This is a genomic window from Serratia sp. EWG9, from assembly GCF_019913725.1.
GTDB classification, from domain to species: domain Bacteria; phylum Pseudomonadota; class Gammaproteobacteria; order Enterobacterales; family Enterobacteriaceae; genus Serratia; species Serratia ureilytica.
Genome location: NZ_JADNRO010000004.1, coordinates 1 through 230,686, shown reverse-complemented (window position 1 = coordinate 230,686; position 230,686 = coordinate 1). Strand labels below are relative to the sequence as shown.

The window sequence follows — 230,686 nt, the reverse complement described above, 5'->3', positions numbered from 1 at the left end:
GGCGAACAGCCCGATGACAAGCTGCACAAGCGGCTTTACAACGCGATCCGCACCAGCATTCTCGACGGCAGCCTGCCGCCCTCCAGCCGCCTGCCCGCCTCACGCGATCTGGCGCAGGAGCTCAGCCTGTCCCGCAACACCGTGTTAACCGTTTATGAACAACTGCTGGCGGAAGGCTACGTGTCGGCGCGCGCCGGCAGCGGCACCTTCGTCGCCGACACGGTGCCGGACAGCTGCCTCTCCACCGGCGGCGCCCCGGCGGACGGCAGCGGGCAACCGCGACGCGTCGAACTGTCGGCGCGCGGCGCCACGCTGCTGCACCACGCCAGCGCCAGCCCCAAACAGTGGGGGGCGTTCATTCCCGGCGTCCCTGACGTCAACGCCTTTCCCCATCAGTTGTTCAGCAAGATCCAGGCGCGCCTCAGCCGCCGCCCGACGCCGCAGCGGCTGACCTACAGCAATCAGGGCGGCAGCCCGGAGCTGCAGCATGCGTTGGTGGAGTATTTACGGGTGGCGCGCTCGGTGCGCTGTTCGCCGGAACAGATCCTGATCACCGAGGGCATCCATCAGGCGATCGATCTGGTGACGCGCATGTTGTGCAATCCGGGGGATGACGCCTGGATCGAAGAGCCGGGCTATTGGGGGATCCGCAATATTCTGCGCATCAATGCGCTGAACATCTGCCCGCTGGCGGTGGACGAAGCCGGGCTGGTGCCGCCGGAGCAGCCGACCAACCCGCCGCGGCTGATCTTCGTCACCCCGTCGCACCAGTATCCGCTCGGCTCGGTGATGAGCCTGGCGCGCCGCCAACGGCTGCTGGCGCTGGCGCGCAACGCCGGCGCTTGGATCGTCGAGGACGACTACGACAGCGAATTCCGCTTTTCCGGCCAACCGATCCCGGCGCTGCAAGGGCTGGAAGCCGACGCGCCGGTGATTTACATCGGCACCTTCAGCAAAACACTCTACCCGGCGCTGCGCCTCGGCTATGTGGTGTTGCCGCCGCCGCTGGTGCAGGCGCTGAAAACCGCCCACGCCGAGCTCTATCGCGGCGGGCACCTGCTGATCCAGAGCGCGCTGGCGGAGTTCATCCAGGCGGGGCACTACACCGCGCATATCCGCCGCATGCGGCTGCTGTACGCCCGGCGGCGCGCCTTCCTGACCGGCTTGATCGAACGGCACCTCGGCAAACAGGCGCTCAGCGAGTTCAACAGCAACGCCGGATTGCACCTGATCCTCAACCTGCCGGACGAGGCCGACGATGTGGCGATCGCCGCCGCCGCCGGCGCGCAAGGGGTGCTGGTGCGGCCGCTGTCGCGCTACTACATGCTGCCCAATCGGCGGCGCGGCCTGCTGATGGGTTTTGCCTGCGTGCCGGAAGAGCAGATGGCCGCCGCCTTCACCCAACTGCTGGCGTGCATCAACGCCCCGCACTAAGTCAGAGCGCCGCCCACCTGCCTCACCAGGCCTGAAGCCACCAGCCGTCCGCCTGTCGGTGCAGGCGGTGCGTCGGCCGCAGCGCCTGCAGGAAGTCTTCGTCGTGCGACACCACCAGCATCGCGCCGGGGAAATCCGCCAGCGCGGTTTCGATCGCCAACGACGACGCCAGATCCAGGTGGTTGGTCGGCTCGTCGAGCAACAGCAGCTGCGCCGGTTGTCGCCGCCACAGCGCGCAGGCCAACGCCGCCTTCAGCCGTTCACCGCCGCTCAGCGAGCCCAGCGGCAACGCGATGCGATCCGCGCCAAGCTGCAACTGCGCCAGCCGGGTGCGCAACGCGCCTTCCGCCAACGGCGAATCCTGTAGCCCCAGATGCTCCATCACCGACAGGCCCGGGTCGAGCTGCGACAGGGTTTGATCGAGGTAGGCGGTCGACAGCGGACAATGACAATGGCCGGAAAGCGCCGCCAGCCGGCCGAGAATAGTCTTCAGCAAAGTGGATTTGCCGCAGCCGTTGGGGCCGGTCAACGCCACGCGCATCGGGCCGTCGATACGCAGATCGAGCGGCGGCGCGCTGACGAACGGCAGCTGCAGCCGCTCGAGCACCAGCACCTGCTTGTTCGCGTTCACTTCGCTGCCCGGCAGCGCCAGCAACACCGGCTGTTCCTCTTCCACCCGCTGGTAGGCTTCGCGCACCGCCGCATCGAGGCTGTCGCGCCGATCCTGATGCTGTTTGCGCAGCGTGCCGAGGCTCTCTTTCGCCGCCGACTTGTAGGCCACCCGCTCGAAAGAGGCGATATTCAGCGTATCGACGACGCGCAGCGTTTGCGCCGAGCGCCGCTGGCTCATGTCGTGCTCTTTCTGTTGGCGGGCGCGGGTGCGGCGGCGCTCCTCGCGCGCATGCTCCAGATCGGCGCGCGCCGCCTGCTGCTCCGTATCGCGCTGGCGCCGGTAGTCATCATAGTTGCCGCCGTAGCTGCGCAGCGCGCCGGGCGTCAGTTCGACGATGCGCTCCATGCGCGCCAGCAGCTGCCGGTCATGGCTGGCGATCAGCAACCCGCCCCGCCACTGATCCAGCTGCTGATACAGCCAGGCGCGCCCGACGCTGTCGAGGTGGTTGGTCGGTTCGTCCAGCAGCAGAAAATCCGCCTCGCCGAGCAAGGCGCCGCACAGCGCCGCGCGCATCCGCTCGCCGCCGCTCAGCGAACCGGCGGATCGCAACGGATCGAAGGCCGGCAGCCCGGCGGCGGCGAAGGCGTTTTGCAGGCGATCGTGGAGATCCCATCGCCCTTCCAGACGATCGATATCGTCCGCCAGCGGCCGTCCCTGCTCGAGACGCGCCAGCGCGGCGAACGCCTCGCCATAGCCCAACAGCTGGGCCAGCGTGGTGTCCGCGGCGATCTCCGGTTGCTGTGCAACGTAAGCGACTGCGGCATGAGATTCGACGTGCCCGTTGCCCGGTTGATCCTGCCCGGCGATCAGGCGCAGCAGCTGGGTTTTGCCGACGCCGTTGCGCCCTACCAGGCCGCAGCGCTGCCGGTCGAAAGCGAGATCCAGCGGGCCGAACAGCGTTTCGCCGTCAGCAAATTGGCAGGTCAGTTGATGTAAAACGAAATAAGGGGACTGCGCTGAATGAGCCATAAGCACTCCTGAATGAGATCAAAATATCCCCACAGGGCGCGAGAGCGCACAGCGTGGGACACGATATCAACAGGTGTGGGTGTTCATTTTCGGTAATGGCTCCGCAGAGAGAAGGAATTTACAACGCGTAAAGGCTAACCGATCTTTTGTTCGTTATGCAAACAGAGTCTGAGATTCATGACATCTATCACATTCGGCGCAACGCAAATTCCCAAGCGGCGCGACAACGGCTAGATTTATCTCATCCGACCACTTGTGTTCACATAATAATAACAGATGCTCATCCCCAATCGCTTTCAACCTGCAGCTAGGCGGCAAGTTCGGGCGTTCCCAGGAGCTTACTCAAGTAAGTGACTGGGGCGAGCGAACGCAGGCAACAACGCTGCAGGTTGAAAGAGGCGGGGGATGAACGATGGAGAGTGCAATGAGCAATTACCCTCACCTGCTGGCGCCGCTGGATCTCGGCTTCACCACCCTGAAAAACCGGGTGCTGATGGGATCGATGCATACCGGCCTGGAAGAGCTGCCCGACGGCCCGCAGCGCCTGGCCGCGTTCTATGCCGAGCGCGCCGCCGCCGGCGTGGCGCTGATCGTCACCGGCGGCATTGCCCCGAACGAACAGGGCGTGGTGTTTCGCGGCGGTTCGATCCTCAACAGCGAGGAGCAATTGCCTCACCACCGCCCGGTGACTGAAGCCGTCCACCGGGCGGGCGGCAAAATTGCGCTGCAGATCCTGCACACCGGCCGCTACAGCTATCAACCCAAGCTGGTGGCCCCTTCCGCGCTGCAGGCGCCGATCAACCCGTTTACGCCGAGCGCGCTCAGCGCAGCGGAGATCGAGCAGACTATCGCCGACTTCGCCCGCTGCGCGGCGCTGGCGCAGCAGGCCGGCTATGACGGCGTTGAGGTGATGGGATCCGAGGGTTATCTGATCAACCAATTCTTGACGACGCGCACCAATCAGCGAGACGACCAATGGGGCGGCAGCTTCACCAACCGCATGCGCTTCGCCGTCGAAACCGTCAGGGCGGTACGCCAGGCCGTGGGCCCGGAATTCATTCTTATCTACCGGCTGTCGATGCTCGATCTGGTGGAAGACGGCTCCAGCTGGCAGGAGATCGAGCAGCTGGCGCTGGCGATCGAACAGGCGGGCGCCACGATCATCAATACCGGCATCGGCTGGCACGAAGCGCGTATTCCGACCATCGCCACCATGGTGCCGCGCGCCGGATTCAGCTGGGTGACCCGCAAGCTGATGGGCAAGGTCAGCATCCCGCTGATCACCACCAACCGCATCAACGATCCGGCGGTGGCCGAGCAGGTGCTGGCGGACGGCTGCGCCGACATGGTGTCGATGGCGCGTCCGTTCCTCGCCGACGCCGCCTTTGTGCAGAAAGCCGCCGAGGGGCGCGCCGACGAGATCAATACCTGCATCGGTTGCAACCAGGCCTGCCTCGACCAGATCTTTGAAGGCAAGCTGACTTCCTGTCTGGTCAACCCGCGCGCCTGCCGTGAAACCGAAATGCCGCTGACAATGGCGGAAAAGCCGAAAAAACTGGCGGTGGTCGGCGCCGGCCCCGCCGGGCTGGCGTTTGCCACCACCGCCGCCAGCCGTGGTCATCAGGTGACGCTGTTCGACGCCGCCGAGCAGATCGGCGGCCAGTTCAACATCGCCAAGCAGATCCCCGGCAAGGAAGAATTCCATGAAACCCTGCGTTACTTCCGCCGTCAGCTGGCGCTGCGTGAAGTGACGGTCAAACTGGGCGCCAAAGTCGAGGCGGCGGATTTAAGCGAATTCGATGAGGTGATCCTCGCCTGCGGCATCGTGCCGCGCACCCCGGATATTCCCGGCATCGGGCACGCCAAGGTGCTGAGCTATCTGGATGTGCTGCGCGATAAAAAACCGGTCGGCCAGCGGGTGGCGATCATCGGCGCCGGCGGCATCGGCTTCGACACCGCCGAGTACCTTAGCCAGCACGGCGTCTCCAGCAGCCTGGATCAGGCGGAATTCAACCGCGAATGGGGCATCGACGGCCGCCTTGAACAGCGCGGCGGGCTGGCGGCGCAAGGCCCGCAGGCACCGCGCGCCGCCCGGCAGATCTACCTGTTGCAGCGCAAAACCAGCAAGGTGGGCGAAGGCCTGGGGAAAACCACCGGTTGGATCCACCGCGCCAGCCTGGCGATGCGCGGCGTGAAGATGCTCAATAGCGTCAGCTATCGGCTGATCGACGATGAAGGGCTGCACATCACCCGCGCCGAGCAAGACAGCTGCCTGCCGGTGGACACGGTGGTCATTTGCGCCGGGCAGGAACCGCGCCGCGAACTGCAGCAGCCGCTGCTGGCGATGGGGAAAACCGTGCATCTGATCGGCGGCGCCGACGTGGCCGCCGAGCTGGACGCCCGCCGCGCGATCGATCAGGGCACGCGGCTGGCGATGACGCTGTAAAAAAGGGGCGCATCGCGCCCCTGATATTGATGACAAATCTCATCCCCATGCCGGGTTGGCAGAGAGCAGCGAATAGAAAACAAGGAAAATCAATTTATTGATTTTCGGCTGATAACCACAAAGGGGGAAAAACCACGCTTTTTCCCCCTTTGTCTACAGCCTGAGGGGCGCATCGCGCCCCTTGTTATTCACGCTCAGCGACGCGCGCCGGATTTCACCGCTCTCAAGATCACGAACTTCTTGTTCGAGGCCACCAGCGTGCAGTTGCCGAACAAACGTTTGAGCTTCTGATGGTAGTCGAGGTGACGGTTGCCGACGATGCGCAGTTCGCCGCCCACTTGCAGGCAGCGCTTGGCGTCGCAGAACATCTGCCAGGCGGTGTGATCGGTAATGGCGTGTTGCTGGTGGAACGGCGGGTTGCACAGCACCGCCTGCACGCTTTCGCGCTCGATGCCCGCCAGCGCGTTGTTCACCTCAAACTGGCAGCGGTCCAGCTCTTGCGGCAGGTTGTGCTCCACGTTCAGCTCGCTGGAGGCCACCGCCATGTAGGATTCATCGACGAAAGTCACCTGCGCGTCCGGATTCTGCGCCAGCGCCGTCAGGCCAATCACGCCGTTGCCGCAGCCCAGATCGACGATATGGCCGTTCAGGCCGCGCGGCAGATGATCCAGGAACAGGCGCGCGCCGATATCCAGGCTGCCGCGCGAGAAGACGTTGGCGTGATTGTGGATCAGCCAATCGGTGCCGTCCAGCGTCCAGTTGGTGGTTTCCGCCGCCGCCGGCGGGACGATGTCCGCCGCCTGGCAGAAAATCAGGCGCGCCTTCTTCCACGCCAGGCTGGTGCGCGTCGGGCCCAGCACCTTTTCAAACAGCTGCATCGTCGAGGTGTGCACGTCGCGCGCTTTGGCGCCGGCAACGATCAGCGTGTCTTCGGTCACGACGTGGCGCAGCGCGCGCAGCTGCTGTTCCAGCAGCGCCAGCGCTTTCGGCACGCGAATCAGCACCACCGCCGGCGCCGCCGGCAGCTCGGCCAGGCTGTCCAACAGCGTGACCTGCTCAGGATCCAGACCGTTGAGCTTGAGGTTGTGACGCGTCGCCAGCTGGCTCATGTACGAGTCGCTGACGCTGTAAGGACGATGCGCGTGCAGCGCACAGGCCAGGGTGCCGAAGTTATCGTTGAAAATCAGCACCGGGCGGCCACCGATATCTACGTTTTCAAGCTGTTGCAGCAGATATTCGTCCGCCGCTTCCCACGCCTGCAGCTGGGTGGATTCTTCCTGTTGGGGATAACGCTCCAGCTCAAGTTGCTGTGTTCCCAGATCGAGTTGGCTCATTGCCCCTCCTGACTGATAAAATTTGGGCTGTTTATCCCCTAAAAACGCCCGTCAGTAAAATGTTTTTTCGGATAAATTGCGTATTGCGCCGCGTATCTGAAAACCTGCGCCCCTTTTCTCCTTCAACAACATTAACCTTTCCCTCCCGAGCACCCATGCCGATGTTTTTTTAACCTGACGGGGTGTAACTTTAAATGTTACACTGCCAGTCCCTATGGAAGGGGGAAAGCATGATTAAATCTTTCCGCGATCGCTATCTGGAGCAGTTCTATCTGGAAGGCAGGCGCAGCCGTCTTATCCCCGGCGCGCTCGAGCGGCAGTTGGCCAGAAAGCTCGATATGTTAGCCGCCGCGCAGCAAGAGCGTGATTTGCATCACTCCACGGGTAACTATTACAAGCGGCTATCCGGGCCATTTCAGGGATGGTCGAGTCTGCGCGTCAATATGCACTGGCGGCTGATGTTCCAGTGGCGGCATGATGCCGCCGAAAAAATTTACCTCGATCCTCACCAAGATACCTGAACGAGGGGGAACCTATGTTGGAAACCACGACTCGCGAACCCACCACGGTGGGAGAAGTCCTGCAGGAAGAATATTTAACGCCGTTAGGCATCGGCCAAGAAGAACTGGCAAAGGTATTGGGCGTCACCCGCGCCACCGTCAATCGCCTGTGCAACGGGCATCGACGCATGAGCGTTGCCGAGGCCAATCTGTTTGCCGATCTGTTCGAAACGACCGCCGACTTTTGGCTAAACCTGCAGGCGGCACACGATCGCTGGGAAGCCAGACAGGCCGATGCGCAGCGTGTGCGGCTGCGGCCAATCAAAGAAATACTGGGACGCAATATCACTCATGCATGACATCGAACTCGCCTACCTGCAAGGCTACCCGGCGCATCTGCAAAGCCAGGTGCAGCAATTGATCCACCAGAACCGGCTGGGGGACGTGCTGCTGCAGCGCTATCCGCAGGTGCACGACTGCACCACCGACAAGTCGCTGTATCAGTTTACCGTCGATCTGAAAAACCAGTATCTGCGCAACGCCCAGCCGCTGAGCAAGGTAGCCTACGACAGCAAGATCCACGTCATGAAGCACGCGCTGGGCCTGCACACCGCCATCTCCCGCGTGCAGGGCGGCAAGCTGAAAGCCAAGGCGGAAATTCGCGTGGCGACGGTGTTCAAGGTCGCGCCCGAACCGTTCCTGCGCATGATCGTGGTGCATGAGCTGGCGCACCTGAAAGAGAAAGATCACAACAAGGCGTTCTACAGCCTGTGTTGCCATATGGAACCGGATTACCACCAGTTGGAGTTCGATACCCGGCTGTATCTGACGCACCTTTCGCTGTTCGGCGAGCTGTATGCATAGCGAATGAGAGCGTGATAATCTGCGGTTTTAAGCCTGGACCGGAGCTCGCCATGATTCGCTTTGCCGTCGTCGGCACCAACTGGATTACGGAACGTTTTATTGATGCCGCCCATGAGAGCGGCAAACTCAAGCTGAGCGCCGTGTATTCACGCTCGCTGGAACAGGCGCAGGCGTTTGGCGCCAACTATCAGGTCACGCAGTTTTTCGACTCGCTCGAGGCGATGGCCCAGTCCGACGCCATAGACGCGGTATATATCGCCAGCCCCAATTCCCTGCACTGCCCGCAATCGCTGCTGTTCCTGCGCCATAAAAAGCACGTGATCTGTGAAAAACCGCTGGCCTCCAACCAGCGCGAAGCGGAACAGCTGGCGGCCTGCGCGCGGGAAAATCAGGTGGTGCTGTTCGAAGCGTTCAAAAGCGCCTATCTGCCGAATTTTCTGGCGCTGCAGCAGGCATTGCCGAAAGTCGGCCGGCTGCGCAAAGCCTTCATCAACTATTGCCAATACTCTTCGCGCTACCCGCGCTACCTGGCCGGCGAGAACCCCAACACGTTTAACCCGCAGTTCTCCAACGGCTCCATCATGGATATCGGCTACTACTGCCTGGCCAGCGCGGTGGCGCTGTTCGGCGCGCCGCAGTCGGTGCTCGCCAGCGCCACGCTGCTGGAGACCGGCGTGGACGCCCACGGCACCGTCTGCCTGAACTACGGCGATTTCGACGTCACGCTTTCCCATTCCAAGGTCAGCGACTCGGCGATCCCCAGCGAGATCCAAGGAGAGGAAGGCACGCTGATTATCGACAAGATTTCCGAGTGCCAGGGCGTGGCGCTGACGCCGCGCGGCGGCAACCGCCAGGATCTGAGCCAGCCGCAGCACATCAACACCATGCTGTATGAAGCGCTGGCCTTCGCCGAGTTGGTTGAGAAACGTCAGGTGGAACATCCGGGGCTGGAGAATTCGCTGATCGTCGCCCGCCTGCTGACCGATATCCGCCGCCAGACCGGCGTCGTCTTCCCCGCCGACGGAGAATGAGATGAAACCGCTGCTCGTGATGCAAACCGGCGACGCGCCGCAGGCCATTCGTCAGGAATTGGCCAACTTTGATGGCATGTTCCTGCAACAGGGCAATATCGACGCTGAACGCGCGCACATCGTACACTTGCCCGCCGGCGAGCGGCCGTTGCCGCCGGCCGCCTATTGCGGCGTGGTCATCACCGGCTCGCCGGCGATGGTGACCGAACAGCTTCCGTGGAGCGAGGCGGCGGCCGAGTGGCTGCGCCAGGCGATGGCGATCAAACTGCCGCTGTTCGGCGTCTGCTACGGCCACCAGCTGTTGGCCTACGCGCTCGGCGGCGAAGTGGGCTACCACCCGCAGGGCATGGAGGTGGGCACGCTGGAGATCGAACTGCTGCCCGCCGCGGCCGAAGACCGGCGGCTCACCCTGCTGCCGCCGCGCTTCAAAGCCAACCTGATCCACTCGCAGAGCGTGCTGACGCCGCCCGCCGGCGCGCAGACGCTGGCGCGTTCGCAGCAGGACGCGCACCAGATCCTGCGCTATGGCGATCATGCCCTGACCACCCAGTTCCACCCGGAATTCAACGGCGCGGTGATGAGCCAGTATCTGCAGTGGCTCGGCGAGCTGCACCCCGAGCAGCAGGCCCGCTATCAGCAGCAACAACAACAGGTTAGCGACACGCCGTTCAGCCGCCTGCTGCTGCAGGGATTCGTCGTCAGCCTGGGCGCGCAAAAAGCGTTGGCCGGCTAACGCGATTCACGTTGACCGCCGACACATTTTGCATTACTTTCTGCTCTGCAAAGGGGAGTAACTTCATTGCCGGTCAATCGTCATTACGATGCGCAAGCATCCGGTTACCGGGCAACCTGATGTCAAAGGTGTAACCACCTTCATCAACGTTGTAAGTGAGACCTTGCCGGAAGGCGAGGTTTGCTTGCAGCGTTCACAGAGCGGCTGGCGTCTTCCGACGTTGGCCGTTTTTGTTTTTGAAGGATACCTCTGATGATGAATTCCGTTGGCACACCGTGGTTATGGGGCAGCTTCGCCGCCGTCATAGTCGTGATGCTCGCAATCGATCTCCTGTTGCAGGGCCGTAAAGGCGCGCACACCATGACTATGAAGCAGGCCGCCAGTTGGTCGCTGGTGTGGGTCAGCCTCTCCCTGCTGTTCAATTTCGGTTTCTGGTACTACCTGAATGAAACCGCCGGGCGCGCCGTCGCCGATACCCAGGCGCTGGCCTTCCTGACCGGCTACCTGATCGAAAAAGCGCTGGCGGTGGATAACGTGTTCGTCTGGCTGATGCTGTTCAGCTACTTCGCCGTGCCGGCCAACCTGCAGCGGCGGGTGCTGATCTACGGCGTGTTGGGGGCGATCGTGCTGCGTACCATCATGATCTTCGCCGGCAGCTGGCTGGTCAGCCAGTTCCAGTGGCTGCTGTATCTGTTCGGCGCTTTCCTGCTGTTCACCGGTATCAAGATGGCGCTGGCGAAGGAAGACGACTCGGCAATCGGCGACAAGCCGCTGGTGAAATGGCTGCGCAGCCGCCTGCGCATGACCGACAGCCTGGAAGGCGAGCGTTTCTTCGTGCGCCGCAACGGCATCCTGTTCGCCACGCCGCTGGTGCTGGTGCTGATCCTGGTGGAACTGAGCGACGTGATTTTCGCGGTGGACAGCATCCCGGCGATCTTCGCCGTGACCACTGACCCGTTCATCGTGTTGACCTCTAACCTGTTCGCCATCATGGGCCTGCGCGCCATGTACTTCCTGCTGGCCAACGTGGCGGAACGTTTCTCGATGCTGAAATACGGCCTGTCGGTGATCCTGGTGTTTATCGGTATCAAGATGCTGATAATCGACTTCTTCCACATCCCGATCGGTATCTCGCTCGGCGTGGTGGCGGGCATCCTGACGCTCACCTTGCTGATCAACGCCTGGGTCAATCGCCGCAACGATCGCCTGGCGAAGAAATAACCATAATCTGTTATCCGGGGCGCTAGTCGCCCCGCGATTGTTTGGCAATTCCCCCAAAACGCCAAACGTTATTACGATCACACAAATGTAACCAGTATGTTATCAAGTGTTGATCCGCGCTCAGAATTTCACCCTCGCCTCTTTCCAACATCATTCGATTACTGAATACTGATTCGGCAAACACACTTAGTTACAGAATCATATAAAGCTGCCCGGCGTCGTTCCCGCCGCGGCGGCCAGATAACATCAGGAAGAGAAGCACTATGCAAAAACTACTACAAAGGATGACTCAGGGCAGCCTGGTTAAACAAATCATGGTCGGCCTGGTGGCCGGCATTCTGGTGGCGCTGGTTTCGCCGGCGGCCGCGGCGGCCGTCGGCCTGCTCGGCACCCTGTTCGTCGGCGCGCTGAAGGCGGTAGCGCCACTGCTGGTGCTGATACTGGTGATGGCCTCGATCGCCAACCATAAACAGGGGCAGAAAACCAACATTCGCCCCATCCTGTTCCTCTATCTGCTGGGCACCTTCGCTGCGGCGCTGGTGGCGGTCGTCGTCAGCTTTATCTTCCCTTCCACGCTGGCGCTGACCACCGGCGCAACAGACATCACCCCGCCAGGCGGCATCGTGGACGTGATGAAGGGCCTGTTGATGAGCGTGGTGGCCAACCCGTTCCATGCGCTGATTAACGCCAACTACATCGGCATTCTGGCGTGGGCCGTCGGGCTGGGGCTGGCGCTGCGCCACGCTTCCGAAACCACCAAGGGGCTGATCAACGACATGTCCCATGCGGTCACGCTGGTGGTGCGCGCGGTGATCCGCTGTGCGCCGCTCGGCATCTTCGGCCTGGTGGCCTCCACGCTGGCGGAAACCGGCTTCGGCGCGCTGTGGGGCTATGCGCAACTGCTGATGGTGTTAATCGGCTGCATGCTGCTGGTAGCGCTGGTGCTCAACCCGCTGATCGTGTACTGGAAGATCCGCCGCAACCCGTATCCGCTGGTGTTCGCCTGCCTGCGCGAGAGCGGCGTGACCGCCTTCTTCACCCGCAGCTCCGCCGCCAACATCCCGGTGAACATGGAGCTGTGCAAAAAGCTGAACCTGAATGAGGACACCTACTCGGTTTCCATCCCGCTGGGCGCCACCATCAACATGGCCGGCGCGGCGATCACCATCACCGTGCTGACGCTGGCGGCGGTAAACACGCTGGGCATCGCGGTGGACGTCCCGACCGCCCTGCTGCTGAGCGTGGTGGCCGCCCTGTGCGCCTGCGGCGCCTCCGGCGTGGCCGGCGGCTCGCTGCTGCTGATCCCGCTGGCGTGCAACATGTTCGGCATTCCGAATGACGTGGCGATGCAGGTGGTGGCGGTCGGCTTTATCATCGGCGTGCTGCAGGATTCGGCGGAAACCGCCCTCAACTCCTCCACCGACGTGCTGTTCACCGCCGCCGCCTGCCAGGCGGAAGACCAGCGGCTGGCGAACGAAGACCCGCTGAAGGTGCGTTAATCGCGCGTTGCTTCATAAAAAGGCGCTCCCTCGAGCGCCTTTTTTGTCAGCTTTACAGCGTCACCCCGCTTTTAAAGATCGCCAGCTCGCGAAAGTCGTTGGTTTCATTACGCGCCGGACGCCCGTTGGCAATCTCGACAATCAGGTCGATGAAGCGGCTGAGCAACGTCTCCATCGCCACGCCGTGGATCAGGCTGCCGGCGTCAAAATCGATCCAGTGCGGTTTCTTCGCCGCCAGCTCGCTGTTGGTCGCCAGCTTCACCGTCGGCACAAAGCCGCCGTACGGCGTGCCGCGCCCGGTGCTGAACAGCACCATATGACAGCCGGCGCCGGCCAGCGCGCTGGTCGCCACCGCGTCGTTGCCCGGCGCGCTGAGCAGATTCAGCCCCGGCACGCGCAGCCGCTCGCCGTATTTCAGCACGTCCACCACCTGGCTTAGCCCCGCCTTTTGGGTGCAGCCAAGCGACTTCTCCTCCAGCGTGGTGATGCCGCCGGCCTTGTTGCCCGGCGACGGATTCTCATAAATCGGCTGCTGGTGGGCGATGAAATAGCGTTTGAAATCGTTGATCATGTCGACGGTTTTGTCGAAGGTTTCTCCATCGCGGCAGCGGCTCATCAGAATGCGCTCGGCGCCGAACATCTCCGGCACTTCGGTCAGCACCGTGGTGCCGCCGTTGGCGATCGCATAGTCGGAAAAGCGCCCCAGCAGCGGGTTGGCGGTAATGCCCGACAGCCCGTCCGAACCGCCGCATTCCAGGCCGAACTTCAGCTCGCTCAGGCGGCCCGGCTCGCGGCGATCGTGGCGCATCTCCCGGTACAGCTCGTGCAACAGCGCCAGCCCGGCCTCCACTTCGTCGTCCTGCTGTTGGCACACCATAAAGCGCAGCCGCCGCTCGTCCCCTATCTCCAGCGTGGCGCGAAAGGCATCCACCTGATTGTTCTCGCACCCCAGCCCGATCACCAGCACCGCGCCGGCGTTGGGATGGCGCGCCATGTTCTGCAGCATGATGCGGGTGTTGGCATGATCCTGCCCCAGCTGCGAGCAGCCGAACGGGTGGCTGAACAGATGCACGCCGTCGATCCCGTTCGCCTGTGTTTGCTGCAAAAAGCGCTGCTGGATCTGGCGAGCGATACCGTTGACGCAGCCGACGGTCGGCACGATCCACAGCTCGTTGCGGATCCCCACTTCGCCGTTGGCCCGGCGGTACAGCTGCACCTCGCGATCCGCCGCCTGCGGCGGCAGCGTCGGGAACTGCGGCTGGTAACGGTAGCTGTCCAGATCGCTCAGGTTGGTTTTGACGTTTTGCGAATGAATGTGCTCCCCAGGCGCAATGGCCGCGAGCGCATGGCCGATCGGCTGGCCATATTTGATGATGTCTTCACCTTCGGCGATCGGGCCGAGCGCAAATTTATGCCCGCGCGCCACCGGCTGCGCCAGTTTGACGACCGCCCCTTCCAGCTCAACGCGCTCTCCGGCAGCCAGATCGCGCAGCGCCACCGCCACGTTATCCTGCTCGTGAATCTTTATCGTACTTTGCATAAACCGGTCCCGGATAACGGCTACGCCAGTTCAATGGCGAAATAGTTTTTGGCGTTGTCGAAACAGATGTTTTTCACCATCTCGCCCAGCAGCGCGATATCCGCCGGCGCTTCGCCGTCCGCCACCCAGCGGCCGATCATCTGGCAAAGGATGCGGCGGAAGTATTCATGGCGCGTATAAGACAAGAAGCTGCGGCTGTCGGTCAGCATGCCGACGAAGCGGCTCAGCAGCCCGAGCTGGGCCAGCTGCGTCATTTGGCGCTGCATGCCGTCCTTCTGATCGTTGAACCACCAACCGGAGCCGAACTGCATCTTGCCCGGCGTGCCTTCCCCCTGAAAATTGCCGATCATGGTGCCGATCACTTCGTTATCGCGCGGATTGAGGCAATAGAGAATGGTTTTCGGCAGGCCGCCCTGCCGCGCCTGAGCATCCAGCAGCCGCGACAGCGGTTCCGCCAGCGGCCGGTCGTTGATCGAGTCGAAGCCGATATCCGGCCCGACGGCGGCCAACATGCGGCTGTTGTTATTGCGCAGCGCGCCGATGTGATACTGCTGCACCCAGCCGCGACGCCGGTATTCGCCGGCCAAAAACAGCAGCACCGCGCTTTTGAACTGGGCGCTCTGTTCCGGCGTCGGCAGCTCGCCGTTCAGGCGGCGCAGCAGGATCGCATCCAGCGTCGCTTCATCGGCCTCGCCGAACACCACCACGTCCAGCGCATGGTCGGCCACCTTGCAGCCGTGGGCGGCAAAGTGATCCATGCGCTTGTACAGGGCGTCGCACAGCGCGCTAAAGCGGCCGATGGCGGTGTCCGCCGCCGCCTCCAGCTGCTGCAGATAGTCGTTGAAGCCGGGCGCATCGATGGTGAAAGCCTTGTCCGGCCGCCAGCTCGGCAGCACTTTGATAGCGAAACTGCGATCGTCGGCGATCGCCCGATGATGACGCAGATCGTCGATCGGATCGTCGGTGGTGCCGACCATTTTCACGTTCATTTGCTGCATGATGCCGCGCGCGCGAAACGCATCCTGCGCCAGCAGCGCATTGCCGCGCTGCCAGATTTCATCCGCCGTGGCCGGCGACAACAGCATATCCGTGATGCCGAACGGGCGGCGCAGCTCCAGATGCGTCCAGTGATAGAGCGGGTTGCCGATGGTGTGCGGCACCGTGGCGGCCCAGGCGTCGAATTTCTCGCGATCGCCCGCATCGCCGGTGCATAACCGCTCCGCCACGCCGTTGGTGCGCATCGCCCGCCATTTGTAGTGATCGCCCCGCAGCCAGACATCGTACAGGTTGCTGAAGCGGGTATTCTCCGCGATCTGCTGCGGCGGCAAATGGCAGTGGTAATCGAAAATCGGCTGCTGCGCCGCGTAGTCGTGATACAAGCGCCGGGCAAATTCGCTGTCCAGCAGGAAATCTTCGCTCAAAAACGTCGCCATCTCGGGCTCCTTACTTGCCGTGCGGCACGGGGTTCGAATCACAAAAGTTATCACACCAATTTTTACTGGCGTCCAGCAAATTTTTCCCGATGTCTGCCGTTCATCCTCTCTCCACGCCCTTTTTCGCTCAATTTACCGGCAAAAATGCCCTGTTTCACCGGCCACAGTATCACTCAGGCGAATAATTCCTTTTGTGATATCACTCAACTTTTAAACCTGTATGACAGGTTATTGTCTCGCCAGCCGCATCGACGGCCACACCTTCAAACGGGGAGACACTTCGGATGCGTAAAATTAAAGGGTTACGCTGGTACATGATCGGACTGGTGACCATCGGCACCGTGCTGGGTTATCTGACCCGCAACGCCATCGCCGTGGCGGCGCCGACGCTGGAAGATACGCTGCACATCACCACCCAACAGTATTCCTATATCGTCGCCGCCTACTCCGCGTGCTACACCGTGATGCAACCGGTGGCGGGCTATGTGCTGGACGTGCTGGGCACCAAGGTCGGCTACGCCATGTTCGCCATTCTGTGGGCGCTGTTCTGCATGGGCACCGCGCTGGCCAACAGTTGGGGCGGGCTGGCGTTGGCGCGCGGCGCGGTCGGCATGGCGGAAGCGGCGATGATCCCCGCCGGGCTGAAGGCCAGCAGCGAATGGTTTCCGGCCAAAGAGCGTTCGATCGCCGTCGGCTATTTCAACGTGGGCTCGTCGATCGGCGGCATGATCGCCCCGCCGCTGGTGGTATGGGCCATCGTCGCGCACAGCTGGGAGATGGCGTTCATCATCACCGGCGTGCTGAGCCTGATCTGGGCCATCTGCTGGCTGCTGTTCTACAAACACCCGAAAGATCAGAAGAAACTGAGCCAGGAGGAACGCCGTTACATCCTCGAAGGCCAGGAAGCGCAGCACCAGACCTCTAACGCCAAAAAGATGTCCGCCTGGCAGATCGTGCGCAACCGCCAGTTCTGGGGCATCGCGCTGCCGCGCTTTCTGGCGGAACCGGCGTGGGGCACCTTCAACGCCTGGATCCCGCTGTTCATGTTCAAGGCCTACGGTTTTAACCTGAAAGAGATCGCCATGTTCGCCTGGATGCCGATGCTGTTCGCCGATCTCGGCTGCATCGTCGGCGGTTATCTGCCGCCGCTGTTCCAGAAGTATTTCAAGGTCAACCTGATCGTCTCGCGCAAGCTGGTGGTGACGATGGGTGCGGTGTTGATGATCGGCCCCGGCATGATCGGCCTGTTCACCAGCCCTTACGCGGCTATCGCGCTGCTGTGCGTCGGCGGCTTCGCCCATCAGGCGCTGTCCGGCGCGTTGATCACCCTCTCTTCCGACGTGTTCGGCCGCAATGAGGTGGCGACCGCCAACGGGCTGACCGGTATGGCGGCCTGGACCGCCAGCACGCTGTTCGCCCTGGTGGTCGGCGCCCTGGCGGACACCCTCGGCTTCAGCCCGCTGTTCGCCGCGCTGTCGGTCTTCGACATTCTCGGCGCCATCGTCATCTGGACGGTGCTGCAAAACCGCCCGGCCGCCGACCCGCAGCCGGCCGCGCTGCAGCCCACCCCGGCGCGCAGCTGATCCCCCGCCCGGCCGCTGCGCCGGGCCCCTTGCTCCTCTGGCAGCGGTGCCGAATAAGTGGTATAACAAATCCGATGGCCACGCGCCCCTTCCCACCGCACCGTATAGAGCATTCACTATGGAATTCACTGAAACCAGACGCCTGTATCAGCAACTGGCCGCCGAGCTGAAGCAACGCATCGAAAGCGGCCGTTACCCGGTAGGCGACAAGCTGCCGGCCGAGCGATACATCGCCGAAGAGATGAATGTCAGCCGCACCGTGGTGCGCGAGGCGATCATCATGCTGGAAGTGGAAGGCTATGTGGACGTGCGCAAGGGATCCGGGATCCACGTGGTGTCCAACCAGCAAAAGCACCTGGTGGTGCCGGGCGACAGCATCGAGTTCGCCACCGCCGGCCCGTTTGAGCTGCTGCAGGCGCGCCAGCTGATAGAAAGCAACATCGCCGAATTCGCCGCCACCCAGGTGACCAAGCAGGATATCGTGCAACTGATGGAGATCCAGGAGCACGCCCGCAAAGAAGATCGTTTCCGCGACTCGCAGTGGGATCTGAAGTTCCACGTGCAGGTGGCGCTGGCCACCCAGAACACCGCCATGGCCACCATCGTGGAAAAAATGTGGGTGCAGCGGGTCAACAACCCTTACTGGAAGAAACTGCACGAGCATATCGACGAACGCTCGATCGCCAGCTGGTGCGACGATCACGATCAGATCCTCAAGGCGCTGATGCGCAAAGATCCTTACGCCGCCAAACTGGCGATGTGGCAGCACCTGGAGAACACCAAGCAGATGCTGTTCAACGCCACCAGCGACGACTTCGAATACAACGCCGACCGCTATCTGTTCGCCGAGAACCCGGTGGTGCATCTGGACGGCGTGAGCCACGAGCCGAAATAGCCACGGCGGTCAAAAACCGTCGGCTTATGTCAGGTAATGTAAAATCCGCTGAATCGATGCCGGAACCGCCGTTTGCCGTGTACTATTTCACCGTCGGCAACGTAGATTTCCCTGTTGCCAATCGTGCTATTTTGGTAGAGTTAGCCCACTTTTTTACCCATTGCTGCGGGGGCGGGACGCGAATAAATGCGCTGGTTGTTTGCCATGCTGATTGCTCTTTTCTGCTGGACCGGTTCGGTCTCCGGCCAACAGCTATGCGTGGCGTCATCCAAGCCCACCCCCAGCGCGCTGAGCAGCCTGCCGCCGCTGGCGGAGCCGGCGCTTTCCCCCTATGATCATGTGTATCGGGCGCCGGCCGAAGCGCGCCGCAAAGCGCCCGGCAAGTTGCCGCTGCTGCTGCCCAGAGCGTACTCTTTCCCCGGTTCGCTGCTCGCGTCCTCCCTGCCGGCGCCGGTCTATACCCTGGCCGCAGAGCCGGGCTACCGAATTCGTTTCCCCCGCCAGGACACCCCGGCCCCCAACCGGCTTGCCCAGGTCGACTGGATGCTGGACGCCTCCAGGCAACAAAGTCGGCAGGCCGGCTGGAAAGAAAGCAACATGCAATACCGTGGCACGCTGACTTACCACCTATGACCGGTGTCGCACCGCTTAGAAACCTTAAAGCAACGCCGTTTCATCGTTATCAGCATTCAGGATCGCCGCGCGCTTTCAGCCCACGCCCGCTCCGCCGCTGAGATAAAAATAAACAATGACGTTTTAGGAACACCGGATGGACATCATTAAAGAACTGATACATGCCTTATGGCAGCAGGATTTTGAGACGCTGGCGAACCCTTCGTTGGTGTGGACCCTCTACATCCTGCTGTTCATGATCCTGTTTTTGGAAAACGGCCTGCTGCCGGCCGCTTTTCTGCCGGGCGACAGCCTGCTGATCCTGGTCGGCGTGCTGATCGCCAAAGGCACCATGGGCTTCCCATTGACCATCGTTATCCTGACCGTCGCCGCCAGCCTGGGGTGCTGGGTCAGTTACATACAGGGCCGATGGCTCGGCAATACGCGAACGGTGCAAGGCTGGCTTTCGCATCTGCCGGCCCATTACCATCAGCGTGCGCATAACCTGTTCCACCGCCACGGCCTTTCCGCCCTGTTGGTCGGCCGCTTCCTGGCCTTCGTGCGCACCCTGCTGCCAACCATCGCCGGCCTGTCCGGCCTGAGCAACGCACGCTTCCAGTTCTTCAACTGGATGAGCGGCCTGCTGTGGGTCTTGATCCTGACGACGCTGGGCTTCGCCCTCGGAAAAACCCCGGTATTCCGCAAGTACGAAGACCAGCTGATGTTCTGCCTGATGATGTTGCCGCTGGTGTTGCTGGTGGTCGGCCTGGTCGGCTCGCTGATCGTGCTGTGGCGCAAGAAACGCGCCAGCGGCCAGAACCCGGGGAAAGGGGCGTGACAGCAAAGCGCCCGCGCTGGCAATACGTCCTGATGATCGCGCTCGCCCTGCTGGCGCTGGCGACGCTGTTGGTGCCCTGCATGGTGCGCACCGAGAGCGAGCTGCGCATTCGCGCCAGCCAGCAAGGGCTGTCGCTGCCCGACGGTTTTTATGTCTACCAGCGCCTGGATGAGCGCGGTATCCGCATCAAAAGCATCACGCCGGAAGGCGATGGCTTGGTTATCCGTCTGGATTCGCCGGAGCAGCAGTTGCTGGCGCGCGAAGCGCTGCAAACCATCCTGCCTCCCGGTTACCACATCGCGCTGAGCGAATCTCCCGTGCCAACGCACTGGGTGCGCGAATTTGCGCGCTCCCCACTCAATCTGGGATAATCCCCTTCAAATGAAGGGGATTCCTTTCATTGCCGTTATCTTCATTTTCATTCGCATCATTTAGCTCAAAAAACAATCAGTCGCGCCGAATTTCGGCTGATTCTTTGGGGGCGCGCCGGTTTCATGGCTATGCTGAAGGATAACTTCAGCCGGCGATGAACGCCCTCCTCTCGCGCTGCCGCCTCCGGCAGTCAGGAAAGCGGATGCCTGTTCAGGCATCCCATGAAAAGGAACTGAGAAATGAAATTTCGCCACTCACTGTTACTGCTGCTGCCACTCTGCGCGCTGCCGACGCTGTCCTCGGCCGCTGAGGGCGGCTGCGCCGCCAAAGCGCAAAATATCCAGCAGCAAATCGACTACGCGACTCAGCACGGCAACACCCACCGCGTGGATGGGCTGAAAAAAGCGCTGAGCGAAGTGCAGACCCACTGCACCGAAGCCGCCTGCAGGCCGAACGCCAGAAAAATATCGCAGAGAAACAGCGCAAGGTGGACGAGCGCCGGGAAGAGCTGAAAGAAGCGCAACAAACCGGCAAGCTGGACAAGGTCGCCAAGAAGCAGCAAAAGCTGGCCGAAGCGCAGGCTGAATTGAAACGCGCCCAGGCGGAATAATTTTTTTACACCAGCGGATTTATCGATGAGAGCCCCATCACACGGGATTTCTTAAGCATATGGAATTGATGTCTGGTGTTATCTGCTGGTCATCACCCCTTTGCTCCGGCGAAAAAATCCGCTATGTTAAAAGTCTGTCGAAATAAACGTTAAGGAATAATCACATGGCACATGATTCAAATGCAGAAAACTTACGCGCTGAACTGAAGTCCTTAGCCGATACGCTGGAGGAAGTGCTGAACTCCTCCACCGACAAGCCGAAAGCCGAGCTGGAGAAGCTGCGATCAAAGGCGGAAGGCGCGCTGAAAGAGACTCGCGCTCGCCTGAGCGACGCCGGTGACAAGCTGGCTTCGCAAACCAAACAGATCGCCGGCCAGGCCGACGACTATGTGCGCGACAACCCGTGGACCGGCATCGGTATCGGCGCGGCGGTCGGCGTGGTGTTGGGCGTGCTGCTCGCGCGTCGTTAATCATGGCTGAACAACCGCAAGTGCGCGCGCAGGGCCCCGCTAAAGGGGTCCTGGATATCGGTCAGCGCATCATCACGATCCTGGTCGGCATGGTGGAAACCCGTGTCCGGCTGGCGGTAGTCGAGCTGGAAGAGGAGAAAGCCAACCTCATTCAGCTGCTGATCATGGCCGGCATGACGCTGCTGTTCACCGCCTTCGGTTTGATGAGCCTGCTGATCCTGATCTTCTGGGCCATCGATCCGGTCTATCGGCTGGTGGCGCTGGGTGCGACAACCGGCGTGCTGCTGTTCCTCGCCGTAGTCGGCACCATCTGGACGCTGGTCAAGGCCCGTCGCACCACGCTGCTGGGCGCCACGCGCAAGCAACTGGAGCTCGATCGCGCCGAACTGGAGCGAGAGCCATGAGCCGCCGCCGCTATCTGGAATGGAAAAAAGAGAGGCTGATTCGGCAGATCCAGCAACAGCGTCTGGATCTGGCCGAAAACAAGTCCCTGTGGCTGGAAAAGACCGAACGCATCGACCGCGGCTGGCAAACGGTGTTTGGCCTGCGCCGCTATCTGGTGCTCGGTTCCAGCGTCATGGCGCTGTACGGCATCCGCCATCCCAGCAAGATGATCCGCTGGTCGCGTCGCGCTTTCGGCGCCTGGAGCGCTATCCGTCTGTTTAAAAAGACGTTTTCCGCCAAGTAAGCCGCTTGGTCTTTCCTTCAAACCTCCTGTTGCTCTGCCCGCATTTTCTCCCTTGATACAACGCGTCCAACCCCGGGGCCGGGCAACCTGCTGATCGGCGGCATTTTATTAGCACGCTAAAGATTCAGATTTTTTGAAAAATTACGACAGTTTTACTTGCTAACAACCTGAGCACTTCCCGCTTAACATTCACTCCATCAATACGATACGAGCCGGACAGGGCGAATGTCCTGATATACCGCTCGTTGACATGGCTTCCGCCGAACAGGCATACAAAAACACTTTGGAGTAGATGATGAAAAAATTAGAAGATACAGGTTTGTTGGTTGCTCGTATTCTGATGCCAATCCTGTTTATCGTGGCAGGCTACGGCAAAATGGGTGACGCCTACGCCGGTACCCAACAGTACATGCAATCGATGGGCGTGCCTGGCTTCTTGCTGCCGCTGACCATCCTGCTGGAATTTGGCGGCGGTCTGGCGATCCTGTTCGGTTTCCTGACCCGCACCGTGGCGCTGTTCACCGCCGGTTTCACCATCCTGACCGCGCTGCTGTTCCACACTGATTTTGCGAACGAAGTAAACCAGCTGATGTTCATGAAAAACCTGACCATCGCCGGCGGCTTCATCGTGTTGGCGGTCGCAGGCCCGGGCGGCTTCAGCATCGACCGTCTTCTGAACAAAAAATGGTAATCTAAACTGTCATTCAGGGCCCGGCATGCCGGGCCTTGTCGTTTTTTAACTCGGACACCAAGGAGATTCCCATGGGACAACTCGTCGATGGCGTTTGGCAAGACATCTGGTATGACACCAAATCTACCGGCGGCCGTTTCAAACGTTCAACCGCTCAGTTTCGCAATTGGGTGACCGCCGACGGTCAGCCGGGCGAACACGGCGTGGGCGGCTTCCAGGCCGAAGCGGGCCGTTATCACCTTTATGTTTCTCTCGCCTGCCCCTGGGCGCATCGCACGCTGCTGATGCGCAAACTGAAAGGGCTGGAGCAGATCATTCCGGTCTCGGTGGTGCACCCGCTGATGCTGGAAAACGGCTGGACCTTCGGCCAGGATTTTCCTGAAACCACCGGCGATCCGCTGTATCACGCCGACTTCCTGTACCAGATCTACCTGCGGGCCGATCCGCACTACAGCGGGCGCGTGACCGTACCGGTGCTGTGGGATAAACAGCGGCAAACCATCGTCAGCAACGAGTCCGCCGACATCATCCGCATGTTCAACAGCGCGTTTGACGGCGTCGGCGCTCGGGCAGGCGACTACTACCCGACCGCGCTGCGCGGCAAGATCGATGAGCTGAACGGTTGGATTTACGATCAAGTGAACAACGGCGTGTACAAGGCCGGTTTTGCCACCAGCCAGGAAGCCTATGACGAAGCGGTCAACGGGGTATTCAACGCGCTGGAACGCCTGGAGCAGATCCTGGGGCAGCATCGTTACCTGACCGGCGATCGGCTGACCGAAGCCGATCTGCGTCTGTGGACCACGCTGGTGCGTTTCGATCCGGTGTACGTCACCCACTTCAAGTGCGACAAACACCGCATCAGCGACTACCTCAATCTGTACGGCTTCCTGCGCGACATCTACCAGATGCCAGGCATCGCCGAGACGGTCAGCCTGCCGCACATCCGCAACCACTACTACCGCAGCCACGCCACCATCAACCCGCACGGCATCATTTCCATCGGGCCGGCGCAGGATCTGGACGAGCCGCACGGCCGCGACCAGCGCTTCGGTTAAGGCGAAAAAAATCCCCTTGCCGCCCGGCAAGGGGATGTCATCCAACCGACGTTAACGCTGCGCGAACAGGCGCGGAATCTCACGCAGGAACCAGGCTTTCGCCTCCCCCATGCTGTCGCGCCGCCAGGCCATGATGATGTCGGCTTCGCGGCTGTATTCCGGCCCGACCACGCGCAGCCGCCCGGCTTCGATATCTTTCTCCACCATCGGATACGGCATGGTCGCCACCCCCAACCCGGCCAGCAGCGCCAGGCGCTTGTCTTCAATGGTGCTCACCGTCAGGCGCTGTTGCTTGTCCAGCAGCTGTACGGTCAATACCGGGCGCTCACGGGCGGTGTCGGCCACCGCAATGCCGCGGTACTTCACGCGGGTCACTTCGGAAAGCGGCTCCGGCTCCAGGTGGATCGGGTGATCCGGCGCGGCGACATAAACGCTCATCACCTTATACAGTTTGCGGGTGTTGATCTCCGACGACGCGCGGAAATGCATGTCCGGCGCGATCACGATGTCGGCTCGCCCCTGCTCCAGCCGCTCCCAGGCGCCCGCCAGCACCTCGGTGAAAATGGACACCTGGGTGTTGGCCTTCAGCGCCAGCTTGTCGACCAGCGGGAACAGCAGGCTCGGCGGCGACAGCGCTTCACTGACGATAGTCAGGTGAGTTTCCCAACCGCGCGCCAACGCTTCGGCGTCGGTAGTCAGCTTATCGGCCGCCTCCAGCAGCACCCGACCGCGTTCCAGCAACATGCGCCCCACGTTGGTGAACTTGGTGCGGTGGCCCGAACGGTCGAACAGCACCACGTCCAATTCTTCTTCCAATTTTTGCATGGTGTAGCTGAGTGCCGACGGCACCCGGCCCAATTCGTCGGCGGCCGCGGCGAAGCTGCCGCGCCGGTCGATTGCATCCATCACCCTTAGTGCCTCAAGCGTGAGCGCCCGATCTCTGGCCATCGCATCCCTCTGTCAGGAAATTTGAATATGCCGACCAGATTAACTGGCTAACAATCCGACGTCCAGATGCTTACCATTTGGATAATGAATTTAGAGAGCCGATTGCCATGATTACATGCAGAACAGCACAACAATGCGGGCAAGCTGACTTTGGTTGGCTGCAGGCTCGCTACACCTTTTCCTTTGGTCACTACTTCGATCCCAAACTGATGGGCTACGCGTCGCTGCGGGTGCTGAATCAGGAGGTGCTGGCGCCGGGCGCGTCGTTCCAGCCGCGCACCTATCCCAACGTGGATATCCTGAACCTGATCCTGCAGGGCGAGGCGGAATACCGCGACAGCGACGGCAACACCACGCGCGTTAAAGCCGGCGAAGCGTTGCTGTTGGCCACCCACCCGGGCCTGAGCTACAGCGAGCAGAACGTCAGCAGTGATACGCCGCTCACCCGCCTGCAGCTGTGGCTGGACGCCTGCCCGGAACGCAGCAACGAACGGGTGCAGCGCCTGGCGCTGCCGGCGGCGGGCAACCTGCTGTTGGCTTCGCCGGACGGCGCGCAGGGCAGCCTGCAGCTGCGTCAACAGGTCTGGATCCATCATCTCGATCTGCAGCCGGGCGAAGAACAAACGCTGACGATTAACGGGCCGCGCGCTTATCTGCAGTCGATACACGGCACCATCGCCGCCACCGGCGAGCGCCACGAGGAACAACGCCTGACCTGCGGCGACGGCGCCTTCGTGCGCGAGGAGAATCGCCTGACGGTCCGCGCCGAGACGCCGCTGCGCGCGCTGCTGATTGATCTGCCGGTGTAAGCCGGCCGGAAAACGAAAAACCCCGCGCAACTGACGTTGCGCGGGGTTTTCTTTTGTCGAGGGAGTTGACCGGTAAGCCGGGTTCTGTCGTGGACAGTCATTCCTCTAGGCCAGCAATCGCTCACTGGCTCAAGCAGCCTACCCGGGTTCAGTACGGGCCGTACCATGTGAACCCCTATTTGGCCTTGCTCCGGGTGGAGTTTACCGTGCCACGAACTGTTGCCAGCCGCGCGGTGCGCTCTTACCGCACCCTTTCACCCTTACCTGATCCCGCTTGCGCGGGCCATCGGCGGTTTGCTCTCTGTTGCACTAGTCGTAGGCTTGCGCCTCCCAGGCGTTACCTGGCACCCTGCCCTATGGAGCCCGGACTTTCCTCCCCTCCATCTGTCTCCCCGAAGAGGACGGCAATGAAGCGGCGACTGTCTGGTCAACTCCGGCGCGGATAGTAGCGTCGCGGCGGCGGCAGGTCAACCGCTTTACGGCTGTTGTTGCTCCAGCGCGTGCTTATACAGCGCATTTTTCTTCACGCCGTGGATTTCCGCCGCCAGCGCCGCCGCCTTTTTCAACGGCAACTCTTTTTGCAGCAGCGCCAGCGTGCGCAGCGCCTCAAGCGGCAGCGCATCCTCCTGCGCCTTGTGGCCTTCGACGATCAGCACCATTTCGCCGCGGCGGCGCACTTCATCTTCCTGCACCCACGCCAGCAGCTCGCCCACCGGCGCGCCGTGGATAGATTCCCAGGTTTTGGTCAGCTCGCGCGCCAGCACGACATAACGCTGCGGGCCCCAAACGGTGACCATGTCCTGCAGACTTTCCAACAGGCGGTGAGTGGATTCGTAGAAAATCAGCGTGCGCGGTTCCTCCGCCAGCGCCATCAGCGTATCCTTGCGCCCCTTGGTTTTCGCCGGCAGAAAACCTTCGTAGCAGAAACGGTCGGAAGCGACGCCCGCGGCGCACAGCGCGGTAGTGGCGGCGCAGGCGCCCGGCAGCGGCACCACGCGAATGCCGGCCTCGCGGCAGCGGCGCACCAGGTGATAGCCGGGATCGTTGATCAGCGGCGTGCCGGCGTCGGACACCAGCGCGATGCTCTGGCCTTCCTGCAGTTTCGCCAGCAGCTGATCGGCCTTTTGCTGTTCGTTGTGATCGTGCAGCGCGAACAGACGCGCGTTGATCGCGAAGTGTTGCAGCAGCAATCCGGTATGGCGCGTGTCTTCCGCCGCGATCAGATCAACGCTTTTCAGTACCTCTAACGCGCGGTGGGTAATATCGCCCAGATTGCCGATTGGGGTGGGCACCACATACAGCGTTGATGCAGAAATGACTGATTGTTGGTGTTGATTCATTGTTTCATCCGGGTTGCCGATTTAATATTGAGCATCTTGAAAAAAACATCACTGGATACAGTATGCTTTCCTCAACATTCGTTCGTACCAAAGCAGGGCGTTCCAAGCCTGTCCGACTTACCGCAGTCATCGCGGCCGCCCTTTTCCTGGCAGGCTGTCCGAGTCGGGCCCCGCAAACGCCGCCCGCCAATATACAGGACGAAGCGAGCGCCAGCTCCGATTACTACCTGCAGCAGTTGCAGCAAAGCAGCGATGATAACAAGGCTGACTGGCAATTACTTGCTATTCGCGCCTTGCTGCGTGAAGGAAAACTGCCGCAGGCCGGCGACCAGTTGAATCAGCTGCCGAAAAACCTCAGCGGCGCACAGCAGACCGAACGCCAGTTGCTGACCGCCGAACTGCAGATCGCCAACAAGAGCTACGTCAGCGCCCGCAGCACGCTGGGCCACCTGGACAGCGGTGCGCTGTCGCCGAATCAAAAGGTGCGTTACTACCAGGCGCAGATCGCCGCCAACCAGGGCAAAGCATCGCTGCCGCTGATCCGCGCCTATATCGCCCAGGAGCCGTTGCTGACCGGCAAGGCGCACCAGGACAATCTGGATCAAACCTGGCAGGCCCTGCTGCAGCTGACGCCGCAGGAGATGAACAGCCTGGTGATCAACGCCGACGAGAACGTGCTGCAAGGCTGGCTGGATCTGCTGCGCGTCTATCAGGACAACAAGCAGGATCCCGATCTGTTGAAGGCCGGCATCAAAGACTGGCAGAACCGTTATCCGAAGAACCCGGCGGCCAAAACGCTGCCGGCTCGCCTGAATCAGGTGCTGAACTTCACCCAGGCCTCCACCTCGAAAATCGCCCTGCTGCTGCCGTTGAACGGCCAGGCGAAAGTGTTCGCCGACGCCATCCAGCAAGGGTTCGAAGCGGCGAAAAACGGCGGTTCCCTGCCGGCGCCGCAGCCTCAAGCCGCGCAACCGGCCGGCGCGCCGGCCCAAACGGCGCCGGCCGCTGCCGGTGATATCAACGCCAACGGCGCGGTCAGCCCTTCGGCGCAAGAGAGCCAGCCGGCCGTGACCGCCGCGCAACCCGCTGCGCCGTCCAGCGCGCCGATAACGCCGCTGCAGGCCGCTAATGCGCAGGTCAAAGTGTACGACACCACCAGCCAGCCGCTGGCCGCCTTGCTGAGCCAGGCGCAGCAGGATGGCGCCACTCTGGTGGTCGGGCCGCTGCTGAAAGAGAACGTCGATCAGCTGTCCGCCAGCACCACCACGCTGAACGTGCTGGCGCTCAACCAGCCCGAAACGCCGAAGGACAATCTGAACATCTGTTACTTCGCCCTGTCGCCGGAAGATGAAGCGCGCGACGCCGCCCGCCACATCTGGGAACAACAGAAACGTCAACCGCTGCTGCTGGTGCCGCGCGGCGCCTTCGGCGATCGCGTCGCCAAGGCCTTTAACCAGGAATGGCAGAAGCAAGGCGGACAAACCGTGCTGCGTCAGGACATCGGCTCCGCCGGTGAACTGCGCCAGATGGTGAACAGCGGCGGCATCCGCATGACCGGCACGCCGATGTCGAGCGCCCCGGCGCCGCAGAGCGTGACCATCGCCGGGCTGACCATTCCGGCGCCGCCGAGCGACGTGCCCGCCGCTACCGGCGGCAGCGTCGACGCGGTGTATATCGTCGCTACCCAGTCCCAGCTGACGCTGATCAAACCGATGATCGACATGGCCACCAGCTCGCGCGGCAAACCGGCGATGTACGCCAGCTCGCGCAGCTACCAGGCCGGCGCCGGCCCGGACTTCCGTCTGGAAATGGAAGGTCTGCAGTTCAGCGATATCCCTCTGCTGGCGGGCTCAAACCCTCAGCTGTTGCAGCAAGCCAGCGCGCGTTTCCGCAACGATTACTCGCTGGTGCGCCTGTATGCGATGGGGATGGATGCCTGGACATTGGCCAACCACTTTGCTGAAATGCGCCAGCTGCCGGGCTTCCAGGTTTCCGGCACCACCGGCACGCTGAGCGCGTCGCCGAACTGCGTGATCAACCGCAAGCTGCCTTGGCTGCAATATCGTCAGGGTACGGTCGTGCCGGTCTCTTGAACCCACGCGCCGCCGGGGCGGGCTATGAGTTACTGGCCCGCCGTCATCTGGAACGCGCCGGGCTCACCTTCTGCGCCGCCAACGTTGCGGTGCGCGGCGGCGAGCTCGACCTCATCATGCGCGACGGCGCCACCTGGGTGTTCGTCGAAGTGCGCTACCGCCGCAACGACGCCTTCGGCGGCGCGGCCGCCAGCGTTACCTCTCGCAAACAACAGCGGTTGCTGCACGCCGCCGCCGTCTGGCTGGCGGGGCGCGGCGCCAGTTTTGACACATCATCTTGCCGTTTTGATGTTTTGGCCATTACCGGTAGCCAGTTAGAATGGATACCCAACGCCTTCAATGCGGATTAATTGGGGTTTTGCGGCGCAGACCGGCCCTTTGACTTAGTGGATTAATACAACGTGCTGGATAGAATTAAAGTCTGTTTTACCGAAAGCATCCAAACCCAGATCGCGGCGGCGGAAGCGTTACCTGACGCCATTTCCCGCGCTGCGATGACGCTGGTTCAATCCTTACTCAACGGCAACAAAATCCTGTGCTGCGGCAACGGCACCTCGGCGGCCAACGCACAGCACTTCGCCGCCAGCATGATCAACCGTTTTGAAACCGAGCGCCCCAGCCTGCCGGCCATCGCCCTCAACGCCGACAACGTGGTGCTGACCGCGATCAGCAACGATCGCCTGCACGACGAAGTGTACGCCAAGCAGGTGCGCGCGCTCGGGCACACCGGCGACGTGCTGCTGGCGATTTCCACCCGCGGCAACAGCCGTGATATTGTGAAAGCGGTCGAGGCGGCCGTCACGCGCGATATGACCATCGTCGCGCTCACCGGTTACGACGGCGGCGAGCTGGCCGGGTTGCTCGGCCAACAGGATGTCGAGATCCGCATCCCGTCGCACCGCAGTTCGCGCATTCAGGAAATGCATATGCTGACCGTAAACTGCCTGTGCGACCTGATAGACAATACGTTATTCCCCCACCAGGACGATTAAGGAACTGAGATGAAGCTAAAAGCCACATTTGCAGTGCTGTCCAGCGCCCTGCTGTTGCAAGGCTGTATCGCCGGCGTCGTCGTCGGCAGTGCGGCCGTCGCCACCAAAACCGCCACCGACCCGCGCAGCGTAGGGACCCAGGTGGATGACGGCACGCTGGAAGCCAGGGTAGAAAGCGCCCTGAGCAAAGACCAGCAGTTGAAGAAAGAGGCCCGGGTGGTCGCCACCGCCTATCAGGGCAAGGTGCTGTTGACCGGCCAGTCGCCTAACGCCGATCTCACCGCGCGCGCCAAGCAGATCGCCATGGGCGTGGAAGGCACGACCGAAGTGTATAACGAAATCCGTCAGGGCACGCCGGTCAGCCTGAGCACCGCGTCCTCCGACACCTGGATCACCACCAAAGTGCGTTCGCAGCTGTTGACCAGCGATACGGTGAAATCGTCCAACGTGAAAGTCACCACCGAAAACGGCGAAGTGTTCTTGCTGGGCCTGGTCACACAGCAGGAAGGGCAGTCGGCGGCGCAGATCGCCAGCCAGGTCAGCGGCGTGAAGCACGTCACCACCGCCTTTACCTATGTGAAATGATCCTTCAGGCAAGGGGGCTTCCCCTTGCCGCTTTTCTGTACGCTTCCCGCTGTTTTACCCTGGTTTAATGAGCCGCGTTTAAAGTAATCTCTCACTTCATTACGGATAAAATTCAAATGGACAGAATTTTAATCGGTTTTCTCACTGCCGTTTCTTTATTCACCGCCGGAGTTTCCGCCGCCAATCCCACTCAGGATACGCCCCGCGCCGAACATGCCCCGCCCCCGATGACCGGTCAAACCGTTGCTACTCAAGGCGCGATCACGGTCGACCAGGTAAAAATCAATTATCAGGCGCAAACCGGGGTGCTGGAATTGAGTAAAGAGGATCCGGAAGATCCCGTGACCGGCATGTTCTATGTTGCGTATTTCAAAAAGAATGAGAATAAGAACGAAAGCAGGCCGATTACCTTTATCTACAACGGCGGGCCGGGCTCCGCCTCGCTGTGGCTGCATATGGGGGCGCTGGGGCCTAAACGGGTTATCGCTACTCAGCCAGAGAAAACACAGCTGGCGCCTTACCAACTCACCGATAACCAATACAGTCTGCTCAACGTCAGCGATCTGGTGTTTATCGATGCCCCCGGAACGGGTTACAGCCGCTTTTCCAGCAGTGCCGCCAGCCAGCCGGAGAGAGCGCAGCAAAAAGCACAGAGTGCCAGCAACGTCTATGGCGTCAACGGTGATGCTCAGGCTTTTTCTCAATTTATCGTTCAGTTTTTAACGCATTACCAACGCTGGAACTCACCTAAATATTTATTGGGTGAAAGCTACGGCACTACCCGCTCGGTGGTATTGGCCGAGACGCTAAAAAATCAGAATATCGATCTTAACGGTATTATCCTGATGTCGCAGTTTCTGAACTACGACAATAACGTCGACGATCCCAATCAAAACCCCGGCGTCGATCAACCTTACTATCTGGCGCTCCCAACCTACGCAGCCAGCGCATGGTACCACCAGCGGCTGCCGGGCAAACACCAGAGCCTGAAAACCCTGTTAGACCAGGCCGAGCAGTTTGCGCTGGGGACTTATGCCCCAGCCTTGCTGCAAGGTACCAATCTGCCTGAAAAAGATCGCCAAACGCTCGCCGAGCAGCTTTACCAATTTACCGGCATTCCGGCCGATTATTGGCTCAAGGCCAATTTGCGCCTGAGTGGACCGGTCTTCGCCAAGCAACTGTTGCGCAGCCAAGACGAGACCATTGGCAGAATCGATACCCGCTATCGTGGGCCGTCGCTGGATAATATCGCTGAAACGTCCAACTACGATCCCAACGTCAGTGCAATTACTTCCGCCTACGTCGCGCAATTCCACGATTATCTTGGCAAAACGCTGCATTTTAGCGCCGACCAAAACTATCGCGCATTTTCCAATGAGGTCTATGACTGGAACATGTCCAGCAACAGCCGGGACAGATCATTTAACGTGTTGCCGAACCTGTCGCGAGTGATGAAAATGACTCCGACAATGAGAGTGATGGTGATTGGCGGGGTTTACGACCTGGCCACCCCTTACTTCGTCGCCAAATATGAGATGAGCCATCTGCCCGTGTCGCCCAAATTACGCGACAATATCCGTTTCTATTGGTATGACACCGGGCATATGCCGTACGTGGATGAACTATCGCTTAAAAAGATGCACGCGGATTTAACTGCATTTATCAGCGAAAAGCCCTGATGCGGCATTAGCCACCGAAGAGAGGGATACCTTGCCCGAAAGCAGGGTATCGCTTGGTTAATCCAGCTTGTTCTCTTTCAGGAAACCTTCCCCACCCAACTGGCGCATTTGGCGCATAATCCACTGCTGTCGCTGCGCCACATAACCGGACGGCGCATCGGCCCTGAAGCGATGCGGATTCGGCAATACCGCCGCCAGCAGCGCCGCTTCGGCCGCGGTCAGGCGCTTGGCCGGCTTATGGAAAAAGCGCTGTGAAGCCTCTTCCACGCCGAACACCCCGTCGCCGAACTCCACGATGTTCAGATACACCGTCAGAATACGCCGCTTGGTCCACACCAGCTCGATGCCCGACGTCAGCCCGGCCTCCAATCCTTTGCGCAGCCAGCTGCGGCCATCCCACAAAAACAGGTTCTTGGCGGTCTGCTGCGACAGCGTGGACGCGCCGCGAATGCGCGTCGGGCGCTTCTCGTTGTGACTGAGCGCCTTTTCAATGGCCGCCACATCGAAGCCCCAATGGTCTGGAAACTTCTGATCTTCCGCCGCCATCACCGCCAGCGCCATCTGCGGCGAAATGTCGTCCATCGACACCCAGTCCGAATGAGCGACGTAGCCGAAGTCGCCGCTCAGCCAGGCGCCGACCTGCCGCTCCACCATCACGGCGGAAAACGGCACCGGCAGGAAGGCGAAGGCCACAATGCCCAACACCCACAGGCCGATAATCGCGATGACGCCGCGTTTCAGCCAATACCACGGACGCAGCCGCCGCCATCCGCCGACCGATTTACTCATTCAGCCAGTTCCAGCACCCGCGCCACCAGTTTATCGATGCCGACGGCCGCCTGCGCGATCGACGGCGCCAGCATATAGGCTGGCGTGGTCACGATCTTGTGCTCGCTGTCCACCACGATGTCGTCCACCGGGCAAATCACCGGCTCGCCGCCCATGGCGTCAATCACTTCTCCCAGGTCGGGATCGTTGCCAATGGTCAGCCGCGCTTGTTGATCGAGCAGCTTCGGCAACAGCGCCGGTGCGATGCACATCAGGCCAATTGGTTTGTTGGCCTTATGCATCTCGCGCGTCAGACGTGCCAACGCTTCATCGACCCAACATTCCGCGCCGGCCTCGGCGAAATTGCTGAGATTCTTGGCGGCGCCAAAGCCGCCGGGCACAATCAGCGCATCCAGCTGCGCGGCCTCGGCCAGCGCCAACGGCTGCACTGCGCCGCGGGCAATGCGCGCCGATTCAATCAGGACGTTGCGCGATTCCGCCATCTCTTCACCAGATAAGTGATTAATAACATGGCGTTGCGGTTTATCAGGCGCAAAACACACCGCCTGCGCGCCGGCACGGTCCAGCGCCAGCAGCGTCAGCACCGCTTCGTGGATCTCCGTACCGTCATAAACGCCGCTGCCGCTGAGGACTACACCCACCTTTTTCATCACTCTTCCTCCTGTCGCTGCTGTCAACTGGTTCGTGCTCGGAGTTGACAAACACTAATCTACATCACACATTTTAATGAATCTTCTAACAAGAGCGCTTACATTTGCTATGTTGTTGGCTGTATGATGTTTAGGAATTCGCTACAACCTGCTCGACCAGAACACTGAAACCAATACGCAGGTTCACAATTTCCCTGGTGTTGGCGCAATATTCGCGCACCCCGGCTCACGTCGGGGTCATTTTTTTTCAGCGTTCTCTACCCAAGCCCGCAGTACCTGCACGTCGTTGCGCCACTCTTGCTTCAGCTCATCTACCCAGTCCTGCACGTTATCCCACCAAGCCGGCAGCGTCGGCGTTTGAATCTGTTGCGCCAACTGCTGCAGGTGACGCAGGCCGACCGAACCGGCGGCGCCCTTGATCTTGTGCCCTTCCTCGGTGATGCCTTTCTGATCGCGCGCCGTCATGTTGGAATCCAGCACCGCCAGATAACCCGGCATCATCTGTTCGAACATCTCCAGACTTTGATGGATCAACTGCGGGCCAACCAGGTCCATGTACTGCTCCAGCATCGCGGTATCGAGTAACGACTCATTAATCTGCATCGCCTTGTGCTCCGTTTTCTTAGAAGTGTGAGAAGGTTGATGATCCCAATAGTGTTTGATGACCTTGGTCAGCGCCGGCACCGACAGCGGCTTGCTCAGCACATCGTCCATGCCCGCCTCGAGATACTCTTTTTTGTCTTTCAGCACGTTGGCGGTCAGAGCCACCAACGGCGGCAGCGCCTGTCCGGCGTAACGCTCGCGCAGCGCCCGGGCGATATCCAACCCGGTCATGTCCGGCAGTTGGATGTCCAGCAGCACCAGATCGAACTCGTCCGGATCGAACATCGCCAGCGCGTCATGGCCGTTCATCGCCACCTCGACGCTGTTGCCCAGCTTCTCCAGCACCGAGCGCGCCACGATCACGTTCAGTTCGATATCTTCCACCAGCAGGATGTGCAGCGCCGGCAACGGCAGCTCCTCTTCCTCCGGCGCCGCGCTGACGGCTTCCTGCACCGCCGGCGCCTTGATGGTCAAAGTGAAGCAAGAACCGTGCCCTTGTTCGCTGCGCACGGTAATGTCGCCGCCCATGCTCTGCGCCAGCCGTTTGGAGACCGCCAGCCCGATGCCGGTGCCGGTGGCCGGACGGCCGCCGCGCTGATCTTTCACCTGATAATACATGGCGAAGATCTTGTCCTGCTCGTCCTGCGGGATGCCCATGCCCGAGTCTTCCACTTCGAACACCAGCTTCTCCTGCGCCTCGCGCCGCACGCGCACCACAATTTGCCCCTGCTGGGTAAATTTCACCGCGTTGCCGATCAGATTCCACAAGATCTGCCGCAGGCGCGTGCCGTCGGTCACGATCTGCTGCGGCAGCGGCGTCTGCGGCTCCATGATGAACTGCAGCCCTTTCGGCTGCGCCAGCAGGCCCGAGAGGTTCTCCAGATCCGCCAGGAAACCGGTGAAGTCCACCGGCTGGTTGTCGAGCTGCACCTTGCGCCGCTCGAGCTTGTCCATTTCGATAATGTCGTTGAAGATATTGCCGAGGGTGATGGCGCTGACGTGAATGGTCTTCAGGTATTTCAGTTGCTCGTCGTTCAGCTCGGTATCAAGCAAAATGCGGCTCAGGCCGACGATGCCGTTAAGCGGCGTACGCAGCTCGTGGCTGATCGTGGAGATAAAGGTGGTCTTCTCCCTGCTGGCGTTCTCCAGCGCGTCCTGGTAGCGCTTACGCTCGGTAATATCGCGGCCGAAGCCCATCAGCCCGTGGCGTTTGCCCACCCGGTCGTAAAACGGGACCTTGCGCAGCTCGAAACAGGCCTTGCGGCCGTCGGGATACACCAGCCATTGTTCGTAGGTCAGCGAAACGTTGTGGCGGAACACCTTCTCGTCGGTCTCAATGACCTTTTCGGCGATCTCCTGGCCGTAGACGTCGAACGGCGTCAGGCCGATCAGCTGTTTCTCGCTCTTGCCGGTCAGCAGTTCCATCGCGCGGTTACAGCCGGAAAACTCTTTGTCTTCGTTGCGGTAGTAGACCAAATCCGGCGAGGCATCGAGGAAGGAACGCAGCAGCGCCGATTGCTGGCCCAGCTCAATCTGCGCCTGCTCGCGCTGCTCCATCTCTTCCGTCAGCTTTTCCATCACCTGCAGGCGCTCTTCTTCCGCTTTGATACGGTCGGCGATCTCCTGATTCAGCTGGCTGATATTGTCTTTGAGCTGCTGATTAAGCTCCAGATCGCGGTGGCGCATCTCTTCCAGCTTGTCCACCAGCCGCGCCAGCCGTTGGCGCGACTCTTCCAGCTGTTCCACTACCACCGAGAGAAAGTAGACCGCCCACGGGGTGATCAACAGACCGAAGAAGATTGAACGCACCACGTCGATGCTTTCCACTTCGCCGCGCAGCAGCATGGTCACCGCCATCTGCACCACCATCGCCAGCACCACCAGCGCCGAGGCCAGCAGCAGCGAGAAGCGCACCAACCCCAGTTTCACCATTAAATCAACGTAGTACTGGGCCAACACCCGGATTTGCTTCATAGCGGCTCCCATCAGACACAATCTTTTGAATCATACCGTAAAACCGCGATGAGATAAGGCGGCAAACGCCGAAGTGTGGCAAAGATTGCACTTCAGAGCGGCATTCCGGGGCGGTAGCGCCGCTTTTCATCCAGCGCGCTGCCCTGCCCGCCGTATTGCTGCAGATAAGCACCGACCGCCTGCATGCCGCTCCAGCGGTTTTCGCACCACAGCGGCGCCAGCAGCGTCGGCCGACGGGCGCTGGCGGAAAGACGGTGGTACACCACCCCGCCCGGTGTATGGCGGACCATCTCCCCGGCGCTGGCGGCGTAGTCCTCCAACGCCAGTTCGGGCAACCGCCCGGCATGCCACGCCCGCGCCAGGGTACTGCCGGTGACGACGTGCAGCGGATGCAGTTTGATGCCATCCACGCCGGTCTCCGTCACCCGCTGCAGCGTGAGCAGATGATCGCGCTGAGTTTCTCCCGGCAGCCCGACGATCAGATGGCAGCACACCTTCAGCCCGCGCTGCCGGGCCAGTCGCGCAGTCTGCTGATAACAGCGAAAATCATGGCCGCGGTTGATGCGCTTCAGCGTTTTATCGTGCGCCGTCTGCAACCCCAGCTCCAGCCACACTTCATAGCCTTGCTCGCGGTATCCCGTCAGCAGATCCAGCGCGGCGGGCGGCACGCAGTCCGGCCGGGTGCCGACGCACAGGCCGACCATGGCGCTCTGCGCCAACGCCTGCCGATACATCGTCTCCAGCCGTTCAACCTCCGCATAGGTGCTGGTATAGGCCTGGAAATAGGCCAGATAGCGCCGCGCCCGATCGGCCCGCGCGGCCTGCTGCGCCAGCTGTTCGGTAATGCTCTGGCGTTGCATCGCTTCATCGGCGAACGAGGCGACATTGCAGAACGTACAGCCGCCGCGCCCCAACGTGCCGTCGCGGTTAGGGCAGCTGAATCCGCCGTGCAGCGTGAGTTTATGGATCTTTTCGCCATAGCGGCGCTGGAGATCCGCGCCAAACATATTGACTAATTGCGGCAACTGCATAATCTTGGTGGTTCTCTGTGTTCAAAGCCGCGATGCTAATAAGAAACGGTTTTTCCCGCGATGACAGAGATCAACGCTTTCCCCGCAAGGCGCCATCAGGCATAACTATTCATCATAAACGCAAATCAATTCACTCTAATTCTGATGAATTATTCTAATCGTCACGCAACCGTTAACGGCAATATGACAACACGGTGAAAAATAGTCATAAACATCAGCTAAGCAATATCTTATAGAATAAAATTCTGGCATTACCCCCCGCACTAGCATGGTGCAGAGATTAAGAGGTTGCACTATAGTGAGACAGCTCACACTTCTGCAGGGATCGGCGTTGCCCCACGATAGTGCAAAAATGCATTAAATTACTTATTTATCAAATAAATAAACATCATTAATTCGATAAGAATCTATCTTAAGCCCACATTTGACCTGCGAATTCTTTCTCGCTAAGTTGGAAGTCCGCTGGAAGCTTTCTGGACGGGCAAACGTCTCGTCATATTTATGCAGTAATTGAAGACTCCCTCTTAAAACAAGTCCTATACCACTTGTGAGACCGTCACGAGAGGCCATTGATGGAGGGCGGAAAAGCAGATTGGCGGGGTTAACTTGCTGATTGGACTTCTGCCTGAAATTGGGAAGCCCCCTCGCAGTAGGTTGTGAGAGTCACGCAGAGCCTGGGGAGGTTCACGATATGTTGTACGATAAATCCCAAGAGAGGGACAACTGTGGTTTCGGCCTGATCGCCCATATAGAAGGCGAACCTAGCCACAAGGTGGTGCGCACCGCCATTCACGCGCTGGCCCGCATGCAGCACCGCGGCGCGATCCTCGCCGACGGCAAGACCGGCGACGGCTGCGGCCTGTTGCTGCAAAAACCCGATCGTTTCTTCCGCATGGTGGCGGAAGAGCGCGGCTGGCGTTTGGCCAAGAACTACGCCGTCGGCATGATGTTCCTCAGCCAGAATGAAGAGGAAGCGCGCCTCAGCCGCCGCATCGTGGAAGAAGAGCTGCAAAACGAAACGCTGTCGATCGTCGGCTGGCGCGAAGTGCCGACCAACCCGGACGTGCTGGGTGAAATCGCCCTCTCCTCCCTGCCGCGCATCGAGCAAATCTTCGTTAACGCCCCGGCCGGCTGGCGCCCGCGTGATATGGAGCGCCGCCTGTTCGTGGCGCGTCGCCGCATCGAGAAACGCGTGCAGGACGACAGTTTCTACGTCTGCAGCTTCTCTAACCTAGTGACGATCTATAAAGGCCTGTGCATGCCTGCGGATCTGCCGCGCTTCTATCTCGATCTGGCGGACCTGCGCCTGGAGTCGGCCATTTGCCTGTTCCACCAGCGCTTCTCCACCAACACCGTGCCGCGCTGGCCGCTGGCGCAGCCGTTCCGCTATCTGGCGCACAACGGCGAAATCAACACCATCACCGGCAACCGCCAGTGGGCGCGCGCCCGTACCTATAAATTCCAAACGCCGCTGATCCCGGATCTGCAGGCCGCCGCGCCGTTCGTCAACGAAACCGGCTCCGACTCCAGTTCGCTGGACAACATGCTGGAGCTGCTGCTGGCGGGCGGGATGGATCTCATCCGCGCCATGCGCCTGCTGGTGCCGCCGGCCTGGCAGAACAACCCGGACATGGACGGCGATCTGCGCGCCTTCTTCGACTTCAACTCGATGCACATGGAGCCGTGGGACGGCCCGGCCGGCATCGTGATGTCCGACGGCCGCTACGCCGCCTGTAACCTCGATCGCAACGGCCTGCGCCCGGCGCGCTACGTGATCACCAAAGACAAGCTGATCACCTGCGCCTCCGAAGTCGGCATCTGGGATTACCAGCCGGATGAAGTGGTGGAAAAAGGCCGCGTCGGCCCCGGCGAGCTGATGGTGATCGACACCCGCAGCGGCCGCATCCTGCACTCGGCGGAAACCGACAACGATCTGAAAAGCCGCCACCCGTATAAAGAGTGGATGGAGAAAAACGTCAAACGCCTGGTGCCGTTCGAAGATCTGCCGGACGATCAGGTCGGCAGCCGCGAGCTCGACGACGCGCAGCTCGAAACCTATCAGAAACAGTTCGGCTACAGCAGTGAAGAGCTGGATCAGGTGATCCGCGTGCTGGGCGAAATTGGCCAGGAAGCCACCGGTTCGATGGGCGACGATACCCCGTTCGCCGTGCTCTCCAGCCGGCCGCGCATCGTTTACGACTATTTCCGCCAGCAGTTCGCGCAGGTCACCAATCCGCCGATCGATCCGCTGCGTGAAGCGCACGTCATGTCGCTGGCCACCAGCATCGGCCGCGAAATGAACGTGTTCTGCGAAGCCGAAGGCCAGGCGCACCGCCTGAGCTTCAAATCGCCGATCCTGCTGTACTCCGATTTCAAACAGCTCACCACGCTGGAAGGCGAATACTATCGCGCCGAGACCCTCGATCTGACCTTCGATCCGCAGCAGCAGGATCTGGAGCAGACCATTCGCGCCCTGTGCGACGAAGCGGAACGTAAGGTGCGCGAAGGCGCGGTGCTGTTGGTGCTGTCCGACCGCGCCATCGCGCCCGGCCGCCTGCCGGTGCCTGCTCCGATGGCAGTCGGCGCCGTGCAAACCCGCCTGGTGGAAAAAAGCCTGCGCTGCGACGCCAACCTGATCGTTGAAACCGCCAGCGCCCGCGATCCGCACCACTTCGCCGTACTGCTCGGCTTCGGCGCGACCGCCATCTATCCGTATCTGGCCTATGAAACCCTGGCCAAGCTGGTGGACAGCCAGGCGATCGACAAGAAATACCGCGACGTGATGCTGAACTACCGCAACGGCATCAACAAAGGTCTGTACAAGATCATGTCCAAGATGGGCATTTCGACCATCGCCTCTTACCGCTGCTCCAAGCTGTTCGAAGCGGTCGGCCTGCACCGCGATCTGGCGGATCTGTGCTTCCAGGGCGTGGTCAGCCGCATTGGCGGCGCCAGCTTCAGCGATTTCCAGCAGGATCTGCAGAACCTTTCCAAGCGCGCCTGGCTGAAACGCAAACCGCTGGAGCAAGGCGGCCTGCTGAAATTCGTGCACGGCGGCGAATACCACGCCTACAACCCGGACGTGGTGAACTCGCTGCAAAAAGCGGTACACAGCGGCGAGTACAGCGACTATCAGGCTTACGCCAAGCTGGTGAACGAGCGGCCGGTCGCCATGCTGCGCGATCTGCTGGCCATCACGCCGAAAGGCGAACCGATCCCGGTCGATCAGGTCGAACCGGCGGAATCGCTGTTCAAACGCTTCGACACGGCGGCGATGTCGATCGGCGCGCTGAGCCCGGAAGCGCACGAATCACTGGCGATCGCCATGAACGGCCTCGGCGGCTTCTCCAACTCCGGCGAAGGCGGCGAAGATCCGGCGCGCTACCGCACCAACAAGGTGTCGCGCATCAAACAGGTGGCCTCCGGCCGCTTCGGCGTAACGCCGGCCTACCTGGTGAACGCCGACGTGATCCAGATTAAGGTGGCGCAAGGCGCCAAGCCGGGCGAAGGTGGCCAGCTGCCGGGCGACAAAGTCACCCCGTACATCGCCAGACTGCGTTACTCGGTGCCGGGCGTGACGCTGATCTCCCCGCCGCCGCACCACGACATCTACTCGATCGAAGATCTGGCGCAGCTGATCTTCGATCTGAAGCAGGTCAACCCGAAGGCGGTGATCTCGGTGAAACTGGTGTCCGAGCCGGGCGTCGGCACCATCGCCACCGGCGTGGCGAAAGCCTATGCCGATCTGATCACCATCGCCGGTTACGACGGCGGCACCGGCGCCAGCCCGCTGTCCTCGGTGAAATATGCCGGCTGCCCATGGGAACTGGGCCTGGTGGAAACCCAGCAGGCGCTGGTGGCCAACGGTCTGCGCCACAAGATCCGCCTGCAGGTGGACGGCGGCCTGAAAACCGGCGTGGACATCGTCAAAGCGGCGATCCTGGGCGCGGAAAGCTTCGGCTTCGGCACCGGGCCGATGGTGGCGCTGGGCTGCAAATACCTGCGCATCTGCCACCTCAACAACTGCGCGACCGGCGTCGCGACGCAGGACGACAAGCTGCGCCGCGATCACTACCACGGCCTGCCGGAACGCGTGACGAATTACTTCCAGTTTATCGCGCGTGAAACCCGCGAGATCATGGCGCAACTGGGCGTGAGCCAGTTGGTGGATCTGATCGGCCGCACCGAGTTCCTGACCGAGCTGGACGGCATTTCCGCCAAGCAGAACAAGCTGGATCTGTCGCCGCTGCTGAAAACCGCCACGCCGCATCCGGGCAAAGCGGTGTACTGCACCGAAAGCAGCAACCCGGCGTTCGACAAGGGCCTGCTGAACAAAGAGCTGCTGGCGCAGGCGCAGCCGCATATCGAAGCGAAACAGGGTAAAACCTTCTACTTCGACATTCGCAACACTGACCGCTCCGTGGGCGCCATGCTGTCCGGCGCTATCGCCAACGTGCACGGCGATCAGGGCATGGCGGCCGATCCGATCAAGGCGCACTTCTCCGGCACCGCCGGGCAGAGCTTCGGCGTCTGGAACGCCGGCGGCGTCGAGCTGACCCTGACCGGCGACGCCAACGACTATGTCGGCAAAGGCATGGCCGGCGGCAGCATCGCGGTGCGTCCGCCGATCGGCTCCGCCTTCCGCAGCCATGAAGCCAGCATCGTCGGCAACACCTGCCTGTACGGCGCCACCGGCGGCAAGCTGTTCGCCGCCGGCCGCGCGGGCGAGCGTTTCGCGGTGCGCAACTCCGGCGCCATCACCGTGGTGGAAGGCATCGGCGACAACGGCTGCGAATACATGACCGGCGGCATCGTCTGCGTGCTGGGTAAAACCGGCATCAACTTCGGCGCCGGCATGACCGGCGGCTTCGCCTACGTGCTGGACGAAGACGGCGAGTTTCGCAAGCGCGTGAACCCGGAGCTGGTGGAAGTGCTGGATGTCGATCAGTTGGCGATCCATGAGGAGCATCTGCGCGGCCTGATCACCGAACACGTGCAGGCGACCGGCTCTTCCCGCGCGGAAGAGATCCTGGCCAACTGGCCGGAGTGGGCGCCGAAGTTCGCCCTGGTCAAACCGAAGTCCAGCGATGTCAAAGCGCTGTTGGGTCACCGTAGCCGTTCCGCAGCCGAGCTGCGGGTGCAGGCGCAGTAAGAGGTAGGTCATTAATGAGCCAGAACGTTTATCAATTTATCGACCTGCAGCGTGTTGATCCGCCTAAGAAACCGCTGAAGATCCGCAAAATCGAGTTCGTCGAGATCTACGAACCGTTTTCGGAAACCCAGGCCAAAGCCCAGGCGGACCGCTGTCTGTCCTGCGGCAACCCGTATTGCGAGTGGAAGTGCCCGGTGCACAACTACATCCCGAACTGGCTGAAGCTGGCCAACGAAGGCCGCATCATGGAAGCGGCGGACCTGGCGCATCAGACCAACAGCCTGCCGGAGGTGTGCGGCCGCGTATGCCCGCAGGATCGCCTGTGCGAAGGGTCTTGCACCCTGAACGACGAGTTCGGCGCGGTCACCATCGGCAATATCGAGCGTTACATCAGCGATAAGGCCATCGAAATGGGCTGGAAGCCGGACATGTCGCACGTGCAGCCGACCGGCAAGCGCGTGGCGATCGTCGGTGCCGGCCCCGCCGGGCTGGCCTGCGCTGACGTGCTGACCCGCAACGGCGTTAAGGCGGTGGTGTATGATCGTCATCCTGAGATCGGCGGTCTGCTGACCTTCGGCATCCCGGCCTTCAAGCTGGAAAAGGAAGTGATGGTCAAACGCCGCGGCATCTTCAGCGAGATGGGCATCGAGTTCCAGCTGAATACCGAAGTGGGCAAAGACGTCAGCATGGAGACTTTGCTGAGCGAGTACGATGCGGTGTTCCTCGGCGTCGGCACCTATCAATCGATGCGTGGCGGGCTGGAGAATGAGGATGCGCAGGGCGTGTACGACGCGCTGCCGTTCCTGATCGCCAACACCAAGCAGCTGATGGGGTATGAAACCGAGCAGCACGAGCCTTATGTCAGCATGGAAGGCAAACGGGTGGTGGTGCTGGGCGGCGGCGATACCGCCATGGACTGCGTGCGCACCTCGGTGCGTCAGGGCGCGACGCAGGTCACCTGCGCCTACCGCCGCGACGAGGCCAACATGCCGGGCTCCAAGCGCGAAGTGAAGAACGCCCGGGAAGAAGGGGTGGACTTCCAGTTCAACCTGCAGCCGCTGAGCATCGAACTGAACAGCGCCGGCCGCGTGGCCGGGGTGAAAATGGCGCGCACTCAGTTGGGTGCGCCGGATGCCAACGGCCGCCAGGCGGCGGAGCAGGTGCCGGGTTCCGAGCACGTGATCGACGCCGACGCGGTGGTGATGGCGTTCGGCTTCCGCCCACACCGCATGGACTGGCTGGCGGCGCACGACGTGCAGCTCGATAAACAGGGCCGCATCGTGGCGCCGGAAGGCAGCGACAACGCGTTCCAGACCAGCAACCCGAAAATCTTCGCCGGTGGCGACGCGGTCCGCGGCTCCGACCTGGTGGTGACGGCGATCGCCGAAGGCCGCAAAGCGGCAGACGGCATCATGAACTACCTGGAAGTGTAAACCTTCCGTACCGCCAAAGGCCCGGCACATTGCCGGGCCTTTGTTTTAACCGGCCACGCTTTGTAACAACCTCCCCCCTCCTCACTGCCTCAACGCGCTATAGTATTGAGTTAGCACCATTGCAGGGCGCGGCTGCGCCTGACACCGAGATAAGGATAGCGAACATGAAATGCTCCATTTCCCTGTTGGCCGGCGCACTGCTGGCCGTCAGTTTCAACGCCTCAGCCCTGGCGCTGGATTCGCAGGAGGTCGGTTACAATATCGAAGCGCGCGGCGCGCGGCCGGTCGTGGCGCAGTTGGGCAAGGCCGGGCAGTTCAGCGCCGTGGAAAACAGCATCCGGTTGGGGGACGACAACTGGATTGCCCTGGCGCCCAAGCTGGCCGGCGGCGGCAATGCCGGATTTACCGCCGGCATTAAATCTGCCCTCTCCGCCGCCCTGATCTACAACCCGGCGGCGGTATTGCAGGCGCTCAACAAAGGCAACGATCTGCCGCTCAATGACATCTGTACCGCGCCGCCGGAAGTGCAAGGCGACACCGCCATCACCAGCTTCCGTGAGCGCGCGGCCCGCGCGCTGTCCACCGTGCGCGTAGGCGATCTCAGCGCGCCGCGCGATGCCTGCATTGCCGCCTTGAAAGGCTGATCGCTTCGTCCGGGCAAAAAAAAGCACCCGATGGGGTGCTTTTTCGTTTGTTCACGCGGGCTTATTTCACCACGCGCAGCGCCGGGCGGCCACCGCGCGGCGGCTGCGGCGGTTCGTCGTCCGGGCCGTCATCTTCCGCGGTATCCGGGCGATCGCCGTCGATCACTGACATCAACGTTTCCGAAGGGATCGTCTCATTGTCCAAACCTTCGAACACGCCTTCGCTTTCGTCGTAGGCGGCTTCCGGTTCAAACATCGTGCCGGCGCCGTTCTCACGCGCATAAATCGCCAGCACGGCGGCCATCGGCACCGAAACCTGGCGCGGCACGCCGCCGAAGCGCGCGTTGAACTGCACGTCTTCGTTGCCCAACGCCAGGTTGCCTACCGCGCGCGGCGCGATATTCAACACGATCTGGCCATCGCGCGCGAACTCCATCGGCACCTGAACATCAGGGCGAGTCACGTCGACCACCAGGTGCGGCGTCAGCTGGTTATCCAGCAGCCAGTCATAGAACGCCCGCAGCAGATACGGGCGACGCGGCGTCATCTGAGACATGTCCATCGCGCTTAGCCCCGGGTTTGCAGGCGCATTTCACGCTCGGCTTCGGTCAGGGAAGCCAGGAAAGCGTCGCGTTCGAAGACGCGGGTCATGTAGCCTTTCAGCTCTTTGGAGCCGGCGCCGCTCAACTCGATGCCCAGCTGCGGCAGACGCCACAACAGCGGTGCCAGGTAGCAATCCACCAGGCTGAACTCTTCGCTCATGAAATACGGCGCCTGGCCGAAAATAGGCGCGATCGCCAGCAGCTCTTCACGCAGCTGGCGGCGGGCGGATTCCGCTTCCTGACCGCTGCTCTTCTCGATCTTGTCCATCAGCGAGTACCAGTTCTTCTCGATGCGCAGCATCATCAGACGGCTCTCACCACGGGCAACCGGGTAAACCGGCATCAGCGGCGGGTGCGGGAAGCGCTCATCCAGGTATTCCATGATGATGCGGGATTCATACAGGGTCAGTTCGCGATCGACCAGCGTAGGCACCGTCTGGTAAGGGTTGAGGTCAATCAGATCTTGCGGCAGGTTATCCATTTCGACCTGCTCGATCTCGACGCTGACACCTTTCTCCGCCAGTACGATGCGTACTTGATGGCTAAAAATGTCGGTCGGGCCAGAGAACAGCGTCATTACCGAACGTTTGTTGGCAGCGACAGCCATGAAAACCTCCAAGTTATCTAGAAAATACTGCGAATAGCCAACTGACAGGCTGCTATCCTGAATAATCTTGCCGCAGGCCGGCAGCACGCAGCGCGACCCGAACCCATAAAAAACCGGCCCAGGAGGTCAACTGCACGGCGAACAGGCGCAAAAGTGGGTGATAGTTTACCAGATTTTGCTTGTTTTGTGGGGGCGCTGCGGCGAATTCATGTTGAATTGTCTGATATGCCACAGATTTTAGTCGGGGACGGCGGATTTCAGGCATAAAAAAACCCGGTGAAGCACCGGGTTTTTTGCGTAAATCGCACTGCCGAAGCAGCGGAAATTAACGCTTGGAGAACTGCGGACGACGACGTGCTTTACGCAGACCGACTTTCTTACGTTCAACCTGACGAGCGTCACGGGTGACGAAGCCAGCTTTACGCAGTTCAGAACGCAGAGTCTCATCGTACTCCATCAGTGCACGGGTGATACCGTGACGGATGGCGCCAGCTTGACCGGAGATACCACCACCTTTAACGGTGATGTACAGATCCAGTTTGCCAACCATGTCGACCAGTTCCAGCGGCTGACGAACTACCATGCGGGCAGTTTCGCGACCGAAGTACTGTTCCAGGCTGCGCTGGTTGATAACGATGTTACCGTTGCCCGGCTTGATGAAGACGCGAGCGGCGGAGCTTTTGCGGCGACCAGTGCCGTAGTATTGATTTTCAGCCATTGCCATTAATCCCGATTAAATGTCCAGAACTTGCGGTTGCTGTGCCGCGTGATTGTGCTCGGTGCCCGCGTAAACTTTCAGTTTACGGAACATAGCACGACCCAGCGGGCCCTTTGGCAGCATGCCTTTAACCGCGATTTCAATCACGCGCTCAGGACGGCGGGCAATCATCTCTTCAAAGGTCGCTTGCTTGATACCACCGATGTGGCCGGTGTGGTGGTAGTACACTTTGTCTGTACGCTTGTTGCCGGTTACAGCAACTTTGTCAGCGTTCAGAACGATGATGTAATCACCGGTATCCACGTGCGGGGTGTATTCCGCTTTATGCTTGCCGCGCAGGCGACGAGCCAGTTCAGTAGCGAGACGGCCTAAAGTTTTACCATCTGCATCAACAACGTACCAGTCGCGTTTTACGGTTTCTGGTTTAGCTGTAAAAGTTTTCATTAGAAAGCTTACCCAATAATTAGTTACACGTTGGTGAACACCCAAACGCTCGAAAACAGTTGAGGCTCACACGACCATACAAGTCCAGCAAACCTACCCCTTCGAATAGCCATTGCCGGCACTATAAAGTTTTTGGGAAAAAAACTTTGTTGTAACGTGGGGTCGCAAGATTATAGAGAAGTCGCTCACAAAGATCGAACGGTTTTTGAATGGAAAATAAATTTATCGCCGGCGGCGGACAACCGGCGATACGGCGGCGGCAAGCCCGGCAGACTCAGGGCAAATGCGGCAGCTTGAGGTACTCTTCGCTCTGCATTTCCTGCAGGCGCGACAGGCAGCGCTGGAATTCAAATTTCAGCTGCACCCCCTGATAGATCTCGAACATCGACGCTTCGGCGCCGATCACCAGCTTGATGTGCCGCTCGTAGAATTCGTCCACCAACGCCAGGAAACGGCGCGCGGTATTCTCTTTCAGCGGCCCCATCACCCGCACATTATACAGGATCACGCTGTGATACAGCCGCGACAGCGCGATGTAGTCCAGTTGGCTGCGCGCCTCTTCGCACAGCGTGTGGAAATCCACCGCCAGCACGCCGTCCACCGAACGGATAGCCTGCAGCGGCCGATGGTTGATCTGCAGCACCGGCGCGTCCTCCCCCGCCTTGCCCGCCAGCTTAACGAACATCCGATCCAGCGTCTCGCGCGTCTGGTCGCTCAGCGGCGTCAGGTAGAGGTGCGCCTGGGTCAGGGTACGCAGACGATAGTCGATGCCGGCGTCGACGTTCATCACGTCGCAGTACTCGTTGATCAGATCGATGGCCGGCAGGAAACGCGCCCGCTGCAGACCGTTGCGGTACAGATCGTCCGGCGGGATGTTCGACGTGGCCACCAGCGTGATGCCGCGCGCGAACAGCGCCTGCAGCAGCGTGGCCAGCAGCATGGCGTCGGTGATGTCGGACACGAAGAATTCGTCGAAACACAGCACGTCGGTCTCGGCCTTAAAGCCGTCGGCGACGATTTCCAGCGGGTTTTCCCGCCCCTGCAACTCGGTCAGCTCTTCATGCACCCGCAGCATGAAGCGGTGAAAGTGCAGACGCATTTTGCGATCGCCCGGCAAACTGTGGAAGAACATATCCATCAACCAGGTTTTGCCGCGCCCGACGCCGCCCCACATATACAGCCCCTGCACCGGGCGCTGCGGCGCCGTGTCGCCGCCCTTGCCCAGCAAGCGGCTGAGCTTACCGCGCAGCCCGCCGGCAGGCGCGCTCGCCGCCGGCTTTTGCAACAGAGCCTGATAAATGCGATCCAGTTGAGTGACGGCCCGGCGTTGAACCTCATCGGCCTGATATTCCCCCGCATCCAGCGCCTGCTGGTAGCGAGATAACGGTGATAGTGCCTGCATCTGTTCGATGTTCCCTAAGAACGCTTAGAAATTATTTAGCCAACGTTGGCGGCAAGTTGATGCCGATTCGCACCGTTATCGCCACAAATGCCCGCTGCGGGCGCCGCTGAAAACCCTGTAAAAATTAGGTGGAAGCGCATCAGGATTCCACTCGGACAAGGTTAACGGTTATAGTGGATATTATTAAGTGAAAAATCCCTGCGGAACAACGAAGTCAAAATAGGAGTCATCATGACCTGGGAGTATGCGCTGATTGGTTTGGTCGTCGGTATCGTGATTGGTGCGGTGGCGATGCGTTTTGGCAACCGTAAATTACGTCAACAACAAGTCCTGCAGAACGAGCTGGACAAGAGCAAAACCGAGCTGGAAGAGTACCGTCAGGAGCTGGTCGGCCACTTTGCCCGCAGCGCCGAGCTGCTGGACAACATGGCGCGCGATTATCGTCAGCTGTATCAGCACATGGCGAAAAGCTCGAACAACCTGCTGCCGGATCTGCCGATGCAGGAAAATCCGTTCCGCTATCGCCTGACCGAAGCGGAAGCAGACAACGATCAAGCGCCGGTGGAAATGCCGCGCGACTATTCGGAAGGCGCCTCCGGCCTGCTGCGCGGGCAAAGCGCGCGCCGCGACTGACCCCCTTCGCCCGCGGGGCCACCCGCGGGCTTCCTCCGTTTACCATCTTGACCTTCCCTCGCATTACCTTTACTGAACTTTGCACGCAAATTCACGGTCTTACCCTTCACTATGACAAGGTGATTGCCTTATCATCAAATTTTCATCGGCAGGTATTGAGAGAGTTATAATCAATGAAGAAAAAGTCGTTAATTCTTAGTGCATTGGCAATGAGCCTCGGCCTGACGCTCAGCTCCGTACCGGTGGCCAACGCGGCCCTGCCCGTCGCCGTTCAGGGGCAGCCGCTGCCGAGCCTGGCGCCGATGCTGGAAAAAGTCTTGCCCGCCGTAGTGAGCGTGCATGTCGCCGGCACTCAGGTGCAGCGTCAACAACTGCCGGAAGAGTTCAGACGCTTCTTCGGCCCTAACTTCCCCGGCCAGCAGCAAAGCTCCCGTCCGTTTGAAGGGCTGGGCTCCGGCGTGATCATCGACGCCGCCAAAGGCTATGTGCTGACCAATAACCACGTCATCAACAACGCCGATAAAATCCGCGTGCAGTTGAACGACGGTCGCGAGCTGGACGCCAAGCTGGTCGGCCGCGATGAGCAATCCGACATCGCCCTGCTGCAGCTCAGCGACACCAAAAACCTGACCGCCATCAAGATGGCCGATTCCGATCAGCTGCGCGTCGGCGACTTTGCCGTCGCGGTCGGCAACCCGTTTGGCCTGGGCCAAACCGCCACTTCCGGCATTATCTCGGCGCTGGGCCGCTCCGGCCTGAATCTGGAAGGGCTGGAAAACTTCATTCAGACCGACGCCTCCATCAACCGCGGCAACTCCGGCGGCGCGCTGGTTAACCTGAACGGCGAGCTGATCGGCATTAATACCGCCATTCTGGCGCCGAGCGGCGGCAACGTCGGCATCGGTTTCGCCATTCCGAGCAATATGGCGCAGAACCTGAGCCAGCAGCTGATTGAATTCGGCGAAGTGAAACGCGGCCTGCTGGGCATCAAGGGCAGCGAAATGACCCCGGATATGGCCAAAGCCTTCAACACCGACGCGCAGCGCGGCGCCTTCGTCAGCGAAGTGCTGCCGAAATCCGCCGCCGCCAAGGCGGGCATCAAGGCCGGGGATATCCTGGTCTCCGTCGACGGTAAACCGGTGAGCAGCTTCGCCGAACTGCGCGCCAAAGTCGGCACCACCGCGCCGGGCAAAACCCTCAAGGTGGGCCTGCTGCGCGATGGCAAACCGCAGGAAGTCTCGGTCACGCTGGACAACAGCGAGAGCGCCTCGACCAACGCCGAAACGCTGTCGCCGGCGCTGCAGGGGGTTTCCCTCAGCAATGGCGCGTTGCCGAGCGGCGACAAGGGCGTGAAGGTGGAGAACGTGGATAAAGGGTCAACGGCGGCGCAGATCGGCCTGCAGAAAGGCGACGTGATCATCGGCGTCAACCGTCAGCGCGTGGACAACATCACCACGCTGCGTAAAGTGCTGGAGGCCAAGCCACCGGTGATGGCGCTCAATATCGTGCGCGGCAACGAAACCATTTATCTGCTGCTGCGTTAATTTGTGCAAAAACCGGGCTCGGTGACATACTGCGCCCGGTTAACTCATGCTATCCTCCGAACATCGTTCACCACACCACGAAAACTCCATGTTTGCTAAGCTCTTGCGTTCTGTCGTTATCGGTCTCATCGTTGCCGGCCTGCTGCTGGCCGCACTGCCCATGCTGCGTTCTTCCAACGGCCTGTTTGCAGACAAACCTGAGAGCACCAGCGACGAAACGCCAGTGAGCTACAACAAAGCGGTGCGCCGCGCCGCGCCCGCCGTGGTGAACATTTACAACCGCAACCTGAACGGCGCCGCCAACGTGCTGTCGCTCGGTTCCGGCGTGATCATGAATGAACGCGGCTATATCATCACCAACCGCCACGTGATCAAAGACGCTCAGCAGATCACCGTGGTGTTGCAGGATGGCCGCCGCTACGAAGCGCTGTTGGTCGGCTCGGACGGCCTGACCGATTTGGCGGTGCTGAAGATCGATCCCGGCAATTTGCCGGTGATCCCGACCAATAAAAATCGCGTTGCCCACGTCGGCGACGTCGTGCTGGCGATCGGCAACCCCTACAACCTGGGGCAGACCGTCACACAGGGCATCCTCAGCGCCACCGGCCGCATCAGTATGAGCACCACCGGCCGACAGACGTTCCTGCAGACCGACGCCTCCATCAACCGCGGCAACTCCGGCGGCGCGCTGGTCAACTCGCTGGGCGAGCTGATCGGCATCAACACCCTGACCTATGACAAAATTACCGACGGCGAAACGCCGGAGGGCCTCGGCTTCGCCATTCCGATCGAACTGGCCACCAAAATCATGGACAAGCTGATCCGCGACGGCCGCGTCATCCGCGGCTATTTCGGCATTCAGGGCAAAGAGATCATTCCGCTGCGCTCGTCCAATTCCGGCATCGATCGCCTTCAAGGCATCATCGTGACCGAGATTACGCCGAACGGCCCGGCGAGCAGCGCCGGCTTCCAGATCAACGACATCATCATCAACGTGGATAACAAACCGGCGGTGTCCGTGCTGGAGACCATGGATCAGGTGGCGGAGATCAGACCGGGCACCGAGATACCGGTTATCGTGCTGCGTGACGGCAAGCGCATTACGTTGAAAATGACGGTGGGTGAATTCCCGGAAGACAGCAATTAACCCTCTTAATCTCTCTCGATATACGTGCCGTTTTTTCTCCAACAAAGAACGGCACGGGCTCTCCCTTTTCTTCCCATCATCACCCGACCACGTTGCTTTCTATCGCCCATAAAATAATCTCACTTTATTCTAATGCTAAAATCATCATATCCACAGACCTACCATTATAATAAAAAAATAAATCAGCACTGATACATATTAATTAATACCGATTAAACAGATAATTAATAAAAGCACACCCCAAAAAACAAGAAAAATCCAATCAAAAATGAAATAAGAAAATAATTTTATTGCATCGAAAGAAACCAACCACAATAATATTGGCGACAATACTCTCCGCATTTACATTGAAACAGAGCAAGTTTTTATTCTGCCTGAAATGGAATTCTTTTCGTGAATAGTATAAATAATAAAAAAGCCATGAGCGAATATAAGCTCGGTGGATTCTTAGTGTTTATCCACACTGCGATGCACCGCCAGCTCCACGTTGAGATATCAGCAAGCATCCTGTTATTGACAGCCTGCCCCATAGCAACCGCGGCAGTTTTACCTAACGCAGGGCAGGCAATGCGAGATCTTGAAGAGGTACGTCTGAGCGTTCCGCCTCCGGTAGAAATGAAACCACCTTCACCGCAGATTCGCGCTATTTCCCCCGTTAAGGACAACTCACCCAGCTTATTGGTAAGCGGATTTACCCTTACCGGGAATAAGTCAATTCCCTCTGTACAGATATTACCTTTGCTCGCCGATTTCAAAGGAAAAAAACTAACGGTGGCGCAGTTAAAAGCAGCCGTGCAACAGGTGACGCTCTATTATCGTGAACAAGGTTATGTTTTGGCCAATGCTTATCTCCCCAAACAAGAGATTGTTAACGGTCAGGTACGTATTGATATCGTTGAAGGTTATTATGGAAATATCACGGTAGATAATGACTCACAGATCCGCGACGGCGTACTGCGTTGGCAGTTGTCGAATGTACGCAGCGGTATGCCGATCACTGACGCGCAGTTAGAGCGAAACCTTTTGCTGCTCAATGATATACCCGGCGTCTTGATCAATAGCACCCTGTCGGCAGGATCACGTCCCGGCACCACGGATTGGCGAATCAAAGCGACGCCCGGAGCGCGCGTGGATGGTGTCCTGCAAGCGGATAACTTTGGCGATGCCTATACCGGCGAATATCGAGGCGGTGCAACGCTCGGCATCAATAATCCCCTGTGGTTGGGTGACCGCCTGGACCTCCGCTTGCTGAGCAGTGATAAACATCAACGCTATTACCGCATGGCCTATCAACTCCCGGTCAGCCCTTGGGCGACGCGAGCCGGCGTTGCGCATTCGTACATGAACTATCGATTAGGCAAAGATTTCAGCGAGCTGAAGGCCCACGGCGATGCCACCCTCACAAGCGCCTTCCTTATCCAGCCTCTGCTGCGCAGCCGCACCCTGAACGTCAATGCACAGCTGCAGTTCGATGACAAAAAACTCCACGACGATATCGATCTCTTCGACAGCCGCAGCCGTAAACACATCAGCCTATGGACGGCAGCCGTAGACGTCAACGCGCAGGATCGCTTACTGGGCGGTGGACAAAGCGTGGCTTCACTGTCTTACGGCATCGGCAACCTGCACATTGAAGATCCCTCAGCTCGCCGCTGGGACGGCCGTACAGCGAAAACCGAAGGGCAATTTAGCAAGCTGTCACTGAGCGCATTGCGACTGCAAAACCTGGGAGGCGCTTTTCAACTCTATACCCAACTCAACGCGCAATGGGCCCCCGGCAACCTGGACTCGTCAGAAAAATTCAGCGTTGGTGGCCCTTATGGCGTTCGCGCCTACGCACCGGGCAGCGGCAACGGCGATTTGGGCTGGCAGGCCAGCATGGAATTGCGCTATGCCCTCAGGCCCGGTTGGCAACTGAGCACCTTTGTCGACCAGGGACAGGCTCGCCTCAACCGGCAGCCCTGGACGACGGAGAAAAATCGCGTGCACATGTCAGCCGCCGGTTCTTCGCTCACCTGGGGAGGAACAAACCATCAGATCGGTCTAACGGCAGCCTGGCCGCTGGCCGGTTCAGGCCTAGGCAGTGATACGGATAAATCCCCCAGAATTTGGCTGCAGGCGGCCAGGTACTTCTAACCCTCTGCAGCTAAAGACCTGCTGCTGGAAAGCGGCACTCATGAAAAATAAGGAAATGAATAATGAATAAAGTCTATGCATTGGTATGGAACCCGGTTCGGGAATGCTGGAACGTGGTCAACGAACACTGCAGCCGATGCGGCAAAGGCGGCAGCAAGCGCCGTCTGGCGGTGGCGCTGTCCCTGCTGAGCCTCCTGCCACTGGAGCAAGCCCTCGCCCTGCCGAGTGGACAAAACATCGTGGCAGGCCAGGGTGACATCACCTCCAACGGCCAGAACATGACCGTAACTCAGCACAGCGACAAATTAATCACCCAATGGGATAGCTTCAACGTAGGTGGCAACGAGAGCGTAACGTTCCGCCAGCCAGGCGAGACATCCGTGGCGCTCAACCGCGTCATCGGTGTGAACGGTAGCGATATTCAGGGCAAAATCAACGCCAATGGCAAGGTGTTCATCGTCAACCCGAACGGCGTGATTTTCGGCAAAAATGCACAGGTGAACGTCGGCGGATTGGTCGCCTCGACGCACGACATCAGCAACGCCGATTTCCTGGCGGGTAAAAACCGCTTTACCGGCAGTTCACAGGCAGAGGTCGTCAACGAAGGCCGTCTTCAGGCCGCTGAAGCCGGCAGCATCGCCCTGTTGGGCGCCCGGGTGAATAACCAAGGGGTGATTCAGGCGAATATGGGCACCGTCGCATTGGGTGCGGGTGACGATATTACGTTGAACTTCGATGGCAACAAATTGCTTAATCTGCAGATCGATGCATCAGCGCTCAATGCATTAGCACAAAACGGCGGCGTCCTGCGTGCCGATGGCGGCCAAGTGTTGATGAGCGCCAAGGCCGCAGGCGATGCGCTAAGAACCGTGGTAAACAATCAGGGCGTCATCCAGGCAGATACCGTACGTGAACAAGCTGGCCGAATCGTACTGGACGGCGGCGACAAGGGTCTCGTTAACGTTAGTGGCACCCTGCTCGCGACGGCCAGCACCGGCAACGGCGGCTTTATTGAAACCAAAGGCGCACAGGTCGTCGTGCAGCCAACGACCAACATCAGCACTCGCTCTCTCAACGGTAAAGCCGGCAGTTGGAAATTGGCATCGGCCGACGTCAGTGTGAAGGACGGCGGCACGCTCAGTGCCCAGACTCTGGAACAAGCTTTAGAAAACAGTAATGTAAAACTGGTCAGTACCAAAGGTGATGTCAACGTTTCTCAACAAGTGCGCTGGCAGAATGCCAACAAACTGTCGCTGACGGCCGAACAGGCAGGCATCAAGATCAACGCGCCAATTAAAGCGACCGGCACAGGCGGCGCTTTGGCGCTTAACCACAAGACGGGTTATACGCTGAACAATGACGCGTCTGTGACCCTCTCGGGTGCCAACGCTGCATTCAGCGTCAACGGTGAAAATTATAAGGTCGTGCAAAATCTGGCTCAACTGCTGGACATCAACAATGACCTGAACGCGCGCTACGTTCTTGGCAACACCATCATCGACAACAGCAAAATCAAAGCCATCGGTGGCGATTACTCTTTCAATGGCACTTTCGAAGGGCTGGGCAATACCATTCAGGGCCTGCACATCGTCGACAGCGGTCCATTCCTCGGCTTGTTCAACACGTCCACCGGGGCGATCAGCAACCTAAAACTGGACTCGCTGACCTTAACGGGCAATGGCAATACCCTGTATACCGGTGCCCTGGCGGGGGTAAACTTTGGCACCGTATCCAATGTTCAGGCCACCCGTATCAATATCAGCAGCGGCGGTGACATCGGAGGCCTAGTCGGTATCAACTTCAGCAAAATCACCGGCTCTTCGGCCTCGGGTAAAATAACCGGCAACACAGGCAGAAGCGCGATTGGCGGCCTGGTGGGTGTCAACCGGGGTGAAATCCACAATAGCCAGGCTAACGTCAACGTTTCAACCGCCGGTGGCGCGTCTTACAGCGATGTCGGCGGTTTGGTTGGCCGCAATGACGGTTTGATCGTCAGCTCATCAAGCCTGGGGACGATCAGCGCCATAGGCGATCAAATGAATGCCGGCGGCTTGGTCGGCGTCAACAACGGTACGATTACGGACTCTACCTCCGACGCAACGGTCAACGCAAAAAGAAACAGCCGCATCGGCGGTCTTGCAGGCATCAACACAGGTAAAATCAGCAATGCAACAGCCAATGGCAGAGTGAATGGAGAAAACGCCGACGCTATCGGCGGGCTGATCGGCCGTAACACCGGTGCATTGAACAATGTGAGGGCAAATGGCGACGTTGTTGATGCTTTCGCGCGTAGTGTCGGCGGCTTGATCGGCCTTAACGAGAAAAACGCACACGTGCAAAATGCCTATGCGAAGAACACTGTAATCGGTGGGCACAATGCCAATATCGGCGGCCTCATCGGGCTCAACTACGGTAGGCTGAGCAATGCCTCGGTGAACGGAAAAGTGATCGGCGGTAATAACAGCATCGTCGGCGGCTTGGTAGGCGATAACTCTGGCGATCTTACGGATATCTCCGCACAGAGCGAAGTTTATGCCGGTAAGGCAAGTCTGGCTGGCGGCCTGGTTGGCCGCAATAATGGCGCCACCATTGCCGACGCCAAAGCCCAAGGTTCCGTCACCGGCGTTTACAGCCGAGCCTTAGGTGGGCTTATCGGCGAGAATAACACCGGAACGCTCAACAACGTCAGCGCCAACACGCGCGTAAGCGGCGGCAACGATGCCTATGTGGGGGGGCTGATCGGCTATAACCGCAACGCACGTATCACTCAGGCGACGGCTTTCGGGGAAGTTAAGGCGGCAGACAACAGCCGCATCGGCGGCCTGGTCGGCCACAATGAACAGGGTACTATCAACGCGTCGGTCGCGAATGTTAGCGTCTTTGGCGGTGCGAGCAGCCAGATCGGTGGCCTGGTGGGGTATAACAAAGGTTCGTTGGAACAGGTCAAAGCACAAGGCAACGTTACCGGCGCTGCCGGCAGCGATGTGGGTGGATTGGTTGGTCTTCACGATGTGGGCAGCAAGATCGAAACCGCCAGCGCAAGCGGCTATGTAACCGGAGGGGTTGGTAGCGTTGTCGGTGGACTGGTCGGCCGCAATGGCGGCACCATCGACAAATCTTCTGCTTCCGGTCGAGTGGACAGTGCCGGCGTCTCTCAACGAGGCGGTTTGATTGGGCTCAACGTGGGTTATTTATACAATTCTACCTTCACGGGCCTTATCGCGCCTAAATCGAAAGAAGGCCAATGGGTCGGCAGCCTGATTGGATCGAATTTCGGCGGTGAGTCGAAAAACAATACGGTCACCGGCGCCTCCACTGACCAACCGCTGTATGGCCGAGGCTTACCAAGTACCTGGTAATATCGCTCGCGACATACCGCAATAACAAAAACGGCTTCCCATCGCGGAAGCCGTTTTCTGTTTAGCTGAAGAAGCTGCCTTACTCGCCTTTCACACGCTCGATGTTCGCACCCAGCGCGCGCAGCTTGTCTTCAATACGCTCATAGCCGCGATCGATATGGTAGATGCGATCGACGACGGTCACGCCGTCGGCGATGCAGCCGGCGATCACCAGGCTGGCGGAAGCGCGCAGATCGGTCGCCATCACCTGAGCACCGGACAGCTGTTCAACGCCATGGCAGATCACGGTGTTGCTCTCGATTTCCGCGTGCGCCCCCATGCGGATCAATTCCGGCACGTGCATGAAGCGGTTTTCGAAGATGGTCTCGGTGATAACGCCGGTGCCTTCCGCCACCAGGTTCAACAGGCTGAACTGGGCCTGCATGTCGGTCGGGAAGCCCGGGTGCGGCGCGGTGCGCACGGTGACCGCTTTCGGGCGCTTGCCGTGCATGTCCAGGCTGATCCAGTCTTCGCCCACTTCGATATCGGCACCGGCTTCACGCAGTTTGGCCAGCACCGCATCCAGCGTATCCGGACGGGTGTTACGGCACATCACTTTGCCGCCGGAAACCGCGGCGGCGATCAGGAAGGTACCGGTCTCGATACGGTCAGGCAGCACGCGATACACGCCGCCGCCCAAACGCTCGACGCCCTCGATGGTGATCTTGTCGCTGCCTGCGCCGCTGATCTTCGCGCCCAGCGTATTGAGGAAGTTGGCGGTATCGACAATTTCCGGCTCACGCGCGGCGTTCTCGATAACGGTCGTGCCGGTCGCCAGGGTCGCGGCGCTCATGATGGTCACGGTCGCGCCCACGCTCACCTTGTCCATCACGATGTGCGCGCCTTTCAGACGGCCATCGACGGACGCCTTGACGTAACCTTCTTCCAGCTTGATCTCGGCCCCCAACTGCTCCAGGCCGGTGATGTGCAGATCGACCGGACGCGCGCCGATCGCGCAGCCGCCCGGCAGGGAAACCTGACCGCGGCCGAAACGTGCCACCAGCGGCCCCAGCGCCCAGATGGAAGCGCGCATGGTTTTCACCAGATCGTAAGGCGCGCAAAACTCGTTCACGCCGCTGGCGTCCACGAAGACCGAACCGTTGCGCTCAATCTTGGTGCCCAACTGGCTGAGCAGTTTAATGGTGGTATCGATGTCCTTCAGCTTGGGGACATTCTGCAGCTCGACCGGCTCTTCCGCCAACAGGGCGGCGAACAGGATCGGCAGGGCGGCGTTTTTGGCCCCGGAAATAGACACTTCACCGCTCAGGCGGGTCCGACCCTGCACACGAAATTTATCCATCTGACTACTCTCTGTTATCTAATCTGAAGCTGCCCGCCCGGCAGGGCAAACAGCCTTAAAATCCGTTGAGTTTGCGGTCTCGCTGCCACTCTTCAGGGGTGTACGCCTTGATAGACAAGGCATGAATGCGGTTGTCCGCAATGTATTCCATCAGCGGTGCGTAAACCGTCTGCTGTTTTTTGACGCGGCTCATGCCGGCGAACAGTTCGCCGACCACGATCGCTTGAAAATGGCTGCCGTCGCCCGTCACGTGCGCTTCATCCAGTGCCAATGCCTGCATCAGCACGTCTTTAATCTCGTTGGTTTCCATAGTATCCAGTTCTGCCGCTAAAGGATCATAAACAGCCTAGTATCTTAGTGGAATACGATGTTTTCTTAAACTAAAGAAAAAGCCCCTGCATAACAGGGGCTTTGTATCGTTTAACCACGCAAAGGCGGTGTAAAACGCCGCTAACCGGCGGTATCGACAGGCATTATCGCCTGCAGGTTGTAGAGCGCGATCAGCGTTTTCAGACGCTCGGTGACGCCGAAAATTTTTAGCGCGACGCCACGTTGGCGCTGCTCTTCCTGCAGATGCAGCAACAGCGCCAGCCCGGAGGAGTCCACGCGCTGCAGTTGCGCCACGTCGATCGCGGTTTTATCCGCCATCAGCGCGTCGCGCTGCCGCCACAACGGCAGCAGCGTTTCACGGTCCAGTTCACCGCGCAGGATCAGCGTCTGCTGCTCTGATTCGAAGCTGAGCGCTGCCGACATCAGTTTTTCTTGTCCAGCGAGATTGGCTGCGCGGCAGCGGCCTGCAGCTGTTTGGTCAGGCCGTCGATGCCCTGAGTACGCAGCGTAGACGCCCACTCGTTTTGCTTGGTGGTGATCATGCTGACGCCTTCGGCGATCATGTCATACGCCTGCCAGTAGCCGGTTTTGCTGTTCTTGCGCCATTGGAAATCCAGGCGCACCGGCGGGCGGCCGCCGTTGTCGATGATGGTGACGCGAATGGCCACGATGTCGGCGTTGCCCAGCGGCTGTTCAGGCGCGATCTGGTAAGTCTGGCCGTGGTACATCGCCAGCGCCTGGCCGTAAGCCTGCTCCAGGTAAGCCTGGAAAGCGGTGAAGTAAGCTTCGCGCTGCGCAGGCGTCGCATCTTTGTAGTAACGGCCCAGCACCAGCGCGCCGGCGTATTTCACCTGCACGAACGGCATCAGTTCCTGATGCACGATGGAGCGCAGGTAGTTCGGGTCCTGCTTGATCTTCGGCTGTTCGTTCTTCAAACGGCTGAAGGTCTTCTGCGCCGCGTCTTGCATCATGCTGTAAGGATTGGTTTGGTCGGCTGCGCTCGCCAGCGGCGCAACCACCAGCAGAGCCACCATCAGTAAACGTTTAAACATGCAGGTATCCTCTCTTAATGATTTGGAACAGCGGGTTGCGGTGCAGCGCCGGCAGCAGGCTCAGCGGCCGCATCTCCCGGTTTGGCGCTGTCCTGACCGCCGCTTTTATACAGGAACTGGCCGATCAGATCTTCCAGAACCATGGCTGATTTAGTGTCCTGAATGGTGCCGCCGTCTTTCAGAATGGTGGTGCCCATATCAGGATCTTCGAAGCCCACGTTAAGCGCCAGATATTGCTCGCCCAGCAGGCCGGAGGTGCGGATCGCCAGCGAGCTGGTATCCGGGATTTCGTCGTACTTTTTCTGGATATCGAGCGCCACGCGCGGCGTGTAGGTTTTCGGATCGAGTTCGATGTCGGCCACGCGGCCGATCACCACGCCGCCGATCTTCACCGGCGAACGCGGTTTCAGGCCGCCGATATTGTCGAACGTCGCGTAAACGCGGTAGGTCGGCTCGCTGCCGATCGATTTAAGGTTCGCCACCTGCAGGCAGATAAACACGATGGCGCACAGCGCGATCAGCATGAATGCCCCAACCCAGATTTCACTCTTCTTCGTTTGCATCGAATCAATTCCCAAACATCAGTGCGGTCAGCACGAAATCCAATCCCAACACCGCCAGTGACGAATGCACCACGGTACGCGTCGTCGCCCGGCTAATCCCTTCAGAGGTAGGCACGGCGTCATACCCGTTGAAAATGGCAATCCAGGTTACGGTAATGGCGAACACCACGCTCTTGATCAGGCAGTTGAGCAGATCTTTTTTCCACTCTACGGCGCCTTGCATCGCCGACCAGAAGAAGCCGCTGTCGATGCCCTTCCAATCCACGCCGACCACCGAGCCGCCCCAAATGCCGATCGCCACGAAGATGATGGTCAGCAGCGGCATGCTGATCATCCCCGCCCAGAAACGCGGCGCCACGATGCGCCGCAGCGGATCGACCGCCATCATTTCCAGGCTGGAGATCTGTTCCGTCGCCTTCATCAGGCCGATTTCCGCCGTGAGCGCGGAACCGGCGCGGCCGGCGAACAGCAGCGCCGTCACCACCGGCCCCAGCTCGCGCAGCAGCGACAGCGCCACCATCATGCCGAGGCTGGCTTCAGCGCTGTAGGTGGTAAGCACGATATACCCCTGCAGGCCCAGCACCATGCCGATAAACAGCCCGGAAACCATGATGATCAGCAGCGACTGCACGCCGACGCTGTAAAGCTGTTTCAACAACAGCGGCCACTGCTTGCCGGGTTCCGGCCGGCCAATCAATGCGTTGAACAGCATCAACCCGGCGCGGCCGAAGCTGGCGCTGGTGTTGATGCCACTGCGCCCCAGAGACGCTAACGCTCTTAATAACATGAGCTTATTTACTCCCTAAGCCTAGCAGTTCAGTCTGATAATCCCCGGCCGGATAGCGGAACGGCACCGGTCCATCCGCTATACCATCCAGGAACTGGCGCACGCGCGCATCAGGATTGTTCTGCAATTGCTGCGTGGTGCCTTCGGCAATCACCCGGTGATCGGCCACGATATAGGCGTAGTCGGCGATGCTCAGCACCTCCGGCACGTCGTGCGACACCACGATGCAGGTAATGCCCAGCGCATGGTTCAACTCGTCGATCAGCTTGACCAGCACCCCCATGGTGATCGGATCCTGGCCGACGAAAGGTTCGTCGAACATGATCATCTCCGGGTCCAGCGCGATCGCGCGCGCCAACGCCGCCCGGCGCGCCATGCCGCCGGAGAGTTCATTGGGCATCAGCTGCGCCGCGCCGCGCAGCCCGACCGCTTCCAGCTTCATCAGCACCGTGCTGCGCAGCAGGGGCTCAGGCAGGTTGCTGTGCTCACGCAACGGGTAGGCCACGTTTTCGAATACGGTCAAATCGGTGAACAGCGCGCCCGACTGGAACAGCATGCTCATCTTTTTGCGCGCGTCGTACAACTGACGGCGGGACAATGCGGGAATGTTGTCGCCGTCAAACCAAATCTCCCCGCGGTCCGGCGTCAGCTGACCGCCGATCAGACGCAGCAGCGTGGTTTTGCCGATGCCCGACGGCCCCATGATCGCCGTGATCTTACCGCGAGGCACCGTCAGGTTAATGTCTTCAAATATCCGCCGGTCGCCGCGCGAGAAGCTCATGTCGCGCACTTCGACCAAATTATCTGCCTTTTGGAGCATGTTAATGGACCCTTTACGACTCATCTTTTGCTGAATCTACCCGTGATGTTAAAGCAATGGGCGCAATCCGTCTCATCTTTACAAAAACTTACTGCCATTTCGCAACCAATGATGCCATTGGTTTTACTTTTCCGCGCCACCCGGTCAAAATTGGCGCCATAACGAAAAAAAACGAAAGTGTTCAACAATTAGCCGGGAAAAACCGGTGCTGCGTTCAAGCGCACGCACCGGAGGGCAAGCAATACCGCCGCATTGACGGCTTTAACCAACGAACCGGGATAATACCCGACAAAGGACCCTGCATGTTTCTCGCAATAGCATTATTAATCGTTGGTTTATTTCTACTGGTGTATGGTGCAGACCGCTTAGTTTATGGTGCTGCCGTGATTTCCCGTTCGCTTGGCGTGCCGCCGTTGATCATCGGCATGACCATCGTCGGCATCGGCACTTCACTGCCGGAGCTGATCGTGTCCACCACCGCCGCGCTGAACGGGCAGATAGATATGGCCGTTGGCAACGTATTAGGTTCCAACATCACCAACATTTTATTGATCCTGGGCGTCGCAGCGCTGATTCACCCGCTGGCTGCACGATCGGAAATACTGCGGCGCGAACTGCCGCTGATGTTAGCGGTCACAGTATTGTGCGGTTTCGTGTTGATGGACGGCACCCTAAGCAGGCTGGACGGCGTGCTGCTGCTGACCGCCGCCGCCGGTTTCATCCTGCTGATGCTGAAAATCGCCCGGCTGGCGCAGCGCGAGGGCAGCGACAGCCTGACCATGGAGCAGATCGCCGAACTGCCGCAGGACAGCAGCAATACCGTAGCGGTGCTGTGGCTGGTGCTGGCGTTTATCATTCTGCCGCTCTCTTCCAGAATGGTGGTCGATAACGCGACGGTGATCGCGCACTATTTCGGCCTGAGCGAACTGGTGGTCGGCTTGACCATTATCGCCATCGGCACCAGCCTGCCCGAGCTGGCCACGTCCATCGCCGGAGCATTAAAGGGCGAAGATGATATGGCGATTGGCAATATCATCGGCTCCAATATTTTCAACACGGTGATCGTGCTGGGCGTCCCCGCCCTGCTGTCGCCGGGCAGCGTGGACGCCGCCGCCTTCCAGCGCGATTACTGGGTGATGCTGGCGGCCAGCGTGCTGCTGAGCGTGCTGTGCATCGGCCGCAAACACCGCATCGGCCACCTGGCCGGCGCGCTGTTATTATGCGGCTTTATTGCGTATCTTGCGGTGCTGTTCTTTAACCCTTTCAGTACTTTCGGCTAAACCGACGGGAATGAGTATGTCGAACATTGAGTTGCAACCGGGCTTCGATTTTCAACAGGCCGGCAAAGAAGTGCTTCAGATAGAGCGTGACGGGCTGGCTCAGCTCGACAGCTACATCAACGCAGACTTCACCCGCGCCTGCGAAACGATCGCCGCCTGCGGCGGCAAAGTGGTGGTGATGGGCATGGGTAAATCCGGCCATATCGGCTGCAAGATCGCCGCGACCTTCGCCAGCACCGGCACCCCCTCATTCTTCGTTCACCCGGCGGAAGCCAGCCATGGCGATTTGGGCATGGTCACTCCGCAGGATATCGTACTCGCCATCTCCAACTCCGGTGAGTCCAGCGAGATCCTGGCGCTGATCCCGGTGTTGAAACGGCAGCGGATCACCCTCATCTGCATGACCAACAATCCGGAAAGTTCGATGGGCAAGGCGGCGGACATCCACCTGTGCATCAAGGTGCCGCAGGAGGCCTGCCCGCTGGGGCTGGCGCCGACCACCAGCACCACCGCCACGCTGGTGATGGGCGATGCGCTGGCCGTCGCGCTGCTGAAGGCGCGCGGTTTCACGCCGGAAGATTTCGCGCTGTCGCATCCGGGCGGCGCACTCGGCCGCAAGCTGCTGCTGCGGGTTAGCGATATCATGCACAGCGGCGACGAAATGCCCCACGTCAGCGCCGACGCCTCATTGCGCGACGCGCTGCTGGAAATCACCCGCAAAAATCTGGGTCTGACGGTGATCTGCGACGATCTGATGAAAATCGCCGGCATCTTTACCGATGGCGACCTGCGCCGGGTGTTCGATATGGGCATCAACCTGCACGAAGCCAAGATCGCCGATGTCATGACGCCGGGCGGCGTGCGGGTGCGTCCCAACCTCCTGGCGGTCGATGCGCTGAATCTGATGCAGCAACGCCACATCACCGCGTTGCTGGTTGCCGATGGCGACCAGTTGCTGGGTGTGGTACATATGCATGACATGCTGCGTGCCGGCGTCGTTTAATTAAGGAATAGAACGGAATGGGTATGGTAGAAACCTGCTACGGGCCGGTAGAACAAGAGGTTATGGCGCGTGCCGGGAACATCCGCCTGTTGATTTGCGATGTTGACGGCGTACTGTCGGACGGCCTGATCTTCATGGGCAACAACGGTGAAGAATTGAAGGCGTTCAACGTGCGCGACGGTTACGGCATCCGCTGTCTGAAAACCTCCGACATCGAGGTGGCGATCATTACCGGTCGCTCCGCCAAGCTGCTGGAAGACCGCGCGCAAACGCTCGGCATCACCCATCTGTATCAGGGGCAATCCGATAAGCTTTTGGCCTTCCGCGAACTGTTGGATAAACTGTCGTTAACGGCGGATCAGGTCGCCTATATCGGCGATGACCTGATCGACTGGCCGGTGATGGCGCAGGTGGGCCTGGCGGTCGCGGTCGCAGACGCTCATCCGCTGCTGACGCCGCGAGCCCACTACGTCACCCGCATTGCCGGCGGCCGCGGCGCGGTGCGCGAACTGTGCGACATCATTCTTTTGGCTCAAAATAAGCTGGAGGACGCCAAAGGGCTGTCGATATGAGTAAAACCAAACTTTGGATCACCATCCTGTTGACGGTGATCGTTCTGGCGCTGATCGGCTGGAACATGACGGACTTCAGCGACGATACGGCTCCTGGCCCGGCTAACGATCAGGATCCGACCTACCAGAGCCAGCACACGGTCACCGTGGTGTACAATCCGGCCGGTAAACTGAATTATAAGCTGGTGGCGGAAGACGCGAAGTATTACACCGCCGGCGAGCTGAGCTGGTTCACCCAGCCGGTGATGACGCTGTTCGACGAGAATGCGGTGGCCACCTGGTCAGTTCGCGCCGATCGCGCCAAACTGACGAAAGACCGGATGCTGTATCTGTATGGCCACGTCGAGGTAAACAGCCTGACCACCACCTCGCAGCTGGAAAAAATTAAGACGGACAACGCTCAGGTAAACCTGGTCACCCAGGACGTCACCTCCGATGACGAAGTCACGCTTTACGGGACCAATTTTACCTCTAACGGCATGAAAATGCGTGGGAACCTGCGGACCAAAACCGCTGAGCTGATTGATAAGGTTAAGACCAACTATGAAATCCAGAACCAAAAACCAACTCCGTAATCTGTTGATCGGCAGCTTAGTTTTGGCCGCCAGCGCCCCTGCTCTGGCGCTGAAATCCGACTCCAGCCAGCCGGTCAGCATCGACTCGCTCAAGCAGTCGTTGGATATGCAAAGCAACGTCAGCACCTTTACTGACAACGTGGTGATCAAACAGGGCACCATCGATATCCGCGCTGACAAGGTGGTGGTCACCCGTCCGGGCGGAGATCAGAATAAGACCTATATTGAAGCGTTCGGCAACCCGGTAACCTTCTACCAGATGCAGGACAGCGGCAAGCCGGTCAAAGGCCACGCGCAGAAAGTGCGTTACGACGTGGCGACCCAGCTGGTGACCCTGACGGGCAACGCCTATCTGGAGCAGCTCGACAGCAACGTGAAAGGCGATCGCATCACCTATCTGGTGCAACAGCAGCAAATGCAGGCGTTTAGCGACAAAGGCAAACGCGTGACAACGGTTCTGGTACCGTCGCAGTTGCAAGACAAAAACGGGCAAAAAAAGAGTAACTAATCACTTATGGCAACACTCATCGCAGAAAACCTGGCGAAAGCCTACAAGGGCCGTAAAGTTGTCGAAGACGTCAGCCTGAAAGTGAAATCCGGCGAGATCGTCGGCCTGCTCGGCCCGAACGGCGCCGGTAAAACCACCACCTTCTACATGGTGGTCGGCATCGTGCCGCGCGACGCCGGGCGCATCGTGATCGACGAGGAAGACATCAGCCTGTTGCCGCTGCACGCCCGTGCGCGCCGCGGCATCGGTTACCTGCCGCAGGAAGCGTCGATCTTCCGCCGCCTGAGCGTGTACGACAACCTGATGGCGGTGTTGGAGATCCGTCCCGATCTCACCAGCGAACAGCGCGAAGACCGCGCCAAAGAGCTGATGGAAGAGTTCCATATCTCCCATCTGCGCGACAGCCTCGGCCAGGCGCTGTCCGGCGGTGAACGCCGCCGCGTCGAAATCGCCCGCGCGCTGGCGGCCAACCCGAAATTCATTCTGCTGGACGAACCCTTCGCCGGGGTGGATCCGATTTCCGTTATCGATATCAAGAAAATCATCGAGCACCTGCGTGACAGCGGCCTGGGCGTGCTGATCACCGACCACAACGTGCGCGAGACGCTGGACGTATGTGAACGCGCCTACATCGTCAGCCAGGGCAAACTGATTGCCCACGGCACGCCGGATGCTATTCTGGCCGACGAGCAGGTTAAACGCGTTTATCTGGGCGAAGAGTTCCGCCTCTAAGCGCCGGCGCGTCCTGCGGGACGACACCGTTAACGGAAGTAGACAGAAAACTATGAAGCAAGGTTTGCAACTCAGGCTCAGCCAACAGCTGGCCATGACACCTCAGCTCCAGCAGGCGATCCGTCTGCTGCAGTTGTCCACGCTTGAGCTTCAGCAAGAGATCCAGCTGGCGCTGGAGAGCAATCCGCTGCTTGAACAGAACGATCTGCACGACGAAATCGACGCCAAAGAAACCCAGGAGACCGAGGGGCTCGATACCCGCGAGGCCTTGGAGCAGAAAGACATGCCGGAAGAGCTGCCGCTGGACGCCACCTGGGATGAAATCTATACCGCGGGCACGCCGTCCGGCACCGGCACCGACTACAGCGACGACGAGCTGCCGGTCTATCAGGGCGAGACCACCCAAACGCTGCAGGATTATCTTATGTGGCAGGTGGATCTGACGCCGTTTTCCGATACCGACGCCGCCATCGCCACTTCCATCGTCGACGCGGTGGATGACACCGGCTATCTCACCGTCCCGCTGGAAGACATTCTGGAAAGCCTGGGCGACGAGAACGTGACCCTCGAGGAAGTCGAGGCGGTGCTGAAGCGCGTGCAGCGTTTTGATCCGATCGGCGTCGCCGCGCGCGATCTGCGCGATTGCCTGCTGGTGCAGCTCTCCCAATACGCCAAAGATACGCCTTATCTGGCCGAAGCGCGGCTGATCATCAGCGAGCATCTGGATCTGTTGGCCAACCACGACTTTCGCAGCCTGATGCGATCAACCCGGCTAAAAGAAGATACACTGAAAGAAGCGATGCTGCTGATTCAGTCGCTCGATCCGCGCCCGGGGCAGTCGATCAATACCGGCGAATCGGAATACGTCATTCCGGACGTGCTGGTGCGCAAGACGCAGAACAAATGGACGGTCGAGCTCAACGGCGACAGCGTGCCGCGTTTGAAGATCAATCAGCAGTACGCCGCGCTGGGCAACAGCGCCCGCAGCGAAGCCGACGGCCAGTTCATCCGCAGCAACCTGCAGGAAGCCAAGTGGCTGATTAAAAGCCTGGAGAGCCGCAACGAGACGTTGCTGAAGGTCACCCGCTGCATCGTCGATCAGCAGCAGGCGTTCTTCGAGCAAGGCGAAGAGTTTATGAAACCCATGGTGCTGGCGGATATCGCCCAGGCCGTGGAGATGCATGAATCGACGATCTCGCGCGTCACCACGCAGAAGTTTCTGCACAGCCCGCGCGGCATTTTCGAATTGAAATATTTCTTCTCCAGCCACGTGAATACCGACAGCGGCGGCGAAGCCTCCTCGACGGCGATCCGCGCGTTGGTGAAGAAATTGATTGCGGCGGAAAACCCCGCCAAACCACTCAGCGACAGCAAGCTGGCCACCCTGCTCGCCGATCAGGGGATCATCGTGGCCCGGCGCACCGTCGCCAAGTACCGAGAGTCTTTGTCCATCCCGCCGTCGAACCAGCGCAAACAGTTGGTTTGACCTCTATTGAGAAGGAAGACACTATGCAGCTCAACATTACCGGACACCACATCGAAATCACCGATCCGTTGCGCGAGTTCGTGAACAACAAGTTCGCCAAACTCGAACAGTATTTTGATCGCATCAATCAGGTGTATGTTGTATTAAGTGTGGAAAAAGTGCAGCAAATTGCGGAAGCAACGGTGCACGTGAATGGAGGCGAGTTGCACGCCACCTCGGAAGACGAGAATATGTATGCCGCAATTGATACGCTGATCGACAAATTGGCACGTCAATTGAACAAACATAAAGACAAATTGAAGCAACACTGACACCCTGACCCATTCCGTGAGGCGGCATCCATCGCCGCCTCTCCCTTCGGCGCGTGACCCGCATGGGTGACGCGCCGAACGGTAATCAGGGTCAAAACCGACGAAAAACCGCCTTGCCGGGTTCGCCCGGCGGCGCGGTTTTAAGTGAAGATGAGATGAACAACGAATATATGCAATTAAGCTCGGTGTTAAACATCGAGTGCACCAAAAGCTCGGTACACTGCACCAGCAAGAAGCGGGCTTTGGAAATTATCAGCGAACTGGCCGCCAAACAGCTCAATCTGCCTTCACAGGTGGTGTTTGACGCGGTTCTCACCCGGGAGCGCATGGGCAGCACCGGTATCGGCAACGGTATCGCCATTCCCCACGGCAAACTGGAAGAGGACACACTGCGGGCCGTTGGCGTGTTTATCCGTCTCGACCAACCCATCGCTTTCGACGCTATCGACAATCAGCCGGTCGACCTGCTGTTCGCGCTGCTGGTGCCTGCCGATCAGTGCAAAACCCATTTGCATACGCTGTCGCTGGTCGCCAAACGCCTGGCAGACAAAACCGTATGCCGCCGCCTGCGCGCCGCGCAGAGCGACGAAGAACTTTACCAAATCATCACCGAGTGATGCCCGGCCGGCGTGACTTCCAGCCCGGATAACGATACTGTTTTACGATGATGGATCCGGCTGCGGCCGGAATAACAAAGTTTAACGGTGGCGATGAACGCCGCCGCGATGCCAGGGGAGTTGCCACATGGTGCTGATGATTGTCAGCGGCCGTTCCGGTTCCGGAAAATCCGTCGCCTTGCGGGCGCTGGAAGACATGGGTTTTTACTGCGTTGACAACCTGCCGGTGGTTCTGCTGCCGCAGCTCGCCAATACGCTGGCGGAACGCAATATCTCCGCGGCGGTCAGCATCGACGTGCGCAACATGCCGGAATCGCCGGAAGTGTTCGAATACGCGATGACTCAGCTGCCGGACAGCTTCTCGCCGCAGTTGCTGTTCCTCGACGCCGATCGCAACACGCTGATCCGCCGTTACAGCGACACCCGCCGCCTGCACCCGCTCTCCAGCAAAAACCTGTCGCTGGAAAGCGCGATCGACGAAGAGAGCGATCTGCTCGAACCGCTGCGCTCGCGGGCTGACCTGATTATCGACACCTCGGAAATGTCGGTGCACGAACTGGCCGAAATGCTGCGCACCCGCCTGCTCGGCAAGCGCGAGCGCGAACTGACGATGGTGTTCGAATCCTTCGGCTTCAAGCACGGTATTCCTATCGACGCCGACTACGTGTTCGACGTGCGCTTCCTGCCTAACCCGCACTGGGATCCGAAGCTGCGGCCGATGACCGGTCTGGACAAGCCGGTAGCGTCGTTCCTCGATCGCCATACCGAAGTGCATAACTTCATTTACCAGACCCGCAGCTATCTGGAACAGTGGCTGCCGATGCTGGAAACCAACAACCGCAGCTACCTGACGGTCGCCATCGGCTGTACCGGCGGCAAACACCGTTCGGTGTACGTGGCGGAACAGCTGGCCGATTACTTCCGCTCGCGCGGCAAGAACGTGCAATCGCGCCACCGCACGCTGGAAAAGCGCAAACAATGACGGTCAAACAGACGGTTGAAATCAAAAACAAGCTGGGCATGCACGCGCGCCCGGCGATGAAACTGTTCGAATTGGTGCAAAGCTTCGACGCCGAAGTGATGCTGCGCAACGAAAGCGGCACCGAAGCCGAAGCCAGCAGCGTCATCGCGCTGCTGATGCTGGACTCCGCCCAGGGTCGGCACATCGAAGTCGAAGCGACCGGCCCCGATGAAGTCAACGCGCTGGCGGCGGTGGTCGAGCTGTTCAACTCCGGGTTTGATGAAGATTAGTCGCTAAGACTCTCCCCATGCGTCGCCTCGGCGCATGTGTTGCCTCCGCCCCTCCCATAGTGTAGCCCTCCCGTTTCTCATTTTGCGAATCCGCTTCCAGAATCAGCCGTAACCGCCTGTAAATTCACGTTATGGATTTACCCCCACCACGGTAATCGCAATAGTGTGTAACGCAAAAACAGACAACAGGCGGATGTTTCCCCACGCTTTGCTTGCGGGACAACAGAAAGTTTACAATTTGTGAACTTCACCGGCAGTCGCTATAATGTTCACCGGGTAGGAATCGAAGGAACGATGCATATCATTTCCAGGGAACCGTTCAATAACGCAACGAAGCAATATCCCAATGAAGCCACTGCTCTCGAGGCCATTTATAAAGCGTTGCGACGGGGTGAGTTCCGCACGCCGGACGAGTTAAAAGCGCTTTTTCCTTCGCTCGATCGTATGAAGTACAAAGAGAAATGGTGGGTCATTGACGTCGGCGGCAACCACCTGCGGATCTTGTTCTTTGCCAGCTTCGAGACACAGAAAGTCTTCATAAAGCATATCGTTAGCCACGCCGAATACGACAAGCTGATGCAGCACTATCGAAGGAGTTCGTCATGATTACAGATGCCATTAAGGCGGCCGATGCGCTACTGCGCGCCGTACCCTTATTGCAGGGCAGCCACGCTCAGCAAGACTACCGAGACGCGCTCGAATTGGTGGAATATCTGCTGGAAAACGATGAACGCCATCCGCTGATTGACCTGTTGGCAAAAAAAATCGCCGAATATGAAGACAACAGCGCCGAATTTACCGCATTCAACCAGCGTATCGCCCAACTCCCGCAGGGGGTGGCCGCGCTTCGCGTATTGATGGAACAGCACCAACTCAGCCAAAGTGATTTTGAACATGAGATCGGCAAAAAGTCGTTGGTCAACCAAATCCTGAACGGCAAAAGATCGCTGACCATTCCGCACATTATGGCGCTGGCCAAACGCTTCAATCTGCCCCCAGCCCTGTTCCTGCCGGAAGCGGATTAGCCCCTCAACTCCGGCTCAGGCAGTCCAGCGCCACCGCTTTGAAGCTGTCGAAGCTGTCACTGCCCAGCAGGCGGCTCATTGAGCGTTCACGCACGAAGGTGACGAACAGCTCGTAGATCGCCATCGCCTCTTCATAGTCGCTCTTGCTGATCGCCAGCAGGAAAATCACGTGCGCGACCTCGCCCTCGCCCCAGGCGACGCCCTGCGGCGCCAGCAGCGTCACCACCACGGTCTTTTTCGCCAGCAGCCCCAGCGAGTGCGGCAGCGCGATGCCTTCGCCCAGCAGCGTGGAGACGATCGCCTCGCGTTCGACCACCGACGGATAAAAGTCCGCGCCGACGTACCCTTCCCGCTCCAGCTGGCCGCACACCCGGCTGAACAGTTCCGCCTGCGTCAGCGGCTCGTTGAGCACCATGAAATGCTCGGCGTCGAAGAACTTCTCCAGCATGTACGGTCGGGTGCGATCCACCAGCACCAGTTTGCCCAGTTGCTCCAGCTGATAATCGGTCGGGAACGGCGACATCACCACTACCGGCTTGTTCTTTTCGCCGATGCGGGCGTTGGAAATCACGAAGTCTTCGTCGATGTGCGCGAGCATCTCATAATCGCGCAGCGAGACGATGCGCGTCATCACCAGCTGCGGGTACTTGCGCGCAATCTGCGCCTGGATCATGCGCACCGTCGAGTTGCCGGTGTCGCACACCAGCATCACCTGCGGGTGGCGTTCATAACCGATGTTGTAATGCCGCTCCAGCCCCACGCCGATGTGCAGCACCAGATAACCGATTTCGTTCTCGCTCAGCGTATAAGGCGTGTACTTGCCCCAGCTGGAGACCGCCGCCAGCGTCACGTCGTAAGCCATCGGATAGTGCTGCTTGATGTTGGCCAACAGCGGATTGGGGATGTTGATCTGGTATTTCACCCGCGTAATCATGGTCTTGATATGGGTAAGCAGATCGGCCCGCAGCTGCTCGTCGCCCTGCAGGTTGTAGTTATAGTGTGCGTTGATGTAGGAAAGAATGTAGTCCACCAGCGCTTCTTCATCGTCGGCGTTGATTTCGGTCGGCTGCACGTCCTGCACGCGGCGCGCGGCGATGTTGACCCGCAGATAGGCCTCTTCGGCCATCGAGATCTCTTTGCCGGAGGCCGCACGCAGCTCCGCCGCCAGGCGGGTCGACACCTGGCGCACCGCCTCGTCGCCGTCCTCCACCTCGAAGTCCGACAGCGGATAGCCATCGTTGATGCGCCGCAGCGCCACCGCGCAGTAGAAAATCAGGTACTGCTCGCCCTCGTCGGTCAGACGAATGGCATATTGCGACAGCAGCGGGTGCAGCAAGCCGGCGAACGCCGCCACCTGCGGCTGCAGCAGGATCTCGTTGTTGAGCAGCGGGTTCTCGGCGTCGGCCAACTGCAGCTGGAACAGCAGGTCGGTCAGGCAGGCGCGGATCGCCATCTCCGCGCCGAACAGCTTCATGCCGTAACGCGGCTTGGTTTCGATCGTCAATTGATAGTGGGCCAGACGCTCTCTCACCTCAGCCATGTCGTTTTGCAGCGTGCCGCGGCTGACGAACCACTCGTCGGCCAGATCCTCCAGTTTGAGGGAGAAGGCTGAGGTCAAAAAACGCACCAGCAGATAATGCACTCGCTCCTGCGCGCTGCGCGGGGTGGCGTGCTTGCGGCGCTCCTGATGCTGCAGGGCGCTGAACAGCGCGGCGTTATCGACCTGCAGGCGATAACCGGCCCCGCGGTTATGCACGAAACGCGCGCCGTATTTGTCCAGGATCTCGTTCAGCGCGGTGATATCCGCCCGCACCGTGCGGGTAGACACGGCGAAACGCTTCGCCAGCTCATCCTGCGGCAAAGTCTCGGTTTGCAAAGCATCGAACAAGTAAGCCAAACGCGGGTAAGGAAATCGCACCATTCTGTGTCCGTCAATCAGGCGGCCCACCCGGCGAACCGGGCGGGCCACGGGTTACTTCGCCGGCGGCAGAAACGCCATTTGCGAGGGGCTGCCGATCGGCAGATAGCCGCCCACAAAGCTGAGTTTGCCGTCCGTCGGGTTTACGCTGAAGCGGGTGACGTTATCGCTGCGCTGGTTCAACGCATACAGATAGCGGCCATCCGGGCTCAGCGCCAGCGAACGCGGATAATCGCCGCGGGTCCAGGTTTCCGCCACCGGTTTCAACTCGCCGCCGGCGCCTACGCTGAACTGGGCAATGCTGTTATGCAGCCGGTTGGCGACGTACAGCGTGCCGCCGTTCTTGCTGAGAGCCAGCCCCGAAGCGAAGCTGGTGCCCTGATAGTCGGCGGGCAGCGCGGAAACCGCATGCAGTTGTTTCAGAGTACCTTTTTGGCGATCAAAACGGTAGCTGGTCAACGTCGAGGCCTCTTCGTTCACCAGCAGCACGGTGTCGCCGTCCGGATGGAACACAAAGTGACGCGGCCCCGCGCCGGCGGAAGAGGCGGCGATCCACGGCGGATCGTTCGGCGTCAGCCGGCCGCTCGCGGCGTCAAAGCGCCATTGGTAGATGCGATCCAACCCCAGATCGGTGGAAAACACGAACTTGCCGCTCGGATCGCTGGCGATCATATGGGCATGCGGGCCGTTGTGATCGCTGACGGCGAAGCTGCCGTTCACCGCCGCCGCCGGTTTGGCCGCGCCCGCCGGGCCCTGTTGCTGCTGCACCGAGCTGGCGGCGCCCAGACTGCCGTCCGCTTCAATCGGGAAGACCGCCACGCTGCCGCTGACGTAGTTCGCCACCAGCAGATGCCGCCCGTCCGGCGTCGAGGTGAGATACACCGGCCCCGCCCCCTGCGAATCCACCTGGTTGAGCTGAGTCAGTGCGCCATCGGCCGGATTGATCCGGTAGGCGGTGATGCCGCCGTGCTTGCCGCCGTTGAAATCGGCCACTTCGCTGGCGACATACAGCGTCTTGCCGTCAGTGCTCAACGTCAGCTGCGCCGGATTCGGCACGTTGCTGACCAGCGTAACCTGGCTCAACGCGCCGCTGGCCGGATCGACCCGCACTCGGTAAACGCCTTCGCCGTTGGGATTGTAGGTGCCGATATAGGCAAAATGAGATGACGTGGAGTTCATTGCATCCTCAGCATGCAGCGTCGGGCCGGTCACGGCCAGCAGCGCTATAAACAACGCGGTGCGTCGGGTTGGAGCCTGCCAGTTTCGCATAGTAGTCCTCAATATAGGTAACGGCGCGGCATGCCGCGCCACGGGAAAACCTTCGCCTCCCAGCGTTTACCTCATCCCATTACGCGTTCAACCCACCAGCTTTTTGGTCATCGCCAGCAGGGCTTTCACGTCCTGCGGACGCGTATCGCCGCTGGTGGCGTCGATGATCGAGCTGTAGATATGCGGGATCACGCGTTTCACGCCGGCCGCCAGCGCGATCTCGACGATCGGCTCAAAGTTCTCCAGATCGATACCGCCGGTCGGCTCCAGCATGAAGTCATGCTCGGCGCAGGCCTTGGCTACGTACTGGTACTCGTCCTTGCACTTCAGGCCACCCATCGGGAAATACTTGATGGAGCTGCCGCCCATGTCTTTCAGCAGGGCGATGGCGGTTTCCACCGGCACGATGCCGTCCGGCGCCGCGGCGCTCAATGGGCCGGTAGAGATCTTCACCCAACCGACGCGGCCGGTCGGCGACACCAGGCCGTTGACCACGCTGTCGTTCTGGCCCAGCAGCGCGCGGCTGGCGCCGACGCCGGTGAACACCTGGTTAACGTGCTGCGGCTGCACCTGCTGAGCGATCAGGCTGACCATCGCCGACTGCTTCGGATCGCCGGCACCCAGGCCGACCGAGAGCGCGTTTTCAATCAGGCGCGCATAGCGCAGCATGTCGGTCACCGCGCTGTCGACGTCCGGGTAGTTCTTGGAGAGCACGCCCACCAGCACATGGCCTTCCGCCGCGGCGTAGATGTCCTGCGCGTTGGCTTTGGAGCCGGCCAGCACGTTCAGGCAGACGCGGTCGCGATAGTAGTTAGGCTGCAGCTTCATGCTTGTTTCTCCGTAAACAGATTTTTGATACAGGTAAAGACGGTCATCAGTTGCCGCTCGTCGACGCTGCGCACGTCGACCTCAATCTTGCCCTCGTTGGCCTTGTAGCCGCGGAAGTAGATGGCGATATCGCCGGTTTTCAACGCCTGGACGATGTCATAGGTCGACCGCCCCAGCACCGCCTCATCAAAGGTGATCTCGGCGCGAGCGATATCGCGGCCGGCGCTGTCCCAGACGGTCCTGGCGCTGACGCCGGTCAGGGTGTTGAGGCTGTCGAGGAACGGCGTCATCCGCTCCACCATCTGTTGCCCGGTGGTTTTCTCAAGCGTCAGATAGCTTTCAATCGCCTGGGTCAGGCCGAGGATGCCCTCTTTGCCGACCTTCATCGCCCGGCCGATGCCGCCGGATTGCAACTTCACCCACTCGACGTACTGTTTCTTGCCGATCACGAGACCGCTGGTCGGCCCCTCGATGGCTTTGGCGCCGCTGTAAATCACCAGATCGGCCCCCATCTGGTAATAACACATCAGATCTTCTTCCGCCGCGGCGTCGACGATCAGCGGCAGGTTATGTTTGCGCGCCACCACCGCCGCCTGCTCGACGGATAGAATGCTTTTCTGCACGCAGTGGTGCGATTTGACGTACAGGATCGCCGCAGTCTGCGGCGTGATGCAGGCTTCAATCTGCTCCGGCGAACATTCGTTGGCGTACCCCGCCTCCACCACCTTGCCGCCGCCCAGTGCCACCATGGTGTCCACCGGCGCGCCGAAGTTGACGTTGTGACCGCGCGGCAGCACGATCTCGCGCGGCACGGCGATCGGCACCGAATGCAGGTTCACCAGCAGATTGGCGTTATCTTTAACGATCACCGCCGCCACCGACTGGGCGATGCCCGCCGAGGCGCAGGAGACGATCACCGCATCCTCCACGTTGAGCAGATCGGCGATGTAGGCGCCGGTCTTGTTGACCAGATCCTTGATTTCGAAATAGTGGTTCAGGCCGTAATCAACGGCGTCGATCACGTCCTGGCGCGGCGTGGAAACGCCGAGAATGGTCATGCGGCCGGAGGTGTTGATCACCTGCTTCAAACCGTATTTTTCATAAATCGAAGACATGGCTTGCCTCCCCTTGTTCGGTTAATAGGATTTCCCCGGCCACCACCGCGGCCAGCGGCACCAGCAGCCGTTCGCCCTCGGCGGTTTGCCCTTCGGCGTCGGCGAATACCTGCGGTTCGCAGCGCAGCTCAAACAGCGTGAAATCGGCGTCATAGCCCGGCTCCAGCCGCCCTTTGCCGCTCAGCTGCAGGGCCGACGCGGCGTTCTCCGTCACGCAGGCGATCACCTGCGGCAGCGTCAGGCCGACGCTGAAGAATTTGGACATCACCGTCGCCAGGCTGTGCACCGGCCCGTTCATGCGGTTGCGGCAGTAAATATCGGAGCTGATGGTGTGTGGCAAAATGCCCAGTTTGATCGCCTGGCGCGCCACCTCGAAGCTGAAGCTGGCGGTGCCGTGCCCTACGTCGAGCAATACGCCGCGCCGCAGCGCGCGCTGGATAGACTCGCGCAGCGTGCCCGCCGGCGTCAGAATGCGGTTCGGTTTGCCGTTGTAGCAGTGGGTGATGATGTCGCCACGGGTCAGCAGATCGGCGATGTCGTCCAGATCCGGCGGGTTGTTGCCGATATGCACCATCAGCGGCAGCCGACGGTTTTCCTGCTGGATCTCTTTGGCCAACACCAGCGGGCGAGTGCCGTTCTTGCCCACCACGCTGCTGCTCATGCGCGCCTTGATGCCGATGATGAAACCGGGATGGTTGGCGATGGCCTGGCCGGCCTCGCGCTTGTCGATGTCCGTCAACTCCGCCAGCTCGTTCTGCCGCAGCAGGCCAATGCGCGAGATATTGAGGAAGGCGAAAACGTTGGTTTTGGCGCTGCGCGTCAGCTGATAAAAGGCGTCGATATCGTCGGCACCGGCGCTGCCGGCATCGACCACGCTGGTGACGCCGCTGGCGACGCCGACCCGATCCGGCTCGTCATGGTAGATCGGCGATTCGGGATAGCAGTGCACGTGCGCATCGATCCAACCGGCACTCAGGCGGCAGTTGCCCGCCAGATCCAGCTGGCGAACGGCGCTGACGTCCGCCGCCAACCGCCCCACCGAGGCTATTTTGCCGTCTTTCACCGCCAGATCGATCAGCGTATCGTCCGCCAGTCTGGCGCCTCTGATTACTAAGTCATACATACCGCATTGCTCCTGTTAGCCCGGGCGCCGCCGCAGCATCGGGCGGCGCCTGGCGCAGGCCTCTTAAGAAATGGCTACCGGGAAGATCGCCCCCAGGATCATCGCGCCGAGGATCGCTCCGCCGGTGATCGGTTTACCCCAGATATAGAACAGCAGCGCGCCGAGCAACGAACCGATGCCGATCGGGATCGAGGCGGTCATTGCCGACAGGATGATCAACGGCCCGAGGAAGCGGCCCGAGGAGTTGCCCGCGCCCATCATCACGTCAGCCCCGTAGGTGGAGTTGCTCTGATTGATGGTGAATTTGCGCGCCAGAATGATCACATAACCGATCGCCAGGCCGATGATCAGGCCGGTGGCCAGCGAAGCGGCGAAGTTGGCGACCGGGAACACGATGCCGGCCCCCAAAAGCAGCGCCGGTACGCCCAGCCCGACGCCGGTCTGGATCGCGCCGCCGATGTCGAGGATGCCCACCAGTGAACCTTCGATGATGCGCGCGAACAGGAAGCTGGCGCCGAACGCCGCCACCGCGCCGTACACGCCGGTATCCATCCCCGCCCGCAGCATGGAGACGAAGGCCACTTCGTTAAAGGCGCCGATGCCGTACAGGTAGTACATGTGCGTCCCGGCGAACACGCCGGAGGACAGCAGGCCAACAAAAATCGGGAATGACCAGTCGGCGTACCAGAAGCCTTTTTGGGTTTGCTCTTCCATCATCCCGCTCCTTATTTACCGCTCAGGGTGTTGTGAATGGCGTCCAGCCAGCCCGGCACGCCGAGGCTGAAGGACTCGAGAACTTTCATGTCGAAGCCGCGGAAGAAGCCGCTCAGCACGAACAGCAGCACGATCACCGCCATCATGATCTTGGTGATTTTGTTCCAGCCGCTCTCTTCCACGCCTTTGCCGATCAGAATGCCCAGCACCAGGCCCGGTACGGCGTTGCCCATGATCAGCTGCGCCAGGCCGCCGAAAATGGTGCCCCAGAAGCCGGAACGGCGCCCGGCGTCGATCGCCGCCAGCCAGAAGATCACCGGCATCACGGTGTTCACCAGCAGGTTGGCCGCCGGCACCAGCACCTTGATCGCGGTGACCTGCAGCGCGGCAGGCACGGCGGAAGCTGTGGTATTGAGGAAGGCCACCACCAGCATGCCAATGATGCCGCAGGCGATGGCCATTTTTTTCGGATCGTGCAGCGTTTGCGCCAGATTGCGGTTCTTGACCATCAGGGCCGCCGCGCCCCAGTGCGGGATGATGCGGTGATCGACGTCCTGCGTGAAGGAGCCCGCCGCCACGGAAGACGCCCAGGCGTTGAAGAAGAAGCCCAGACCGAATGAGAAGTGGGAAGCCGGATCGCCCTCGCAGGAGTTCAGCTCGCCCAGGGTGCGAAACGCCCCCATGCCCTGTGTTGTCGGCGCGTGGAACATGCGTGCGGCGCCGGCCCCTACGCCAACCCCCACCAGCCCACCGATAATAATCGATTTAAATAAGATGATTAAAAACATCAGTATACCCTTTCATTTATGCTAACGTTTTTATTTCGTGACGAAGACAACCTTCTCGGTATTGATAATGGTTACGTTCACGGTTATTTCCAAAGAAACGGCATAGCTCTTTCTTTCACGCGGCAAAAAGAAGAAAAGAAATTTCTCTTTTGTTATTTTCTCTTCCGCTTTCACCACGCTGACGTCCTGCGGCTCGATGCGCAGCAGAATATTGTTGGTGGACTTTAATACCGCGCCCTGCACATTAGCCAAGGCGGAAGCAAAAGCTTTCGCTTTGCTGTCGCCTTTACCCTCCACCTTTACCGATGTGGTATATTGCTCTTTCATTATGGGTTGCCATGTTTTTTGACGTAGGCTTCCACCAGTTTCTGGCCCAGCTCTTCTTTATCCATAAAGCCGAACCCCAGCACGTTGCAGCCTTCGTTAATTGCCGTCACGCCCTCTTCCACCGAACGCATGCCGTATTTGGCTTTGTAGCCGTATTTGGTTTGCGCGGTAATCGCGCCGGCGCCGCCGCTGCCGCAAAAAGAGATGCCCAGCTGCGCGTTTTCCGCTTTCATGACGTCGCCCAGCTTCATATCCGCCGCCACGCCGGGGATAACCACCGCTTTTCCGCCTGCGTTTTCAACGCCCTGGCCGACTTTTTGCCCTTTGCCCAAACGATCGCCGATCACTACGGTAATTTGACCCATGGTATATTCTCCTGATTGAAATCGATGCGTTAACCGCTATGCGTTATTATCTTTCGCCACTTCGAAGTGCACTGAAAGCAAATAGGCTTCTTCGATAGGCAATGTGCCAAACTGATCCACCACGCGCTCCGCCATTTGCATGGACTCGGCGGAAATTTCGTCGAACAGTGATTTATCCACCTCCGGCAATGGCTCACCGGTTATTGAGCGCAGCACCATGGCGCGAATATGCGATTCCAGCATCTGTTGCTGCACCGCATTGGTATAAATATTCTCAGCATTCAGCATCGCGGTAATATCCGCCAGCACCCGAGCGGTGATCTCACCGGCTTCGCTGATATCGGATTGTTCAATTTCTTTTATCGAAGCAGATCCATCATTCACTTTTCAGTACCCCTAGATCCCACATTAATCAGTAAGCCGTAAAGCGCATCACCTGAATAACCCGCTTTCTGTGATGTCTTTACCCTACCCCCGGTAAGATTTTCTGTGGAGACCGGTTTTTCCAGTTCGAAGTGGAAATCGAATGACGCGCGGAGATCCATTTCGCAAAACGGCGCTAAGGCGAAAAAGTAAATGAGATAACAATTACATAACCCGGCTAACGGTTTTTTTTGCCTCGATTGACGATAAAAGCCTTCGTGATCGGGATCTCTTTCTTTTCTCGCCCCAACCGCCTACTATCAATGGGACAAATCGACATTACCCACACCCCCGCTCCTCTGGCGCGGGGGTGTTGCTTTGTGTTGTTTTTCCGAATTTATGGGTGCACAGACTGGCGCCCTTTGATTTGACTGGAGAGTGGAATGACCAAACCCATCATTACTATTAATGAGCTGGATGCGGAACGCCTGGATGCGCTATTGGAACAACCGGCCTTTGCCAACACCGACGTCGCCGCCGCGCTGAACGACGAGTTGGATCGCGCGGAAATCCTGCCGCCGGAGAAAATGCCGGCCAACGTGGTGACCATGAACAGCCGCGTGCGTTTTCGCGATCTGCACACCGATGAAGAGCACGTGCGCACGCTGGTTTACCCGGCCTCGCTGAAAGACAGCCACGATCAGCTGTCGGTGATGGCGCCGCTGGGCGCAGCGCTGCTCGGCATGCACGTCGGCAAGCAGATCTCCTGGCAATTGCCGAACGGTGAAGAAGCGCGGATTGAAGTGCTGGAATTGCTGTACCAGCCGGAAGCGGCGGGCGAATACCACCGTTAAGCGGTTCTCAGGGCGGCATCCGGCCGCCCTTTCTGTTTCAGAGGCAGATAGCGATCAGCACGGCGATCAGCAGCAGCACGTAGATTTTGGCATGCAGCGCATCGCTCACCTTCGGCAAACAGCGCCTGGCAAACACGATCCCCGCAATCCCCGCCACCACCAGCAGCCCCAGAATGTTCAGATTGACGTAGCCCAGATACTGCGGCCCGCTCATCTCGCGCCACCCCAACACGATATACATCAGCGCCCCGATCACCGCCACCGGGATCGACAGCGGGTTGGCGGCGCTGACGCAATACTTCATGTCATAGCCATGGCGGCGCAGCAGCGGCACGGTCATCACGCTGCCGCCCACCCCCAGCAGCGTGGCGATGCCGCCGATCAGCGGCCCACCGCCCCACAGCGTGGCAGGGGAAAGTTCAGCGCGTGCCGGTTTGGTCAGGAACCCCCGGCGGAACAGACAGTCGGCGATGGTCACCGCCATATAGGCCACGAACAGCACGCGGATCACGCCGTCCGCCAGCAGCGAGGAGGCAAACGCGCCCAGCGCCGCGCCGATGCCGATGAAAAAGATCAGCGGCACGATGGTTTCCCGCAGCATGTTGCCGCTGCGCCAGTTGGTCAGGGTGGCGTACCCCGCGTTGAGGATCATCACCGCCGTCGAGGTCGCCACCGCAATATGCATCGCCTGGCCGGGCTGCTCGCCTGAGGCGGAGATCAAATGGTAAACGAAAGGCACCACCACAAAGCCGCCGCCGAAGCCGAACAGAATGGTGGTGATGCCGGTCAGAAAACCGGCACCCAGAACGATTAACATTTCAATCATGGCCGTGCGCCCGCACGAAGTCGTCGAACCCGGCGCAGAACTGCCCCGCCAGCGGGTGGAAACGATCGCCGACGAACAGCCCCAGATACTGCTCGCGCACGGCGTCGTGATCCACCAGCTCAATGCCCGCCTGTTCCGCCTGCGCCAGCGTCTGCGCATCCGGGAAGCCCCAATAGCGCGAATCGCCCTGCTTTTCCGCCGCTATCGCTTCGCTCCGTTCCGCCCGCATCAGCTGGCGCGCCAGGAAGGTGCCGCTCTGCACGCCCAGCAACATCATGTTTTCCAGGAACGACAGGTCGTGGCGCAGCTCGGCGGGCAGGCGGGCGAGCACCGGGCCGGCATCGCAATGTTCGTCCATTTCATGCAGCGTCACCGCACAGTCCTTGTCACCGTTCATCATCGCGCGGAACAGCGTCATCACCCCGCGATAGCGCGGCAAGTCGCCCGGGTGCAGGTTCCACAGCAGCTTGCCGCGCCGGCTGAAGGCGCGCACATAGTCGGCGGAAAATTTCTGATAACAGCGCAAAGAAATCACCCCGTCCATATGACCCAGGCTGCTGATAAACGCGGCGTCATTGATGTCGAGAACGCGATGCGCTTTGACCCCGGCGGCGGCCAGGAACAGTGCCGGCGGCTGATAGGCGCCCTCACAGGCGGCGGCGTTGCGGCCAACGAACGGGAACACGAAATCGTTCAGCACCTCGCGCTCATACAGCCCCAGGCGGCGAACCGCCGGCTCCTGGGCGCGGCCGCCGCTTTTCGCCAGGGGGAAATACACCGTAAAAGCACACTCGCCTTTCAGGGCGGCGATCAGATCCTGACATACCAGCCAGGAGAAAATGTCGTTGCCGACAAAGAGCGCTACGTTTTTCATGCTTCAGCCTTCTTTGCGTTGAAAATAGGGTTGTTAAACACGATTTTGCTGATATCTCGCGTGATGGATTCCATCGCCGAGGTGTAAAAAAGGTCGCCCTTGGCGGGCGCGCCGAGCGAGTAGAGATGCTGCTCGCGGCCGCGGCGATCGGCGATTTTCAGCGTGTGCGGGTTGCACTTCACGCCGCCGAACAGGTTCTCCTGCACCACCCCGTCTTGCAGCAGTTGATGGCTCAGGCGGTTGGGCGGCAGTTGATAAGAAGGCGTGGTGCAGTTGAACAGATACTGCGCATGCACCCGCGTCTCATGGCAACGAAGGATAAATCCGTCCGCCCCCTTGCTGATATCCGCCAGGCCACCGCAGGCGCGCAGGCGTTGGCTCTCCAACGCCGCCACGATCTTGTAGGCGTTCTTGATCGGCATGGCGTGCCGATTGCGCATCCAGGAGGAGTTGTAAAAGCGCATGAAGATCTGCCGGTTGTTGGCATCCATTTTGACCCAGGCGGCGCACACCGTCGGATGGATCGCCGCCAGGTAGCTGCAGATGTGCTCCCGGGCAAAGCGCGCCCGGTCGAGGCTGTCCGCCAGATCGCGGTAGCAATCGCGCCTTTCCCCCAGCGCCGAGAGCACCGTCAATCGTTCCGGCCCCGGATAGTGACGCGCCAGCGCGGCGTTGACCGCATGCACCAGCTGATGCGCATCAATAAAATCGTTACCGGCGACAAAGCGCCGCAGCCCCTCAACAAACGCCTCCGGCGGCGGACGCATCAACGCCGGTTGCACGCTGGGGAACAGGCCCGAACGCGACAGGGCGCAGATATCGGTGGCCCCCAGGCGCTCCATCAGTTCAACGATGGCGTCGATCGCCGTCAGGCTGCAGCCGATCACGCCGATGGTTGAGTAAGGGTTGATCGGCGGCAGATCCCGGTGGGCCTGATAAGCGATCACCCCGTCCACCGGATAGAGACATTCCGGCGGGTTATGCCCAGAACACAGCACCAGCGCGTTCATCTGTTCGGCGGCGCCGCAGGCGGTGGTCAGCCGATAGCCTGCCTCGTGCGGCGCAATAGCATTCACTTCGGCGGTCACGAAATTCAGCGCCACGTTGCTGTCCGCCGCCATATACATCGTCATGTCGCGAATAAAATCGAGATATTCCCGATACAGCCAACGCGGCGGATAACGATCCTGGCAAAACTGCGGGAAATGCATGGCGATCCAATCGACGAAGTGCGCGTCGTCGAAAATATCCGCCGACATATTTTCTGGCGCCATATTTAATATATGGCTGTCAAAATCGCTGCTGTATGCCATACCGCCCTTGAAGCCCTGCTTGTCGAACACCGTCAGGGAAAGCGGCCTTTTGCAATGATTAACCGACTTATTTTTTATAAAGTTATACGCAAAAGAGATGCCGGCGGCTCCGCCGCCAATCACACCGAACTTATACATGAAATATCACCTTATAGTCATTGAACTGCGCTAAGAACTATTGCTTCAGGTGTTGGAATAAAATGACGATTTATTCCTTATTAACTTCTTGTATTGCGAGAACGAAAACCTTCTTCTCACCCCGGTGTGAAAACTTGCGCGGGCTTTATGGCCGATAAAATAACGGCGCCCCGGACAAGCGTTATTTTTCTGCCCCGATAGTAGGGCGACCTCCGCTGGCTTGCTTTATATGAAAGGCCAACTATCATTGCGTTTCGGCCAACCTGCCGCCAAAGGGGACACATGCGCAACGTCCGCATTGATGACATCGACCACGTAGCGCGCGCGGTGATCGCCATCGGCACCGATTATCCGCCGGGGCATTTGCTGGCGATGCACAGCCACCGGCGCGCGCAGTTGCTGTACGGCGCCACCGGCGTCATGCACGTTTTCACGCAGCAAGGCAATTGGATCGTCCCGCCGCAACACGCGGTGTGGCTGCCGCCGCAGATGCCGCACGCGGTGAGGATGGTCGGCGTCACTACCCGCAGTCTGTACCTCGAACCGGGCGCGTTGCCCGCCGAACAGCCTCAGGTTTGCCAGGTGGTTAGCGTCACCCCGCTGATGCGCCAGCTGTTGATGGCGGCGGTGGACATGCCGCTGGAGTATGAGCGGGAGGGACGCGACGGGGCGCTGGCGACGCTGCTGCTGCACGAGCTGGCCCGGCTGCAACCCTTGCCGTTGCACATCCCGCTGCCCGCCGATCCTCGGCTGGGCGAGCTGTGCCGTGCCTTTTTGCAGCACCCCGACGCCCACGACTCCGCGCAGCAATGGGCCCCTCGTCTGTACATGAGTATTCGCACCTTCAGCCGCTTCTTTCGCGCGCAGACCGGCCTGCCTTTTTCGCAATGGCGTCAGCGCGCCTGCGTGGTGCTGGCGTTGGCGCTGCTGGCCGAAGGGCGCAGCGTGACGCAGGTGGCCATGGAGATGGGATATGACAGCAGCGCGGCGTTTTCAACCATGTTTCGCCGCGTGCTGGGGCAGGCGCCCTCCTCCTATCTGACGGAAGACGGGCGCGACGGTTGACGGGTTAGCGGAATTTCTTGTGGTTGGCGTCGCGGGTCTGCTTGAAGCCCTGCGCCAGCTGCTTGGCTTCGGCGACTTTGCCCTGATTGGCCAGCGCCAGCGCCTGATCGATCTGGCCGATCAGGGTATCCAACCCGCTGCGGAAATCTTTCATCTCCGGGCTGTCGGCGGCTTTGCTCTCCAGTTTCGGCGGAGTACCCTGCTTGGCATCCTGCGCGGCGGCGCGCATGTTCTGCAGGCTCTGTTTGAGGGTGGCGGCGGAGTCGGTATTCAGCACCGTTTTGTAGTTTTCCGCCAGGGTGTCCATATCGTCGCCCAGATCGGCGGCGGCCGCCAGCGAACTGGCCGCCAGCAGCGTCAACGCCGCCAGCGCTTTCAGGGTATTCTGCATGTTTGCTCACCTTCCAGTTATTGTTTTAGTTAACCCACCGCTACCATAGGCAAGGCCGGGCAAAATCGAAACCGGAGATTTGTAAGCAAGGTTGAGACGGGATAACGCGCGGCCGGCGGGCGCCGACCGCACAGAGGATCACTGGCCGGCGATCTTCATTTCCGGCAGCAGCACCGAACCGCACTGGATATTGCTGCGGGTTTCGATATCGCTGCCGACGCTGACGATGTTGCGCAGCATGTCTTTCAGGTTGCCGGCGATGGTGATCTCGCTGACCGGGTACTGGATCTCGCCATTTTCCACCCAAAAACCGGCGGCGCCGCGAGAATAATCGCCGGTGACGCCGCTGACGCCCTGGCCCATTAATTCGGTGACCACCAGACCGGTGCCAAGCTGTTTCAGCATGCCGGCGAAGTCTGCGCCCTGCCCGGCAATGCGCCAGTTATGGATGCCGCCGGCATGGCCAGTGCTGTGCAGGCCCAGCTTGCGCGCCGAGTAGCTGGTCATCAGCCAGGTTTGCAGCACGCCATCCTTGACGATATCGCGCCGTTGGGTGCGCACGCCCTCGCTGTCGAACGGCGTTGACGCCAGCCCTTTCAGCAGATGCGGGTGTTCCTCGACGGTCAGCCACGACGGCAGGATCTGCTTGCCGAGCGCGTCCAGCAGGAAAGTGGACTTGCGGTAGACGCTGCTGCCGCTGATGGCCCCCACCAGATGGCCGAACAGCCCGGTGGCCACTTCGGAGGCGAACAGCACCGGCGCCTTCATGGTCGACAGTTTACGCGGCGCGAGACGCGCCAGCGTGCGGCGGGCGCACTCCTGCCCCACCCACTCGGGGCTGCGCAGATCGCCCATCGCACGGCCGATGGTGTAAGCGTAATCCCGCTCCATGTCGCCGTCCTGCTCCGCAATGACGCAGCTGGACAGCGAATGACGGCTGGAACAGTAGCTTTGCAGCATGCCGTGGCTGTTGCCGAACACCTTGATGCCGTAGTGGCTGTTGAAGCTGCCGCCTTCGGTGTTGGTAATGCGTTTGTCCGCCGCCAGCGAAGCCTGCTCGGCGCGCGCCGCCAGCTCGATGCCGCGCTCGGCGTCCAGCTCGGTCGGGTGGAACAGATCGAGATCCGGCGCCTCAAACGCCAACAAATCTTTCTCCGCCGGGCCGGCGCAGGGATCTTCAGAGGTGTAACGCGCGATGTCCAGCGCCGCCTGTACGGTGCGGGCGATGGCATCCGGGCTGAGATCGGTGGAAGAGGCGCTGCCTTTACGCTGACGGTGATACACGGTGATGCCCAGCGCGCCATCGCTGTTGAACTCGACGTTTTCCACCTCGCCGAAGCGGGTGCTGACGCTGATGCCGGTCGATTTGGTGACCGCGACTTCCGCCGCGTCGGAACCGGCGCGTGCCAGCTCCAGAGCCTGAGAAACGGCCTGTTCCAGCGCCTTGCGCTGTTCTGCAACTTGAGTGACTACTTTCATCAATCTGCCATAATTAATCAGAAAATCGTTGAGAAAAGTGCCGGAGCGGCGTAGTTGTGCACGCGGGGCGGCGCGCAAAAATCCTGAGATCTCTGCCGTTGAGTCTAACAGGAACCGCGTTGAATTTCGCATAAAGCCGGCAACCTGTTAGGATTAGCCTCTTTTTAACGGAGCCTACCATGAACAAACAGCCTGAAGACTGGCTCGACGATGTCCCGGAGAATGAAAACGAGGACGATGACGAGATTATCTGGGTCAGTAAAAGTGAAATTAAACGTGATGCCGAAGCGCTGAAAGACCTGGGGGCCGAAATGGTCGATCTGGGCAAAAACGCGCTGGATCGCATTCCGTTGGACGAAGATTTGCGCGCCGCCATCGAGCTGGCGCAGAAGATCAAGAAAGAAGGCCGTCGCCGTCAGCTGCAGCTGATCGGCAAGATGCTGCGCGCCCGCGATATCGAGCCGATCCAGACCGCGCTCGACAAGCTGAAAAACCGCCACAACCAACAGGTTTCGCTGTTCCATAAGCTGGAAGCGCTGCGCGACCGCCTGGTGGAAGAAGGCGATGACGTCATTCCGTCGATCCTGGATCTGTATCCGGCCGCCGATCGTCAACAGCTGCGTTCACTGGTGCGCAATGCGCAGAAAGAGAAGGCCGCCAACAAGCCGCCTAAGGCTTACCGCCAGATCTTCCAATACCTGCGCGAGCTGGCCGAAGCGGCTGACTAAACGCCGCCGCTATCCCGGGATGAACCCGTTTCATCCCCGGTGATGCGCCGGTTCGCCGCTGCTTTCGCGGATATTGAAACGCAGGCTGCCTTCCAGCTCTTCTTCCGCTTCTTCAAACAGCAGAATGATCGCGCCAAAACGACGCTTGCTGCGGGCATTGAGGTGGGTGAACTCGATTTCCACCGGCAGACCGATATCGCCGGTCACCACGTCCCACAGCGCGTCGAGGTTGGCGCCAAACCCCTCGTCCAGCGCAAACTTATGCGCGAAATCACGGTAGAAGGCCGGCACATCCTGGATCTGCTCAAAATCAAACTCTACTTTTGCCATCAAACTCACTCCACACGAATGAAGTTTTTGTAATGGTCACGCGAGACGAAGATCAGACCGTCGCTCGAATACAGCAGGCGATCGGCGCCGCGCCGGCCACACTGGTAATTGATGTCCGCTTCACGCCAGACCCGGCCGCCGGCGCTCGGCAGTTGCCCTTCACGGTTAGAAAATCGATCGCCGCCAATCGCCTTGCCCGGCAATACCGAACAGAGGTTGCCTGAACGCGGGTCCCAGCCCTGCTCGCGCGCCTGCTTCTTGGTGATGTAATAATCCGGCAGCCGCTGATGCTGCTGCAGGTAACTCACCACCGTTTGCTGCTGCGTGAGCCGATCGATGCTCTGTTGCTGCCCCGCCGGCGCTTGCACCACCGCCGCATTGCCGCCGATCGCACGGTGCTCGTTGCCGCGCAACGCGCTGAAGACGGCGATGACCACGGCGATGACAATCGCCAACAGAATCCGCTTGTTCATGACATTCCCTGAAATTATGCCGCCGGAGGCGCCGCAGCTCCCCCAGGCTAGTTAGGTATATAGTCGAGCTGGATGAAACTAAGATGACCGACACATTGCGTTTTCGCGGCAGTGAGGGTTTCATCCATTCATGTCAATGATGCCACTTTCCAGCCGTTCTGGCACTCGGAGTCTCTCTGAAAACGAGCCGCCTGCTCTGAGACGGCCCGCCGAACAACGACTGCTTACAGTATAGTCAGGGAAGGCGCCGCACAGCGCGGCGCAACAGGAGGGAACGCATCAATCGATCAAGGCGTGGCGGTAGCGGTGCAACATGTCGGCCAGGCGTTTCACCGGCCCGGTGACGCTGAGCGGCGCCTGATTGTCGACCAGCTTCTGCTGGTACTCGTTCATTTCGCCCAGCAAGCGATCGTAGTAATAGGCGCGCTTGACGTCGTTCTTGGCGGAGACCACCCGATCGGCGGTGCTGCGGATCTGGCGGTGGAAGGCCGACAGCTCTTCGCTGGCCGGAATTTCCGCTCGCTGCATGCGCTGGTGGGCGATGATCAGGTTCAGCGCCAGACGATACTTGGCGATGTCGTTCGGGAACATCATCAGCAGCTGATTAAGCTGCTGATACAGCGCGGGCAGGTGGTTTTGCCGACGGCGCGCCGCCTTGGTGGTCAGCGCCGACACCGCGCTGCTGACGAACTGGTTGAGCAACGTGCGGCCGGTGCGTTCGCGCGAATTATCGCGGATCAGCAGCAGCACCATCAGCCCGACGCAGCTGCCGAGGAACTGGCCCAGCGCCCCGTCGAGAAACTGGGTCACGTTGAACTCCATCGGGTTGCTCAGCACCAGAATGTTGATGGTCCCCGCCAACAGCCCCAGCGAACCGAGCCGCCGCTTCTGCACCTCGATGCCGATGAAAAACGCCAGCAGGCCGAGGCTGAGACACAGCAGCAAAATGCTCTGCTGGGTCGCCGGCAGGATCACCATGAAGAACAGAGAACCGACCGGGATTGCCGCCAGCATGCCCAGCACGAAATCCATCGCCACCATGCGCGGCGCCGGGGTGCGCATCGCCAGCGAGGTGATCACCGCGATGATCACCATAAAACCGCTGCCGGACGTCCAGCCGGTCCACAGCCACAGCAGGCAGCCGAAGGCCGTCGCCACAAAGGTGCGCAGGCCGTTGATCATCGCGTGATGCCCTTCCGCCGAGGTCGGCTTGACCACGGTTTCATTGCTCAATACGCCCTCTTCCACCGCGCTGATGCTGCAGTTGGCGTGCACGCCTTTCGACAGCAGCAGGTAGCGCGTCGCCGCGCCGACCCAGCCGGTGATGGTCGGCAGCGTTTCCTCGGAGCGATGCGTGGTCAGCACCTGACGCAACAGCTTCATGCGCTTGTGGATCTCCTGCGGGGTCTCCGCCGGAACCATCAGCTGTTCCCGCAAACTTTCTTTCAGCGCCTGCGGGTGATTCAACAAGATCAGATAGGTTTCACAGGCCTGGGTGATCAGCGTCAGCGACAGGGTATGCAGCGCTTTCACCCGTCGGTTGACCTTCTGCCAGCGCGAGGATTCCATCATCAGGTTGTTGCGCATGCCGTCCAGCGCCGTGGTGCTCTTCACCAGATTGCTCCAGGCGCGGTCGATGTCCTCTTTATCGGCATGGCTGATGCACATCTGCATCAGGCGGTATTGATCCACCAGCAGCTTATCCACCGCCCGATCGATGTCCTGCTTGATCGAACGCGGCGAAAACAGCAGATCGGCCAACACGGCGCTGACGATCCCCAGCACGATCTCGCTGCAACGCTCGATGGCGAACTGCGGCGCTTCCAGCAGGTGGGCCTCGCTGGTGGCGACCGTCACGATGATGATCAGCGCGGTATAGCCGGCCAGCCCCCAGGCGTAGGAGTTCTCCACCTTGATAAGCGAAGAGAGCCAGGTGCAGAAACCGGCCCACATGCAGCACAGCATCAGCATCACTACCGGCGCGCGGGCGGTGGTGATGATGATGAGCAGGCCGACGAAGCAGCCGATAAAGGTGCCGATGATGCGCAGCCAGCCGCGATGGCGAATGGCGCCGGAGAAGGGTTCACCGCCGGCGGCAAAGGCCGGGCCGGCGGCGACGATGGCGGCGGTCATCGCCGACCAGCGCGGGGTTTCCAGATTGAGATGGAAGCCGACGAACAGCGCAAACACAATCGCGAAGCTGAGTTTGAAGGCAAATCTCAGCCGGATAAAGGTTGGGCTGCTCATTAGCCGAACTCACGCAGCCGGTGCATCAGGCGCACAAAAGGCGAGCCGCTGTCGGCATTGCGATCGTTCTTGCCGACGATCACCACGGTGGCGGTGGTGCCGGCCGGGTACGGATGCTGTTGGTCCTTGGCGTCCAGCAGGATCTTCACCGGCACGCGCTGCGCCAGGCGCACCCACTCCAGGTTGCTGTCGATCGAGGCCAACCCTTTGTTGTTCACCGTGCTGCTGCTGTTGTTCACCGCCGCCGCCACGCTATCGACGGTGCCATGCATGATGCGGTTGCTGCCGAGCGGGGTAATCTCCGCGCGATCGCCCTTATTCAGGCCGTTCAGCTTGGTCTCTTCCAGGTACGCCAGGATGTAGAAGGAATCTTTCTTCACCAGCGCCACCGCGACCGACCCGCGGGTGATGTATTCACCGGCGTGTACGTTGAGGTTGGTGATCCAGCCATCGGCCGGGGCGCGCACCGTGGTGCGCTCCAGATCCAACTGCGCCAGCTCGCGCGCCGCAATGGCCTTCGCCAGCTGGTGCTGCACGGTCTGCAGCGAGTTGTTCGACTGGTCAATCTCTTCCTGCGACATCGCCTGCACGCCCAACTTCACGCGGCGGCCGGCCTCACGCCGTTTTTCCGCCGCCAGCGTCTGATAGTAGGCGACGTCGGCGCCGGCTTCCGCCAAGGCCTGCTCATAACGCGGCCGATCGACCACGAACAGCACCTGGCCTTTCTTGACCAGTTGGTTGTCCACTACCGGCACGTCGGTCAGCAGGCCGCTGACGTCCGGCGCGATCGCCACCACGTCGGCGGTAAACTTGGCGTCACGCGTCCACGGCGACTCGGTGTAGAACACCCAGGCCTTGAATACCGCGGCAATGCCCAGCAGCACAAGAATCAAAGTGATCGCGATTCGGGTTATTTTTATCGAAAAATTTTTCACAGCGACCTCAAACAAAAAGACACGAAATCAGATAAAACAAGCAGCAATACAGCGCGGTATTAAACAGCGCCGGATGCCAGACAAAATCGTAAATCCCCGTCGGCTGCAGCAGGCGGCGCAAGAGAAAAAACAGCGCCAGCGACACCAGCAGCTCGAAAAACACCGGCGGAAACGACAGTCCGAAGATGACCATAACCGGAAGCAAACTCATCACTTTTTCCTTATTGTTCACTGCGCCGGGGAAAGACAGGTCTCGCCATTCACATTCTCTTTACATTTTAGCGTGCGCGCGCCACAAATCTTGACCAGGCAGCTTGTCCAGGTCACGAACCCGAAAAAAGGTTAAACTTTGGGGCAGACATCCACGACAGGGATTGCGAGGGTGCCGGAGGAGCGGCAGGATGACGTCGCCGCTCGCTCTCGCACGTTGGTGAGGTCTATTCACCCGACCACGTTATATTAGCCTGCTTACTATCAAGGCATCAACAATCTGTGATCTAAATCACTTTTAAGCCAGAGTGAATAATGGAAAGATTAAAACGCATGTCGGTATTCGCCAAAGTGGTTGAGTTCGGGTCGTTTACCGCGGCCGCGCGCCAACTCGACATGAGCGTTTCATCGATCAGCCAAACCGTCTCGAAACTGGAAAATGAGCTGCAGGTCAAGCTGTTGAACCGCAGCACGCGCAGCATCGGCCTAACCGAGGCCGGCAAGATTTACTATCAGGGCTGCCGACGCATGCTGCAGGAAGTCAGCGAAGTGCATGAGCAGCTGTACGCGTTTAACAATACGCCCGCCGGCACGCTGCGCATCGGCAGCTCGTCCACCATGGCGCAAAACGTGCTGGCGAACATGACCGCCGAGATGATGAAAGAGTACCCGGGTCTGACGGTCAACCTGGTGACCGGTATACCGGCGCCGGATCTGATCACCGACGGTCTGGATCTGGTGATCCGCACCGGCGCGCTGCAAGACTCGAGTCTGTTCTCGCGCCGCCTGGGGCAGATGCCGATGGTGGTGTGCGCCGCCAAAAGCTACCTGAGCCAGCACGGCACGCCGCAGAAGCCGAGCGACATGGTCAACTTTTCCTGGCTGGAGTACAGCGTGCGGCCCGACAGCGAATTCGAACTGATGTCGCCGGAAGGCATCACCACGCGCATTTCCCCGCAGGGGCGCTTCGTCACCAACGACTCCTCCACCATGATCCGTTGGCTGAAAAACGGCGCCGGCATCGCCTACGCCCCGCTGATGTGGGTGATCGAAGAGATCAAACGCGGCGAGATCGAGATCCTGTTCAAAAGCTACCATTCGGATCCGCGGCCGATCTACGCGCTCTATACCGAGAAGGACAAACTGCCGCTGAAGGTACAGGTGTGCATCAACTATTTAACCGACTATTTCGAACGCGTAGCGGCGGTCTATCAGGGTTATCGCTGAGCAGCGCTTAAATAGCGGCGCGCCAGCGCGGCCAGCAGCATCAGCGCCAACATGCCGATGCCCCACAGCAGCCAGACGGCGTAGCCCGCCCAGGCCAGCAGCAGAGGAAAATAGCTCGCCAGCCCGCTGCCCAGCTGTTTCAGCCACGGCAGCCAAGTGTCCAACACCGTCTGCGGCACCAGGCTCAGCGCACCGTTCACCGGCAACGTTGCGTTTCCGGCCGCCTCCGCCAACGTCGGCAGCCAGGTCAGCAGGCCGGATACGCCCCAGGCCAGCAACGTCCACAGCGCCATGGCGCCGAGCAGCAGCGCGACCGTCCAGCCGCCCCGATTCACGGCACACCGCCGCCGCACTGCGGACAAAAGCGGCTGCCCGGCGGCAACGGCGCGGCGCACTGTCCGCAGGTGGCGCTCACCGCAGCAAACGGCTGGCCGCAGCGGTGACAATAACGCGCGCCCGGCTTATTCACGGCCCGGCATTCCGGGCACTGCGGCCCCTGTTCGCCATGCTGGCTATAGCGGTTGCCATGGTGGCCACCGCCGTGGCCCGCGCGCCGATGACCGCCGTTAATACCGCCTTGCCCCAACAACCTTTTCAGTAAGCTCATCCCGCCTCTCCTCTGTGCATTCACGCTGAAGCTCACTGTAAACCCTGGAGTAAACTCCAGGGTAAAGCCCGGCGATGAGGATTTACGTTTCATTACATCGTAATAATGGCAAGGCTTTGATGCCGTTAACAAAAGCATCATCGGCATTATCCCACGCCGCTGCGCTGCGTTATGCTGCGGGCACCTCTCCCTGCATCAGGAATAACCATGAAAAAAATCATACTGGACTGTGACCCGGGGCATGACGACGCCATCGCCCTGCTGCTGGCCTGGGGCAATCCGCAGATCGACCTGCTGGCGGTCACCACCGTGGTGGGTAACCAAACGCTGGACAAAGTGACGCGCAACGCCCTCGCGGTGGCGCGCATCGCCAATATCACCGGCGTGCCCTTCGCCGCCGGCTGCCCGCGCCCGCTGGTGCGCAATATCGAAGTGGCACCCGACATTCACGGCGACTCCGGCCTCGATGGCCCGGTGCTGCCGGAGCCTCACCTGCAGCTGGACTCGCGCCACGCGGTGGATCTGATCATCGAGACCGTGATGGCCCACCCGCCCGGCAGCGTGACGCTGGTGCCGACCGGCGGCCTGACCAATATCGCCATGGCGGTGCGTAAAGAGCCGCGCATTGCCGAGCGGGTCAAGGAAGTGGTGCTGATGGGCGGCGGCTATCATGTAGGCAACTGGAGCGCGGTGGCGGAGTTCAATATCAAAATCGATCCCGAGGCGGCGCACATCGTGTTCAATGAAAAATGGCCACTGACCATGGTCGGGCTGGATCTCACCCACCAGGCGCTGGCTACGCCGGCAGTCTGCGAACGCATCGCCGCCCTCGGCACCCGGCCGGCCACCTTCGTCGGCGAACTGCTGGCATTCTTTGGCCGTATGTATCAGCAGGCGCAGGGCTTCAGCGCCCCGCCGGTGCACGATCCTTGCGCAGTGGCCTATGTGATCGATCCGAGCGTTATGTCGGTGCGCAAAGTGCCGGTGGATATCGAGCTGACCGGCACCCTGACGTTGGGCATGACGGTCGCGGACTTCCGCGCGCCTCCGCCGCCGGACTGCCACACCCAGGTCGCGGTCAAACTGGATCAGGATAAATTCTGGGATCTGGTGGTGGATGCGCTGGAGCGGATCGGCGACGTGGAGTAAGCGCACAAGAGACGAGATTAACGCGCTTGGGCAGGCGCGTTAGTCCGTATTCTGCCGCGGCAACAGGAGGCTCAAGCCATAACCGCTTTTATTTCCAATGCAGCAGAACAATCCTAATAATAAATCATTTCATAAAAATAAAAAAAACAGATAAAGACAGGAAGAATCTTAATAAAATTAAAATCATGAAAATCACATTGAATTTAAAAACCAGCAATGGGAAACGATGAAGCAAATCTCCGCCCTCACGCCGCCACTGACGGCATCAATTAAACAAGCAGATACCACTTTTATTCTTCACACTGCCTGCCAATATAGACCATTGCCGGGATGCCCCACGATATCCACACACGCAAGAACCACAGACAACACATTGATTTTAATTAATAAAAACAATATTAAGATTAAAAATTGACTGAATAACAATAGATTTGAGAAAATGGCACGTCTGTTTTTGCAAACAACAAAAATGCCTTTTGCGAGTGAAAAATACGGCTTAACCTTTCTTTGGGCAAACAGCCTCGCGCATTCTCAGGGCAAACATTATTTATCGTTTTACCATAAAGACGGTTTAAATTTCCCGTGAGACATTGTCGATTTCAACATTACACGCATTTCAATACCAGGATAAAGGATAGGGAATAATCAAAACATGCATTTAATAAACGCTATCAGGCCTTGGCAGGTTAACCATGGCCGATAAATCTCCCGCTAACGCAGCGACCATCGCCGTGCTGCCCCTGCTGCTGATCTGGATGGCGGCGATCCTGCCGGTCTATCATCCCAACATGGGCGGCGACGGTCTGGCGCTGCCGCAAAACATTCTGGCCTGGGGCGTCATGGCGCTCACTACGCTGATCGTGACGTTTACCGTTTGCCTGGGTCGCATCCGCCTTTCGCTCACGCCCACCGCACGCCTGTTGCTGCTCGGCATCGCCTTGCTGGCGCTGCCGTTGCTGTATACCCGCCCCGAATGGCGCGAAGACGCCCTGTGGCGCTGCGCCGGCCTGCTCGGCGGTTGGTTGTTCTATGTCGCCTGCCTGCAGCTGCGCGTCACCGCCCGGCAGCGCGAGCTGCTGCTGTTCGGCCTGTTGTTTGCCGTCGGCATTCAGGCGTTGTTGGCGGTTTTACAGCTGTTCGCCCCCGCGCTGGCCTGGGTATCCCCTAACGGCGGCCGGGTCTACGGCGTCTTTCAGCAGCCGAACGTGCTGGGCAGCTTTATCGCCACCGGGCTGGCTTTGGCGCTCTGGCTGCTGCTGGCTCCCTTCTCTGCGCCGACGCGGCGGCGGCAAATCCCGCTGCTCGCGCTGCTGGCCGCTTTCTCCGCCCTGCTGGTGCTGATCCAGTCGCGCGCAGCCTGGTTGGGGGCCGCATTGGCGGCGGCGCTGCTGCTGTGGCGCTTTGCCCGCCAACGCCCGGCCGCAAGCCGCTGGGCCGGCGGCGCGCTGCTGCTGGGCGCCGCGATCGGTCTGACGGTGCTGTTCACCGGTTTCGGTCTGGAGACAAGTAGCGTCTTACTCGACCGCGAATTCTCCAACAGCGCGCGCCTGACCATGCTGCACGACGTCGGCGCCATGATCCTGGCCAAGCCGCTGCTGGGCTGGGGCTACGGCGGCTTTGAATACAGCTTCGCGCATTTCCGCCTGCAGACAATGCCCTGGAGAGAAGTGCTGGAAGTCGCCGGGCATCCGCACAATGAAATCCTGCTGTGGTGGGTCGAGGGCGGCCTGACGGCGCTGGCAGGTATCGCTATCGTCCTTGCCGCCGGCGTACGGCTGCTGAAAAGCGCCTGGCAACGGGATCGAGAACAGCCGAACGGTGCGCGCGTCGGCCTGTTCCTGGTGCTGCTGCCGATGCTGATACACACTCAGCTGGAATACCCTTTCTATCTGTCTGCGCCGCACTGGCTGGCGTTTCTGCTGCTGCTGGCGCTGCTGGACGGCCAAACCGGCGAGCCCCGCCCGCTGCCGTTCGCCAAAGCCCTGAGCCTGCCGGTGGCGATGGCGGCGCTCGGCGTGCTGGTGATGGCGGCCTTCGCCTGGCAAGGGCGCATGGCGCTCACTCAGTCGGAGCGCACTATGCTGGCCAACATCGACAGCATCGAGCAGATGCCGCCGCCGGCCGCCTGGATCTACCGGGAGCGCAAAACCTTCGACGAGCAATCTCACGCGCTGCTGGTCTATAACCAAACGCGCGATGATGCCCTGTTGACCGGCTATCGGCAGTGGGCCAATGCCTATCTGCAGCGCCGCATCGACGCCAACGTCTACGCCACGCTGATCATGATCTTGCGCTATCAGGGGGATCAGGCACAAGCCGATGCTCGCCAACGGGAAGCCGCTTTTCTGTTTGCGCGGGATGCGCGGTTCAGGTAGGGACAACGAGGTGAGAGCGATGCTTCGCCGCTCTCACCTGCGTCATTTTATGTAGCAAAATTAACGCGGCAAAATCGCGCACTCTTTATCCAGCAGCGACTCTACCGAAGCGCGGTTGCCGACGTCCCAGCCGCGCTTCGAGGCCAGCAAAATAAACCCCCGTTGGCCGCCAAACGTGGTGGGCACTAACGCCACGCCATATTCCGCCAGCTGCGGCGGCGATAGATGGAAATAATCTGCCAGATCCTTAATCGGGTAAACGCCCATCGCGGTTGGCTGCATCACGCGGCGCGCGTAGTAGGTGTGGCGCAACAGCTTATCCGGCAAGGGCCGCCATTGTTCCTGTATGTAGGGGCGTTCCGCCTGCAATTGACGCCGCACGTCCTTACGCAGACAGGTCAGGTGAATATGCAATTGGTTTTGGCTGCGGCCATATGCGGAGTTGATCGCCATGCCCAACATATCATCCGGCACCGGCCCGCCATATTCAGCGGCCAGCCGATAACGCATCAGCCAGGCATAGCCAAAATAGTCCGTCCGTTCCCCGGCCAGCAACTGCGGGCTTTCAATGCCGGAGAGCGGCGCCGTCGGAACCAGAATAAAATGATAGGGGTAACGCGGGTTTTGCAGCACGCTAAAGCCCAGGGCCTTCCCCTGCGGCATATAAATCTGCTCACAGGGCGCCGGATCGCGCTTTTGCTGATAATTGGCCATGCAAAGCTTATCGACTACGCCCCACAGCGCATCAGAGCGGGCGCAGCCCGTCAAGGACAGGACGCCCAGCGCCAGCAGCCAACGCCGGGCGGGTATAGCCAGACGCGTCATCATCGTATTGCTCTGTTTTTTCGCCACGTCAATTTTATTCCATTATATCGTGCAGGCTACGGCGTCCTGCCGCGCTTAGCGTTACGAATGCGAGAAAGGCCGCAAAATGGAGCATGATTGAGGGGCCAACGCGTGGCCCCTGGAGGAAAAATTACGCCGTGCCGCCGACGGTGAGCGTGTCCAGTTTCAGCGTCGGTTGGCCGACGCCCACCGGCACGCTCTGGCCTTCTTTGCCGCACACGCCCACGCCTTTATCAAGCGCCAGATCGTTGCCGACCATCGAGATCTGCTGCATCGCCTCGATGCCGGAGCCGATCAGCGTCGCCCCCTTCACCGGTTTAGTGATGCGGCCCTTCTCGATCAGATAGGCTTCGGTGGTGGAGAACACGAACTTGCCGGAGGTGATATCCACCTGGCCGCCGCCAAAGTTCGGCGCGTACAGGCCGTATTCAACGCTGGCGATGATCTCTTCCGGCGTCGATTTACCCGCCAGCATGTAGGTGTTGGTCATGCGCGGCATCGGCAGATGCGCGTAGGACTCGCGGCGGCCGTTGCCGGTCGGCGCGACGCCCATCAGGCGCGCGTTGAGCTTGTCCTGCATGTAGCCTTTCAGCACGCCGTTTTCGATCAGCACGTTGTACTGGCCCGGCACGCCTTCGTCGTCGATCGCCAGCGAACCGCGGCGCCCTTGCAGGGTGCCGTCGTCCACCACGGTACACAGCTCAGACGCCACCCGCTCGCCCATATGGCCGCTGAACACCGAGGTGCCGCGCCGGTTGAAGTCGCCTTCCAGGCCATGGCCCACCGCTTCGTGCAGCAGCACGCCCGGCCAGCCGGCGCCCAACACCACCGGCATATTGCCGGCCGGCGCCGCTACCGCGCCGAGGTTGACCAGCGCCATGCGCACCGCTTCTTTGGCGTAGGCATCGGCACGCACGTCGCCGTCGACGGTTTCCAGGAAGTAGTCATAGCCGAAACGGCCGCCGCCGCCGCTGGAGCCGCGCTCACGCTTGCCGTCCTGCTCCACCAGCACGCTGACGGAAAGGCGCACCAGCGGGCGAACGTCCGCCGCCAGCGTGCCGTCGGTGGCGGCCACCAACACCTGCTCGTAAACGCCGGTGATGCTGGCGTTCACTTCCTGCACCCGCGCATCGGCGGCGCGCGCCACCTTGTCGACGCGGTGCAACAGGGCGATTTTCTCTTCGCGCGGCAGGCTTTGCAGCGGATCGAGCAGCGGGTACAGCGCTCGATAACCGATTTCGCCCAGGGTATGCGCCCGCCCGTCGCCCTGCTCGCGCACGATGCTGCGCGCCGCCTGGGCGCTCTGCTGCAGCGCATTCAGAGTGATCTGATCGGCATAGGCGAACCCGGTCTTCTCACCGCTGACGGCGCGCACGCCGACGCCCTGGTCGATATTGTAAGAGCCATCCTTGATGATGCCGTCCTCGATCACCCAGGCTTCGTGATAGCTGGACTGAAAATAGAGATCGGCGTAGTCGATACGGCGTTCTGCCAGTTGACCCAGTACCGAGTACAGGTCTTGATGACTCAGCTTGTTGGTAGCGAGTAACTGCTCACTGACAAACGTCAGGCTCATAATGGTTTCACTCTTGATTGGAGGATAACTTGTCAGACGGCGCCGTCAGCGACGTCTGGAATCGGTTGTGCTGCAGCACCGGCATCTGCGCACGAATATTTTTCAGGCTTGCGGCGTCCACGCGCACCTTCAGTGCCGCCACGGCGTCCGGGTTCTCGGCCAGTACCTTGCCCCAGCCGTCGACGGCCAGCGTGTGGCCCCAGGTGCGACGGGTCGGCCCGTGGCGCCCCACCTGCGCCGGCGCCAGGATCATGCACTGGTTCTCGATCGCTCGGGCGCGCAGCAGGACTTCCCAATGCGCCTCGCCGGTTACCCGCGTAAAGGCCGCCGGCACCGAAATCAGTTCGGCGCCCTGCGCCCGCAGCGCCTGGAACAGCGCGGGGAAGCGCAGATCGTAGCATATGGTCATGCCCAAACGCCCGACCGGCGTATCCACCACCGTCAGGTGCTGCCCATGCTGGTAGGTATCCGACTCGCGGTAATGGCCGTGCGCGTCGTTGATGTCCACATCGAACATGTGCAGCTTGTCGTAGCGGGCGCGGATCTCGCCCTGCTCGTCGAACAACAGGCTGCTGGTGGTGATAAGCTCCGGGTTCTCACGGCTTACGAGCGGCATCGAGCCCACCAGCAACCACACGCCATAGCGGCGCGCCAGTTCGCGCACCGCATTCTGCAGCGGGCCATCGCCCTGTTTTTCCGCCTGTTGGCGGTAAGCTGCGGAGTTGGCGAACAGCAGCGCGTTCTCCGGCGTCATGACCAGTTTTACCCCGGCATTGAGCTGCTTAATCTGCTGTTCAATCTGGGCCAGGTTATCGCGCACCTGATCGCCACTGCACAACTGCAACAACGCAACGTTAGCATTCCTCATGACGCCTTATCCTCCTTTGACTTACGCTGTACCTCATTGATCTTCGGCTGGTCGAGATCGCCGCCGATATGGTAGCGAATCAGCGAAATCTTGCTCCACAGCGGCCCCAGCACCTGCGAGGCGGCGAACACCGCCGCGCCGACGATCGGGTTAACGACAAACGCCGTGGCCACGCCGACGGTCGCTGAAATCGCCGGCGCCACCACCGCTTCCATATCGATGCGGCGGCGCGCCAAATCGATCTGGCCGCTCATAGCAATATCCGCCGCCAAGCCATCGATCAATAGATTATCAGTATGCATTATGCCATCTTTCAGCCAGGCGGTACTGCGGATGGAATCAAAGTAGAAGCCTTTGCCGAAGGTATCGCTGAAGTCGAACTGCAGCTTGCGCAGCAAGGCGTCGAAGCTGACCAGCCGCAGCAGCTGACCGGCGCGGCCGCCGCCCATGCTGTCGATCTCGCCCTTGCCCATTTTGACCTGCAACGCGCCGCTCAGCGTATCGACCCGCGGCAGCCACGGCGTGCCATGCCAGTACAGATCGAAATCCACGTCGTAAGGCGCTCCCTTGAGCGGAATGGTGATGCCGAAGAAGGCGGCGGTTTCATCAATCTTGCCGCCGAGCAGCTTGCCTTTCAGCGAGCTGCGCTCTTCTTGCGCGTTTTGTTTCCACAGGCCGGTGGCGGTCATGCGCCCTTGGCCGGTATCGACCAGGCCGTGATCCAGCGTCAGAGTATCGCCCCGATTAGTCAGATCCGCCTCGACCTTGCCGAGGTTCTGCCCCAGTACCCAGCACGACTTGCAGCGCAACATCAGCGAAGGCCAGTCGCGGAAGCTGATTTTCTCCGGCGGCGGCGGCGTACCCGCCGCGCTTTTCGTCTCTGCGAACTGCGGGTTGTAATACAGATAATTGATATCGGCGCGCCACGGCCCGCGATCGGCCACCCGCAGGCTGCCGTCCACTTCGTCGCTCTTGGCGCTCACGAGGGTAGCGCCAAGCTGTTTCTCGGCCGACAGCGTCAGCTTATGCCAGGCCTGGCCGCCCAACAGCAACTGCGGCGTGGTCAGCGCCACGGTGGTGGGGAAGCTGAAACCGCCCACCTGGCCGCTGCCGCCGCCCTGTTTCAGCGCCGGCGCGAGCAGCGCCAGCCACTGCTCACCGTCCAACGCCGGCAGATTCAGCGTCATCGACTTGCCGGCCGGCAGCGGCGGCGTGCCGCCCCCGTTGGTTTGCCAAGCGGCGCGCGCCAGATTCACCTGTTTTTTATCGAAGTTCCATTCACTGTTGAAACGGTTCTGTTTGCCCGCGCTACCGGTCAACATGAAGCCGTTCAAACCGCCTTTGACCTTGACGTTCACCGGCAGCGCCTCTCCTGGTGCCTTGTCCAGCGGCGAAGGTAAGTGACTGCTCACTTTCTTCAAATCCGCGTCGAGACCGATATCGTAGCTGGCCGAACCTTGGTGCGGCAGCGTGATGGCCACCTGGCTCTGCCAGGGCGCGCTGCCGCTGAGCGCATCGGCGGCCTCTTTCGGCAGGCCGGGGAACTTGCCCGGCTGCCAGTCTCCTTTCAGACCAACGTTGACCTTGTAGTCACGCTCGCCTTCCTGCGTAGTGAAGTTGACCGCCACCGGTTGCCCGAACCAGTTGGCCGACAGGGTGTCGCTCTCCAGATTGCCGTTGTTGAAACGGAATTTGCCGCTGAGCTTCTGCAGCTCGCTTTCCAGCGGTTTTATCAGCAACGAATTATTGTTCAGCGCCACTTCACCGGTGGCTTTGACCTGCTCGCCGTCCAGCGGGATATCCAGATGTAAGCGCCCACTGACATCGCCGCCAATTTGCAGCTGCTCCAGCGCCGCCCCCAGCGAATCATGCAACGGCGTCTGCATAAAGTAGTCATGCACATCGCTGCCCGCGCCGGCCACGTCGGCGTCAATCAGCAGCCGCTCTTTCAGGTAATCCGGGATCACCGCGCTGATATTTTTACCCGCCACCTTGCCCAACCGGGTTTGCGGCGCATGCATCCACAGCCCCTCGTTGGCGAAATCGAGATCGATCGCCAAATCGGTCAGCGCCGGCCAGCCCGGTTGGAACTGGAAGGTGGCATGGCGCAGCGGTACGAAGACTTCGAACTGTCCTTCGTTTTTGCGATACGGGAAGTGCTGCGGATCGCCGGAATAAATCAGCGTGGCGTTATCCACCTGGCCGCCCTGAATGGCGCCGCTCAGGTAGTCCACCAGATGCTTGCCCATCAACGGTTCCGGGAAATAGCGCCAGGCGTCGGCGCCGTCATACAGGCGGATGCCCGCCAGGATGTTCAGCCACGGATCGCCCTTGGCCGGCTGCTGATAACGGAAATCGCCGTTGACCCATAGCGACTTCGCCTTGACGTCCAGCCCCTGGCTCGCCAGTTCCCAGCCCTGATCGTTGTAACGCCAGGTCAGCGCGCCACGCGCGCTGCTGATTTCAAGCGGCGCGCGGAACATGTCGCCGTAAGGCAGAGTGCTGTCGGTGAGCCCCAGCGTCAGGCGGCCGTTCTCCACCCCGCCGCTCAACGCCCCGGAGAAGTGGTTAACGCCCGGCAGCAGTTCCCAACGCTGCCAGCTGACATCGCGCCACAGCGCCTGGAAACGGCTCTTTTCCGGCTGCTTGAGCGGAATGTCCAGCGCCAGCGCTTCCAATTGCCCCTGCGGCTGCAGATCGTTCCAGCGGTCGAGCACGTCCGGGCTGAGGAAGGAGAAGGTCGGCAACAGCGCCGACAGACGCTCCAGCTGAATATCAGTCGCGCGCACACGCAGTTCTTCATTCTGCGCCGGCCCCATGAATTCAGTGTTTTCCGGCAGCCACAGCGCGGAAAGCCCGCCCTGCGGCCAGGCCTGGCCGTCGGTGCTCAACCGCAGTTGCGGCACGTCGAGCTGCCAACCGGTGCCCTGGCGGCGCAGCGACAGCGCCAGATTATCCACGTCCAGCCGGTGCTGCGCGGCGCCGGTGTCCCAGTTGGCCGCCCCCTGCTTGAGCAACGCATTGCCGCCGGCGATCTGGCCGTTCTGCACCTGCAGCCAGGCCGCCAGGCTGAAGTCGGCGCTTTCCAGCCCGGTGTTGGCGCGCAGCCAGCGGGTAAACCAGGGTTTCATGTCGATGTTATCGGCCTGCAGGTAGACCGTGCCGGTATCCAGCAGGCCCTGATTATCGCGCAGGTCCATGCGCAGCTGCACCACGCCGTGTTGGCCGTTCAGCGTCGACAGGCTGATCTGCCCCTCGGCGCGGTGACGATCGCGGCCGTTGAGCCAGGTCAGCTGGGGAATGTCAAATTCGGCGCGCGCGCCGGCGGGCGTCAGGAACGAGATACGGCTGTCGCGCAAATCGAAGTGATCGAGCTGGCGCAGCATCAGATCGCTGATCCTGCCCGGCTCAAGGCCTTCGCCCTGCTGGTCGCCGCCCAGCGTGGCGTTCAAATCGAGGCGGAATTGGTAGAAGGTCAGATCGCGGAACTGCCAGCGCCAGTGCAGCAGCGACTGCCACACGTCCAACGCCAGCGTCACGCGCTCGATATGCACATCGCTTTTGGGCAGCGTAGCGCTCAGGTTGCGCATTTCAAGCTGCGGGCCGAACGTTTCCCAACTGCCCTGCACGAAATCCATCCGCACGGGCACGCCGGACAGCTTCTCCACCTGCGCCAGCAGTTGGGGGCGGTAGTCGTTCAGCTTCGGCAGCATCAGGCGCAGCCCGCTGATCAGCAGCGCCACAATCACAATTAGGGTGGCGCCTGTTGCTAACAGAATCCCAGGCAGTCGCCTCACGCAGTTCTCCTTGCTCCGCTGCCTGGCAACGGGAATATCTATGCACTGACGGGCCCGGCGTGCCGGGCCCCTACCGATGTCGGGCGGGCTACATCATGACGACGTCGAACTGCTCCTGGCTGTACAACGGTTCGATCTGCACCTTCACCTGTTTGCCGACGAAGATCTCCACTTCGGCCAGCGCGTGCGACTCTTCGCTCTTCAGCGCTTCGCCGACCGCCGCGGAGGCGTACACCAGGAAGCGATCGGAATCGTAGGCGTGATGCACACGCACAATTTCGCGCAGGATCTCGTAGCACACGGTTTCCACCGTTTTCACGGTGCCGCGCCCATTGCAAGTAGGACAATCGTGACAGAGCACATGTTCAATGCTTTCACGCGTTCGTTTACGCGTCATTTCAACTAAGCCTAGCTGAGAGAAGCCGTTGATCGTGGTTTTTACCCGATCTTTACTCAACGCCTGCTCCAGCGAGTGCAGAACCCGGCGGCGATGCTCTTCGTTGTTCATATCGATGAAGTCGATAATGATGATGCCGCCCAGGTTGCGCAGCCGCAGCTGGCGGGCAATGGCCTGCGTCGCCTCGATGTTGGTATTGAAGATGGTTTCATCGAGGTTGCGGTGGCCGACGAAGGCGCCGGTGTTGATGTCGACGGTGGTCATCGCCTCGGTCTGATCGATGATCAGATAGCCGCCGGACTTCAGCTCCACCTTGCGCTCCAGCGCGCGCTGGATCTCGTTTTCCACATCGTACAGATCGAAAATCGGTTGGCTGCCGGTGTACAGCTCCAGCTTGCGGGTGATGTCCGGGATATACTCGCCGGTAAACTCCACCAGCAGATCGTGCGTCAACCGCGAATCGACGCGAATGCGATCCAGCGCCGCGCCGGCGAAGTCGCGCAGGATGCGCTGCGCCAGCGCCAGCTCGCCGTACAGCTTGTATTTGGTCTGGTTGCGCTTCTTGCGCTCCATCACCTTGGTCCACAGGCGTTTGAGGAACGCCGCGTCCTGCGCCAGCTCCTCCTCGCCGATGCCCTCCGCCGCGGTGCGGATGATAAAACCGCCCAGCTCGTCGCAGTGCGGCGCAACGATGGACTTCAGGCGTTCGCGCTCGGCTTCGCTTTCAATGCGCTGCGACACGCCGACGTGCGCCGCGCCCGGCATGAAGACCAGATAGCGCGAAGGCAGCGTAATGTCGGTAGTCAGACGCGCGCCCTTGGTGCCGAGCGGATCTTTCACCACCTGCACCATCAGGTCTTGCCCCTGGCGCACCAGCTCGGCGATGTCGCGCACGTGGAAGTTTTTCCGCTCGTCGCCGGCGACGCATTCGGTATGCGGCATGATGTCGGAGGCGTGCAGGAAGGCGGCCTTGTCCAGGCCGATGTCGACGAACGCCGCCTGCATCCCCGGCAGGACGCGGCTGACGCGCCCTTTATAGATATTGCCGACGATGCCGCGTTTTGATTCGCGTTCGATATGAATCTCTTGCAGAATGCCGCCATCGATATAGGCGACCCGCGTTTCAGACGGTGTGATATTAACCAGTAGCTCAGCTGTCATGCCTTCTCCTCAGAGCCGGTCGATAATGGCAGCGCCCATCAACCGGTTCTTACATCACGTAATGCGACAAAATTACTGAGCAGCTCATGTGTTTCGACCAGTGGCAGACCGACCACCGCGTGATAACTCCCGGTTATCGTTCTGACGAAACAACCACCCTTTCCTTGAATGCCGTAGGCGCCCGCTTTATCCATCGGTTCGCCCGTAGCAATATAGTCGCGGATATCCTGTTGCGACAGGCTGCGGAACGTCACGTCGGTCACCACCAGCTGGCAACGCACGTCTTGGCGATCGGCGATCGCCACCGCCGTCATCACCTGATGCTGTTTGCCCGACAGGGCCGCCAGCATCTGTGCCGCATGGGCTTCGTCGCGCGGCTTCTCCAGCACCCGGCCGTTGAGCACCACGATGGTGTCGGCGCCCAGCACCGGCCGATCTTCCTGCGCCAGCGCCACGCCCGCTTTGGCCTTGTCCTGCGCCAGGCGGCGCACATAGGCTTCTGCGGCTTCGCCTTCCCGGCGCTGCTCTTCGGTATGCGTCAACAGGATGTCGAACGATACGCCCAGCAGGGCCAGCAGTTCACGTCGACGTGGGGAGCCGGAGGCCAGATAAAGCGAAGTCATTGAGATACCCTTACTGTACGGCGAACTGACGGCGGATTTTGCGCATCAACAGGAATAACCACGGCCACAAAATGCCGTTTACCACACTACTCCAGAACACCTCTGGGCGGAAAGAGACGTTGATCACTAAAAACTCAGCCCAGAACACCACCACGTCCATCGACAGCGACAGCAGCACGACGATCAGCGCCTGTTGCCACAGCGCCATATTGCGGAACAGTTGGAATTTGAACGCCACCAGGTAGGCGATGATGCCCAGCGCCAGCGCGCGCACGCCCAGCGTGGAGCCGAGGATCAGATCCATGATCAACCCCAGCACGAAACCGGTGCCGACGTTGACGCGGTGCGGCAAGGCCATCACCCAGTAAATGAGGATCAGCACCAGCCACGAAGGCCGGAACATGTAGATCTGTTCCGGCCACGGCATGATTTGCAGCACCAACGCCACCAGGAACGACAGCCAGATGATCCAGCGCCCGTGGCTGCGGTAACTGTTCATTGCACCACTCCCGCCGCGGCAGGCTGGGCTGGAGGCTGGGCAGACGCCGGAGCGACGGTTTGCGGCGCCACGCCGGTGGCCGGCGCCGGCAGCTGCGGCCCGACCGAACCGGCAGGCGGCAGCACCTGCGGCATCATCTGCATCAGGCGCTCATTGGCCACGCGGTGAACTTCGTCCGGCGGCAACGGCATGTCGCCGTTGCGATCGGCGCCCCACAGCAGCAGCAGGTAGCGCAAGCGCTGCAGACCGGCGGTCGGCCGCGCCTGAATCACGGTGTAAGCGCGTTGATTGTCGACCTTGACCGAAGAGACTACCGCCACCGGATACCCTTCCGGGAAACGGCCGCCGAGGCCGGAGGTCACCAGCACGTCGCCAACGCGGATATCGGTATTGTTCGGCAGGTGTTCCAGCTGCAGATCGTCGGTGCAGCCGCTGCCTGCGGCGATCACCCGAATATCGTTGCGCAGCACCTGAATCGGCAACGCGTGCGAGGCATCGCAGATCAGCAGCACGCGGCTGGTCACCTTCGCCACCGCCACGACCTGGCCAACCACGCCCTTGTCACTGATCACCGGCTGGCCTTCATAGACGCCGTTGTCCGACCCTTTGTCGATAACGACTTGGTCGCTGTACGGATCGGAACCGGTGGAGATCACCTGGGTGACCATCTTGTGTTCGTCCTGGCGCAGCGGGGAACCCAGCAGCTCGCGCAAGCGGGCGTTTTCCTGCTTGAATTGGCCAAGAAGAAGAATATCGCTGTTTTTCAGCAGCAGTTCCTGCCGCAGAGCTCGGTTTTCCAGCTCCAGCTGTTGGCGGGTGGCCAGCGTTTCCGACACGCTGTCCAAAACTTTACGCGGCCCGTTGGCCAGAAAATAGAAAGGGCTGACTGCGGTGTCCATGTAGTTACGTATCTTCACGAACGTGCCGAGCCGGCTGTCGGCAACGATCAGGCCAATGGCCGCGATCACCGCCAAAAAAAGTCGCAGTTGCAGGGAAGGCCCCCTGCTAAAAATCGGCTTCATAAATTATGCGAGTTCCTCGACAACAGAAAGAGGAACCGTACCCGATTTTCGCTGTGCGCATTCATCCGATACGATTCCTCCTTCCAGGGGCTGACTATTCTTCGCTGAACAAATCGCCGCCGTGCATGTCGATCATTTCCAACGCCTTGCCGCCGCCGCGCGCCACGCAGGTCAGCGGATCTTCCGCCACCACGACCGGGATGCCGGTTTCTTCCATCAGCAGGCGATCGAGGTTGCGCAGCAACGCGCCGCCGCCGGTCAAGACCATGCCGCGTTCGGAAATGTCGGAGGCCAATTCTGGCGGGCACTGCTCCAGCGCAACCATCACCGCGCTGACGATGCCGGTCAGCGGCTCTTGCAGGGCTTCGAGGATTTCATTGGAGTTCAGGGTAAAGCCGCGCGGTACGCCTTCAGCCAGGTTACGGCCGCGCACTTCGATTTCGCGCACTTCGTCGCCCGGATAGGCAGAACCGATTTCGTGCTTGATGCGCTCTGCGGTGGCTTCGCCGATCAGCGAGCCATAGTTGCGGCGCACATAATTGATGATGGCTTCATCGAAACGGTCACCGCCGATGCGCACGGAAGAGGAGTACACCACGCCGTTCAGCGAGATCACCGCCACTTCAGTGGTACCGCCACCGATATCCACCACCATGGAGCCGGTCGCTTCGGAAACCGGCAAACCTGCACCGATCGCCGCCGCCATCGGCTCTTCAATCAGGAACACTTCACGCGCGCCGGCCCCTTGGGCGGACTCGCGGATAGCGCGGCGTTCAACCTGGGTTGCGCCGACCGGCACACAGACCAGCACGCGCGGGCTTGGGCGCATAAAGCTGTTGCTGTGAACCTGTTTGATAAAGTGCTGCAGCATTTTTTCGGTCACGAAGAAGTCGGCGATCACGCCGTCTTTCATCGGGCGAATAGCCGCGATGTTGCCGGGGGTGCGGCCCAGCATCTGTTTGGCGTCATGACCGACGGCCGCTACGCTCTTTGGGGAGCCGGCACGATCCTGGCGAATGGCAACCACCGAAGGTTCATTCAGTACGATGCCTTGCCCTTTAACATAAATCAGGGTATTGGCGGTACCCAAGTCGATGGACAAGTCGTTGGAAAACATGCCACGAAATTTCTTAAACATAACGAAAGGATAATCCTGCAAGCTGGGGGCGGAAAATAAAATCCGCCTACTTTACCAACCACACGAAGCAGCGACAAGGCGCAAAAACGTTCTACTTCGGTGAAAAATAGTCTGTATTGTTTCTGCTCGAATGCACGGAAATTGGATGAGGCCTGAATTCCCTGAACAAAGGCTCAGTTTACCACCCTGTCAACGCACGAAACGGCGTAACACAGCTCATAAAATCTAACATATTCCCTGATTGCCGCCGGTGGTAAGCACCTACCAACGTCAACCAGATAAAGGCAGACAAGAGCCTATCTCAAATAGGCGTTGTTGTCGCAGGCAGTTTGGAAAAAACTCCAAAAAGACGGTAACGAGGCCCAGATGGATCCGGACCTCATTCTACGTCAATTTTTGTCCGTCAATCAGCTTAAACACGATAACGACGTGAATATTTTTTACGCCCCACGTCGATCGGTTCCGGTGACGCGAAAAAGTCGCCCTGCCCGCCATGGATCCCACGCTCTTTCAGCGTCTGCCATTCGTTGCGCGTACGTACGCTGGCAGCGAACACCTGAGCGCGCGTGCCCGCGCAGGCGCCGGTCAGGCTCTGCACGAACAGTTGGTTTTCGTCCCGCTTATCGATACTCCGCACCAACCCCGGGTGGAGCTTGACGATCTCCACCTGCAACGACTTGATATAGGACGTACTGACCACGGTTAACCCCGCTTTGGACACCGCCAGGCGGCAACCCAGCCCTGACAGCAACCTCAGCACCGGACGCAAACGGTCGATATGTTGACACACATCTGCCTCCGCAAGTTCAATCAGAATTCGTCGACGCTGACTTTTTTCGCACTGCAACAGCGTATCGCGCAGCCAGCGTTGGAAAGAGCGCTGCAAAATCGAGTCCACGCACAGCGGGAACGCCAGCGTTTCTTCAGGCCACTGCGCCAGCAACGGGATGATGCGGCTCACCTGTTGGCGATCGTAACTCTCCGCTAACCCCAATTGCTCCACCAGCGGCATATATTCCGCCGGCAGCAATTCCTGGGCGCCGTCATAAATTCGGCTCATGATCTCACGGTGGTGCACCTCGCCTTCCACGGTCACCGCCGGTTTCTGATACAGCCGCGGGCCGCCGCGCGCCAGCACCAGTTCCAGCAGCGTGCGCCACTTGACGCTGCCGCGCCCCTTTTCCGGCACCTGGCTGTCGTACACGTACCAACCGTTTTCGCCCTGCAGCGTGGCGTGCCGCGTCGCCTGCTCCGCGTAATCGATCACCTGCTCCGTGGTCTGGCCGCTGCGGTACGCCACGATGCCGATGTGCAGGAAGGCCTCACGGTCGATCATCGCCGTGGAAGGCAAGGCATCGATGGCGTTGACCAGCTGTGAGGCGATGCCGTCGGCCTCCTTCAGCGTGCGATGCGGCAGCAAGACGGTAAAATCGCTGTGAAAATAGCGCGCCAGCAGCGCCGACGGATAGCGCATCACGAAAGTAGACAGCAGATTGACCAGCGAATACATCAGCTCCTGCACCGCCACGCTGCCGTGCGTGTCGCGCAGGGTCTCGAAATCGGGCAGCCGCACCATCATCACGATGCCGTGCGAGCCTTCCTCTTCCAGCTGAGTGGTCAATTGGTTATCGAAGAACAGGCGATTGTTCAGCCCGGTTTTGGCGTCCTGCGCCGCGAAGGCGCGGATCAGCGTATCGACCCGGCTGCGCTCCTCCCGGGCTTCCGCCAGATCGGCCAGCAGGCGGTCGAGCGCCCCGCTGACGTTGGCCGGCCATTCGCGCACGTCGCCCTGCATGACGTTTTCGCGCTCGCCGTTCAGAATGCGCCGCGCGCGGCGCTCCAGACGATCCTCGCCGTCGGCCTGTTCACGCAGCCAGCGCAGGCTGAACAGCAAAATCACCACCATAACGACGATCGACAGCGTGACGGCGGCCGTGGATTGCAACGTGCGCACATCGCTGGCGAAGGGATCGAGGTAGGTGATTTGCAGCGTACTGCCCGGGTGCTGCAACAGCGGCCGCGAGACCTGACGATAGCCGTTCAGCGCATCCCAGGGCTCTTTTTTCGCCGTCGGCAATTTATAGTCGAGGAGCTTGCTGGCGCCGGCCTCTACGCGGATCGACACAATGCCGAGCGGGCGCATGACAATCGGCAACCATTTCTCCTGATCGCGCGGCGACTCGCGCAACATGGCTTGATCGAGAGACGTGACCAGCGAATCAAAGCGACGCTCCTGGCGATCCTGGGTAACGTAAAAGAAGCTGTATGAGCATCCCATCAGCATCAAAAACATCGCCAGCGCGACCAACAGAGTGATCAATGCAGAGAGTTTGGTGGTAAATCGCATCCCTGTGCCTTGTCCGCTATGGTTAAGTGAGTGTTCACCCTTTAGCTAAAAGGGGCCGTCCAACCCTAACAAGCCTTGCTGAGGAATTAAACCTGCAAGCGCCGTTTTTGTCCTTTATCAGGACTTGGGCCGCTTATTATGCATATAGTCAAATAAATGTGATTCAGCCATTGATAGAAAAGTGTAAACGAGAGGAAGAGTGACATGCGTGCACTGTTATTGGAACAACAAGACGACCAAACTCTGGCTCATATCAAAGATATCGGCAGCGATCGGTTGCCGGAAGGCGATGTTACCGTCGACATCAACTGGTCCAGCCTGAACTACAAGGATGCGCTGGCGATCACCGGGAAAGGCAAGATCGTGCGTCATTTCCCGATGGTGCCGGGCATCGACTTCGCCGGCACCGTGCGCCACAGCGGTGACGCTCGCTTTAAAGAGGGGCAAAGCGTGGTGCTCACCGGCTGGGGCGTGGGTGAACACCACTGGGGCGGCCTGGCCGAGCAGGCCCGCGTCTCCGGCGAGTGGCTGGTGCCGCTGCCGAACGGCCTGGATGAGCGCAAGGCGATGATCATCGGCACCGCCGGCTTTACCGCCATGCTGTGCGTGATGGCGCTGGAGGAAGGCGGGGTACACCCGGACGACGGCGATATCCTGGTTACCGGCGCCAGCGGCGGCGTGGGCAGCACCGCCATCGCCCTGCTGGCGGCGCTGGGGTACCGGGTGACCGCCATCAGCGGCCGCGACAGCAATACCGACTACCTGAAAGCGCTCGGCGCCAAAGAGGTGATGTCGCGCGATGGCTATATCGACACGCCGCGTCCGCTGGAGAAACAGCTGTGGGCCGGCGCGGTGGACACCGTCGGCGACAAACTGCTGGCCCGGGTGCTGGCGCAGATGAACTATAACGGCACCGTCGCCGCCTGCGGCCTGGCCGGCGGCTATCAGTTGCCGACCACCGTGATGCCGTTCATTCTGCGCAATGTGCGCCTGCAAGGGGTGGATTCGGTGCATACGCCGCTGCATCGCCGCCAAACCGCCTGGGAACGGCTGGCCGGCATTCTGCCGGACAGTTTCTATCAGCAGGCCACGCACGAAATCACCCTCGAACAGGCGCCGGCCACCGCCGCCGCGCTGCTGAACAACCAAATCACCGGCCGCACTCTGGTGAAAATCCGCTGACGGACTCCCCCCGGCGACGGGGGGCTCACCGGCGTCTGCGAAATTTCATATTTTCCCGCGTCCCCTCGCTTCCGGCCGGCTTTAGCGCCATGCTTATTTCATGGAGCCCCGTTAACCGCTTGCGGGCGGCGGGCATCAGTCGCGGAGAACATCAGCATGAACAAACACCCCAAATTGACCGAGGCCGACGTCACGCCGGAGAGCGTATTCCACCAGCGGCGCAAAGTGCTGCAGGCGCTCGGCATCACCGCCGCCACGCTGGCGCTGCCTACCGGCGCACAGGCGGACCTGCTGTCGTGGTTCAAAGGCAACGATCGTCCCAAGGCGCCGCCGGGCAAAGCGCTGGAATTCAGCAAACCGGCCGCCTGGCAGGCGCAGCTGGCGATGACGCCGGAAGACAAGGTCACCGGCTACAACAACTTCTATGAGTTCGGCCTCGACAAGGCCGATCCGGCCGCCAACGCCGGCGGGCTGAAGACCGAAGGCTGGAAAGTGCGCATCGACGGCGAAGTGGCGAAGCCGATAACGCTGGATATCGACGATCTGATGAAGCGTTTCCCGCTGGAGCAGCGCATTTATCGCATGCGCTGCGTCGAGGCCTGGTCGATGGTGGTGCCATGGATCGGTTTCGAGCTGGGCAAGCTTCTCAAGCTGGCCGAGCCGAACGGCAGCGCGCGCTACGTGGCCTTCCAGACGCTGTACGATCCGGAACAGATGCCCGGCCAGAAAGATCGCTTTATCGGCGGCGGCCTGAAATATCCCTACATCGAAGGGCTGCGGCTGGACGAGGCGATGCATCCGCTGGCGCTGCTGACCGTCGGCGTGTACGGCAAAACCCTGCCGCCGCAAAACGGCGCGCCGCTGCGGTTGATTACGCCGTGGAAATACGGCTTCAAAGGCATCAAGTCGATCGTGCATATCCGTTTGGTGCGCGATCAGCCGCCGACCACCTGGAACCAATCTGCGCCGAACGAGTACGGTTTTTACGCCAACGTGAATCCGCACGTCGATCATCCGCGCTGGTCGCAGGCCACCGAGCGTTTCATCGGCGCCGGCGGCATACTCGACGTCAAACGCCAACCGACGCTGCTGTTTAACGGCTATGCCGATCAGGTGGCGTCGCTGTATCACGGCATGGACCTGCGGGAGAATTTCTAAGTGCGCCTGACGCCTGTTCATATCAAATGGCTGAAAGCCGCCCTGCATCTGGCGGCGTTTTTGCCCTTTCTCTGGCTGGTGTTGGCGGTGGATCAGGGCTGGTTCAGCGCCGATCCGTCCAAGGACATTCAGCATTTTACCGGCAGGATGACGCTGAAACTGCTGCTGGCCACGCTGGCTATCGCCCCGCTGGCGCGCTACGCCCGGCAGCCGCTGCTGATCCGCTGCCGCCGCCTGGTCGGGCTGTGGTGCTTTGCCTGGGGCACGTTGCACCTGATAAGCTACTCCACGCTGGAACTGGGGCTGAGCAATCTCGGCCTGCTGGGCAGCGAGCTGGTGAATCGCCCGTATCTGACGCTCGGCATCCTCACCTGGCTGATCCTGCTGGCGCTGGCGGCCACCTCGACGCTGTGGGCGATGCGCAAACTGGGCGCCAAATGGCAAACGTTGCACAACTTCGTCTATCTGGCGGCGATCCTCGCGCCCATCCACTATCTGTGGTCGGTCAAAACGTTTTCCCCCCAGCCGTTCATTTACGCGCTGTTGGCGGTGGCGCTGTTGGGCCTGCGTTACAAGAAATTCCGCGCTTGGTGGCGCTGAATCGCGCGGCGGCGCGTGGGATTGCCGCTGAAAAACGCGCGCGCCGGCGGGAACTTTTTTTGTGTTCCAGCGCTCATATTCCTGTCACGGCTCCCCGAGTTCGTCGATTTGGGGTTGAATATCTTCGCTGATAAGACCAGTATTTAGCTGCGAATTGCTACGATATCGTTATAATGCCCGACCTTGTTTCTGTTCTCAGGGTGAATTTGCCCCTTAACAGGTGACAAATCGGTAACATCGGGTTATTTTCTACGATGATGGTTTTATTGCCGGAGATACCAGCACAATGGCGGATAAGTTTCACATTTTGCTTCTGAACGGCCCCAATCTCAATCTGCTGGGGACGCGTGAGCCGGAGAAGTACGGCAGCACGACGCTGACAGAGATTGTTAACGGATTGGAAAACCAGGCATCCGCATTGGATATTACCCTGAGCCATCTGCAGTCCAACGCCGAGCATCAGCTGATCGATCGCATCCATCAGGCGCGCGGCAATACCGATTTCATTCTGATAAATCCGGCGGCGTTCACGCATACCAGCGTGGCGCTGCGCGATGCGTTGCTGGCGGTGCAGATCCCGTTCATCGAGATCCACCTGTCCAACGTGCACGCCCGCGAACCTTTCCGCCATCACTCTTATCTCTCAGACGTAGCGGTAGGCGTGATTTGCGGCCTCGGCGCGGATGGCTACGCTTTCGCTTTACAGGCAGCGGTTAACCGTCTGTCGAAAACCCACTAATTGCTCCACAAAAAGAGTACGGAATCACACTCATGGATATTCGTAAAATCAAGAAACTGATCGAACTGGTTGAAGAATCAGGCATTTCTGAACTGGAAATCTCTGAAGGCGAAGAATCAGTTCGCATCAGCCGTGCCGCACCGGCGCAGGCTTATCCCGTCATGCAGCAGGCCTACGCGATGCCGGCACAGCAGCAGCCAGCCCTGGCTAACGCCGTTGCCACCGCGCCTGCGGCAGAAACCCCTGCAGCACCGGCGGCCGTGAGTGGCCACGTCGTTCGTTCCCCAATGGTAGGCACCTTCTACCGCACCCCAAGCCCGGACGCGAAAGCCTTCGTGGAAGTGGGCCAGAAAGTGAACGCCGGCGATACCCTGTGCATCGTTGAAGCCATGAAAATGATGAACCAGATCGAAGCGGACAAGTCCGGCGTCGTGAAAGCCATCCTGGTGGAAAACGGCCAGCCGGTCGAATATGACGAGCCGCTGGTCGTCATCGAATAACGAGGCGCCCCCATGCTTGATAAAATTGTTATCGCCAACCGCGGCGAGATCGCGCTTCGCATCCTGCGTGCCTGTAAAGAACTGGGCATCAAGACCGTTGCGGTTCACTCCGCGGCCGACCGCGATCTGAAACACGTTCTGCTGGCCGACGAGACCGTCTGCATCGGTCCTGCGCCATCGGTAAAAAGCTATCTGAACATCCCGGCCATCATCTCGGCGGCGGAAATCACCGGCGCAGTGGCGATCCACCCGGGCTACGGCTTCCTGTCCGAGAACGCCGACTTCGCCGAGCAGGTTGAACGCTCCGGTTTCATCTTCATCGGCCCGAAAGCCGAAACCATCCGCCTGATGGGCGACAAGGTTTCCGCGATCAACGCCATGAAAAAAGCCGGCGTGCCATGCGTGCCGGGCTCCGACGGCCCGCTGACCGATGACATGGATAAAAACCGTGCCTTCGCCAAACGCATCGGTTATCCGGTGATCATCAAGGCCTCCGGCGGCGGCGGCGGCCGCGGCATGCGCGTCGTGCGCAGCGACAAAGACCTTGAGCAGTCCATCAACATGACGAAAGCGGAAGCCAAAGCGGCTTTCAACAACGACATGGTGTACATGGAAAAATACCTGGAGAATCCGCGTCACATCGAGATTCAGGTATTGGCCGACGGCCAGGGCAACGCCATCTATCTGGCCGAGCGCGACTGCTCCATGCAGCGTCGCCACCAGAAGGTGGTCGAAGAAGCGCCGGCGCCGGGCATCACCAGCGAAATGCGCCGCTACATCGGCGAGCGCTGCTCGAAAGCCTGTGTGGAAATCGGCTATCGCGGTGCGGGCACCTTCGAGTTCCTTTATGAAAACGGCGAGTTCTATTTCATCGAAATGAACACCCGTATTCAGGTAGAGCACCCGGTTACCGAAATGATCACCGGCGTGGATCTGATCAAAGAGCAGCTGCGCATCGCTGCCGGTCAGCCGCTGTCGATCAAACAGGAAGAAGTGAAGATCCACGGCCATGCGGTAGAATGCCGCATCAACGCCGAAGATCCGAACACCTTCCTGCCGAGCCCGGGCAAGATCACCCGCTTCCACGCGCCAGGCGGTTTCGGCGTGCGTTGGGAATCTCATATCTACGCCGGTTATACCGTACCGCCGTACTATGACTCCATGATCGGCAAACTGATCACCTACGGCGAAAACCGTGACGTGGCGATTGCCCGCATGAAAAACGCCCTGGCTGAACTGATCATCGACGGCATCAAAACCAACGTTGAGCTGCAGCAGAAGATCATGAACGACGAAAACTTCCAGCACGGTGGCACCAACATCCACTATCTGGAGAAGAAGCTGGGTCTGCAGGAAACCTAAGCAGGCACGCAGCATCGTCTGACGAAAGGCCGGTTAATCACCGGCCTTTTTCTTTGGCGCTGACGCCAGTAACGGCTTGGCAAAACGCCGTCATGCCGTAAAATTCCCTACCTTTGATGAATCCATCACCGTAAACCTATGGGAGACACGGATGGACAAACGCTTTATTCAGGCGCACCGCGAAGCGCGCTGGGCGCTGGGGCTGACGCTGCTCTACCTGCTGGCCTGGGGGCTGGCGGCCTACCTGCCGGACAGCGCCATCGGCGTCACCGGCCTGCCGCACTGGTTCGAAATGGCCTGCCTGCTGGTGCCGCTGCTGTTCATCGGCCTGTGCTGGCTGATGGTGCGCACGGTGTTCCGCGACATTTCGCTGGAGGACAGCGATGCAAACTGAAGTGATCCTGCCGCTGGTCGCCTACCTGTTGCTGGTGTTCGGCCTGTCGGTGTATGCCTATCGCCGCCGTCAGAACGGAAATTTCCTCAGCGAATACTTCCTCGGCAACCGCTCGATGGGCGGCTTTGTGCTGGCGATGACCCTGACCGCCACCTACATCAGCGCCAGTTCGTTTATCGGCGGGCCCGGCGCCGCCTACAAATACGGCCTGGGCTGGGTACTGCTGGCGATGATCCAACTGCCGGCGGTGTGGCTGTCGCTCGGCGTGCTGGGCAAGAAATTCGCCATCCTGGCGCGGCGCTACAACGCCATTACCCTCAATGACATGCTGTATGGCCGCTACCAAAGCCGCCTGTTGGTGTGGCTGGCCAGCCTCAGCCTGCTGGTGGCGTTTCTCGGCGCCATGACGGTGCAGTTCATCGGCGGCGCCCGCCTGTTGGAGACCGCCGCCGGCATTCCTTATGACACCGGCCTGCTGATCTTCGGCATCAGCATCGCGCTGTACACCGCCTTCGGCGGCTTCCGCGCCAGCGTGCTGAACGACGCCATGCAGGGGCTGGTGATGCTGCTTGGCACCGTGCTGTTGCTGGTGGCGGTGATCCATGCCGCCGGCGGACTGGACAGCGCAGTAAGCAAACTACAGCAGATCGATCCGGCGCTGGTGTCGCCGCAGGGCGGCGATCAGATCCTCAGCCTGCCGTTTATGGCGTCATTCTGGATCCTGGTGTGCTTTGGGGTGATCGGCCTGCCCCACACCGCCGTGCGCTGCATCTCCTACAAGGACAGCAAGGCGGTGCATCGCGGCATTCTGCTCGGCACCGTAGTGGTGGCGGTGCTGATGTTCGGCATGCACCTGGCCGGCGCGCTCGGCCGCGCGGTATTGCCCGATCTCAAGATCCCCGATCAGGTGATCCCAACGCTGATGATCACCGTGCTGCCGCCGTACGCCGCCGGGATCTTTTTGGCGGCGCCGATGGCGGCGATCATGTCGACCATCAACGCCCAACTGCTGCAATCCTCCGCCACCATCATTAAGGATCTCTACCTGGGCGTGCGGCCGCAGCAGATCCACAACGAGCGATTGATCAAGCGCTTCTCCAGCCTGACCACGCTGATCCTCGGTCTGCTGGTGCTGCTGGCGGCCTGGCGGCCGCCTGAGATGATCATCTGGCTCAACCTGCTGGCTTTCGGCGGGCTGGAGGCGGTCTTCCTGTGGCCGCTGGTGCTGGGCCTGTATTGGGAACGCGCCAATGCACAGGGAGCGCTTAGCTCAATGGTGTCGGGTGCGGTATGCTATACGCTATTGGCCAGCTTCAACCTGCAACCGGCGGGGCTGCACCCTATCGTGCCTTCGCTGTTGCTCAGCCTGTTGGCGTTTTATCTCGGTAACGTCGTCGGCGAAAAGCGCCGGGCGGCGTCATCATTACCCTCTTGAAGAGAATTGCTATGCCTTGGATCCAACTCAAACTGAACACCTCCGGCAGCCAGGCGGAAGACCTGAGCGACGCGCTGGTGGAAAGCGGCGCCGTGTCGGTGACCTTCCAGGACACCCACGACAATCCGGTGTTCGAACCCTTGCCGGGTGAAACCCTGCTGTGGGGCGATACCGATGTGATCGGCCTGTACGACGCCGAAACCGATATGGCCGAGGTGGTGGCAATGCTGGAACAGCACCCGCTGCTGGGCGCCGGTTTCCGCCACAAGATAGAACAGCTGGAAGACAAGGACTGGGAGCGCGAGTGGATGGACAACTTCCACCCGATGCGTTTCGGCGAGCGCTTGTGGATCTGCCCGAGCTGGCGTGACGTGCCCGATCCCGACGCGGTCAACGTGATGCTCGATCCGGGCCTGGCGTTTGGCACCGGCACCCACCCGACCACCGCGCTGTGCCTGCAGTGGCTGGACGGCCTCGATCTGGCCGGCAAAACCGTTATCGACTTCGGTTGCGGCTCCGGCATCCTGGCGATCGCCGCGCTGAAGCTGGGTGCGGCGCGCGCTATCGGCATCGACATCGATCCCCAGGCCATTCAGGCCAGCCGCGACAACGCGCAGCGTAACGGCGTTTCAGAGCGTCTGGAGCTGTATCTGCCGAAAGACCAGCCTGCCGACCTGCTGGCGGACGTGGTGGTCGCCAACATCCTCGCCGGCCCGCTGCGCGAGCTGGCGCCGCTGATCGGCTGTCTGCCGAAGGCCGGTGGCCATCTGGGGCTGTCCGGCGTGCTGGCCAGCCAGGCGAGCAGCGTAGCGGAAGCCTACGCAGAGAAGTTCACACTCGACCCGGTCGCCGAGCGCGAAGAGTGGTGCCGCATTACCGGTCGCCGCAAGTAAGCGTCACGGTATAGTGCCCCTCTCGTCCACCGGCCCTGCGCCGGTGGATTTTTTTTGTCCGGCGATCGGCCCTCGGGCGGCACAAAATTTTATGCAATTTTTCGCCGCTCAACGACGGATCGCCCTGAGAATGCGCCTTCCAGGCAGGCTATCCCGGCAAAAATAGCGGGCGAATGCAGATAATATCCTGCGCAAAGGCGAATATTTTGCCGCACACAAAATAAGCACTTTTCGTCAACTTATTGTAAAATATATATAATATTTTTATGAATCGCCGCGTAGCGTATTTTTCGTCCTAATATCGGGCCAATTGGTTAAAGTTTGGCCTTTCATCTCGACGCAAAAATGCGTAATATACGCGCCCTTGCGGACACAGTATGGTCACTCTTTGTCTATGCGCATTGGACACCACCAGCTTACTAATTGCCTGATTGCGGCCCCGATGGCCGGTATTACAGATCGCCCGTTCAGAACCCTCTGTCATGCAATGGGTGCTGGGATGGCTGTATCCGAAATGCTCTCCTCCAACCCGGAGGTGTGGCGGACGGATAAGTCGCGTCTGCGTATGGTGCATAGCGATGAACCTGGGATCCGCTCCGTGCAAATTGCCGGATGCGATCCTGATGATATGGCCGCCGCCGCGCGTATCAACGTGGCCAGCGGCGCGCAGATCATCGACATCAACATGGGATGCCCGGCCAAAAAAGTGAACCGGAAGCTTGCCGGGTCCGCTTTGTTGCAGTACCCGGATCTGGTTAAACGGATCCTCCACGCGGTGGTCGACGCGGTGGATGTGCCGGTAACGCTGAAGATTCGCACCGGCTGGGCGCCAGAGCACCGTAACTGTGTAGAGATTGCCCAACTGGCCGAAGACTGTGGTATTCAGGCCCTGACGATTCACGGCCGAACCCGCGCCTGTCTGTTTAACGGCAACGCGGAATACGACAGCATTCGGGCAGTTAAGCAGAGTGTTTCCATTCCGATTATCGCGAATGGGGATATTACTGACCCGCATAAAGCCAGAGCAGTGCTCGACTACACCGGGGCCGACGCCCTGATGATAGGCCGCGCTGCTCAGGGGAGACCCTGGATCTTCCGGGAAATCCAGCATTATCTGGACACTGGGGAGTTGCTGCCGCCGATGCCGCTTGGCGAGGTGAAGCGCTTGTTGATTGGGCACATTCGGGAATTGCACGGCTTCTATGGCCAAGGCAAGGGATTCCGGATTGCTCGTAAGCACGTGTCCTGGTATCTCCAGGAACACGCTCCGAATGACCAGTTTCGGCGCACATTCAACGCCATAGAGGATGCCAGCGAACAGCTGGAGGCGTTGGAGGCATATTTCGAAAATCTTAGCGTAAAAAAAGAGCTGACAGAACTATGTTCGAACAACGCGTAAATTCTGACGTACTGACCGTTTCTACCGTTAACTCACAAGATCAGGTGACTCAAAAGCCTCTGCGTGACTCGGTTAAACAAGCACTGAAGAACTATTTTGCTCAACTGAACGGTCAAGACGTAAATGACCTGTATGAGCTGGTACTGGCTGAAGTTGAACAGCCACTGTTGGACATGGTGATGCAATACACCCGTGGCAACCAAACCCGCGCAGCCCTGATGATGGGCATCAACCGCGGCACGCTGCGTAAGAAGCTGAAAAAATACGGCATGAACTGATACTAGTCAGTTAACGTGTTGATAAAAGGCGCTTTATCTCATTTGATAAGCGCCTTTTTCTTTGGGGCACGCCCGGTTTGCAGGCAATAAAAAAGGCCGCAACGCGGCCCTTGGGGTAAAAGCGGAGACCTTACTCGGTCGCTTTGTTTTTGAGGCTTTCCGCCCCTTGCTTGGTCTTGTCCCAAGCCTTCTCCGTACCCTGTTTGGTGGAGTGCCAGGCTTTTTGCGAGCCTTCGCTCACTTTACTGCCAACGCTATCGCTCTTGCCTTCGGCGGCGTGCTTGGCTTTCAGCTTCAGCTCTTCACCCTTGTCCTGAGACTGGTGCAGCTTTTCTTTGGCGGTATCCGCCCCTTTATGCGCCTCAGCGACGACCTCGTTGCTGGCGTGAGCGGCGGTGTCGGTCGCGGTTTCAGCAGCGAACACCGGGGAAGCGAGCAGCAGTGCAGACAAGGCAATGATTGATTTCTTCATAAGTCCCTCTTTTCTCAGATACGTGCCATTCGTCATGAAACAAGATGGCATGAAACGCCCCTTGAACGATTTAAGAATAGGACTAAAACCAAAAAAATCGATATAAAATTTTATTACAAACAGTTTTATTGATTTTTTATGCCGCTAAGCAGCATGAGCGGGGAAAGCGCACGAAAAAGTTAAATTTTTCCTGTCACAAAACTATAATTTGTACGAATTTTTAACAAGCACTAACAGGGATGGATTCTATGGTTGCCGCGATCATTATCGGCATTTTTATCATCAGCTTCCTCTACGCACACTCCCGCGGCAAAGAGAAACAAAAGCTTACCCGTCAGCTGTTCGATCACTCCACGTTTATGGGGCCGATCAACATGTTTATGACCGGTTTCTCCCGTTTGCCCGCCAAACAGCCCTATTTCGACGAAAAAGGCTTCCCGGAGCTGCAGACGCTGACCGACAACTGGCAGACGATCCGCGAAGAAGCGGTGCGCCTGCAGGATCACATCAAAAAGGCGCAGTCACATAACGATGCCGGCTTCAACACCTTCTTCAAACGCGGCTGGAAACGTTTCTATCTGAAATGGTACAGCGACAGTCATCCTTCGGCACAGACGCTGTGTCCAAAAACCGTCGAGCTGCTCAACCGCATCCCGTCGGTCAAGGCGGCGATGTTCGCCGAGCTGCCGCCCGGCAGCCACCTGGGTAAACACCGCGATCCTTACGCCGGCTCGGTGCGCTATCACCTGGGGCTGATGACGCCCAACGACGATCGCTGCTTCATCGAAGTAGACGGCGAGCAGCACAGCTGGCGCGACGGCGAGGCGGTGATCTTCGACGAGACCTACGTGCACTGGGCGCAGAACGCCACCGATCAGACGCGCATCATTCTGTTTTGCGACGTCGAGCGGCCAATGAAATGGCGCTGGGCGCAGGCAGTCAACCACTGGGTCGGCGCTACGCTGATGTCGGCGGCCAGTTCGCCGAACGACGATCAGGACCGCACCGGCGGCATCAACCGCATCTTCAAATACGTCAACGCGGTGCGCGATGCCGGCCAACGCCTGAAAGCGCGCAACCGCCGCGGTTACTACCTGCTGAAATGGCTGGTGATCGCCGCGATCTTCGCCGCGATTATCATTCCCAGCCTGTAAAACGCGCCAATCCTCAACTCAGGGGCAACGCGAATGAGAATATTCGCATGCCCCTCTTCCGCCACACCCCGTACCCTGTGTTAGCATAAGCATTCCTAGAGCCGCCTCCGCTGGCCAACAGCTATCCCTCCGCAGCCTGATAGCAGCGCAAACCGCCCTTCGAATGTAAATGTTTAGTCAATTATGGAATTCCGACTAAACCCTGGCCGTACCCGGGTGTCTGAGTAGTCGTATCGCTATCGAGTGGAACCTTTATGCGTTACAGCTTGCTGCCCCTTTTAACGTATAAAACGAGTTTCTATGAAATCAGCCAAAGCATTTCAACTGGCCTTGCTGCACCCGCGCTACTGGCTAACCTGGTTCGGCCTCGCTCTGCTGTTCCTGCTGGTACAGCTCCCCTATCCGCTGCTCTACCGTCTGGGGGTGTGGATGGGACGCACCTCGATGCGTTTTCTCAAGCGCCGCGTCACCATCACCCGTCGCAACCTCGAGCTGTGCTTCCCCGAGATGGACGAAGCGCAGCGCGAGCGCAAAGTGGTGGGCAATTTCGAATCCCTCGGCATGGGCCTGCTGGAAACCGGCATGGCCTGGTTCTGGTCAGATAAACGCGTCAAGCGCTGGTTCAACGTCTCCGGCATCAACCACCTCAAAATGGCGCAGCGCGACGATCGCGGCGTGCTGGTGATCGGCGTGCATTTTATGTCACTGGAGCTGGGCGGCCGGGCGATGGGCCTGTGTCAGCCGATGATGGCGATGTACCGTCCGCATAACAACAAGGCGATGGAATGGGCGCAGACCAAAGGCCGCATGCGTTCCAACAAGGCGATGATCGATCGCAAGGATTTGCGCGGCATGGTGCATTCGCTCAAGCGCGGCGAGGCGGTGTGGTTCGCACCGGATCAGGACTACGGCCCGCGCGGCAGCGTATTCGCGCCGCTGTTCGCCGTCGATAAGGCCGCCACCACCAGCGGCACCTTCATGCTGGCACGCATGGCCAACCCGGCGCTGGTGCCGGTGGTGCTGATCCGCCGCGAAGGCGGCCGCGGCTACGACCTGCTGATCCAACCGGCTCTGGAAGACTATCCGCTCAGCGACGAACAGGCGGCGGCGGCTTACATGAACAAAGTGATCGAGAAAGAGATCATGCGGGCGCCGGAGCAATACATGTGGCTGCACCGCCGTTTCAAAACCCGACCGGCTGGCGCGCCCTCGCTGTACTGACCCTCTTTTTTTCAGCCCGGCCAACGCCGGGCTTTTTTGTGCGCCGCGTTTAAAAAATCTGCGGCTCGGGATCCCGCTTTCCTGTAATCTCCTTTTTTACCCGCACAGGAAAGGAAATGATGAAAGCTCAAGTCCGCATTGCTCTGGTCGGTGATTACAACCCGCAAGCCGTGGCTCACCAGGCTATCCCCGTGGCACTCCAGCTCACCGCCGCCCACCTCGACATCGACGTTCAGCCCCAGTGGCTCCCGACCGAAACCCTGACCTCCCCCGACGCGCTGCAAGATTTCGACGCCATCTGGGTGGTGCCGGGCAGCCCGTATCGTCACGACGACGGCGCCTTTATGGCGATCCGTCATGCGCGGGAAAACGACGTGCCGTTCCTCGGCTCCTGCGGCGGTTTTCAATACGCCATCGTCGAATACGCCCGCAATGTGATGGGCTGGCACGACGCCGGTCATGCGGAAACCGACAGCGGTGGCCGGCTGGTGATCGCCCCATTGAGCTGCTCGCTGGTGGAAAAAACCGGCGACATCGTTTTTCAGCCTGACACCCGCGTCGCGCAGGCCTACGGCAGCCTGAACGCCCATGAAGGCTACCACTGCAACTTCGGCGTGAATCCGGACTTCGTCGCCGATCTGCAGCGCTTCCCGCTGATCATCAGCGGCCACGATGCCGAAGGCGACGTGCGCGCCATCGAACTGCCGGGCCGGCGTTTTTACGCCGCCACGCTGTTCCAGTCGGAACGCGCCGCGCTGCGCGGCGAGCTTTCACCGCTGGTGGTGGAACTCGTCAAAGCCGCCGCCAACGGGTAAAGCGCGATGAACCAAAAAAAAGCCCTCTTGCGAGGGCTTCACATATAAATAACGCGGTCAGTGCCGGATGAGCGCATTCAGCACGGCGCTGATGCGCTTTCCTAACCCGCGCCGGTTCGCGGCTTCCGACATCATGGTGACATGATCGCCATCGACCAAATTAACCGTTACCGCCGACGCCGGCAAATGCCCCTCCCAGCCGAGTGCCGAGCCGTCACGGCGGTTGTAACCCGCCGGCTTGATGCGCTGCCAGTAGGCTTCCAGATCGTCGTTCAGCAAGCCGGGCATCTCCTCCACCGCTTTAAACAGGTGCAGATTAAGGCCGAGCGGCCGGATGACGCTGGCGCCGACCAGGGTCGCATAGTGATAACGCTTGTGCCATAACGCGGCTTCCTTCAGCGGATCGTCGAGGAAAGTGCTGATGCCCTGGCCGTGCAGCACGGCCAGCGCCTCCTCCACCGACAGCGACTGCAGGCGAGCGAACAGCGCAGTCTCCAGCGTCGGATGTTCCACCTCCAGCCAACTGAGGAACAGCTGCGTCGCATCGCGCATCGCCTGCTGCGGCCGCATGGTGTCGAGCAGGCCCACCAGCGCCACCTCTTCCCCCTCCGCCTGCAGCCGTTCCGCCACCATGTAGGTCAAGATCCCGCCCGAAGAGTAACCGAACAGGTGGTAAGGCCCGCTGGCTTGCGTCTGTCGGATGACACCGGCAACGATCTCCGCCATCGTCTCCATCGTTGCCGGCGGCGCGTCGGTCATCGCTGGCCACGGCACGGCATAAATCGGGAACTCCGCATCGATCTCTTTGGCTATCTCATAAACATAGGAGTGATCGCCATAACCGGTCGGCATGAAGAAGACCGGCAGGCGCTGGCCGCTGCGGCGAGCCGGCAATGCCTTGAGCGGTTTTTCGCCCATGCGCTGCTCGACATGCGCCGCCAGATCCGCCAACACCGGGTGATCAAAGATCGCCTGTACCTGCAGTGCAATTCCCCACTGCTGCGCCAGACTCGCCTGGCGTACCGCCAACAGCGAGTGGCCGCCCAGTTCGAAGAAGTTGTCGTGCCTGCCAATCTGCGGCAGCCCCAGCAGCTCCGCCCACACCTGCGCCAACAGCGTTTCAGTATCGCCGCGCGGCGCTTCGTAGACTTCGCCAGCGGCGGCGGCCATCTCCGGCGCCGGCAGAGCCCGCCGGTCAATCTTGCCGTTTGGCGTCAGCGGCATCGCCGCCAGCCAGACAAAGGCCGCAGGCAGCATATAGTCCGGCAGCTGCGCCGCCAGGTGCTGGCGCAATTCACCGGCCAACCCGTCGCTCGCCACGTCCTCACGCACGCTGATCCAGGCGATCAACCGCGTATCCACACCGACGCAGTGGGCATCGACCACCGCTTCGTTCACCGCAGGGTGCGCCGCCAGGCGCGCCTCGATCTCTCCCATCTCGATGCGGAAGCCGCGAATTTTCACCTGACGATCGTTGCGTCGCTGATACTCGAGATTGCCGTCCGCCCGATAGCGCACCAGGTCGCCGGTGCGATACATTCGCCCACCCGGATTGAACGGATCGTTCAGGAAGCGCTCTGCGGTCAGTTCCGGCCGGTTGAGGTACCCCAGCGCCACGCCGACACCGCCGATATACAGTTCGCCGGTAACGCCCAGCGGCGCCGGTCGGCCGCGCGCATCCAGTACATAGGCGCAGGTGTTGCCGATCGGTTTGCCAATCGGCAAGCGCGTTGCGCCTTGCACATCGACGATCGTCGCCGTCGTCGCGAAGGTGGTCGCCTCCGTCGGGCCATAGGCGTGGATCACCTGTACCGGCCCCGCTTCCTGCAGCAGACGTTCGAAGGCGCGCGGTTCCTCTTTTTCACCGCCGCAGATCAGATAGCGCAGCTGAGCCAGCGTCGCGCCCATGCTGTACACATACTGATTGAACAACGCGGTCGTCAGGAACAACGTCGTCACGCGATGTTGCGTCAATGCGGCGCTCAAACGCGCTGCATCCATCACGGTTTCCGCCGGGATCACCACCAGTTCGCCGCCGTTCAACAGCGCCGCCCACACCTCCATCGTCGCGGCGTCGAAGGCCGGGTTAGCGGCATAAGCCACCCGTTCGGTCGCATCGAACGCCGCATAACGGTTGTTGATCACCAACCGAGTGATGCCCTGGTGCGGCGTCATCACGCCTTTCGGCAGCCCTGTGGAGCCGGACGTGTACATAATGTACGCCACCTCACCGCTCGATAGCGCCAGCGCCGGGTCGTTCTCGTCACCGCCTGGGACCTCCGGCCGCAGCAGCGGCAAGGTATCCCCATCCATCGCTTCACCGACGATAAGGCGCACGTCGCTGTCCTCCAGGATCCACTGCTGACGTGCCGCCGGCAGTTGCGGGTCGATAGGTACATACACCGCGCCGGCTTTGAAGATCGCCAGTTGCGTCGCCACCAGATCGATGCTGCGCGTCAGACGCGTCGCCACGCGCTCGCCCGGTTGAATGCCGTGAGCGATCAGAGCATGCGCCAACCGATTAGCCTGGGCGTTCAACGCCGCATAGCCGATCCGACGGTCGCCTTGCACGATCGCGACAGCCTGCGGCGCACGCTGCGCCTGGCGTTCAAACAGCTGATGCACGCAAAGCTCTGCCGGATAAGGCGCCGTCGTCTGATTCCATTCCTCCAGCAGCAACCGGCGCTCAGACGGCGGCAGGATCTCCAGCTCGCTCGCCGGCAGGGTCGGCTGACTTTCCAACGCCTGCGCCAATGAGGCCAACGCCTGTTGCATATAGCCGCAGATCCTCGCCGCCGGCACCGGTTCGCTGACCTGCGCCGTCAGCCCCAGAGAGTCGCCGCCATCTTCCACCGACAGGACGAACGGATAGTTGGTGCGCTCCTGCGCGCTCAATAGCGTCATACCTTCCGGCAACACCAGCTCGCTGCCGTTGTTATGGCGATAGTTGAGCAACGCGCTGAACAGCGGCATCCCCGCCGCCACGCCGCTGCAGCTCTGTGCCAGCGCCAGCGGCGCGTGCTCATGATGCAGCAACCCGCTCAGCCGCGCGTGGGTCTGGCGCGCCGCCGTCGCCACATCGTCATCGCCGATGTCGAGGCGCAGCGGCAACGTATTGATAAACAGCCCCATCGCGCGCTCGGCGCCTTCCCCCGCCTGCATCCGCCCCAGCAGCACTGTGCCGAACACCACGCGGTCGTCGCCGCTGGTGCGGGCCAAGACCTGCGCCCAGGCCAAATGGCACAGGCTGGCCAGGCTCACGCCCAGCCGTTTGGCCTGATGCCGCAGACGTTCGTTCAGTGCCTTGTCGATGGGCTGGTGCGCCGTGGTGACGCCCTTGCCGTCGCCGCGCACGTTGCCGAGCCCGAACGGCAGCACCGGCTCTTCGATGTCCGCCAGCATGGTGCGGAAGAAGGTTTCATGCTCTTGCGCGCTGACGCTCAAACGCGCCTGCGCCACCGCATTGCGGAACGGTGGTGCGGCCCTCAGCTCAGCACCTTTGCCGGCGAGGATCGCGGCGATCTCTTCCTCGATCAATGCCGCCGTGGAATGGTCCCCCACCAGATGGTGCCATTGCTGCAGCATCCACCAGCCGCCATCGCTATCTTGCGCCACCACCACGTTCAGCAACGGTGCACGGCTAAGATCCAGGCGCGCATGCTGCGGATCGAAGCGTGCCAGCAGTTGCTCGCCAATCGCCCCCTGCGCCGGATCGAGCGTCAGCTCAGTCCACGGCAGCGCGGCGGCGCGCCAAACGACCTGTACCGGCTCGCGGATCGCCTCACTGATGAACGCCGTGCGCAGAATATCGTGACGATCGATCACCTGTTGCATCGCAGTCCGCCAACGATCCAGACGCTCGCGGTTCTCAAAGCGCAGCAGCGTTGACAACAGGTACGGATCGCCCCGCTCCGCCAACAGGTGGTGGAACAGAATCCCCTCCTGCAACGGCGACAGCGCATAGATATCCTGTACGTTGGCCACGCCGCCCGGCACGCGCGCCACGATGCTGTCGATCTCAACCTGGTCCAGCGAAGCCAGTGGCAACAGCTCAGGCGTAATGCGCTCGCTATCCGGCCGCAGCAGGTTCTCAGGGATCTCGATTTCGCAGCGCGCCTCCAGCGCCTCCGCCAGCGAGGCCAACGTCGGAGCGGTAAACAGCGTCTGCACGTTCGCCGTCAGGCCGCAGCGACGCAGCTCTGCGATCAGTTTCACAGCCAGCAGCGAATGCCCGCCCAGCTCGAAGAAATTGTCGTGTCGGCCGACATTCGGCAGACCGAGCAATTCGCCCCAGATCGCCGCCAACAGGGTTTCCGTCTCTCCCAGAGGCGCTTCATAACCCACGCGCGCAAAGTCGTCGGCCTGCGGCGCCGGCAGCGCGCGGCGATCCACTTTGCCATTCGGGGTCAACGGCAAGTCGGCTAGCATCAGACAGGCCGCCGGCACCATGTAGTCCGGCAGCTGCGCCGCCAAATGCCGCCGCAGCTCGTCTGTCAGCTCGCGGCCCTCGGCCTCGGCTTGCGGAACGATCCAGGCGATCAATGCAGGATGCGCGCCACGCACGTCTACCACCGCTTCGCGCACCGCCGGGTGCGTTTCCAGCAGGACTTCAATCTCGCTGCACTCGATGCGGAAGCCGCGGATCTTCACCTGCTGATCGTTGCGCCCGCAGTAATCGAGGTTGCCGTCCGACAGATAGCGCGCCAAATCGCCGGTGCGATACATGCGGCCCCCCTCGTTGAACGGATCCGCCAGGAAACGCTCGGCCGTGAGATCTTCGCGATTCAGGTACCCCAGCGCCACGCCCACGCCGCCGATATACAGCTCGCCAATCGCGCCCAGCGGCACCGGCTGACGGTGTTCGTCCAGCAGATACACCCGCGTATTGCCGATCGGCCGGCCAATCGGCAGACGGTGCCGCCCCGCCGCCACGGTAATGTGCGCCGAGGTGGCGGCAGTGGTGGCTTCCGTCGGGCCGTAGCCATTGATCAGCTGCACCCGGCCGCCCTCCCTCAGCACCCGGGTATAGGCATGAGGATCCGCCGCTTCGCCGCCGCTGATCAAGTATTTCAGCCCCGCCAACGTCGCGGGGATGCTGTGCGCATGCTGATTGAACAGCGAGGTCGGCAGCACCAGCACCGTAATCGCCTGGCGCGTCAGCAAATCGGCGAACGCCGAGGCGTCCAGCAAGACCGCCGGCGGCACCACCACCAGCGCGGCACCGTTCAGCAAAGCACCCCACACTTCCATCGTCGCCGGATCGAACGCCGGGTTGATGGCGAAAGCGATGCGATCCGAGTCGCTGAACTCCGCATAACCGTTATTGATCACCAGTCGGTTGATCCCCTGATGCGGCACCATCACGCCTTTCGGCTTACCGGTTGAGCCGGAGGTGTACATGATGTAGGCCAGATCCAGACTGTCGCTCGCCAATATCGGCGCGCCGGACGGCAGATCCGCGTCGTCGCTGTGAGGCAGACGGGCGACACCGACGCCGATCTGCGCGTCGTCCTCGCCGCCGTTCAGCAGCAGCACCGCGCCGCTGTCGGCGATGATCCAGTTTTGCCGGCCGGCCGGCAGCAGCGGATCAACCGGCACATAGGCCGCGCCGGCTTTTAGGATCGCCAATTGGGCGATCACCAGGGCGGCGCAGCGCTCAAACCGGACCGCCACCCGCTGGCCGGGCTCCACGCCCGCCTTAATCAGGCGCCAGGCCAGCCGATTGGCGCGCTCCGCCAACTGCTCATAGCGGATAAGCTGCTCGCCATCGATCAACGCCGTCGCCTGCGGCGTGCGCCGCGCCTGCTCGTCGAACAGCTGATGCACGCACGCCTGCGCCGGATACGCCCGTTCGGTGCGGTTCCACTCGTGCAGCAGCAGCTGGCGTTCGGCCGCAGGCAGCAGATCGACGCACGCCGCCGGCTGGTCAAGATCCGCCGCCATCGCTCGCAGCGCCTGCTGCAGATACGCGCCGTAGCGCGCCGCCGTGTCGCGATCGAACAAGGCGCTGGCGTAATTCAACGAGCCGACAATGCCGCTGCCGCTTTCCGCCAACTCAAGCGTCATGTCGAATTTCGCGACGTCATAGTTCAGCCCCGCATCCGTCGTTTGCAGGCCCGGCAATGCGATATCGCGCACCGAGCCGTCCTGCCAGGCCAGCATCACCTGGAACAGCGGCGTCGCGTCCAGCTGGCGCGGCGGATTGACCACCTCCACCACCTGTTCAAACGGCAGATCGCCGTTTTCCCGCGCCGCCAATACCGTCTCGCGCACGCGTTCGAGCAAGATTCTCAGCGTCGGCTCACCGCGCAGATCGACATGCATCGCCAGCGTGCTAACGAAGAAGCCGGCCAGCGGTTCGATTTCCAGCCTGCTGCGGTTGGCCTCCGGGGTGCCAATCACCACCTGCGGTTGGCCGGCCATGCGGGACAACACCAAACTCCAGGCGGCCAGCACCGTCATGAACAGCGTGCCGCCGTATTGGCGGCTCAACCGCCGCAGCGCGTCGGTGAGCGCCGCGTCGATAACCAGAGGCACCTCGCCGCCGGCGAACGACTGCATCGCCGGACGTGGCCGATCGGTCGGCAGCGTCAGCAGCGCCGGCACATCGCCCAGCGTCTGGCGCCAGAACGCCGCCTGCTCGGCCAACCGTTCCTGCGTCAGCCACTGGCGCTGCCAAACGGCATAATCGACATAGTGCACCGCCAGCGGCGGCAGCGGAGACGGTTCACCGCGTTGGAAGGCACCATACAGTGCGCTCAACTCCCGCATCAGAATCCCGGTAGACCAGCCGTCGGAAACGATATGGTGGCAGGTCAGCAGGAACAGATGCCGCCGCTCGCTCACTTGCAGCAAGCAGGCCCGCACCAGCGGCCCCCGTTCCAGATCGAACGGCGCTTTCATCGCCGTTTCGGCCAACGCGTGCAAACGTTGCTCCGCATGACGCTCGCCGCGCAAGTCGTGATGTGCCAGCGGCATGGCCGCCTCCGGCAAGATCCGCACCTGAGGTTGCCCATCCTGGCAAACAAACACGCTGCGCAAGGCTTCGTGGCGGGCATACAGCGCGTCGAGGCTGCGTTGGAACGCCGGCGCATCCAGGTCGCCGTCAAGGCGCAACGCCAGCGGGATATGGTAAGTCTCGCCGATCCCACCCATTTGGCTCAGGAACCACAGCCGCTGCTGGGCAAACGACAACGGCAATGCGTCGTGACGTGGGGTCGGCACGATGGCCGTCGGCTGCGCCGCCCCCTCCCGTTCCAGCCACTGCGCCAACGCCTGCAACACCGGCGCGGCGAACAGCGCCGACAGCGGCAGCCGCCAGCCGGCCTGCTGCACCCGATTGGCCAACTGTACCGCCAACAGCGAATGTCCGCCCAGGGCGAAGAAATCATCATGACGCCCGACGCGTTCAACATTCAGCAACTGACGCCAGATGGACGCCAGCAGGCGTTCTCGTTCATTGGCCGGCGCTTCATAAACGGCGCGCGCGGCGGCCCCCAGCTCAGGCGCCGGCAGCGCGCGTTTGTCCAGTTTGCCGTTGGTGGTCAGCGGCAACGCGTCCAGCCACACAAAGGCCGTCGGCACCATATAGTCCGGCAGGCGGCCGGCCAGATGCTGGCGCAGCCGCAGCGCCAGCGTTTCCCGATCTCCCCCTTCGCCCGGCACCGCCCAGGCCACCAAACGTTTGTCGCCGCCGTTGTCCTGCCAGGCGTCAACCGTCACGCTGCGGACCTCAGGATGCTCCAGCAGCGCCGCCTCCACCTCACCGCACTCAATGCGGAAACCGCGAATTTTCACCTGCTGGTCGTTGCGCCCCAGATACTCCAGCTCACCGTTCGGCAGATAGCGCGCCAGATCGCCGGCACGATACATCCGTTCTCCCGCCACGAAAGGATCGTCGAGGAAACGTTGCGCATTCAGCTCCGGCCGATTGAGGTAGCCGCGCGCCACGCCCAGCCCGCCGACATACAGCTCACCCACTGCGCCCTGCGCCACCGGCTGACCGTGTTCGTCAAGCAGATACAGGCGCAGATCCGGGATGCGGCGGCCGATCGGGCTGCCGCTGCCGGTGATGTCCGCCGGAGACATTTCCCGGTAGGTGACGTGCACCGTCGTTTCCGTTATGCCGTACATATTGATTAACCGCGGCGCGTCCGGCCGATTACGGGCATACCACGGCGCCAGATCGGCCGGATTCAGCATTTCGCCGCCGAAGACGATGTAGCGCAGCCGATGCGGCGTGTCGTCCTGAGCCTGAATGAACGCTTTAAAGGCGCTTGGCGTCTGATTCAGCACTGTCACGCCCTGGTGACAAACCAGCTGATAGAACGCGGGGGCGGAGCGCGCCGTTTCCTGCGGCACGATCACCAACCGGCCGCCGTGGCACCACGCGCCCCAGATTTCCCATACCGAGAAATCGAAGGCGAACGAGTGGAACAGACACCAGACATCCCCGGCGTCAAAGCCGAACCCGGCGTCGGTCGCGGTAAACAGGCGCTCAACCTGACGGTGTTCCACCATCACGCCTTTCGGCTTACCGGTCGATCCGGAGGTATAGATCACATAGGCCAGATTGGCCGCCGTCAGCCCCGCAACCTGCGGATTGGCGGCCTCAGCACCCCAGTCCTCCTCGAGCGCCATCGTCGGCACATCGGCCCCGCTCAGCGCCGAGCGCCCTGCGGCGTCGGCCAGCAGCAACACCGGCTGGGCATCGTGTAAAATGTACTCCAAACGTTCGCCGGTATAAGCCGGATCGAGCGGCACATAGGCGCCGCCCGCTTTCAGGATCGCCAGCAATCCGACCAGCATCGGCGTGCCGCGCTCCGCACACAGCGCCACCAGACGATCGGGCCCGACGCCGCGCGCGATCAACACCTGCGCCAACGCGTTGGCTCGTTCATTGAGCGCCCGATAGCTGAGGCGTTCTTCTCCGCACACCGCGGCGATCGCCTCTGGCGTGCGCAGCGCCAGCCGCTCCAAGTGATGGTGCGGGCAGAGATCCGCCTGCGGTTCGTCCGGTGTCCGGTTCCAGCCATGCAACAACCGCTGTCGTTCGTTCTGCGGCAACAGCGCAAGCTGCGAAACCGGCTGCGGCGCCGCCAACGCGATGCTTTGCAACACCTGACGCAGATAGATCCCGTAGCGCTCGGCGGTTTCACGATCGAACAGCGCCGTGGCGTAATACAGCGAACCGGCGATCTCTTCGCCGATCTCGGTCAGATCCAGCGTCATGTCATATTTCGCCGCGGCATAGCCGGCATCGATCGCTTCCGCCTGCAGCCCCGGCAGGCCGATGTCGTGCACCGAACCGTCCTGCCAGCTCAGCATCACCTGGAACAGCGGAGTATGGCCGCGATGACGCGGCGGGTTCACCTGTTCAACCACCTGCTCGAAAGGCAGATCGCCATGATCGCGCGCCGCCAGCAGTGTATCGCGCACGCGCAGCGCCAACGTCGGCAAATCCGGATCGTCGGACAGATCGATGCGCAGCGCCAGGGTGCTGACGAAGAAGCCGATCATCGGTTCCGTTTCCAGCCGGCGGCGGTTGGCCTCCGGCGTGCCGATCACCAGATCGCGCTGCCCCGACAAGCGGGACAGCACGACGCTCCACGCCGTCAGCAGCGTGATGAACAGCGTGCACCCCTGACGCAGGCTGAATTGCCTCAGCGCCGCGGTCAGCTCGGCATCGAGCGAGATCGCCACCCGATCCCCGGCGAATGACTGCACCGCCGGGCGAGGGCGGTCGGTCGGCAGCGTCAACAGCGCCGGCGCATCGCCCAGCGTCTGGCGCCAATAATCGGCCTGCTTCGACAACCGCGCCGGCTGCAGCCATTGCCGCTGCCAGTGGGCGTAATCCGCGTACTGCAACGCCAGCGGCGGCAGCGGCGACGGTTCGTCGCGACACAACGCGCCGTACAGCGCGCCCAGCTCCCGCAGCAGGATGCCGTTCGACCAGCCATCAGAAATGATGTGGTGACAGGTCAGCGCGAACAGCTGTTCATCGTCGCTCAGCCGGATGAGGCAGGTGCGCAGCAGCGGGCCGCCGGCCAGATCGAAGGGCGCCGCGACCTCTTCCCGCATCAACGCGGCGGCGCGCGCCTGCGCATCCGCGACGCCGCGCAGATCGTGGATCGTCAGCGGCAAACCGGCGACCGGCAAAATGAGCGCCTGCGGCTGGCCGTCGCGGCTGATGAAAACAGTGCGCAACGCGTCGTGGCGCGCATAAAGCGCGTCGAGGCTGCTCTGCCAGGCGGCCAGATTCAGCGGTCCACGCAACCGCAGCGCCAGCGGCATGTGGTAAATTTCGCTCATGCCGTCCAGCTGGGTCAGGAACCACAGGCGCTGCTGAGCGAACGACAGCGGTAAGGCCGCATCGCGCGGCGCAGGCAGAATCGGCGGCAGGCTTTCCGCCTGCGTGATCTGGCGCGCCAGCGCCTGCAGAACCGGGTTGGCGAACAGCGCCTGCAGCGACAGCGGCAACCCGCTTTGCTGCAGGCGGTTGGCCAAACGCACCGCCAACAACGAATGGCCACCCAGGGCGAAGAAGCTGTCGTTGCGGCCAACCTGAACCACGCCCAGCAGTTCTTCCCACAGCACCGCCAGACGCTGCTCAACGTCCCCCTGCGGCGCCTCGTAAGCTTCACGACGATAGGCCTCGCCCGACGGGTCGGGCAATGCGCGGCGATCGAGCTTGCCGTTTGGCGACAGGGGCAGCCTCTCCAGCAGCACGCAGGCGGCCGGTACCATGTAATCCGGCAGTTTGTCGGCCAGATGCCGACGCAGCGTCTCCGCCAGCGACGCCTCCTCGGCGCCCTGCTGCGGCACCACCCAGGCGATCAGGCGTTTTTCACCGCCGTCGCCGCCGCGCGCATCCACCACGGCTTCGCGCACCTGAGGATGCGCGGCCAGCGCCGCCTCTATCTCGCCGCATTCGATACGGAAACCGCGGATCTTCACCTGCTGATCGTTGCGGCCCAGATACTCGATATTGCCGTCCGGCAGGTAGCGAGCCACGTCGCCGGTGCGGTACATGCGGCCGCCGTGACCGGCATCGAACGGATCGGCCAGGAAGCGCTCCGCCGTCAGTTCAGGCCGGTTGAAATAGCCGCGCGCTACCTGGATGCCGCCGATATACAGCTCGCCAACCGCCCCCAGCGGCACCGGCTGCCCTTGTTCATCAAGCAGATAGATCCGCGTATTGGCCACCGGCCGCCCAATGGGCACCGACACCAGCCCGGGTTGGCGGGTGCAGTGCCATGCGGTCACGTCCACCGCCGCTTCGGTCGGACCATAGAGGTTATGCAACTCGACATGCGGCATCTGACGGTAGAACTCCGCCACCAGCGAGGCGGGCAGCGCCTCGCCGCTGCACATGACGCGCGCCACCTGCCCACAGCGGCGGCTCGCGCCTCCATACAGCAGAAAGCTTTGCAGCATCGACGGCACAAAGTGCAGCGTTGTCACGCCATACTGTTCAATGGCGCGGCTCAGGTACTCCGGATCCTTGTGGCCTTCCGGGCGCGCCATCGCCAGACGTGCGCCATACATCAACGGCCAGAAGAATTCCCACACCGAGACGTCGAAGCCGAACGGCGTTTTCTGCAGCACCGTATCCGCCGGCGTCAATCCATAAGCCTCCTGCATCCAGATCAGGCGGTTAACGATGCCGCGATGCTCATTCATCGCGCCTTTCGGTTTTCCGGTCGAGCCGGAGGTATAAATCACGTAGGCCAAATGATTGGGCTGCGCGCGCGGCGCCGGGTTATCGGCTTTCAGATCGTCCGGCAACGGTTCTTCCAGCGCCAGTAGCGGCACCGCGTGTTCGCCCAGCGCCGCGCGGCCGGCGGCGTCCGCCAGCAGCAGCACCGGATCGGCGTCCTGCAGGATATATTGCAGACGTTCGCCCGGATAAGCCGGATCCAGCGGTACATAGGCGCCGCCGGCCTTGAGGATGCCGAACAATGCCGCCACCATCGCCAGACTGCGCTCGGCGCATACCGCCACGCGGCAATCCGGCCCGACGCCGCGCTGTATCAGCGCGTGCGCCAGGCGATTGGCCTGCGCATTCAGTTGGGCGTAGCTCAGTTCGGCGTCGCCGCAGACCAGCGCCACGGCGTCCGGCGTGCGGCGCACCTGCGCTTCAAACAACGCATGCAGGCAGACATCCTGCGGGTAAGGCTGCGCCGTTGCGTTCCAGCCGTTGATCAGCAAAGCGTACTCGTCGTCCGGCAAAATCGACAGTTCACGCACCGGCATTTCTGGCGTGTGTTCCAGCGCATTCACCAGAGCGGTCAATGCCTGTTGCATATAGCGGCACACCCGCGCGGCTTCGATAGGCTCGATGACCTGCGCCGTCAACGCCAGCGAGTCCATGCCGTCGTCCACCGACAGCACGAACGGATAGTTGGTGCGTTCGTCCGCGCCGATCAGACTGACCCCTTCCGGCAGCGCCAATTCTTCCCCGTCGTTGTGACGGTAGTTCAGCAGCGCACTGAACAGCGGTGCGCCGCTTTTCACGCCGCTGCAGCGCTGCGCCAACGCCAGCGAGGCGTGCTCATGCGCCAGCAAGCCGCTCAGGCGCGCATGCGCCTGCCGCACCGACGCCTCAACGCTGCGCCCGTCCATATCCAGCCGCAGCGGCAGCGTATTGATGAATAGCCCCAGAGCCCGGTCGGCGCCTTCGCCCGATTCCATGCGGCCCAGCAGCACCGTGCCGAACACCACGGCATCACGCCCACTGGTGCGCGCCAGCACCTGCGCCCAGGCCAGATGGCACAGGCTGGCCAGGCTGACGCCCAATCGCTTCGCCTGTCGACGCAGGCCAGCATTCAGCGCAGGCGCCAACGCCAGACGGCCGGTATTGGCGCACTGTCCGTCGCCGTGTACGTTGCCGAGCCCGAACGGCAGCACCGGTTCGTCGATATCCGCCAGCATGCCGCAGAAGAAACGCTCATGTTCCTGTTCGCTGAGCCCCAAACGCGCTTGCGCCACCGCATTGCGGAACGGCTGCGCGCAGGCCAGCGTATCGCCGCGTCCGGCCAGAATGGCGTTAACTTCTTCTCCCATCATCGCCAGCGTCGAGTGGTCGCCAATCAGGTGGTGCCACTGCTGCAAGACGTACCAGCTGCCGTCGCTCTCTTCGGCGATAACGTAATACAGCAGCGGCGCACGCGTCAGATCCTGCCGGATCCGCCGGGGATCGAAACGCGCTTCCAGCTGACGGCCGATCGGCCCCTCGGCCGGATCCAGCGCCAGCTCGATCACCGCTAAACGCGCCCGACGCCAGACAACCTGTACCGGCTCGGACAACCCCGCGCCGACAAAAGCCGTGCGCAAAATGTCATGACGATCCACCACCTGCTGCATCGCCGCCAGCCAGCGATCGAAACGCGCCCGGCTGTCGAAACGCAGCAATGCCGATAACAGGTAGGGATCGCCCTCTTCCGCCAGCATATGGTGGAACAAGATGCCTTCCTGCAACGGGGAGAGGGCGTAGATATCCTGTACGTTGTCGATGCCGCCCTCCACGCCGTCGACGATCTGATCGATCTCCGCCTGAGTCAGATCGGCCAGCGGCAACATCTGCGGCGTGATTGCGCGGCAACCCGGCGCAATCCGATTTTCCGGCACCTTAATCCGCTGCTGCGACACCAGCGTTTGCGCCAGAGCCGACAGCGTTGGCGTGGAGAACAGCGCCTGAACGCTCGCCGACAGCCCGACCTGGCGCAGCTGCGCCATCAGCTTCACCGCCAGCAGCGAATGACCGCCCAACTCGAAGAAGTTGTCATGACGCCCCACGCGTTCAACGCTCAGCAACCCCTGCCAGATCTGAGCCAGCAGCGTTTCGGTTTCCCCCTGCGGCTCGACATAGTTTTCACGCATGGCGGCATCCGGTGCCGGCAGCGCGCGCCGATCCAGTTTGCCGTTCGGCGACAGTGGCAACGCCTCCAGCCACACAAAGGCCGTCGGCACCATATAATCCGGCAGCGCTGCAGCGAGCGCCCGGCGCAGCGTCTGCGCCAGCGCCTCGCGTTCCGCTTCCGGCTGCGGCACGACCCAGGCCACCAGACGTTTGTCGCCTTCGCCATCAGTGAGCGCATCCACCACCGCGTCGCGCACGGCGGCATGCATAGCCAGCTGCGATTCGATTTCACCGCATTCAATGCGGAAGCCGCGAATTTTTACCTGCAGATCGTTGCGGCCCAGATACTCCAGGCTGCCGTCCGGCATATAGCGCGCCAGATCGCCGGTGCGGTACATGCGGCCACCCGGCGTGAAAGGATCGGCCAGGAAACGCTCCGCCGTCAGCGCCGGCAGGTTCAGGTAGCCGCGCGCCACCTGCGCGCCGCCGATATACAGCTCACCCACGGCGCCCAGCGGCACCGGCTGGCCATATTCATCCAGCAAGTACACCCGGCCGTTGGCGATAGGCCGGCCGATTGACGGCATCGCCGCACCGACCGCCGGCTCGCCCGACGTCGCTACCACGGTCGTCTCCGTCGGCCCATAGTTATTCACAATGGTTACGCCAGGCGGCGCCTGCAGCGGCCAGCGGCGAATGCTGTCGCCGCCGATCAGCAGCATCCGCAGATCGGCTGGCATTTCGCCCATCAGTGCAATCTCGGCCAGCGGCGTCACCATAAACCCGACCTGCACACCGCTGCCGCGCCACCATTGCAGCAGCGCTTCGCCATTGCCCGCCGCCTCTGCCGGCGGCAGCAGCAGCGTCGCCCCCTGCGTCAACGTCGGCCAGATTTCCCAAACGCTGGCGTCAAAACCCAACCCCGCCATGCTGGTCGTTCGCTCGCCAGCCTGCAAACCGGTCGCTTCGCAGTGCCACATGATCAGGTTGATCAGGTGCGCCTGCTCCACCATTACCCCTTTCGGTTTGCCGGTCGAGCCTGAGGTGTAAACCACATACGCCAGGCTGCCTGGCTGCGCGCGCGGCGGCAGGTCGTGATCCTGCTCTGGCAGTGCGTCTTCCAGCGCCAACAACGGTGCTGCCACCGCCCCCAGCGCGGCGCGGCCGATACTATCCGCCAACAGCAGCGCCGGCGCGCAGTCCTGCACGATATAGTGCAGACGCTCAGCGGGATAAGCCGGATCCAGCGGCACATAGGCTCCGCCGGCTTTCAGGATCGCCAGCAGTGCGACGATCATCTCCGGGCTGCGCACGGCGCAGACCGCTACGCGGCTTTCCGGCCCTACGCCGTGTGCCGTCAGGTAATGCGCCAGCCGGTTGGCGCGCGCGTTCAATTCCGCATAGCTCAGCGACATCTCCCCCTGAGACAGCGCCGGCGCCGTTGGTGTACGCCGCACCTGCGCTTCAAACAGGGCCGACACGCTCGACGCCGGCGGGAAAGCCCGGCGGGTGCGGTTGAGCTGGTTGAGCAATAGCTCTCGCTCCGCCTGGCTCAGTAAACGTTCGCCGCGCACCGGCGCATTCGGCGCCGCGGCGGCCTGCCGGAGCAGCAACAGCAGATGCTGCGCGGCACGCAGCATTTGCTCGTCCCCCACCACGGCGCTGTCGTACACCCAACGGAAAGCGCCGTTGCTTTCATTGATTTGCAGCACCGCCCGGGCACCGGAGCGTTTAACCGCCGCTGCGCCCTCCTGGGTTTCGTCGAACCCCGGCGCGGTGTCGCGACCCAATAGCGCCACAACGGTTGACCAGGCGCGCGAACGCGTGTCCAGGCCGAGCAATGCCGGATGGTAGGCCCGGCGCGCGCGCGCCTGCTGCCATTCGCGTCGCATCTGCGCCTGCGCCTCGGCGAAGCCCTGCATCGGATTCAGCGAGATCTGCAGCGGCAGTGTCCAGACCTGGCCCAGTTCGCCGATGACGTCGTCCGTCGCGTTCAGCCAGCCAAGTTGGAAATCACTTTCGCCGCCCATCAATCCCAGATACAACGCCAGCCCGGTCAACACCGCGTCAACCTCGATCTTGCCCGCGTGTTGCCAGGCCGTAGCCTGCCATACCGGCTGGGCTTCGCGCTGCCAGGCTACCGGGAACGCCGCCGGGGCAAACTGCGCCAATCGCGGTTGCCAGAAGGCCGCATGGAGCCCGCCGGCCGCCTGCATCTCCTCCAGCCGTTTCGCCTGCGAAGGGCCAAGCAATGGCAACCGCTCGCCCACCGCCAGGCCGCGCAGCTGCGCCAGCGCTTCCCCCGGCGCCAGCTCGCCCTCGGCGGTGAACCAGCTCCCGATCCGCACCGTCCCTTCCGCCGTGGCGATATTCCAGCCCGCATCGTCGACGCTGAGCAGCGTACCGGGCGCCGCATCGCCGGCGTCATGCAGCATTTCCAGGCGTCCAACGCCCAGCGCCCGGTCGGCCAGCAGGATTTTCAACGCGCAATCGCCCGACGGATGGTCGAGTGACGTCGCGAGGCGCACCAGTTCAGCGGCAGGACGATCCCAGCGGATGAAGCCGGCTGCCGGCGGCAGTCGGCGAAGATCGTAGAAACTGCCGCTGACGTCCGTTTCAGGCTGCGCATGAAGCTGTTGCATCACCTGAGCGATGCTGCCCTCAGGCTGCTCACATAGGCTCCGCAGAATAAACTGGAAACGCCGCTGTAAACTCTCAAGCTGGCTTAATGAATGGGCATGCGGCGCATCGGCAAACATGACGTCCAACTCCTGCGCCTGCTGATCTTCGTAAAACAGAATTTGCATATCGCTGACGGCGATGTTGCCGCCGTAATACCAGCGTGTCTTACATCCCCAAAACGGATCGCCATGATCAAAGGAAACGATATTAATGGCGGGGCCAAACCAGGATGAGCTCATGGTGCTGCGATCGCGACGAATGTCTTCACCGCGATATAATTGCCGGCGAACCACTTTGGCTATTTCCGCCGCGACCTGTTGTGCGAAATCAGCCAGATGACTTTCAGGGTTAATGGTTAAAATCAGTGGCACCACATTCGCGGTCATGCCAATACTGTTTCGCTCTCGCGTACCGGTCACCGGCAGGCTGAAATTCAACAAGGTCTGACCAGTAATACTGTGGAAACATAACGCGACGGCCGTCGCCAATATATGAGCGCGATGCACGCCGGCTTTTTCCGCCCCCCGATCAATCGCCGCTATCTCATTTATTTTTAATGTGTGACTGCTGATTTGCATGGACGAATAAGGGACGAGTTTCTCCTGACGCGTCAGGCTATGAGGCGCGGCGAGCGTATAACCCTGCCAGAACTGTTTATCGGTAGTGAAGCGGGAAGAATCGCGGTACTGCAAGTCGTGTTCATAAAGCCGGGTAAAACTGCAATTGCTGAATTCAGGAATGTTTTTTTTCTCAGCTAATGCGTTGTAATACAGCGCGATACGACGCATGAACTCTTCGGCGCTGCGGCCATCCACCAACATATGGTGAAAACGTCGGTAGAGGATATAGTTGCCCGGTGCCAACGTCAGTAAGGCAAAACCGAACAGGTCCTGATCCAGCGCGGAGATCACACGATCGGCATCTTGCCGCATCCAGCGCTGCGCCGCCAGCTCAGGGTATTCCTGGCTGCTGAAGTCATGCACGGAAAGCGGATCATGACTGCGCACCGCACGGTATTGATAAAGCTCGCCGTCTTGTTCGGTGAAATGGGCCTGCATCGCCGGCGTTTCTTCAATGATCGCGTCTATCGCCTGGCGCAGCAGGGCTATCTGCAACGGCCCTTGTATTGTGCCGTATCCCCACATATTGAACGGCAAGCCTTCAGACATGCTGGCGCTCAGCCAAAGCTCGCGCTGAGCGGTGGTAATTTCATGCAGCTCAACTTTCTCCGTTGCGGCCTGAGACCCTGCACGGAATTCCCCACTCTTCACATCAGTTTGTTTGTTCATAATATTCTCTAGCACGTTTTCATTACGTTAATGAAAGGGACCGTCCGGATTTAGGCAAAACCTGGCCGCCCGACAGTTCAAGTCAGAATAAAAAAACCGTAGAAAAGCTGGGTCTCCCCCAACTAAGAAAGGATAAAATGGCTAATCCAGAGGTCCCCCCTGTGCCTCAATTTGCTGAGCTGTGAAGTATAGGAGAGGATATTTTTTTTGGCGAAACGTGCGAAAGGGAATAAATGACCATTTTATTTCCCCGATATTACTCAGGGATGACGAGGGTATTGAACTTGTATTAACCTGAGATGATTAGAGAATAATTAATATTTTTTTGTATTATTCATCGATGTTAATATGCAGCAATTCTTACGATAAGAGCCTCTCCGTATCAATAAGTTATACTTTATTGTTTGAAAAGCAATAATTAATAATTTAATTAATTCATTGTCAACGAAATTTATGCCCGGTTTTATCGGCAGCGGCTCTATCGCTTTTTGTTATAACAATGGGAAAAATTATGCTGAAAAAATTTTGCGTTTTTTCGTGCGCAAATCAACGGCACCGTTCCCAACCGCAGACAATGTCAATGGGGCGGCAGAGCCCGCCCCAAGAGGTCTTACCACATCAGCCGGCCGATCAATGGCGCGGCCACGACCGTGATGATGCCGGCCAGCATCATCACCAAACTCGACACCACGCCCTCCTGCGGCCCCAGCTCATAGGCGCGGGCAGTGCCGGCGCCGTGCGACGAGGCGCCAAATCCGGCGCCCTTCGCCAGACGGCTGCGCACCGCCAGCCGCAAAAACAAAATATCCCCCACCGCCATGCCGAACACCCCGGTGATCACCACGAACAGCGCCACCAGATCCGGCTGCCCGCCCATCTGTTTGGCGGCCTCCAGCGCGAACGGCGTGGTGATCGACCGCACCGCCAGGCTGCGCTGCACCTCTTCCGGCAGCGTCAACAGGCGCGCCAGCCACACCGAGCTGTACACCGCCACCAGCACCGCGGTCGTTACCCCGGCGGTCAGCGACAGCCAGTGGCGACGGATGATATGCAGGTTCTCGTACACCGGCACCGCGAAGGCGATGGTCGCCGGCCCCAGCAGCCACAGCAGCCAGTGGGTTTCACCGATGTAGTCCTGATAGGAGATATGGGTGACCACCAGCAGCAACACCAGAATCATCGGCGTCAGCACCAGCGGCATCAGCAGCAACGTGCGGCGGCGGCGATAGAGTTTCTTGTTGGCGAAATACAGCGCCAGCGTCGCCAGAAAACAGGCCAGGCTAAGGATAAAATCATTCATGGCGCAGCTTCCGCCGCTGCAGCCAAATCTCCAGCCGATACACCCTGTCCACCACCAGCCCGGTGGCGCCCAGCGTCAGCACGGTGCTGACTGCGATCACCAGAAAGATCTTCCAGCCCTCGACCATCAGCAGCTGGGCATAGTTGACCACCGCCACCACCGCCGGCACGAAAAACAGCAGCATTTCCGCCAGCAGCCAGCGGGAGCCGGCCTTGACCCAGCTGAGCGGCAGAATGCGCAGCAGGATCAGCGCCAGCAGCATCAGCATGCCGACGATATTGGCGGGGAGCGGCAGGTGGAATTGTTGCACCAGGCGATCGGCGATCAGGAACAGCGCCGCATACAACGCCACCTGAATCGGCACCTGCAAACGGGTCAGCAGGGAGGGGGCAACGCGGCGTAACGCCAGAGACATGAAAGATGACCTCAAACAATAATTGACGGCCTACAGTATACGCAGCCGGGAAACCACGCCTGAAATGAATTAAAATTATCGACATCATGCCGTCCGGGAATAGTTTCCCGCCGGTAGCGTCCCCAAGGAGAACCCTAACGTGGATGTCCGCACCCTGCGCTACTTCGTTGAAGTGGTGCGCCAGCAAAGCTTCACCCGCGCGGCGGAAAAACTGTTCGTCACCCAGCCCACCATCAGCAAAATGCTGCGGCATCTGGAGGAGGAGCTGGAATGCACGCTGCTGATCCGCGAAGGCCGCAAGCTGCGCCTGACCGACAGCGGCCAGGCGGTGTATCAGCGCGGCCTGACGATCCTCGACGAATTCCGCCAGTTGGAGGCGGAGCTGGAAGACATCAGCTCGGTGAAAAAGGGCGTGTTGCGGCTGGGCATTCCGCCGATGGTCGGCAGGCAGATCGCCGATCTGATCCGCCGCTTTCGTCAGACCTACCCCGGCATCGAATTGAAGATTTCCGAGCTGGGCGGGCTGTCGGTCGAACAGGCGGTGATGTCCGGCGAACTGGATCTGGCGATGACGGTGTTGCCCTTCGACTCGGAGCAGCCGCTGACCTTTCTGCCGCTGCTGGGCCACCCGATGTGCGTGGTGGCGCCGCGCACGCCGCAGTGGCTCAACCGCACCAGCATCAATATCGCCGAATTGGCCGACAGCCCGATCCTGATTTATAACGAAGACTTTGCGCTGTACAAGATGCTGATGAAGGCGTTTCGCCTGGCCGGTTTTGAACCGCAAATAGCGGTGCGCAGCGGCCAATGGGACTTCCTCGCCTCGATGGTGCAGGCCGGCGTGGGCATCGCCATGCTGCCGGAGCCGGTTTGCCGCTGGCTGGATAAGGAAAACCTGGTCTGGCTGCCGCTGGAACCGCGCATGGAATGGAAAATCGGCCTGATCTGGCGCCAGGGCAGCTATTTGTCGCACAGCGCGCAGGCCTGGATCGCCTGCTGCCGCGACTACTGGCCGCCGGTCAAGTAGCCAAAAAACAAGGGCCGCACAGGCGGCCCTTCAGGATGGGGATAACGAGGAAAAACGTTTATTCCTCCCTCTGCGTTTATCCCTCGCGCTCGATCAACAGCGCTTCGAGCAAATCGAGATCGTGCAGCAGTTTTTGCAGCGTCTCGTTGCTGATTTTCTGCGTGGCGCGCAGGTGGTACAGCTCGCCGCGCTCGGCGCGCAGCGCCGTCAGGCGGAAACGCCGCTCGAGGTTTTCCATCGCCAGCGCATTCTCGATATCGTCTTTCGACGCGATACGCCGCCGCAGCATGCCCGTCACCCGCGAGCTGACCTCTTTCAACACCTGCGGATCAAGGTTCTCTTCGGTATCGGCGACCAGGCGCTCTTCCATTTTATTCACGCTCTCGATCGCCACCTCGGCCGCCATGGCGATCGCCATGCGCTCTTCCTGCTTGCTGGCGCTCTTGTCGGTCACCTGCACGCCGCGCAACAGCAGCGGCAACGCCAGCACGCCGACAATCAACGACAGCAGGATCACCCCGGCGGCGATAAACACCAGCTGATAACGCGCCGGGAAGGCGGTGCCGTCGCTCAACAACAGCGGTATCGACAGCACGCCGGCCAGGGTAATCGCCCCGCGCACCCCGGCGAACGACGCCACCCACAGCTCACGCGTGCTGTAATCGCCGAACTGCAGCGGACGCTTTTTCATAAAGCGGTTGCTGGCCTTCTTCATCACCCACAGCCAGGTGAAACGCAGCACCAGCAGCGCGGCGTAGATGGTGGCCACGTCGGCGAACAGATACCAGGTCTGGATGGTCGGATCCAGCTCCGCCTGCAGGATGGAGGTTTCAAGAATGCCCGGCAGCTGCAGGCCCAGCATGATGAACACCATGCCGTTGAACACGAATTCCAGCATCGCCCACACGCTGTTGGCGCGCAGGCGCATCGCCAGCGGCGCGTTGCGGATCACGCCGGATTGGCTGATGGTCATCCCCGCCGCCACCGCCGCCAGGATGCCGGAAACGCCGATATGTTCGGCGATCAGGTAGGACGCGAACGGCAGCAGCAGCAGGAACACGATCTGGGTCGCCGGATCGTCGCCGCTCCAGCGGCTCATCACCCGCAGCGATTTACTGTAAGTCCAGGTGACCGCCACGCCGGCCAACAGGCCGCCGATCGCCACTTTGAGGAATTCAAGGGTCGCGCCGCCCACGGTGAACACCATCGTGCCCATCGCCACCGCGATGGCGAACTTGAGCGACACCAGGCCGGACGCGTCATTCATCAGCGCCTCGCCCTCGAGCACGCCCATGATCGGCTTGGGAATCCGCCCTTTGCCGACGATGCCGGACAGCGCCACGGCATCGGTCGGCGACAGCACCGCCGCCAGCGCGAAGGCCGCCACCAGCGGAATGCCCGGCACCATGGCGTAGATCAGATAACCGACGCCGACCACGGTGATCAGCACCAGCACCAGCGCCAGGCCGAGAATTTCACGCCCGTGATGCAGGAACTCGCGCGTCGGCGTTTTCCAGCCGTCGGCGAACAGCAACGGCGGGATGAACAGCACCAGGAACAGTTCGGGATCAAAATCGACGTGCAGCCCGAAATGCGGCCAGGCCAACAGGGCCCCTATGGCGATTTGCATCAGCGGCAGCGGCACCTGGAACGGCAACATGCGCGTCACCACCCCGGACAGGGAGACCACCAGGATCAAAATGAGGATTGTAAAAAAGATTTCCATGCTTTCCTTAGACTCTACGATTCAGACGACATCGGCTCAGGGCCTGCGTTGGTCCCGATAGTAGATCACTTTTTTTACAGCCGTTAAAGCTTGTTGTGCCTTTCAAAACGCGGTGCAGAGCAGAAGAAGACTTATCTTAAGAAGGGAATTGCCGTCACAGGCTCCCCCGCCCGATGGGCGAGGGAAACCCAAGAGGCTTAAATCGCCCAGCCGCCGGCGTAGAACGCCACCAGCGCCACGGCGATCAGCACGGTGCCGATGTTCAGCTTGCGCCATTCGCCGGAGAAGATGCGGCCGATGACCAGCGAGCTGAAGCCCAGCATGATGCCGGTGACGATGTTGCAGGTCAGCACGATGAACACGGCGCACAGCAGGCCGGCCATCGCGTCGACGAAGTCGTTGAAGTCCAGCTTGGTGACGTTGCTCAGCATCAACAGGCCGACGTACATCAGCGCCGGCGCGGTGGCGTAGACCGGCACCAGATAGGCCAGCGGCGACAGGAACAGGATCAGCAGGAACAGAACGCCGACCACGGTGGCGGTCAGGCCGGTCTTGCCGCCCGCGGCGGTGCCGGCGGCGGACTCGATGTAGACCGCGGCGGGCGCGGCGCCCACCAGCCCGGAGAAGATGCTGCTCAGGGAATCCGAGGTCAGCGCCTTGCCGCCGTTGATGATCTGGCCGTCTTTGTCCAGCAGGTTGGCCTGCCCGGCTACCGCGCGGATGGTGCCGGTGGCGTCGAACACCGCGGTCATCACCAGCGCCAGCACGCTCGGCAACACCACCGGCTGCAATGCGCCCATGATATCCAGGCTGAAGATCAACGATTTGCCGTCAGCGTCCGCCAGGCTCGGCATGGCGAACAGCCCCTGATATTTCACCGCCGGGTCGAAGATCAGGCCGATGATGGAAATGACGATGATCACCAGCAGAATGCCGCCGGGCACGCGCAGTTTCTCCAGGCCGAAGATCACCGCCAGGCCGACCAGCGTCATGACGACCGGGAAAGAGGTGAACGCGCCGAGCGCCACCGGCAAGCCATCCAGCGGGTTCTTCACCACCAGGCCGACGCCGTTGGCGGCGATCAGCAGCAGGAACAGCCCGATGCCGATGCCGGTGCCGTGCGCCACGCCCATCGGCAGGTTGCGCAGGATCCAGGCGCGGATGCCGGTGACCGAGATGACGGTAAACAGCACGCCCATCAGGAACACCGCGCCCAGCGCCACCGGAATGCTGATATGTTGGCCGAGCACCAGGCTGAAAGCGGTAAAGGCGGTCAACGAGATCGCACAGCCGATGGCCATCGGCAGGTTAGCCCACAGCCCCATCAGCAGCGAGCCCAGACCGGCCACCAGACAGGTGGAAACGAACACCGCCGCCGGCGGGAAGCCCGCTTTGCCCAGCATGCTCGGCACCACGATCACCGAGTACACCATCGCCAGGAAGGTGGTCAGCCCCGCCACCACCTCCTGACGCACGCTGCTGCCGCGCGCGGAAATTTTAAAATAGCCATCAAGCCCGCCGGTTGGTTTTGCGGCGTGGTTCGCTTGAGAGTTCGACATAGGTTACTTCCCCTGTGTTTCATGAATCGGCCCGTCGCAGCAGGCCTGTAATCTCGCCCGCGCCTGATCGCCACGTAATCGTTTACGTCACGTTCCGCTTCCTTGCCCTTCCGTCGCACCGCCAACGGCGATGCGCACCAAGGCAAACGTTTAACTCGCAGCGCGCGGTACGGGTGATTTATGGTGGTTTATTCAAGGCAAACGATTATCCTGCCTTCCCTAGCGTCTAATCAACTAAAGATCGCGGCAATTTATGCAGAAAGCGGCGGGAAGGGCTTCTGCGCGAAAAGACGGGGCGATCCGGCGCCCCTGCCAGCCTGTTTCACGGCGATCTTATTGCGCCTGCACCGCTGCGGGATCCATATACATCAATTCCCAGATATGGCCGTCCAGGTCCTGAAATCCGTGGCCGTACATCACGCCATAGTCCCGCGGCGGATGATAGGTATTGCCGCCGCCGGCGATCGCCTTGCGCACCAGTTCGTCCACCGCCGCCCGGCTGGGTTGCGACAGGCACACCAACACTTCGGTGGCCTGTTTGGCGTCGCCGATCGGGTTCGGGGTAAACATCCTGAATTTGTCGTGGGTCAGCAGCATCACGTAAATCGTGTCGCTGACCACCATGCAGGCGGCGGTATCGTCGGTAAATTGCGGGTTGAAGCTGAAGCCGAGCTGGGTGAAAAACGCCATTGAGGCGGGCAGATCGCGTACGGGCAGATTTACGAAGATTTGCGTAGCCATGGGCTACCTCCGATGAAGAATGACCCCATCGAGTATAGCCCATCCGCTTAACTCAGCAGGTCGTAAGGGCCGCCCTGTTCCAGCGCCCGCTGGTAAGCGGGCCGGGCGTGGATGCGCTGCAGGAAGCCGCGCAGTTTCGGGCAATTGTCCAACGCGCCGCGCGCCGCCATCGCCTCGAGCGGGAAGCTCATCTGTATGTCCGCCGCGCTGAAATCGTTGCCGACGAACCAGCTGCCCTTGTTCAGGTGCTGTTCGAGATACTCGCAGTGCGGCGCGATCTGTTTGTCGAGGTATTCGCGCTGTACGCCCTTGCCGATCGCGCCCGCCACCGGCCGCAGCAGCCAGGGGATCGGCGGCTGGCCGAGACGGCTGAACACCAGCTTCATCACCAACAGCGGCATCAGCGATCCCTCAGCGTAGTGCAACCAGTAGCGGTATTGCTGGCGCGCGTGGAAGTCCGTCGGCATAAACATGCCCTGTGCGTCGTAGGCTTCCTGCAAGTATTCGATAATGGCGCCGGATTCCGCCAGCGTCAGATCGCCATCGACGATCACCGGCGATTTGCCCAGCGGGTGGATCTTTTTCAGCGCCGGCGGCGCCAGCAGAGTGTGCGGATCGCGCTCGTAGCGTTGCACCTGATAGGGCACGCCCAGCTCTTCCAAAAACCACAGAATGCGCTGCGACCGCGAGTGATTGAGATGATGAACAATGATCATGATGACGCTCCTGTCCGCTGCCACACCAGTTCGCCGATCTGCACGCCGTTGCCGAGCTGCAGCGGCACCGTGCGCAACGTCAGCCGATCGGCGTTAAAGGCGTAAAAGCGCACCTGACGGCTGCCTATCCAATTGGGGAACGAGCAGCCTTCAACCTGATGCACCACCCGTTGCTCGCTTTCTTCCACCTGATAACGGCCGAAATAGCAAATCATATTGATGAAGGCGGCATGGATCTCCCGCTCGGATCCCTGCGCCAAATCGTCGGCGACGAAACGCGGCCGCACGGCGCTGTATAGCTGCGCCGCCATCGTGCCGTTGGCCTCATAGTGGATGCGCCCCAACACCTGCTCGCCCAGCGGGTAATTCAGCTCGCCGTTCTGGTTTTTGAACGCCGACGACACCAACGCCCAGCTGCCGATAAACGCGTTTACCGTCATGACGCTTCTCCGGTTAAGGATCGTCTGTAAAGGGTAGTGGCAATTTTTACCGCACGCCAACGGCTGAAAAACCGTCAATTTATTTGACAGAGATACTCAAAACTCTCCGATTTTTTATTCACACCCGGTGCACTAGTATTTAACACATCGAGAGACAACGCGCTCTCACCTAATAAATACTCTGAGGAACACATCATGAAAAACGTCAAAATTTTTGCTACCGCTGCACTGCTGGCTACCGCTTCTTTCGCTACCTTCGCCGCTGAGCTGCCAACCAGCCAGCCAGCCGCAGACGCGCAGAAAATCGGCGTAGTCACCGTGAGCGGCGCCGCCAACCTGAGCGCGCTAGAAAGCGAACTGGCCAGCAAAGCCGCCGCGTCGGGCGCCAGTTCCTACCGCATCGTCGCCGCCGGCGGCCAAAACAAACTGTACGGCACCGCAGAAATCTTCAACTGATCGTCGGACAGCCAATCGACGGAAGAAAGAAGCCCCGCAAGGGGCTTTTCTCGTTTCAGGCGGCCAGAGCTCTTTGTGGACAGTGATCGCCATTCATTTCACCCATACTGAATGACAGCGCAATCCCCTCACCCACTTTGGAGAAATAGCATGACGACAGCACAACCTCTGCAAGGCAAAGTCGCATTCGTTCAGGGCGGCTCCCGCGGCATCGGCGCCGCCATCGTGAAACGGTTGGCGAACGAAGGCGCCGCCGTCGCCTTTACCTACGCCGCCTCGGCCGATCGCGCCGAAGCGGTGGCGAGCGCCGTGACCGCCGCCGGCGGCAAAGCCCTCGCCATCAAGGCCGACAGCGCCGATGCAGCGGCGCTGCAGCAGGCGGTTCGCCAGGCGGTGAGCCACTTCGGCAACCTGGATATTCTGGTGAACAACGCCGGGGTATTTACGCTGGGCGGCACCGAGGAACTGGCGCTGGACGACCTGGATCGCATGCTGGCGGTCAACGTGCGCAGCGTATTCGTCGCCAGCCAAGAGGCGGCGCGCCACATGAATGACGGCGGCCGTATCATCCACATCGGCAGCACCAACGCCGAACGCGTGCCGTTCGGCGGCGCGGCGGTGTATGCGATGAGCAAATCGGCGCTGGTCGGGTTGACCAAGGGCATGGCGCGCGATCTCGGCCCACGCGGCATCACCGTCAATAACGTGCAGCCCGGCCCGGTGGACACCGAAATGAACCCGGACGCCGGCGAGTTCGCCGATCAGCTCAAGCAGCTGATGGCGATCGGCCGCTACGGCAAAGATGAAGAGATCGCCGGTTTTGTCGCTTACCTGGCCGGCCCGCAGGCGGGTTATATCACCGGCGCCAGCCTGAGCATCGACGGCGGCTTCTCGGCGTAACATCCAAGCCCCGCGAGGGGCTTTTTATTGGCTTGCCGCAGTATGCAAGCCTGACGACGTCGATGCACGCTTGTTTCCCCTGCCCACGCTTTACGCCGCCAATCCCGCGTGAAAGACAACAATCGAATCAGTTTATGTACAAAAACGGAATAGTTTATTGACGATTCTGTTATTTATTCACCTCACTGCCCCCTTTATCCTTCGCTCCATCGTGTCGTACCGGACACCCTTATTTTTCGAATTGTCGAACACAGGATAAAGATATGAAAACCATGACCACCGTTATTTCACTCGCTCTGTTTTCCACGCTGTCGTTTAACGCTGCAGCAGAGAGCGTTACCGCAACCGGCAGCACGCTGGATTCCACCGAAGCCCTCATCGCTAAAAAAGCGCAAGAGGCCGGCGCAAGCGGCTACAAAATCACCAGCGCCTATATGGGTAATTTCGTCACCATGAGTGCTGAGCTAAAAAAATAATATCAATAACGCCGCTTGCCCGGCGTTATTTATTTCCGCATAAGGAAGTCATCGTCGGGTGGTTATTCACCACGCCTTGTTATAAGGCATTACGCTAATACACCCCGCGCACCCAAAAATGAGCTTCTTTCTCCACCGGTTATTATTCGGCGGCCTGATGTCGCCATGTCCGGACGGCTCATTTTCATTCACCCTGCAATACGTTGTTATAAGGATGAGTCACTGATGAAATCATTGTATCGCCTCTCCCTCTTGCTGCCTTTGCTTGCCACAGTGCCTGCACACGCCGCAGAGTCCGCCGCTCAGCCGTCAGACTGGTATCCTTCCGTTTACGGTGCAAAAGACGAAATCGGCGCGGCCAACCTGCTCACGCCAGAAGGGGTATTACAGTCTGTGCAGTTGGTAAAACAAGGCAAGACATTGTCATTGGCGGTGCCCGTCGATAAAGATTTCCCGGCGTTCCGCCACCGCAGCTTCCGCTTATATAATATTCAGCCTGGTCAGCAGGACGGTAAAACGCTTGGCCCAAATAAATTCACCTTTAATGATGAATTGGTGAATGCCTGGACCGGCGTCGGCACTCAGTTGAATGGCATTGGCCATATCGGCATCGACAATGTTTATTATAACGGCAATAAGGCGGCGGATTTCGTCACCGTAGATGGCGTGAAAAAATTGGGCGTGGAAAAAGTGCCGCCCATGGTCACACGCGGCGTCGTACTCGATATGACGGCTTATTATCATAAAGACATCGTTCCGGGCGGCACCGAATTTTCCGTTGCGGATATTCAAGCGGTGCTTAAGAAGCAGGGCATTAGCTTAAAGAAAGGCGACGTTGTTTTATTTAATACCGGTTGGCTGGAGCTGATTGGTAAGGACAATAAAAAATTCCTGGAGGTCGAGCCGGGTATTGGCATGGAAGCGGCGAAGTGGTTGGCTGACCAAGGCATCGTGGCCTTTGGCGGTGATACCTGGGCTTCCGAAGTATACCCTAACCCGAAAAATGACGAAGAGTTCCCGGTCAACCAATACCTGCTGGCCAAACGCGGCGTCTATAACCTGGAACTGATCGACAGCCGCCCACTGGTGCGCACGAAAACCTGGGAATTCCTGTTCGTACTGGGGCAACCGCTGTATGTCGGCTCAACCCAGGTCAACATCAACCCGGTAGCAATTTACTGATTGGCGACACCGCCGTAGAAAATCGGCAGTGAGCGCCCACAAAAAACCCCGCCTGAGCGGGGTTTTTTTAGCGCTGTTGCCAGGCTTAGAACGGAATATCGTCGTCGAAATCCATTGGCGGTTCGTTGCTGGTCGCCGGAGCGCTGTTCTGCGCCGGACGAGACTGCTGCTGGCCGCCGCTGAACTGGTTGCCGCCCTGTGGCTGTTGAGGCTGGCCCCAACCGCCCTGGCCGCCGGCAGATTGACCGGCCGGTGCGCCGCCGCCCTGACGGCCGCCCAGCATCTGCATGGTGCCGCCGACGTTAACCACGATCTCGGTGGTGTAGCGATCCTGGCCGCTCTGATCCTGCCATTTACGGGTCTGCAGGGAGCCTTCGATATAGACCTGAGAGCCTTTGCGCAGGTATTCGCCCGCCACTTCAGCCAGTTTGCCGAACAGCACGACGCGGTGCCACTCGGTCTTCTCTTTCTGTTCGCCGGTCGCTTTGTCACGCCAGCTTTCGGAGGTCGCCAGGGTAATGTTGGCCACTGCGCCGCCGTTCGGCATGTAACGGACTTCTGGATCCTGACCCAGATTCCCGACCAGAATTACTTTGTTTACGCCTCTGCTGGCCATGAGCACTTCTCCCGATGATTGATTTCTACACAGTATAAACGCGTCAGTTTACCACGCTGAGTACGAAACCACACCCGTGTTGATAAGTGCGAATTGCATTCCAGAATTGTCTTTCCGATCGACCTTATTGCATTCGCATACTGGATATCCATTCAGGTTTTTTTGTGTCATAATTATGCGTTTCGACCTGGCTGTGCCGGTTTTTTGCGAGATCCATCACAAAATCCCCCGCAAAAATCGCGACAGGCGCGGTGTATCATCAAGACGGGAAGTGTAAATGGACAATATCGAAGTTCGTGGTGCTCGAACCCATAATCTGAAAAACATCAACCTGATCATCCCGCGTGACAAACTGATCGTCGTCACCGGCCTGTCCGGTTCCGGCAAGTCTTCGCTGGCTTTCGATACGCTGTATGCCGAAGGGCAGCGGCGCTATGTCGAATCACTCTCCGCCTATGCGCGCCAGTTCCTGTCGCTGATGGAAAAACCGGACGTCGACCATATTGAAGGTCTGTCGCCGGCGATCTCCATCGAGCAAAAATCCACCTCGCACAACCCGCGATCCACGGTCGGCACCATCACCGAGATCCACGACTACCTGCGCCTGCTGTTCGCCCGCGTCGGCGAGCCGCGCTGCCCGGATCACCATGTGCCGCTGGCGGCGCAAACCGTCAGCCAGATGGTCGACAACGTGCTGAGCCAGCCGGAAGGCAAGCGCCTGATGCTGCTGGCGCCAGTGGTGAAAGATCGCAAGGGCGAACACACCAAAACGCTGGAAAACCTGGCCGCTCAGGGCTATATCCGCGCGCGCATCGACGGTGAAGTGTGCGATCTGTCCGATCCGCCGAAGCTGGAGCTGCAGAAAAAACACACCATCGAAGTGGTGGTCGACCGTTTCAAGGTGCGCGACGACATGGCGCAGCGCCTGGCCGAATCGTTCGAAACCGCGCTGGAGCTCTCGGGCGGCACCGCGGTGGTGGCGGACATGGACGACGAAAAAGCGGACGAGCTGCTGTTCTCCGCCAACTTCGCCTGCCCGATCTGCGGCTACAGCATGCGCGAACTGGAACCGCGCCTGTTTTCCTTCAACAACCCGGCCGGCGCCTGCCCGACCTGCGACGGCCTGGGCGTGCAACAGTTCTTCGATCCGGATCGCGTGGTGCAAAACCCCGAGCTGTCGCTGGCCGGCGGCGCAATCCGCGGCTGGGATCGCCGCAACTTCTATTACTTCCAGATGCTGCGCTCGCTGGCGGAGCACTATGAGTTCGACGTCGAAGCCCCGTTCAACACCCTGAGCGCCAACGTGCAGAAGGCGGTGCTGAGCGGCTCCGGCAAAGAGTCGATCGAATTCAAATACATCAACGATCGCGGTGACACCACCGTGCGCCGCCACCCGTTCGAAGGCGTGCTGCACAACATGGAGCGCCGCTATAAAGAGACCGAATCCAGCGCGGTGCGCGAAGAGCTGGCGAAGTTCATCAGCAACCGCCCTTGCGCCTCGTGCCACGGCACCCGCCTGCGTGAAGAAGCGCGCAACGTGTTCGTCGAAGACACCACGCTGCCGGAGATCTCCGATCTGAGCATCGGCCATGCGATGACGTTCTTCCAGAACATGAAGCTCAGCGGCCAGCGCGCCAAGATCGCCGAGAAAGTGCTGAAAGAGATCGGCGATCGCCTGAAGTTCCTGGTGAACGTCGGCCTGAACTATCTGTCGCTGTCCCGTTCGGCGGAAACGCTCTCCGGCGGCGAAGCGCAGCGTATCCGCTTGGCCAGCCAGATCGGCGCCGGTTTGGTGGGCGTGATGTACGTGCTGGATGAGCCGTCGATCGGCCTGCACCAGCGCGACAACGAGCGCCTGCTGGAAACGCTGATCCACCTGCGCAACCTCGGCAACACGGTGATCGTGGTGGAGCATGACGAAGACGCCATCCGCGCCGCCGACCACGTGATCGACATCGGCCCCGGCGCCGGCGTGCACGGCGGCCAGGTGGTGGCGGAAGGCACCGTCGATGACATCATGGCGCAGCCGGAATCGCTGACCGGCCAGTTCCTCAGCGGCAAACGCGAGATCGCCATCCCGGCGCAGCGCGTGCAGGCCGATCCGACCAAGGTGCTGAAGCTGAGCGGCGCGCGCGGCAACAACCTGAAGGACGTGACGCTAACGCTGCCGGTCGGTCTGTTTACCTGCATCACCGGCGTGTCCGGCTCCGGTAAGTCGACGCTGATCAACGATACGCTGTTCCCGATCGCCCAGCGCCAGCTTAACGGCGCTACCATCGCCGAGCCTGCGCCGTTCCGCGAAGTGACCGGCCTGGAACATTTCGACAAGGTGATCGATATCGATCAGAGCCCGATCGGCCGCACGCCGCGCTCCAACCCGGCCACTTACACCGGCATCTTCACCCCGGTGCGCGAGCTGTTCGCGGGCGTGCCGGAGTCGCGCAGCCGCGGCTATACGCCGGGCCGCTTCAGCTTCAACGTCAAGGGCGGGCGCTGTGAAGCCTGCCAGGGCGACGGGGTGATCAAGGTCGAGATGCACTTCCTGCCGGACATCTACGTCCCGTGCGACCAGTGCAAAGGCAAACGCTATAACCGCGAAACGCTGGAAGTGAAGTACAAAGGCAAGAGCATCCACGAAGTGCTGGAGATGACCATCGAAGAAGCGCGCGATTTCTTCGACGCGGTGCCGGCGCTGGCGCGCAAGCTGCAAACCCTGATGGATGTCGGCCTGTCCTACATCCGCCTCGGCCAGTCAGCCACCACGCTCTCCGGCGGTGAGGCGCAGCGCGTCAAGCTGGCGCGCGAGCTGTCGAAACGCGGCACCGGCCAGACGCTGTATATTCTCGACGAGCCGACCACCGGTCTGCACTTCGCCGATATCCAACAGCTGTTGGCGGTGCTGCATCAGCTGCGCGATCAGGGCAATACCATCGTGGTCATCGAGCATAACCTGGACGTGATCAAAACCGCCGACTGGATCGTCGATCTGGGGCCGGAAGGCGGCAGCGGCGGCGGCGAGATCCTGGTCGCCGGCACGCCGGAAACGGTCGCCGAGTGTGAAAAATCGCACACCGCGCGCTTCCTGAAACCGCTGTTGGAAAAATAACGGCGGATGATACGCTCAACGAGGCGCCCTATTCCGCCTCGTTGAGCAATCAACCTATCCCTCTGCGAGAAACATTAAATACCCTTCTCTGCATCATTCCTTTAAAAACAGGCGCTTTGAACCCAGCCAATAATAAACTCGCCCCATCATGCCATTTGTTTGGCTTTTGTTTATTCCCCATGCGTTTCACTATTGCGGTGAAATAACGCCAATGGCGCGCCGTCGCCTGTCGATTAATCAATATAAACATGGCGTTTATCAATAAGCCGTCATTTAAACGCGGGCCTGCGGGCCGTTTATTCAATGGGATGATATAAAGGTGTTTAACGTGGATAATAAACTGGGTACCTCTGCCGCCGCCCTGCTCTTTCTTTTTCCCCTCGCCGGTCAGGCGCAGGACGGCGAAGCGTCTTTAACGCTCGCCGGCGGCCTCGCCGTCGCTCCCGCCTATGAAGGCTCGTCTTTTTACAGCATTGAACCGCTGTATCAGGTGAATGCCGGCTATCAAAACGCCAGTTGGGGAGAATTCAGCGCGGGCAGCGAAGGGGCGCGCTGGCAATTCCCCATCGCCGGGCCCGTCGGCATCGCGTTATTGCTCAACTATGACGCCGGCCGTGACGAGGAAATCAAAACCTTGCGCGGGCGTAACACCCGGCTCAAAGGCATGGGCAAACTGGGCGGCGCGCTGGAAGCCGGCGCTGAGCTGAGCTACCAACTCGACCCCTTCCGCGCCTATGTCAAAGGGATGCAGGCGACGCGCAAACGCAGCTACGGCGGGGAAGAACTGGGCCACACCGCCTATGTGGAAAGCGGACTGACCGGGCAATATCCGCTCAGCGAACAGCTGACGCTTATCGGCAATCTCTCCACCACCTGGGCCAACAGCGGCTATCAGCGCGGCTATTTCGGCGTGACGTCGCAGCAGGCGCAGCACAGCGCCTTCAGCGCGTATCGGCCGGGCAGCGGCTTCAAGGACGCGACGCTCACCGCCGCGCTCAACTACCAATGGCGACCGAACGTGGCCTTCCAGGCCGGCGTCGGCGTAACGCGCCTGCTGGGCGACGCGGCCGACAGCCCCATCGTTGAGAAAACCACCTCGGGCATGGCCTTCACCAGCGCCAGCTACAGTTTTTGACGTTTTTGCCTAAGTCTGTGCAGGAAGGGATAAACGCCATGATTAAAAAACGAACTACAGTTTAGCTGAGTGTCAGGTAAACGGATGGATAATTAAACATTCATTATTTACCTGACAATGTCAGGCGTGGCTTTCCCTTATTAAGGATATTTTATGTGTCAACATCATGCGACGGAATGTCGTAATTTCACCGCATTTCGCCACCGCTGGGAAATGCCCATGATCTGGCTATCGGCGATAATTACCTTGTTCGGTTTTTTATTTGGCATCGCCGCCGTCGTGGTAAATACGGATGGAACTGCACTTGGGTTGGGAGACGACGCCAAGGAAACATTGGATACCCTCAGCCTGCTCGCGTTATTACCGCTGATCCCGATCGCTTTCTATATTTACCGTTTCTATCTCGCCGCACAGGCGAAATCCAACGCCTTGCGCATCGGGCCGGCGCAATTTCCGGAACTGTTCGCGCTGTATCAGGATATCGGCCGTCGGCTGGAACTCAAGACGCTGCCCAAGCTTTATCTGACCAACGGCAACGGCGTGGTCAACGCCTTCGCGCTGGAATGCAACCGCCGCCAGCGCTACGTGGTGATCCATGCTGAAATCGCCATGCTGATGCCCACCGCGCCGGAGATCGTGGAGTTCGTGCTGGCCCATGAATTGGCCCATCACAAGCTGCGGCACGTGTCGCTGTGGCGTCTGGCGATCGGCGTTGTGCCGCAGTCGCTGGTGCTGCCCGGCCTGGCGACCACTCGCGCGCAGGAGTATTCCACCGATCGCGTGGCGCTCGCGGTGTGCCCGAACTACGCCAACACGGTGCGGCTGCTGGCCGTCGGCCCCTGGATGCAGCACGGCGTGAATCCGCAGGCCTGGCTGGAGCAGTGCGAAGAAGAGAACAAGGAGTTGTTTGTTCGCATCAGCAATCTGCTGTCAGACCATGCGGTGATGGTCAAACGCTTCAAGGCGCTCAAAGACATCGAGATGCACGGCTTCGAGCGCCATGGCAGCATGTTTTAATCCGCCCGAGGGCTTACAGCGTTTTCAGCACGCGCGCCGGGTTGCCGCCCACCACGCAGTTGGCCGGCACGTCTTTGGTCACCACCGCGCCGGAGGCCACAACCGCATTATCGCCGATGGTCACGCCCGGATTGATCACCGCGCGCCCGCCGATCCACACGTTGTTGCCAATCTTGACCGGCTTGCCGAACTCCGCGCCGCCGGCGCGGGTCTCGGCGTCCAGCGGATGAGTGGCGGTGTAGATATGCACGCCCGGCGCCAGCAGGCAGTTGTCGCCGATATGCACCTCGCACACGTCGAGGATCACGCAGTCGAAATTGGCGTAGAAGTTCTTGCCGAGATAGATGTTATAGCCGTAGTCGCAGCGGAACGTCGGCTCGATGGCGCCGCCTTGATAGCCGCCCAGCAGCTCGTCCAACCATTGTTTGCGCAGCTCGCCCTCTTCCGGCGATGAGTGGTTGTAGCGATGCGTTATCTGGCGCGCGCGCCGACGCTCGCTGCGCAGCAATTCATCGCCGGCGTCGTACAGTTCTCCGGCGATCATCTTGCGCTTTTCTTCGCTCATGGCCATGTCGGCCTCCTTCATCCGCGTTTCTTGAATGCCCAAGCGTAGCCGCTTTAGCCCGGCAATAAAAAGGGAACGTTCCCAATTTAAAGCCCTGATCACGGTTTAACGCGAGAAAGCAGGAGAAAACGGGCGGCGCCGCCGCCCGGCAATCAGGCGCGCAGTTCCTGGCGCACGTGTTCGGGCAGGCCTTCCACCACCAGCTGATAGGAGCTGTCGATCAACGCATAAAACTGCGAGTTCGGCAGGTTGCCGTCGAGAAATACCGTATTCCAGTGCGCCTTGTTCAGGCCGTCGCAGGCGACGATCTCAGGGTGGTGTTCGCGCAGGCTTTCCGCCAGCTCCGGGCTGGACTTGACCGCCAGCGCCGGCCGCCCTTCCACTTGGCACACCATGGCGAACATCACCTCGCCCACCTTTATCTGGCTGGCCTGCCACTGGTTCTGGTCGCTTTGCTCCGCGCCCGGCTTCGCCATGCAGTACTCCAGCAATGCGCTGTTATTCATTGGGTTATTCCCCCTGTAATGTGGCCGCAATACGGCGTGCTCCGCCGTGGATGCGGTGCTCCCCCAGCCAGATGCCCTGCCATGTGCCCAACATCAGCCGCCCGTGCCTGACGGGCAGCGTCAAGGAAGCGCCCAGCAGCGAGGATTTGATGTGCGCCGGCATGTCGTCCGGCCCTTCGTAGTCATGTTGATAGGGGGCATTTTCCGGCACCTGACGCAGGAAATGCTGCTCCATATCGGCCCGCACCGTGGGATCGCAGTTCTCGTTGAGCGTCAGCGAGGCCGAGGTATGCTGCAGCAACAGATGCAGCAGGCCGGTTTGCAGGCGGTGTAAGTGGGTTAACTGGTTGGTGATCTCGTCGGTAACCAGATGAAAGCCACGCGCTTTTGCGCTGAGGATTAGCGTTTGCTGATGCCACATGAGTGAGCGCCCCTCAATCAGTATATTCTCTCTCCGGTTTGCGGCAACTTCGGCGGCGCGCCGGCAATAAAAAAGGAGCGATATCGCTATCGCTCCCGATGAACGTCCGTTCAGACTAACAGGCGTTACTGCACCGCAGCAAACGCCTCGGCTACCTGACGCACGTTGTCGTGGTTCAGGCCGGCCACGCACATGCGGCCGCTGTGGATCAGGTAGACGCCGAACTCTTCGCGCAGGCGATCGACCTGCGCCGCACTGAAGCCGGTGTAGCTGAACATGCCGCGCTGCGCCAGCAGGTAATCGAAGTTGCGCTGCGGCAGCGCGCTCTTCAGGGTGTCCACCAACGCGTGGCGCATTTCGAGAATGCGGGTGCGCATGCTTTCCACTTCATTGAGCCACTGGGTTTTCAGCTCAGCGTCGTTCAGCACTTTAGCCACCAGCTGCGCGCCGAAGTTCGGCGGGCTCGAGTAGTTGCGGCGCACGGTCGCCTTCAGCTGGCCCAGCACGCGCCCGGCCGCTTCTTCGCTTTCGCACACCACCGACAGGCCGCCGACGCGCTCGCCGTACAGCGAGAAGATCTTCGAGAACGAGTTGCTCACCAGGCACGGCAAGCCGGCCGCCGCAATGGCGCGAATGGCGTAGACGTCCTGCTCCATACCGCCGCCGAAGCCCTGATAGGCGATGTCGAGGAACGGAATGATCTCACGATCGGCGATCACCTTGATCACTTCGTCCCACTGGGCGGGGGTCAGATCTGAGCCGGTCGGGTTGTGACAGCACGGATGCAGCAGCGCGATGCTGTGCTTCGGCAGCTGTTTCAGCGCAGCCAGCATGGCGTCGAACTTCACGCCCAGGCTTTCGCCGTCAAAATACGGATAGGTATTCACCTTGAAACCGGCGCCGCTGAAGATGGCGACGTGGTTTTCCCAGGTGGGATCGCTGACCCACACCTGCGAATTCGGGAAGTAGCTTTTCAGGAAGTCGGCGCCCACTTTCAGCGCGCCGGAACCGCCGACGGTCTGAATGGTGGCGATGCGCCCCTGCTGCAGCATCGGGTGCTGCTCGCCGAACAGCAAATGCTGGATGGCGGTGCGGTAGGATTGCAGCCCTTCCATCGGCAGGTATACCGAGGCGCCGTGCTCGACGCTGTTCAACTGCGCTTGCGCCGCGGCGACCGCACGCATCTGCGGAATAACGCCCTGCGCATCGTAGTACAGGCCAATGCTCAGGTTCACCTTGTGCGCGCGCGGGTCTTGTTTGAATTTTTCCATCAGCGACAGAATGGGATCGCCGGCATAGGCGTCAACGTTCTGGAACACGTTTTTTTCTCCTGGTTTATTTATTGTGGTTTGGGCACAGCGTTACGTTCCTAATATAGACGGAAAAGCGCATTCGGTTTCAGCTTTCTCGCGTCACCGGCAACAAACCGTTTTCCTTGATGCGATTGAGCACCACCGCCGTTTTGATATGCGCCACGCTTTTGTGCGGCGACAGCGTCTGGCTGATGAACTCGCTCAGCGCCGGCAGGTCCGCCACCGCCACTTTCAGCAGGTAATCGGCGTCGCCGGTGGTCTTGTAAGCGTCCAGGATCGCGTCCACGTCCTCCAGCATCTGATGAAAGCTGTCGATCTGCTCCTGAGCGTGCGTGATCAGGCTGACTTCAATCAGCCCCACCAGCCCCAGGCCGACCGCCTCCGGCGCCAGCCGCGCGTGGTAGCCGCGGATCAGCTGCGCCTGCTCCAGGCTGATGCGCCGCCGTGAACACTGGGAAGCGGAAAGCCCCACCAGTTCGCTCAGCTCCTGATTGGTCAAACGGCCGTTGGCCTGTAACAGCGTCAGGATTTTCATATCAAAATCGTCAATGTTGTACATAGCCACCTGTAAACTGTGTTAATAAATGTTGACGTTACAGCCTACCAGTTTTTTTACCGTTGCCGACGTCACACCCTGGCGCTTAAATCGCGTACAGCAGCAACGCCCGGCGTTTTCGCCGGTAAGCGGCATAAAAAACGGCTAACTCATGCAGGCAAACGACAATTAACGGCGAAGTAACGCATAAAACCACGAATGTATAAAAAGGACGCCAGATGAAAAAGTTACTCCCTCTCGCGCTGCTGCTCGCCGCCGGCAGCGCCGGCGCGCAATCCCACCTGGACAAAGTGCTGCAGCAAAAGACCCTGGAGGTCTGCACCACCGGCGACTACAAGCCCTACACCTTCCTCAAGGAAGATGGCAGCTATGAAGGCATCGATATCGACATGGCGGAATCGCTGGCGAAGAGCCTCGGCGCCAAGGTGAAGTGGGTGAAAACCAGCTGGAAAACCCTGACACCGGACTTCGCCTCCGGCAAGTGCGACATCGCCATGGGCGGCATCTCCGTCACGCTGGAGCGCCAAAAACAGGTGTTCTTCGCCGACAAGCTGGATACCGACGGCAAAATTCCGCTGGTGCGCTGCACCGACGTGAAGAAATACCGCACGATAGAACAGATCAACAAACCATCGGTGCGTCTGCTGGAACCGGCGGGCGGCACCAACGAAGCCTTCGTGCACGCCTATCTGCCAAAAGCCAAGCTGACGCTGACGCACGACAACATGAGCATTTTCCAGCAGCTGGTGGATCGCAAGGCGGACGTGATGATCACCGACGCCTCCGAGGCGCTGTACCAGCAGAAGCGCTATCCGAAGCTGTGCGCGGTGAATCCGACCAAACCGATGCAGTACGGCGAAAAGGCCTACATGCTGCCGCGCGACGATCTGAGCTGGAAACTGTATGTGGATCAGTGGCTGCACCTGGCCAAGGCGACCGGCGAGTATCAGAAGGTTATCGACAAGTGGTTGGCGGTAAAGAAGTAACCCGCTGAGAAACGGGGCCGACGCGCGTCGGCCCCTGCGGCGTATCAGTCGCCGATGTATTCCATCGCCACGCGCTGCGTGAGCTTGGTGATCAGTTCATAAGCGCTGATGCCGGTACAGGCGGCGATGCGCTCGACCGGCAACGCCGGCCCCCACAGCACCGCTTCATCCCCCACCTTATCGGCGGCGTCCGGCCCGAGATCGACCGAAATCATGTCCATCGACACCCGGCCGACGATCGGCACTTCGCGGCCGTTGATCAGGATCGGCGTGCCGGTCGGCGCGCTGCGCGGGTAGCCGTCGCCGTACCCCATCGCCACCACGCCAAGGCGAGTATCGCGCGGGCTTATCCAGGTGCCGCCATAGCCCACCGCTTCACCAGCCTTGTGCTCGCGCACCGCGATCAGGCTGGATTTCAGCGTCATCGCCGGCTGCAGACCATGCTCGGCGCCGCTGCCGTTATCCAGCGGCGACACGCCGTACAGAATGATGCCGGGACGCACCCACTCGTTGTGGGCGTCCGGCCACAGCAGCGTGCCGCCGGAGGCGGCGACCGAGCGATGGCCCGGTTTGCCGCGCGCGAACTGCTCGAAGCAGGCGATCTGTTTCAGGGTGGCGTCGGACTCCGGCTCGTCGGCGCGGCTGAAGTGGCTCATGATATTGACCGGCTGCGCCACGTTGCGGCAAGCGCACAGACGCTGATAAAACGCCTCCGCCTGTTCGGGACGCACCCCCAGCCGATGCATGCCGGTATCGAGCTTCATCCACACCGGCACCGGGCGCGCCAGCTCGGCCTGTTCCAGCGCCTCGAGCTGTTCGATGCTGTGCACCGCGGTTTCGATGTTGTTCGCCACCAGCACCGGCAGGTCTTCGGCGCTGAAGAAGCCTTCCAGCAGCAGGATCGGCTTGACGATGCCGCCGGAGCGCAGCATCAGCGCCTCGCCGATGCGCGCTACGCCGTAGCAGTCGGCGTCTTGCAGGGTGTGTGCTGTTTCCAGCAGGCCATGTCCATAAGCGTTTGCTTTCACAACGGCAATCAGGCGGCTTTGCGGCGCCTGGCGGCGCACCTGTTGCAGATTATGTCGCAGAGCGCGGCGGTCGATTACAGCGGTTGCCGCTTTCATTTCAGTTCCTTAGCTGATTATTCGTCATCGTATTGTGGCCCCGCGTAGTTATCGAAACGCGACCACTGGCCGTTAAAGGTAAGGCGCACGGTGCCGATGGGGCCGTTACGCTGCTTACCGATAATAATTTCCGCGATCCCTTTCAGATCGCTGTTCTCGTGATACACCTCATCACGATAGATGAACATAATCAGGTCGGCGTCCTGCTCGATGGAGCCGGATTCACGCAGGTCGGAGTTGACCGGGCGTTTGTCGGCGCGCTGCTCCAGGCTTCGGTTCAGCTGCGACAGCGCCACCACCGGCACCTGCAGCTCTTTCGCCAGCGCCTTCAGCGAGCGCGAAATCTCGGCGATCTCCAGCGTACGGTTGTCGGACAAGGCCGGCACGCGCATCAGCTGCAGGTAGTCGATCATGATCAGGCTAAGCCCGTCGTGCTCACGGAAAATGCGCCGCGCGCGCGAGCGCACTTCGGTCGGCGTCAGGCCGGAGGAGTCGTCGATGTACATGTTACGCTTCTCCAGCAGGATGCCCATGGTGCTGGAAATGCGCGCCCAGTCCTCGTCGTCGAGCTGGCCGGTACGGATGCGCGTCTGATCCACGCGCGACAGCGACGCCAGCATACGCATCATGATCTGCTCGCCGGGCATCTCCAGGCTGAAGATCAGCACCGGTTTCTCCTGGGTCATCGCGGCGTTTTCGCACAGGTTCATGGCGAAGGTGGTTTTCCCCATCGATGGACGGGCGGCGACGATGATCAGATCGGACTTTTGCATGCCCGCAGTTTTCTTGTTGAGGTCCTGATAGCCGGTATCTACCCCGGTCACGCCGTCATGCGGCTGCTGATACAGCTGTTCGATACGCGAGACGGTGTCTTCCAGGATGCGTTCGATGCCCTTCGGGCCCTCGTCTTTGCTGGCGCGGTTCTCGGCGATTTGGAATACGCGGGATTCCGCCAGATCGAGCAGGTCTTCGCTGCTGCGGCCCTGCGGATCGTAGCCGGCGTCGGCGATTTCGTTAGCCACCGAGATCATTTCGCGCACCACCGCGCGCTCGCGCACGATGTCGGCGTAGGCGCCGATGTTGGCGGCGCTCGGGGTGTTTTTCGACAGCTCGGCCAGGTAGGCGAAGCCCCCCACCGAGTCCAGTTCGCCCTTCTGTTCAAGCGATTCGGACAGGGTGATGAGGTCGATAGGCTTGCTCATCTCCAGCAGACGCTGCATCTCGGTAAAGATCAGGCGATGCGGGCGGCTGAAGAAGTCGTTGGCGACCACGCGTTCCGCCACGTTGTCCCAACGCTCGTTATCCAGCATCAAACCGCCCAACACCGACTGCTCGGCCTCCAGCGAGTGCGGCGGCATCTTCAGCCCTTCCATCTGACGATCTCTGGAACGCTCTCTGGTTTCGTCCGCGTTTGTTTTGTTGGTTGGTTTTTTCCTGCCATGAAACGTAGTCTTTATCCGGTTGCGAATGAAGGATCCTGACGCGAGAGTATACGTGATTTTTGCGTCATAACCGATGCAAAAAAGGTATTGAACCCCGCACGGGCGAACTGGATCTCCGATACTAAAAAGAATAGGGTGAAATCAGACACTCCAACGAGGTAACCCAATGGCCAAGCGCATTCAATTCTCCGCCGTCGGCGGACCGGAAGTCTTGCAATACGTTGATTTTACACCGCTCGATCCGGCTGCCGGTGAAGTGCAGATCGAGAACAAGGCGATCGGCATCAACTACATCGACACCTATGTGCGCAGCGGGCTGTACGCGCCGGCCAGCCTGCCGAGCGGCCTCGGCACCGAAGCGGCCGGCGTGGTGGTCAAGGTCGGCGCCGGGGTCAGCGCGATCAAACCGGGCGACCGGGTGGTGTATGCGCAGTCGTCGCTCGGCGCCTACAGCGAGATCCACAACGTGCCGGAAGAGAAAGTGGCGCTGCTGCCGCACAACCTGAGCTTTGAGCAAGGCGCCGCTTCTTTCCTGAAAGGGCTGACGGTGCACTATCTGCTGCGCCAGACCCACGAAGTGCAGCCGGGTGAAGTATTTTTGTTCCATGCCGCCGCCGGCGGCGTCGGGCTGATCGCCTGTCAGTGGGCCAAAGCGCTGGGCGCGCGCCTGATCGGCAGCGTCGGCTCCGACGAGAAGGCGGCGCTGGCGAAGCAGGCCGGCGCCTGGGCCACCATCAACTACCATAAAGAGGATATCGCCCAGCGGGTGGCCGAGCTGACGCACGGCGAGAAGGTCGGCGTGGTGTACGATTCGGTGGGGCAAAGCACCTGGCAGGCCTCGCTCAACAGCCTGAAGCGGCGCGGCCTGATGGTCAGCTTCGGCAACGCGTCCGGCCCGGTGACCGGCGTCGATCTGGCGCTGCTGAATCAGAAGGGCTCGCTGTACGTCACCCGCCCTTCCCTCAACGGCTACATCACCAACCGCGCCGAGCTGCAGTACGCCAGCAACGAGCTGTTCTCGCTGATCGGCAGCGGCGCCATTCGGGTGGAGGTGAGAGACGAGCAGAAATTCGCGCTGGCCGACGCCCAGCGTGCGCACCAGGTGCTGGAAAGCCGCAGCACCAGCGGTTCCAGCCTGCTGATCCCCTGATCGCGGCCAAAGAAAAGGGCTCCTTGCGGAGCCCTTTCTGTTACTGCGTTTTGTAGGGGTAGAGCAGAGTCCGCCAGAGACAGGGGTTGCTTTAGCAACACGAATTTTAGGTGTCTCTCACGGTGATGAAATCGGTCGCATCACTGCATCGACCCACATCCTAACAGCCCCGTCCGGCAAAAAACACGCTTTATGTGCCACATCGCCGGGGAAAACTGCCAAGCTGTGATCGCTGCCGCATTCGCGGTGCGGGAAATTGTGCAAGTTTCAGTGTGACTGTCTGATTATTCAGCAAAAAATCAGTAACGCCGGATCTGGGGTTTCTGCATTGAACGGTAAATCCATACCCCAACCACCGCCAAAATCAGCCACGGCAGCAGCTTAATGACCACCGCGAACAGCCCGCCCAACAGCATGAATGCCGCCGCCACCAACAGCGCAGCGAAGATCCCCAGCAGCGAGATGCCGGTCACCATCAGCATCACCACAAAACCAATGAGAAAGAAGATTTCCAACATGATTGCTCCTTTGCAATACAACGTATCTGCAGAGTGGATTACAAGAAGCGTGCCAGAACGGCGGATGGGCTAACCCATTGAAAACAGAGGACAGGCATCCGGTAACGCACCGAACGCCTGGCGAAAAAGACTAACTGTTGGTCAAATTTTTTGTGGATTACGCCATTTCGACGCGCGGCTGACGCACCAGCGCCAGCGCCTGCTCGACCACCCGCGCATCGGCGCCCGGCTTGTGGGCGTTCTCGCTCAGATGGCGACGCCACTGGCGCGCGCCCGGCACGCCCTGGAACAGACCGAGAATATGGCGAGTAATGTGGCCAAGATAGGTGCCGTTAGACAGCTCGCGCTCGATATACGGATACAGCGCTTCGACGATCGCCACGCTGTCCGGCACCGCGGTCTGCGCGCCGAACAGTTCGCTGTCGACCCGCGCCAGGATACCCGGATTCTGATACGCCTCGCGCCCCATCATCACGCCGTCCAAGTGCTGCAGGTGCTGCCGCGCCTCTTCCAGCGTTTTCACCCCGCCGTTAATGGCGATGGTCAACGCCGGGAAATCCCGCTTCAACTGATAGACGCGCGGATAGTCCAGCGGCGGCACTTCGCGGTTTTCTTTCGGGCTGAGGCCGGAGAGCCAGGCCTTGCGCGCGTGGATGGTGAACATGTCGCACTCGCCGCGCCCGGCGACGGTCTCGATAAAGTCACACAGGAAGGCGTAGCTGTCCTGATCGTCGATGCCGATGCGGGTCTTCACCGTCACCGGGATCGACACCACGTCGCGCATCGCCTTGATGCAATCGGCGACCAGCGCCGCCTGGCCCATCAGACAGGCGCCGAACATGCCGTTTTGCACCCGATCGGATGGGCAGCCGACGTTGAGGTTAATCTCATCGTAACCGCGCTGCTCCGCCAGCTTGGCGCAATGCGCCAGCGCGGCCGGATCGCTGCCGCCCAGCTGCAGCGCCACCGGATGCTCTTCTTCGCTGTAGGCCAGATAGTCGCCCTTGCCGTGGATGATCGCGCCGGTGGTCACCATCTCGGTGTACAGCAGCGTTTCCTTGGTCAGCAGGCGGTGGAAGTAACGGCAATGACGATCGGTCCAGTCGAGCATCGGCGCGATGGAGAAACGATTGGCGGCGTAGGTTGGGGCGTGGTTGTCTTTCGTCATGCTGAGTTACTGGCTACCTGAGTCTGTCTGGGTTCAACGAACGGCGCGCGGCCGCAAACGGCTATTATAACGACAATCGGCGCCGTTGGGAAAACCCGCTTGCCGCCGGCAAAAATAAGCGGAGACAAGGCGAATAAACCCGCTCGTTCAGGTGTTATCTCATTACGGGCGCGCACGGCGCCTCTGCCTTGAGGACATAACCATGAACAGCTTCATTAAACGCCTGCTGGCATCGGCCATTGCCGGCTGCCTGCTGTTGTCCGGCGCGGCGCTGGCGATGGGCGGCGATGGCAGCGGCCAAACCCCGCCAACCTGTCCGAAAGGCCAGGTCTACGACAGCAAAACTCAGACTTGCATGGTAGATAAAAGCGGCAAGGTCGACGACGCCGACCGCACTAACTACGCCTATGCACTGGCGAAAAGCGGCCGTTATCAGGAAGCGCTCGATATGCTCAATACGTTGAAAAATCCCAACACCGCCGTTGCGCTGAACTATCGTGGCTACGCCACGCGCAAACTTGGCCGCACCGATGAAGGGATCGGCTATTATTTAAAATCAGTAGCCCTCGATCCGAAATACCCCAAAGTGCGCGAGTACCTGGGGGAAGCCTATATGCTGAAAGGCCGACCCGATCTGGCTCGCCAACAGCTGCAGGTGATCCAGTCGCTGTGCGGCACCGGGTGCGAGGAGTACCGCGATTTGGCGGCGGCCATCGACCGCCACCCGGAATCGTGATCCGACGCGCCTGCGGAGGTGACTATCAGCGGCGATGCGATACGCGATGAACTCGGCCACTATCTCTCCCGCCTGTGGCGCTATGCGCTGGTGCTCTCGCACCGGCGGGATGTCGCCGACGATCTGGTGCAGGCCACCTGCCTGCGTGCGCTGGAGCGCGCCGCGCAATTCACCCCCGGTTCACACCTGGATCGCTGGCTGTTTTCCATCTTGCACTCCATTTGGCTCAATGAAGTTCGCGCCCAACATCTTCGCCAGGGGCAAGGCTGCATGGCGGCGGAAGAGCTGGGCGATGCGGACAACGGCGAACAGCCGGTCTGGCTCCATGAAGTGATGCGGCGCGTCAGCCGGCTGCCGACGGCCCAGCGCAACGCGCTGTTTCTGGTGTATGTCGAAGGGCTGTCTTACCGGGAGGCCGCAAAAGTGCTGGCGGTGCCGATCGGCACCGTCATGAGCCGTTTGGCGGCCGCACGTCTGGCATTGGCCGATGACCGCCCGTTGGCAAACGACGGCCCGCACCGCAAAGAGCGCCATCCCGCCCCCTTGCCTCCTGCTCGTCGATAACGCCCTATTCCAACGAGCGGATAACCCGGCATGGCTGCCCCAGCGCCAGCACGTTGGCCGGGATGTCGCCGGTAACGATGCTGCCTGCGCCGATGGTGGTGCCGTCGCCGATAGTCACTCCCGGCAGGATCACTACGTTGCCGCCGATCCAGACGTTGTTGCCGATGGACACCGGCTGCGCCGAGGTGCGGAAAGGGAAATCCGGATCGCCGGTGAAGCGCTCTGCGGCCTTCAGCGGGTGGCTCGGCGTATAGATTTGCACGTTGGGGCCGATCAGCGTGTTGTCGCCGATGGTGATGGTATTGCAGTCGAGGAACACCGCGTTGACGTTGATAAAACAGTTTTTACCGATGCGGACATGCTGCCCGTAGTCGCACCAGAATGGCGTTTCAATCCAGCTCGCTTCCCCCCAGGCGCCGAACAGCTCACCGAGCAGGCGGTTTTTCTCGTCCGCCTGATGCGAGTCCAGCGCCCCCAAGCTTTTGATCAACGCCCTCGCCCGATGGTACATCCCGATCAGTTCTTCATCGCGGCTGTTGTACTCCAGGCCGCTTAACAGCTTCTCTCTTTCCGTCATCACACAGGGCTCCTGCTCATCACGCGGGTGAAAGGCGTTATACCGCTCTCGTCCCCCGCTCTCCAGCGCTAAAACCGGCAACGTTGATTTGCCGCCCGACGGCGGGGAAAAGTTGTGACGCATCTCTCTTTTAGCGCGATCGACGCGCCTTTCCCTGCGCTATCATCAGGGGAAAAGGGGGCAACCCTCGGCGATTCGCCGTAATCATGGTAAAATCGGCTTTTTTACGTACCGGGATATTTGCGATGAACTCAACCACCCAGGAAAAGCTGCTGGCGCAGGCTGAACGCCTCTGCCAGCAACGCAATGTGCGATTGACGCCGCAACGGCTGGAAGTGCTGCGTCTGATGACTCAGCAACCCGGTGCAATCAGCGCATATGACCTGCTCGATCTGCTGCGCGTCGCCGAACCGCAGGCCAAGCCGCCGACGGTATACCGCGCGCTGGATTTTCTGCTGGAGCAAGGGTTTATCCATAGAGTGGAATCGGCCAACAGCTACGTGCTGTGCCACCATTTCGAACAGCCGATGCATACGTCCGCGCTGTTTATCTGCGACCGCTGCGGCCAGGTGACCGAACGCACCACCGAAGGCGTGGAGGAAACGCTGCAGAAGCTGGCGCAGGAAGCCGGATTTGCACTGCGGCACAGCGTGGTGGAAGCGCACGGTCTGTGCGCCGGTTGCGTTGAAGTTGAAGCTTGTGACAGCAAGCATGACTGCGCCGAACACGATCACAGCATCGCCATCAAGAAGAAGTAAGACGAAGTCAGGTACTTCCCTGTACCTGCGGCCGGGGCGCCAGAGGATGGAGCGACGCCGGCCTGCGCTGTTGCGGCCGCCGTCAGTGGCGGCCCTGCGTGTTACCAGCGGTGTTTGGTGTGATCTTCCCAGGCCTTCACCTCTTTTTCGGCCGCCTCTTTCTGGTAACCGTAGCGCTCCTGAATTTTGCCGACCAGCTGTTCGCGTTTCCCTTCGATGACCGTCAGATCGTCATCGGTCAGCTTGCCCCATTTCTCTTTCACTTTGCCTTTCAGCTGCTTCCAGTTACCGTCGGCTTGATCTTTATTCATAGTCTCTCCGTTAACCTGTGGTGAATCAGTGATCCCTGTTGCCGGTCGGGGTTAACCAGAAATTTTTCTGGCCGATGCTTCCTTCACCTTAAGAAGCACCGCTCCCCTTCATTTACCAGCCACATGATTCATTCTAGTTAAACATGGAAATAAAAAAGCCAAAACACAGAATAAAAAACCATTAACAAACAAAATAAAAACAAAAAACGCTAACAAACAACGAACTAACGCGAACAGATCAAGGCTGAAAACATGTAAGCAAACATGACCAAAATCATAAGAAAAACTAACCATTAACCCAACAAAACGTCCGGTTTAATGTGCAGTAAACCAGCTGCCGCGCACCTGGTGACGGTGCCAAATCCAGCCCAATGCCACGCCACGCAACGTCAGAAACACCGCCAGCGCCAGCCAGAGCCCGTGATTGCCAAGCAGCGGCACGCTGAACAGCGTCAGACCGTACCCTGCCGCGGCCACCGCCATGCTGTTACGCATCTCAGCGCCGCGCGTGGCGCCGATAAACATGCCATCCAGCAAATAGCACCACACCCCGACCAGCGGCAAAATGACCTGCCACGGTAAATAGTGGGCGGCCAACGCGCGCAGCTCCGGTAGGGAGGTCAACGCCGCCACGATCTGCTGGCCGGTAACGGCATACGCCAGGCCGAAGGCCAACGCGACCAGCCCCGCCTGCCTGCAGGCCGCGTGCCACACCTTACGCAGTTGGCTGCCGTCCCGGGCGCCGTAGGCGTGGCCGGAATGGGCCTCCACCGCATAAGCGAAGCCGTCGAGCGCATAGGCGGTAAACGTCAGCAGGTTCATCAACACCGCGTTAACCGCCACCACATCGCTCCCCAGGCGAGCGCCGAAAATGGTCAGCGACGCAAAGCACAGCTGCAGCAGCAATGAACGCAACATGATGTCGCGATTGAGCGCCAGCAGGCGACGCAGATCGCCACGCCAGGCCTGACGCAGCATCGCCAGGGTAATATCGCGCAGACGCATCACCCGCCACGCCAGCCACAGGCCGAGCAATAGCGTGGCATATTCGGCGATGGCGGTGGCCGCCGCCGCCCCTCGCACGTTCCAACCCAGGCCCATCACCAGCCAAATATCCAGCACGATGTTCAGCAGGTTGCCGACGATCAGCAGGATCACCGGCGCACGCACGTACTGCACGCCGAGCAGCCAGCCCAGCAGCACCAGGTTGGCCAGCGCCGCTGGCGCGCTCAACCAGCGGATCTCAAGAAAACGCCGCGCCTGCCCCAGCACCTCGCCATCGCCGCCGACGATCCGCAGCGCCAGTTCAATAAGCGGGTAGCGCAACAGGACGATCGCCCCCCCGGCCAACAACGCCAGCAGCAGCGGTTGCATAAAGGCGCGCGCCAGCGCCTGCGGGTTCTTCGCTCCCAGCGCCTGCGCCGCGAGGCCGGTGGTGCTCATGCGCAGGAACAGCAGCAGCATGAACAGGAAGCTGGTCGCCACCGCGCCGATCGCCACGCCTCCCAAATAGATCGGGCTGTCGAGGTGGCCGATCACCGCGGTGTCTACCAGCCCGAGCAGCGGCACGGTGATATTGGAGAAAATCATCGGCAGGGCGAGGCGCCACAGGGCTTTATCGGTGTCGCTGGTGAAGGCGGAAATCAGGCGCATGATGGGATGTTCCTGTGACAGAGTGACGAAGGGCGAAGTCAGAAACAAAAACGCCCCAAAACAGGGGCGATTGATTCAGGGAGCGGCGGTGATGGCGCGGCGATTAAATCCAGTCGCCGTTGCGGATCACGCCGACCGCCAGCCCTTCGATCGTGAAATTCTGCTGGCGCAGATCGACCACGATCGGTTGGAATTCGTTGTTTTCCGGCAGCAGTTCAACCACGTTGCCGTGCTTTTTCAAGCGTTTGACCGTCACTTCGTCTTCGATGCGCGCGACCACGACCTGGCCGTTGCGCACGTCTTGCGTTTTGTGCACCGCCAGCAGATCGCCGTCCAGAATGCCGATGTCGCGCATCGACATGCCATTCACCCGCAACAGGAAATCGGCGCTCGGTTTGAACAGGGATGGATCCACCTGGTAGTGCCCTTCGATGTGCTGCTGCGCCAGCAGCGGCTCGCCGGCGGCGACGCGGCCGATCAGCGGCAGCCCTTCTTCTTCTTCCATCAGCAGGCGGATACCGCGCGACGCGCCGGAGACGATTTCGATCACGCCTTTGCGTGCCAGCGCCTTCAGGTGCTCTTCGGCGGCGTTAGGCGAACGGAACCCCAGACGCATCGCGATCTCGGCACGCGTCGGCGGCATGCCCGTTTGCGAAATATGATCGCGAATCAGATCGTAGACCTCTTGCTGTCTGGTAGTTAGTGCTTTCATTCCGCCCCCTGTTTGTTTATACAGTCTTGCTGTGAGTATATACAGGTAAGCGCGGATTGGGAACCGAAGAATAAATAAAAATCAGTCAGTAGGCGCTTTGCGTCAGCCAAAATGCTGCCACAAGACCGTGCCCCAAACGAACAGCGCGAGTACGATCGCCAGCGACACCGCCGCCGATCCCATGTCCTTGGCCCGCCCGGACAGCTCATGGTGTTCGCTGCCGATGCGATCCACCACCGCCTCGATCGCGCTGTTCAGGATCTCGACGATCATCACCAGCGCCACCGATCCGATCAATAAAATGCGCGCTATCGCACCCACGTCCAGCCAGACAGCCAGTATGATAGCCAGGAGGGTCACCACCAGTTCCTGGCGGAACGCCGCCTCGTGTTGCCAGGCGGCGGAAAGCCCTTTATAAGAATAGCCGGCGGCCTTGATGATGCGGGTCAATCCGGTTGCTTGGTTTGCCATGTTTTCGTGCCTTTCTCAGAGGTCGGTCATAATAAAAAGAGTCTAGAACAGTCCGCGCTGACGGCTCTCGGTTTTCGAACACCACAGATCTGCTACCCGGTTTCTGGTATGCTTGCGGCGCATTGCTAACAAGAGGCTTCACGTTGTTATGTCAGGTTGGCGTAAAATTTATTATAAAATATTGAATTTACCACTTAAATTGTTGGTAAGAAGTAAGGTCATCCCTTCAGATCCGGTTACCGAGCTAGGGTTGGATCCCTCACGGCCGATTTTGTATGTTTTACCTTACAATTCCAAGGCGGATTTGCTGACGCTGCGCACCCAGTGCCTGGCGCAGGATCTGCCCGATCCGCTCAACGCGCTGGAGATCGACGGCACCGTGCTGCCGAGCTACGTGTTCATTCACGACGGCCCGCGCGTGTTCCGCTACTACACCCCGAAAGAAGAGTCGGTAAAGCTGTTCCACGACTACCTGGATCTGCATCGCAGCAATCCGGATCTCGACATTCAGATGCTGCCGGTTTCGGTCATGTTCGGCCGCTCGCCGGGCCGCGAAGGCCACGGCACGCCGCACCTGCGTCTGTTGAACGGCGTGCAAAAATTCTTCGCCGTGCTGTGGCTCGGCCGCGACAGCTTCGTGCGCTTCTCCAACACCGTTTCGCTGCGCCGCATGGCTACCGAACACGGCACGGATAAAACCATCGCGCAGAAACTGGCGCGCGTGGCGCGCATGCACTTCTCGCGTCAGCGCCTGGCCGCAGTAGGCCCAAGCCTGCCGGCCCGTCAGGATCTGTTCAATAAGCTGTTGGCGTCCAAAGCGATCGAAAAAGCGGTCGAGGACGAAGCGCGCAGCAAGAAGATCTCGCACGAGAAAGCCCAGCAGAACGCCATCGCATTGATGGAAGAGATCGCCGCCGACTTCTCCTACGAAACCGTGCGTCTGTCCGATCGCGTGCTGAGCTGGACCTGGAACCGGCTGTATCAGGGCATCAACGTCACCAACGCCGAGCGCGTGCGCCAGCTGGCGCAGGACGGCCACGAGATCGTCTACGTGCCCTGCCACCGCAGCCACATGGACTATCTGCTGCTGTCCTACGTGCTGTATCACCAGGGCCTGGTGCCGCCGCACATCGCTGCGGGCATCAACCTCAACTTCTGGCCGCCGGCCCGATCTTCCGTCGTCTGGGCGCGTTCTTCATCCGCCGCACCTTCAAGGGCAACAAGCTTTACTCGACGGTGTTCCGCGAATACCTCGGCGAGCTGTTCACCCGCGGTTACTCGGTGGAATACTTCGTGGAAGGCGGCCGTTCCCGCACCGGGCGTCTGCTGGAACCGAAAACCGGCACCCTGTCGATGACCATCCAGGCGATGCTGCGCGGCGGCGCCCGTCCGATCACGCTGGTGCCTATCTACATCGGCTACGAGCATGTGATGGAAGTGGGCACCTACGCCAAAGAGCTGCGCGGCGCCACCAAGGAAAAAGAGAGCCTGCTGCAGATGCTGCGCGGCCTGCGCAAACTGCGCAATCTGGGCCAGGGTTACGTCAACTTCGGCGAACCGCTGCCGTTGACCGCTTACCTCAACCAGCACGTGCCGCAGTGGCGCGAGTCGATCGATCCGATCGAGGCTCAGCGCCCAAGCTGGTTGACGCCGACGGTCAACGATCTCGCCGGCCAGATCATGGTGCGCATCAACAATGCCGCCGCGGCCAACGCCATGAACCTGTGTTCCACCGCGCTGCTGGCCTCCCGCCAGCGTTCGCTGACCCGCGAACAATTGCTCGAGCAGCTCGAGTGCTACCTGCAGCTGATGCGCAACGCGCCTTACGCGCATGACGTCACCGTACCGACGCAGACGCCGGACGAGCTGCTGGATCACGCGCTGAACATGAACAAGTTCGAGGTGGAAAAGGACAACATCGGCGACATCATCATTCTGCCGCGCGAGCAGGCGGTGCTGATGACCTATTACCGCAACAACATCCACCACCTGCTGGTGTTGCCGTCGCTGATCGCCAGCATCGTCATGCATCATCGCCGGGTATCGCGCGCCGAACTGCTGCGCCAGATTGGCATGATTTACCCGATGCTGAAAGCCGAGCTGTTCCTGCATAACGACAAGGAGCAGCTGCCGGACGTACTGCGGCCGATGATCGACGAGCTGATCCGCCAACAGCTGATCTGCGACAAAGGCGACGAGCTGGTGCTGAACCCGGCGCGCATTCGCCCGCTGCAGCTGCTGGCCGCCGGGGTGCGCGAAACCCTGCAACGCTACGCCATCACTATGTCGATCCTCAGCGCCAACCCGAGCATCAACCGCGGCGCGCTGGAGAAAGAGAGCCGCATCATGGCGCAGCGTCTGTCGGTGCTGCACGGCATCAACGCGCCGGAGTTCTTCGACAAGGCGGTATTCTCCACCCTGGTGGCGACGCTGCGCGAAGAAGGCTACATCAACGACAGCGGCGATGCGATCCGCGAGCACACCCTCGAGGTGTACAACATGCTGAGCGATCTGATCACGCCGGAAATCAAGCTGACCATCGAAAGCGTCAACATGCCGGAAGAGACCAACGCTCTGCCGCAAACCGATGCGCAAGAAGAGAAAGACGAGTGATTTCACCCGGCGCGGAAACACAAAAGGCACCCCTTGGGGTGCCTTTTTTCTTGCTGCAGGAAACCGTTACGCCGGCAGATAGCTGAGCGCGATGCCGATAAACACCACCAGCCCAACATAATTGTTCTGCAGGAAGGCCTTGAAACAGGCCTCGCGCTCGCGCCCGGCGATCTGCTTCTGCTGGTGAATGAACAGCGCGCCCGCCAGCAACAGCGACCAGTAAAACGCGCCGCCGAGCTGCGCCAGATAACCGACCCACACCAGCAACAACAGCGTTGCGAACTGCAACAGCCCGACGATCAGCTTGTCATAACGCCCGAACAGGATGGCGGTGGACTTGATGCCTATTTTCAGATCATCGTCGCGATCGACCATCGCATACAGCGTGTCATAGGCCACCGTCCAGCAGATGTTCGCCAGCAGCAGCAGCCAGCAGCTGAGCGGCAGCGATTCGCTGACCGCCGCATAGCCCATCGGAATGCCCCAGCCGAACGCGGCGCCCAGCACGAACTGCGGCAGGTTGGTCACCCGCTTCATAAAAGGATACACCCAGGCCAGCGCCAGCGCCGCCAGCGACAGCCAGATGGTCATCGCATTCAGCGTCAACACCAGGCAGAACGAGATCAGCACCAGCACCACGAACAGCACCTTGGCCTCTTTCGCGCTCACCCGGCCGCTCGGCATCGGCCGCCCGGCGGTGCGCTTTACGTAGCCGTCCACCGCGCGATCGGCGTAATCATTCACCACGCAGCCGGCGGCGCGCATCAGGAACACGCCGAGCACGAACACCACCAGAATCGACAGCGGCGGCACGCCTTTCCCGGCCAGCCACAGCGCCCACAGCGTCGGCCACAACAGCAACAGCGTGCCGATCGGTTTATCAATGCGCATCAAATGGCTGTAAGCCCGCCATTTACTTTGAGTCACGCTTCCCTCCAACGTCTTGCTCTCCTCTCTTATGCGGGAACCGCTGAATACAGCGGCGAAGCCGGTAAAAACAGTTCGGTCAGCAGCAGCGGCTTGCCCGCCAGCCGCAGCCGTGAACGACGCGCCCACAGCGCGTCCTGCCGGCCGATATGGATATAGTCGCGGGTCAGATCGCCGCTGCTGAACAGATAGCGCCCGAGCGGCAGCGTCCCCAGATCCACCAACGCCTGATCGGGGCCGGTCAGCGTATGTTCCGGGATCACCGTGCGCCCCAGCAGCCAGGGCTGGTCGTCGCCCAGCAGCACCACTTCGCGCAACCAGTAGCGCGGGCTGTCGGGCAGGTGGTTCGCCTCGTCGCCCAGCGCCTCGCGCGTGACGAAGCATTCGCGCTGCGGTTCAACGCGCACCTGGGCGCAATGGCGTTCAAATCGGCGGGTCATGGAGCCTAACTCCATCAGCCAGTCGCTGACGGCGGCGGGCGCCGGAGGATCCTGTTCGGATAACCACTCCAGCGGCGGCAGGATGGAATCCCTGATGCCAGACATTGCTTTACTCCTCGCCTGAACCGCAGCCGGTACGGCGCGCCAGACGATACAAACTGTTAACAGGCCCCCATTGTAGCGCAGAAATGCGAAAGCGGCAGGCTGATTCGTGGCGAAAACGGCAGGCCTATCGGCCGGAAAAACCGGGGTTCTGTCATCTTTTTGCCATCCGCATTCTCTATCTTCATTTCCCGGCGCGCTGACGATTCTGTGATCGCCCGCAAAGTTTCAGCTTCCTCGCGTTGTGTTATCTACGCGCGTAGATACCCTGATACAGCAGCGTTGAATCGCCATGCGTCCGACATGATTTGTCGGCACACCTTTGTTGCCGGCACCAGGGAAACCATCTTTAACCGCGCTCCTCCAGGCGCAGAACAAAAGAGGATAGCACTGCCATGAGCGAAACAACGCTTGCCCCTTCACAGACCGCCGACGCCGCGCTGGCGGCCGATGAACGCCTGGCAACCAAAGAGGGGCGCAGCCAATTTTGGCGCGCCACCTTCTCCTGCTGGCTCGGCACCGCCATGGAATACGTCGACTTCGCGCTGTACGGCCTGGCGGCCGGCATGGTGTTCGGCGACGTGTTCTTCCCGGAAGCCACGCCGCTGGTGGCGCTGCTGGCCAGTTTCGCCACCTACTCCGTCGGCTTCGTCGCGCGGCCGATCGGCGCGCTGGTGTTCGGCTGGATCGGCGACCGCAAAGGCCGCCGCGTGGTGCTGATCACCACCGTGGCGCTGATGGGCCTCTCCACCACGCTGATCGGCCTGATCCCGTCCTATGCGCAAATCGGCGTCTGGGCGCCCGCCTGCCTGGTGATCCTGCGCTTCGCGCAGGGGTTCGGCGCCGGTGCGGAGCTGTCCGGCGGCGCGGTGATGCTGGCGGAATACGCGCCGGCCAAGCGGCGCGGGCTGGTGGCGTCGATCATCGCCATCGGCTCCAACAGCGGCACCCTGCTGGCGTCGCTGGTATGGCTGCTGGTGCTGCAGCTGGACAAGGAAGATCTGATGAGCTGGGGCTGGCGCATTCCGTTCCTCGCCAGCATTCTGATCGCCGGGGTGGCGCTGTACCTGCGCCGTCACGTGCGGGAAACGCCGGTGTTCGAACGCGAGCTGCAGCAAAACCACCAGCGCATGCTGGACGCCGCCCAGGCCGCGCCGGATACGCGCAGCTACCTGCAACGTACCAAAGCGTTCTGGGTGATGCTCGGCCTGCGCATCGGCGAAAACGGCCCTTCCTACCTGTGCCAGGGCTTTATCGTCGGCTATGTCGCCAAGGTGCTGATGGTCGATAAATCGGTGCCGGCGCTGGCGGTGTTGATCGCCTCGCTGTGCGGTTTTCTGGTGATCCCGCTGGCCGGCTGGCTGTCCGATCGTTTCGGCCGCCGCATTACCTACCGCTGGTTCTGCCTGCTGCTGGTGCTGTATGCCTTCCCGGCGTTCTGGCTGCTCGACAGCCGTGAACCGGCTATCGTCATCTCGGTGATCGTGGTCGGCATGTGCATCGCGTCGCTGGGGATCTTCGGCGTTCAGGCGGCCTACGGCGTCGAACTGTTCGGCGTGAAGAATCGCTACTCCAAGATGGCGTTCGCCAAAGAGCTCGGTTCGATCCTCTCGGGCGGCACCGCGCCGCTGATCGCCACCGCGCTGCTGTCCGGTTTCGGTCACTGGTGGCCTGTCGCCTGCTATTTTGTTGTAATGGCGGCCATCGGCTTAATCACCACCTTCTTTGCTCCCGAAACCCGCGGCCGCGATCTCAACCTGCCGCAGGATGCCGCGTAGCGAGAAGGCGAACAGGATCCCAATTTGGATAATCACTCCGCGCGACGCGTTACCCGCGCCGACGTGGCCCGCGTAGCGGGCACCTCCGTCGCCGTGGTCAGCTATGTGATCAACAACGGCCCGCGCCCGGTGGCGGAAGCCACCCGGCTGCGCGTGCTGGCGGCGATCGAGCAGACCGGCTACCGGCCGAACGACATCGCGCGGGCATTGGCCTCCGGCAGCACGCAAACCTACGGGCTGGTGGTGCCGGATATTTCCAACCCGTTCTTCGCCACGCTGGCGCGGGCGCTGCAGCAGGAGGCCTTCAGCCGCGGCCGCGTGCTGCTGCTGGGCGACGCCGGCGATGACCGGCAGCGCGAGTATGAGCTGATCAATAACCTGCTGCGTCGCCAGGTCGACGGCCTGCTGTACACCAGCGTCGATCGCCATCCGTGGTTCGAGCTGATCCGCGCCTCCGGCACGCCCTGCGTGATGATAGACACTATCGACAGCCAGGCCGGCGTCTGCGCCATCCGCGTCGACGAGCGCGACGCCGCCTGCCAGGCGACCCGCCATCTACTGCAGCACGGCTATCGCGACATCGGCATTTTCATCGGTCCGCTAACCATGCTCAACGCGCAGGATCGCCTGAACGGTTGGCGCGATGCGCTGCTGGAGGCGGGCATTGCGCCGCGCGACGAGTGGATTTTCGAGGCGCCTTACACCCGCCAGGGCGGCTACCAGGCCACCCAGCGCATGGTGCAAGGCCCGCTCCCGCGCGCCGTTTTCACCTCCAACGAGCAGCAGGCGCTCGGCTGCCTGTCGGCGCTGGCGGAGCATGGGTTGCGCGCGCCGGACGATCTGGCGCTGATCTGTTTTAACGGCACGCAGCAATCCGAATTCAGCGTGCCGCCGCTCAGCGCGGTCGAGCAGCCTATCGACGCCATGGCCAAGCGGGCCATCGCCATGCTGGCCGCCGGCGCCGCGCCCGCCGAGCTGCATGAATTCGCTTTTCAACTGCGCATCCGCCGCTCGTGCGGCTGTTAGCGGTTTTTCAGGACACCTTCTATGCGTTTGATCATTGATTGCGATCCCGGCAACGGCGTTCCCGGCGCCAACGTCGACGACGGCCTGGCGCTGGCCCTGGCGCTGGCGGCCAAACCGCAGCTGCAGCTGGAACTGATCAGCATCGTGGCCGGCAACACCCCGCGCGAAGTGGGCTTCGCCGTCGCCAGCGAGCTGCTGGCGCAAAGCGGCTACCAGGTGCCGGTCGCCCTCGGCGCGGCGCGAGCCCTGAGCGAGCCGCCGGAGCCATGGCGCGCGCATCTGGACAGGCCGATCGCCGATCCCAAGCTGGCGGCGCTGTGGCGCGACTTGCCCGCGCCCTCACTCGCCCATGCGCCCACACCGGACGCCGCCATCGCCATCGGCGAGCTGATCTGCCGCCATCCCGGCGAGATAACGCTGGCGGCGATCGGCCCGCTGACCAACGTTGCGCACGCCATGCAGCTGTACCCGCAGATGGCGCAGGCGGTGAAAGAGATCGTGATCATGGGCGGCGTGTTCAACGTCGAGGGATACATCAAGGACACCAATTTCGGCCTGGATCCGGAAGCCGCGCGGCTGGTGCTGAACAGCGGCGCCGCTATCACGCTGGCGCCGCTGGACGTCACCACCCAGACCATGCTGACCCAGGCGGATCTGGCCGCACTGACGCAGCCGGATACGCCGCTGTGCCGCTATTTGCGCGCCACCACGCAGCCGTGGATCGACTATTCGCGCCATACGCGGCGCCTGCCGGGCTGCTGGATCCATGATGCGCTGGTGATCGCCTGGCTGCTGGCACCGCAGCTGGTCACGACCGAAATGTTCCATGTGGATGTGGCGCTGGAAGGGGCGCTGACGCGCGGCAGCTCACGCCGTTGGCGGCCGGACAGCCTGCGCCTGACGGTCGGCATGCCGCCGCCGCAGGGCAAGCCGGTGCGCATCATGCAGCAGGTCGATAACGCCCGTCTGCTGGCATTGATCGGCGCAACGCTGGCCCGCGGATGAAAAAAGGTGCGCCAAGGCGCACCAATCATCGAGCCAGCATCGGCAGCGTCGGGTGTTACCCCTTGCCTTTTACGCTGCTGATAAACGTTTTACGCGCAGTGGTCGAGCCCAGTTTCTCGGCCTCATTCATCAGTTTCAGCGCCTTGTCGATATCGCCCGCCTTCACCGCCTGCTTGATGCCGTTATTGAAGTAGCTTTCGGTATCGTTGAGCATCGGCTCCGCCGGTTTCTCCGGCGTCGGTGCAGGCGCCGCCACGGTGGCCGGTGCGGTTGATCCCACCACCACCGGCGCCACGGTCGGCGCAGGCTGCAGCATGCCGATCATCACGTTGCCGGTGCCCTGTTCCGCGGTCACCTTGAGCTTCAGCGTGCCGGTCGTCGCGTGGCCGGCGATCGGATCCGGGATATCCGGCACTGCGTTGCCCACGCCCTGTGCGTAGGCCTTGGCCGGGTTAGTCAGCTGCGTGGTTTTCGCCAAATCCTGACGGGTGGTGTACACCAGCAGGTAAATCTGTTTTTGACCGAGCGCCGGCGTCAGTTTCAACGTGCCTTCGAGGCGATCGGAGGACATTGCTCCCGGCGGCTGATACGGGAAATAGCTGCTCGGGTAATACGCCGCCGGGCGCAGATGCTCGTCCAGCACCAGCACGCTCGGCACGTACAGCGAATTGTTCTTGGCGAGGCTGCTCAGCGTCACTTCCAGCGAACCGCGATCGGCCGGCAGCGTATAGGCGGCGATCGCCCCCTGAATGTCGCCCTGATTGAGCTGCGGGCTAACGGCGTCGAGCTTCACTTCTTGCGACACTGGCGGTTGCAGCGGCTGCCACGTCAAGCTTTGCAGCGTGGCGGCGCTGATGGCCGGGGCGACGGAAACGTTGGCCGGCGTATCGGCGTTGGCCGCCAAAGGCGCGCCGACGGTCAGCGCCAGCGACAGGCAGAGTGACAGCAGATTCTTTTTCATCGTTATATCCTCTTTCAGCACCGCGGCGGATCAGGCAAGAGATCGGGTCGCGGCGAATGCGGTTGGGGGAGAGCCGGCGGCCCTCCCCGTCCTGTCGTTACCACCAAATTTCCATCTGGGCGCCGAAGGTGACTTCGTCATCCTTGCCGCGGCTGAAGGTATGCATGCTGGTGTCGTTGTAAGCGGTGCCGGCGTTATACCCGGTGTCATCGCCGGTGGCGTAGCCCCACTTCTCGTCCCACTTGGCGTAGGTGGCGAACAGGCGGATGGCCGGACGCGACCAAATGCTGTTGCCCGCCTGCCATTGCTGCGCCAGGGTCACTTTATACTGGCCGTTGCGATCGCCGGTGCGCTGAGATTTGACGTTGTCGTAGCCGGCTTCCAGCAGGGTGCTCATGATCGGCGTCCATTTGTACATCGGGCGCACGCCCACGGTGTACCAGGTGGTGCCGTTGTTGTTGTCGCGGTCGATGTCCTGGAACATGGCGACGTACATCAGCGCCCACTGATCGTTGAAGTCGATGGCGCCGTGATCCAACACGCGGATCATCTTGCCGTTGTTATCGATGGTGGCGCCTTCGTTGCGGCCGTTGTTCTGCGAGGTCATCGAGTCGGTGGCGTACTGCAGCACGAATTTGTTGTAACCGTTCAGGATGCTTTGCGTGTGTTCGGCGGTGAACATCCAGCCGTCTTTGCTGGCGCCGTCGGCCAGGCGGTAGTTATCCTGCGCATTGGCTCGGCCGTAGTCCACGCCCAGCTCCAGGGTGCCGCCCGGGTTCAGCTCCAGCCCGGCCAAGCGCACGTCGAAGGTATCGTTGACGGTCGGACGCTGTTTCCATTCGTTATCCAGGTAGCCGTAAGAGCCGCCGGATTCCGAGTTGCGGGTCACGGCGGCGGACAGCTTGCCGAAGCCCAGATCGATGTTTTCCAGACCGGCGCCCGGGCCGGAGATATCCCAGTAGTAGAAGTCGATCATATGAACGTCATGACGCTGATAGAAACGCTTACCGGCCCACAGCGTGGAGCCCGGCAGCCACTCGATCAGGTTTTTACCCTGCACGTTCACTTCGCGGAAGCCCGGGGTCACGTCTTCCCAGTCAGAACGCTGCGAAACCGAATAGGCCAGGTTAGTGTCGAAATAGAAGCTCTTGTCGCCTTCTTTCCACACTTCCTGCCCGAGTTTCAGCTCGGCGTAGGTTTCGCACTCGTTGCCGAGACGGTATTTGCTCGCGGCGCCGGTGGCCTTGAAGCACTGTTGCTCACCGCCGCTGCCGGTCCAACCGATGCCGGAACGGGCGTAACCGTGGAAATCCACGGCCAGCGCCTGAGTAGAGAGAACACCGGCGGCGACAGCCAGTGCCAGAGGAAGTTTGCGCAGAGTAGTCATCATTATTCTCCTGTTATACCGACTTTGATGCTTTAAACGCCCGGCTCCTGGTGCAGCCGTTTACATGCCGTACCGTCTTCACGGAACAGGTGGCAGCGGTGAGGCGGCAGGCCGATGGCGAATGTGGCACCTTCTTCTACCAGCACCACGTCATTCTGGCGGTACACCAGGTTTTGACGGATGGCCGGGATTTGGATATGGATTTGCGTCTCGTTGCCGAGCTGCTCCACCACCTGCACGTCGCCGGTAAGCCGCACTTCAGAGGCTTCGCCGGGCAGCAGATGTTCAGGGCGAATGCCCAGTGACAGGTTGGCGCCGGGTTGGACACCCGCGCCTTCCACCGGCAGCCAGACCAGCTGACGGTTGGGCAGTTCGACCTGCACCTGTCGCGGCTCCGCCGCGGTGACCTTGACCGGCAGGAAGTTCATCTTCGGTGAGCCGATAAACCCGGCGACGAAGCGGTTGGCCGGGTAGTGATACAGCTCCAGCGGCTTGCCGACCTGCGCCACGCGACCGGCGTCGAGCACCACGATCTTGTCGGCCAGCGTCATCGCTTCGACCTGATCGTGGGTGACGTAAATCATGGTGCGCTGCAGGCGCTTGTGCAGACGGGAGATCTCGATGCGCATCTGCACCCGCAGCGCGGCGTCGAGGTTGGACAGCGGCTCGTCGAGCAGGAACACGTCCGGCTCGGCCACCAGCGTGCGACCGATCGCCACGCGCTGACGCTGCCCGCCGGACAGCGCCTTCGGCCGCCGATCGAGCAGGTGCGCCAACTGCAGCACCTCGGAGACCTGGTTCACCCGTTGATTGATTTCCGCTTTCTTGGCGCCGGCCAGCTTCAGGCCGAACGACATGTTGTCCGCCACCGACAGGTGCGGATACAGCGCGTAAGACTGGAACACCATGCCGATGCCGCGCTCGGAAGGCGGCACTTCATTCATGCGTTTCTCGCCGATCAGCAGGTCGCCGGAGGTGATGTCCTCCAGCCCGGCGATCATGCGCAGCAGCGTCGATTTGCCGCAGCCCGACGGCCCGACAAACACCACAAACTCGCCGTCTTCGATGGTCAGATTGACGTCTTTGGAAATCACGGCCTCACCGAAGGCCTTATAAACGCTGCGCAGTGTCACGCTAGCCATGCGTTACTCCCCTGCTTTCGCAGTTAACATGTCGTGTGAAAATGGCGGAGGCAAAGCCCGCCAAAACCCATTGATGACCCTCTTGCTGCGCGCCGTGCTGCCATGCCAACGGCAAGGTCGCCTCAGACGGCGCGGCCGCCTGAGTATAAGGCTGCAGGTTTATCAGCGCTTCAAGGCATTGATCCTGATGGGTAATAAGTAAGCGCACCACGCCATCGCGCTGGCTGACCGCGCTCAGCTCGCCGCGCTGGAAAAGCGGCGAACGGCGCAAGGCCAGCAGCGTCTGGCAGTAACGCAAGGTGGAGTGGCTGTCGTGCTGTTGGCGACTGATGGCCAACGCGCGGTGTTCGATCGCCACCTGCTGATACCAGCTGACTTCGCCGGCGGTGACCTGTTCAGGCGCTTCATGCCACGGCATCGGCGTTTGCGCGCCGCGCGGATCCTGCAGGCCGGCGGCGTGCGGCAGCCCCAGCTCCTCGCCCTGGTACAGGCAGATCGGCGCCGGCAACATCGCCAGCAGCGTCAAAAAGGCGGCGGCGGAACGCAGGTCGCCCTGCCCCCAGCGGCTGACCACCCGAGGCTGATCGGCGTCGCCGGTGCTCCACAGGCTGTCCGCCAACGTGGCGCGGCGGGCATGCAGCACCGCCACCAGCTTTTCCGCGCTGAACGGCATCACGTCGAGCGCCAGCGCGCCGTGGGCGAACCGCTGCGCGGCGGCGGCATGACGAACGCGATGGGCTTCGTCGGCGTACCACAGCGTCAGCCCTTCGCCCGTCACCGCCGTTTCGGCCTCCGGCGCCAGCGTCTGCGGCAGCAACAGACCGTCGATCGACAGCGCTTTCAGGTACGGCAGCGCCGCCAGCATGCCGTGCGCGTCGCCCACGCCGTCCCCGTTTCCGTCACGGAAACTGGCCGGATGGATCCGGTACAGGGTGGGCTGAGTGGCGATAGGCATTGACGACATAAATCCGGTATCCCTGCTGCGCGTGGCGTTGAAAATCAATGGGCCGATAGTGCGGGAGTCGCCGGAAAGGGTAATCATCCGTAACAGGATTTTTCATGGGGGAGGAGACGGGAGGATGAGAGAACGACCGCGGCGATGAGAAGTTCCGCGCTTAAGGCAAATCTGTGATCAAGCCGGCAAAAATCGCCCCCCTATTTTGTGCCTGACGCCACAGAATAGAGCGCAACGTTAACTGGATCACACTCCTCATCTCAGGGGCGTAGAGGGGGGGAGGATGAGAATATGTCGCGTTGTGACCCACTATGATCGCGAAACGTCTCTCCTTGATTTATGTGCCCACAAAAAGAAGGACTGGATTATGACTCGCAGCATTACCCTCGCCCGTACGCTGGCGCTCTCGGCACTGGCTACTCTGGTGCTCTCTTCTTCCGCCTTCGCCAAGATAGAGGAAGGCAAACTGGTTATCTGGATCAACGGCGACAAGGGCTATAACGGCCTGACCGAAGTCGGCAAGAAATTCGAAAAAGACACCGGCATCAAAGTCACCGTCGAGCATCCCGACAAGCTGGAAGAGAAATACCCGCAGGTGGCCGCCACCGGCGACGGCCCGGACATCATCCTCTGGGCCCACGATCGCTTCGGCGGCTATGCGCAGTCCGGCCTGCTGGCCGAAGTCCACCCGTCCAAAGCCTTCCAGGACAAGCTGTTCCCGTTCACCTGGGACGCCGTGCGCTATGACGGCAAGCTGATCGGCTACCCGATCGCCGTCGAAGCGCTGTCGCTGATTTACAATAAAGACCTGGTCAAACAGCCGCCGAAGACCTGGGAAGAGATCCCGGCGCTGGACAAACAGCTGCGCGCCAGCGGCAAAAGCGCCATCATGTGGAACCTGCAGGAACCCTACTTCACCTGGCCTATCATCGCCGCCGACGGCGGTTATGCCTTCAAGTATGAGAACGGCAAATACAACATCAAGGATGTCGGCGTCGCCAACGCCGGTTCGCAGGCCGGCCTGCAGTTCATCGTCGATCTGGTGAAAAACAAACACATCAACGCCGATACCGATTACTCGATCGCCGAAGCCGCGTTCAACAAAGGCCAGACCGCGATGACCATCAACGGTCCGTGGGCCTGGAACAACATCGAGCAGAGCAAAATCAACTACGGCGTGACGCTGCTGCCGACCTTCAAAGGCAAACCGTCCAAACCGTTCGTCGGCGTGCTGACCGCCGGTATCAACGCCGCCAGCCCGAATAAAGAACTGGCGACCGAGTTCCTCGAGAACTATCTGCTGACCAACGAAGGGCTGGCGGACGTCAACAAAGACAAACCGCTGGGCGCGGTGGCGCTGAAGTCCTACCAGGAAACGCTCGCCAAAGATCCGAAGATCGCCGCCACCATGCAGAACTCGCAAAACGGGGAGATCATGCCGAACATTCCGCAGATGAGCGCTTTCTGGTACGCCGAACGCAGCGCGGTGCTCAACGCCGTCAGCGGCCGCCAAACGGTGAAAGCCGCGTTGGACGATGTGCAGACCCGTATCACCAAGTAATGTCGTCGTGCGGGGCGCCGTGGCGCCCCGCCGTTGCTTCACAGAAAGGAACGCCCTATGCAATTCGCTCACGCCGGGACGCCTGCGCGTAAAAAATCGAAGTGGTGGCAAAGCGACGCGCTGAAATGGCTGGTGGTCGGCCTGTTCAGCCTGGTGACCTGCTACCTGATTGTGTTGATGTATGCACAGGGTGAATACCTGTTCGCCATCCTGACGCTGATCCTGGTCAGCGCCGGGCTTTACGTCTTCGCCAACCGCCGCGCCTACGCCTGGCGCTATGTGTATCCCGGCGTCGCCGGCATGGGATTGTTCGTCCTGTTCCCGCTCATCTGCACCATCGCCATCGCCTTTACCAACTACAGCAGCACCAACCAGCTGACGTTTGAGCGCGCGCAATCGGTATTGATGCAGCGTCAGTTCCAAAGCGGCAAAACGTTCACCTTCGGCCTCTACCCGGCGGAAAACCAGCAGTGGCGCCTGCAGCTGACCTCGCCGGACAGTGAACAGCCGCTGATTTCCGAGCCTTTCCGCCTCGACGCGACGCCGCCGCTCCCCCTGAAATTGACGGCCCAGAGCGCCGCGCCGCAGGGCGAACCCGCCACGCTGCGGGTGATCACCCAGAACCGGCAGGCGCTGAGCCAACTGGTGGCGCAGCTGCCGGACGGCGATGAATTGCGCATGAGCTCCCTGCGCCAGTTCTCCGGCACCCGTCCGCTGTATGCGCTGGACCAAGACGGCAGCACGCTGACCAATAACCAGACTCAGGTGCGCTACCGGCCGAACGGCGACATCGGCTTCTATCAGGCGATCAACGCCGACGGCGGCTGGGCGCAGGAAACCCTGAGCCCAGGCTATACCGTCACCACCGGCTGGAAAAACTTCCTGCGGGTGCTGCAGGACGAGGGCATCAAAAAACCGTTCGTGTCGATCTTCATCTGGACCCTCGTGTTCTCGGTGATGACGGTGATCCTTACCGTGGCGGTCGGCATGGTGCTTGCCTGCGTGGTGCAGTGGGAGGCGCTGAAAGGCAAGGCTATCTACCGCGTGCTGCTGATCCTGCCCTATGCGGTACCGTCGTTCATCTCGATCCTGATCTTCAAAGGCTTGTTCAACCAGAGCTTCGGCGAGATCAACATGATGCTCAGCCACCTGTTCGGCATCAAACCGGCCTGGTTCAGCGATCCGCTCACCGCCAAGAGCATGATCCTGATCGTCAACACCTGGCTCGGCTACCCGTACATGATGATCCTGTGCATGGGGCTGCTGAAGGCAATCCCGGACGACCTGTATGAGGCCTCGGCGATGGACGGCGCCAACCCGTGGCAAAACTTCTTCCGCATCACCTTCCCGCTGCTGATCAAGCCGCTGACGCCGCTGATGATCGCCAGCTTCGCCTTCAACTTTAACAACTTCGTGCTGATCCAGCTGCTGACCAACGGCGGCCCGGACATGATCGGCACCACCACGCCGGCCGGCTATACCGATCTGCTGGTCAGCTACACCTACCGCATCGCCTTCGAAGGCGGCGGCGGGCAAGACTTCGGGCTGGCGGCCGCCATCGCCACGCTGATCTTCCTGTTGGTGGGCGCGCTGGCGATCCTGAATTTGAAAGCCAGCAAGATGAACTTCGATTAGGGAGAATAACGATGGCCATGGTTCAACCCAAATCCCAGCGCCTGCGCCTGTGGATGACCCACATTTTGATGCTGTGCTTTATCGCCCTGATCATGTTCCCGCTGCTGATGGTGGTGGCCATCTCGCTGCGCGCCGGCAACTTCGCCACCGGCAGCCTGATACCGGAAACCCTCTCCTGGGATCACTGGCGGCTGGCGCTCGGCTTCAGCGTCACCCACGCCGACGGCAGCGTGACGCCGCCGCCGTTCCCGGTGCTGCTGTGGCTGTGGAACTCAGTCAAGATCGCGGCGATCACCGCCATCGGCATCGTGACGCTGTCCACCACCTGCGCCTACGCCTTCGCCCGCATGCGTTTTCGCGGCAAGAGCACGCTGCTGAAAAGCATGCTGATCTTCCAGATGTTTCCAGCGGTGCTGTCGCTGGTGGCGCTGTACGCCTTGTTCGATCGCCTGGGCCAGTACATTCCGTTTATCGGCCTCAACACCCACGGCGGCGTAATCTTCGCCTATATGGGCGGCATCGCGCTGCATGTCTGGACCATCAAGGGCTATTTCGAAACCATCGACAATTCGCTGGAAGAGGCGGCGGCGCTGGACGGCGCCACGCCGTGGCAGGCGTTCCGGCTGGTGCTCCTGCCGCTGTCGGTGCCGATTCTGGCGGTGGTGTTCATTCTGTCGTTTATCGCCGCCATCACCGAGGTGCCGGTGGCGTCGCTTCTGCTGCGCGATGTGAACAGTTACACGCTGGCGGTGGGCATGCAGCAATATCTCAACCCGCAGAACTACCTGTGGGGCGATTTCGCCGCCGCCGCGGTGCTGTCGGCGATACCGATTACCGCCGTGTTCCTGCTGGCGCAGCGCTGGTTGGTGGGCGGCCTGACGGCCGGCGGCGTGAAGGGGTAATTTGTGCCACTGCAGTGCGTTTGATGTTTTTCCTTATCTTTTACCCTATGGATTTCAAGTTACAGCCAGGCGACCAGCTCGCTAAGCCCAGGCGCTTACTTCAGTAAGTAACTGGGGTTAGCGAGTGCAGTCAACAACGCTGTCGCTTGAAAGACGACGGGTAATGATATCCTGTGTCTTTGGCGGCCTTTGGCCGCCATTTTTATCGCTACTCCCGTTTCAGCCGATCGGTGTTGGCCAGATAGAGCGTCACCACCAGCACCAATATCGCCGCCGCGTAGATCAGGGTGTCGATGGGATTTTTGTGATCCACGATAATCAAACGAATAATCGCGGTAATGCCGATATAAATAAAATAGCGCAGCGGGAAATGATAACCCGACTCAAAATACTTGACGATCAAGGCGATAAATTCAAAGTACAGAAAATAAATCACGATGCCTTCAATCAACAGGTAAGAGGACGACTCTTCACTGTTGATAAATAACACCTTCGCCAGATGGATGGTTTCCTTAACCAGAAACACCACCAGAATTGCCGCCAGCAGCAACAGGCCCACGTTCAGCACTCGCTGCAGCCCTTTCGCTATCATTATCGAACGCGACGTTTTTGCCATAAAACCTCTCTCTGAATACCGCTTATATGATTCAACCTTGCCAATATAGGCATTGTCCTAAAAATTACGCCCTTCGCGAAAGCACTTTAAACCCCATTTAATTCATAAAGTTATAATAAGATGTTTCTGGCTTATAGATTTGTAGCAAATCGAAATGTCAACTATCATGGGTCACAGAGATCTTTACATAAAACCAATAACCTCGAATTAACAAGGGAATTCTTTATGCGCGCTAAACTTAACGGACTGGTCGCTGCGGGCCTGTTTACCTGTGCATTGTCCGGCCACGCCGCCGGCCTGGTAGCCCCTGACAACGATCTGCGTAACGATCTCGCCTGGTTGTCTGACCGCGGCGTCATCAACGTCAGCCTGTCCACCTGGCCGCTGAGTCAGGAAGAGATCAGTTCCGTTATCGCGCAGGCCAAACCGGTCACCAATACCGAGAAAAACGTCATCGACCGCGTGCAACGCCGCGTTGACGCCCTCAAAGCCAACATCCGCGTCAGCGGTTACGCCTCGACCGATAAACCCGGCACCCCGCAGGGCTTCGGCCAAAACGAGTACGCCGACGATCGCCTGACCATCGGCGCCGGTGCCAACGGCGAGTTCTGGGACGTGCGTCTGCAGGGCTCGGTGGAAGGCGACCAGCGCGTCAGCGACGGCTCCAAATTCAATATGAACGGCTCCTACGGCGCGGTGAAAATCTGGAACCAATGGCTCTCCTTCGGCGAGGTCTCCCAGTGGTGGGGCCCGGGTTACGACGGCAGCCTGATCCGCTCCGACGCCGCGCGCCCGGTCGCCGGCTTTATGCTGCAGCGCGCCGACCAATCGCCGTTTGAAACGCCGTGGCTGTCGTGGATCGGCCGCTGGCAATACCAGTTGTCCGCCGGTCAGCTGTCGCAGTACGCTGCCGTGCCGGATACCAAACTGATCGGCGGTCGCCTGACCATGATGCCGACCGATTTCCTGGAGCTGGGCGCTTCGCGCGTCATGATGTGGGGCGGTGATGGCCGTCCGCACTCCTGGCGTTCCTTCTGGGATGGCGTAACCGGCAACGACAATACCGGCGATCCGAAAAACGATCCGGGCAACCAGTTGGGCGGTTTTGACTTCAAACTCAAACTGCAGCCGCTAGTCGGCATGCCGGTCAGCCTTTATGGCCAAATCACCGGCGAAGATGAAGCCGGCATGTTGCCTTCGCATAATGCCTATATGTTGGGGCTTGAAGGCCATCCGGAATGGGGTCCGACCACCATCAACTGGCATATCGAAGGTTCTGATACCCGTTCTAACGGCAACGCCAACAACGTGATGTACAACCACTACATCTATCGGGGCGGTTACTACCAGCAAGGTTACCCGCTGGGCCATGCGATGGGCGGCGACGGCCAGATGCTGTCCGGTCGCGTCGAGCTGGTGCTGGACGACAGCCAGCGTTGGAGCACCCGCTTGGTATACGCCAAGGTGAATCCGAACAACCAAACCATCAACCGGGCATTCCCGCGTTCCGATACGCTGAAAGGCATTCAGCTCGGCTGGGGTTACACCTTCCCGTCACAGGTTAAGTTCGACACCAGCCTGTGGTACACCGACAGCGATCACAGCACCGCCGATGACGTGGGCGCCGGCGTCAGCTTCGAAGTGCCGATCAACCTGTAACTTTTCGCAGACGTAAAAAACCCGCCGCGGCGGGTTTTTTTATTGGCTCAGATCAGGCGATTAGCGCCATTCCTTGAAGCGGTTGATCAGCGCATTGGTCGAGCTGTCGTGGCTGCTGATTTTCTCGCTGCCCGCCAGTTCCGGCAGGATGCGGTTGGCCAGCTGTTTGCCCAACTCCACGCCCCACTGATCGAAGGTGAAGATGTTCAGGATTGCGCCCTGGGTGAAGATCTTGTGCTCGTACAACGCAATCAGGCTGCCCAGGCTGAACGGGGTGATTTCACGCAGCAGGATCGAGTTGGTCGGACGGTTGCCTTCAAACACTTTGAACGGCGCCACGTGTTTGACCTGCTCAGGGGTTTTACCCTGCGCCGCGAACTCGGCTTCCACCACTTCCAGCGACTTGCCGAACGCCAACGCTTCGGTCTGGGCAAAGAAGTTGGACAGCAGTTTGGCGTGGTGATCGCCCAGCGGGTTATGGCTGATGGCCGGCGCGATGAAATCGCACGGCACCAGCTTGGTGCCCTGGTGGATCAGTTGGTAGAACGCGTGCTGACCGTTAGTGCCCGGCTCGCCCCAGATGATCGGGCCGGTCTGGTAATCCACCGGATTGCCGTTGCGATCGACGTACTTGCCGTTGGATTCCATGTTGCCCTGCTGGAAGTAAGCGGCAAAACGGTGCATGTACTGATCGTACGGCAGAATGGCTTCGGTTTCGGCGCCGAAGAAGTTGTTGTACCAAATACCGATCAGCGCCAGCAGCACCGGCAGGTTTTTCTCCGCCGGCGTTTCGGCGAAGTGCTTATCCATGGCGTGCGCGCCGCTCAGCAGCTGCTCGAAGTTGTCGTAACCGATGGACAACGCGATCGACAGACCGATCGCCGACCACAGCGAGTAACGGCCGCCGACCCAGTCCCAGAATTCGAACATGTTGTCGGTATCGATGCCGAACTCGGCCACCGCTTTGCCGTTGGTGGACAACGCAGCGAAGTGCTTGGCCACGTGTTGTTGATCGACGGCGCTGCTCAGGAACCAGTCGCGCGCGCTGTGGGCGTTGGTCATGGTTTCCTGAGTGGTGAAGGTTTTGGACGCCACCAGGAACAGCGTGGTTTCCGGGTTCAGCGGCTGCAGCGTTTCGGCGATGTGGGTGCCGTCAACGTTGGAGACGAAGTGCATGTTCAGGTGGTTTTTATAAGGGCGCAGCGCTTCGGTCACCATGTAAGGGCCGAGATCCGAACCGCCGATGCCGATGTTCACCACGTCGGTGATCGGCTTGCCGGTGTAGCCTTTCCACTCGCCGCCGATGACGCGCGCGCAGAACTGTTTGATCTTGGCCAGCACCGCGTTCACTTCCGGCATCACGTCTTTGCCGTCGACCAGGATCGGGCTGTTGCTGCGGTTGCGCAGGGCAATGTGCAGCACCGCGCGATCTTCGGTGCGGTTGATCTTCTCACCGGCGAACATCGATTTGATGGCGCCTTGCAGATCGGTTTCTTTCGCCAACGCCTGCAGCTTCTCCAGGGTTTCCTGCGTGATGCGGTTCTTGGAATAGTCCACCAACATTTGATCGTTGAAGGTCGCGGAGAACCTGGAGAAACGATCGCTGTCCTCGGCGAACAGGTCGGCGATCCGTACGTCTTTCATCTGTGCATAATGTTGCTGCAGGGCTTGCCAAGCAGCGGTTTGACTAGGATTGATATTTTTCATAGCAACACTCTTAGGCTTGAGAATAAAAATGACGCGTTTGTCCGATTGTAGCCTGTTCGACTGTGATTATGATCGCTTTTCTTGCGATAGGCGCTAACTGTCAACGCATTGCCGCCTCGTTTCAGCTTTCACTCTATACTTTTGGCTAACGGCCTGTTATCGGGGTTGCCGAATTGTCATCAGGCTGTGTCATCGTCGCTTATTTCGTCATTTGAAAGGGATCTCGCTTATGGAATTATCCGCCCCACTCATGTTGGTGCTTATCGGCCTAGCGTCGCTGCTGGCGCAGTGGCTGGCCTGGCTGCTGCGCCTGCCGGCCATCTTGCCGCTGCTGCTGTTCGGCATCGTGCTCGGCCCGACGGTGCATCTGGTGCAGCCGGATCTGCTGTTTGGCGATCTGCTGTTTCCGCTGGTGTCGCTGTCGGTGGCGATCATCCTGTTCGAAGGGGCGCTGACGCTGCGTTTCGAGGAAATTCGCGGCCTTGGCGGCGTGGTGCGCAATCTGGTCACCGTCGGCATGCTGGTCACCTTTCTGGTCATCAGCCTCGCCAGCTGGTGGCTGCTGGATTTCCCGCCGGAGCTGGCGGCGTTGATCGGCGCGGTGACGGTGGTAACCGGGCCGACGGTGATCGCCCCGCTGATGCGCGTCGTGCGGCCGAACGCCAATATCAACCAGGTGCTGCGCTGGGAAGGGATCGTCATCGATCCGGTCGGCGCCATCTTCACCCTGCTGGTGTTCGAGTTCATCGTGCTGAAGCAGAATGCGGAATCCTATACCCACCTGTTTTGGACGCTGGGCGTGACCGCCGCCGTCGGCCTGATCGCCGGCGCGCTGTTCGGCTACCTGCTCGGCCTGGCGCTGCGCCGCGTCTGGCTGCCGCGCTACCTGCAGAACCTGGCGGTGCTGGCGATCATGCTGACCGCCTTCGGCGTTTCCAACGCCATCGCCGACGAATCCGGTTTGCTGACCGTCACGGTCATGGGCATCTGGCTGGCCAACATGCGCGACGTGGATACCAGCGATATTCTGGCGTTCAAAGAGGAGCTGTCGGCGATCCTGATCTCGGCGCTGTTCATCATTCTGGCGGCGCGGCTCGACATACAGGCGCTGTGGAACATGGGCTGGCCGCTGCTGCTGCTGCTGCTGGCGGTGCAGTTCATCGCCCGGCCGCTGTGCATCGCGGTGTCGACCTGGCGCTCTTCCCTGCACTGGCGCGATCGGCTGCTGCTGTGCTGGATCGCCCCGCGCGGCATCGTCGCCGCGGCGGTCAGCTCGCTGTTCGCGCTGACGCTGCAGCGCAGCGGCTATCAGGGCGCCGACCGGCTGGTGACCGTGGTGTTCGCCATCATCATCGGCACCGTGGTGTTGCAAAGCCTGACCAGCGGCATGATGGCGCGCTGGCTGCGGGTGCAGCAGCAGAAACCGCGCGGCGTGCTGATCGTCGGCGCCAACAGCGTGGCGCGCATGCTGGCGCAGGCGCTGATCAAGCTGAACGTGCCGGTGATCGTCACCGACAGCAGCTGGGAATACTACCGTCAGGCGCGCATGGACGGCATTCCGGCCTACTATGGCCACGCCTACTCCGAACACGCCGAGAACTATCTCGATCTGAGCAATATCGCCCAGGTGCTGGCGCTGTCGCCCAATCGTCACCAAAACGCGCTGGCCGTCTATCACTTCGGCCATCTCTTCGGCGAGGATCACGTGTTCGCCATTCGTTCGGGGGCACCGTTGAAAGGGCGCGGCGCCAGCGCGGAAAGTTCGCGTTTCCGCCGGCACGAAATTTTATTTAATCAGGAAGCCACCTACGGCCGTCTGAGCAGCCTGCTCGCCAGGGGGGCCACCATCAAAGCGACCAAATTGAACGAAAATTTCGGTTGGTTGGAGTATTTGGAAAAACATCAGGGCGTTATCCCGTTATTCAGCCAAAAGGAAGACGGTTCTCTGCAACCGATTGGCGCCGGTTCCACGCCTGCGATGCCCTGTACGCTTATCGCGCTGGTGCAAGATGAAAATCCCTCACCGTCTGTACGTTGACAGAATGACGATAACCGGCTATTCCTAACAGCCTACTTGCGCACCCGGTGCGCAAGCCAGAAGAGGCGCGTCGCCCAGGTAGAGTGTCAGAGGAGCCGTTTCTCCGTTGACGGCACCCGAGGGGGAGCGACGCCGAGGTAGGGTAATGGCCGGCCATTATCGTATCGACTACAGGGGCTGAATCCCCTGGGTTGTCACCAGGGGATCGCCCGCAGGGCGATCGACAAGGTGGGGCGCTTCTGGGTGTATCGTAGCCTGACCTCTACGCCTGCCCCCTGTTTACCGCTCTCCCCTTGTGCCAAGGCTATGGAATTACAGTGCCCCCAAACGGGCATCCCTGACACGAGGTTTCTACATGAACCAAGCAGTACCCCAGAATTCCACCGTGGTAGCCAAGTTCGGCGGCACCAGCGTCGCCGACTTTGAAGCCATGAACCGCAGCGCCGACGTCGTGCTGGCCAACCCGCAGGTCCGCCTGGTGGTGTTGTCCGCCTCGGCGGGCGTCACCAACCTGCTGGTCGCCCTGGCCGAGGGTTGCGAGGCCGAGAAGCGCAACTACCAGCTTGATGAAATTCGTCGCATCCAGTACGCCATCCTCGATCGCCTCGCGGCACCTGCGGTGATCCGCGACGAGATAGACCGCCTGCTGGAAAACATCGCCATGCTGTCGGAGGCCGCGTCGCTGGCCACCTCGACGGCGTTGACCGACGAGCTGGTCAGCCATGGGGAGCTGATGTCCACCCTGCTGTTCGTTGAAATCCTGCGCGCCCGCAACGTGCAGGCCGAATGGTTCGACGTGCGTAAAGTGATGCGCACCGACGATCACTTCGGCCGCGCCGTGCCGGACAGCGCCGCGCTCAGCGAACTGGCGCAGGCGCAGTTGCGGCCGCGTCTGCAGGAGGCGCTGGTGGTCACCCAGGGCTTTATCGGCAGCGAACCGAAAGGCCGCACCACCACGCTCGGCCGCGGCGGCAGCGACTATACCGCCGCGCTGCTCGGCGAGGCGCTCGGCGTCGGCCGGGTGGATATCTGGACCGACGTGCCGGGCATCTACACCACCGATCCGCGCGTGGTGCCGGCAGCCAAGCGCATCGATAAAATCGGTTTCGAAGAGGCGGCGGAAATGGCCACCTTCGGCGCCAAAGTGCTGCATCCGGCCACCCTGCTGCCGGCAGTGCGCAGCGATATTCCGGTGTTCGTCGGCTCCAGCAAGGATCCGGCGGCCGGCGGCACGCTGGTGTGCAACACCACCGAAAACCCGCCGCTGTTCCGCGCGCTGGCGCTGCGCCGCAAGCAAACGCTGCTGACGCTGCACAGCCTGAACATGCTGCACGCGCGCGGCTTCCTGGCCGAGGTGTTCAACATTCTGGCGCGCCACAATATCTCCGTCGATCTGATCACCACCTCGGAAGTCAGCATCGCGCTGACCATGGACACCACCGGCGCCACCTCCGTCGGCGGCAGCCTGCTGACCACCTCGCTGTTGACCGAGCTGTCGTCGCTGTGCCGGGTGGAAGTGGAAGAAAACCTGGCGCTGGTGGCGATCATCGGCAACCAGCTGTCACGGGCCTGCGGCGTGGGCAAAGAGGTGTTCGGCGTGCTCGATCCGTTCAACATCCGCCTGATCTGCTACGGCGCCAGCAGCTATAACCTGTGCTTCCTGGTGCCGGGCGAAGAAGCCGAGCAGGTGGTGCGCACCCTGCACCACAACCTGTTCGAATAAGTCATTATCCCTGATTGCGGGCGCAGCATGCTGCGCCCCTGCGTCTAAAAAATCCGTTCAAAACCGGCAGGGGTTCAGCTTGTTGAACCCGCAAAAAACACAACCACCCCCACCGTTCTCAATCTGGCTAAGGAAAACCTGCATGCTGGCAATACTCACGCGCTTATTCCCCCTCTGGGCGATACTGCTGTCCGTCGCCGCCTATTACACGCCGAGCACCTTTACCGGCATCGGCCCCTACGTCAGCCCGCTGCTGATGCTGATCATGTTCGCCATGGGCGTTACGCTGCGGCTCGACGACTTCAAACGCGTGCTGGCGCGCCCCGGCCCGGTGGCGGCAGGCATCTTCCTGCATTATCTGATCATGCCGCTGGCGGCCTGGATCCTGGCGATGCTGTTCCGCATGCCGCCGGATCTGTCCGCCGGCATGGTGCTGGTGGGCAGCGTGGCCAGCGGTACCGCGTCCAACGTGATGATCTACCTGGCCAAGGGGGACGTGGCGCTGTCGGTGACCATCTCGGCGGTCTCGACGCTGGTGGGGGTGTTCGCCACGCCGCTGTTGACCCGCCTGTACGTCGATGCCGAAATCAGCGTCGATATCATGGGCATGCTGCTCAGCATCCTGCAGATCGTGGTGATCCCGATCGGCCTGGGCCTGATCGTCCACCATACCTTGACCAAAACGGTGAAGCGCATTGAGCCGCTGCTGCCGGCGCTGTCGATGGTGTGCATCCTGGCGATCATCAGCGCGGTAGTGGCGGGCAGCCAAAGCCACATCGCCTCGGTCGGCCTGGTGGTGATCGTCGCGGTGATCCTGCACAACGGCATCGGTCTGTTGAGCGGCTACTGGGGCGGCAAGCTGTTCGGCTTCGACGAATCCACCTGCCGCACGCTGGCGATTGAAGTCGGCATGCAGAACTCCGGGCTGGCGGCCACGCTGGGCAAAATCTACTTCTCGCCGCTGGCCGCGCTGCCGGGCGCGCTGTTCTCGGTCTGGCACAATCTCTCCGGCTCGCTGCTGGCGGGTTATTGGTCCGGACGCCCCATCAAGAAAAAATAAACCGCCTGCGGGGACGCAAACATTTGCGTCCCCGTTCTTCTCTGCGAAATTTCGTATTTCCCACTGGTCGGATTGTCATAATTCCCCCCATCCTCTATCATCCGTGAAAAATAAAAATTCAGATTCTTCCTATCCATGCCGATAATGTTGGCAAGGGGGAGAGACGCTCCACTTTTTTTAATTAATTAAGTCACCAGGGTTGCCCGCCAAAAAAGAAGCAGCCTAATTATTATTTAGATCTATACCCACCGTCTTATTTGCTGCGGCAAATCGAGATACCTCGCAATGTGCATGTCGCTCATTATTTCGGGCCGGCCGTCGGTCGCCCGTGGTTAACCTCATGGATTGGGCTGGCTGCCCCGGCAGCCTCTCATAATGGATTACAATGATAAAAAAAATCACCGCCTTGATGCTGCTGGTCAGCACGGCCCTTTCCGCTGAAACCCTGCCGGATTCCCACATGATGCGGGATATGTCGATGGGGGAATCACGCCGCGCGCTGCAAGACAGCACGCGTGAAGTCAACCAGCTGATTGAACAGCGCCGCTATCAGCAACTGAAGCAACAGCGCCTGCTGGCGGAACCGGAACCGGCCGCGCCCGCCCTGCCGCAATCCGCGCAGTGCCTGCCGATCGCCGGCGTTTACCTGCAAGGCATTACCCTGCTCTCGCCGGCCGATTTGTCGGCCCTGAGCGCGCTGCCGGAAAACTGCATCAGCAGCAACGATATCAATCGCCTGACCCGCGAATTAACGCGCCTTTATGTGCAAAAAGGCTATATCACCGCGCGCGTGCAAATTGTTCGCCCTAATTCGCAGGGGGAATTGGGGCTGAGCGTGACCGAAGGATTTATCGAGAAAATAGAAGGCGGCGATCGCTGGGTCAACAGCCGATTATTATTTCCTGGGCTGGAAGGCAAGCCGCTGAAATTAACCGAACTCGATCAAGGATTGGATCAGGCCAATCGTTTGCAATCGAATACCACCAAGCTGGATATATTACCCGGCCGCCAGGTTGGCGGTTCGGTCATTCGTTTGCGCAATCAGCACGCCAAGCCCTGGCTGATTACCGCCGGCACGGATAATTACGGCCAGAAAAGCACCGGCCAGTGGCTGGCGCGCGCCACCGCCACGCTGGACAGCCCGTTCGGCCTGTCGGACTTCGTCAGCCTGAACGCCAACAGCACGTTGGAAAACCCGGCTCACCGCTACAATCGCGCCTACACCCTACTCTATTCGCTGCCGTACGGCGCGTTCACCTTCAGTGGGTTCGCCAGCTTCTCGTCCTATGAGAACCACCAGCAGCTGCCGCACAACGTGGTCAAACTGCACGGTCAGACTCAACAGTACGGGCTGCGCAGCGACTACGTGTTTTATCGCGACCACGATCAGATAGACAGCCTGAGCGGCCAGTTGACCTACAAACGCATCGACAACTACTTCGAAAGCGTGCGTCTTGAGGTCAGCAGCCCAACGCTGACCCTGGCCGAGCTGAGCGCCAGCCACCTGCAAATTCTGCCCCATGGGGTATTCAGCGCCAACCTCAGCGTCGAGCAGGGCCTGCCCTGGCTGGGCGCCGATCGCCACCCGAGTTCGGTGCACCTCGACAGTCAATTCACCAAGGGCAAGCTGTTCGCCAACCTGAGCCAGCGCCTCAAGCTGGGTGACGCCACCTATCAGCTCAACAACCTGTTCTACGGCCAATACAGCCGCGACCCGCTGCCCGGCGTGGAGTGGCTTAGCCTTACCGATCGCAGCGCCGTGCGCGGCTTCAGCCGCAGCACCCAGTCCGGCGACAACGGCTGGTATCTGCAGAACACGCTGTCGCGCAGCTTCAATTTAGGCGCCGCCACGCTGACGCCGCGCCTTGGCGCCGACGTCGGCCGCATTCTGCCGCGTCAGGACAACTCGGGCTGGCGCAGCAGCGCCGGGGTGAGCAGCGGCGCCACGTTACGCTACCGGCAGGCGCTGGTCGATCTGGAGGTCAGCCGCGGCTGGATTTTGTCGAACCACGCCACGCCTGAAGATCCCGTTCAGGTGCTGGCGCGCTTTTCTTACACCTTTTAATCAGCAGTTTTGCAGGACCCCACGGCAATATACGGAGATACATGGATGAAAAATAATAACTTCAGACTTTCGGCGGCAGGCAAACTGGCCGCCGCGCTGGCGATAATTCTCGCCGCTTCCGCCGGCGCCTACGCCGGTGAGATCGTCGCGGCCAACGGCGCCAACGGCCCCGGCGTTTCCACCGCCGCCACCGGCGCCCAGGTGGTCGACATCGTCGCGCCGAACGGCAACGGGCTGTCGCATAACCAATATCAGGACTTCAACGTCAACCAGCCCGGCGCGGTGCTGAACAACTCCCGCGAGGCGGGGCTGTCGCAGTTGGCCGGCCAACTGGGCGCCAACCCCAATCTGGGCGGGCGCGAAGCCAGCGTGATCCTCAATGAAGTGATCGGCCGCAATCCGTCGCTGTTGCACGGCCAGCAAGAGATCTTCGGCATGGCGGCCGACTACGTGCTGGCCAACCCGAACGGCATCAGTTGCCAGGGCTGCGGGTTCATCAACACCAGCCGCTCCTCGCTGGTGGTCGGCAACCCGCTGGTGGAAAACGGCCTGCTGCAGGGCTACAGCACCCTGGGCAACCGCAATACCCTGAGCCTCAACGGCACCCTGAACGCCGGCGGCGTGCTGGATCTGATCGCGCCGAAGATAGACAGCCGCGGCGACGTCATCGTACAAGACTTTACCCACCGCAACGGCAAAGTGACGCCGGCGGCGATCAACGCCATCAGCGGCCTTAACCGCGTGGCGCGCGACGGCAAGGTGCTGGCCAGTGAGCAACCGACGACCGCGCTGGACAGCTACTACCTCGGCAGCATGCAGGCCGGGCGCATCAACATCATCAACACCGCGCAAGGCAGCGGCGTGAAGCTGGCCGGCAAGCTGACCGCCGGCGACGAGCTCAAGGTGAAGGCCTACGACATTCGCAGCGAAAGCCGCGTTGAAGATGCCGGCAGCAACCGCAACGGCGGCGACAACTACCAGAACTACCGCGGCGGCATCTACGTCAACGATCGCAGCAGCAGCCAGAAGCTGATCCGCACCGAGCTGAAAGGCAAGAACATCAGCCTGGTGGCGGATAACCACGCGCACCTCACCGCCACCGATATTCGCGGCGAAGACATTACCCTGCAGGGCGGCAAGCTGACGCTCGACGGCCAACAGTTGAAGCAAACCCAAGGTCACACCGACAACCGCTGGTTCTACTCCTGGCAATACGACGTCACCCGCGAGCGCGAGCAGCAGCAGCAGGCGGGCAGCACCGTCGCCGCCAGCGGCAACGCCAAACTCGTCAGCACACGGGAGGACGTGACGCTGCTGGGCGCCAACGTCAGCGCCGATCGGGCGCTGAGCGTCAAAGCGGCGCGCGACGTGCACCTCGCCGGGCTGGTGGAGAAGGATAAGTCCAGCGAACGCGGCTACCAGCGCAACCACACCTCCAGCCTGCGCACCGGCAGTTGGAGCAGCAGCGACGAAAGCGAAAGCCTGAAGGCCAGCGAACTGCGCAGCCAGGGCGAACTGACGTTGAAAGCCGGCCGCAATGTCGCAACCCAGGGTGCCAGGGTCCACGCCCAGCGCGATCTGACGATCGACGCAGACAACCAGATCCAGATCGGGGTGCAGAAAACCGCCAACGCCAAAGCGGTGCGCGATGACAAAACCTCCTGGGGCGGCATCGGCGGCGGCGACAACAAGAACAACAGCAACCGCCGCGAAGTCAGCCACGCTTCCGAACTGACCAGCGGCGGCACGCTGCGCCTGAACGGCCAGCAGGGCGTTACCATCACCGGCAGCAAGGCGCGCGGCCAGAAAGGTGGCGAAGTCACCGCCACCCACGGCGGCCTGCGCATCGACAACGCGCTGAGCACCACCGTGGACAAAATCGACGCGCGCACCGGCACCGTGTTCAACATCACCAGCAGCTCGCACAAGGCCGACAACAGCTACCAGAGCAGTACCGCCAGCGAACTGAAGTCCGACACCAACCTGAAGCTGGTCAGCCGTAAGGATACCGACGTGATCGGCAGCCAGGTCGCCAGCGGCGGCGAACTGAACGTCACCTCACAGACCGGCAACATCAACGTCAAGGCCGCCGAGCAGCAGCAGAACATCGACGAGCAGAAGACCGCGCTTACCGTCAACGGCTACGCCAAAGAAGCCGGCGACAAGCAATACCGCGCCGGTGTACGCATCGAACACACCCGCGACAGCGAGAAAACTACCCGCACCGAGAACCGCGGCGCCACCCTCAGCGGCGGCAGCGTGAAGCTCGAAGCGGATAAGGACGTGACCTTCAGCGGCTCCAAATTGGTCGCCGACAAAGGCGACGCCAGCGTCAGCGGCAATAAGGTTTCGTTCCTGGCGGCCGACGACAAAACCACCTCGAACACCGAGCAGACCAAGGTCGGTGGCGGTTTCTACTACACCGGCGGCATCGACAAGCTCGGCAGCGGCGTAGAGGCCGGTTACGAGAACAGCAAAACGCAGGCGCAGAGCAGCAAGGCCGTCACCTCCGGCAGCGACGTCAAAGGCAACCTGACTGTCAACGCCCGTGACAAATTGACCCAGCAAGGCGCGCAACACAGCGTCGGCGGCGCCTATCAAGAAAACGCCGCGGGCGTCGATCATCTGGCCGCCGCCGACACTACCAGCAGCACCACCACCAAAACCGACGTCGGCGTGAACATCGGCGCCAACGTCGATTACAGCGCCGTCACTCGTCCGGTCGAGCGTGCAGTCGGCAAGGCGGCCAAGCTGGACGCCACCGGCGTCATCAACGACATCGGCGGCATCGGCGCGCCTAACGTCGGCCTGGATATCGGCGCACAGGGCGGCAGCAGCGAAAAACGCAGCACCAGCTCGCAGGCGGTGGTCAGCTCGGTGAAAGCCGGCAGCATCGACATCAACGCCAAAGGCGAAGTGCGCGATCAGGGCACGCAATATCAAGCCAACAAAGGCGCGGTCTCGCTGACGGCGGACAGCCACCGCAGCGAAGCCGCGGCGAACCGTCAGGACGAGCAGAGCCGCGACACCCGCGGCAGCGCCGGCGTGCGCGTCTACACCACCACCGGCAGCGATCTGACCGTGGACGCCAAGGGCGAAGGCGGCACTCAGCGCAGCAACAGCAGCGCGAGCCAGGCGGTGACCGGCTCGATCGACGCGGCCAACGGCATCAACGTCAACGTGAAAAAAGACGCGGTCTATCAGGGCACCGCGCTGAACGGGGGCAGCGGTAAAACCGCCGTCAACGCCGGCGGCGATATCCGTCTTGATCAGGCCAGCGACAAACAGAGCGAAAACCACAGCGGCTTTAACGTCAAAGCCTCCGCCAAGGGCGGTTTCACCGCTGACAGTAAAAACTTCGGCGCCGGGTTCGGCGGCGGCACCCACAACAGCGAAAGCAGCAGCAGCACCGCGCAGGTCGGCAACGTCAGCGGCCAACAGGGTGTGGAGCTGAAAGCGGGCCGCGATCTGACGCTGCAGGGCACCGACGTCAAGAGCCGGGGCGACGTCACTCTGAGCGCGGGCAACCAGGTCGCGCTGCGGGCGGCGGAATCAACCCAAACGCGTAAGGAGAGCAAGCTGTCCGGCAATATCGATCTGGGCGCAGGCAGCAGCGACAGCAAGGAAAAAACCGGCGGCAGCCTCTCCGCCGGCGGCGCGTTCGACATCGCCAAGGTGAATGAGTCCGCGACAGAACGCCAGGGCGCCACTCTCGCCTCAGACGGCAAGGTCACCCTGTCCGCCAACGGCAAAGGCGATGACGCGCTGCATCTGCAGGGCGCCAAAGTCAGCGGCGGCAGCGCCGCGCTCGAGGTGAAAAACGGCGGCATCCTGCTGGAATCCGCCAAAAACGAGCAGCATAAAGACAACTGGAATCTGGGCATCAAAGCCAACGCCAGAGGCGGCCAAACGTTCAACAAGGACGCCGGCGGCAAGATCGATCCGAACACCGGCAAAGACACCCATACGCTGGGGGCCGGTCTGAAGGTCGGCGTGGAACAGCAGGATAAAACCACCCACGCCAACGCCGGCATCACCGCGGGCGACGTGGCGATCAACAGCGGCAAGGACACCCGTCTCGCCGGGGCGCGCGTCGATGCCGACAGCGTCCACGGCAAGGTGGGCGGCGATCTGCGCATTGAAAGCCGCAAAGACGTTGAGAAAGGCGTGAAGGTGGATGTGGATGCCGGCCTGAGCCACAGCAACGATCCGGGCAGCAGCGTCACCTCCAAGCTGTCGAAGGTGGGCACGCCGCGCTACGCCGGTAAGGTGAAAGAGAAACTGGAGGCCGGGGTAAACAAAGTGGCCGACGCCACCACCGACAAGTACAACAGCGTGGCACGTCGCCTCGATCCGCAGCAGGACACCACCGGCACGGTCAGCTTCAGCAAGGCCGACGGCAAAGTCACGCTGCCGGCAACGCCGACCGGTGAAAAACCGCAAGGCCCGCTGTGGGATCGCGGCGCACGCACCGTCGGCGGCGCGGTGAAAGACAGCATCACCGGTCCGGCCGGTCGCCAGGGGCACCTCAAGGTCAATGCCGACGTGGTGAACAACAACGCGGTTGGCGAGCAGTCGGCGATTACCGGTAAGAACGGCGTGGCGCTGCAGGTCGGCGGCCAAACCCAACTGACCGGCGGCGAGATCCGCAGCCAGCAGGGCAAGGTGGAACTGGGCGGCGGCAAGGTCAGCCAGCAGGACGTCAGCGGCCAGCGCTATCAGGGCGGCGGCCGCGTCGATGCGGCCGCCACGATCGGCGGGCTGCTAGGCGGCGCGGCGAAGCAAAGCGTTGACGGCAACGTACCGTTCGCCAGCGGCCATGCTTCAACTCAGCAAGCGGACGCCAAAGCCGGGGTGTTCAGCGGCAAATAACACGCCCCCCAACGCAATGCCCCCGGTTAAAACCGGGGGCGTTTTTTTTACAGCGTGCTCGGGGTGTCTTCCCAGTCGCGATCGTCGTCCTTGGCATCCTGATCCAACACGTTGTAAGCCACGGCGCAGAACAGCGAGTTCAGGCGCTTCATGTCCCCCAACAATCCCAAATGCAACGAACTGGTCTCGATGCTCTGCACGTTTTGCTGGTGCAAACGATCGACGTGCGCGTGCGCGTAGCGGCGATCCAGAATGCGGAAACGGTGCTTGGAACGGCGCAGGCGCTTGGCGCTGGTGACGTCGCCGGACAGGAACACCGACAGCCCCAGGCGCAGATTGCCGATCAGCCGTTCGTGCAGCCCGTCCAGCTCCGCCAACCCTTCCGCCGAGAAGGCGCGGCGCGCGGCGTGCGACTTGGCGCCCACGTCGCCGGCCATGCGCTCGATGATGTCGCCCGCCTGTTCCAGGTTGAGCGCCATTTCGATGATCTCCGCCCAGCGGCGCGAGTCTTCCTCGCCCAGATCTTCCTTCTGGATCTGCGCCAGATACAGCTTGATGGCGGTGTACAGCACGTCGACGTCATCGTCGAGGCGCCGCACCTCTTTATCGCCCCCCTGCTTACCGTGCAGCACCTCACGTTGCAGGATCATCATGTGTTCCACCACGTCGCCCATGCGCAGCGTTTCGCGCGCCGCGTTGGCCAACGCCAGCGTCGGCGTGTCCAGCGCGCTGGCGTCCAGATGGCGCGGCCGCATGCGCGGATCGTCGGCCGCTTCGTCGACGATCAGCCGTTCGCACAGCGTCGCCATCGGCCCGGCCAGCGGGATCATCACCAGGCAGCGGATCAGGTTGTAGAACACGTGGAAATAGATCACCAGCTCTTCGCTGCCGCCCGGCAGTTGGGCCATCAAATCCGCCAGATAGGAGACGAACGGCAGCACCAGTATGCAGCCCACCAGCTTGAACAGCAGGCTGCCGAGCGCCACGCGCCGCCCCGCGGCGTTCTGGCCGCTGGCGTTGATCATCGCCAGCAGGCCGCTGCCGAGGTTGGCGCCGATCACCAGACAGAGCGCCACCTTCAGCGAAATCACGCCGGATGCGGTCAGAGTGGCGGTCAGCAGTACCGCCGCCAGGCTGGAATAGCTGACGATAGCGAACAGCGCGCCGGTCAGGGCATCCAGCATCACGTCGCCGGTCAGCGACGAGAACAGCACTTTCACCCCGGCCGCCTGGGTGATCGGCGTGGCGGCGGCGACGATCAGCTCCAGCGCCAGCACGATCAGCCCAAGGCCGATCAGGACGCGTCCGATCTGGCCGATCCGCATCTGTTTGCGGCTGAGGAACAGGAAGACGCCGACCAGGATCAGCAGCGGCGACAGCCAGGAAAGATCGAAGGTCAGCACGCGCGCCATCAGCGCGGTGCCGACGTCGGCGCCCAGCATGATCACCAGCGCAGGCGCCAGCCCCACCAGCCCCTGCGCGACGAAAGAGGTCACCAGCAGCGCGGTGGCGTTGCTGCTTTGCACCAGCGCGGTCACGCCGATGCCGGAAACGAACGCCAGCGGTTTTTTCTCAACGCTGTCGCTCAACACGCGCCGCAGATTGGCGCCGTAAACCCGCATGATCCCGGTGCGCACGATGTGGGTGCCCCACACCAACAGCGCCACGGACGAAAGCAGGTGAAGAAGGGTCAGCACGGAAGATACGCTCCATTAACGCCCGGCCAAAGGAGGCTGATACCCGATGCTTGTCACGCGACGCAGAGAGGCGAGCCAAAGGATGACGGATACAGCGCGCGGTCCCGCCTGCCGGGCGTGGGTCTGGCAGGACAGCGGGCGGGCGGCAGACCGCAGAAGAGAAGGGTTAATGCGGCGGCGGGAAGGCCCCGGCGCCGCGCTGCGAAGTCATGCAACTTCCCGCAATACAACAGGTTCCAAGTGTAGCCCAATTTCCGCGCCGTCGGGCCGCAGGTCGGCCACCGAACGGTTGAGCACGTCAACCAGCAATTCTACCTCGCAAACCTGAATCCGATACCGTACCACATTCCCGAGCAAACTGTGACCCAGGATCACCCCGCCGATCCCCTGTCCGGCCGGCAACAGGCCGATCGACTCGGGGCGGATCGCCACCTTGCCGACATAGCTGCGCCCGGTCAAGCGGCCGGCCTGTTCGGCGCTCAGCAGGTTGTAGTTGCCGATAAACCCGGCGGCGAAGGCATCCGCCGGCTGGGTATACAGGGTTTCCGCATCGCCGCTCTGCACGATCTGCCCCTTGTTCATCAGCACGATGCGATCCGACAGGGTCAACGCCTCTTCCTGATCGTGGGTGACGAAGATCGCCGTCAGGTTCAGCTCGCGCTGAATGCGCCGGATCTGCTCGCGCAGGTGTTTGCGAATACGCGCATCCAGCGCCGACAGCGGTTCGTCGAGCAGCAGCAGACGCGGGCGAGTGACCAGCGATCGCGCCAACGCTACGCGCTGACACTGGCCGCCCGACAGCTGATGCGGATAGCGCTTCGCCAAATCGGTCAGCTCCACCAGCGCCAGCGCCTCCTGCACCCGCAGGCCGATCTGCCCGGCCGCCAGCTTCTGCATTTTCAGGCCGAAGGCCACGTTGCCTTCCACCGTCATATTGGGAAACAGCGCATAACTTTGAAACACCATGCCGATGCCGCGCTTTTGCGGCGCCAGCGGCACCAGATCCTGGCCCTGCAGCAAAATTTGCCCGCTGTCGACCGGGGTCAGGCCGGCCAGACAGCGCAGCAGCGTCGATTTGCCGCAGCCGCTAGGCCCCAGCAGGGTGACGAACTCCCCCTCTTCGGCGGTGAAATCGATATCCTGAAACACCTGGGTCTGGCCATAGTGTTTGTTCAGGCGGGTGACGTTGAGATAAGCCATCGGGTTAGCCCTTGTTTTTATTCAGCAGGTTCGCCAGCCAGGTGACGAGCAGCACCACGGCGAAATAGGAGATGACCAGCGCGCTGGTGAAGTGCCCGCTGCCGTTGCGCATATTGAACAGATAGACCTGCAGCGTTTCATACTGGCTGCCTACCAGCAGATTGGCGAACACGAACTCGCCGATCAGGAACGAAAACGACAGCAGCACGGCGATCGTTCCGCCCTTGCGCAGGTTCGGCAGCACCACCCACAGCGCCGCCTGCCAGGTGCTGGCGCCGAGCAGGTGCGCGGCGTCCATCAGATCGCGCAGGTTGATCGCCTGCATGTTGTTGCTGATGGCGCGGTAGATAAACGGCAGCGCGATGGTGAAATAGCAGCCCACCAAAATCCAGGGGGTGCCGAGCAGCGGCAGCGGATCGGCGGCGAACAGCTGCATCAGCCCCACCGCCGACACCACCGGCGGCACGGCAAACGGCAGCAGGATCAGCACGTTCATCACCGCGTCCAGCTTGGGGAAGTAGTAAGCGATCACAAACATCGCCGGCAGGATCACCACCACCGACAGCAGCAACGTGCCAAAGCAGATCAGCAGCGAGTGCCACAGCGCCAGCAAAAAGCGCGAATCGCTCCACAGCGCCGTCAGCCATTTCAGGGTAAAACCGTCCGGCAAAATGGTGGCGCCCCACTGGGTAGCCAGCGCGTAAACCAGCGTCGCCGCCAGCGGCAGCAGCAGAATCAACAGCAGCAGGCCGGTCACCGTGCGGTGGTACAGGCGTTCAACACGCGACATGAGCATTCTCCATCCGATTATGAGCGCGCATTGAGGTAACTCCTGCGCAGCATCCATTGGTGGATCACCGTGATAAACGCCATCATCGCCACCAGCAGCATCGCCAGCGCGCTGGCCAGGTTCGGATCGAGGGAGATGTCCCCCGCCACCAGCGCTGAGATGCGGATCGGGATCACGTTGAAGTTGCCGGTGGTCAGCGCGTACACCGTGGCGTAGGCGCCCAGCGCGTTGGCCAGCAGGATGACGAAGGTGCCCATCAGCGCCGGCGCCAACACCGGCAGGCCGATATGCCGCCAGTAGCGCCAGGGGCCGGCGCCGAGCAGCGCCGCCGACTCGCGCCAATCGGCGCGCAGCGCATCGAACGCCGGATACAGCAACAGCACGCCCAACGGGATCTGGAAGTAGGTATACAGCACGATCAGGCCGCTCTTGGAATAGAGGTTGAAGCTCTCCATCAAACCGTATTTGCGCAGCAGCAGCGTCAGGCAGCCGTTCAACCCCAACAGAATGACGAAGGCGAACGCCAGCGGCACCCCGGCGAAGTTGCTGGTCATGTTGGTGAACGACATCACGAAGTCATGAAAGCGGGTCTGGCCGAGCTGGCGAAGTGAGTAACTGCCCACTAATGCAATCAGCAAGCCGTAGACGCTCGACCACAGCGAGATTTCCAGCGAGAACTGAAAGGCCTGCAGGTAGAACGGCGACGTGAGGATATCGACATAGTTGCCCCATCCCCAGCCGCTGCTCTCGCTGAAAAAGCTGTGAACCGCGATCCACACCAGCGGGGCGATCTGAAACGCGCCGAACAGCACGATAAACGGCAGCAGGCACAGCGCGGCGATCCATTTGGTTTTGCTGTTCATCGCGCATCCTGCGCCAGCAGCGCCCGACAGCGCGGCTTGTCGTGCGGCGCCTGCAACAGATCGCAGATCGTGCCGCACAGCTCGGTTTGCTGCGGATCGGCGTCGTCCAGGCTGAAGCCCGCGCCGAACACGAACAGCGGCACCTGGCGCTCTTCCGGCAACACCCCGCCGTGGCTGCGATCGTCGTTCATGCCGTGGTCGGCGGTAACCAGCACCTGATAACCGGCCGCCAGCCACTCGGGCAGGTAGCGCGACAGCGAGCCGTCGGCGCGGCGCGCCGCGTTGCGGTACTGCGGCGAAGAGAGGCCGAAGCGGTGCCCGGCGTCGTCGATGTTCATCGGGTGGATCAGCAGAAAATCCGGCTGATGACGCTGGCGCAGGCTTTCGGCGTCGTCGAACAGATGGCTGTCGGGATAGCCGTCGTCGTAATAGAAATGGCCGTGCTGAATCGGCAGCTCGGGAGCGTCGGTGTGGCGGTCGCGCGCGGCGTCGAACGGCGTACGGTTATACAATTCGCTGAACCAATGATACGCGGCGGCGGCGGTGGTCAGCCCGGCGGCGCGCGCGTAATGAAACACGCTTTGTTGATGAGAAAGGCGCGAGACGTGGTTGTGCACCACGCCGCTCTCCACCGGCGTGACGCCGGTGAGGATGCATTCATACAGCGGCCGGGAGAGCGAGGGCAACTCGCTCTCCAGCAGGTACAACCGCCCGCGTCCCGCCGCGCATTCGGCCTGCAGATACCCCATGGCGTCGTGCGCCACCCGGTAGTTGAGGCCGTCCAGCAGCACGAGGATCGTTTTCATGGTGCGTTAACTCACTGCTGCATAAACATAATGACGTTTTCCTGCCACAGACGCGGCAGCGCTTTGGCGCTCTGTTCCCAGGCCGCTGGATCGGCGATCGGGTGCGCATTCTTGTACTGCTCGGCCGGCAGCAGCTTGGCCTTGACGTCGTCCGGCAGCGTCAGATGTTCGGCGCGGATCGGGCGGGCATAGCCGCGCGCCAGGTTGATCTGGCCGGCGTCGGAGAAGATGTATTCGCGCGCCAGCTTGGCGGCGTTCGGGTGCTTGGCGTATTTATTGATGATGGTGGTGTAGCCGGAGGTGATCGAGCCGTCCGACGGGATCAGCACTTCAAAACGGGTTTTGTCGATCTGATCGCGGTAGTTCAGGCCGTTGAAGTCCCACACCACGCCAACCTGCACTTCCCCTTTCTCCAGTGATGCGATCACCGGGTTACTCAGGCTCAGGCGGCCGGCCTTGGCCAGCTTGCCGAAGAATTCCAGGCCCGGCTTGAGGTTTTTCTCGTTGCCGCCCATGGCGTAGGTGGCCGCCAGCACGCCGCTGGCCGCCTGCGACGCGGTACCGACGTCGCCGATGGTGACCTGATAGCTGCCCTTGAGCAGATCGGCCCAGCTGTGCGGGATGTCTTTCACCTGCTGCTTGTTGATGATGAAGGCGATGGTGCCGGTGTAAGCCAGCGCCCAATGGCCGTCTTTGTCTTTCGCCCACTCCGGCACCTGATCCCAGGTAGACGGTTTGTACGGCTGCGTTACACCCTTCTGCACCGCCACCGGGCCGAAGGCCGCGCCGACGTCACCGATGTCCGCCGTGGCGTTGTTCTTTTCCGCATCAAATTTGGCGATCTCCTGCGCGGAGCTCATGTCGGTATCGACATGCTTCAGGCCGTACTTGCTCAACAGATCTTGCCAGGTGCCTTTCCAGTTGGCCCAGCTGTCCGGCATGCCGACGCTGTTGACTTCGCCTTCTTTCTTCGCGGCCTGCTCCAGCGCCGCCAGATCGGTATCCGCGGCCCAGCTCATCTGGCTGGATAACACGATGGCACTGGTTAACACAGAAGCGCACAAACGTTTCATAACTGATGCTCCAGGTGGTAGTGTGGGGAGGGCTGGACTAGTCCAGCAAGGACCAAACCAATCTAACGGACGAATGTGATAATTATATGTCAGCTTAAAAAAGCGACAGTTTTATCACCCATTGCAACGGCGAAAACGCGACGCTGGTCTACCTTAAAGGCCAAACGCACTGAAACGGGACACCCGCTGTATGAGTGAAGCACCGACGACCGTCGCCACCATCTGCCAAACGCTGAGCGCCCGCATCACCGCCGGCGAGTTCGCCGTGGACGGCAAGCTGCCCTCCGAACGCGCCCTGAGCGAGCAATTCGCCACCACCCGCATTACCTTGCAGGAGGCGCTCGGCCAGTTGGAGGCGCAGGGCGTCATCTACCGCCAGGTGCGGCGCGGCTGGTTCATCTCGCCGCCACGTTTGATCTACAACCCGCTGCAGCGCAGCCATTTTCACGCCATGGCGCAGCAGCAGGGGCGCGCCGCGCATACCGAAGCGATCGACAGCGCGGTCGTCACGCTCGACGCGCCGCTGGCCGGCCGCCTGGCGCTGCCTCCCGGCGCGCAGGCCTATCGCATTCGCCGGCTGCGCTACATCGACGGACGCGCGGTGCTGTACTGCGAGCACTACCTCAATCCGGCCTATTTCCCCGGCATTCTGGACGAAGATCTGACCCAGTCGCTGACCGCGCTGTACGCCGCGCGCTACGGCATTCACTACGGCCGGGTGCGTTTCGACATGCTGCCCACCCTGCTGCCGCAGCAGGCCGCCGCCATGCTGAAGGTGACCTACGGCAGCCCGGCGCTGTTCATTACGCGGGTGAATCGCGATCAGCACGACAGGGTGATCGATTGCGACCTGGAGTATTGGCGGTACGACGCGCTGCACATCGATGTGGAAGCGCTGTAAATGACAAGGGCGCATCGCTGCGCCCTTAAAGAGGAAAGTCAGTCGGCGTCGTAGCCGAGGTTTGGCGCCAGCCAGCGCTCGACCTCGCTCACGCTCATCCCTTTACGCGCCGCGTAGTCTTCCACCTGATCGCGCTGGATCTGCGCCACCGCGAAGTACTTGCTCTCGGGGTGACTGAAGTACCAGCCGGATACCGCCGCCCCCGGCCACATGGCGAAGGACTCCGTCAGTTCCATACCGGTGTGGCGGTTGACGTCCAACAGCTGCCAGATGGTCGCTTTTTCGGTGTGCTCCGGGCAGGCCGGGTAGCCCGGCGCCGGCCGGATGCCCTGATAGTTTTCCCGGATCAGCTCCTCGTTGCTCAGGCTCTCGTCGGCGGCATAGCCCCAGTGCAGCTTGCGCACCTGTTCGTGCAGGTATTCGGCGAAGGCCTCCGCCAAACGATCCGCCAGCGCCTTGACCATGATTTTGTTGTAATCGTCATGCTGCGCGTCGTACGCCGCCGCCAGCGCGTCTTCCTCCAGCCCGCCGGTCACCGCGAAGGCGCCGAAGTAGTCGGCTTTGCCGCTGCTTTTCGGCGCCACAAAGTCCGCCAGGCAGTAGTTCGGGAAGTCGGTTTTTTCCGTCTGTTGCCGCAGGTGGCGGCTCACCGCCAGCACCTCGTCACGCCGTTCGTCGCGGTATACCTCCACGTCGTCGCCGACGCGGTTGGCCGGGAACAGGCCGTAAACGCCGCGTGGGTTGAGGCTGCGCTCGGCGGCCAACCGATCCAGCATCTGATTGGCGTCATGGAACAGGCGCTTGGCCTCTTCCCCCACCACCTCATCCTCGAGGATGCGTGGGTATTTGCCCGCCAGCGACCAGGTCATGAAGAACGGCGTCCAGTCGATATAGTGGCGCAGCGTCTCGATGCCGGCCGACACCGGAAACACGCCAAGCTGCCGCGGCGCCGGCGGCTGATAGTCGGCCCAGTTCAGCGCCATGGCGTTGGCGCGCGCCTTGTGCAAATCGACCGGCGGCGTGCGCGGCTTTTTGCGCGCGTGTTGAATGCGCACCGTTTCATACTCTTTGCGGGTGCGCGCCACGAACTCGTCGCGCTGGGTGGCGGACAGCAGCGCCGACACCACGCCCACGGTGCGCGAGGCGTTTTGCACGTAGGTGGTCGGGCCGCTGTAGTTCTGCTCGATTTTCACCGCGGTGTGCGCCTTGGAGGTGGTGGCGCCGCCGATCAGCAGCGGCAGCGTAAAGCCCTGGCGCTCCATCTCTTTGGCCACGTTGACCATCTCATCGAGCGACGGCGTGATCAGCCCCGACAGGCCGATGATGTCGACATTCTCCTCGCGCGCGGTGCGCAGGATTTTCTCCGTCGGCACCATCACGCCAAGATCGACGATTTCATAGTTGTTGCACTGCAGCACCACGCCGACGATGTTCTTGCCGATGTCGTGCACGTCGCCTTTCACCGTCGCCAACAGGATTTTCCCCGCGGAGGTGCCCTGCTGCTTGCTGGCCTCGATGTACGGTTCCAGGTAGGCCACCGCCTGCTTCATCACGCGGGCGGATTTCACCACCTGCGGCAGGAACATCTTGCCCTCGCCGAACAGATCGCCGACCACGTTCATCCCGGCCATCAGCGGCCCTTCGATCACTTCGATTGGGCGTTCGGCCTGCTGCCGCGCTTCTTCGGTGTCCAGTTCGATAAACTCGGTGATGCCCTTCACCAGCGAGTATTCCAGCCGCTTCTCCACCGGCCAGCCGCGCCATTCCGCCTGCTGCACCGCCGCTTCGCCGTCTTTGCTGCCGCGGTACTTTTCCGCCAGTTCCAGCAGGCGTTCGGTGCCGTCCTCGCGACGGTTGAGGATCACGTCTTCTACCGCCTCGCGCAGCTCGCCAGGCAGATCGTCGTAAATCGCCAGCTGCCCGGCGTTGACGATGCCCATGTCCATGCCGTTGCGAATGGCGTGATACAGGAATACCGCGTGGATCGCTTCACGCACCGGATCGTTGCCGCGGAACGAGAACGACACGTTGGACACCCCGCCGGAGATCATCGCGTGCGGCAGGTGGGTTTTGATGTCGGCGCAGGCTTCGATAAAGTCGACGGCGTAGTTGTTGTGCTCGTCGATGCCGGTGGCGACGGCGAAGATGTTCGGGTCGAAAATGATGTCTTCCGGCGGGAAACCGACGCGTTCGGTCAAAATTTTATAGGCGCGGCGACAGATCTCGAACTTGCGCTCGCGGGTGTCCGCCTGGCCCACTTCGTCGAACGCCATCACCACCACCGCGGCGCCATAGCGGCGCACCAGCCTGGCGTGGTGGATAAAGGCCTCTTCGCCCTCCTTCATCGAGATCGAGTTGACGATGCCCTTGCCCTGAATGCACTTCAGGCCTTTCTCGATAACGGACCACTTGGAGGAGTCGATCATGATCGGCACCCGGGCGATATCCGGCTCGCCGGCGATCAGGTTGAGGAAGCGCACCATCGCCGCTTCGGCGTCGAGCATCCCCTCATCCATGTTGATGTCGATGATCTGCGCGCCGCTCTCGACCTGCTGGCGCGCCACGTCGAGCGCCTCGTTGTATTTCTCTTCTTTGATCAAGCGTTTGAAACGCGCCGAGCCGGTGACGTTGGTGCGCTCGCCGACGTTGACGAACAGGGTGTTGCCGTCGATGGTCAACGGCTCCAGACCGGCCAGGCGGCAGGCGACCGGGATATCCGGCAGCCGGCGCGGCGGCACGCCCTCGACCGCCTTGGCCATCGCGGCGATATGTTCCGGCGTGGTGCCGCAGCAGCCGCCGATAATATTGAGGAAGCCGGCCTGCGCCCACTCCCCGACCTGGCGCGCCATCTCGGCCGCATCCAGATCGTACTCGCCGAAGGCGTTCGGCAAACCGGCGTTCGGGTGTGCGGTGACGTAGGTCTCCGAGATGCGCGCCAGCTCGGCGACGTACTGACGCAGCTCATCCGGCCCCAGGGCGCAGTTCAGGCCGAAGGTCAGCGGCTTGACGTGGCGCAGCGAATTGTAAAACGCTTCGGTGGTCTGGCCGGACAGGGTGCGGCCGGAAGCGTCGGTGATGGTGCCGGAAATCATGATCGGCAGTTCCACCCCCAGCGCTTCGAATTCGGTTTCCACCGCAAAAGCGGCGGCCTTGGCGTTGAGGGTGTCGAAGATGGTTTCGATCATGATCAGATCGACGCCGCCTTCCACCAGCGCGCGGGTCGATTCGCGGTAAGCCGCCACCAGTTCATCGAACGAGATGTTGCGGAACGCCGGATCGTTGACGTTCGGCGAGATGGACGCGGTGCGGTTGGTCGGCCCCAACACCCCGGCGACGTAGCGCGGTTTTTCCGGCGTGCGCGCCGTCCATTCGTCGGCGCAGGCGCGCGCCAGGCAGGCGGCCTGATAGTTAATCTCGGCGGACAGCGACTCCATATGGTAGTCGGCCATGGCGATGGAGGTGGAGTTGAAGGTATTGGTCTCAAGGATATCGGCGCCCGCCTCGAGATAGGCGTAATGAATGGCGGTGATCACTTCCGGCTTGGTCAGCACCAGCAGATCGTTGTTGCCTTTCAGATCGCTGCGCCAGTCGGCGAAACGCTCACCGCGGAAATCGCGCTCATCCAGACGGTAGCTCTGGATCATGGTGCCCATGCCGCCGTCCAACACCAAAATGCGCTGCGCTAACTGGCGGCGCAGTTGTTCTACTCGATTCGTCACTGTAACCCCTTCCATTGCCATCCAGCCCATTGCTCAACTGCCGCAAAAACCAACGAGTCATCCTAGCACAGCTTGTAAGGACAAAGGGCCAGGCGACAATTGAGAGTTTTTCAGGTTGTGCGCCAACACCTCCGATGAGCTGACGGCGGCTTGCAATTCATCGACAAAAAACGAAAATGAATTCCATCATACGGAAAAAGGAATCTCACCCATGGCCACTCCTGCTCCCGCCAAGCGCGGTAAGAAGCCCCGCGCAGCAGCCCCCGCCGCCAGTGCGGCGACCGGTCAGGTACAATCGTTGACCCGTGGCCTGAAACTGTTGGAATACATTTCGGAAGCCCAGGGCAACGTGGCGCTGACCGATCTGGCCCAGCAGGCCGGCCTGCCGAACTCCACCACTCACCGCCTGCTCACCACCATGCAGCAGCAGGGATTCGTGCGCCAGGTCGGCGATCTCGGCCTGTGGACCATCGGCTCGCACGCCTTTGTGGTCGGCAGCAGCTTCCTGCAAAGCCGCAACCTGCTGGCGATGGTGCATCCGACGCTGCGCCGCCTGATGGAGGAGTCCGGCGAAACCGTCAACCTGGCGGTGCTGGATACCAGCGAGTACCAGGCGATCATCATCGATCAGGTGCAGTGCACGGCGCTGATGCGCATGTCGGCGCCGATCGGCGGCAAACTGCCGATGCACGCCTCCGGTGCCGGCAAAGCGTTCCTCGCCACCCTGCCGGACGATCAGGTGACCAAACTGCTGCACAAGAAAGGCATGCACACCTACACGCCGCATACCCTGACGCCGCACAACCTGAAAGAGGGGCTGGCGCAGATCCGCAAACAGGGCTTTTCCTTTGACGACGAAGAGCACGCGCTCGGCCTGCGCTGCGTGGCGGCCTGCATCTTCGACGAGCACCGCGAAGCCTTCGCCGCCATTTCCATCTCCGGCCCGGTGTCGCGCATCACCGACGATCGCGTGATCGAGCTGGGCGCGCTGGTGATCCACGCGGCGAAAGAGATCAGCCTGGCCTACGGCGGCGTGCGCTAATCCCGCTCATCCGAGGGGCGCCCCAGTGCGCCCCTGCTCCCCTGCCATGCTCTGTTGTCAGCATGTAACAGGCTGTCGGCATCCTGTTTAGCGCACAGGAAAAAAGCTTGAAGCCGATCACAGTTAACGATCCTCACGGCGAAAGCCCATTGCAACCGCTCAAACTTCCTTCGACAATGTTACCGATAACATGTTACCGGTAACAATCAAGCTGAATGAAGGTAACGTCACCCGGTGTTTTGGAGCCAAGCCATGACCAACAATCAAAATCGCATTTACGTCGTTATGGGCGTTTCCGGCAGCGGCAAGTCCGCCGTCGCCGCCGCCGCGGCCCGCCAACTCTCCGCCGGCTTCCTCGACGGCGACTTCCTGCACCCGCGCAGCAATATCCTGAAGATGGCCGCCGGGGAAGCGTTGAACGATGACGATCGCGCCCCGTGGCTGGCCGCGCTCAATGACGCCGCCTTCGCCATGCAGCGCACCAACAACGTGTCGATCATCGTCTGTTCGGCGTTGAAAAAGCAGTATCGCGACCGCCTGCGCGCCGGCAACGGCAACCTGTCATTCATCTATCTGCACGGTGAGTTCCCGGTGATCGAATCCCGCCTGGCGGCGCGCAACGGCCACTTCTTCAAGCCGCAGATGCTGGTCACCCAATTCGCCGCGCTGGAGCAACCGGGCGCCGACGAGAACGACGTGATGGCGATCGACATCAATCAGCCGCTGGACGCGGTGATCGCCGATACCGTGCGCCATATCCAGAGCTTCCTGCCGCAGGACGTGTGCGCGTGAGTACCGTAACGCTGGTCGGTACCGCAGTCGGCTCGGTTTTACTGCTGTTATTCCTGGTGATGAAGGCGCGCATGCACGCCTTCGTCGCGCTGATGCTGGTGTCCATCGCCGCCGGCATTTTCTCCGGCATGCCGCTGGAACACATCGCCGACACCATGCAAAAAGGCATGGGTGACACGCTGGGCTTCCTGGCGATCGTAGTGGCGCTCGGGGCGATGTTCGGCAAGATCCTGCATGAGGTCGGCGCGCTCGACCAAATTGCGGCGCAATTGCTGAAACGATTCGGACAAAGCAAGGCGCACTACGCGCTCGGCATCGCCGGGCTGATCTGCGCGCTGCCGCTGTTCTTCGACGTGGCGGTGGTGCTGCTGATCGGCATCGTGTTCGCCGTGGCGCGCCGCACCGACGGCAATATCGTCAAGCTGGCCATCCCGCTGTTCGCCGGCGTGGCCGCCGCCGCCTCCTTCCTGCTGCCGGGGCCGGTGCCGATGCTGCTGGCGTCGCAGATGAAGGCCGATTTCGGCTGGATGATCGCCATCGGCCTGGTGGCGGCGGTGATCGGCATGCTGATCGCCGGCCCGCTGTACGGCAGCTTTATCAGCCGTTTCGTCAACTGGCCGATGCCGCCGGAAGAGAATGAGCCGACGCTGACCAAGGGCAATCTGCCGTCGTTCGGCTTCAGCCTGGCGCTGGTGCTGTGCCCGCTGGTGCTGGTCGGCATGAAAACCATCGGCGCGCGGCTGGTCACCCCCGGCTCGCAGCTGCAGCAGTGGCTGGAGTTTATCGGCCACCCGTTCACCGCCATCCTGCTGGCCTGCCTGATCGTGATTTACGGTCTGGCGAAGCCGCGCGGCATGAGCAACGAACAGACCCTGGCCATCTGTTCCGCTGCGGTGCAGCCGGCCGGGATCATCCTGCTGATGACCGGCGCCGGCGGGGTGTTCAAGCAGATCCTGGTGGATTCCGGCGTAGGGTCGGCGTTGGGTGACGCCATGATCGGCGCCGGCCTGCCGATCGCCGTGGCCGCCTTCGCGCTGTCCGCCATGGTGCGGGTGATTCAGGGCTCGGCCACCGTCGCCTGCCTGACCACCGTCGGTCTGGTGCTGCCGGTCACCAGTCAGCTCGGTCTGAACGGCGGGCAACTGGCCGCGCTGGCCATCTGCATCGCCGGCGGCTCCATCGTGCTGAGCCACGTCAACGACGCCGGCTTCTGGCTGTTCGGCAAATTCACCGGCGCCAACGAACTGCAAACGCTGAAAACCTGGACGGTGATGGAAACCATTCTGGGCAGCGTCGGCGGCGCCATCGGCATGATTGCATTCACGATGTTTTAAATCCTAAATCGCCCCCGGCCTTGCACACCAGGGCTGCAAATCACCCCCGGGGGCACCGCCACAGGCGGCGACTATAACAACAGCAATGTGAGGAAGGCATGATTAATCCAACCTTGTCCCGTGTCACACAGCGCATCATCGACCGCTCCCAGGCCAGCCGCGCCGCCTATCTGGCGCGTATCGAGGCGGCCCGCGCCCAAACCGTCCACCGCGCGCAGCTCGCCTGCGGCAACCTGGCCCACGGCTTCGCCGCCTGTCAGCCCGATGACAAGGCGTCGCTGAAAAACATGGTGCGCAGCGATATCGCCATCATCACCGCTTACAATGACATGCTGTCGGCCCACCAGCCGTACGAACACTACCCGCAGCGGCTGAAGCAGGCGCTGAAGGCGGTCGGCGCCGTGGGCCAGGTGGCCGGCGGCGTGCCGGCGATGTGCGACGGGGTGACGCAGGGGCAGGACGGCATGGAGCTGTCGCTGATGAGCCGCGACGTGATCGCCATGTCGGCCGCCGTCGGCCTGTCGCACAATATGTTCGACGGCGCGCTGTTCCTCGGCATCTGCGACAAGATCGTGCCGGGGCTGGTGATGGCCGCCCTCTCCTTCGGCCACCTGCCCGCGCTGTTCGTGCCGGCCGGCCCGATGAGCAGCGGCCTGCCGAACAAGGAAAAAGTGCGCGTGCGCCAGCTGTACGCCGAGGGCAAGGCCGACCGTTTGGCGCTGCTGGAGGCCGAGGCGGCCTCTTATCACGGCATCGGCACCTGCACCTTCTACGGCACCGCCAACACCAACCAGATGGTGATGGAAGTGATGGGTCTGCATCTGCCGGGCGCCTCCTTCGTCCATCCGGACACGCCGCTGCGCGACGCGCTGAACGACGCCGCCGCGCGCCAGGTGACCCGACTGACCGATACCGCCGGCAACTACCTGCCGATCGGCCGCCTGGTGGACGAGAAAGTGGTGGTGAACGGCATCGTCTCGCTGCTGGCCACCGGCGGCTCCACCAACCTGACCATGCATCTGGTGGCGATGGCGCGGGCGGCGGGTATCATCATCACCTGGGACGATTTCTCGGAGCTGTCGGAGGCGGTGCCGCTGCTGTGCCGCATCTACCCGAACGGCCCGGCCGACATCAACCAATTCCAGGCCGCCGGCGGCGTGCCGCTGGTGGTGCGCGAACTGCTGCAACACGGCCTGCTGCACGAAGACGTGCACACCGTGGCCGGTTTCGGCCTGCGCCGCTACACCCAGGAACCGTGGCTGGACAACGGCCAATTGGTATGGCGCGAAGGCGTGGCCGGCTCGCTCGACGCCAGCGTGATCGCCAGCGTGGCCCAGCCGTTCGAACATCATGGCGGCACCAAAGTGATGGCCGGCAATCTGGGCCGCGCGGTGATGAAAACCTCGGCGGTGCCCGCCGATAACCAGATCATCGAAGCGCCGGCGGTGGTGTTCGACAGCCAGCACGATATCGTGCCGGCGTTCGAAGCCGGCAAGCTGGATCGCGATTGCGTGGTGGTGGTGCGCTTCCAGGGGCCGCAGGCCAACGGCATGCCGGAGCTGCATAAGCTGATGCCGCCGCTGGGCGTGTTGATGGATCGCGGCTTCAAAGTGGCGCTGGTGACCGACGGCCGCCTGTCCGGCGCCTCCGGCAAGGTGCCTTCCGCCATTCACGTCACCCCGGAAGCCTATACCGGCGGCCTGCTGGCGAAAGTGCGCGACGGCGATCCGATCCGCGTCAACGGCCGCAGCGGCGAGCTGCAGGTGCTGGTCGACGCTGACGAGTTGGCGCGGCGCACGCCTTGCCAACCCGATCTGAGCGCCGAACACATCGGCTGCGGCCGCGAGCTGTTCGGCGCGCTGCGCAGCCAGCTGTCAGGCGCCGAGCAGGGCGCCTGCTGCATCAAATTTTAATCGATAGCCTGGCCGCATCGCCGCCTGGCGGCGGCCACAGAGGAGAACGTCAGCATGAACAAGTGGACAACAAGCGCCGAGCAGATCCTGACGGCGGGGCCGGTGGTGCCGGTCATCGTGATCAACAAGCTGGAACATGCGGTGCCGTTGGCGAAAGCGCTGGTCGCCGGCGGCGTGCGGGTGCTGGAGGTGACGCTGCGCACCGCCTGCGCCATGGACGCCATTCGCGCCATCGCCCAAGAGGTGCCGGAAGCGATCATCGGCGCCGGTACGGTGATCAATCCGCAGCAGCTGCGGGAAGTGACCGAGGCCGGCGCGCAGTTCGCCATCAGCCCGGGGTTGACCGACGAGCTGCTCAAAGCCGCCACCGCCGGTTCCATTCCCCTTATACCGGGCATCAGCACCGTTTCCGAGCTGATGCAGGGCATGGATTACGGCCTGCGCGAATTTAAATTCTTCCCGGCGGAAGCCAACGGCGGCGTAAAAGCGCTGCAGGCGATCGGCGGCCCATTCCCGCAGGTGCGTTTCTGCCCGACCGGCGGCATCTCGCCGGACAATTACCGCAGTTATCTGGCGCTGAAAAGCGTGCTGTGCATCGGCGGCTCCTGGCTGGTGCCAGCGGACGCGCTCGAAAGCGGCGACTACGCGCGCATTACCGAACTGGCGCGCGCCGCCGTCGCGGGCGCCCAGGCCTGATTTACATCGCAGCGGTGGCGGCCGGCAGCGCCGCCCCGCTGCGCTGGCTGAACCGCTGCTTCTTGCGATAAGCGAACACGTCTTCCACATGCCCCTCGCGGATGCGCTGCTGCAACCCGCGCCAATACTCCGCGGTAAACAGATCGCTGTGCAACTCTTCAAACACCTGCCGAATGCGCCGATCGCCGCACAGGAAGTGGCGGAACTCTTCCGGGAACACATCGTTGGGCGCGATGCTGTACCACGGCTCGCTGGCCAGCTCGTCCTCCGGATAACGCGGCGGCGGAATGTCGCGGAAGTTGACCTCGGTCATGTAGCAAATCTCGTCGTAGTCGTAGAACACCACACGCCCGTGGCGCGTCACGCCGAAGTTCTTGAACAGCATATCGCCGGGGAAAATATTGGCGGCGGCCAACTGCTTGATCGCGTTGCCGTACTCTTCAATCGCATCGCGCATTTGCTGGTCGTTGGCCTGCTCCAGATACAGGTTCAGCGGCGTCATGCGCCGTTCCATATACAGATGTTTGATCACGATGCGATCGCCGAGATCTTCCAGCTTGCCCGGCACTTCACGCCGCAGCTCCGCCAATAGCTCAGGGCTGAGACGCGCCTTGTCGACGACGAAATTTTCGTACTCCTGAGTATCCGCCATGCGCCCGACGCGATCGTGCTCTTTCACCAGCTGATAGCAAGCCATCACCTGCGCCTGCGTCACCTCTTTCTGCGGGGCGAACTCATCCTTGATCACTTTAAACACCCGATCGAAGGACGGCAGGGTGAACACCAGCATCACCATGCCTTTCACGCCCGGCGCGATGATGAACTGTTCCTGTGAGTGCGCCATAAAGGTCAGGTATTCGCGATAGCATTCGGTTTTGCCGTGTTTTTGGCAGCCGATCGCCATGTACAGCTCGGCGGTGGTCTTGCCCGGCAGGATCTCGCGCAGCCACTCCACCATCGCCGCCGGCAGCGGTGCGTAGACCATGAAATAAGAGCGGGCGAAACCGAAGACGATGCTGGCCTCGGCCTTGCCGGTCAGGCAGGCGTCGATAAACAGCGCGCCCGATTCGCTGTGGTGAATCGGCAACAGGAACGGGTAAACGCCGTCGGCCAGGCGCAACTTGCCGACCAGCCAGGCGGCCTTGTTGCGATAGAACAGCTCGTTGGCGATCTGGAAGGTCGCCCCCGTCAGTTGCTGTGGGCTGAAGGCGCGTTGCAGCGCCTGAGTGATGTAGCGAATATCGCGTGTCAGATCCTCCCACGGCAACCGCAGCGGCAGATCGCTCAATACGCTGCGCAGCATCGCCGGCAGATCGCCATTGGGGGTAAAATCGCGCGCCAGCGGACGCGGAATGTCGCGAAAACGCCGTTCCGGCTGCGAACTGAAGACGAACAGCTTGTCCGGCGTCAGATCGCGATGCTTGAACAACCGGCAATAGACCGAGTTGAAGAAGCTTTCGGCGATCTCAAAACGCGGGTAGTCCGGCAGCAGATCGATATAGACCGCTTTGACCCGGCTGGGGAAGTCGGCGTCGAAATATTTCTGCCCGGTGATGCATTTAAGCTGCTCCACCACCAGACCGACGTGATGGTCGTACAGATGGATGCGCTTTTTCATCGCCTGCTGCACCGCCGGCCAGTCCGCCTGCTCAAAGCGCTGCTGCGCGCCGGCGGTCACTTCCAGAAAGCGGCCGTACTGCGCATCGAAGCCCTGCAGGATCGTCTGTGCGATCAACAACTCCAGTTTTGCCGCCATCCTTACCCCCGCCAGAAAAAGAAGCCTGCGCATGCAGGCTCCGGGTGAAACGTCTTCAAGCTTGCCGCATCAGAACTGCTGTTCTTCCGTCGAACCGGTCAGCGCAGTGACCGAAGAGGCGCCGCCCTGAATGATGGTGGTGACCTTGTCGAAGTAGCCAGTGCCCACCTCTTGCTGGTGCGACGCGAAGGTGTAACCGCGCTCCACCGCGGCGAACTCCGCCTGCTGCACCTTCTCGACGTAGTGTTTCATCCCTTCGCCCTGCGCATAGGCGTGCGCCAGGTCGAACATGTTGAACCACATGCTGTGGATGCCCGCCAGCGTGATGAACTGATACTTGTAGCCCATGTCCGACAGCGCCTGCTGGAAGCGGGCGATGGTCTGGTCGTCGAGGTTCTTCTTCCAGTTGAACGACGGCGAGCAGTTGTAGGCCAGCAGCTTGCCAGGGTATTTGGCGTGGATGGCGTCGGCGAAGCGCTGGGCGGCATCCAGATCCGGCGTTGAGGTTTCGCACCACACCATATCGGCGTAAGGGGCATAAGCCAGACCGCGGCTGATCGCCTGCTCGACGCCGGCATGGGTGCGGAAGAAGCCTTCCGCCGTGCGCTCGCCGGTGACGAAGGCGCTGTCATACGGATCGCAGTCAGAGGTCAGCAGGTCGGCCGCATCGGCGTCGGTACGGGCGATCACCAGCGTCGGCACGCCAAGCACGTCGGCCGCCAGGCGCGCGGCGACCAGTTTCTGGATCGCTTCTTGCGTCGGCACCAGCACTTTGCCGCCCATATGGCCGCATTTCTTCACCGCCGCCAGCTGATCTTCGAAGTGCACCCCGGCGGCCCCGGCGGTAATCATCGCTTTCATCAGCTCAAAGGCGTTCAACACGCCGCCGAAGCCGGCTTCCGCATCGGCGACGATCGGCAGGAAGTAATCGGTGTAGCCTTTGCTGCCCGGCTCAATCTGGTTCGCCCATTGGATCTGATCGGCGCGGCGGAAGGTGTTGTTGATGCGCTCGACCACCTTCGGCACCGAGTCCACCGGATACAGCGATTGGTCAGGGTACATGGCCGCTGCGCTGTTGGCGTCGGCCGCCACCTGCCAACCGGACAAGTAGATAGCCTCGACGCCGGCTTTGGCCTGCTGCAGCGCCTGGCCGCCGGTCAGCGCGCCCAGGCAGTTCACGTAGCCTTTGCGCGCCTTGCCGTTCAGCAACGCCCACAGTTTGGCGGCGCCGTTTTGCGCCAGGGTGCATTCCGGGTTGACCGAACCGCGCAGATTGATCACGTCTTCGGCGCTGTAAGGGCGAGTGATGCCTTCCCAACGGGCCGATTTCCATTCCTGTTCCAGCTGCTGGATCTGTTGAGAGCGAGAGGTAGACATAATTTTTATCCTTTCAGTCATGTAGGGTTGATTGGGAAAGTTCAGGCCAGCAGCTCATAGCCGGGCAACGTCAGGAAATCGATTAATTCATCTTGCGTGGTGATGCGCTCCATCAGGCGCGCCGCCTCTTCGAACCGGCCGGCGTTAAAGCGCGCTTCCCCTACTTCTTCACGCACCACCAACATCTCTTCTTGCAACATCTGGCGGAACAGCGCCTTGGTGACCGGGCGCCCGTCGTTCAGGCTCTTCTCGTGGTGGATCCACTGCCAGATAGACGTACGGGAGATCTCCGCCGTCGCCGCATCTTCCATCAAACCGTAAATCGGCACGCAGCCGTTGCCGGAGATCCAGGCTTCGATGTACTGCACCGCCACGCGGATATTGGCGCGCATCCCCGCTTCGGTGCGTTCACCGTCGCACGGCGCCAGCAGTTGGGCGGCGCTGATCGGCGCATCCTGCTCACGCAGCACGTCCAGCTGATTTTGACGATCGCCCAATGCGTTGCCGAACACCTCCATCACCGTGTCCGCCAAGCCCGGGTGCGCCACCCAGGTGCCGTCGTGGCCATTGTTGGCCTCCAGCTCTTTGTCCGCCCGCACCTTATTCAGCACCCAGGCGTTTTTCTCGGCGTCTTTGCTCGGGATAAACGCCGCCATGCCGCCCATGGCGAACGCGCCGCGCTTATGACAGGTTTTGATCAACAGGCGCGAATAGGCGCTGAGGAAAGGTTTTTCCATGGTTACCGACTGACGATCCGGCAGCACGCGATCGCCGTGGTTCTTCAGCGTTTTGATGTAGCTGAAGATGTAATCCCAGCGGCCGCAGTTCAGACCGACGATGTGATCGCGCAGGTGATACAGGATCTCGTCCATCTGGAACACCGCCGGCAGAGTTTCGATCAGCACGGTCGCCTTGATGGTGCCGCGCGGCAGATCGAAACGATCCTCGGTAAAGCTGAAGACATCGCTCCACCAGGCCGCTTCCTCCCAGGACTGGGTTTTCGGCAGGTAGAAATACGGGCCGCTGCCCTTGGCCAACAGCTGGCGATAGTTGTGATAAAAATACAGCGCGAAATCGAACAGGCCGCCGGGAATGGCTTCATCACGCCACAGCACGTGTTTTTCCGGCAAATGCAGGCCGCGCACGCGAGCGATCAACACCGCCGGATTCGGTTTCAGCTGGTAGATCTTGCCGGCTTCATTGGTGTAGGAGATGGTGCCGTTAACCGCATCGTGCAGGTTGATTTGACCGTCGATGACTTTATCCCAGCTTGGCGCCAGGGAGTCTTCGAAGTCCGCCATAAACACTTTTACGTTGGCGTTAAGCGCATTGATCACCATCTTGCGTTCTACCGGCCCGGTGATCTCGACCCGGCGATCGCGCAGGTCTTGCGGAATGCCGCGGATCTGCCAGTCGCCTTCACGAATGGAATTGGTTTCCGAAATAAATCCAGGCAGCTCGCCGCGATCGATATTTTGCTGCCAGCGGGCACGCGCCGCCAGCAGCTCATTGCGCCGCGGCGTGAATTTCCCCACCAGTTCCGCCAGGAATTCAACCGCTTCATCCGTTAATACCTGGCGCTCCGCAGCGGCGAAACCCTGGGTAAACCTTAACTCCGTGCCTGCTATCTGTTGCGTCATGACCTTGCTCCTTCCCATCATTGCGCCCGAGCGATCGGCGCATTTTCATCAGAAATCACTGTGGATCAGGGCGGATGAAACGATCCTAAACTGGTCAGATCTCATCCCGATAGCGTTAAGAATACCCAACAAAAAATAAAAATCAAAAACCATTTCCATTTTATTATTAAATATTTTATTAACACTTTATTATCAATTGGTTAGGATAAATAACACGGTAAGCAGGTAAGGAAATCGGTTCCAATAGAATTGCAAAGACGGACTAACGCGTTGTTAGGCAATGGTTTTTTGGGAGAATTGACGGGTAAAAAGAGGATCGTGCAGAGGATGAGCAGTGCGGCGGCCTCGATTCAGCCGCCGGCAGGCAGAAAAGATCAGTCGAGAGTCGGATTCATATGGCGCAGATCGTAAGGCGTGATCTGGTAGACGTAATAGTTGAGCCAATTGGAAAACAGCAGGTGGCCATGGCTGCGCCAGGTGGCTTTCGGTGTCAGTGCGGGGTTGTCATCGGGGAAGTAGTTGAGCGGTACGGCAGGATCGAGGCCAGCTTCGTTGTCGCGACAATACTCTCCCGCCAGCGTCATTGTATCGTATTCCGGATGGCCGGTGACGAACGCCAGGCGCTTATCCCTGCTGGCGAACAGGTAGGCGCCGGCCTGCTCGGATTCGGCCAGGATGTCCAGGTCGGTATATTGGCGAATCACCTCGGTCGGGAAATCGGCATAGCGTGAATGCGGCGCCAGGAAGCTTTCGTCGAAGCCGCGCGTCAGCAACGCATGCTGCTGCAGCGTTTGGTGCGGATAAACCCCGGAGAGTTTCACCTCGCGCGTCATCTTGGGAATGCCGTACAGGATGTTCAACGCCGCCTGTACCGCCCAGCACACGAACAGCGTGGAGGTAACGTGATGCTTGGCCCAGTCGATCACGCGCTCGATCTGCGGCCAGTAGGCAACATCGCAGAAATCAACCAGCCCCAGCGGCGCGCCGGTGACGATCAGGCCATCGAAGTTCTCATTCTGGATATCCTCGAAGTCGCAGTAGAAGTTGTTCAGATGCTCGGCCGGCGTGTTCTTCGATTCACGGCTATCGATACGCAGCAGCTGGATATCAATCTGCAGCGGCGAGTTGGACAGCAGGCGCAAAAACTGGTTTTCCGTTTCGATCTTCTTTGGCATCAGGTTGAGGATCAGCACTTTCAGCGGCCTGATTTCCTGTGTTTTTGCCCGCGAGGATGTCATCACGAAGACATTCTCACCGCGCAAGAAATTGACCGCAGGTAACTCATCAGGAACACGAATCGGCATTGCTTAACCCTCACACATCCATTTATACGTTTAGACTTCTAGATGCCCGAAGATAGCGTTTTTTTCCGTCGATGTCGAGCGTTCAGCGGAAAGGTGAAAATGTTTCATTGCGCGAGCGGCGTCAGGATCTTGGCAGGGAGGATGAGAGGTACTGAAAGCAAAAAGGCCATCCTTTCGGATGGCCTCTTGGCTTATTTGATGCCTGGCAGTGTCCTACAGTATTCGTCTCATCCTGAGACTCTCCCCTGCGGGGCCGCCGTAAGCGGCGTTAAGGCCCGTTCCCGACGGGCCTTTCGCATGCCCATGCTCGAGCAGAACGCCAGATAACAGACAAAACAAAAAGCCCCATGCTTTCGCATGAGGCTTTTTGCTTTATTTGATGCCTGGCAGTGTCCTACTCTCGCATGGGGAGACCCCACACTACCATCGGCGCTACGGCGTTTCACTTCTGAGTTCGGCATGGGGTCA

The 230,686-nt window shown here is 60.9% G+C and carries 194 protein-coding genes, 1 rRNA gene, 1 other RNA gene, 2 pseudogenes and 1 riboswitch (1 of these 199 cut by a window edge); of the genes and pseudogenes, 99 read left to right on the top strand and 99 right to left on the bottom strand.

Annotated features, from left to right (window positions below):
- Positions 1–1,434, top strand: partial view of a PLP-dependent aminotransferase family protein gene (locus tag ITX55_RS11800; RefSeq protein ID WP_042785411.1) — the 3' portion only. It extends 39 nt beyond the left edge of the window; only the last 1,434 of its 1,473 coding nucleotides appear in the window; its start codon lies off the left edge, out of view; the stop codon is at positions 1,432–1,434.
- A gap of 22 nt (positions 1,435–1,456) precedes the next feature.
- Here the strand turns inward: ITX55_RS11800 and ITX55_RS11795 are convergent, their stop codons facing one another.
- Positions 1,457–3,076: an ABC-F family ATP-binding cassette domain-containing protein gene (locus tag ITX55_RS11795; protein ID WP_208060954.1), complete on the bottom strand. Its 1,620-nt coding sequence runs from the start codon at positions 3,074–3,076 to the stop codon at positions 1,457–1,459.
- Positions 3,077–3,500: 424 nt separating this feature from the next.
- On the opposite strand from ITX55_RS11795, the gene ITX55_RS11790 reads away from it, so the two are divergent.
- A complete protein-coding gene (locus ITX55_RS11790) occupies positions 3,501–5,522 on the top strand; it encodes an FAD-dependent oxidoreductase (protein WP_197756120.1) in 2,022 nt (673 codons plus the stop codon).
- A 194-nt stretch (positions 5,523–5,716) separates the two neighbouring features.
- Here the strand turns inward: ITX55_RS11790 and rlmG are convergent, their stop codons facing one another.
- A complete protein-coding gene (gene rlmG / locus ITX55_RS11785) occupies positions 5,717–6,856 on the bottom strand; it encodes a 23S rRNA (guanine(1835)-N(2))-methyltransferase RlmG (protein WP_033644533.1) in 1,140 nt (379 codons plus the stop codon).
- Between the two features lie 230 nt (positions 6,857–7,086).
- Here rlmG and ITX55_RS11780 point away from each other — a divergent pair, with 230 nt between their 5' ends.
- The 7 genes from ITX55_RS11780 (at position 7,087) to sstT (ending at position 12,704) form a co-directional block, all read left to right on the top strand.
- Positions 7,087–7,377 carry a type II toxin-antitoxin system RelE/ParE family toxin gene (locus ITX55_RS11780; protein ID WP_223085076.1) on the top strand — a complete coding sequence of 97 codons (291 nt, stop codon included), beginning with the start codon at positions 7,087–7,089 and terminating at the stop codon, positions 7,375–7,377.
- Positions 7,378–7,391: 14 nt separating this feature from the next.
- Positions 7,392–7,715, top strand: a complete 324-nt coding sequence (locus tag ITX55_RS11775; RefSeq protein ID WP_015379150.1) for a HigA family addiction module antitoxin — start codon at positions 7,392–7,394, stop codon at positions 7,713–7,715.
- Entirely contained in the window at positions 7,708–8,220 is a 513-nt protein-coding gene (locus ITX55_RS11770; RefSeq protein WP_042785417.1) for a M48 family metallopeptidase, read from the top strand. The genes ITX55_RS11775 and ITX55_RS11770 overlap by 8 nt, the downstream gene beginning before the upstream one ends.
- A 50-nt stretch (positions 8,221–8,270) precedes the next feature.
- Positions 8,271–9,251 carry a Gfo/Idh/MocA family protein gene (locus ITX55_RS11765; protein ID WP_072626939.1) on the top strand — a complete coding sequence of 327 codons (981 nt, stop codon included), beginning with the start codon at positions 8,271–8,273 and terminating at the stop codon, positions 9,249–9,251.
- Between the two features lies 1 nt (position 9,252).
- Positions 9,253–9,984: a glutamine amidotransferase gene (locus tag ITX55_RS11760; RefSeq protein WP_033644531.1), complete on the top strand. Its 732-nt coding sequence runs from the start codon at positions 9,253–9,255 to the stop codon at positions 9,982–9,984.
- A 252-nt stretch (positions 9,985–10,236) separates the two neighbouring features.
- The gene (locus ITX55_RS11755) at positions 10,237–11,205 is read left to right on the top strand and encodes a TerC family protein (RefSeq protein WP_016930179.1); all 969 of its coding nucleotides are present in this window, start codon (positions 10,237–10,239) and stop codon (positions 11,203–11,205) included.
- A 263-nt stretch (positions 11,206–11,468) separates the two neighbouring features.
- Positions 11,469–12,704, top strand: coding sequence for a serine/threonine transporter SstT (gene sstT / locus ITX55_RS11750; protein ID WP_028128305.1), 1,236 nt, complete (start codon positions 11,469–11,471; stop codon positions 12,702–12,704).
- 52 nt (positions 12,705–12,756) lie between these two features.
- Here the strand turns inward: sstT and ITX55_RS11745 are convergent, their stop codons facing one another.
- Positions 12,757–14,244 carry a UxaA family hydrolase gene (locus ITX55_RS11745; protein ID WP_197756119.1) on the bottom strand — a complete coding sequence of 496 codons (1,488 nt, stop codon included), beginning with the start codon at positions 14,242–14,244 and terminating at the stop codon, positions 12,757–12,759.
- A gap of 20 nt (positions 14,245–14,264) precedes the next feature.
- Positions 14,265–15,677 carry a glucuronate isomerase gene (gene uxaC / locus ITX55_RS11740; RefSeq protein ID WP_072626936.1) on the bottom strand — a complete coding sequence of 471 codons (1,413 nt, stop codon included), beginning with the start codon at positions 15,675–15,677 and terminating at the stop codon, positions 14,265–14,267.
- A gap of 284 nt (positions 15,678–15,961) precedes the next feature.
- On the opposite strand from uxaC, the gene ITX55_RS11735 reads away from it, so the two are divergent.
- The 11 genes and pseudogenes from ITX55_RS11735 to ITX55_RS11685 all read left to right on the top strand — a co-directional run bounded on the left by ITX55_RS11735 (position 15,962) and on the right by ITX55_RS11685 (position 23,494).
- The gene (locus tag ITX55_RS11735) at positions 15,962–17,260 is read left to right on the top strand and encodes an MFS transporter (RefSeq protein WP_072626935.1); all 1,299 of its coding nucleotides are present in this window, start codon (positions 15,962–15,964) and stop codon (positions 17,258–17,260) included.
- A gap of 118 nt (positions 17,261–17,378) precedes the next feature.
- Positions 17,379–18,155, top strand: a complete 777-nt coding sequence (exuR, locus tag ITX55_RS11730) for a transcriptional regulator ExuR (RefSeq protein WP_033636102.1) — start codon at positions 17,379–17,381, stop codon at positions 18,153–18,155.
- 186 nt (positions 18,156–18,341) lie between these two features.
- The gene (locus ITX55_RS11725) at positions 18,342–18,788 is read left to right on the top strand and encodes a hypothetical protein (protein ID WP_108682048.1); all 447 of its coding nucleotides are present in this window, start codon (positions 18,342–18,344) and stop codon (positions 18,786–18,788) included.
- A 136-nt stretch (positions 18,789–18,924) separates the two neighbouring features.
- Positions 18,925–19,605, top strand: a complete 681-nt coding sequence (locus ITX55_RS11720) for a DedA family protein (RefSeq protein ID WP_033644523.1) — start codon at positions 18,925–18,927, stop codon at positions 19,603–19,605.
- On the top strand, positions 19,602–19,976 hold the full coding sequence (gene mzrA, locus ITX55_RS11715) for an EnvZ/OmpR regulon moderator MzrA (protein WP_071845111.1): 375 nt from the start codon (positions 19,602–19,604) through the stop codon (positions 19,974–19,976). Before ITX55_RS11720 ends, mzrA begins: the two co-directional genes overlap by 4 nt.
- Positions 19,977–20,216: 240 nt before the next feature.
- Positions 20,217–20,587, top strand: a pseudogene (locus ITX55_RS11710) (DUF1090 domain-containing protein).
- Positions 20,588–20,751: 164 nt separating this feature from the next.
- A complete protein-coding gene (locus ITX55_RS11705) occupies positions 20,752–21,057 on the top strand; it encodes a YqjD family protein (RefSeq protein ID WP_004937125.1) in 306 nt (101 codons plus the stop codon).
- A gap of 2 nt (positions 21,058–21,059) precedes the next feature.
- Positions 21,060–21,461, top strand: coding sequence for a phage holin family protein (locus ITX55_RS11700; protein WP_015379160.1), 402 nt, complete (start codon positions 21,060–21,062; stop codon positions 21,459–21,461).
- Positions 21,458–21,745, top strand: a complete 288-nt coding sequence (locus ITX55_RS11695; protein WP_033644520.1) for a YqjK-like family protein — start codon at positions 21,458–21,460, stop codon at positions 21,743–21,745. The genes ITX55_RS11700 and ITX55_RS11695 overlap by 4 nt, the downstream gene beginning before the upstream one ends.
- Before the next feature lie 295 nt (positions 21,746–22,040).
- On the top strand, positions 22,041–22,436 hold the full coding sequence (locus ITX55_RS11690) for a DoxX family protein (RefSeq protein WP_033644519.1): 396 nt from the start codon (positions 22,041–22,043) through the stop codon (positions 22,434–22,436).
- Positions 22,437–22,507: 71 nt separating this feature from the next.
- A complete protein-coding gene (locus ITX55_RS11685) occupies positions 22,508–23,494 on the top strand; it encodes a glutathione S-transferase family protein (RefSeq protein ID WP_033651262.1) in 987 nt (328 codons plus the stop codon).
- 51 nt (positions 23,495–23,545) lie between these two features.
- Here the strand turns inward: ITX55_RS11685 and ITX55_RS11680 are convergent, their stop codons facing one another.
- A complete protein-coding gene (locus tag ITX55_RS11680; protein WP_025304355.1) occupies positions 23,546–24,442 on the bottom strand; it encodes a LysR family transcriptional regulator in 897 nt (298 codons plus the stop codon).
- 107 nt (positions 24,443–24,549) lie between these two features.
- Between ITX55_RS11680 and ITX55_RS11675 the strand changes: the two genes are divergently transcribed.
- A complete protein-coding gene (locus ITX55_RS11675) occupies positions 24,550–25,251 on the top strand; it encodes a pirin family protein (RefSeq protein WP_108682050.1) in 702 nt (233 codons plus the stop codon).
- Between the two features lie 57 nt (positions 25,252–25,308).
- On the opposite strand, the gene rnpB is transcribed toward ITX55_RS11675, so the two are convergent.
- Together rnpB and rsmI are read right to left on the bottom strand one after the other, a co-directional pair.
- Positions 25,309–25,686: RNase P RNA component class A (gene rnpB / locus ITX55_RS11670), an RNA gene on the bottom strand.
- 41 nt (positions 25,687–25,727) lie between these two features.
- Positions 25,728–26,591 (bottom strand): 16S rRNA (cytidine(1402)-2'-O)-methyltransferase, encoded by an 864-nt coding sequence (gene rsmI / locus ITX55_RS11665; protein WP_004937108.1) that lies wholly within the window; start codon positions 26,589–26,591, stop codon positions 25,728–25,730.
- A gap of 62 nt (positions 26,592–26,653) precedes the next feature.
- Between rsmI and ITX55_RS11660 the strand changes: the two genes are divergently transcribed.
- From ITX55_RS11660 to ITX55_RS11640, 5 genes are all read left to right on the top strand, one after another.
- Positions 26,654–28,684 (top strand): penicillin-binding protein activator, encoded by a 2,031-nt coding sequence (locus ITX55_RS11660; RefSeq protein ID WP_089192278.1) that lies wholly within the window; start codon positions 26,654–26,656, stop codon positions 28,682–28,684.
- Positions 28,681–29,034 carry a YraN family protein gene (locus ITX55_RS11655; RefSeq protein ID WP_089192279.1) on the top strand — a complete coding sequence of 118 codons (354 nt, stop codon included), beginning with the start codon at positions 28,681–28,683 and terminating at the stop codon, positions 29,032–29,034. The genes ITX55_RS11660 and ITX55_RS11655 overlap by 4 nt, the downstream gene beginning before the upstream one ends.
- Before the next feature lie 51 nt (positions 29,035–29,085).
- Positions 29,086–29,676: a DnaA initiator-associating protein DiaA gene (diaA, locus tag ITX55_RS11650; RefSeq protein WP_004937103.1), complete on the top strand. Its 591-nt coding sequence runs from the start codon at positions 29,086–29,088 to the stop codon at positions 29,674–29,676.
- A 9-nt stretch (positions 29,677–29,685) separates the two neighbouring features.
- Entirely contained in the window at positions 29,686–30,261 is a 576-nt protein-coding gene (gene dolP / locus ITX55_RS11645; protein ID WP_021505102.1) for a division/outer membrane stress-associated lipid-binding lipoprotein, read from the top strand.
- Between the two features lie 116 nt (positions 30,262–30,377).
- Positions 30,378–31,940, top strand: a complete 1,563-nt coding sequence (locus ITX55_RS11640; RefSeq protein WP_089192280.1) for a S10 family peptidase — start codon at positions 30,378–30,380, stop codon at positions 31,938–31,940.
- Positions 31,941–31,997: 57 nt separating this feature from the next.
- Here the strand turns inward: ITX55_RS11640 and mtgA are convergent, their stop codons facing one another.
- From mtgA to ITX55_RS11620, 4 genes are all read right to left on the bottom strand, one after another.
- Entirely contained in the window at positions 31,998–32,729 is a 732-nt protein-coding gene (mtgA, locus tag ITX55_RS11635) for a monofunctional biosynthetic peptidoglycan transglycosylase (RefSeq protein WP_108682052.1), read from the bottom strand.
- A complete protein-coding gene (elbB, locus tag ITX55_RS11630) occupies positions 32,726–33,379 on the bottom strand; it encodes an isoprenoid biosynthesis glyoxalase ElbB (protein WP_033644510.1) in 654 nt (217 codons plus the stop codon). Before elbB ends, mtgA begins: the two co-directional genes overlap by 4 nt.
- Positions 33,380–33,616: 237 nt before the next feature.
- Positions 33,617–35,956 carry an aerobic respiration two-component sensor histidine kinase ArcB gene (gene arcB, locus ITX55_RS11625; RefSeq protein ID WP_033644509.1) on the bottom strand — a complete coding sequence of 780 codons (2,340 nt, stop codon included), beginning with the start codon at positions 35,954–35,956 and terminating at the stop codon, positions 33,617–33,619.
- Positions 35,957–36,048: 92 nt separating this feature from the next.
- Positions 36,049–36,987, bottom strand: coding sequence for a TIGR01212 family radical SAM protein (locus ITX55_RS11620; RefSeq protein WP_108682054.1), 939 nt, complete (start codon positions 36,985–36,987; stop codon positions 36,049–36,051).
- 691 nt (positions 36,988–37,678) lie between these two features.
- On the opposite strand from ITX55_RS11620, the gene gltB reads away from it, so the two are divergent.
- The 3 genes from gltB to ITX55_RS11605 all read left to right on the top strand — a co-directional run bounded on the left by gltB (position 37,679) and on the right by ITX55_RS11605 (position 44,216).
- On the top strand, positions 37,679–42,139 hold the full coding sequence (gltB, locus tag ITX55_RS11615; protein WP_060660210.1) for a glutamate synthase large subunit: 4,461 nt from the start codon (positions 37,679–37,681) through the stop codon (positions 42,137–42,139).
- 14 nt (positions 42,140–42,153) lie between these two features.
- Positions 42,154–43,572, top strand: coding sequence for a glutamate synthase small subunit (locus ITX55_RS11610; RefSeq protein WP_072626927.1), 1,419 nt, complete (start codon positions 42,154–42,156; stop codon positions 43,570–43,572).
- Between the two features lie 164 nt (positions 43,573–43,736).
- Positions 43,737–44,216 (top strand): hypothetical protein, encoded by a 480-nt coding sequence (locus ITX55_RS11605; protein WP_072626926.1) that lies wholly within the window; start codon positions 43,737–43,739, stop codon positions 44,214–44,216.
- Positions 44,217–44,277: 61 nt separating this feature from the next.
- On the opposite strand, the gene sspB is transcribed toward ITX55_RS11605, so the two are convergent.
- From sspB to zapE, 5 genes are all read right to left on the bottom strand, one after another.
- Complete coding sequence (sspB, locus tag ITX55_RS11600) at positions 44,278–44,778, bottom strand: ClpXP protease specificity-enhancing factor (RefSeq protein WP_025304365.1); 501 nt, start codon at positions 44,776–44,778, stop codon at positions 44,278–44,280.
- 5 nt (positions 44,779–44,783) lie between these two features.
- Positions 44,784–45,425: a stringent starvation protein SspA gene (gene sspA, locus ITX55_RS11595; RefSeq protein ID WP_004937082.1), complete on the bottom strand. Its 642-nt coding sequence runs from the start codon at positions 45,423–45,425 to the stop codon at positions 44,784–44,786.
- Between the two features lie 325 nt (positions 45,426–45,750).
- Positions 45,751–46,143: a 30S ribosomal protein S9 gene (gene rpsI, locus ITX55_RS11590; protein ID WP_004937080.1), complete on the bottom strand. Its 393-nt coding sequence runs from the start codon at positions 46,141–46,143 to the stop codon at positions 45,751–45,753.
- Positions 46,144–46,158: 15 nt separating this feature from the next.
- Positions 46,159–46,587, bottom strand: coding sequence for a 50S ribosomal protein L13 (gene rplM / locus ITX55_RS11585; RefSeq protein WP_004937079.1), 429 nt, complete (start codon positions 46,585–46,587; stop codon positions 46,159–46,161).
- Positions 46,588–46,861: 274 nt separating this feature from the next.
- Positions 46,862–47,989 carry a cell division protein ZapE gene (zapE, locus tag ITX55_RS11580; protein ID WP_033644501.1) on the bottom strand — a complete coding sequence of 376 codons (1,128 nt, stop codon included), beginning with the start codon at positions 47,987–47,989 and terminating at the stop codon, positions 46,862–46,864.
- 231 nt (positions 47,990–48,220) lie between these two features.
- Here zapE and zapG point away from each other — a divergent pair, with 231 nt between their 5' ends.
- From zapG to ITX55_RS11555, 5 genes are all read left to right on the top strand, one after another.
- On the top strand, positions 48,221–48,622 hold the full coding sequence (gene zapG, locus ITX55_RS11575; protein WP_004937074.1) for a Z-ring associated protein ZapG: 402 nt from the start codon (positions 48,221–48,223) through the stop codon (positions 48,620–48,622).
- 173 nt (positions 48,623–48,795) lie between these two features.
- Positions 48,796–50,166: a serine endoprotease DegQ gene (degQ, locus tag ITX55_RS11570; RefSeq protein ID WP_025304368.1), complete on the top strand. Its 1,371-nt coding sequence runs from the start codon at positions 48,796–48,798 to the stop codon at positions 50,164–50,166.
- 88 nt (positions 50,167–50,254) lie between these two features.
- Positions 50,255–51,313, top strand: a complete 1,059-nt coding sequence (gene degS / locus ITX55_RS11565) for an outer membrane-stress sensor serine endopeptidase DegS (protein ID WP_033651254.1) — start codon at positions 50,255–50,257, stop codon at positions 51,311–51,313.
- A gap of 393 nt (positions 51,314–51,706) precedes the next feature.
- A complete protein-coding gene (locus tag ITX55_RS11560) occupies positions 51,707–53,449 on the top strand; it encodes a ShlB/FhaC/HecB family hemolysin secretion/activation protein (protein WP_370632659.1) in 1,743 nt (580 codons plus the stop codon).
- A gap of 62 nt (positions 53,450–53,511) precedes the next feature.
- A complete protein-coding gene (locus ITX55_RS11555; RefSeq protein WP_108682056.1) occupies positions 53,512–56,808 on the top strand; it encodes a GLUG motif-containing protein in 3,297 nt (1,098 codons plus the stop codon).
- Positions 56,809–56,887: 79 nt separating this feature from the next.
- Here the strand turns inward: ITX55_RS11555 and murA are convergent, their stop codons facing one another.
- The 7 genes from murA to mlaF form a co-directional block, all read right to left on the bottom strand.
- Complete coding sequence (gene murA / locus ITX55_RS11550; protein ID WP_019453131.1) at positions 56,888–58,147, bottom strand: UDP-N-acetylglucosamine 1-carboxyvinyltransferase; 1,260 nt, start codon at positions 58,145–58,147, stop codon at positions 56,888–56,890.
- A 55-nt stretch (positions 58,148–58,202) separates the two neighbouring features.
- Positions 58,203–58,457, bottom strand: a complete 255-nt coding sequence (gene ibaG, locus ITX55_RS11545) for a BolA family iron metabolism protein IbaG (RefSeq protein ID WP_025304370.1) — start codon at positions 58,455–58,457, stop codon at positions 58,203–58,205.
- Between the two features lie 140 nt (positions 58,458–58,597).
- The gene (mlaB, locus tag ITX55_RS11540) at positions 58,598–58,900 is read right to left on the bottom strand and encodes a lipid asymmetry maintenance protein MlaB (RefSeq protein WP_033644499.1); all 303 of its coding nucleotides are present in this window, start codon (positions 58,898–58,900) and stop codon (positions 58,598–58,600) included.
- On the bottom strand, positions 58,900–59,529 hold the full coding sequence (gene mlaC / locus ITX55_RS11535) for a phospholipid-binding protein MlaC (RefSeq protein WP_033644498.1): 630 nt from the start codon (positions 59,527–59,529) through the stop codon (positions 58,900–58,902). Before mlaC ends, mlaB begins: the two co-directional genes overlap by 1 nt.
- Positions 59,530–59,543: 14 nt before the next feature.
- Entirely contained in the window at positions 59,544–60,092 is a 549-nt protein-coding gene (gene mlaD / locus ITX55_RS11530) for an outer membrane lipid asymmetry maintenance protein MlaD (protein ID WP_033644497.1), read from the bottom strand.
- Positions 60,093–60,096: 4 nt separating this feature from the next.
- Entirely contained in the window at positions 60,097–60,879 is a 783-nt protein-coding gene (mlaE, locus tag ITX55_RS11525) for a lipid asymmetry maintenance ABC transporter permease subunit MlaE (RefSeq protein ID WP_033644495.1), read from the bottom strand.
- A 4-nt stretch (positions 60,880–60,883) separates the two neighbouring features.
- Complete coding sequence (gene mlaF, locus ITX55_RS11520) at positions 60,884–61,699, bottom strand: phospholipid ABC transporter ATP-binding protein MlaF (protein WP_033644494.1); 816 nt, start codon at positions 61,697–61,699, stop codon at positions 60,884–60,886.
- Between the two features lie 302 nt (positions 61,700–62,001).
- Between mlaF and ITX55_RS11515 the strand changes: the two genes are divergently transcribed.
- The 13 genes from ITX55_RS11515 (at position 62,002) to ITX55_RS11455 (ending at position 71,059) form a co-directional block, all read left to right on the top strand.
- Positions 62,002–62,979, top strand: a complete 978-nt coding sequence (locus tag ITX55_RS11515; RefSeq protein ID WP_033644493.1) for a calcium/sodium antiporter — start codon at positions 62,002–62,004, stop codon at positions 62,977–62,979.
- 16 nt (positions 62,980–62,995) lie between these two features.
- On the top strand, positions 62,996–63,982 hold the full coding sequence (gene kdsD, locus ITX55_RS11510; protein ID WP_033644492.1) for an arabinose-5-phosphate isomerase KdsD: 987 nt from the start codon (positions 62,996–62,998) through the stop codon (positions 63,980–63,982).
- Positions 63,983–63,999: 17 nt separating this feature from the next.
- Positions 64,000–64,554 (top strand): 3-deoxy-manno-octulosonate-8-phosphatase KdsC, encoded by a 555-nt coding sequence (kdsC, locus tag ITX55_RS11505; protein WP_021505108.1) that lies wholly within the window; start codon positions 64,000–64,002, stop codon positions 64,552–64,554.
- Positions 64,551–65,129 (top strand): LPS export ABC transporter periplasmic protein LptC, encoded by a 579-nt coding sequence (gene lptC / locus ITX55_RS11500; protein WP_033644491.1) that lies wholly within the window; start codon positions 64,551–64,553, stop codon positions 65,127–65,129. The genes kdsC and lptC overlap by 4 nt, the downstream gene beginning before the upstream one ends.
- The gene (gene lptA / locus ITX55_RS11495; protein ID WP_025160121.1) at positions 65,098–65,637 is read left to right on the top strand and encodes a lipopolysaccharide ABC transporter substrate-binding protein LptA; all 540 of its coding nucleotides are present in this window, start codon (positions 65,098–65,100) and stop codon (positions 65,635–65,637) included. Before lptC ends, lptA begins: the two co-directional genes overlap by 32 nt.
- Before the next feature lie 6 nt (positions 65,638–65,643).
- Positions 65,644–66,369: an LPS export ABC transporter ATP-binding protein gene (lptB, locus tag ITX55_RS11490; RefSeq protein ID WP_004937040.1), complete on the top strand. Its 726-nt coding sequence runs from the start codon at positions 65,644–65,646 to the stop codon at positions 66,367–66,369.
- 52 nt (positions 66,370–66,421) lie between these two features.
- A complete protein-coding gene (gene rpoN, locus ITX55_RS11485; protein ID WP_223085073.1) occupies positions 66,422–67,855 on the top strand; it encodes an RNA polymerase factor sigma-54 in 1,434 nt (477 codons plus the stop codon).
- Positions 67,856–67,878: 23 nt separating this feature from the next.
- Positions 67,879–68,166: a ribosome hibernation promoting factor gene (gene hpf / locus ITX55_RS11480; protein ID WP_004937038.1), complete on the top strand. Its 288-nt coding sequence runs from the start codon at positions 67,879–67,881 to the stop codon at positions 68,164–68,166.
- A gap of 155 nt (positions 68,167–68,321) precedes the next feature.
- Positions 68,322–68,783: a PTS IIA-like nitrogen regulatory protein PtsN gene (gene ptsN / locus ITX55_RS11475; protein ID WP_016930212.1), complete on the top strand. Its 462-nt coding sequence runs from the start codon at positions 68,322–68,324 to the stop codon at positions 68,781–68,783.
- Positions 68,784–68,910: 127 nt separating this feature from the next.
- The gene (rapZ, locus tag ITX55_RS11470) at positions 68,911–69,765 is read left to right on the top strand and encodes an RNase adapter RapZ (protein WP_015379177.1); all 855 of its coding nucleotides are present in this window, start codon (positions 68,911–68,913) and stop codon (positions 69,763–69,765) included.
- On the top strand, positions 69,762–70,034 hold the full coding sequence (npr, locus tag ITX55_RS11465; protein WP_004937034.1) for a PTS phosphocarrier protein NPr: 273 nt from the start codon (positions 69,762–69,764) through the stop codon (positions 70,032–70,034). The genes rapZ and npr overlap by 4 nt, the downstream gene beginning before the upstream one ends.
- A 294-nt stretch (positions 70,035–70,328) precedes the next feature.
- Positions 70,329–70,640 carry a type II toxin-antitoxin system HigB family toxin gene (locus ITX55_RS11460; RefSeq protein WP_004937033.1) on the top strand — a complete coding sequence of 104 codons (312 nt, stop codon included), beginning with the start codon at positions 70,329–70,331 and terminating at the stop codon, positions 70,638–70,640.
- Positions 70,637–71,059 carry a type II toxin-antitoxin system HigA family antitoxin gene (locus ITX55_RS11455; RefSeq protein WP_089192287.1) on the top strand — a complete coding sequence of 141 codons (423 nt, stop codon included), beginning with the start codon at positions 70,637–70,639 and terminating at the stop codon, positions 71,057–71,059. The genes ITX55_RS11460 and ITX55_RS11455 overlap by 4 nt, the downstream gene beginning before the upstream one ends.
- Before the next feature lie 4 nt (positions 71,060–71,063).
- Here ITX55_RS11455 and ITX55_RS11450 read toward each other — a convergent pair whose 3' ends face one another.
- The 10 genes from ITX55_RS11450 to ITX55_RS11405 form a co-directional block, all read right to left on the bottom strand.
- On the bottom strand, positions 71,064–72,980 hold the full coding sequence (locus ITX55_RS11450; protein WP_108682062.1) for a transcription antiterminator: 1,917 nt from the start codon (positions 72,978–72,980) through the stop codon (positions 71,064–71,066).
- Positions 72,981–73,031: 51 nt separating this feature from the next.
- Positions 73,032–74,246, bottom strand: coding sequence for a lactonase family protein (locus ITX55_RS11445; protein WP_108682064.1), 1,215 nt, complete (start codon positions 74,244–74,246; stop codon positions 73,032–73,034).
- A gap of 87 nt (positions 74,247–74,333) precedes the next feature.
- Positions 74,334–75,074, bottom strand: a complete 741-nt coding sequence (locus tag ITX55_RS11440) for a KDGP aldolase family protein (RefSeq protein WP_033651249.1) — start codon at positions 75,072–75,074, stop codon at positions 74,334–74,336.
- The gene (locus tag ITX55_RS11435; RefSeq protein ID WP_108682066.1) at positions 75,071–76,189 is read right to left on the bottom strand and encodes a DgaE family pyridoxal phosphate-dependent ammonia lyase; all 1,119 of its coding nucleotides are present in this window, start codon (positions 76,187–76,189) and stop codon (positions 75,071–75,073) included. Before ITX55_RS11435 ends, ITX55_RS11440 begins: the two co-directional genes overlap by 4 nt.
- Positions 76,173–77,312: an amidohydrolase/deacetylase family metallohydrolase gene (locus ITX55_RS11430; protein ID WP_108682068.1), complete on the bottom strand. Its 1,140-nt coding sequence runs from the start codon at positions 77,310–77,312 to the stop codon at positions 76,173–76,175. Before ITX55_RS11430 ends, ITX55_RS11435 begins: the two co-directional genes overlap by 17 nt.
- 63 nt (positions 77,313–77,375) lie before the next feature.
- Positions 77,376–78,026 carry a DUF4310 family protein gene (locus ITX55_RS11425; RefSeq protein WP_004937013.1) on the bottom strand — a complete coding sequence of 217 codons (651 nt, stop codon included), beginning with the start codon at positions 78,024–78,026 and terminating at the stop codon, positions 77,376–77,378.
- Positions 78,027–78,037: 11 nt separating this feature from the next.
- On the bottom strand, positions 78,038–78,814 hold the full coding sequence (locus tag ITX55_RS11420; RefSeq protein ID WP_004937006.1) for a DUF4311 domain-containing protein: 777 nt from the start codon (positions 78,812–78,814) through the stop codon (positions 78,038–78,040).
- Between the two features lie 30 nt (positions 78,815–78,844).
- Complete coding sequence (locus ITX55_RS11415; RefSeq protein ID WP_004937003.1) at positions 78,845–79,141, bottom strand: DUF4312 family protein; 297 nt, start codon at positions 79,139–79,141, stop codon at positions 78,845–78,847.
- The gene (locus tag ITX55_RS11410; protein WP_004937000.1) at positions 79,141–79,506 is read right to left on the bottom strand and encodes a glycine-rich SFCGS family protein; all 366 of its coding nucleotides are present in this window, start codon (positions 79,504–79,506) and stop codon (positions 79,141–79,143) included. Before ITX55_RS11410 ends, ITX55_RS11415 begins: the two co-directional genes overlap by 1 nt.
- A 36-nt stretch (positions 79,507–79,542) precedes the next feature.
- Positions 79,543–79,869 carry a glycine dehydrogenase gene (locus tag ITX55_RS11405; protein WP_089192640.1) on the bottom strand — a complete coding sequence of 109 codons (327 nt, stop codon included), beginning with the start codon at positions 79,867–79,869 and terminating at the stop codon, positions 79,543–79,545.
- Positions 79,870–80,312: 443 nt separating this feature from the next.
- Between ITX55_RS11405 and rnk the strand changes: the two genes are divergently transcribed.
- Entirely contained in the window at positions 80,313–80,723 is a 411-nt protein-coding gene (rnk, locus tag ITX55_RS11400; RefSeq protein WP_004936993.1) for a nucleoside diphosphate kinase regulator, read from the top strand.
- A gap of 37 nt (positions 80,724–80,760) precedes the next feature.
- On the opposite strand, the gene ITX55_RS11395 is transcribed toward rnk, so the two are convergent.
- Genes ITX55_RS11395 through ITX55_RS11385 form a run of 3 tightly spaced genes read right to left on the bottom strand, consistent with a single transcriptional unit; the run spans position 80,761 to position 83,874 of the window.
- Positions 80,761–81,549: a sulfite exporter TauE/SafE family protein gene (locus tag ITX55_RS11395; RefSeq protein ID WP_223085071.1), complete on the bottom strand. Its 789-nt coding sequence runs from the start codon at positions 81,547–81,549 to the stop codon at positions 80,761–80,763.
- Positions 81,542–82,423 (bottom strand): formyltransferase family protein, encoded by an 882-nt coding sequence (locus ITX55_RS11390; protein WP_223085068.1) that lies wholly within the window; start codon positions 82,421–82,423, stop codon positions 81,542–81,544. Before ITX55_RS11390 ends, ITX55_RS11395 begins: the two co-directional genes overlap by 8 nt.
- Complete coding sequence (locus tag ITX55_RS11385; protein ID WP_089192290.1) at positions 82,420–83,874, bottom strand: FAD/NAD(P)-binding protein; 1,455 nt, start codon at positions 83,872–83,874, stop codon at positions 82,420–82,422. The genes ITX55_RS11390 and ITX55_RS11385 overlap by 4 nt, the downstream gene beginning before the upstream one ends.
- Positions 83,875–84,156: 282 nt before the next feature.
- Here ITX55_RS11385 and ITX55_RS11380 point away from each other — a divergent pair, with 282 nt between their 5' ends.
- Positions 84,157–84,939, top strand: coding sequence for a helix-turn-helix domain-containing protein (locus ITX55_RS11380; RefSeq protein WP_147838566.1), 783 nt, complete (start codon positions 84,157–84,159; stop codon positions 84,937–84,939).
- A 4-nt stretch (positions 84,940–84,943) separates the two neighbouring features.
- On the opposite strand, the gene cybC is transcribed toward ITX55_RS11380, so the two are convergent.
- Positions 84,944–85,330, bottom strand: a complete 387-nt coding sequence (gene cybC / locus ITX55_RS11375; protein WP_033644470.1) for a cytochrome b562 — start codon at positions 85,328–85,330, stop codon at positions 84,944–84,946.
- A gap of 138 nt (positions 85,331–85,468) precedes the next feature.
- Positions 85,469–86,809: a metalloprotease PmbA gene (gene pmbA, locus ITX55_RS11370; protein ID WP_197756116.1), complete on the bottom strand. Its 1,341-nt coding sequence runs from the start codon at positions 86,807–86,809 to the stop codon at positions 85,469–85,471.
- Between the two features lie 179 nt (positions 86,810–86,988).
- Here pmbA and yjgA point away from each other — a divergent pair, with 179 nt between their 5' ends.
- Positions 86,989–87,537 carry a ribosome biogenesis factor YjgA gene (gene yjgA / locus ITX55_RS11365; protein ID WP_004936968.1) on the top strand — a complete coding sequence of 183 codons (549 nt, stop codon included), beginning with the start codon at positions 86,989–86,991 and terminating at the stop codon, positions 87,535–87,537.
- A 30-nt stretch (positions 87,538–87,567) separates the two neighbouring features.
- Here yjgA and ITX55_RS11360 read toward each other — a convergent pair whose 3' ends face one another.
- The 5 genes from ITX55_RS11360 to aaeX all read right to left on the bottom strand — a co-directional run bounded on the left by ITX55_RS11360 (position 87,568) and on the right by aaeX (position 91,733).
- Positions 87,568–87,867 (bottom strand): barstar family protein, encoded by a 300-nt coding sequence (locus ITX55_RS11360; protein ID WP_033644909.1) that lies wholly within the window; start codon positions 87,865–87,867, stop codon positions 87,568–87,570.
- Between the two features lie 5 nt (positions 87,868–87,872).
- A complete protein-coding gene (locus ITX55_RS11355; protein WP_033644465.1) occupies positions 87,873–88,340 on the bottom strand; it encodes a ribonuclease in 468 nt (155 codons plus the stop codon).
- A 279-nt stretch (positions 88,341–88,619) separates the two neighbouring features.
- On the bottom strand, positions 88,620–90,587 hold the full coding sequence (aaeB, locus tag ITX55_RS11350; RefSeq protein WP_197756115.1) for a p-hydroxybenzoic acid efflux pump subunit AaeB: 1,968 nt from the start codon (positions 90,585–90,587) through the stop codon (positions 88,620–88,622).
- The gene (gene aaeA, locus ITX55_RS11345; protein WP_033644462.1) at positions 90,587–91,522 is read right to left on the bottom strand and encodes a p-hydroxybenzoic acid efflux pump subunit AaeA; all 936 of its coding nucleotides are present in this window, start codon (positions 91,520–91,522) and stop codon (positions 90,587–90,589) included. Before aaeA ends, aaeB begins: the two co-directional genes overlap by 1 nt.
- 7 nt (positions 91,523–91,529) lie before the next feature.
- Entirely contained in the window at positions 91,530–91,733 is a 204-nt protein-coding gene (gene aaeX, locus ITX55_RS11340) for a p-hydroxybenzoic acid efflux pump operon protein AaeX (protein ID WP_004936952.1), read from the bottom strand.
- Positions 91,734–92,047: 314 nt separating this feature from the next.
- On the opposite strand from aaeX, the gene aaeR reads away from it, so the two are divergent.
- Positions 92,048–92,959: an HTH-type transcriptional activator AaeR gene (gene aaeR / locus ITX55_RS11335; protein ID WP_004936950.1), complete on the top strand. Its 912-nt coding sequence runs from the start codon at positions 92,048–92,050 to the stop codon at positions 92,957–92,959.
- Here the strand turns inward: aaeR and ITX55_RS11330 are convergent.
- Together ITX55_RS11330 and ITX55_RS11325 are read right to left on the bottom strand one after the other, a co-directional pair.
- The gene (locus ITX55_RS11330; protein ID WP_033644460.1) at positions 92,950–93,294 is read right to left on the bottom strand and encodes a hypothetical protein; all 345 of its coding nucleotides are present in this window, start codon (positions 93,292–93,294) and stop codon (positions 92,950–92,952) included. The genes aaeR and ITX55_RS11330 overlap by 10 nt on opposite strands.
- Positions 93,291–93,566, bottom strand: coding sequence for a zinc ribbon domain-containing protein (locus tag ITX55_RS11325; protein ID WP_033644459.1), 276 nt, complete (start codon positions 93,564–93,566; stop codon positions 93,291–93,293). Before ITX55_RS11325 ends, ITX55_RS11330 begins: the two co-directional genes overlap by 4 nt.
- 207 nt (positions 93,567–93,773) lie before the next feature.
- Here ITX55_RS11325 and ITX55_RS11320 point away from each other — a divergent pair, with 207 nt between their 5' ends.
- Both ITX55_RS11320 and ITX55_RS11315 read left to right on the top strand, forming a co-directional pair.
- On the top strand, positions 93,774–94,715 hold the full coding sequence (locus tag ITX55_RS11320; protein WP_197774817.1) for a nucleoside hydrolase: 942 nt from the start codon (positions 93,774–93,776) through the stop codon (positions 94,713–94,715).
- Between the two features lie 692 nt (positions 94,716–95,407).
- Positions 95,408–97,090, top strand: coding sequence for a PglL family O-oligosaccharyltransferase (locus tag ITX55_RS11315; protein ID WP_197756113.1), 1,683 nt, complete (start codon positions 95,408–95,410; stop codon positions 97,088–97,090).
- Positions 97,091–97,150: 60 nt separating this feature from the next.
- On the opposite strand, the gene ITX55_RS11310 is transcribed toward ITX55_RS11315, so the two are convergent.
- From ITX55_RS11310 to csrD, 10 genes are all read right to left on the bottom strand, one after another.
- Complete coding sequence (locus ITX55_RS11310) at positions 97,151–97,915, bottom strand: CDP-diacylglycerol diphosphatase (RefSeq protein ID WP_197756148.1); 765 nt, start codon at positions 97,913–97,915, stop codon at positions 97,151–97,153.
- Between the two features lie 151 nt (positions 97,916–98,066).
- Complete coding sequence (gene tldD / locus ITX55_RS11305; RefSeq protein WP_033651236.1) at positions 98,067–99,512, bottom strand: metalloprotease TldD; 1,446 nt, start codon at positions 99,510–99,512, stop codon at positions 98,067–98,069.
- A gap of 7 nt (positions 99,513–99,519) precedes the next feature.
- Positions 99,520–100,380, bottom strand: coding sequence for a deaminated glutathione amidase (gene nit1 / locus ITX55_RS11300; RefSeq protein ID WP_197756112.1), 861 nt, complete (start codon positions 100,378–100,380; stop codon positions 99,520–99,522).
- A complete protein-coding gene (gene yhdP, locus ITX55_RS11295) occupies positions 100,377–104,177 on the bottom strand; it encodes an AsmA2 domain-containing protein YhdP (RefSeq protein ID WP_223085067.1) in 3,801 nt (1,266 codons plus the stop codon). The genes nit1 and yhdP overlap by 4 nt, the downstream gene beginning before the upstream one ends.
- 88 nt (positions 104,178–104,265) lie before the next feature.
- Positions 104,266–105,735 carry a ribonuclease G gene (rng, locus tag ITX55_RS11290; protein WP_019453170.1) on the bottom strand — a complete coding sequence of 490 codons (1,470 nt, stop codon included), beginning with the start codon at positions 105,733–105,735 and terminating at the stop codon, positions 104,266–104,268.
- 38 nt (positions 105,736–105,773) lie between these two features.
- Entirely contained in the window at positions 105,774–106,358 is a 585-nt protein-coding gene (locus ITX55_RS11285) for a nucleoside triphosphate pyrophosphatase (protein WP_108682079.1), read from the bottom strand.
- Between the two features lie 10 nt (positions 106,359–106,368).
- Positions 106,369–106,857 carry a rod shape-determining protein MreD gene (gene mreD, locus ITX55_RS11280; RefSeq protein ID WP_004936918.1) on the bottom strand — a complete coding sequence of 163 codons (489 nt, stop codon included), beginning with the start codon at positions 106,855–106,857 and terminating at the stop codon, positions 106,369–106,371.
- Entirely contained in the window at positions 106,854–107,879 is a 1,026-nt protein-coding gene (mreC, locus tag ITX55_RS11275) for a rod shape-determining protein MreC (protein WP_223085065.1), read from the bottom strand. The genes mreD and mreC overlap by 4 nt, the downstream gene beginning before the upstream one ends.
- Positions 107,880–107,973: 94 nt before the next feature.
- Positions 107,974–109,017 (bottom strand): rod shape-determining protein MreB, encoded by a 1,044-nt coding sequence (mreB, locus tag ITX55_RS11270; protein ID WP_003855260.1) that lies wholly within the window; start codon positions 109,015–109,017, stop codon positions 107,974–107,976.
- Positions 109,018–109,429: 412 nt separating this feature from the next.
- Complete coding sequence (gene csrD, locus ITX55_RS11265) at positions 109,430–111,364, bottom strand: RNase E specificity factor CsrD (RefSeq protein ID WP_108682081.1); 1,935 nt, start codon at positions 111,362–111,364, stop codon at positions 109,430–109,432.
- 204 nt (positions 111,365–111,568) lie between these two features.
- On the opposite strand from csrD, the gene ITX55_RS11260 reads away from it, so the two are divergent.
- The 11 genes from ITX55_RS11260 to fis all read left to right on the top strand — a co-directional run bounded on the left by ITX55_RS11260 (position 111,569) and on the right by fis (position 121,304).
- Positions 111,569–112,546: an MDR family oxidoreductase gene (locus ITX55_RS11260; protein ID WP_033644448.1), complete on the top strand. Its 978-nt coding sequence runs from the start codon at positions 111,569–111,571 to the stop codon at positions 112,544–112,546.
- 156 nt (positions 112,547–112,702) lie between these two features.
- Entirely contained in the window at positions 112,703–113,704 is a 1,002-nt protein-coding gene (gene msrP, locus ITX55_RS11255) for a protein-methionine-sulfoxide reductase catalytic subunit MsrP (protein ID WP_072626900.1), read from the top strand.
- The gene (gene msrQ / locus ITX55_RS11250; protein WP_016930241.1) at positions 113,705–114,304 is read left to right on the top strand and encodes a protein-methionine-sulfoxide reductase heme-binding subunit MsrQ; all 600 of its coding nucleotides are present in this window, start codon (positions 113,705–113,707) and stop codon (positions 114,302–114,304) included.
- Between the two features lie 286 nt (positions 114,305–114,590).
- Positions 114,591–115,043 carry a type II 3-dehydroquinate dehydratase gene (gene aroQ / locus ITX55_RS11245; protein ID WP_004936891.1) on the top strand — a complete coding sequence of 151 codons (453 nt, stop codon included), beginning with the start codon at positions 114,591–114,593 and terminating at the stop codon, positions 115,041–115,043.
- Positions 115,044–115,075: 32 nt separating this feature from the next.
- Positions 115,076–115,543, top strand: coding sequence for an acetyl-CoA carboxylase biotin carboxyl carrier protein (accB, locus tag ITX55_RS11240; RefSeq protein WP_033636178.1), 468 nt, complete (start codon positions 115,076–115,078; stop codon positions 115,541–115,543).
- 12 nt (positions 115,544–115,555) lie between these two features.
- Positions 115,556–116,905, top strand: coding sequence for an acetyl-CoA carboxylase biotin carboxylase subunit (gene accC / locus ITX55_RS11235; RefSeq protein WP_033651233.1), 1,350 nt, complete (start codon positions 115,556–115,558; stop codon positions 116,903–116,905).
- Between the two features lie 151 nt (positions 116,906–117,056).
- Positions 117,057–117,299 carry a YhdT family protein gene (locus ITX55_RS11230; RefSeq protein WP_033644445.1) on the top strand — a complete coding sequence of 81 codons (243 nt, stop codon included), beginning with the start codon at positions 117,057–117,059 and terminating at the stop codon, positions 117,297–117,299.
- Positions 117,289–118,734: a sodium/pantothenate symporter gene (gene panF / locus ITX55_RS11225; RefSeq protein WP_004936863.1), complete on the top strand. Its 1,446-nt coding sequence runs from the start codon at positions 117,289–117,291 to the stop codon at positions 118,732–118,734. The genes ITX55_RS11230 and panF overlap by 11 nt, the downstream gene beginning before the upstream one ends.
- Before the next feature lie 11 nt (positions 118,735–118,745).
- Positions 118,746–119,627 (top strand): 50S ribosomal protein L11 methyltransferase, encoded by an 882-nt coding sequence (gene prmA / locus ITX55_RS11220; RefSeq protein ID WP_108682083.1) that lies wholly within the window; start codon positions 118,746–118,748, stop codon positions 119,625–119,627.
- 394 nt (positions 119,628–120,021) lie between these two features.
- On the top strand, positions 120,022–121,026 hold the full coding sequence (gene dusB / locus ITX55_RS11215; protein ID WP_033644443.1) for a tRNA dihydrouridine synthase DusB: 1,005 nt from the start codon (positions 120,022–120,024) through the stop codon (positions 121,024–121,026).
- Positions 121,008–121,304, top strand: coding sequence for a DNA-binding transcriptional regulator Fis (gene fis / locus ITX55_RS11210; RefSeq protein ID WP_000462905.1), 297 nt, complete (start codon positions 121,008–121,010; stop codon positions 121,302–121,304). The genes dusB and fis overlap by 19 nt, the downstream gene beginning before the upstream one ends.
- 130 nt (positions 121,305–121,434) lie before the next feature.
- On the opposite strand, the gene ITX55_RS11205 is transcribed toward fis, so the two are convergent.
- On the bottom strand, positions 121,435–121,776 hold the full coding sequence (locus ITX55_RS11205) for a hypothetical protein (protein ID WP_016930249.1): 342 nt from the start codon (positions 121,774–121,776) through the stop codon (positions 121,435–121,437).
- Between the two features lie 248 nt (positions 121,777–122,024).
- On the opposite strand from ITX55_RS11205, the gene lpxO reads away from it, so the two are divergent.
- The 3 genes from lpxO to ITX55_RS11190 all read left to right on the top strand — a co-directional run bounded on the left by lpxO (position 122,025) and on the right by ITX55_RS11190 (position 124,966).
- A complete protein-coding gene (lpxO, locus tag ITX55_RS11200; protein ID WP_033651231.1) occupies positions 122,025–122,930 on the top strand; it encodes a lipid A hydroxylase LpxO in 906 nt (301 codons plus the stop codon).
- Positions 122,931–123,230: 300 nt separating this feature from the next.
- Complete coding sequence (gene lpxP, locus ITX55_RS11195; RefSeq protein WP_223085063.1) at positions 123,231–124,151, top strand: kdo(2)-lipid IV(A) palmitoleoyltransferase; 921 nt, start codon at positions 123,231–123,233, stop codon at positions 124,149–124,151.
- 119 nt (positions 124,152–124,270) lie between these two features.
- Positions 124,271–124,966: a CTP synthase gene (locus ITX55_RS11190; protein WP_042785799.1), complete on the top strand. Its 696-nt coding sequence runs from the start codon at positions 124,271–124,273 to the stop codon at positions 124,964–124,966.
- A 57-nt stretch (positions 124,967–125,023) separates the two neighbouring features.
- Here ITX55_RS11190 and ITX55_RS11185 read toward each other — a convergent pair whose 3' ends face one another.
- The 3 genes from ITX55_RS11185 to ITX55_RS11175 all read right to left on the bottom strand — a co-directional run bounded on the left by ITX55_RS11185 (position 125,024) and on the right by ITX55_RS11175 (position 144,513).
- Positions 125,024–142,798: a non-ribosomal peptide synthetase gene (locus ITX55_RS11185; protein ID WP_223085061.1), complete on the bottom strand. Its 17,775-nt coding sequence runs from the start codon at positions 142,796–142,798 to the stop codon at positions 125,024–125,026.
- Positions 142,799–143,408: 610 nt separating this feature from the next.
- Positions 143,409–144,098 carry an LrgB family protein gene (locus tag ITX55_RS11180; RefSeq protein WP_004936833.1) on the bottom strand — a complete coding sequence of 230 codons (690 nt, stop codon included), beginning with the start codon at positions 144,096–144,098 and terminating at the stop codon, positions 143,409–143,411.
- Complete coding sequence (locus ITX55_RS11175; RefSeq protein WP_108682087.1) at positions 144,091–144,513, bottom strand: CidA/LrgA family protein; 423 nt, start codon at positions 144,511–144,513, stop codon at positions 144,091–144,093. The genes ITX55_RS11180 and ITX55_RS11175 overlap by 8 nt, the downstream gene beginning before the upstream one ends.
- Before the next feature lie 139 nt (positions 144,514–144,652).
- Here ITX55_RS11175 and ITX55_RS11170 point away from each other — a divergent pair, with 139 nt between their 5' ends.
- Positions 144,653–145,540, top strand: a complete 888-nt coding sequence (locus ITX55_RS11170; RefSeq protein WP_033651228.1) for a LysR family transcriptional regulator — start codon at positions 144,653–144,655, stop codon at positions 145,538–145,540.
- A 76-nt stretch (positions 145,541–145,616) separates the two neighbouring features.
- On the opposite strand, the gene ITX55_RS11165 is transcribed toward ITX55_RS11170, so the two are convergent.
- From ITX55_RS11165 to ITX55_RS11145, 5 genes are all read right to left on the bottom strand, one after another.
- The gene (locus ITX55_RS11165) at positions 145,617–147,266 is read right to left on the bottom strand and encodes a Na+/H+ antiporter (RefSeq protein ID WP_004936822.1); all 1,650 of its coding nucleotides are present in this window, start codon (positions 147,264–147,266) and stop codon (positions 145,617–145,619) included.
- Between the two features lie 197 nt (positions 147,267–147,463).
- Positions 147,464–148,825 (bottom strand): NCS2 family permease, encoded by a 1,362-nt coding sequence (locus tag ITX55_RS11160; protein ID WP_042785454.1) that lies wholly within the window; start codon positions 148,823–148,825, stop codon positions 147,464–147,466.
- 333 nt (positions 148,826–149,158) lie between these two features.
- Positions 149,159–149,566 carry a VOC family protein gene (locus ITX55_RS11155; protein ID WP_015379207.1) on the bottom strand — a complete coding sequence of 136 codons (408 nt, stop codon included), beginning with the start codon at positions 149,564–149,566 and terminating at the stop codon, positions 149,159–149,161.
- Between the two features lie 47 nt (positions 149,567–149,613).
- Positions 149,614–150,282 carry a glutathione S-transferase family protein gene (locus ITX55_RS11150; RefSeq protein WP_033644433.1) on the bottom strand — a complete coding sequence of 223 codons (669 nt, stop codon included), beginning with the start codon at positions 150,280–150,282 and terminating at the stop codon, positions 149,614–149,616.
- Positions 150,279–150,722, bottom strand: a complete 444-nt coding sequence (locus tag ITX55_RS11145; protein WP_033644432.1) for a lipocalin-like domain-containing protein — start codon at positions 150,720–150,722, stop codon at positions 150,279–150,281. Before ITX55_RS11145 ends, ITX55_RS11150 begins: the two co-directional genes overlap by 4 nt.
- 195 nt (positions 150,723–150,917) lie before the next feature.
- Here ITX55_RS11145 and ITX55_RS11140 point away from each other — a divergent pair, with 195 nt between their 5' ends.
- From ITX55_RS11140 to ITX55_RS11125, 4 genes are all read left to right on the top strand, one after another.
- Complete coding sequence (locus ITX55_RS11140; RefSeq protein WP_047573541.1) at positions 150,918–151,178, top strand: YdgH/BhsA/McbA-like domain containing protein; 261 nt, start codon at positions 150,918–150,920, stop codon at positions 151,176–151,178.
- Positions 151,179–151,328: 150 nt separating this feature from the next.
- A complete protein-coding gene (locus tag ITX55_RS11135; protein ID WP_046687892.1) occupies positions 151,329–152,078 on the top strand; it encodes a 3-oxoacyl-ACP reductase family protein in 750 nt (249 codons plus the stop codon).
- A gap of 263 nt (positions 152,079–152,341) precedes the next feature.
- Positions 152,342–152,554: a DUF1471 domain-containing protein gene (locus ITX55_RS11130; protein ID WP_033644427.1), complete on the top strand. Its 213-nt coding sequence runs from the start codon at positions 152,342–152,344 to the stop codon at positions 152,552–152,554.
- Positions 152,555–152,779: 225 nt separating this feature from the next.
- Positions 152,780–153,736: a cyclase family protein gene (locus ITX55_RS11125; RefSeq protein WP_069100421.1), complete on the top strand. Its 957-nt coding sequence runs from the start codon at positions 152,780–152,782 to the stop codon at positions 153,734–153,736.
- Positions 153,737–153,821: 85 nt separating this feature from the next.
- Here the strand turns inward: ITX55_RS11125 and ssb1 are convergent, their stop codons facing one another.
- Positions 153,822–154,352 carry a single-stranded DNA-binding protein SSB1 gene (gene ssb1, locus ITX55_RS11120; RefSeq protein ID WP_004936793.1) on the bottom strand — a complete coding sequence of 177 codons (531 nt, stop codon included), beginning with the start codon at positions 154,350–154,352 and terminating at the stop codon, positions 153,822–153,824.
- Positions 154,353–154,629: 277 nt separating this feature from the next.
- Between ssb1 and uvrA the strand changes: the two genes are divergently transcribed.
- From uvrA to ITX55_RS11105, 3 genes are all read left to right on the top strand, one after another.
- Complete coding sequence (gene uvrA, locus ITX55_RS11115; protein ID WP_033644422.1) at positions 154,630–157,458, top strand: excinuclease ABC subunit UvrA; 2,829 nt, start codon at positions 154,630–154,632, stop codon at positions 157,456–157,458.
- Between the two features lie 328 nt (positions 157,459–157,786).
- Complete coding sequence (locus tag ITX55_RS11110; RefSeq protein WP_033651345.1) at positions 157,787–158,593, top strand: MipA/OmpV family protein; 807 nt, start codon at positions 157,787–157,789, stop codon at positions 158,591–158,593.
- A 219-nt stretch (positions 158,594–158,812) separates the two neighbouring features.
- Positions 158,813–159,610: a M48 family metallopeptidase gene (locus ITX55_RS11105; protein WP_223085059.1), complete on the top strand. Its 798-nt coding sequence runs from the start codon at positions 158,813–158,815 to the stop codon at positions 159,608–159,610.
- A gap of 13 nt (positions 159,611–159,623) precedes the next feature.
- Here the strand turns inward: ITX55_RS11105 and maa are convergent, their stop codons facing one another.
- From maa to ITX55_RS11080, 5 genes are all read right to left on the bottom strand, one after another.
- Positions 159,624–160,181 (bottom strand): maltose O-acetyltransferase, encoded by a 558-nt coding sequence (gene maa / locus ITX55_RS11100; RefSeq protein ID WP_047026577.1) that lies wholly within the window; start codon positions 160,179–160,181, stop codon positions 159,624–159,626.
- A 146-nt stretch (positions 160,182–160,327) separates the two neighbouring features.
- Positions 160,328–160,681, bottom strand: coding sequence for an MmcQ/YjbR family DNA-binding protein (locus ITX55_RS11095; protein WP_108682091.1), 354 nt, complete (start codon positions 160,679–160,681; stop codon positions 160,328–160,330).
- A gap of 4 nt (positions 160,682–160,685) precedes the next feature.
- A complete protein-coding gene (locus ITX55_RS11090) occupies positions 160,686–161,102 on the bottom strand; it encodes a secondary thiamine-phosphate synthase enzyme YjbQ (RefSeq protein ID WP_089192302.1) in 417 nt (138 codons plus the stop codon).
- A gap of 125 nt (positions 161,103–161,227) precedes the next feature.
- Positions 161,228–162,421 (bottom strand): amino acid aminotransferase, encoded by a 1,194-nt coding sequence (locus ITX55_RS11085; protein ID WP_033644416.1) that lies wholly within the window; start codon positions 162,419–162,421, stop codon positions 161,228–161,230.
- 79 nt (positions 162,422–162,500) lie between these two features.
- Positions 162,501–162,974: an Lrp/AsnC family transcriptional regulator gene (locus tag ITX55_RS11080; RefSeq protein ID WP_025304444.1), complete on the bottom strand. Its 474-nt coding sequence runs from the start codon at positions 162,972–162,974 to the stop codon at positions 162,501–162,503.
- Positions 162,975–163,189: 215 nt separating this feature from the next.
- On the opposite strand from ITX55_RS11080, the gene ITX55_RS11075 reads away from it, so the two are divergent.
- Positions 163,190–163,957: a transporter substrate-binding domain-containing protein gene (locus ITX55_RS11075; protein WP_033651220.1), complete on the top strand. Its 768-nt coding sequence runs from the start codon at positions 163,190–163,192 to the stop codon at positions 163,955–163,957.
- A 44-nt stretch (positions 163,958–164,001) separates the two neighbouring features.
- Here ITX55_RS11075 and alr read toward each other — a convergent pair whose 3' ends face one another.
- On the bottom strand, positions 164,002–165,081 hold the full coding sequence (alr, locus tag ITX55_RS11070; RefSeq protein WP_108682094.1) for an alanine racemase: 1,080 nt from the start codon (positions 165,079–165,081) through the stop codon (positions 164,002–164,004).
- A 17-nt stretch (positions 165,082–165,098) separates the two neighbouring features.
- Positions 165,099–166,538, bottom strand: coding sequence for a replicative DNA helicase (gene dnaB, locus ITX55_RS11065; RefSeq protein ID WP_151265126.1), 1,440 nt, complete (start codon positions 166,536–166,538; stop codon positions 165,099–165,101).
- Between the two features lie 151 nt (positions 166,539–166,689).
- On the opposite strand from dnaB, the gene ITX55_RS11060 reads away from it, so the two are divergent.
- Positions 166,690–167,673: a quinone oxidoreductase gene (locus ITX55_RS11060; protein ID WP_033644412.1), complete on the top strand. Its 984-nt coding sequence runs from the start codon at positions 166,690–166,692 to the stop codon at positions 167,671–167,673.
- Between the two features lie 299 nt (positions 167,674–167,972).
- Here the strand turns inward: ITX55_RS11060 and pspG are convergent, their stop codons facing one another.
- Both pspG and dusA read right to left on the bottom strand, forming a co-directional pair.
- Positions 167,973–168,191, bottom strand: coding sequence for an envelope stress response protein PspG (gene pspG, locus ITX55_RS11055; RefSeq protein WP_033644411.1), 219 nt, complete (start codon positions 168,189–168,191; stop codon positions 167,973–167,975).
- A 157-nt stretch (positions 168,192–168,348) separates the two neighbouring features.
- Positions 168,349–169,359, bottom strand: coding sequence for a tRNA dihydrouridine(20/20a) synthase DusA (dusA, locus tag ITX55_RS11050; RefSeq protein ID WP_033644410.1), 1,011 nt, complete (start codon positions 169,357–169,359; stop codon positions 168,349–168,351).
- Between the two features lie 202 nt (positions 169,360–169,561).
- Between dusA and ITX55_RS11045 the strand changes: the two genes are divergently transcribed.
- Both ITX55_RS11045 and ITX55_RS11040 read left to right on the top strand, forming a co-directional pair.
- The gene (locus tag ITX55_RS11045) at positions 169,562–170,095 is read left to right on the top strand and encodes a tetratricopeptide repeat protein (RefSeq protein ID WP_042785465.1); all 534 of its coding nucleotides are present in this window, start codon (positions 169,562–169,564) and stop codon (positions 170,093–170,095) included.
- 18 nt (positions 170,096–170,113) lie between these two features.
- Positions 170,114–170,659 (top strand): RNA polymerase sigma factor, encoded by a 546-nt coding sequence (locus tag ITX55_RS11040; RefSeq protein WP_033644408.1) that lies wholly within the window; start codon positions 170,114–170,116, stop codon positions 170,657–170,659.
- A 4-nt stretch (positions 170,660–170,663) separates the two neighbouring features.
- Here ITX55_RS11040 and ITX55_RS11035 read toward each other — a convergent pair whose 3' ends face one another.
- Positions 170,664–171,236 carry a sugar O-acetyltransferase gene (locus tag ITX55_RS11035; protein WP_042785466.1) on the bottom strand — a complete coding sequence of 191 codons (573 nt, stop codon included), beginning with the start codon at positions 171,234–171,236 and terminating at the stop codon, positions 170,664–170,666.
- Between the two features lie 245 nt (positions 171,237–171,481).
- Here ITX55_RS11035 and zur point away from each other — a divergent pair, with 245 nt between their 5' ends.
- Positions 171,482–171,994 carry a zinc uptake transcriptional repressor Zur gene (gene zur / locus ITX55_RS11030; protein ID WP_015379223.1) on the top strand — a complete coding sequence of 171 codons (513 nt, stop codon included), beginning with the start codon at positions 171,482–171,484 and terminating at the stop codon, positions 171,992–171,994.
- A gap of 101 nt (positions 171,995–172,095) precedes the next feature.
- Here zur and ITX55_RS11025 read toward each other — a convergent pair whose 3' ends face one another.
- From ITX55_RS11025 to ITX55_RS11010, 4 genes are all read right to left on the bottom strand, one after another.
- Positions 172,096–172,305, bottom strand: a complete 210-nt coding sequence (locus tag ITX55_RS11025) for a CsbD family protein (protein WP_004936743.1) — start codon at positions 172,303–172,305, stop codon at positions 172,096–172,098.
- A gap of 315 nt (positions 172,306–172,620) precedes the next feature.
- Positions 172,621–173,958 carry an MATE family efflux transporter DinF gene (gene dinF / locus ITX55_RS11020; RefSeq protein WP_223085056.1) on the bottom strand — a complete coding sequence of 446 codons (1,338 nt, stop codon included), beginning with the start codon at positions 173,956–173,958 and terminating at the stop codon, positions 172,621–172,623.
- Between the two features lie 103 nt (positions 173,959–174,061).
- Positions 174,062–174,670 (bottom strand): transcriptional repressor LexA, encoded by a 609-nt coding sequence (gene lexA / locus ITX55_RS11015; protein ID WP_025160136.1) that lies wholly within the window; start codon positions 174,668–174,670, stop codon positions 174,062–174,064.
- 102 nt (positions 174,671–174,772) lie between these two features.
- Positions 174,773–175,141: a diacylglycerol kinase gene (locus tag ITX55_RS11010; protein ID WP_015379225.1), complete on the bottom strand. Its 369-nt coding sequence runs from the start codon at positions 175,139–175,141 to the stop codon at positions 174,773–174,775.
- A 148-nt stretch (positions 175,142–175,289) separates the two neighbouring features.
- Between ITX55_RS11010 and plsB the strand changes: the two are divergent.
- A pseudogene (gene plsB / locus ITX55_RS11005) lies at positions 175,290–177,754 on the top strand (glycerol-3-phosphate 1-O-acyltransferase PlsB).
- Positions 177,755–177,820: 66 nt separating this feature from the next.
- Here plsB and ubiA read toward each other — a convergent pair.
- Together ubiA and ubiC are read right to left on the bottom strand one after the other, a co-directional pair.
- Positions 177,821–178,693 (bottom strand): 4-hydroxybenzoate octaprenyltransferase, encoded by an 873-nt coding sequence (gene ubiA, locus ITX55_RS11000; protein WP_025304455.1) that lies wholly within the window; start codon positions 178,691–178,693, stop codon positions 177,821–177,823.
- Positions 178,694–178,710: 17 nt separating this feature from the next.
- Positions 178,711–179,226: a chorismate lyase gene (gene ubiC, locus ITX55_RS10995; protein WP_033651214.1), complete on the bottom strand. Its 516-nt coding sequence runs from the start codon at positions 179,224–179,226 to the stop codon at positions 178,711–178,713.
- 392 nt (positions 179,227–179,618) lie between these two features.
- Here ubiC and ITX55_RS10990 point away from each other — a divergent pair, with 392 nt between their 5' ends.
- Genes ITX55_RS10990 through ITX55_RS10980 form a run of 3 tightly spaced genes read left to right on the top strand, consistent with a single transcriptional unit; the run spans position 179,619 to position 183,032 of the window.
- Entirely contained in the window at positions 179,619–181,001 is a 1,383-nt protein-coding gene (locus ITX55_RS10990; RefSeq protein WP_033651213.1) for an MFS transporter, read from the top strand.
- A gap of 24 nt (positions 181,002–181,025) precedes the next feature.
- Positions 181,026–182,027, top strand: coding sequence for a LacI family DNA-binding transcriptional regulator (locus ITX55_RS10985; RefSeq protein WP_223085053.1), 1,002 nt, complete (start codon positions 181,026–181,028; stop codon positions 182,025–182,027).
- Positions 182,028–182,048: 21 nt separating this feature from the next.
- On the top strand, positions 182,049–183,032 hold the full coding sequence (locus ITX55_RS10980; RefSeq protein WP_223085051.1) for a nucleoside hydrolase: 984 nt from the start codon (positions 182,049–182,051) through the stop codon (positions 183,030–183,032).
- Positions 183,033–183,087: 55 nt separating this feature from the next.
- On the opposite strand, the gene malM is transcribed toward ITX55_RS10980, so the two are convergent.
- The 4 genes from malM to ITX55_RS10960 form a co-directional block, all read right to left on the bottom strand.
- Positions 183,088–183,993, bottom strand: coding sequence for a maltose operon protein MalM (gene malM / locus ITX55_RS10975; RefSeq protein ID WP_223085049.1), 906 nt, complete (start codon positions 183,991–183,993; stop codon positions 183,088–183,090).
- Positions 183,994–184,090: 97 nt separating this feature from the next.
- Entirely contained in the window at positions 184,091–185,380 is a 1,290-nt protein-coding gene (locus ITX55_RS10970) for a maltoporin (protein WP_025304461.1), read from the bottom strand.
- Between the two features lie 32 nt (positions 185,381–185,412).
- A complete protein-coding gene (malK, locus tag ITX55_RS10965) occupies positions 185,413–186,522 on the bottom strand; it encodes a maltose/maltodextrin ABC transporter ATP-binding protein MalK (protein WP_016930284.1) in 1,110 nt (369 codons plus the stop codon).
- Positions 186,515–187,486, bottom strand: coding sequence for an alpha-amylase family glycosyl hydrolase (locus ITX55_RS10960; protein WP_108682359.1), 972 nt, complete (start codon positions 187,484–187,486; stop codon positions 186,515–186,517). The genes malK and ITX55_RS10960 overlap by 8 nt, the downstream gene beginning before the upstream one ends.
- A gap of 358 nt (positions 187,487–187,844) precedes the next feature.
- On the opposite strand from ITX55_RS10960, the gene malE reads away from it, so the two are divergent.
- From malE to malG, 3 genes are read left to right on the top strand one after another with little or no spacing between them, the layout of a single operon-like run.
- A complete protein-coding gene (gene malE, locus ITX55_RS10955; RefSeq protein WP_089192308.1) occupies positions 187,845–189,038 on the top strand; it encodes a maltose/maltodextrin ABC transporter substrate-binding protein MalE in 1,194 nt (397 codons plus the stop codon).
- 57 nt (positions 189,039–189,095) lie between these two features.
- A complete protein-coding gene (gene malF / locus ITX55_RS10950; RefSeq protein WP_042785469.1) occupies positions 189,096–190,673 on the top strand; it encodes a maltose ABC transporter permease MalF in 1,578 nt (525 codons plus the stop codon).
- Between the two features lie 11 nt (positions 190,674–190,684).
- Positions 190,685–191,575 (top strand): maltose ABC transporter permease MalG, encoded by an 891-nt coding sequence (gene malG / locus ITX55_RS10945; protein WP_033651207.1) that lies wholly within the window; start codon positions 190,685–190,687, stop codon positions 191,573–191,575.
- A gap of 208 nt (positions 191,576–191,783) precedes the next feature.
- Here malG and psiE read toward each other — a convergent pair whose 3' ends face one another.
- Complete coding sequence (psiE, locus tag ITX55_RS10940) at positions 191,784–192,191, bottom strand: phosphate-starvation-inducible protein PsiE (protein WP_015379238.1); 408 nt, start codon at positions 192,189–192,191, stop codon at positions 191,784–191,786.
- Between the two features lie 225 nt (positions 192,192–192,416).
- Here psiE and ITX55_RS10935 point away from each other — a divergent pair, with 225 nt between their 5' ends.
- Positions 192,417–193,850, top strand: coding sequence for a capsule assembly Wzi family protein (locus ITX55_RS10935; protein ID WP_042785470.1), 1,434 nt, complete (start codon positions 192,417–192,419; stop codon positions 193,848–193,850).
- 60 nt (positions 193,851–193,910) lie between these two features.
- Here the strand turns inward: ITX55_RS10935 and pgi are convergent, their stop codons facing one another.
- Positions 193,911–195,557 carry a glucose-6-phosphate isomerase gene (gene pgi / locus ITX55_RS10930; RefSeq protein ID WP_033651205.1) on the bottom strand — a complete coding sequence of 549 codons (1,647 nt, stop codon included), beginning with the start codon at positions 195,555–195,557 and terminating at the stop codon, positions 193,911–193,913.
- A gap of 229 nt (positions 195,558–195,786) precedes the next feature.
- Between pgi and ITX55_RS10925 the strand changes: the two genes are divergently transcribed.
- The 5 genes from ITX55_RS10925 (at position 195,787) to ITX55_RS10905 (ending at position 207,315) form a co-directional block, all read left to right on the top strand.
- The gene (locus ITX55_RS10925) at positions 195,787–197,595 is read left to right on the top strand and encodes a sodium:proton antiporter (protein WP_004936687.1); all 1,809 of its coding nucleotides are present in this window, start codon (positions 195,787–195,789) and stop codon (positions 197,593–197,595) included.
- A gap of 52 nt (positions 197,596–197,647) precedes the next feature.
- A riboswitch (Lysine riboswitch) is annotated at positions 197,648–197,842 on the top strand.
- Positions 197,843–197,950: 108 nt separating this feature from the next.
- Entirely contained in the window at positions 197,951–199,318 is a 1,368-nt protein-coding gene (gene lysC / locus ITX55_RS10920) for a lysine-sensitive aspartokinase 3 (RefSeq protein ID WP_042785471.1), read from the top strand.
- 142 nt (positions 199,319–199,460) lie between these two features.
- On the top strand, positions 199,461–200,378 hold the full coding sequence (panS, locus tag ITX55_RS10915; protein ID WP_033651203.1) for a ketopantoate/pantoate/pantothenate transporter PanS: 918 nt from the start codon (positions 199,461–199,463) through the stop codon (positions 200,376–200,378).
- 385 nt (positions 200,379–200,763) lie between these two features.
- Positions 200,764–202,443, top strand: a complete 1,680-nt coding sequence (locus ITX55_RS10910) for a ShlB/FhaC/HecB family hemolysin secretion/activation protein (protein WP_033651202.1) — start codon at positions 200,764–200,766, stop codon at positions 202,441–202,443.
- A 45-nt stretch (positions 202,444–202,488) separates the two neighbouring features.
- A complete protein-coding gene (locus ITX55_RS10905; RefSeq protein WP_108682107.1) occupies positions 202,489–207,315 on the top strand; it encodes a hemagglutinin repeat-containing protein in 4,827 nt (1,608 codons plus the stop codon).
- Positions 207,316–207,362: 47 nt separating this feature from the next.
- On the opposite strand, the gene ITX55_RS10900 is transcribed toward ITX55_RS10905, so the two are convergent.
- The 6 genes from ITX55_RS10900 to ITX55_RS10875 form a co-directional block, all read right to left on the bottom strand.
- A complete protein-coding gene (locus ITX55_RS10900) occupies positions 207,363–209,012 on the bottom strand; it encodes a Na/Pi cotransporter family protein (RefSeq protein WP_047573490.1) in 1,650 nt (549 codons plus the stop codon).
- 207 nt (positions 209,013–209,219) lie between these two features.
- The gene (locus tag ITX55_RS10895; RefSeq protein ID WP_042785475.1) at positions 209,220–210,212 is read right to left on the bottom strand and encodes an ABC transporter ATP-binding protein; all 993 of its coding nucleotides are present in this window, start codon (positions 210,210–210,212) and stop codon (positions 209,220–209,222) included.
- Positions 210,213–210,216: 4 nt separating this feature from the next.
- Positions 210,217–211,002, bottom strand: coding sequence for an ABC transporter permease (locus ITX55_RS10890; RefSeq protein ID WP_033644383.1), 786 nt, complete (start codon positions 211,000–211,002; stop codon positions 210,217–210,219).
- Between the two features lie 17 nt (positions 211,003–211,019).
- Positions 211,020–211,865, bottom strand: a complete 846-nt coding sequence (locus tag ITX55_RS10885) for an ABC transporter permease subunit (RefSeq protein ID WP_033651199.1) — start codon at positions 211,863–211,865, stop codon at positions 211,020–211,022.
- Complete coding sequence (locus tag ITX55_RS10880; RefSeq protein ID WP_016930299.1) at positions 211,862–212,671, bottom strand: alkaline phosphatase family protein; 810 nt, start codon at positions 212,669–212,671, stop codon at positions 211,862–211,864. Before ITX55_RS10880 ends, ITX55_RS10885 begins: the two co-directional genes overlap by 4 nt.
- Positions 212,672–212,682: 11 nt before the next feature.
- A complete protein-coding gene (locus ITX55_RS10875) occupies positions 212,683–213,744 on the bottom strand; it encodes an ABC transporter substrate-binding protein (protein WP_033631954.1) in 1,062 nt (353 codons plus the stop codon).
- Between the two features lie 190 nt (positions 213,745–213,934).
- On the opposite strand from ITX55_RS10875, the gene ITX55_RS10870 reads away from it, so the two are divergent.
- On the top strand, positions 213,935–214,645 hold the full coding sequence (locus ITX55_RS10870; protein ID WP_042785476.1) for a UTRA domain-containing protein: 711 nt from the start codon (positions 213,935–213,937) through the stop codon (positions 214,643–214,645).
- 38 nt (positions 214,646–214,683) lie between these two features.
- Here ITX55_RS10870 and metH read toward each other — a convergent pair whose 3' ends face one another.
- The gene (gene metH / locus ITX55_RS10865) at positions 214,684–218,379 is read right to left on the bottom strand and encodes a methionine synthase (RefSeq protein WP_123062000.1); all 3,696 of its coding nucleotides are present in this window, start codon (positions 218,377–218,379) and stop codon (positions 214,684–214,686) included.
- Positions 218,380–218,575: 196 nt separating this feature from the next.
- Between metH and iclR the strand changes: the two genes are divergently transcribed.
- The 5 genes from iclR (at position 218,576) to ITX55_RS10840 (ending at position 224,141) form a co-directional block, all read left to right on the top strand.
- Positions 218,576–219,406: a glyoxylate bypass operon transcriptional repressor IclR gene (gene iclR, locus ITX55_RS10860; RefSeq protein ID WP_004936648.1), complete on the top strand. Its 831-nt coding sequence runs from the start codon at positions 218,576–218,578 to the stop codon at positions 219,404–219,406.
- A gap of 252 nt (positions 219,407–219,658) precedes the next feature.
- Positions 219,659–220,198, top strand: coding sequence for a gluconokinase (gntK, locus tag ITX55_RS10855; RefSeq protein ID WP_004936645.1), 540 nt, complete (start codon positions 219,659–219,661; stop codon positions 220,196–220,198).
- Entirely contained in the window at positions 220,195–221,532 is a 1,338-nt protein-coding gene (gene gntU, locus ITX55_RS10850) for a gluconate transporter (RefSeq protein WP_223085046.1), read from the top strand. Before gntK ends, gntU begins: the two co-directional genes overlap by 4 nt.
- A 98-nt stretch (positions 221,533–221,630) precedes the next feature.
- Positions 221,631–223,445, top strand: coding sequence for a phosphogluconate dehydratase (gene edd, locus ITX55_RS10845; RefSeq protein ID WP_060448003.1), 1,815 nt, complete (start codon positions 221,631–221,633; stop codon positions 223,443–223,445).
- 54 nt (positions 223,446–223,499) lie between these two features.
- Positions 223,500–224,141 (top strand): bifunctional 4-hydroxy-2-oxoglutarate aldolase/2-dehydro-3-deoxy-phosphogluconate aldolase, encoded by a 642-nt coding sequence (locus ITX55_RS10840; RefSeq protein WP_025304481.1) that lies wholly within the window; start codon positions 223,500–223,502, stop codon positions 224,139–224,141.
- A 1-nt stretch (position 224,142) separates the two neighbouring features.
- On the opposite strand, the gene aceK is transcribed toward ITX55_RS10840, so the two are convergent.
- The 5 genes from aceK to rrf form a co-directional block, all read right to left on the bottom strand.
- Positions 224,143–225,897 carry a bifunctional isocitrate dehydrogenase kinase/phosphatase gene (gene aceK, locus ITX55_RS10835; RefSeq protein ID WP_033651196.1) on the bottom strand — a complete coding sequence of 585 codons (1,755 nt, stop codon included), beginning with the start codon at positions 225,895–225,897 and terminating at the stop codon, positions 224,143–224,145.
- Between the two features lie 69 nt (positions 225,898–225,966).
- On the bottom strand, positions 225,967–227,274 hold the full coding sequence (aceA, locus tag ITX55_RS10830) for an isocitrate lyase (RefSeq protein WP_033639246.1): 1,308 nt from the start codon (positions 227,272–227,274) through the stop codon (positions 225,967–225,969).
- Between the two features lie 41 nt (positions 227,275–227,315).
- Complete coding sequence (gene aceB / locus ITX55_RS10825; protein WP_223085044.1) at positions 227,316–228,914, bottom strand: malate synthase A; 1,599 nt, start codon at positions 228,912–228,914, stop codon at positions 227,316–227,318.
- A 374-nt stretch (positions 228,915–229,288) separates the two neighbouring features.
- Positions 229,289–230,218 carry a homoserine O-succinyltransferase gene (gene metA, locus ITX55_RS10820; RefSeq protein ID WP_033651194.1) on the bottom strand — a complete coding sequence of 310 codons (930 nt, stop codon included), beginning with the start codon at positions 230,216–230,218 and terminating at the stop codon, positions 229,289–229,291.
- A gap of 381 nt (positions 230,219–230,599) precedes the next feature.
- Positions 230,600–230,686 (bottom strand): 5S ribosomal RNA (gene rrf, locus ITX55_RS10815); the annotation flags it as partial.

Bases quoted from the DNA above. Each gene is read 5' to 3' on its own strand.
- ITX55_RS11795 (WP_208060954.1), bottom strand. From the start codon at position 3,076: ATGGCTCATTCAGCGCAGTCCCCTTATTTCGTTTTACATCAACTGACC.
- ITX55_RS11790 (WP_197756120.1), top strand. From the start codon at position 3,501: ATGAGCAATTACCCTCACCTGCTGGCGCCGCTGGATCTCGGCTTCACC.
- rlmG (WP_033644533.1), bottom strand. From the start codon at position 6,856: ATGAGCCAACTCGATCTGGGAACACAGCAACTTGAGCTGGAGCGTTAT.
- ITX55_RS11780 (WP_223085076.1), top strand. From the start codon at position 7,087: ATGATTAAATCTTTCCGCGATCGCTATCTGGAGCAGTTCTATCTGGAA.
- ITX55_RS11775 (WP_015379150.1), top strand. From the start codon at position 7,392: ATGTTGGAAACCACGACTCGCGAACCCACCACGGTGGGAGAAGTCCTG.
- ITX55_RS11770 (WP_042785417.1), top strand. From the start codon at position 7,708: ATGCATGACATCGAACTCGCCTACCTGCAAGGCTACCCGGCGCATCTG.
- ITX55_RS11765 (WP_072626939.1), top strand. From the start codon at position 8,271: ATGATTCGCTTTGCCGTCGTCGGCACCAACTGGATTACGGAACGTTTT.
- ITX55_RS11760 (WP_033644531.1), top strand. From the start codon at position 9,253: ATGAAACCGCTGCTCGTGATGCAAACCGGCGACGCGCCGCAGGCCATT.
- ITX55_RS11755 (WP_016930179.1), top strand. From the start codon at position 10,237: ATGATGAATTCCGTTGGCACACCGTGGTTATGGGGCAGCTTCGCCGCC.
- sstT (WP_028128305.1), top strand. From the start codon at position 11,469: ATGCAAAAACTACTACAAAGGATGACTCAGGGCAGCCTGGTTAAACAA.
- ITX55_RS11745 (WP_197756119.1), bottom strand. From the start codon at position 14,244: ATGCAAAGTACGATAAAGATTCACGAGCAGGATAACGTGGCGGTGGCG.
- uxaC (WP_072626936.1), bottom strand. From the start codon at position 15,677: ATGGCGACGTTTTTGAGCGAAGATTTCCTGCTGGACAGCGAATTTGCC.
- ITX55_RS11735 (WP_072626935.1), top strand. From the start codon at position 15,962: ATGCGTAAAATTAAAGGGTTACGCTGGTACATGATCGGACTGGTGACC.
- exuR (WP_033636102.1), top strand. From the start codon at position 17,379: ATGGAATTCACTGAAACCAGACGCCTGTATCAGCAACTGGCCGCCGAG.
- ITX55_RS11725 (WP_108682048.1), top strand. From the start codon at position 18,342: ATGCGCTGGTTGTTTGCCATGCTGATTGCTCTTTTCTGCTGGACCGGT.
- ITX55_RS11720 (WP_033644523.1), top strand. From the start codon at position 18,925: ATGGACATCATTAAAGAACTGATACATGCCTTATGGCAGCAGGATTTT.
- ITX55_RS11705 (WP_004937125.1), top strand. From the start codon at position 20,752: ATGGCACATGATTCAAATGCAGAAAACTTACGCGCTGAACTGAAGTCC.
- ITX55_RS11700 (WP_015379160.1), top strand. From the start codon at position 21,060: ATGGCTGAACAACCGCAAGTGCGCGCGCAGGGCCCCGCTAAAGGGGTC.
- ITX55_RS11695 (WP_033644520.1), top strand. From the start codon at position 21,458: ATGAGCCGCCGCCGCTATCTGGAATGGAAAAAAGAGAGGCTGATTCGG.
- ITX55_RS11690 (WP_033644519.1), top strand. From the start codon at position 22,041: ATGAAAAAATTAGAAGATACAGGTTTGTTGGTTGCTCGTATTCTGATG.
- ITX55_RS11685 (WP_033651262.1), top strand. From the start codon at position 22,508: ATGGGACAACTCGTCGATGGCGTTTGGCAAGACATCTGGTATGACACC.
- ITX55_RS11680 (WP_025304355.1), bottom strand. From the start codon at position 24,442: ATGGCCAGAGATCGGGCGCTCACGCTTGAGGCACTAAGGGTGATGGAT.
- ITX55_RS11675 (WP_108682050.1), top strand. From the start codon at position 24,550: ATGATTACATGCAGAACAGCACAACAATGCGGGCAAGCTGACTTTGGT.
- rsmI (WP_004937108.1), bottom strand. From the start codon at position 26,591: ATGAATCAACACCAACAATCAGTCATTTCTGCATCAACGCTGTATGTG.
- ITX55_RS11660 (WP_089192278.1), top strand. From the start codon at position 26,654: ATGCTTTCCTCAACATTCGTTCGTACCAAAGCAGGGCGTTCCAAGCCT.
- dolP (WP_021505102.1), top strand. From the start codon at position 29,686: ATGAAGCTAAAAGCCACATTTGCAGTGCTGTCCAGCGCCCTGCTGTTG.
- ITX55_RS11640 (WP_089192280.1), top strand. From the start codon at position 30,378: ATGGACAGAATTTTAATCGGTTTTCTCACTGCCGTTTCTTTATTCACC.
- mtgA (WP_108682052.1), bottom strand. From the start codon at position 32,729: ATGAGTAAATCGGTCGGCGGATGGCGGCGGCTGCGTCCGTGGTATTGG.
- elbB (WP_033644510.1), bottom strand. From the start codon at position 33,379: ATGAAAAAGGTGGGTGTAGTCCTCAGCGGCAGCGGCGTTTATGACGGT.
- arcB (WP_033644509.1), bottom strand. From the start codon at position 35,956: ATGAAGCAAATCCGGGTGTTGGCCCAGTACTACGTTGATTTAATGGTG.
- ITX55_RS11620 (WP_108682054.1), bottom strand. From the start codon at position 36,987: ATGCAGTTGCCGCAATTAGTCAATATGTTTGGCGCGGATCTCCAGCGC.
- gltB (WP_060660210.1), top strand. From the start codon at position 37,679: ATGTTGTACGATAAATCCCAAGAGAGGGACAACTGTGGTTTCGGCCTG.
- ITX55_RS11610 (WP_072626927.1), top strand. From the start codon at position 42,154: ATGAGCCAGAACGTTTATCAATTTATCGACCTGCAGCGTGTTGATCCG.
- ITX55_RS11605 (WP_072626926.1), top strand. From the start codon at position 43,737: ATGAAATGCTCCATTTCCCTGTTGGCCGGCGCACTGCTGGCCGTCAGT.
- sspB (WP_025304365.1), bottom strand. From the start codon at position 44,778: ATGGACATGTCTCAGATGACGCCGCGTCGCCCGTATCTGCTGCGGGCG.
- sspA (WP_004937082.1), bottom strand. From the start codon at position 45,425: ATGGCTGTCGCTGCCAACAAACGTTCGGTAATGACGCTGTTCTCTGGC.
- rpsI (WP_004937080.1), bottom strand. From the start codon at position 46,143: ATGGCTGAAAATCAATACTACGGCACTGGTCGCCGCAAAAGCTCCGCC.
- rplM (WP_004937079.1), bottom strand. From the start codon at position 46,587: ATGAAAACTTTTACAGCTAAACCAGAAACCGTAAAACGCGACTGGTAC.
- zapE (WP_033644501.1), bottom strand. From the start codon at position 47,989: ATGCAGGCACTATCACCGTTATCTCGCTACCAGCAGGCGCTGGATGCG.
- zapG (WP_004937074.1), top strand. From the start codon at position 48,221: ATGACCTGGGAGTATGCGCTGATTGGTTTGGTCGTCGGTATCGTGATT.
- degQ (WP_025304368.1), top strand. From the start codon at position 48,796: ATGAAGAAAAAGTCGTTAATTCTTAGTGCATTGGCAATGAGCCTCGGC.
- degS (WP_033651254.1), top strand. From the start codon at position 50,255: ATGTTTGCTAAGCTCTTGCGTTCTGTCGTTATCGGTCTCATCGTTGCC.
- ITX55_RS11555 (WP_108682056.1), top strand. From the start codon at position 53,512: ATGAATAAAGTCTATGCATTGGTATGGAACCCGGTTCGGGAATGCTGG.
- murA (WP_019453131.1), bottom strand. From the start codon at position 58,147: ATGGATAAATTTCGTGTGCAGGGTCGGACCCGCCTGAGCGGTGAAGTG.
- ibaG (WP_025304370.1), bottom strand. From the start codon at position 58,457: ATGGAAACCAACGAGATTAAAGACGTGCTGATGCAGGCATTGGCACTG.
- mlaB (WP_033644499.1), bottom strand. From the start codon at position 58,900: ATGTCGGCAGCGCTCAGCTTCGAATCAGAGCAGCAGACGCTGATCCTG.
- mlaC (WP_033644498.1), bottom strand. From the start codon at position 59,529: ATGTTTAAACGTTTACTGATGGTGGCTCTGCTGGTGGTTGCGCCGCTG.
- mlaD (WP_033644497.1), bottom strand. From the start codon at position 60,092: ATGCAAACGAAGAAGAGTGAAATCTGGGTTGGGGCATTCATGCTGATC.
- mlaE (WP_033644495.1), bottom strand. From the start codon at position 60,879: ATGTTATTAAGAGCGTTAGCGTCTCTGGGGCGCAGTGGCATCAACACC.
- mlaF (WP_033644494.1), bottom strand. From the start codon at position 61,699: ATGCTCCAAAAGGCAGATAATTTGGTCGAAGTGCGCGACATGAGCTTC.
- ITX55_RS11515 (WP_033644493.1), top strand. From the start codon at position 62,002: ATGTTTCTCGCAATAGCATTATTAATCGTTGGTTTATTTCTACTGGTG.
- kdsD (WP_033644492.1), top strand. From the start codon at position 62,996: ATGTCGAACATTGAGTTGCAACCGGGCTTCGATTTTCAACAGGCCGGC.
- kdsC (WP_021505108.1), top strand. From the start codon at position 64,000: ATGGGTATGGTAGAAACCTGCTACGGGCCGGTAGAACAAGAGGTTATG.
- lptC (WP_033644491.1), top strand. From the start codon at position 64,551: ATGAGTAAAACCAAACTTTGGATCACCATCCTGTTGACGGTGATCGTT.
- lptA (WP_025160121.1), top strand. From the start codon at position 65,098: ATGAAATCCAGAACCAAAAACCAACTCCGTAATCTGTTGATCGGCAGC.
- lptB (WP_004937040.1), top strand. From the start codon at position 65,644: ATGGCAACACTCATCGCAGAAAACCTGGCGAAAGCCTACAAGGGCCGT.
- rpoN (WP_223085073.1), top strand. From the start codon at position 66,422: ATGAAGCAAGGTTTGCAACTCAGGCTCAGCCAACAGCTGGCCATGACA.
- hpf (WP_004937038.1), top strand. From the start codon at position 67,879: ATGCAGCTCAACATTACCGGACACCACATCGAAATCACCGATCCGTTG.
- ptsN (WP_016930212.1), top strand. From the start codon at position 68,322: ATGAACAACGAATATATGCAATTAAGCTCGGTGTTAAACATCGAGTGC.
- rapZ (WP_015379177.1), top strand. From the start codon at position 68,911: ATGGTGCTGATGATTGTCAGCGGCCGTTCCGGTTCCGGAAAATCCGTC.
- npr (WP_004937034.1), top strand. From the start codon at position 69,762: ATGACGGTCAAACAGACGGTTGAAATCAAAAACAAGCTGGGCATGCAC.
- ITX55_RS11460 (WP_004937033.1), top strand. From the start codon at position 70,329: ATGCATATCATTTCCAGGGAACCGTTCAATAACGCAACGAAGCAATAT.
- ITX55_RS11455 (WP_089192287.1), top strand. From the start codon at position 70,637: ATGATTACAGATGCCATTAAGGCGGCCGATGCGCTACTGCGCGCCGTA.
- ITX55_RS11450 (WP_108682062.1), bottom strand. From the start codon at position 72,980: ATGGTGCGATTTCCTTACCCGCGTTTGGCTTACTTGTTCGATGCTTTG.
- ITX55_RS11445 (WP_108682064.1), bottom strand. From the start codon at position 74,246: ATGCGAAACTGGCAGGCTCCAACCCGACGCACCGCGTTGTTTATAGCG.
- ITX55_RS11440 (WP_033651249.1), bottom strand. From the start codon at position 75,074: ATGAAGCTGCAGCCTAACTACTATCGCGACCGCGTCTGCCTGAACGTG.
- ITX55_RS11435 (WP_108682066.1), bottom strand. From the start codon at position 76,189: ATGTCTTCGATTTATGAAAAATACGGTTTGAAGCAGGTGATCAACACC.
- ITX55_RS11430 (WP_108682068.1), bottom strand. From the start codon at position 77,312: ATGTATGACTTAGTAATCAGAGGCGCCAGACTGGCGGACGATACGCTG.
- ITX55_RS11425 (WP_004937013.1), bottom strand. From the start codon at position 78,026: ATGGAAGAGCAAACCCAAAAAGGCTTCTGGTACGCCGACTGGTCATTC.
- ITX55_RS11420 (WP_004937006.1), bottom strand. From the start codon at position 78,814: ATGTTTTTAATCATCTTATTTAAATCGATTATTATCGGTGGGCTGGTG.
- ITX55_RS11415 (WP_004937003.1), bottom strand. From the start codon at position 79,141: ATGAAAGAGCAATATACCACATCGGTAAAGGTGGAGGGTAAAGGCGAC.
- ITX55_RS11410 (WP_004937000.1), bottom strand. From the start codon at position 79,506: ATGGGTCAAATTACCGTAGTGATCGGCGATCGTTTGGGCAAAGGGCAA.
- rnk (WP_004936993.1), top strand. From the start codon at position 80,313: ATGACCAAACCCATCATTACTATTAATGAGCTGGATGCGGAACGCCTG.
- ITX55_RS11395 (WP_223085071.1), bottom strand. From the start codon at position 81,549: ATGATTGAAATGTTAATCGTTCTGGGTGCCGGTTTTCTGACCGGCATC.
- ITX55_RS11390 (WP_223085068.1), bottom strand. From the start codon at position 82,423: ATGAAAAACGTAGCGCTCTTTGTCGGCAACGACATTTTCTCCTGGCTG.
- ITX55_RS11385 (WP_089192290.1), bottom strand. From the start codon at position 83,874: ATGTATAAGTTCGGTGTGATTGGCGGCGGAGCCGCCGGCATCTCTTTT.
- ITX55_RS11380 (WP_147838566.1), top strand. From the start codon at position 84,157: ATGCGCAACGTCCGCATTGATGACATCGACCACGTAGCGCGCGCGGTG.
- cybC (WP_033644470.1), bottom strand. From the start codon at position 85,330: ATGCAGAATACCCTGAAAGCGCTGGCGGCGTTGACGCTGCTGGCGGCC.
- pmbA (WP_197756116.1), bottom strand. From the start codon at position 86,809: ATGAAAGTAGTCACTCAAGTTGCAGAACAGCGCAAGGCGCTGGAACAG.
- yjgA (WP_004936968.1), top strand. From the start codon at position 86,989: ATGAACAAACAGCCTGAAGACTGGCTCGACGATGTCCCGGAGAATGAA.
- ITX55_RS11360 (WP_033644909.1), bottom strand. From the start codon at position 87,867: ATGGCAAAAGTAGAGTTTGATTTTGAGCAGATCCAGGATGTGCCGGCC.
- ITX55_RS11355 (WP_033644465.1), bottom strand. From the start codon at position 88,340: ATGAACAAGCGGATTCTGTTGGCGATTGTCATCGCCGTGGTCATCGCC.
- aaeB (WP_197756115.1), bottom strand. From the start codon at position 90,587: ATGAGCAGCCCAACCTTTATCCGGCTGAGATTTGCCTTCAAACTCAGC.
- aaeX (WP_004936952.1), bottom strand. From the start codon at position 91,733: ATGAGTTTGCTTCCGGTTATGGTCATCTTCGGACTGTCGTTTCCGCCG.
- aaeR (WP_004936950.1), top strand. From the start codon at position 92,048: ATGGAAAGATTAAAACGCATGTCGGTATTCGCCAAAGTGGTTGAGTTC.
- ITX55_RS11325 (WP_033644459.1), bottom strand. From the start codon at position 93,566: ATGAGCTTACTGAAAAGGTTGTTGGGGCAAGGCGGTATTAACGGCGGT.
- ITX55_RS11320 (WP_197774817.1), top strand. From the start codon at position 93,774: ATGAAAAAAATCATACTGGACTGTGACCCGGGGCATGACGACGCCATC.
- ITX55_RS11315 (WP_197756113.1), top strand. From the start codon at position 95,408: ATGGCCGATAAATCTCCCGCTAACGCAGCGACCATCGCCGTGCTGCCC.
- ITX55_RS11310 (WP_197756148.1), bottom strand. From the start codon at position 97,915: ATGACGCGTCTGGCTATACCCGCCCGGCGTTGGCTGCTGGCGCTGGGC.
- tldD (WP_033651236.1), bottom strand. From the start codon at position 99,512: ATGAGCCTGACGTTTGTCAGTGAGCAGTTACTCGCTACCAACAAGCTG.
- nit1 (WP_197756112.1), bottom strand. From the start codon at position 100,380: ATGAGGAATGCTAACGTTGCGTTGTTGCAGTTGTGCAGTGGCGATCAG.
- rng (WP_019453170.1), bottom strand. From the start codon at position 105,735: ATGACAGCTGAGCTACTGGTTAATATCACACCGTCTGAAACGCGGGTC.
- ITX55_RS11285 (WP_108682079.1), bottom strand. From the start codon at position 106,358: ATGACTTCGCTTTATCTGGCCTCCGGCTCCCCACGTCGACGTGAACTG.
- mreD (WP_004936918.1), bottom strand. From the start codon at position 106,857: ATGAACAGTTACCGCAGCCACGGGCGCTGGATCATCTGGCTGTCGTTC.
- mreC (WP_223085065.1), bottom strand. From the start codon at position 107,879: ATGAAGCCGATTTTTAGCAGGGGGCCTTCCCTGCAACTGCGACTTTTT.
- mreB (WP_003855260.1), bottom strand. From the start codon at position 109,017: ATGTTTAAGAAATTTCGTGGCATGTTTTCCAACGACTTGTCCATCGAC.
- csrD (WP_108682081.1), bottom strand. From the start codon at position 111,364: ATGCGATTTACCACCAAACTCTCTGCATTGATCACTCTGTTGGTCGCG.
- ITX55_RS11260 (WP_033644448.1), top strand. From the start codon at position 111,569: ATGCGTGCACTGTTATTGGAACAACAAGACGACCAAACTCTGGCTCAT.
- msrP (WP_072626900.1), top strand. From the start codon at position 112,703: ATGAACAAACACCCCAAATTGACCGAGGCCGACGTCACGCCGGAGAGC.
- aroQ (WP_004936891.1), top strand. From the start codon at position 114,591: ATGGCGGATAAGTTTCACATTTTGCTTCTGAACGGCCCCAATCTCAAT.
- accB (WP_033636178.1), top strand. From the start codon at position 115,076: ATGGATATTCGTAAAATCAAGAAACTGATCGAACTGGTTGAAGAATCA.
- accC (WP_033651233.1), top strand. From the start codon at position 115,556: ATGCTTGATAAAATTGTTATCGCCAACCGCGGCGAGATCGCGCTTCGC.
- ITX55_RS11230 (WP_033644445.1), top strand. From the start codon at position 117,057: ATGGACAAACGCTTTATTCAGGCGCACCGCGAAGCGCGCTGGGCGCTG.
- panF (WP_004936863.1), top strand. From the start codon at position 117,289: ATGCAAACTGAAGTGATCCTGCCGCTGGTCGCCTACCTGTTGCTGGTG.
- prmA (WP_108682083.1), top strand. From the start codon at position 118,746: ATGCCTTGGATCCAACTCAAACTGAACACCTCCGGCAGCCAGGCGGAA.
- dusB (WP_033644443.1), top strand. From the start codon at position 120,022: ATGCGCATTGGACACCACCAGCTTACTAATTGCCTGATTGCGGCCCCG.
- fis (WP_000462905.1), top strand. From the start codon at position 121,008: ATGTTCGAACAACGCGTAAATTCTGACGTACTGACCGTTTCTACCGTT.
- ITX55_RS11205 (WP_016930249.1), bottom strand. From the start codon at position 121,776: ATGAAGAAATCAATCATTGCCTTGTCTGCACTGCTGCTCGCTTCCCCG.
- lpxO (WP_033651231.1), top strand. From the start codon at position 122,025: ATGGTTGCCGCGATCATTATCGGCATTTTTATCATCAGCTTCCTCTAC.
- lpxP (WP_223085063.1), top strand. From the start codon at position 123,231: ATGAAATCAGCCAAAGCATTTCAACTGGCCTTGCTGCACCCGCGCTAC.
- ITX55_RS11190 (WP_042785799.1), top strand. From the start codon at position 124,271: ATGAAAGCTCAAGTCCGCATTGCTCTGGTCGGTGATTACAACCCGCAA.
- ITX55_RS11185 (WP_223085061.1), bottom strand. From the start codon at position 142,798: ATGAACAAACAAACTGATGTGAAGAGTGGGGAATTCCGTGCAGGGTCT.
- ITX55_RS11180 (WP_004936833.1), bottom strand. From the start codon at position 144,098: ATGAATGATTTTATCCTTAGCCTGGCCTGTTTTCTGGCGACGCTGGCG.
- ITX55_RS11175 (WP_108682087.1), bottom strand. From the start codon at position 144,513: ATGTCTCTGGCGTTACGCCGCGTTGCCCCCTCCCTGCTGACCCGTTTG.
- ITX55_RS11165 (WP_004936822.1), bottom strand. From the start codon at position 147,266: ATGGAAATCTTTTTTACAATCCTCATTTTGATCCTGGTGGTCTCCCTG.
- ITX55_RS11160 (WP_042785454.1), bottom strand. From the start codon at position 148,825: ATGTCGAACTCTCAAGCGAACCACGCCGCAAAACCAACCGGCGGGCTT.
- ITX55_RS11155 (WP_015379207.1), bottom strand. From the start codon at position 149,566: ATGGCTACGCAAATCTTCGTAAATCTGCCCGTACGCGATCTGCCCGCC.
- ITX55_RS11150 (WP_033644433.1), bottom strand. From the start codon at position 150,282: ATGATCATTGTTCATCATCTCAATCACTCGCGGTCGCAGCGCATTCTG.
- ITX55_RS11145 (WP_033644432.1), bottom strand. From the start codon at position 150,722: ATGACGGTAAACGCGTTTATCGGCAGCTGGGCGTTGGTGTCGTCGGCG.
- ITX55_RS11140 (WP_047573541.1), top strand. From the start codon at position 150,918: ATGAAAAACGTCAAAATTTTTGCTACCGCTGCACTGCTGGCTACCGCT.
- ITX55_RS11135 (WP_046687892.1), top strand. From the start codon at position 151,329: ATGACGACAGCACAACCTCTGCAAGGCAAAGTCGCATTCGTTCAGGGC.
- ITX55_RS11130 (WP_033644427.1), top strand. From the start codon at position 152,342: ATGAAAACCATGACCACCGTTATTTCACTCGCTCTGTTTTCCACGCTG.
- ITX55_RS11125 (WP_069100421.1), top strand. From the start codon at position 152,780: ATGAAATCATTGTATCGCCTCTCCCTCTTGCTGCCTTTGCTTGCCACA.
- ssb1 (WP_004936793.1), bottom strand. From the start codon at position 154,352: ATGGCCAGCAGAGGCGTAAACAAAGTAATTCTGGTCGGGAATCTGGGT.
- uvrA (WP_033644422.1), top strand. From the start codon at position 154,630: ATGGACAATATCGAAGTTCGTGGTGCTCGAACCCATAATCTGAAAAAC.
- ITX55_RS11105 (WP_223085059.1), top strand. From the start codon at position 158,813: ATGATCTGGCTATCGGCGATAATTACCTTGTTCGGTTTTTTATTTGGC.
- maa (WP_047026577.1), bottom strand. From the start codon at position 160,181: ATGGCCATGAGCGAAGAAAAGCGCAAGATGATCGCCGGAGAACTGTAC.
- ITX55_RS11095 (WP_108682091.1), bottom strand. From the start codon at position 160,681: ATGAATAACAGCGCATTGCTGGAGTACTGCATGGCGAAGCCGGGCGCG.
- ITX55_RS11090 (WP_089192302.1), bottom strand. From the start codon at position 161,102: ATGTGGCATCAGCAAACGCTAATCCTCAGCGCAAAAGCGCGTGGCTTT.
- ITX55_RS11080 (WP_025304444.1), bottom strand. From the start codon at position 162,974: ATGTACAACATTGACGATTTTGATATGAAAATCCTGACGCTGTTACAG.
- ITX55_RS11075 (WP_033651220.1), top strand. From the start codon at position 163,190: ATGAAAAAGTTACTCCCTCTCGCGCTGCTGCTCGCCGCCGGCAGCGCC.
- alr (WP_108682094.1), bottom strand. From the start codon at position 165,081: ATGAAAGCGGCAACCGCTGTAATCGACCGCCGCGCTCTGCGACATAAT.
- ITX55_RS11060 (WP_033644412.1), top strand. From the start codon at position 166,690: ATGGCCAAGCGCATTCAATTCTCCGCCGTCGGCGGACCGGAAGTCTTG.
- pspG (WP_033644411.1), bottom strand. From the start codon at position 168,191: ATGTTGGAAATCTTCTTTCTCATTGGTTTTGTGGTGATGCTGATGGTG.
- dusA (WP_033644410.1), bottom strand. From the start codon at position 169,359: ATGACGAAAGACAACCACGCCCCAACCTACGCCGCCAATCGTTTCTCC.
- ITX55_RS11045 (WP_042785465.1), top strand. From the start codon at position 169,562: ATGAACAGCTTCATTAAACGCCTGCTGGCATCGGCCATTGCCGGCTGC.
- ITX55_RS11035 (WP_042785466.1), bottom strand. From the start codon at position 171,236: ATGACGGAAAGAGAGAAGCTGTTAAGCGGCCTGGAGTACAACAGCCGC.
- zur (WP_015379223.1), top strand. From the start codon at position 171,482: ATGAACTCAACCACCCAGGAAAAGCTGCTGGCGCAGGCTGAACGCCTC.
- ITX55_RS11025 (WP_004936743.1), bottom strand. From the start codon at position 172,305: ATGAATAAAGATCAAGCCGACGGTAACTGGAAGCAGCTGAAAGGCAAA.
- dinF (WP_223085056.1), bottom strand. From the start codon at position 173,958: ATGCGCCTGATTTCCGCCTTCACCAGCGACACCGATAAAGCCCTGTGG.
- lexA (WP_025160136.1), bottom strand. From the start codon at position 174,670: ATGAAAGCACTAACTACCAGACAGCAAGAGGTCTACGATCTGATTCGC.
- ITX55_RS11010 (WP_015379225.1), bottom strand. From the start codon at position 175,141: ATGGCAAACCAAGCAACCGGATTGACCCGCATCATCAAGGCCGCCGGC.
- ubiC (WP_033651214.1), bottom strand. From the start codon at position 179,226: ATGTCTGGCATCAGGGATTCCATCCTGCCGCCGCTGGAGTGGTTATCC.
- ITX55_RS10990 (WP_033651213.1), top strand. From the start codon at position 179,619: ATGAGCGAAACAACGCTTGCCCCTTCACAGACCGCCGACGCCGCGCTG.
- ITX55_RS10980 (WP_223085051.1), top strand. From the start codon at position 182,049: ATGCGTTTGATCATTGATTGCGATCCCGGCAACGGCGTTCCCGGCGCC.
- malM (WP_223085049.1), bottom strand. From the start codon at position 183,993: ATGAAAAAGAATCTGCTGTCACTCTGCCTGTCGCTGGCGCTGACCGTC.
- ITX55_RS10970 (WP_025304461.1), bottom strand. From the start codon at position 185,380: ATGACTACTCTGCGCAAACTTCCTCTGGCACTGGCTGTCGCCGCCGGT.
- malK (WP_016930284.1), bottom strand. From the start codon at position 186,522: ATGGCTAGCGTGACACTGCGCAGCGTTTATAAGGCCTTCGGTGAGGCC.
- ITX55_RS10960 (WP_108682359.1), bottom strand. From the start codon at position 187,486: ATGTCGTCAATGCCTATCGCCACTCAGCCCACCCTGTACCGGATCCAT.
- malE (WP_089192308.1), top strand. From the start codon at position 187,845: ATGACTCGCAGCATTACCCTCGCCCGTACGCTGGCGCTCTCGGCACTG.
- malF (WP_042785469.1), top strand. From the start codon at position 189,096: ATGCAATTCGCTCACGCCGGGACGCCTGCGCGTAAAAAATCGAAGTGG.
- malG (WP_033651207.1), top strand. From the start codon at position 190,685: ATGGCCATGGTTCAACCCAAATCCCAGCGCCTGCGCCTGTGGATGACC.
- psiE (WP_015379238.1), bottom strand. From the start codon at position 192,191: ATGGCAAAAACGTCGCGTTCGATAATGATAGCGAAAGGGCTGCAGCGA.
- ITX55_RS10935 (WP_042785470.1), top strand. From the start codon at position 192,417: ATGCGCGCTAAACTTAACGGACTGGTCGCTGCGGGCCTGTTTACCTGT.
- pgi (WP_033651205.1), bottom strand. From the start codon at position 195,557: ATGAAAAATATCAATCCTAGTCAAACCGCTGCTTGGCAAGCCCTGCAG.
- ITX55_RS10925 (WP_004936687.1), top strand. From the start codon at position 195,787: ATGGAATTATCCGCCCCACTCATGTTGGTGCTTATCGGCCTAGCGTCG.
- lysC (WP_042785471.1), top strand. From the start codon at position 197,951: ATGAACCAAGCAGTACCCCAGAATTCCACCGTGGTAGCCAAGTTCGGC.
- panS (WP_033651203.1), top strand. From the start codon at position 199,461: ATGCTGGCAATACTCACGCGCTTATTCCCCCTCTGGGCGATACTGCTG.
- ITX55_RS10910 (WP_033651202.1), top strand. From the start codon at position 200,764: ATGATAAAAAAAATCACCGCCTTGATGCTGCTGGTCAGCACGGCCCTT.
- ITX55_RS10905 (WP_108682107.1), top strand. From the start codon at position 202,489: ATGAAAAATAATAACTTCAGACTTTCGGCGGCAGGCAAACTGGCCGCC.
- ITX55_RS10895 (WP_042785475.1), bottom strand. From the start codon at position 210,212: ATGGCTTATCTCAACGTCACCCGCCTGAACAAACACTATGGCCAGACC.
- ITX55_RS10890 (WP_033644383.1), bottom strand. From the start codon at position 211,002: ATGTCGCGTGTTGAACGCCTGTACCACCGCACGGTGACCGGCCTGCTG.
- ITX55_RS10885 (WP_033651199.1), bottom strand. From the start codon at position 211,865: ATGAACAGCAAAACCAAATGGATCGCCGCGCTGTGCCTGCTGCCGTTT.
- ITX55_RS10880 (WP_016930299.1), bottom strand. From the start codon at position 212,671: ATGAAAACGATCCTCGTGCTGCTGGACGGCCTCAACTACCGGGTGGCG.
- ITX55_RS10875 (WP_033631954.1), bottom strand. From the start codon at position 213,744: ATGAAACGTTTGTGCGCTTCTGTGTTAACCAGTGCCATCGTGTTATCC.
- ITX55_RS10870 (WP_042785476.1), top strand. From the start codon at position 213,935: ATGAGTGAAGCACCGACGACCGTCGCCACCATCTGCCAAACGCTGAGC.
- metH (WP_123062000.1), bottom strand. From the start codon at position 218,379: ATGGAAGGGGTTACAGTGACGAATCGAGTAGAACAACTGCGCCGCCAG.
- iclR (WP_004936648.1), top strand. From the start codon at position 218,576: ATGGCCACTCCTGCTCCCGCCAAGCGCGGTAAGAAGCCCCGCGCAGCA.
- gntK (WP_004936645.1), top strand. From the start codon at position 219,659: ATGACCAACAATCAAAATCGCATTTACGTCGTTATGGGCGTTTCCGGC.
- edd (WP_060448003.1), top strand. From the start codon at position 221,631: ATGATTAATCCAACCTTGTCCCGTGTCACACAGCGCATCATCGACCGC.
- ITX55_RS10840 (WP_025304481.1), top strand. From the start codon at position 223,500: ATGAACAAGTGGACAACAAGCGCCGAGCAGATCCTGACGGCGGGGCCG.
- aceK (WP_033651196.1), bottom strand. From the start codon at position 225,897: ATGGCGGCAAAACTGGAGTTGTTGATCGCACAGACGATCCTGCAGGGC.
- aceA (WP_033639246.1), bottom strand. From the start codon at position 227,274: ATGTCTACCTCTCGCTCTCAACAGATCCAGCAGCTGGAACAGGAATGG.
- aceB (WP_223085044.1), bottom strand. From the start codon at position 228,914: ATGACGCAACAGATAGCAGGCACGGAGTTAAGGTTTACCCAGGGTTTC.
- metA (WP_033651194.1), bottom strand. From the start codon at position 230,218: ATGCCGATTCGTGTTCCTGATGAGTTACCTGCGGTCAATTTCTTGCGC.